The sequence below is a fragment of the Mucilaginibacter lacusdianchii genome, from assembly GCF_009770985.1.
Taxonomy (GTDB): Bacteria; Bacteroidota; Bacteroidia; order Sphingobacteriales; family Sphingobacteriaceae; genus Mucilaginibacter; species Mucilaginibacter lacusdianchii.
In genome coordinates this window covers 1095061-1325746 of sequence record NZ_WSRW01000001.1, presented here as the reverse complement: position 1 = coordinate 1325746, position 230686 = coordinate 1095061, and the positions used below count along the sequence as shown (strand labels likewise).

Annotated in this window: 199 protein-coding genes and 6 tRNA genes (2 of these 205 running past the window's edge); 91 read left to right on the top strand and 114 right to left on the bottom strand. The window is 41.5% G+C overall.

Annotated features, from left to right (window positions below; all coding sequences use genetic code 11):
- Window positions 1-1838: the 3' portion of a S9 family peptidase gene (locus GPM24_RS05985; protein WP_158825808.1), read on the top strand. 310 nt of this gene lie to the left of the window's left edge; 1838 of the gene's 2148 nt are visible here — the last part of the coding sequence; its start codon lies off the left edge, out of view; the stop codon is at window positions 1836-1838.
- Between the two features lie 158 nt (window positions 1839-1996).
- Window positions 1997-3319, top strand: coding sequence for a MutS-related protein (locus GPM24_RS05980; protein WP_158825807.1), 1323 nt, complete (start codon window positions 1997-1999; stop codon window positions 3317-3319).
- 2 nt (window positions 3320-3321) lie between these two features.
- On the opposite strand, the gene GPM24_RS05975 is transcribed toward GPM24_RS05980, so the two are convergent.
- The 7 genes from GPM24_RS05975 to GPM24_RS05945 all read right to left on the bottom strand — a co-directional run bounded on the left by GPM24_RS05975 (window position 3322) and on the right by GPM24_RS05945 (window position 9969).
- On the bottom strand, window positions 3322-3891 hold the full coding sequence (locus GPM24_RS05975; protein ID WP_158825806.1) for a 5-formyltetrahydrofolate cyclo-ligase: 570 nt from the start codon (window positions 3889-3891) through the stop codon (window positions 3322-3324).
- A gap of 67 nt (window positions 3892-3958) precedes the next feature.
- Window positions 3959-4522 (bottom strand): elongation factor P, encoded by a 564-nt coding sequence (gene efp, locus GPM24_RS05970; protein WP_158825805.1) that lies wholly within the window; start codon window positions 4520-4522, stop codon window positions 3959-3961.
- Between the two features lie 162 nt (window positions 4523-4684).
- Window positions 4685-5311 carry an ABC transporter ATP-binding protein gene (locus GPM24_RS05965; RefSeq protein WP_158825804.1) on the bottom strand — a complete coding sequence of 209 codons (627 nt, stop codon included), beginning with the start codon at window positions 5309-5311 and terminating at the stop codon, window positions 4685-4687.
- Between the two features lie 109 nt (window positions 5312-5420).
- A complete protein-coding gene (gene lpxA / locus GPM24_RS05960) occupies window positions 5421-6203 on the bottom strand; it encodes an acyl-ACP--UDP-N-acetylglucosamine O-acyltransferase (protein WP_158825803.1) in 783 nt (260 codons plus the stop codon).
- Between the two features lie 2 nt (window positions 6204-6205).
- Entirely contained in the window at window positions 6206-7603 is a 1398-nt protein-coding gene (locus tag GPM24_RS05955; RefSeq protein WP_158825802.1) for a bifunctional UDP-3-O-[3-hydroxymyristoyl] N-acetylglucosamine deacetylase/3-hydroxyacyl-ACP dehydratase, read from the bottom strand.
- Between the two features lie 28 nt (window positions 7604-7631).
- Complete coding sequence (gene lpxD, locus GPM24_RS05950) at window positions 7632-8681, bottom strand: UDP-3-O-(3-hydroxymyristoyl)glucosamine N-acyltransferase (protein WP_158825801.1); 1050 nt, start codon at window positions 8679-8681, stop codon at window positions 7632-7634.
- 61 nt (window positions 8682-8742) lie between these two features.
- Window positions 8743-9969 carry an HD domain-containing protein gene (locus GPM24_RS05945; RefSeq protein WP_158825800.1) on the bottom strand — a complete coding sequence of 409 codons (1227 nt, stop codon included), beginning with the start codon at window positions 9967-9969 and terminating at the stop codon, window positions 8743-8745.
- Window positions 9970-10110: 141 nt separating this feature from the next.
- On the opposite strand from GPM24_RS05945, the gene porX reads away from it, so the two are divergent.
- The 3 genes from porX to GPM24_RS05930 all read left to right on the top strand — a co-directional run bounded on the left by porX (window position 10111) and on the right by GPM24_RS05930 (window position 13495).
- Window positions 10111-11661 carry a T9SS response regulator signal transducer PorX gene (gene porX / locus GPM24_RS05940; RefSeq protein ID WP_158825799.1) on the top strand — a complete coding sequence of 517 codons (1551 nt, stop codon included), beginning with the start codon at window positions 10111-10113 and terminating at the stop codon, window positions 11659-11661.
- 97 nt (window positions 11662-11758) lie between these two features.
- Entirely contained in the window at window positions 11759-12187 is a 429-nt protein-coding gene (gene tsaE / locus GPM24_RS05935) for a tRNA (adenosine(37)-N6)-threonylcarbamoyltransferase complex ATPase subunit type 1 TsaE (RefSeq protein ID WP_158825798.1), read from the top strand.
- Window positions 12188-12268: 81 nt separating this feature from the next.
- Window positions 12269-13495, top strand: a complete 1227-nt coding sequence (locus GPM24_RS05930) for an alanine dehydrogenase (protein ID WP_158825797.1) — start codon at window positions 12269-12271, stop codon at window positions 13493-13495.
- A 1-nt stretch (window position 13496) separates the two neighbouring features.
- On the opposite strand, the gene GPM24_RS05925 is transcribed toward GPM24_RS05930, so the two are convergent.
- A complete protein-coding gene (locus GPM24_RS05925) occupies window positions 13497-14096 on the bottom strand; it encodes a phosphoglycerate mutase family protein (protein ID WP_158825796.1) in 600 nt (199 codons plus the stop codon).
- A 78-nt stretch (window positions 14097-14174) separates the two neighbouring features.
- Here GPM24_RS05925 and GPM24_RS05920 point away from each other — a divergent pair, with 78 nt between their 5' ends.
- The 3 genes from GPM24_RS05920 (at window position 14175) to GPM24_RS05910 (ending at window position 20481) form a co-directional block, all read left to right on the top strand.
- Window positions 14175-15155, top strand: coding sequence for a YihY/virulence factor BrkB family protein (locus GPM24_RS05920; RefSeq protein WP_158825795.1), 981 nt, complete (start codon window positions 14175-14177; stop codon window positions 15153-15155).
- Window positions 15156-15421: 266 nt separating this feature from the next.
- Complete coding sequence (locus tag GPM24_RS05915) at window positions 15422-16504, top strand: aspartyl protease family protein (protein ID WP_158825794.1); 1083 nt, start codon at window positions 15422-15424, stop codon at window positions 16502-16504.
- Between the two features lie 959 nt (window positions 16505-17463).
- Complete coding sequence (locus GPM24_RS05910) at window positions 17464-20481, top strand: outer membrane beta-barrel protein (protein WP_158825793.1); 3018 nt, start codon at window positions 17464-17466, stop codon at window positions 20479-20481.
- 70 nt (window positions 20482-20551) lie between these two features.
- Here the strand turns inward: GPM24_RS05910 and GPM24_RS05905 are convergent, their stop codons facing one another.
- The 18 genes from GPM24_RS05905 to ruvX form a co-directional block, all read right to left on the bottom strand.
- Window positions 20552-20929 (bottom strand): response regulator, encoded by a 378-nt coding sequence (locus GPM24_RS05905; RefSeq protein ID WP_158825792.1) that lies wholly within the window; start codon window positions 20927-20929, stop codon window positions 20552-20554.
- A 51-nt stretch (window positions 20930-20980) separates the two neighbouring features.
- Window positions 20981-25873: a chemotaxis protein CheB gene (locus GPM24_RS05900; protein WP_233268742.1), complete on the bottom strand. Its 4893-nt coding sequence runs from the start codon at window positions 25871-25873 to the stop codon at window positions 20981-20983.
- Complete coding sequence (locus tag GPM24_RS05895; RefSeq protein WP_158825791.1) at window positions 25874-27382, bottom strand: GAF domain-containing protein; 1509 nt, start codon at window positions 27380-27382, stop codon at window positions 25874-25876.
- Window positions 27375-27941 (bottom strand): biliverdin-producing heme oxygenase, encoded by a 567-nt coding sequence (locus tag GPM24_RS05890; protein ID WP_158825790.1) that lies wholly within the window; start codon window positions 27939-27941, stop codon window positions 27375-27377. The genes GPM24_RS05895 and GPM24_RS05890 overlap by 8 nt, the downstream gene beginning before the upstream one ends.
- Window positions 27942-28080: 139 nt before the next feature.
- Complete coding sequence (locus GPM24_RS05885; RefSeq protein ID WP_158825789.1) at window positions 28081-29619, bottom strand: YifB family Mg chelatase-like AAA ATPase; 1539 nt, start codon at window positions 29617-29619, stop codon at window positions 28081-28083.
- Between the two features lie 112 nt (window positions 29620-29731).
- Complete coding sequence (locus GPM24_RS05880; protein WP_158825788.1) at window positions 29732-32050, bottom strand: PAS domain-containing sensor histidine kinase; 2319 nt, start codon at window positions 32048-32050, stop codon at window positions 29732-29734.
- Between the two features lie 390 nt (window positions 32051-32440).
- Window positions 32441-33187 (bottom strand): DUF4932 domain-containing protein, encoded by a 747-nt coding sequence (locus GPM24_RS05875; protein WP_158825787.1) that lies wholly within the window; start codon window positions 33185-33187, stop codon window positions 32441-32443.
- Window positions 33188-33539: 352 nt separating this feature from the next.
- Window positions 33540-33971: a hypothetical protein gene (locus GPM24_RS05870; RefSeq protein WP_158825786.1), complete on the bottom strand. Its 432-nt coding sequence runs from the start codon at window positions 33969-33971 to the stop codon at window positions 33540-33542.
- A gap of 245 nt (window positions 33972-34216) precedes the next feature.
- Window positions 34217-35545: a signal recognition particle protein gene (gene ffh / locus GPM24_RS05865; RefSeq protein WP_158825785.1), complete on the bottom strand. Its 1329-nt coding sequence runs from the start codon at window positions 35543-35545 to the stop codon at window positions 34217-34219.
- A gap of 114 nt (window positions 35546-35659) precedes the next feature.
- The gene (locus tag GPM24_RS05860) at window positions 35660-36760 is read right to left on the bottom strand and encodes a DUF3078 domain-containing protein (RefSeq protein WP_158825784.1); all 1101 of its coding nucleotides are present in this window, start codon (window positions 36758-36760) and stop codon (window positions 35660-35662) included.
- Window positions 36761-36828: 68 nt separating this feature from the next.
- Window positions 36829-37149 carry a hypothetical protein gene (locus GPM24_RS05855; protein WP_158825783.1) on the bottom strand — a complete coding sequence of 107 codons (321 nt, stop codon included), beginning with the start codon at window positions 37147-37149 and terminating at the stop codon, window positions 36829-36831.
- On the bottom strand, window positions 37146-37883 hold the full coding sequence (locus GPM24_RS05850; RefSeq protein ID WP_158825782.1) for a hypothetical protein: 738 nt from the start codon (window positions 37881-37883) through the stop codon (window positions 37146-37148). Before GPM24_RS05850 ends, GPM24_RS05855 begins: the two co-directional genes overlap by 4 nt.
- A 63-nt stretch (window positions 37884-37946) precedes the next feature.
- Window positions 37947-38789: a glucosaminidase domain-containing protein gene (locus GPM24_RS05845; RefSeq protein WP_158825781.1), complete on the bottom strand. Its 843-nt coding sequence runs from the start codon at window positions 38787-38789 to the stop codon at window positions 37947-37949.
- A 672-nt stretch (window positions 38790-39461) separates the two neighbouring features.
- Window positions 39462-39986 (bottom strand): glucosaminidase domain-containing protein, encoded by a 525-nt coding sequence (locus GPM24_RS05840; protein ID WP_158825780.1) that lies wholly within the window; start codon window positions 39984-39986, stop codon window positions 39462-39464.
- A 3-nt stretch (window positions 39987-39989) separates the two neighbouring features.
- Complete coding sequence (locus GPM24_RS05835; protein ID WP_158825779.1) at window positions 39990-40628, bottom strand: O-methyltransferase; 639 nt, start codon at window positions 40626-40628, stop codon at window positions 39990-39992.
- Window positions 40629-40695: 67 nt separating this feature from the next.
- Window positions 40696-41364, bottom strand: coding sequence for a hypothetical protein (locus GPM24_RS05830; protein WP_158825778.1), 669 nt, complete (start codon window positions 41362-41364; stop codon window positions 40696-40698).
- A 45-nt stretch (window positions 41365-41409) separates the two neighbouring features.
- Entirely contained in the window at window positions 41410-41865 is a 456-nt protein-coding gene (locus GPM24_RS05825; RefSeq protein ID WP_158825777.1) for a GNAT family N-acetyltransferase, read from the bottom strand.
- Window positions 41866-41887: 22 nt separating this feature from the next.
- Window positions 41888-42307 (bottom strand): Holliday junction resolvase RuvX, encoded by a 420-nt coding sequence (gene ruvX / locus GPM24_RS05820; RefSeq protein WP_158826059.1) that lies wholly within the window; start codon window positions 42305-42307, stop codon window positions 41888-41890.
- A 184-nt stretch (window positions 42308-42491) separates the two neighbouring features.
- Here ruvX and GPM24_RS05815 point away from each other — a divergent pair, with 184 nt between their 5' ends.
- From GPM24_RS05815 to rmuC, 5 genes are all read left to right on the top strand, one after another.
- Window positions 42492-43631, top strand: a complete 1140-nt coding sequence (locus tag GPM24_RS05815) for a DNA polymerase III subunit (RefSeq protein ID WP_158825776.1) — start codon at window positions 42492-42494, stop codon at window positions 43629-43631.
- A gap of 6 nt (window positions 43632-43637) precedes the next feature.
- A complete protein-coding gene (locus GPM24_RS05810) occupies window positions 43638-45107 on the top strand; it encodes a PSP1 domain-containing protein (RefSeq protein ID WP_158825775.1) in 1470 nt (489 codons plus the stop codon).
- Window positions 45104-45580 (top strand): gliding motility lipoprotein GldH, encoded by a 477-nt coding sequence (locus tag GPM24_RS05805; RefSeq protein ID WP_158825774.1) that lies wholly within the window; start codon window positions 45104-45106, stop codon window positions 45578-45580. Before GPM24_RS05810 ends, GPM24_RS05805 begins: the two co-directional genes overlap by 4 nt.
- A gap of 99 nt (window positions 45581-45679) precedes the next feature.
- Window positions 45680-45943 carry a hypothetical protein gene (locus tag GPM24_RS05800; RefSeq protein WP_158825773.1) on the top strand — a complete coding sequence of 88 codons (264 nt, stop codon included), beginning with the start codon at window positions 45680-45682 and terminating at the stop codon, window positions 45941-45943.
- Between the two features lie 208 nt (window positions 45944-46151).
- The gene (gene rmuC / locus GPM24_RS05795) at window positions 46152-47552 is read left to right on the top strand and encodes a DNA recombination protein RmuC (protein WP_158825772.1); all 1401 of its coding nucleotides are present in this window, start codon (window positions 46152-46154) and stop codon (window positions 47550-47552) included.
- 23 nt (window positions 47553-47575) lie between these two features.
- Here the strand turns inward: rmuC and GPM24_RS05790 are convergent, their stop codons facing one another.
- The 3 genes from GPM24_RS05790 to thiL form a co-directional block, all read right to left on the bottom strand.
- On the bottom strand, window positions 47576-48013 hold the full coding sequence (locus GPM24_RS05790; protein ID WP_158825771.1) for a hypothetical protein: 438 nt from the start codon (window positions 48011-48013) through the stop codon (window positions 47576-47578).
- Window positions 48014-48124: 111 nt separating this feature from the next.
- On the bottom strand, window positions 48125-48415 hold the full coding sequence (locus tag GPM24_RS05785; protein WP_158825770.1) for a GIY-YIG nuclease family protein: 291 nt from the start codon (window positions 48413-48415) through the stop codon (window positions 48125-48127).
- A 167-nt stretch (window positions 48416-48582) separates the two neighbouring features.
- On the bottom strand, window positions 48583-49629 hold the full coding sequence (gene thiL, locus GPM24_RS05780; protein WP_158825769.1) for a thiamine-phosphate kinase: 1047 nt from the start codon (window positions 49627-49629) through the stop codon (window positions 48583-48585).
- A 259-nt stretch (window positions 49630-49888) separates the two neighbouring features.
- Here thiL and GPM24_RS05775 point away from each other — a divergent pair, with 259 nt between their 5' ends.
- Entirely contained in the window at window positions 49889-51406 is a 1518-nt protein-coding gene (locus GPM24_RS05775) for a DNA/RNA non-specific endonuclease (RefSeq protein WP_158825768.1), read from the top strand.
- A 92-nt stretch (window positions 51407-51498) separates the two neighbouring features.
- Here the strand turns inward: GPM24_RS05775 and GPM24_RS05770 are convergent, their stop codons facing one another.
- Complete coding sequence (locus GPM24_RS05770; RefSeq protein ID WP_158825767.1) at window positions 51499-52182, bottom strand: GNAT family N-acetyltransferase; 684 nt, start codon at window positions 52180-52182, stop codon at window positions 51499-51501.
- Between the two features lie 139 nt (window positions 52183-52321).
- Entirely contained in the window at window positions 52322-53314 is a 993-nt protein-coding gene (gene nadA, locus GPM24_RS05765; protein WP_158825766.1) for a quinolinate synthase NadA, read from the bottom strand.
- A gap of 410 nt (window positions 53315-53724) precedes the next feature.
- Between nadA and nadB the strand changes: the two genes are divergently transcribed.
- Window positions 53725-55317 carry an L-aspartate oxidase gene (gene nadB / locus GPM24_RS05760; RefSeq protein ID WP_158825765.1) on the top strand — a complete coding sequence of 531 codons (1593 nt, stop codon included), beginning with the start codon at window positions 53725-53727 and terminating at the stop codon, window positions 55315-55317.
- An 18-nt stretch (window positions 55318-55335) separates the two neighbouring features.
- Entirely contained in the window at window positions 55336-55959 is a 624-nt protein-coding gene (locus GPM24_RS05755) for a hypothetical protein (RefSeq protein ID WP_158825764.1), read from the top strand.
- On the opposite strand, the gene GPM24_RS05750 is transcribed toward GPM24_RS05755, so the two are convergent.
- Both GPM24_RS05750 and GPM24_RS05745 read right to left on the bottom strand, forming a co-directional pair.
- Window positions 55959-56031: transfer RNA gene (locus tag GPM24_RS05750), tRNA-Gly, on the bottom strand. The genes GPM24_RS05755 and GPM24_RS05750 overlap by 1 nt on opposite strands.
- Window positions 56032-56077: 46 nt before the next feature.
- Window positions 56078-56779, bottom strand: coding sequence for an SGNH/GDSL hydrolase family protein (locus tag GPM24_RS05745; RefSeq protein ID WP_158825763.1), 702 nt, complete (start codon window positions 56777-56779; stop codon window positions 56078-56080).
- A 184-nt stretch (window positions 56780-56963) separates the two neighbouring features.
- Between GPM24_RS05745 and GPM24_RS05740 the strand changes: the two genes are divergently transcribed.
- A complete protein-coding gene (locus GPM24_RS05740; RefSeq protein ID WP_158825762.1) occupies window positions 56964-57476 on the top strand; it encodes a gamma carbonic anhydrase family protein in 513 nt (170 codons plus the stop codon).
- On the opposite strand, the gene GPM24_RS05735 is transcribed toward GPM24_RS05740, so the two are convergent.
- Window positions 57466-59016 (bottom strand): Ig-like domain-containing domain, encoded by a 1551-nt coding sequence (locus GPM24_RS05735; RefSeq protein WP_158825761.1) that lies wholly within the window; start codon window positions 59014-59016, stop codon window positions 57466-57468. The genes GPM24_RS05740 and GPM24_RS05735 overlap by 11 nt on opposite strands.
- Before the next feature lie 222 nt (window positions 59017-59238).
- Window positions 59239-61101: a tRNA uridine-5-carboxymethylaminomethyl(34) synthesis enzyme MnmG gene (gene mnmG / locus GPM24_RS05730; protein ID WP_158825760.1), complete on the bottom strand. Its 1863-nt coding sequence runs from the start codon at window positions 61099-61101 to the stop codon at window positions 59239-59241.
- A gap of 359 nt (window positions 61102-61460) precedes the next feature.
- On the opposite strand from mnmG, the gene GPM24_RS05725 reads away from it, so the two are divergent.
- Both GPM24_RS05725 and GPM24_RS05720 read left to right on the top strand, forming a co-directional pair.
- A complete protein-coding gene (locus GPM24_RS05725; RefSeq protein WP_158825759.1) occupies window positions 61461-62693 on the top strand; it encodes a sensor histidine kinase in 1233 nt (410 codons plus the stop codon).
- A complete protein-coding gene (locus GPM24_RS05720) occupies window positions 62671-63186 on the top strand; it encodes a DinB family protein (RefSeq protein ID WP_233268741.1) in 516 nt (171 codons plus the stop codon). The genes GPM24_RS05725 and GPM24_RS05720 overlap by 23 nt, the downstream gene beginning before the upstream one ends.
- Window positions 63187-63250: 64 nt before the next feature.
- Here GPM24_RS05720 and GPM24_RS05715 read toward each other — a convergent pair whose 3' ends face one another.
- On the bottom strand, window positions 63251-63634 hold the full coding sequence (locus GPM24_RS05715) for a DUF6249 domain-containing protein (protein ID WP_158825758.1): 384 nt from the start codon (window positions 63632-63634) through the stop codon (window positions 63251-63253).
- 195 nt (window positions 63635-63829) lie between these two features.
- On the opposite strand from GPM24_RS05715, the gene GPM24_RS05710 reads away from it, so the two are divergent.
- The 3 genes from GPM24_RS05710 to GPM24_RS05700 all read left to right on the top strand — a co-directional run bounded on the left by GPM24_RS05710 (window position 63830) and on the right by GPM24_RS05700 (window position 66086).
- Window positions 63830-64411 (top strand): RNA polymerase sigma factor, encoded by a 582-nt coding sequence (locus tag GPM24_RS05710; RefSeq protein WP_158825757.1) that lies wholly within the window; start codon window positions 63830-63832, stop codon window positions 64409-64411.
- Window positions 64408-64902: a hypothetical protein gene (locus GPM24_RS05705; protein ID WP_158825756.1), complete on the top strand. Its 495-nt coding sequence runs from the start codon at window positions 64408-64410 to the stop codon at window positions 64900-64902. The genes GPM24_RS05710 and GPM24_RS05705 overlap by 4 nt, the downstream gene beginning before the upstream one ends.
- 332 nt (window positions 64903-65234) lie before the next feature.
- Window positions 65235-66086 (top strand): DUF2911 domain-containing protein, encoded by an 852-nt coding sequence (locus tag GPM24_RS05700; protein WP_158825755.1) that lies wholly within the window; start codon window positions 65235-65237, stop codon window positions 66084-66086.
- 72 nt (window positions 66087-66158) lie between these two features.
- Here GPM24_RS05700 and GPM24_RS05695 read toward each other — a convergent pair whose 3' ends face one another.
- On the bottom strand, window positions 66159-67853 hold the full coding sequence (locus GPM24_RS05695) for a sodium:solute symporter family protein (RefSeq protein ID WP_158825754.1): 1695 nt from the start codon (window positions 67851-67853) through the stop codon (window positions 66159-66161).
- A 114-nt stretch (window positions 67854-67967) separates the two neighbouring features.
- A complete protein-coding gene (locus tag GPM24_RS05690; RefSeq protein WP_158825753.1) occupies window positions 67968-68162 on the bottom strand; it encodes a hypothetical protein in 195 nt (64 codons plus the stop codon).
- Window positions 68163-68322: 160 nt separating this feature from the next.
- Between GPM24_RS05690 and GPM24_RS05685 the strand changes: the two genes are divergently transcribed.
- Entirely contained in the window at window positions 68323-68697 is a 375-nt protein-coding gene (locus GPM24_RS05685; protein WP_158825752.1) for a hypothetical protein, read from the top strand.
- A gap of 162 nt (window positions 68698-68859) precedes the next feature.
- On the opposite strand, the gene GPM24_RS05680 is transcribed toward GPM24_RS05685, so the two are convergent.
- From GPM24_RS05680 to uxaC, 5 genes are all read right to left on the bottom strand, one after another.
- Entirely contained in the window at window positions 68860-70482 is a 1623-nt protein-coding gene (locus tag GPM24_RS05680; protein ID WP_158825751.1) for an NADP-dependent glyceraldehyde-3-phosphate dehydrogenase, read from the bottom strand.
- A 133-nt stretch (window positions 70483-70615) separates the two neighbouring features.
- Window positions 70616-71941 (bottom strand): MFS transporter, encoded by a 1326-nt coding sequence (locus GPM24_RS05675; RefSeq protein ID WP_158825750.1) that lies wholly within the window; start codon window positions 71939-71941, stop codon window positions 70616-70618.
- 20 nt (window positions 71942-71961) lie between these two features.
- Window positions 71962-72621 carry a bifunctional 4-hydroxy-2-oxoglutarate aldolase/2-dehydro-3-deoxy-phosphogluconate aldolase gene (locus tag GPM24_RS05670; RefSeq protein WP_158825749.1) on the bottom strand — a complete coding sequence of 220 codons (660 nt, stop codon included), beginning with the start codon at window positions 72619-72621 and terminating at the stop codon, window positions 71962-71964.
- The gene (locus GPM24_RS05665) at window positions 72618-73661 is read right to left on the bottom strand and encodes a sugar kinase (RefSeq protein ID WP_158825748.1); all 1044 of its coding nucleotides are present in this window, start codon (window positions 73659-73661) and stop codon (window positions 72618-72620) included. Before GPM24_RS05665 ends, GPM24_RS05670 begins: the two co-directional genes overlap by 4 nt.
- Before the next feature lie 2 nt (window positions 73662-73663).
- Window positions 73664-75073 carry a glucuronate isomerase gene (gene uxaC, locus GPM24_RS05660; RefSeq protein ID WP_158825747.1) on the bottom strand — a complete coding sequence of 470 codons (1410 nt, stop codon included), beginning with the start codon at window positions 75071-75073 and terminating at the stop codon, window positions 73664-73666.
- 413 nt (window positions 75074-75486) lie between these two features.
- On the opposite strand from uxaC, the gene GPM24_RS05655 reads away from it, so the two are divergent.
- The gene (locus GPM24_RS05655) at window positions 75487-76167 is read left to right on the top strand and encodes a YiaD family glycine zipper/OmpA-like lipoprotein (RefSeq protein WP_158825746.1); all 681 of its coding nucleotides are present in this window, start codon (window positions 75487-75489) and stop codon (window positions 76165-76167) included.
- Window positions 76168-76306: 139 nt separating this feature from the next.
- On the opposite strand, the gene GPM24_RS05650 is transcribed toward GPM24_RS05655, so the two are convergent.
- Genes GPM24_RS05650 through GPM24_RS05640 form a run of 3 tightly spaced genes read right to left on the bottom strand, consistent with a single transcriptional unit; the run spans window position 76307 to window position 79121 of the window.
- Window positions 76307-76867: a sugar O-acetyltransferase gene (locus GPM24_RS05650; protein ID WP_158825745.1), complete on the bottom strand. Its 561-nt coding sequence runs from the start codon at window positions 76865-76867 to the stop codon at window positions 76307-76309.
- 44 nt (window positions 76868-76911) lie between these two features.
- Window positions 76912-78099, bottom strand: coding sequence for a class I SAM-dependent rRNA methyltransferase (locus tag GPM24_RS05645; RefSeq protein ID WP_158825744.1), 1188 nt, complete (start codon window positions 78097-78099; stop codon window positions 76912-76914).
- Between the two features lie 32 nt (window positions 78100-78131).
- Window positions 78132-79121: a hypothetical protein gene (locus GPM24_RS05640; RefSeq protein WP_158825743.1), complete on the bottom strand. Its 990-nt coding sequence runs from the start codon at window positions 79119-79121 to the stop codon at window positions 78132-78134.
- 119 nt (window positions 79122-79240) lie between these two features.
- Between GPM24_RS05640 and GPM24_RS05635 the strand changes: the two genes are divergently transcribed.
- Window positions 79241-80251, top strand: coding sequence for a dipeptide epimerase (locus tag GPM24_RS05635; RefSeq protein ID WP_158825742.1), 1011 nt, complete (start codon window positions 79241-79243; stop codon window positions 80249-80251).
- Here the strand turns inward: GPM24_RS05635 and GPM24_RS05630 are convergent, their stop codons facing one another.
- Window positions 80252-81088, bottom strand: coding sequence for a UDP-2,3-diacylglucosamine diphosphatase (locus GPM24_RS05630; RefSeq protein ID WP_369409673.1), 837 nt, complete (start codon window positions 81086-81088; stop codon window positions 80252-80254). It lies immediately after the preceding gene.
- A 31-nt stretch (window positions 81089-81119) separates the two neighbouring features.
- On the opposite strand from GPM24_RS05630, the gene GPM24_RS05625 reads away from it, so the two are divergent.
- Both GPM24_RS05625 and GPM24_RS05620 read left to right on the top strand, forming a co-directional pair.
- Window positions 81120-81401, top strand: coding sequence for a hypothetical protein (locus GPM24_RS05625; protein WP_158825741.1), 282 nt, complete (start codon window positions 81120-81122; stop codon window positions 81399-81401).
- A 109-nt stretch (window positions 81402-81510) separates the two neighbouring features.
- Window positions 81511-82902: an ATP-binding protein gene (locus GPM24_RS05620; protein ID WP_158825740.1), complete on the top strand. Its 1392-nt coding sequence runs from the start codon at window positions 81511-81513 to the stop codon at window positions 82900-82902.
- Window positions 82903-83396: 494 nt separating this feature from the next.
- On the opposite strand, the gene GPM24_RS05615 is transcribed toward GPM24_RS05620, so the two are convergent.
- The 3 genes from GPM24_RS05615 to GPM24_RS05605 form a co-directional block, all read right to left on the bottom strand.
- The gene (locus GPM24_RS05615; protein ID WP_233268740.1) at window positions 83397-83762 is read right to left on the bottom strand and encodes a YMGG-like glycine zipper-containing protein; all 366 of its coding nucleotides are present in this window, start codon (window positions 83760-83762) and stop codon (window positions 83397-83399) included.
- A gap of 235 nt (window positions 83763-83997) precedes the next feature.
- Window positions 83998-84312: a hypothetical protein gene (locus GPM24_RS05610; RefSeq protein ID WP_158825739.1), complete on the bottom strand. Its 315-nt coding sequence runs from the start codon at window positions 84310-84312 to the stop codon at window positions 83998-84000.
- A gap of 95 nt (window positions 84313-84407) precedes the next feature.
- On the bottom strand, window positions 84408-84599 hold the full coding sequence (locus GPM24_RS05605; RefSeq protein WP_158825738.1) for a hypothetical protein: 192 nt from the start codon (window positions 84597-84599) through the stop codon (window positions 84408-84410).
- Window positions 84600-84896: 297 nt separating this feature from the next.
- Here GPM24_RS05605 and GPM24_RS05600 point away from each other — a divergent pair, with 297 nt between their 5' ends.
- From GPM24_RS05600 to GPM24_RS05585, 4 genes are all read left to right on the top strand, one after another.
- Complete coding sequence (locus GPM24_RS05600) at window positions 84897-86108, top strand: glycosyltransferase (protein ID WP_158825737.1); 1212 nt, start codon at window positions 84897-84899, stop codon at window positions 86106-86108.
- A gap of 19 nt (window positions 86109-86127) precedes the next feature.
- Complete coding sequence (locus GPM24_RS05595) at window positions 86128-86457, top strand: L-rhamnose mutarotase (protein ID WP_158825736.1); 330 nt, start codon at window positions 86128-86130, stop codon at window positions 86455-86457.
- Window positions 86458-86661: 204 nt separating this feature from the next.
- A complete protein-coding gene (locus tag GPM24_RS05590) occupies window positions 86662-87615 on the top strand; it encodes a hypothetical protein (protein WP_158825735.1) in 954 nt (317 codons plus the stop codon).
- On the top strand, window positions 87616-87906 hold the full coding sequence (locus GPM24_RS05585; protein WP_158825734.1) for a hypothetical protein: 291 nt from the start codon (window positions 87616-87618) through the stop codon (window positions 87904-87906).
- A gap of 122 nt (window positions 87907-88028) precedes the next feature.
- On the opposite strand, the gene GPM24_RS05580 is transcribed toward GPM24_RS05585, so the two are convergent.
- The 3 genes from GPM24_RS05580 to GPM24_RS05570 all read right to left on the bottom strand — a co-directional run bounded on the left by GPM24_RS05580 (window position 88029) and on the right by GPM24_RS05570 (window position 90484).
- Entirely contained in the window at window positions 88029-88580 is a 552-nt protein-coding gene (locus GPM24_RS05580; RefSeq protein ID WP_158825733.1) for a hypothetical protein, read from the bottom strand.
- Between the two features lie 133 nt (window positions 88581-88713).
- Window positions 88714-89814, bottom strand: a complete 1101-nt coding sequence (gene dinB / locus GPM24_RS05575; protein WP_158825732.1) for a DNA polymerase IV — start codon at window positions 89812-89814, stop codon at window positions 88714-88716.
- Between the two features lie 91 nt (window positions 89815-89905).
- Window positions 89906-90484 (bottom strand): porin family protein, encoded by a 579-nt coding sequence (locus GPM24_RS05570; protein ID WP_158825731.1) that lies wholly within the window; start codon window positions 90482-90484, stop codon window positions 89906-89908.
- A gap of 126 nt (window positions 90485-90610) precedes the next feature.
- Between GPM24_RS05570 and GPM24_RS05565 the strand changes: the two genes are divergently transcribed.
- From GPM24_RS05565 to GPM24_RS05555, 3 genes are all read left to right on the top strand, one after another.
- Complete coding sequence (locus GPM24_RS05565; protein ID WP_158825730.1) at window positions 90611-90826, top strand: hypothetical protein; 216 nt, start codon at window positions 90611-90613, stop codon at window positions 90824-90826.
- Window positions 90827-90903: 77 nt separating this feature from the next.
- The gene (locus tag GPM24_RS05560; protein ID WP_158825729.1) at window positions 90904-92625 is read left to right on the top strand and encodes a S41 family peptidase; all 1722 of its coding nucleotides are present in this window, start codon (window positions 90904-90906) and stop codon (window positions 92623-92625) included.
- A gap of 87 nt (window positions 92626-92712) precedes the next feature.
- A complete protein-coding gene (locus GPM24_RS05555; RefSeq protein WP_158825728.1) occupies window positions 92713-93225 on the top strand; it encodes a hypothetical protein in 513 nt (170 codons plus the stop codon).
- A 48-nt stretch (window positions 93226-93273) separates the two neighbouring features.
- On the opposite strand, the gene GPM24_RS05550 is transcribed toward GPM24_RS05555, so the two are convergent.
- The 7 genes from GPM24_RS05550 to GPM24_RS05520 form a co-directional block, all read right to left on the bottom strand.
- Window positions 93274-94176, bottom strand: coding sequence for an MrcB family domain-containing protein (locus GPM24_RS05550; RefSeq protein WP_158825727.1), 903 nt, complete (start codon window positions 94174-94176; stop codon window positions 93274-93276).
- A gap of 2 nt (window positions 94177-94178) precedes the next feature.
- Window positions 94179-96305, bottom strand: a complete 2127-nt coding sequence (locus GPM24_RS05545) for a prolyl oligopeptidase family serine peptidase (RefSeq protein ID WP_158825726.1) — start codon at window positions 96303-96305, stop codon at window positions 94179-94181.
- Window positions 96306-96601: 296 nt separating this feature from the next.
- On the bottom strand, window positions 96602-97216 hold the full coding sequence (locus GPM24_RS05540; protein ID WP_158825725.1) for a rhomboid family intramembrane serine protease: 615 nt from the start codon (window positions 97214-97216) through the stop codon (window positions 96602-96604).
- Window positions 97217-98845 carry a M14 family zinc carboxypeptidase gene (locus GPM24_RS05535; RefSeq protein WP_158825724.1) on the bottom strand — a complete coding sequence of 543 codons (1629 nt, stop codon included), beginning with the start codon at window positions 98843-98845 and terminating at the stop codon, window positions 97217-97219.
- Window positions 98846-99071: 226 nt separating this feature from the next.
- The gene (locus GPM24_RS05530; protein ID WP_158825723.1) at window positions 99072-99272 is read right to left on the bottom strand and encodes a hypothetical protein; all 201 of its coding nucleotides are present in this window, start codon (window positions 99270-99272) and stop codon (window positions 99072-99074) included.
- A gap of 144 nt (window positions 99273-99416) precedes the next feature.
- Window positions 99417-99956 (bottom strand): hypothetical protein, encoded by a 540-nt coding sequence (locus GPM24_RS05525; RefSeq protein WP_158825722.1) that lies wholly within the window; start codon window positions 99954-99956, stop codon window positions 99417-99419.
- 69 nt (window positions 99957-100025) lie between these two features.
- Window positions 100026-100385, bottom strand: a complete 360-nt coding sequence (locus GPM24_RS05520) for a hypothetical protein (protein ID WP_158825721.1) — start codon at window positions 100383-100385, stop codon at window positions 100026-100028.
- A 203-nt stretch (window positions 100386-100588) separates the two neighbouring features.
- On the opposite strand from GPM24_RS05520, the gene GPM24_RS05515 reads away from it, so the two are divergent.
- Window positions 100589-103483 (top strand): DEAD/DEAH box helicase, encoded by a 2895-nt coding sequence (locus GPM24_RS05515; protein ID WP_158825720.1) that lies wholly within the window; start codon window positions 100589-100591, stop codon window positions 103481-103483.
- A gap of 473 nt (window positions 103484-103956) precedes the next feature.
- On the opposite strand, the gene GPM24_RS05510 is transcribed toward GPM24_RS05515, so the two are convergent.
- A complete protein-coding gene (locus GPM24_RS05510) occupies window positions 103957-105828 on the bottom strand; it encodes an ABC-F family ATP-binding cassette domain-containing protein (protein WP_158825719.1) in 1872 nt (623 codons plus the stop codon).
- Window positions 105825-106481, bottom strand: a complete 657-nt coding sequence (locus tag GPM24_RS05505) for a Rossmann-fold NAD(P)-binding domain-containing protein (RefSeq protein WP_158825718.1) — start codon at window positions 106479-106481, stop codon at window positions 105825-105827. Before GPM24_RS05505 ends, GPM24_RS05510 begins: the two co-directional genes overlap by 4 nt.
- Window positions 106482-106567: 86 nt before the next feature.
- Here GPM24_RS05505 and GPM24_RS05500 point away from each other — a divergent pair, with 86 nt between their 5' ends.
- The 7 genes from GPM24_RS05500 to GPM24_RS05470 all read left to right on the top strand — a co-directional run bounded on the left by GPM24_RS05500 (window position 106568) and on the right by GPM24_RS05470 (window position 114324).
- The gene (locus GPM24_RS05500) at window positions 106568-107278 is read left to right on the top strand and encodes a pirin family protein (protein WP_158825717.1); all 711 of its coding nucleotides are present in this window, start codon (window positions 106568-106570) and stop codon (window positions 107276-107278) included.
- A gap of 82 nt (window positions 107279-107360) precedes the next feature.
- Entirely contained in the window at window positions 107361-108140 is a 780-nt protein-coding gene (locus tag GPM24_RS05495) for an MlaE family ABC transporter permease (protein ID WP_158825716.1), read from the top strand.
- A 1-nt stretch (window position 108141) separates the two neighbouring features.
- Window positions 108142-108936 (top strand): ABC transporter ATP-binding protein, encoded by a 795-nt coding sequence (locus GPM24_RS05490; RefSeq protein WP_158825715.1) that lies wholly within the window; start codon window positions 108142-108144, stop codon window positions 108934-108936.
- 4 nt (window positions 108937-108940) lie between these two features.
- Entirely contained in the window at window positions 108941-109765 is an 825-nt protein-coding gene (locus GPM24_RS05485) for an MlaD family protein (protein ID WP_158825714.1), read from the top strand.
- A gap of 390 nt (window positions 109766-110155) precedes the next feature.
- Window positions 110156-111421 carry an MBOAT family O-acyltransferase gene (locus tag GPM24_RS05480; protein ID WP_233268739.1) on the top strand — a complete coding sequence of 422 codons (1266 nt, stop codon included), beginning with the start codon at window positions 110156-110158 and terminating at the stop codon, window positions 111419-111421.
- Window position 111422: 1 nt separating this feature from the next.
- Window positions 111423-112358 (top strand): hypothetical protein, encoded by a 936-nt coding sequence (locus tag GPM24_RS05475; protein WP_158825713.1) that lies wholly within the window; start codon window positions 111423-111425, stop codon window positions 112356-112358.
- A 238-nt stretch (window positions 112359-112596) separates the two neighbouring features.
- Window positions 112597-114324 (top strand): alkaline phosphatase D family protein, encoded by a 1728-nt coding sequence (locus tag GPM24_RS05470; protein WP_158825712.1) that lies wholly within the window; start codon window positions 112597-112599, stop codon window positions 114322-114324.
- A 93-nt stretch (window positions 114325-114417) separates the two neighbouring features.
- On the opposite strand, the gene GPM24_RS05465 is transcribed toward GPM24_RS05470, so the two are convergent.
- Genes GPM24_RS05465 through GPM24_RS05445 form a run of 5 tightly spaced genes read right to left on the bottom strand, consistent with a single transcriptional unit; the run spans window position 114418 to window position 119588 of the window.
- A complete protein-coding gene (locus tag GPM24_RS05465; protein WP_158825711.1) occupies window positions 114418-114798 on the bottom strand; it encodes a hypothetical protein in 381 nt (126 codons plus the stop codon).
- Between the two features lie 50 nt (window positions 114799-114848).
- Window positions 114849-115358, bottom strand: coding sequence for a glutathione peroxidase (locus tag GPM24_RS05460; protein ID WP_158825710.1), 510 nt, complete (start codon window positions 115356-115358; stop codon window positions 114849-114851).
- 48 nt (window positions 115359-115406) lie between these two features.
- Window positions 115407-115832: an rRNA maturation RNase YbeY gene (gene ybeY, locus GPM24_RS05455; RefSeq protein WP_158825709.1), complete on the bottom strand. Its 426-nt coding sequence runs from the start codon at window positions 115830-115832 to the stop codon at window positions 115407-115409.
- A complete protein-coding gene (locus GPM24_RS05450; protein WP_158825708.1) occupies window positions 115832-116254 on the bottom strand; it encodes an ATP-binding protein in 423 nt (140 codons plus the stop codon). Before GPM24_RS05450 ends, ybeY begins: the two co-directional genes overlap by 1 nt.
- Before the next feature lies 1 nt (window position 116255).
- Window positions 116256-119588 carry a DUF4175 family protein gene (locus tag GPM24_RS05445; RefSeq protein ID WP_158825707.1) on the bottom strand — a complete coding sequence of 1111 codons (3333 nt, stop codon included), beginning with the start codon at window positions 119586-119588 and terminating at the stop codon, window positions 116256-116258.
- Between the two features lie 275 nt (window positions 119589-119863).
- Between GPM24_RS05445 and GPM24_RS05440 the strand changes: the two genes are divergently transcribed.
- The 3 genes from GPM24_RS05440 (at window position 119864) to GPM24_RS05430 (ending at window position 122108) form a co-directional block, all read left to right on the top strand.
- Window positions 119864-119937 (top strand) — tRNA-Pro (locus GPM24_RS05440).
- Between the two features lie 299 nt (window positions 119938-120236).
- The gene (locus GPM24_RS05435; RefSeq protein ID WP_158825706.1) at window positions 120237-121475 is read left to right on the top strand and encodes a site-specific integrase; all 1239 of its coding nucleotides are present in this window, start codon (window positions 120237-120239) and stop codon (window positions 121473-121475) included.
- A 108-nt stretch (window positions 121476-121583) separates the two neighbouring features.
- Complete coding sequence (locus GPM24_RS05430) at window positions 121584-122108, top strand: ORF6N domain-containing protein (protein WP_158825705.1); 525 nt, start codon at window positions 121584-121586, stop codon at window positions 122106-122108.
- A 442-nt stretch (window positions 122109-122550) separates the two neighbouring features.
- Here GPM24_RS05430 and GPM24_RS05425 read toward each other — a convergent pair whose 3' ends face one another.
- Genes GPM24_RS05425 through GPM24_RS05415 form a run of 3 tightly spaced genes read right to left on the bottom strand, consistent with a single transcriptional unit; the run spans window position 122551 to window position 124969 of the window.
- Window positions 122551-124254, bottom strand: a complete 1704-nt coding sequence (locus tag GPM24_RS05425) for a S41 family peptidase (RefSeq protein ID WP_158825704.1) — start codon at window positions 124252-124254, stop codon at window positions 122551-122553.
- Window positions 124255-124266: 12 nt separating this feature from the next.
- The gene (locus GPM24_RS05420) at window positions 124267-124467 is read right to left on the bottom strand and encodes a helix-turn-helix domain-containing protein (protein ID WP_158825703.1); all 201 of its coding nucleotides are present in this window, start codon (window positions 124465-124467) and stop codon (window positions 124267-124269) included.
- A gap of 1 nt (window position 124468) precedes the next feature.
- On the bottom strand, window positions 124469-124969 hold the full coding sequence (locus tag GPM24_RS05415) for a hypothetical protein (RefSeq protein ID WP_158825702.1): 501 nt from the start codon (window positions 124967-124969) through the stop codon (window positions 124469-124471).
- Window positions 124970-125175: 206 nt separating this feature from the next.
- On the opposite strand from GPM24_RS05415, the gene GPM24_RS05410 reads away from it, so the two are divergent.
- From GPM24_RS05410 to GPM24_RS05385, 6 genes are all read left to right on the top strand, one after another.
- A complete protein-coding gene (locus GPM24_RS05410) occupies window positions 125176-125940 on the top strand; it encodes a hypothetical protein (protein ID WP_158825701.1) in 765 nt (254 codons plus the stop codon).
- Window positions 125941-126126: 186 nt separating this feature from the next.
- Window positions 126127-126396 (top strand): helix-turn-helix domain-containing protein, encoded by a 270-nt coding sequence (locus GPM24_RS05405; protein WP_158825700.1) that lies wholly within the window; start codon window positions 126127-126129, stop codon window positions 126394-126396.
- Between the two features lie 175 nt (window positions 126397-126571).
- Window positions 126572-127006, top strand: a complete 435-nt coding sequence (locus GPM24_RS05400) for a MobC family plasmid mobilization relaxosome protein (protein ID WP_158825699.1) — start codon at window positions 126572-126574, stop codon at window positions 127004-127006.
- Window positions 126987-127973 (top strand): relaxase/mobilization nuclease domain-containing protein, encoded by a 987-nt coding sequence (locus GPM24_RS05395; protein ID WP_158825698.1) that lies wholly within the window; start codon window positions 126987-126989, stop codon window positions 127971-127973. The genes GPM24_RS05400 and GPM24_RS05395 overlap by 20 nt, the downstream gene beginning before the upstream one ends.
- The gene (locus GPM24_RS05390) at window positions 127973-128605 is read left to right on the top strand and encodes a hypothetical protein (RefSeq protein ID WP_158825697.1); all 633 of its coding nucleotides are present in this window, start codon (window positions 127973-127975) and stop codon (window positions 128603-128605) included. The genes GPM24_RS05395 and GPM24_RS05390 overlap by 1 nt, the downstream gene beginning before the upstream one ends.
- 171 nt (window positions 128606-128776) lie before the next feature.
- Window positions 128777-129148 carry a hypothetical protein gene (locus tag GPM24_RS05385; RefSeq protein ID WP_158825696.1) on the top strand — a complete coding sequence of 124 codons (372 nt, stop codon included), beginning with the start codon at window positions 128777-128779 and terminating at the stop codon, window positions 129146-129148.
- A gap of 299 nt (window positions 129149-129447) precedes the next feature.
- Here GPM24_RS05385 and dcd read toward each other — a convergent pair whose 3' ends face one another.
- The 6 genes from dcd to GPM24_RS05355 form a co-directional block, all read right to left on the bottom strand.
- Window positions 129448-130068, bottom strand: a complete 621-nt coding sequence (dcd, locus tag GPM24_RS05380; RefSeq protein ID WP_158825695.1) for a dCTP deaminase — start codon at window positions 130066-130068, stop codon at window positions 129448-129450.
- A gap of 1 nt (window position 130069) precedes the next feature.
- A complete protein-coding gene (locus GPM24_RS05375) occupies window positions 130070-131191 on the bottom strand; it encodes a hypothetical protein (RefSeq protein ID WP_158825694.1) in 1122 nt (373 codons plus the stop codon).
- Between the two features lie 14 nt (window positions 131192-131205).
- Window positions 131206-131508 (bottom strand): hypothetical protein, encoded by a 303-nt coding sequence (locus GPM24_RS05370; RefSeq protein ID WP_158825693.1) that lies wholly within the window; start codon window positions 131506-131508, stop codon window positions 131206-131208.
- Between the two features lie 222 nt (window positions 131509-131730).
- Window positions 131731-131880, bottom strand: coding sequence for a hypothetical protein (locus GPM24_RS05365; RefSeq protein WP_158825692.1), 150 nt, complete (start codon window positions 131878-131880; stop codon window positions 131731-131733).
- A gap of 216 nt (window positions 131881-132096) precedes the next feature.
- A complete protein-coding gene (locus tag GPM24_RS05360; protein WP_158825691.1) occupies window positions 132097-132306 on the bottom strand; it encodes a hypothetical protein in 210 nt (69 codons plus the stop codon).
- 50 nt (window positions 132307-132356) lie between these two features.
- Window positions 132357-132761, bottom strand: coding sequence for a helix-turn-helix domain-containing protein (locus GPM24_RS05355; RefSeq protein WP_158825690.1), 405 nt, complete (start codon window positions 132759-132761; stop codon window positions 132357-132359).
- Between the two features lie 117 nt (window positions 132762-132878).
- Here GPM24_RS05355 and GPM24_RS05350 point away from each other — a divergent pair, with 117 nt between their 5' ends.
- The 3 genes from GPM24_RS05350 (at window position 132879) to GPM24_RS05340 (ending at window position 136925) form a co-directional block, all read left to right on the top strand.
- Window positions 132879-133964: a HEPN domain-containing protein gene (locus GPM24_RS05350; protein WP_158825689.1), complete on the top strand. Its 1086-nt coding sequence runs from the start codon at window positions 132879-132881 to the stop codon at window positions 133962-133964.
- The gene (locus GPM24_RS05345; protein WP_158825688.1) at window positions 133948-135282 is read left to right on the top strand and encodes a hypothetical protein; all 1335 of its coding nucleotides are present in this window, start codon (window positions 133948-133950) and stop codon (window positions 135280-135282) included. The genes GPM24_RS05350 and GPM24_RS05345 overlap by 17 nt, the downstream gene beginning before the upstream one ends.
- 197 nt (window positions 135283-135479) lie before the next feature.
- Window positions 135480-136925 (top strand): hypothetical protein, encoded by a 1446-nt coding sequence (locus GPM24_RS05340; protein WP_158825687.1) that lies wholly within the window; start codon window positions 135480-135482, stop codon window positions 136923-136925.
- Between the two features lie 135 nt (window positions 136926-137060).
- Here the strand turns inward: GPM24_RS05340 and GPM24_RS05335 are convergent, their stop codons facing one another.
- The 5 genes from GPM24_RS05335 to GPM24_RS05315 are packed head-to-tail and all read right to left on the bottom strand — an operon-like array spanning window position 137061 to window position 142876.
- On the bottom strand, window positions 137061-137846 hold the full coding sequence (locus GPM24_RS05335; RefSeq protein WP_158825686.1) for a GIY-YIG nuclease family protein: 786 nt from the start codon (window positions 137844-137846) through the stop codon (window positions 137061-137063).
- Window positions 137843-138535, bottom strand: a complete 693-nt coding sequence (locus GPM24_RS05330) for a hypothetical protein (protein ID WP_158825685.1) — start codon at window positions 138533-138535, stop codon at window positions 137843-137845. Before GPM24_RS05330 ends, GPM24_RS05335 begins: the two co-directional genes overlap by 4 nt.
- Window positions 138535-139254, bottom strand: a complete 720-nt coding sequence (locus GPM24_RS05325) for a hypothetical protein (RefSeq protein WP_158825684.1) — start codon at window positions 139252-139254, stop codon at window positions 138535-138537. Before GPM24_RS05325 ends, GPM24_RS05330 begins: the two co-directional genes overlap by 1 nt.
- Before the next feature lie 11 nt (window positions 139255-139265).
- A complete protein-coding gene (locus tag GPM24_RS05320; RefSeq protein ID WP_158825683.1) occupies window positions 139266-141947 on the bottom strand; it encodes a DEAD/DEAH box helicase in 2682 nt (893 codons plus the stop codon).
- A 2-nt stretch (window positions 141948-141949) separates the two neighbouring features.
- Window positions 141950-142876, bottom strand: coding sequence for a Hachiman antiphage defense system protein HamA (locus GPM24_RS05315; protein ID WP_158825682.1), 927 nt, complete (start codon window positions 142874-142876; stop codon window positions 141950-141952).
- Between the two features lie 815 nt (window positions 142877-143691).
- Between GPM24_RS05315 and GPM24_RS05310 the strand changes: the two genes are divergently transcribed.
- Together GPM24_RS05310 and GPM24_RS05305 are read left to right on the top strand one after the other, a co-directional pair.
- Window positions 143692-144276: an arylesterase gene (locus tag GPM24_RS05310; RefSeq protein WP_158825681.1), complete on the top strand. Its 585-nt coding sequence runs from the start codon at window positions 143692-143694 to the stop codon at window positions 144274-144276.
- 48 nt (window positions 144277-144324) lie between these two features.
- Window positions 144325-145014 carry a hypothetical protein gene (locus GPM24_RS05305; protein ID WP_199269688.1) on the top strand — a complete coding sequence of 230 codons (690 nt, stop codon included), beginning with the start codon at window positions 144325-144327 and terminating at the stop codon, window positions 145012-145014.
- On the opposite strand, the gene GPM24_RS05300 is transcribed toward GPM24_RS05305, so the two are convergent.
- From GPM24_RS05300 to GPM24_RS05290, 3 genes are all read right to left on the bottom strand, one after another.
- Window positions 145011-146534, bottom strand: a complete 1524-nt coding sequence (locus GPM24_RS05300; RefSeq protein ID WP_158825680.1) for a GH3 family acyl-acid amido synthetase — start codon at window positions 146532-146534, stop codon at window positions 145011-145013. The two genes, GPM24_RS05305 and GPM24_RS05300, sit on opposite strands and share 4 nt — an antisense overlap.
- 94 nt (window positions 146535-146628) lie before the next feature.
- Window positions 146629-147789 carry a trans-sulfuration enzyme family protein gene (locus tag GPM24_RS05295; protein WP_158825679.1) on the bottom strand — a complete coding sequence of 387 codons (1161 nt, stop codon included), beginning with the start codon at window positions 147787-147789 and terminating at the stop codon, window positions 146629-146631.
- Window positions 147786-149120, bottom strand: coding sequence for an APC family permease (locus tag GPM24_RS05290; protein ID WP_158825678.1), 1335 nt, complete (start codon window positions 149118-149120; stop codon window positions 147786-147788). The genes GPM24_RS05295 and GPM24_RS05290 overlap by 4 nt, the downstream gene beginning before the upstream one ends.
- Before the next feature lie 224 nt (window positions 149121-149344).
- Here GPM24_RS05290 and GPM24_RS05285 point away from each other — a divergent pair, with 224 nt between their 5' ends.
- The 4 genes from GPM24_RS05285 to GPM24_RS05270 all read left to right on the top strand — a co-directional run bounded on the left by GPM24_RS05285 (window position 149345) and on the right by GPM24_RS05270 (window position 156123).
- Window positions 149345-150370 (top strand): LacI family DNA-binding transcriptional regulator, encoded by a 1026-nt coding sequence (locus GPM24_RS05285; RefSeq protein ID WP_158825677.1) that lies wholly within the window; start codon window positions 149345-149347, stop codon window positions 150368-150370.
- Between the two features lie 405 nt (window positions 150371-150775).
- Window positions 150776-151486, top strand: coding sequence for a basic secretory protein-like protein (locus tag GPM24_RS05280; protein ID WP_158825676.1), 711 nt, complete (start codon window positions 150776-150778; stop codon window positions 151484-151486).
- Between the two features lie 14 nt (window positions 151487-151500).
- A complete protein-coding gene (locus GPM24_RS05275) occupies window positions 151501-153792 on the top strand; it encodes a GH92 family glycosyl hydrolase (protein ID WP_158825675.1) in 2292 nt (763 codons plus the stop codon).
- Between the two features lie 30 nt (window positions 153793-153822).
- Window positions 153823-156123: a GH92 family glycosyl hydrolase gene (locus GPM24_RS05270; RefSeq protein WP_158825674.1), complete on the top strand. Its 2301-nt coding sequence runs from the start codon at window positions 153823-153825 to the stop codon at window positions 156121-156123.
- A 92-nt stretch (window positions 156124-156215) separates the two neighbouring features.
- On the opposite strand, the gene GPM24_RS05265 is transcribed toward GPM24_RS05270, so the two are convergent.
- Entirely contained in the window at window positions 156216-158624 is a 2409-nt protein-coding gene (locus GPM24_RS05265) for an ABC transporter permease (RefSeq protein WP_158825673.1), read from the bottom strand.
- Window positions 158625-158945: 321 nt separating this feature from the next.
- Between GPM24_RS05265 and GPM24_RS05260 the strand changes: the two genes are divergently transcribed.
- Genes GPM24_RS05260 through GPM24_RS05230 form a run of 7 tightly spaced genes read left to right on the top strand, consistent with a single transcriptional unit; the run spans window position 158946 to window position 167495 of the window.
- A complete protein-coding gene (locus GPM24_RS05260) occupies window positions 158946-160193 on the top strand; it encodes an efflux RND transporter periplasmic adaptor subunit (protein WP_158825672.1) in 1248 nt (415 codons plus the stop codon).
- Between the two features lie 13 nt (window positions 160194-160206).
- A complete protein-coding gene (locus GPM24_RS05255; protein WP_158825671.1) occupies window positions 160207-161664 on the top strand; it encodes a TolC family protein in 1458 nt (485 codons plus the stop codon).
- Window positions 161665-161684: 20 nt separating this feature from the next.
- The gene (locus GPM24_RS05250) at window positions 161685-162350 is read left to right on the top strand and encodes an ABC transporter ATP-binding protein (protein WP_158825670.1); all 666 of its coding nucleotides are present in this window, start codon (window positions 161685-161687) and stop codon (window positions 162348-162350) included.
- Between the two features lie 21 nt (window positions 162351-162371).
- Window positions 162372-163604 carry an ABC transporter permease gene (locus tag GPM24_RS05245; protein WP_158825669.1) on the top strand — a complete coding sequence of 411 codons (1233 nt, stop codon included), beginning with the start codon at window positions 162372-162374 and terminating at the stop codon, window positions 163602-163604.
- Window positions 163605-163633: 29 nt separating this feature from the next.
- The gene (locus GPM24_RS05240; protein ID WP_158825668.1) at window positions 163634-164818 is read left to right on the top strand and encodes an ABC transporter permease; all 1185 of its coding nucleotides are present in this window, start codon (window positions 163634-163636) and stop codon (window positions 164816-164818) included.
- 21 nt (window positions 164819-164839) lie between these two features.
- Window positions 164840-166213: a sigma-54-dependent transcriptional regulator gene (locus GPM24_RS05235; RefSeq protein ID WP_158825667.1), complete on the top strand. Its 1374-nt coding sequence runs from the start codon at window positions 164840-164842 to the stop codon at window positions 166211-166213.
- Window positions 166197-167495, top strand: a complete 1299-nt coding sequence (locus GPM24_RS05230; protein ID WP_158825666.1) for a sensor histidine kinase — start codon at window positions 166197-166199, stop codon at window positions 167493-167495. The genes GPM24_RS05235 and GPM24_RS05230 overlap by 17 nt, the downstream gene beginning before the upstream one ends.
- A gap of 65 nt (window positions 167496-167560) precedes the next feature.
- Here the strand turns inward: GPM24_RS05230 and GPM24_RS05225 are convergent, their stop codons facing one another.
- The 5 genes from GPM24_RS05225 to GPM24_RS05205 form a co-directional block, all read right to left on the bottom strand.
- On the bottom strand, window positions 167561-168787 hold the full coding sequence (locus GPM24_RS05225; RefSeq protein ID WP_158825665.1) for a DUF3999 family protein: 1227 nt from the start codon (window positions 168785-168787) through the stop codon (window positions 167561-167563).
- Window positions 168765-171110, bottom strand: a complete 2346-nt coding sequence (locus GPM24_RS05220) for a DUF2339 domain-containing protein (protein WP_158825664.1) — start codon at window positions 171108-171110, stop codon at window positions 168765-168767. Before GPM24_RS05220 ends, GPM24_RS05225 begins: the two co-directional genes overlap by 23 nt.
- A gap of 391 nt (window positions 171111-171501) precedes the next feature.
- Window positions 171502-171572, bottom strand: a tRNA-Gln gene (locus tag GPM24_RS05215).
- A gap of 6 nt (window positions 171573-171578) precedes the next feature.
- Window positions 171579-171652 (bottom strand) — tRNA-Ile (locus GPM24_RS05210).
- Window positions 171653-171666: 14 nt separating this feature from the next.
- A tRNA-Pro gene (locus tag GPM24_RS05205) sits at window positions 171667-171740 on the bottom strand.
- 287 nt (window positions 171741-172027) lie between these two features.
- Here GPM24_RS05205 and GPM24_RS05200 point away from each other — a divergent pair.
- Together GPM24_RS05200 and GPM24_RS05195 are read left to right on the top strand one after the other, a co-directional pair.
- On the top strand, window positions 172028-172543 hold the full coding sequence (locus GPM24_RS05200) for a hypothetical protein (RefSeq protein WP_158825663.1): 516 nt from the start codon (window positions 172028-172030) through the stop codon (window positions 172541-172543).
- 111 nt (window positions 172544-172654) lie between these two features.
- Window positions 172655-174235 (top strand): TROVE domain-containing protein, encoded by a 1581-nt coding sequence (locus tag GPM24_RS05195; protein ID WP_158825662.1) that lies wholly within the window; start codon window positions 172655-172657, stop codon window positions 174233-174235.
- Between the two features lie 622 nt (window positions 174236-174857).
- On the opposite strand, the gene GPM24_RS05190 is transcribed toward GPM24_RS05195, so the two are convergent.
- The 4 genes from GPM24_RS05190 to GPM24_RS05175 form a co-directional block, all read right to left on the bottom strand.
- The gene (locus GPM24_RS05190; RefSeq protein ID WP_158825661.1) at window positions 174858-175463 is read right to left on the bottom strand and encodes a hypothetical protein; all 606 of its coding nucleotides are present in this window, start codon (window positions 175461-175463) and stop codon (window positions 174858-174860) included.
- Between the two features lie 9 nt (window positions 175464-175472).
- Window positions 175473-181886 carry an alpha-2-macroglobulin family protein gene (locus GPM24_RS05185; RefSeq protein WP_158825660.1) on the bottom strand — a complete coding sequence of 2138 codons (6414 nt, stop codon included), beginning with the start codon at window positions 181884-181886 and terminating at the stop codon, window positions 175473-175475.
- 93 nt (window positions 181887-181979) lie between these two features.
- Window positions 181980-183029 (bottom strand): helix-turn-helix transcriptional regulator, encoded by a 1050-nt coding sequence (locus tag GPM24_RS05180; protein WP_158825659.1) that lies wholly within the window; start codon window positions 183027-183029, stop codon window positions 181980-181982.
- Window positions 183030-183084: 55 nt separating this feature from the next.
- Window positions 183085-184176: a DUF695 domain-containing protein gene (locus GPM24_RS05175; protein WP_158825658.1), complete on the bottom strand. Its 1092-nt coding sequence runs from the start codon at window positions 184174-184176 to the stop codon at window positions 183085-183087.
- Window positions 184177-184334: 158 nt separating this feature from the next.
- Between GPM24_RS05175 and GPM24_RS05170 the strand changes: the two genes are divergently transcribed.
- The gene (locus tag GPM24_RS05170) at window positions 184335-185789 is read left to right on the top strand and encodes an RtcB family protein (protein ID WP_158825657.1); all 1455 of its coding nucleotides are present in this window, start codon (window positions 184335-184337) and stop codon (window positions 185787-185789) included.
- A gap of 314 nt (window positions 185790-186103) precedes the next feature.
- On the opposite strand, the gene GPM24_RS05165 is transcribed toward GPM24_RS05170, so the two are convergent.
- Complete coding sequence (locus GPM24_RS05165) at window positions 186104-187054, bottom strand: AraC family transcriptional regulator (protein WP_158825656.1); 951 nt, start codon at window positions 187052-187054, stop codon at window positions 186104-186106.
- A gap of 68 nt (window positions 187055-187122) precedes the next feature.
- On the opposite strand from GPM24_RS05165, the gene GPM24_RS05160 reads away from it, so the two are divergent.
- Complete coding sequence (locus tag GPM24_RS05160; RefSeq protein WP_158825655.1) at window positions 187123-187488, top strand: hypothetical protein; 366 nt, start codon at window positions 187123-187125, stop codon at window positions 187486-187488.
- A 174-nt stretch (window positions 187489-187662) separates the two neighbouring features.
- On the opposite strand, the gene GPM24_RS05155 is transcribed toward GPM24_RS05160, so the two are convergent.
- The 4 genes from GPM24_RS05155 to GPM24_RS05140 form a co-directional block, all read right to left on the bottom strand.
- Window positions 187663-187736: transfer RNA gene (locus tag GPM24_RS05155), tRNA-Asp, on the bottom strand.
- A 62-nt stretch (window positions 187737-187798) separates the two neighbouring features.
- Window positions 187799-188872: a peptide chain release factor 1 gene (gene prfA / locus GPM24_RS05150; protein ID WP_158825654.1), complete on the bottom strand. Its 1074-nt coding sequence runs from the start codon at window positions 188870-188872 to the stop codon at window positions 187799-187801.
- 383 nt (window positions 188873-189255) lie between these two features.
- Complete coding sequence (locus GPM24_RS05145) at window positions 189256-189468, bottom strand: DUF6358 family protein (RefSeq protein ID WP_158825653.1); 213 nt, start codon at window positions 189466-189468, stop codon at window positions 189256-189258.
- A gap of 3 nt (window positions 189469-189471) precedes the next feature.
- Entirely contained in the window at window positions 189472-189786 is a 315-nt protein-coding gene (locus tag GPM24_RS05140) for a rhodanese-like domain-containing protein (RefSeq protein ID WP_158825652.1), read from the bottom strand.
- 128 nt (window positions 189787-189914) lie between these two features.
- Here GPM24_RS05140 and GPM24_RS05135 point away from each other — a divergent pair, with 128 nt between their 5' ends.
- Window positions 189915-191033: a DUF4407 domain-containing protein gene (locus GPM24_RS05135; RefSeq protein ID WP_158825651.1), complete on the top strand. Its 1119-nt coding sequence runs from the start codon at window positions 189915-189917 to the stop codon at window positions 191031-191033.
- A 182-nt stretch (window positions 191034-191215) separates the two neighbouring features.
- On the opposite strand, the gene GPM24_RS05130 is transcribed toward GPM24_RS05135, so the two are convergent.
- Window positions 191216-191470, bottom strand: a complete 255-nt coding sequence (locus GPM24_RS05130) for a hypothetical protein (RefSeq protein WP_158825650.1) — start codon at window positions 191468-191470, stop codon at window positions 191216-191218.
- Window positions 191471-191695: 225 nt separating this feature from the next.
- Window positions 191696-193447, bottom strand: coding sequence for a M61 family metallopeptidase (locus GPM24_RS05125; protein ID WP_158825649.1), 1752 nt, complete (start codon window positions 193445-193447; stop codon window positions 191696-191698).
- 338 nt (window positions 193448-193785) lie between these two features.
- Between GPM24_RS05125 and GPM24_RS05120 the strand changes: the two genes are divergently transcribed.
- The 5 genes from GPM24_RS05120 (at window position 193786) to GPM24_RS05100 (ending at window position 200731) form a co-directional block, all read left to right on the top strand.
- The gene (locus GPM24_RS05120) at window positions 193786-194895 is read left to right on the top strand and encodes an efflux RND transporter periplasmic adaptor subunit (protein ID WP_158825648.1); all 1110 of its coding nucleotides are present in this window, start codon (window positions 193786-193788) and stop codon (window positions 194893-194895) included.
- Window positions 194896-194966: 71 nt separating this feature from the next.
- The gene (locus GPM24_RS05115) at window positions 194967-198086 is read left to right on the top strand and encodes an efflux RND transporter permease subunit (protein WP_158825647.1); all 3120 of its coding nucleotides are present in this window, start codon (window positions 194967-194969) and stop codon (window positions 198084-198086) included.
- A gap of 7 nt (window positions 198087-198093) precedes the next feature.
- Entirely contained in the window at window positions 198094-199437 is a 1344-nt protein-coding gene (locus tag GPM24_RS05110; protein ID WP_158825646.1) for a TolC family protein, read from the top strand.
- Window positions 199438-199490: 53 nt separating this feature from the next.
- Window positions 199491-199874: a response regulator gene (locus tag GPM24_RS05105; protein ID WP_158825645.1), complete on the top strand. Its 384-nt coding sequence runs from the start codon at window positions 199491-199493 to the stop codon at window positions 199872-199874.
- The gene (locus GPM24_RS05100) at window positions 199871-200731 is read left to right on the top strand and encodes an N-acetylglucosamine kinase (protein WP_158825644.1); all 861 of its coding nucleotides are present in this window, start codon (window positions 199871-199873) and stop codon (window positions 200729-200731) included. The genes GPM24_RS05105 and GPM24_RS05100 overlap by 4 nt, the downstream gene beginning before the upstream one ends.
- Before the next feature lie 37 nt (window positions 200732-200768).
- On the opposite strand, the gene lnt is transcribed toward GPM24_RS05100, so the two are convergent.
- Window positions 200769-202373, bottom strand: coding sequence for an apolipoprotein N-acyltransferase (lnt, locus tag GPM24_RS05095; RefSeq protein WP_158825643.1), 1605 nt, complete (start codon window positions 202371-202373; stop codon window positions 200769-200771).
- 88 nt (window positions 202374-202461) lie between these two features.
- Entirely contained in the window at window positions 202462-203172 is a 711-nt protein-coding gene (gene rsmI / locus GPM24_RS05090; RefSeq protein WP_158825642.1) for a 16S rRNA (cytidine(1402)-2'-O)-methyltransferase, read from the bottom strand.
- Window positions 203173-203295: 123 nt separating this feature from the next.
- On the opposite strand from rsmI, the gene serS reads away from it, so the two are divergent.
- The gene (serS, locus tag GPM24_RS05085; protein ID WP_158825641.1) at window positions 203296-204567 is read left to right on the top strand and encodes a serine--tRNA ligase; all 1272 of its coding nucleotides are present in this window, start codon (window positions 203296-203298) and stop codon (window positions 204565-204567) included.
- A gap of 88 nt (window positions 204568-204655) precedes the next feature.
- Here the strand turns inward: serS and GPM24_RS05080 are convergent, their stop codons facing one another.
- Window positions 204656-204940 carry a hypothetical protein gene (locus tag GPM24_RS05080; protein WP_158825640.1) on the bottom strand — a complete coding sequence of 95 codons (285 nt, stop codon included), beginning with the start codon at window positions 204938-204940 and terminating at the stop codon, window positions 204656-204658.
- A 159-nt stretch (window positions 204941-205099) separates the two neighbouring features.
- Here GPM24_RS05080 and GPM24_RS05075 point away from each other — a divergent pair, with 159 nt between their 5' ends.
- Both GPM24_RS05075 and GPM24_RS05070 read left to right on the top strand, forming a co-directional pair.
- Window positions 205100-206788 carry an ArnT family glycosyltransferase gene (locus GPM24_RS05075; RefSeq protein ID WP_158825639.1) on the top strand — a complete coding sequence of 563 codons (1689 nt, stop codon included), beginning with the start codon at window positions 205100-205102 and terminating at the stop codon, window positions 206786-206788.
- A gap of 591 nt (window positions 206789-207379) precedes the next feature.
- Window positions 207380-207562: a DUF5670 family protein gene (locus GPM24_RS05070; RefSeq protein WP_158825638.1), complete on the top strand. Its 183-nt coding sequence runs from the start codon at window positions 207380-207382 to the stop codon at window positions 207560-207562.
- A gap of 64 nt (window positions 207563-207626) precedes the next feature.
- Here the strand turns inward: GPM24_RS05070 and GPM24_RS05065 are convergent, their stop codons facing one another.
- Window positions 207627-209186: a Do family serine endopeptidase gene (locus GPM24_RS05065; protein ID WP_158825637.1), complete on the bottom strand. Its 1560-nt coding sequence runs from the start codon at window positions 209184-209186 to the stop codon at window positions 207627-207629.
- Window positions 209187-209358: 172 nt separating this feature from the next.
- Between GPM24_RS05065 and dapF the strand changes: the two genes are divergently transcribed.
- From dapF to GPM24_RS05045, 4 genes are all read left to right on the top strand, one after another.
- On the top strand, window positions 209359-210150 hold the full coding sequence (dapF, locus tag GPM24_RS05060; RefSeq protein ID WP_158825636.1) for a diaminopimelate epimerase: 792 nt from the start codon (window positions 209359-209361) through the stop codon (window positions 210148-210150).
- 25 nt (window positions 210151-210175) lie between these two features.
- Window positions 210176-210655, top strand: a complete 480-nt coding sequence (locus GPM24_RS05055) for a hypothetical protein (protein WP_158825635.1) — start codon at window positions 210176-210178, stop codon at window positions 210653-210655.
- A gap of 142 nt (window positions 210656-210797) precedes the next feature.
- Window positions 210798-211766, top strand: coding sequence for a hypothetical protein (locus GPM24_RS05050; RefSeq protein ID WP_158825634.1), 969 nt, complete (start codon window positions 210798-210800; stop codon window positions 211764-211766).
- A 129-nt stretch (window positions 211767-211895) separates the two neighbouring features.
- Window positions 211896-212279, top strand: a complete 384-nt coding sequence (locus GPM24_RS05045; RefSeq protein ID WP_158825633.1) for a hypothetical protein — start codon at window positions 211896-211898, stop codon at window positions 212277-212279.
- Window positions 212280-212281: 2 nt separating this feature from the next.
- Here the strand turns inward: GPM24_RS05045 and GPM24_RS05040 are convergent, their stop codons facing one another.
- Together GPM24_RS05040 and GPM24_RS05035 are read right to left on the bottom strand one after the other, a co-directional pair.
- Window positions 212282-212962, bottom strand: a complete 681-nt coding sequence (locus GPM24_RS05040) for a LytR/AlgR family response regulator transcription factor (RefSeq protein WP_158825632.1) — start codon at window positions 212960-212962, stop codon at window positions 212282-212284.
- Between the two features lie 3 nt (window positions 212963-212965).
- On the bottom strand, window positions 212966-214432 hold the full coding sequence (locus GPM24_RS05035) for a sensor histidine kinase (RefSeq protein ID WP_158825631.1): 1467 nt from the start codon (window positions 214430-214432) through the stop codon (window positions 212966-212968).
- Window positions 214433-214648: 216 nt separating this feature from the next.
- Here GPM24_RS05035 and GPM24_RS05030 point away from each other — a divergent pair, with 216 nt between their 5' ends.
- From GPM24_RS05030 to GPM24_RS05015, 4 genes are all read left to right on the top strand, one after another.
- Entirely contained in the window at window positions 214649-215050 is a 402-nt protein-coding gene (locus GPM24_RS05030) for an HYC_CC_PP family protein (RefSeq protein ID WP_158825630.1), read from the top strand.
- A 91-nt stretch (window positions 215051-215141) separates the two neighbouring features.
- Window positions 215142-215639, top strand: a complete 498-nt coding sequence (locus GPM24_RS05025) for a heavy-metal-associated domain-containing protein (protein ID WP_158825629.1) — start codon at window positions 215142-215144, stop codon at window positions 215637-215639.
- A gap of 21 nt (window positions 215640-215660) precedes the next feature.
- The gene (locus GPM24_RS05020; protein ID WP_158825628.1) at window positions 215661-216464 is read left to right on the top strand and encodes a hypothetical protein; all 804 of its coding nucleotides are present in this window, start codon (window positions 215661-215663) and stop codon (window positions 216462-216464) included.
- Window positions 216465-216471: 7 nt separating this feature from the next.
- On the top strand, window positions 216472-217881 hold the full coding sequence (locus GPM24_RS05015) for a hypothetical protein (protein ID WP_158825627.1): 1410 nt from the start codon (window positions 216472-216474) through the stop codon (window positions 217879-217881).
- Between the two features lie 113 nt (window positions 217882-217994).
- Here the strand turns inward: GPM24_RS05015 and GPM24_RS05010 are convergent, their stop codons facing one another.
- Together GPM24_RS05010 and GPM24_RS05005 are read right to left on the bottom strand one after the other, a co-directional pair.
- Window positions 217995-218537, bottom strand: a complete 543-nt coding sequence (locus GPM24_RS05010; protein ID WP_158825626.1) for a YfiT family bacillithiol transferase — start codon at window positions 218535-218537, stop codon at window positions 217995-217997.
- Window positions 218538-218597: 60 nt separating this feature from the next.
- Entirely contained in the window at window positions 218598-220271 is a 1674-nt protein-coding gene (locus GPM24_RS05005; protein ID WP_158825625.1) for an amidase, read from the bottom strand.
- 54 nt (window positions 220272-220325) lie between these two features.
- Between GPM24_RS05005 and GPM24_RS05000 the strand changes: the two genes are divergently transcribed.
- Window positions 220326-222152 (top strand): FAD-dependent oxidoreductase, encoded by a 1827-nt coding sequence (locus GPM24_RS05000; RefSeq protein WP_158825624.1) that lies wholly within the window; start codon window positions 220326-220328, stop codon window positions 222150-222152.
- A 61-nt stretch (window positions 222153-222213) separates the two neighbouring features.
- Here the strand turns inward: GPM24_RS05000 and carB are convergent, their stop codons facing one another.
- From carB to panC, 5 genes are all read right to left on the bottom strand, one after another.
- On the bottom strand, window positions 222214-225033 hold the full coding sequence (gene carB / locus GPM24_RS04995; RefSeq protein ID WP_158825623.1) for a carbamoyl-phosphate synthase large subunit: 2820 nt from the start codon (window positions 225031-225033) through the stop codon (window positions 222214-222216).
- 179 nt (window positions 225034-225212) lie between these two features.
- Window positions 225213-226178 carry an energy transducer TonB gene (locus tag GPM24_RS04990; protein ID WP_158825622.1) on the bottom strand — a complete coding sequence of 322 codons (966 nt, stop codon included), beginning with the start codon at window positions 226176-226178 and terminating at the stop codon, window positions 225213-225215.
- A gap of 24 nt (window positions 226179-226202) precedes the next feature.
- A complete protein-coding gene (locus tag GPM24_RS04985; RefSeq protein ID WP_158825621.1) occupies window positions 226203-227189 on the bottom strand; it encodes an energy transducer TonB in 987 nt (328 codons plus the stop codon).
- Between the two features lie 29 nt (window positions 227190-227218).
- Window positions 227219-227569, bottom strand: a complete 351-nt coding sequence (gene panD / locus GPM24_RS04980; protein ID WP_158825620.1) for an aspartate 1-decarboxylase — start codon at window positions 227567-227569, stop codon at window positions 227219-227221.
- Between the two features lie 35 nt (window positions 227570-227604).
- A complete protein-coding gene (gene panC, locus GPM24_RS04975; RefSeq protein ID WP_233268738.1) occupies window positions 227605-228468 on the bottom strand; it encodes a pantoate--beta-alanine ligase in 864 nt (287 codons plus the stop codon).
- Window positions 228469-228602: 134 nt separating this feature from the next.
- On the opposite strand from panC, the gene GPM24_RS04970 reads away from it, so the two are divergent.
- Window positions 228603-229427 (top strand): glycogen/starch synthase, encoded by an 825-nt coding sequence (locus tag GPM24_RS04970; protein WP_158825619.1) that lies wholly within the window; start codon window positions 228603-228605, stop codon window positions 229425-229427.
- A gap of 16 nt (window positions 229428-229443) precedes the next feature.
- Window positions 229444-230686, top strand: partial view of a DUF4270 family protein gene (locus GPM24_RS04965; RefSeq protein WP_158825618.1) — the 5' portion only. The gene runs 200 nt beyond the window's last position; the window shows 1243 of its 1443 coding nt (coding positions 1-1243); the start codon lies at window positions 229444-229446; its stop codon lies beyond the right edge, outside the window.

The following is a 230686-nucleotide window of genomic DNA, read 5'->3' as shown; positions in this document are numbered from 1 at the left end:
ACATTATTGCACTGGTACATTTAGTAAAAGGCAAATCGCAGGTTTTTACAGTATCAGCAAACGGCGGCAAACTGCAACAGTTAACCAACAATCGTTATGGTGCTTCATCGCCCCAGTGGTCGCCCAATGGCAAGCAAATACTTTTTAGCAGTAGTTTAACGCTTGCAGAACTGCTTAAAGATTCTGTATTAAATGCCTCCGGACGCATACCGGCTTGGCCGTCCGAAAAGCCGGGCTTTGCTCAGTTCCCGCTTACGGCCAAAACAGCGGCCGATCCGAATGGTAGCCTTGAAGCTATCCGCGCATTTTTAGCACAGGATGAAACCGACCGCAAAGCAAAAGTATTTAATAAACTAAATTTTGAAGGCGAATTTACTACCGAACCTGAGTTCCGCTTTACGCATTATTTTATTATTGATGCACAAGCCGGTGCTACAGCCCATTCGGTAACCAGTGGATTTAACAGTTACAGCGGCGCACAGTTTATGCCTAACGGACAATCGCTGGTCATAACCGCTGCGCTTGATTCATTAGCTAACCCCGACCGTTCGCAGCAATCGGCTATTTACTCGGTATCATTAAATGGTAGCAAAAGGTTGTTAATAGCTAAGCCTAACGGGTCATTAAATAATGGTCCTATATCGCCATCGGGAAGATACATGGTGTATACTGCTGGCAAAGGCATGGAAATTAATGTGCCCGATATTTTAATTTATGATTTTCAGAATCCTGCTAAAACCATCAATGTTCCGCTCGACCGTAATGCTTCTAATTTTACTTGGTCGTCCGATGGTAAATACTTGTATTTTACAGCACAATCTAACGGTGGCATTCCGGTTTACCGTGTCAGCATAATTAATCCCAAACCCGAGCAGCTAAGCAGCTTTGATGCGGGCATGAGCGCGCTGGACGTGAGCCAAAGCCAAATTGCTTATGTAAAAACAGAAGTAGCCAACCCGTTTGAAGTATATGTAAGCGACATGGCCAACAAGCAGCCCAAACGCATTACCAGTTTTAATTACGAATGGCTGAAAGATAAAAAGCTGAGCTTTCCGGAAAAGAAATATTATACCAACAGTAAGGGCATGAAGGTAGAGTACTGGGTGATGAAACCCACTAACTTTACCGCCAACAAAAAATACCCGGTAATGCTGCAGATACATGGTGGCCCTACCGCCATGTGGGGGCCAGGTGAGGCTAGCATGTGGCACGAGTACCAGTATTTTTGCGCACAAGGCTATGGTGTGGTATATTCCAATCCACGCGGCTCGGGCGGCTATGGTATCAATTTTTTAAAAGGCAATTATAAAGACTGGGGCACCGGCCCAACCGAAGATGTACTGGCTGCTTTAGACGGCACACTGGCTCAAGGCTGGGGCGACCCAACCAAAACCGTAGCTACCGGAGGATCATACGCTGGTTATTTAACCGCCTGGCTGGCCGGGCATACCAAGCGCTTTACAGCCATCTCCTCACAACGTGGTGTATACGACCTGACCACTTTTTTTGGAGAGGGCAACGCCTGGCGACTGGTGCCTATGTACTTTGGCGGCTACCCTTGGGAAGCCGCTGTAAAGCCCATCCTGGCGCGCGAATCGCCGTTTACCTATGTGGCTAACATAACCACGCCCTACCTCATCCTGCATGGTGAAACCGACCTGCGTACGGGCATTGTACAAGGCGAAATGATGTACAAAGCTTTAAAAGTACTGAACCGTCCGGTAGAATACGTACAGCACCCCGGCGCTACGCACGAGCTTACCCGCTCGGGCAACGTACGCCAGCGCATTGACCAGATGCTGCGGATTTATGAGTTCTTTGGGAGGTATATAAAATAGAGTTAAGAGTATAGGATTAAGAGTCAAAGCAATATGTTTCGGCTCTTTTTTACTTTTTGAACTGGCTTTTTATATCTAATTATTTTTATTAAGCGTTATGCTTGTACACTTTATTTTGCCCTAAACATTATTGCACAACCTACTTACGCCTAAACATCATGGCATTTATCATCGACAACCAAACCTTAACCGATTTAGCAGTAGCAGACCGTAACACGGATTCTGTAATGGGGCTTTTTAAGCCTGTTACATTTGGTGGTAAGCAATTGCTCACAGATTGGTTTAATATGCCGTTGCAAGAAGCAAGCCTGATTAATGACCGGATCACTATTATACGCGATATACATCAATCGATGTATGAATTTCCTTTCAGCAAAGATGATCTAGACTTCATTGAGCATTATCTACGACAGGAAAATTATACCAAATCAACTACAGTCTTACATACTGTACAATCTTATCTGCGCCATCTTTATCGCCCACCGCATGAACATTATATTTTGGCCCGCGGTGTAAAACTAGTGCTTCATACCATTCACGTACTACAGCAAGATTTAGCTAAAGCAAGCGCTATGCATTCATCGGACATATTTTTACGATACAGGCTGTTCATTAGTGACACCATCAACCACCCCAGCTTTGCTGCAGTTAAACCATTACTTAGCCGAAAAACGCTTACCTATTCAGAATTACTACAGTGCGATTACCTTTTCCATTATCAGGAAAAGGAAAAGATAAAAACTATGCTGAACCTCATTTACCAGCTGGATATCTTTTGTGCCGCAGCCCATACAGCAGAACAATTAGGATTTTGCTATCCAGAAATAGATTTTAAAACAGATTCATCTTTGGAAGTAAGAGGGTTATTTCATCCGCTGATAAAGAATCCGGTTAAAAATGATGTAGATTTTGGCGATGGCATTAACATGTGCTTTTTAACAGGTGCCAATATGGCTGGTAAATCAACCTTTATCAAATCAACTGCAATTTGTGTATTGCTGGCACATATGGGTTTTCCGGTGCCTGCAACCTATATGCGAACCAACATTTTTAACGGATTAATTACTACTATAAATTTAGCCGATAACCTGTCACAAGGATATAGTCATTTTTACAGCGAAGTGTTACGCGTAAAGCAGGTAGCTCAAAAAATTAAAGAATCGGAAAAGCTTGTCGTTGTATTTGATGAGCTTTTTCGAGGCACCAATGTGAAAGATGCTTTTGATTCGTCTGTGGCTATTATCAAAGCTTTTTCTAAAATCAAAAAGTGTGTTTTCATTATTTCTACTCATATTACAGAAGTAGCCCATGAGTTAAAAGATTGTGAAAACATCAGTTTCAAATGCATCCGCACGCAATTGCAAAACGGAACTCCTCAGTATACCTATAAACTAGAAGATGGTGTAACAGATGAACGACTGGGCTACTGGATTGTACAAAACGAAAACATTGTTGAACTGATTGAGAAAGGCTTAAAATAATGTTAAATGATATACGACAAATTAGGCGTAATACACTTGTGCATTGGCTTATCAAACTCATTCAAATCTTCAATCACATCCACCGGCTCAAAAAACGATAAGCCCACAAATTGTGTATCTGGGCGGCATTCGGCTAAAAAGCGGTCATAAAAACCTTTGCCATAACCTACGCGGTAACCACGGCGGTCAAAAGCTAACAGGGGTATAAGCACCAAATCTATCTCGGCAGCGGTAACTAAATTACCATTTACAGGTTCAGGGATACCAAAGGCATTGGTGGCCAGTTGTAAGTCGGCATCATCTGCAAAGTGCTGCATGGTATTGTTGGCAAAATCAGCTTTTGGGAATACCCGTTTAATGCGTGGGTGGGTTACTTGTAGCCAGTCGCGTATCAAAAAAGTATCCGGCTCTTTACGCTTGTATATGGGTAAAAACAGGTGAACGCAATTGACACCCTGTAAATCTACCTTTTGAAATTGCCGCAATAAGGCATGGTTTAAGTCATCATATTCTGCCTGCGATAGTGCGTTGCGTTTGGCGATATATAGTTTGCGGAGATCCTGCTTGTTCACGTTTACAATTTAACATAAAAAGGCGCTGAGTAAATTCAGCGCCTTTTTATGATAGATATAAATCTGATTAACCTTTTACACGCTCCATATAAGCGCCGGTAGCGGTATCTACTTTTACCTTATCGCCTTGGTTGATGAACAACGGTACACGAATTTCGGCACCGGTTTCAACAGTAGCAGCTTTTAAAGCGTTGGTTGAAGTATCACCTTTAACAGCGGGTTCTGAATAAGTAATTTCCAATTCTACCGAAGCTGGTGCCTGCGCCATGATGGGCTCATCGCTTTCAAAAGCAATAATTACGTTTACACCTTCTTTTAAAAACTTAACCGAGTTACCAAATAAAAACTTAGGGATGTTGAACTGCTCGTAAGTGGTGTTATCCATTACTACCAGGTCGTTGCCATCTTCATATAAATATTGATAATCGTTGGTTTCTACACGGGCAATAGTTACCTCTTCGTCTGTACGGAAACGGTATTCAACCAGCTTGCCGGTTTTAACGTTACGCATACGTGCCTGGTAAAAGGCACGCAGGTTGCCCGGGGTACGGTGTATAAACTCTTCTACCTGCACTAACTCGCCATTGAAGCGAAGTATATTCCCATTTTTTATTTCTGATGCTTTAGACATAACAATTTTTCGTGGCGCAAACTTAATTACTTATCCGCAAACAATCAAGCAGTTATTATGCGACCGGTACCGGATTACCATCGGTATTCATATCCATAATTTAATAACCCAACTTTTGCAGTCCCGACAGTAAACTTTTCGGTCGTATGGTTTCCTGGTATCTTATTTATAATTGGTAATACTAAGCTGTTGGGTGCAAAAGCTGTATTCATGCGCCTGATTAGAGCATACAATGGTTAACCGGTCTTGTGCGTACTGCTGCACTAATTTCAGATACCAATCTACGCCTTGTGTATCCAGGTTAGATGTAGGTTCATCCAGCATCAATACTGCTGTATCAGAACCAAAAGCCAGCGCTAACTTTACGCGCTGTTTCATGCCCGAAGAGAAATACCTTACTAGCTTATTTCGATGCGTTTGCATATCCAGCAAATCAAGAAGCTGCTTTCTGTCTAACCCAACCTTATAAGGCTTAAATTTAAAGTGAAAATCTATTACCTCGTTCAAAGTAAACTCTTCAATAAGTTCCAGGTAAGGGGCAGCCAAACTGATGTGTTTAAAAACAGCATCTACCTCCAAATTATCACCCTGATAACTGAAAGTAACTTTGCCGCTTGAAGGCGATAAACTGCCGTTGAGCAACTGCAGTAGGGTAGATTTACCTGAACCATTAGGCCCTAACACCGCATAACTGTTGCCGGATGTAAATGTATAGCTCACATCCTTAAAAATCCAGTCGCGGTTAAACCGACGTCCGGCATTTTGAAGGGATATAGAGAACTGGTTCATTTGTTCAATGGTTGACTAGTTAATTTGCTTAATGACAGTAATGGTTCTGAAAAAACCGCATGATAAACTTGAATGAACCATTAAACTAATCAACCATTGAACTAAAAAATTATGCGTTGCCGAAGCCTTTCATAATACCGCGTTGTGAGCTTTGTATAAAATTTAAAATTTCATCACGCTCTTCGGTTGGCCTGAAATCGGCCTCAATAATAGCCATAGCCTTGCTTACGTTGCTGTTTTTAACAAACAGCGTACGGTATATATCCTGAATTTCGTTGATTTTGTCATCGCTGAAACCACGGCGACGCAAACCTACCGAGTTGATACCGGCATAAGAAAGCGGTTCGCGTGCGGCTTTGATATAAGGCGGCACATCTTTACGCACCAGCGAACCGCCGGTTACGAATGCATGCGACCCTACATTACAAAACTGATGTATGGCCACCATACCTGCCAGTACTACATAATTACCAATGGTAACATGACCGGCAATGGTGGTATTGTTCGAAAAAATACAGTTATCACCTATCACACAATCGTGCGCTACGTGGCAGTAGGCCATCAGCAGGCAGTTGCTGCCAACTTCCGTTTTCCAATGGTCTTTGGTGCCGCGGTTAATAGTTACACATTCGCGAATGGTGGTATTGTCGCCGATGCAAGCCTGGGTATTTTCGCCCTTAAACTTTAAATCCTGCGGAATGGCCGAAATAACCGCACCCGGAAAAATACGGCAGTTTTTACCGATACGGGCACCATCCATAATCGTAACGTTTGATCCGATCCAGGTACCTTCGCCAATCTCCACATCTTTATGGATGGTTACAAACGGCTCGATTACTACATTGTCGGCTATTTTAGCTTGCGGATGTATGTATGCTAATGGCTGGATCATTTCTATTTATACTTTACAATTTGCGCCATCAGTTCGGCTTCCACTACAACTTTTTCGCCCACCATGCCAATACCTTTCATTTGTGCAATGCCACGACGGATAGGCGCTATCAAATCGCAACGGAAAATTAAGGTATCGCCGGGTAACACTTTATCTTTAAAGCGGGCATTTTCTATTTTTAAGAACAAGGTTAACCAATTTTCCGGATCGGGCACAGTATTTAGGACCAAAATACCGCCGGTTTGGGCCATCGCCTCAATTTGCAACACGCCTGGCATTACCGGAGCACCCGGAAAATGACCTTCAAAAAACGGCTCGTTCATGGTTACCGCTTTTAAGCCTACTACGTGCGTTTTGGTTAACTCCAAAATTTTGTCAACCAGCAGCATCGGCGGGCGGTGCGGCAGGATGTTCATAATCTGCACGGTATCATAAACCGGCTTTGCATTCGGATTATAAACCTTGACATGCTTGCGGCTTCGTTCTTTTTTAATAAGCGCTTTTATCTTTTTGGCAAATGCCACATTAGCAGCGTGACCAGGGCGGGCAGCCATGATATGGCCGCGCAACGGTACACCAACCAGTGCCAAATCACCAATCATATCCAGCAGTTTGTGGCGGGCTGGTTCATTCTGGTGGCGCAGCTCGATGTTATTTAAAATGCCTTGCGGAGCAACATCGATATCCTTACGGTTAAACAAAGTAGCTAAGTGGGCTAACTCTTCTTTATCTACATGCTTATCAACTACTACAATGGCGTTGTTGATATCGCCTCCTTTAATCAGGTTATGCTTTAGCAGCATTTCAAGCTCGTGTAAAAAGCAGAAAGTGCGGCTGCTGGCTACTTCTTTTTTAAATTCGTTGATAGATGATATAGTAGCATGCTGTGTACCTAAAACAGGCGAGTTATAATCAACCATGCAGGTAAAGCGGTAGTCATCATCTAATGGCATAGCCACCATTTCTACCTTACGGTCGGGCTCGGTATAGTGAATGTTATAAGGGATATGATAATACTCGCGGTCAGCCTCTTGTTCAACAGTACCGGCATCCAGTAAAGCTTGCACAAACGGCATAGAACTGCCATCCATAATAGGCGTTTCGGGACCATCCATATCAATCAGCACATTATCCACTTCTAAACCAACCAACGCAGCCAGTACGTGTTCAATGGTACTTACACTGGCTCCATTTTGTGTAATGGTGGTACCGCGTGAAGTATCAGTTACGTTGTCTACATCGGCATCAATAACCGGAGAGCCTTCTAAATCAGTCCGTCTGAATTTAAACCCGTGGTTTTCCGGTGCCGGGTTAAAAGTCATGGTCACACGCTCGCCGGTGTGCAGGCCTGTACCCGATACGGCAACCGGTACTTTAATGGTTCTTTGCTTTACGTTCATTTTAAATTTATCAAACAACTGCGCTATGTTAGCCAATATGCTGCTTTATGCGCAGTTCAGCAATGGTTTTTTCTAATTCTTCTATTCGTTTCTTCAACTGTGGCAGCTGGTTTACAACAACTTGCGACCGCAAATGGTCTTGATATGGTTGCACAATTACACCGCCCCATTTTTTGCCTGGTTCTGAAATAGAACGGTTTACCCCAGTTTGCGCTTGTATAAAAGTACCATCAGCAATGCTAATGTGTCCAACAATGCCAACTTGCCCGCCCAAAGTTACTCTTTCGCCAATTTTTGTACTACCCGAAATGCCAGTTTGTGCCGCAATTACGGTATTAGCCCCAATTTCGACATTATGTGCAATCTGTATTAGGTTGTCTAGCTTAGCACCTTTGCGCACAACGGTTGACCCCATAGTAGCGCGGTCAATAGTTGTGTTTGACCCTACCTCTACGTCGTCTTCCAGTATTACGTTGCCTATCTGGGCAATTTTACTGTAAGAGCCATCACTGTTAGGTGCAAAGCCAAAACCGTCACTGCCAATTACAGCCCCCGAATGTACAATAACATTATTACCCAATACACAATCAAAGTAAACTTTTACGCCGGCAAATAAAGTTACATTATCGCCCAGTGTTACATTGTCGCCAACGTACGTATTAGGATAAATTTTACAGTTCTTTCCTGTTTTTACACCTGCTCCAATGTAAGCAAATGCACCTATATATGCATTATCACCTAATGTAGCTTCGGGATGGATAAAGCAGGGTTGCTCAACACCTGTTTTATTAAGCTTAAGGCTATTATATTGATTTAAAAGTATAGTAAATGAACTGTAGGCATTATCAACCCTGATAAGCGTTGGCTTAACCGGTTCTGTTAATACGAGAGATTTGTTGACGATAACTACGGTAGCCTGCGTGGTATACAGAAAATGCTCGTACTTAGGATTAGCTAAAAATGACAATGAGCCACCAGTAGCCTCCTCTATTTTGGCCAGCTTACTGACAGCTGCCTGCGGGTCACCCTCTATCGTTCCATTAAGCAATAAGCTTATATCCTGCGCAGTAAATTGCATCCGACAAATTTAAATGTTAAAATGTAAGCAACAAATTATTAATATCAGCCTCCCGTACGTTTTAAATCAGATCTTTAGTATAACAAAAGATATACTTTTCTACCGTTTTGGCCAGCGCCTCTAAATTTGAGTTATCACTAGCCGTTGTAATATCATTTATACTGCCGTCCTTCATTAATATTTTAATGTTGGCATCGTTTACCTTATACGCATTATTGCTGATGGTATCAGTGAATACGAAATAAGACGCATCTTCGATACTTACGTTATATTTTTTCGCTGCTTTTTCTGTCAGCTCCTTTACACGGGCCTCATTTGGCGGCGTATTGCTGATATCTACATGGTATAGCTTGCGCTGTATAAAATTCTGGCACAAACGCGAAAGTACCTTATCAGGATATCCGATCCACACCTTTACAGCCGCCATAATATCAGTATCATCCAAACACGTAAATGTTTCCAGATGATGCTCTTCATCTATAAACTGTTCTTTTGTGATAGTGCGCGATAGGAAATGGTTTAATGCCGGGGTCGAAAAAAGCTCCTGACCATCTAACGCCAGTTTACGAGCCCGATTTAATATTTTGCCCAGCAACTGTTCGCCTGCCGTTACGGTTTTATGCAGATAAACCTGCCAGTACATTAAACGGCGGGCTACCAGAAATTTTTCTATTGAATAAATTCCTTTCTCTTCAACCACAATGGCATCATCCTTTACATTAAGCATTTTGATAATGCGCTCAGAACTGATTACCCCTTCGGATACACCGGTATAAAAACTATCGCGGTTCAGGTAATCCAACCGGTCCATATCCAGTTGGCTGGATACCAGTTGATGCAAAAACCGTTTAGGATAAGTATCATTAAATATTTCGATAGCTGTGTCCAGAAAGCCGCCGAACCGCTCGTTCAGCTTGCTCATAATCAGCGTCGAAATATCTTCATGGTCTATGCCTTGCACAATATGTTTTTCCAAGGCGTGCGAGAAAGGGCCGTGGCCTATATCGTGCAGTAAAATAGCAATTAACAGGCCTTGCTCTTCATCGGGCGTAATATCATGCCCTTTGTCGCACAGGGTTTGTATGGCCAAACTCATGAGGTGCATGGCACCAAGGGCATGATGAAAACGGGTATGCAAAGCACCTGGATAAACCAAATGCGTCATGCCCAACTGCTTAATGTAACGCAGCCTTTGAAAATAGGGGTGTTCCATCAGATCAAAAACCAGATCTGTAGGTATGCTGATAAATCCGTAAACCGGATCGTTAATAATTTTTTTCTTGTTCAAGCTTGTCTATAAACTTTACAAATGTGTTAAATTAACGTAACCTATGAAGCATATATTTGTTAATAATTGTTAAATACGCTTCTTTATTAAACAACAAAATAGCGGTAATAAAGTTATAACCGCATATTAATTAGATACACAATGCAGGAAACAATGATACTGTGGGCCGATGATGAGATCGACTTACTAAAACCACATATTCTTTTATTAAATGAAAAAGGCTACAAAGTAAAAACTGTAACTAATGGAACAGATGCGGTTGATGCCTTTAAAAATGATTATTATGATTTGGTTTTTTTAGACGAGAACATGCCGGGCCTTACAGGATTGGAAACCCTGTCGGAAATTAAAGCGATTAACAGTGATGTGCCTGTTGTTTTAATTACTAAAAATGAGGAAGAGCCGATGATGGAAGATGCCATTGGCTCGCGCATTGACGATTACCTGATTAAGCCTGTAAACCCTAAACAGGTATTGCTGACCATCAAAAAACTTATTGAAAACAAGCGCCTGGTGACCGAAAAGACCACTATGGCCTATCAGCAAGACTTCCGTAACCTGGGCATGACCCTGAATGATAACCTCAATTATCAGGAGTGGGTGGATGTATATAAAAAATTAATTTATTGGGAGCTGGAGCTGGAGCGCCTGGAAGATGCCGGCATGCACGAGATTTTAACCTTGCAAAAAGCCGAAGCCAATGTTCAGTTCTGCAAGTTCATCGAGAAAAAGTATCTCGACTGGTTAAAGACCCCTGATAACGCCCCATTACTTTCACATCAGCTTTTGAAGAAAAAGGTATTTCCTAAACTGGATAATACGCCTGTATTTTTTATCCTGATTGATAACCTGCGTTATGACCAGTTCCGTATTATTAACCCTATCATTTCTGAATACTTCCGTTTAGAGGAAGAGGATACTTACTATAGCATTTTGCCAACGGCTACCCAATACGCCCGTAACGCCATTTTTGCCGGATTGATGCCACTGGATATGGAAAAACGCTTTCCGGGTATGTGGCAAAATGATGAAGACGAAGGTGGCAAGAACCTGCATGAAGAAGCCTTTTTAGGCGATAACCTGAAACGCACCTTACGCCGCGATTGCAAATTTTCGTACCATAAAATTCTGAACATTGACGAAGGCCGGGCGCTGAACGAATCGGTAAACAACCTGATGAATAACGAGCTAAACGTAGTGGTTTACAACTTTGTAGACATGCTGTCGCACGCCCGTACGGATATGCAGATGATTCGTGAACTGGCCAGTGATGATGCGGCTTATCGTTCGCTTACGCTATCGTGGTTTGAGCACTCGCCATTGCTTGACTTATTGAAATACTTATCGCAAAAACAAGTTAAAGTAGTTATTACTACCGACCATGGTACCATCCGGGTAAAAAACCCGAGCAAAATCATTGGCGACCGTAATACCAACACCAACCTGCGCTACAAACAAGGCAAAAACCTGAATTTTAATGCCAAAGAGGTGTTCCACATCCGCAACCCGCACGATGCAATGTTGCCTAAACTGCATGTAAGTTCCAGCTTTGCCTTTGCCAAAGAAGACAGCTACTTTGTATACCCTAACAACTACAACCACTTTGTTAACTTTTATAACGAAACCTTCCAGCACGGCGGTATCTCGTTAGAAGAGATGATCATACCGGTGGCTACTTATGGGGTGAAGTAAAAGCATTTTTTCACCTTTGTCACTTCAATCATAACAAGAGCCGTCATGGAAACTATTCTTACCATGACGGCTTTAGAATGAAATACAGGCAAACACAATGAACCCACAACTCGCACAAACCGTTAACCTGCCCGTTGAACTGGCCGATACCGCGCAAAACCTGCTCGATTTTGCCGGCAATCAAAAAATATTTTTGTTTTATGGCGATATGGGCGCCGGTAAAACAACCTTTATTAAAGCACTTTGTGAAAGGTTAGGCATTACTGATGATGTCACCAGTCCTACGTTTTCTATCGTGAATGAGTATATTGGCACATCAGCTAAAATTTACCATTTTGATTTTTACCGGTTAAAAAACCAGAATGAGGCTTTGGATATGGGGTATGAAGAATACTTCTATTCGGATGCATATTGCTTTATTGAATGGCCGGAAAAAATACCCGATTTGCTGCCCGAGCATTATACCAAAATAAGCATACAAGTGCTGAACGCATCGAGCAGGCGGTTTGTATTCGAAAATATTTAAACACATATCTTTTATATTTGCGTATCTTCAACAACCAAATGCTCTAGCTTTTAGTGCCGGCATTTGTAACGATTTATACTTATGAGTTCAGGGTTATATAGTGGGTTTTCTGACGTGGCCAAGCAGGCTATGATGCAGCCGCAGGAATCGATGCTGGAAGTTAGAAGCAAAAAAAATAAGTTGTACATCGGCATCCCGCGCGAAATATCATTTCAGGAAAACCGTATAGCTTTAACCCCACTGTCGGTAGCGTTGCTGTCCAACAACGGGCATGAGATAATGCTGGAAAGCAATGCCGGCAAAGCTGCCAACTTTTTAGATACCCACTACAGCGAGCAAGGCGCCCAGATTGTATACGATACCAAAAAAGTTTACGAAGCCGATATCATCATCAAAGTAGCGCCGCCCATGCTGCATGAAATTGAGCTGATGAAGCCCGGCCAGATTTTGATATCTACCCTGCAAATGTCAACGTTGAAAGCTGATTGCTTGCAGGCCATGATTAATAAACGCATTACGGCACTATCATTTGAGCACTTACGTGATGAAGGCAATGTATTAAGCGTAGTGCGCGCTATGAGCGAAATTGTAGGCGCCACATCAATATCTATAGCAGCCGAGTACCTGAGCAACGTATTTGGCGGCAAGGGCCTGATGCTTGGCGGTATTACTGGCGTACCGCCAACCGAAATTGTAATATTAGGTGCTGGTACAGTAGGCGAATATGCGGCACGTACAGCTATATCATTAGGTGCCGAGGTAAAAGTATTTGACCCCTCTATTTATAAACTGCGCCGCTTACAGAATAATATAGGTGCCCGGGTATTTACCTCGGTTATTCAACCCATTGTTCTGGAAAAAGCTATTACCACCTGCGATGTAGTAATCGGGGCCTTGCGTGCCGAAGATGGCCGTAGCCCATGCATAATCACGGAAGAAACGGTAAGCCGCATGAAGCCCAATTCGGTAATTATTGATGTGAGTATTGACCAGGGTGGCTGCTTTGAAACTTCAGAAGTAACTAATCATACCCATCCGGTATTCCGCAAATATGAGGTTATTCATTACTGTGTGCCTAACATTGCCTCACGGGTAGCCCGTACCGCAACTTACGCCTTAACCAATATTTTCACACCTATACTGCTGGATATCGGCGAAAAAGGTGGCATAAACAATGTGATATGGCAGAAAACAGGTGTACGCAATGCAGTTTACATTTATAACGGCCACCTCACTAATAAACATCTGGGCGAGCGTTTCAATATTCCATGCAAAGACCTGGATTTACTGATTGTATCAAACAGGTAAATTAGTAGTTAGCCTTACCACCTTTATAAGCTGCCGGTATCTCGGTTACATGGTGCTTTTCGCCGTAATGGCTGATACTGATCTGAACAGCAGTACTGTCTTTTGATGTATTGGTGAACGTTATTTTGAAAAGCATATCATAATCTTCGTCCTGTAATGTATTCAGATCTACAGCAATGCCAAGCGCTTTAATAATAGGAATGATGGTATTAGAATGTCCAACAATCAGCGCTGCTCTTCCTTTATTTTCCTGACGGGCTTTTGTGGCAATGCTACCAACCTCGTTAGGGTCATAAACCACCGGTGATATTTTTAATTGTGCAATTAAAGGTGCCGCAGTGTTCCTAGTACGCTTGTAAGGAGTAGTATAAACGTTTGCTATGTTCTCAGCTTTCAAAACTTTAGCTAAAGTATTTGCCCGCTGTTGGCCGGCTTCTGTTAAGCCAGGATCACGATCGGCCGTATTTACTGTGCTTTTCTCGGCATGTCTTACCAACCAAATGGTGGTTGTTTGTGCAAAGGCACCATAATTGCATAATGCAGCCATAGCAATTATAAGTATGCATACAGCTATACGGCGTACAGATAGGCTTACATTCATGTGTATAAAGGTAAACATCTGCCCATAAAACAATTGAGCTGTAAACGCATTACTTAAAAAACTAGATGCTTTTTACCTATGAAAATATTTAGCAAAGACTACCTGAAAAGTTTATGGAAAGTAATTATGGCTACTTTTTCGAGCTTTTCGAATGATAACGGATTAAAGTTAAGTGCCTCGCTGGCTTATTATACCATATTTTCCATTGCACCGCTTTTGATACTTATCTTATCACTGGCCGGTATATTTTTAGGCCCCGATGCGGTATCTATGCGCCTATATAAACAAATTGATGAGTATGTGGGTACAGAAGCGGCCAAACAGATACAGGATGTAGTTAAAAACCTTCAGTTTTCGGGAAAAAGCGGAATAGCTTTAATATCAGGTATTGTAACTTTGCTGATTGGTGCCAGCAGTATATTTCTGGAAATTCAAGACTCTTTGAATTTGATATGGCGGGTTAAAGCCAAACCCAAAAAGGGTTGGCTTAAAATGCTGCAAAATCGCTTTTTATCTTTTTCACTGATTATAAGTTTAGGCTTCTTGTTACTGGCATCGTTACTGGTAAACGTAATTGTAAATGCCGTTAGCGATAAATTAACGCATTACATACCGTCTATTACCGAAAAGCTGATTGCTTTGGTAAACCTAGGTGTATCCTTCTTTGTAATTGCCATTCTGTTCGGTATTATATTTAAGTTTTTGCCTGATGTAAAAATCAAATTTAAAGATGTGCGCTCAGGTGCGTTTTTCACAGCTATCCTGTTTTTAATTGGGCAGTTCCTGATTAGTCTGTATTTACGATACTCGGCACAGGGCTCTGCTTATGGAGCTGCTGGCTCGCTTATAGTACTGCTGGTTTGGATTTATTATACTGCGGCCATACTTTACATAGGAGCCGAGTTTACGCAGGTATACGCCGAGGCTAACTGCAGCCACATTGAGCCTGCCGACTATGCTGTGCACATTCAGCAAACCGAAGTTGAAAGAGAGGTAGACAAACTTCCCCCACAAAACCCACATATTAAAGGCGAACTGAAGTCGGAAGACAAAAGTTAGTAAACAGCATCACCAGCAATTAAGTATAGATTGATATCAGCAATCCGAATTATTGTAACTTTCTTGTTATAATAATTCGGATTTGCCGTAACTTAGATTACCAATTATACTTAATTATGTTAGCGCCAGACAGTTATAGCCCAAAATGGCTAAAATGGCTTGTTTGCAGCTTTTTATGCCTCTGTTATTTAACAAGCCATGCACAATACTTTACCTTAAATGAAGGCAAGAAACAGGTAAAAATGCATTTCTTGCTAAACCGGAATATGATCATTTTACCGGTGTATATTAACAGTAAAGGTCCGTTCAATTTTATACTGGATACCGGTGTTGGTTTGATGGTCATCACAGATCCGACACTGGTTGATTCGCTTGACATCAATTTTAAGCGTACTATTAAACTTTTAGGTTACGGCAACCAAAATGGCTTAGAAGCATATGTTACATCGCCATTAAATGTTGTTATTCAAAACCTGTGTAGTAATGGTGTTGGCGCTGCTATTTTTAAACAAGATCATTTTGGCTTGTCTAGCTATGCGGGTATGCCCATACACGGATTATTAGGATACGAGTTTTTTAGCCAACTAGCCATAAAAATTAGTTTTACAGACAGTACACTTACTATCACCCAACCCGGTAAAATAAAGCCTTTTAAAAAAGGGCTCAAATTACACCTGAACGTTGAAGACCGCAAACCTTATTTGACTACTGCAGTAACGTTAGCTGATGGCCAGCGTATAGAGCAAAAAATTATTGTTGATTTAGGTGCCGGTCACTCCTTATCGCTTGAACGCGCCCGGCCAAGCTCGTGCTTTCAGAGCATTGAAGCAAATTTAGGTTTTGGACTTACCGGGCCGGTTACCGGCAGCATGAGCAGAATTGATGCAATTGAACTGGGTAATTACCGACTTAATAATGTCATTACCGCTTTTCCGGATTCGTGTAAAGCAAATTCTCTTATAGTAAAGCGCGATGGTAATTTAGGTATGGATGTGCTGAAAAGATTTACCCTCATTTTTGATTATACCAACAACGCTTTGTATTTAAAGCGAAACAGTCATTTTAAAGAGCCCTTTGAACACGATATGAGCGGACTGGAATATTATGCTGCTGGCAACAATCTGAAAAGGATTATCATCAGTCGGGTAGAGCCCGGCTCGGCCGGGGCTGCTATCGGACTGGTTAAGGATGATGAAATAACCGCCGTCAATTTTAAGCCAATTAATCAGATGAGCATTGTTGATTTAGACAACCTGTTCAAATCCAGAAACGACCGCAATATTATTATTGAAGTAATGCACGATAAAAAATACGAAGTCAAAATACTTACCTTAAAGCGGCGTATTTAGCAAACGTGTTATGCATAAATAGTTACACCTACTAATATGCATAACAAACTTGTTTTGCTTATTTTAATTGACTTATATTTTCGTAAAACGCTCTTTGTAAATCTAACAACGATTTAACTTTTAACTGCTCGCCATAGGGATCAAAACATAAAAATTTTGATTTTTCGGGCTCATTGGTTTTCGATTTTTCCCAGAAATTGAATGTTTCAAAGAAATAATGATTAATGGTTTCTTTATTTCTTACGTTCGTTTGTGAGGAATTCAACCTGAATCCCATCGTATCCATCCAATTGTGAACTTTTGAATGCAGATTTGCTCTTAATGTGTTCATATTTTTTTTGGCGATTTTAACGAAAACCGTTAGGCATTAGTTGTTTATATTTTTAACTAATTAGAAAATTAGTCCGATTATGTCCACCTTGCTTCTAAGCGGCGAGGTATGTGCTCACATATCGTGCCACCAAAATTTTATTTTTAGTTAAATCCTCTGATAATCAGCATACATTTTATTCATTCTCTATATCGTACTACTTATGCGCGCTCAGTCTTTATGGGTTTATGCGATACATCTAATTAATTAAGCAATTTTATGTTCATTCAAGCTTAATTCAATACATAGTATTGATAATGAGACAATAAATCCATACAGTGTATAGATTTTAGTCACGTACAATAATGCTGCTCATATTTAAGTAATAATTAACCATACATTACATATTACGGGCTCATTTTTTAATTAGTGTTCACATGATAACAGTGCTGAATGAGAAATTATACTAAATGATTATTTAATAAGCCGACAGTTAATTATTGTATCATTTTCATTATAAACCGCTTAAATACAGCATCATGTGTAACAATCATATGAAAATTAGAATTTTGACTAAAAGAAATTGAACTTTTGCAGTCCAACAGTGTAATAAGCTATAACTTTTGGAAATATCCTCGGCTAAAACAATATGAAACGATTTCTACTCATTCTTGCAACCATCCTATCCACGGCATTTTTTGCCAAGGCGCAAACGCCCCGTTCTATAACGGGTATTGTAATTGACTCTACTAAACAAACGCTGGTAGGCAGCACCGTAAAATTATCATCCGAACAAAGTGAAACGGCCAATACTATTGCCGATGTGAACGGTCGGTTTACCTTTCAGGGTATTAAAGGAACTAATATCACCTTAACTATTACTTCGATAGGCTACCAGGGTATTATTAAACATTACACTTTGGCCGCAGATGGCAAACCGGCTAACGTGGGTGTGATTATATTAAAAAGCGAATCGACCCAATTAAATGCAGTAACCATTGTGGGTGCAGCAAACCCGGTAGTAATTAAGGAAGATACTGTACAATACAATGTAGCTGCACTGAACCTGCGCGCCAATGCAACATTAGAAGATGCATTAAAAAAATCGACTGGTATAGATGTGGATCCCAGCACTGGTGCCATTACTGCACAGGGGCAACAGGTAACCAAGGTACGTATAAACGGTAAAGATTACATGGGTGGCGATGTTACCTCATTAACCCGTAACCTGCCTGCCGACTTAGCCGAAAACATGCAGATTGTGGATGACTATGGCGACCGTGCTAACATCACCGGCATTAAAACCGGCGAACCGCAAAAAGTATTGAACATTACTATACGTAAGGATAAAAATTATGGTTATTCGCTTCAAACCACAGCCGGTGGCGGTAAAGATTTGTTACCAAACGACCAAAGCAACAACACAAGCTTTTTGGAGCCACAAAAAAATGAAGGTCGCTATTTAGGGTCGCTCAACCTGTTTAAATTTAAAGGAGATCAACAAATATCTGTATCAGGTAGCCTCAATAATACTAATTTAAATACCTTTTCATTTGGTGGGGGCGGTGGCGCCGGGGGTAACTTTGGCGGTGGCGGGGGCCGTGGTGGTGGCCGTGGCAATGCTGCCCGTGCAACAGCAGGCGGTACAACCAGTAATCAGGATGGTATTACTAATGCCCGTTCTATTGGAGGCAACTACAGAGATCAGTGGGGTAAAAAGATTTCTGTTTATGGAAGCTATAGTTTTGCTGATAACAGCACATATACTACGACCAACAGTATACAAACTAATTCAGGCTTTTTTGCGGGCAGTACAACACAAAACAGTGTACAGAATGATAACAACATCAACCATCGTTTCAATTTTAATTTAGAGTATAGGCCAGATACGCTCAATTATTTAAAAGTTACGCCTACTTATTCATATGCCAAATCCTTAACTATATTAGATGAGCAAGCTTCGCAATTGTATGTAGGAGATATGAGCCGTAATGTAACCTACACCAATCATACTTATGCCAATTCGTCTTCACCGAACGCAGGTATAACTATGTTGTACAATCACCGCTTTAATAGTCATGGACGTAATTTTAGTATCAATCTTACTGGTAATACAAGTAAGAATGAACAAGCGCAAAACCCGGTTTACGTTTATACCTTAGGTCGTCCAACCGTACCCGCTAACCAATTAATCACCATTGACAGTAAAACTAATTCGGCGGGCGCTAATTTTTCGTACATAGAACCGCTGAGTCGTGTATCATTCTTGGAGCTGGCTTATGATTACAATCACTCTTATACATCCAGTAATAAATTTACTAACTCATTGGTAACCGACCCTATAACAGGAGGTGGTGTTTATAATTTTGATCCGATATTTAGTAACAACTTTAATTTTACGTTCATAACGCATCGTGCCGGACTGAACTTTCGCGTAATTAAACCTAAGTATAATTATGTTTTGGGTGTTGGTGTACAACCGGCTATTTTAGACGGTCATAATGAAAACATTAACCCTACGCCTATTATCATTAATAATACTACTTATATTCCAACAGATACACACCAATCAACAGTTAACTTTGCGCCAAATGCCCGATTTGTATATAACTTTTCGCGTAGCCAAACTTTAACAGTTACCTATAATGGCAATAATAATCAACCCAGCTTTGGCCAATTACAACCTGTAGTAGATCGCTCAAACGCCTTTTATCCGGTTGTAGGCAACCCTTTTCTGAAGCCAGAATATCAAAACAACTTTTCTATCCGTTATAATAAATTTAGCTTTCAGACAGGCAATTTGCTTTTTACCAATTTATCATTTACACAAACCAATAATAAGATTACAAGTAACTTGATTTATATAGGTAAAGGCGGTGCTTTAATCAACAATCCATATTATGCGTCGTTGCAAAATACCAATTTAACCACTTATCAAAATGTTGATGGATATTACGCCGGCAATGCGCAAATTACTTATGGCAAGCCTTGGCATAACCGCCGCTATCAGCTGTATTTAAGAGGTAACGTTAATTACACTAATAACGTGGCTTACGTGGGCCAGGTTGACACTATTACAGCGATACAAACATCAGAGAAAAACGTTGCTAAGAACTGGCAGTTTAAACCAGAGGTTCGCTTTAGAACAGATATTACTGATATTATTGATGCGCAGGCAGGCATTAGCTATGCAGTTAATAAGACAAACAATTCACTTCAAACAGACCTGACCAGACTTATTAATTCTGATTTCAGGACTCTTGAATTAACTCTTACCGGAAAGAATTATTTATGGAAAAACTGGACATTAGGCTATGAATATTACCGTAATAACTTTTATGGCTACCAAGTAGAGGTTAAACCAACCAATATATTAAACAGTTACTTTGAACGACGTTTCCTTAAAAACTATGCAGGTACTTTACGTGCATCCGTTTTTGATATTCTTAACCAAAATAAAGGTTATTCCAGCAGTGCAACAGGTACTTCAACAACCCAGAGCAGTGTAAATCGCTTAGGCAGGTACTTTATGTTAACGTTTACCCTAAGGCTGCAAAAATTTGCGGGTAAAGCACCGTTTGGGCAAGGGCCTGATGGTGGTGGCCGCGGACCAAGAAATGGCAATGGCCCACGCGGTGGTGGTCCAGGCGGACCGGGTGCTATGTAAAAAGCCCCATTAAAAGAGAAAGCCCTGCTGGTATAATACCAGCAGGGCTTTTTTATAATTGGTTATATGGTTATGCTTTTTCTAAAACCTCGTTAATCACTTTTTCCAGTTCATCCAAATCAAATGGTTTAGCCAGATAAGTTTCGGCACCGGCATGATCGGCTAATAGTTGAATATCACTGTTGGCTGAAAAATATACTACCGGGATATTTTTTAATTCTTCGTTTTGTTTTAAAGTTTGTGTAGCAACTATGCCGCCGGCATCGGGTATCCAGTTATCCATCAGAATAACGCTTGGACGTATGCCCGATACTTTTTCAACAATGTTATTGCAATCTGTAAAAGTGTGAACCTCCCAACCTTGCTCTTCTAATATATATGCGCAAATAGACAGGATGTCCTCATCATCGTCAAAAATGACGATTTTCTTTTCAACGGTATTACTCATAGGTGCGTAGTGGTAGTTACAAATTTAAAAATATATTCGATGAAAAATATATTAATTACTTATAAAATTATTCTCTTTTTTCTCGTGTATGGGTATATAAAACCAAAATGTAGAACCTTTGTTTTCTGTGCTTTCCACGCCAATAACACCCTCGTGCCGGCGTATAATTTCGGATGTGATGTAAAGACCAAGGCCCAAACCCGAGAATTTGTGTGATGACTCCTGTACACGGAAAAAGCGATCGAACACAAAATCTTTTTTATCTGGAGGTATGCCAATGCCAAAATCCTGCACAGATACTTTTAGCATACCATCTTGTACCTCGTTGGTAAAAATTACCTCTTTCGCATCCGGCGAATACTTCATAGCATTCGATATCAAATTGGTAATTACTTGTTCTAACCGGTGCTTATCGGCATGTATCATAGCATCGGCATCGCCTTTGATAATAATTTGATGCGAGGCAACATGTGCCTGCGTATCTTCAATACATTCCTTAAATGCCTCAGCGGCATTAAACCAGCTGTAATTAAACATCATTTTACCGGCGTGTATTTTGGTCACATCCAGCAAATCGTCAACCAAGGCGGTAAGGCGGCCGGTTTGTTTGCCTGCCTTTTCTATAAACGGGAAAATGCTTTTCATATGCCCGTCTTTTTGCACTAATCGGGTGGCAATCTGCAATGATCCTTTAAGGCTGGTAATAGGCGTTTTCAGTTCGTGGCTGGCAATACTCATAAACTCATCCTTGCGCTGCATCAACTGTTTGGTTGCCTGCTGCGCTTTAATCAGGTCAGTTACATCAAACCCAAAAAAGGCAATACCATCTACGCGCCCATCCTGTGCATATACAGGAGTATAAATAAAATCGAACCAGTTATCAATTGATTGCTGACTTACCAGATCGGTGCGTCTGATAGGAAATGCCTTGCCAACATACGGCTCGCCACTTTCCATTACTTGCTTGGCTATTTGGTACAGGCTTGAATTAGCAAAGTTGGGATATACATCGGTAGCGATTTTGCCATGATATTCTTGCTGACCATAAAAGTTTTGAAAAGCCTTGTTGGCAAATTCAAAATGCAAATCAGTTCCCCTGCAAATGGTAATCAGTGCGGGGGCATTCATAAAGATGCTATAAAACTCCTCCTGCTGCTTGTTAACTAATGATTGCAATACCTGCTCTTTACGCTCGGCATCCTTTTGATGGGTAACATCAATAATATACGTTACTGCATCTGCCGAACTATCGTCATCCAAACGGGCAGCCCCCATAAGTACCGAAATGCGCGAACCGTCTTTTTTCTGATATTGCTTTTCGAACGGCGGGCATACACCATGCTGTTTTAATTGCTGAACCGACCAGTGGGTGATATCCAAATACTCATTTGGCGTAATGTTTGTCCAGCTTACGGAGCCATTGTGCAACTCCTCGCGATCATAACCCAGCATGTTCAGGAATGCGTCATTAGCATCTATAATTTTACCATCAAAGGAAGAAAACAGCATGCCAATCATGTTCGATTCAAACACCTTGCGGAAACGAAGTTCGCTGTTGCTCAGTCGTTTTTCGGCTTCAACCAAACGGGTAATGTCTATAATAGAACCTACCATGCGGTAAGGCATGCCAAACTCATCCTGCAATATGCTGCCGCGGTCTAAAATTACGGCATAACGGCCATCGGCTTTTAGAAAGCGGTATTCGGCAGCCCATTGCTTTTTACCCTGATTGATGGCATCATATACGCTTTTTTCTACACGCTGCTTGTCATCCGGATGAACTTTGTCAAACCAGTAAGTTATGTTCTGACTGTCTTCGGTACGATGATAACCAAACATGGCGGTAAAATTTTCACTTCGCCACATGGTATTATTCACCAGGTTCCAATCCCAAATAGTATCGTTAGTTGCCTTAGATACCAGTGTAAACCGTTCTTCACTTTCAGACAGTTTTTGGGTACGTTCCCTTATCTTATCTTCCAGCTCATTGTTTAGCTTTTTGAGGTTTTCACGGGTACTAATCAGCTCGTTATAATTTTTACGCAGCTTTTGCTCAGCATTTTTGCGCTCGGTTATATCGGTATAGGTAACGGCAAAACCATCGGCCATCTTAACGGCGAATACCAGGTACCAGCTTTTGTTCTGACTTTGAATTTCTTCCTGTAGAGTAATGCCCTCTTCAACAACTTTAATATACTTTTCAAAAAAGTTGTTCTCCAGCAATATAGGCAACTGGTTAGTAAGCAATGCATCATTCAGCTCGCCTTCTTTTTTATTCAAAAATTTCAGCGCTGCTTCATTAGCTGCAACAAATTTAAAGTCGCGTATGTGATTGTCTGTACCACGTATGGTACGGAAAGCTAGTACTGCACTAATGCTGGCATTAAATACACCATTAACAATATTGTTAAGCTCGGTAATGGCCGAAATATCAATAAAAGTGATAACTATACCATCGTTTTGCTTATCCTTACGCACAAACGGCATAATGCGCATTAAACTACGGTTGCCATTTTGTAAATGCACTTCTTTTTCGAGCATATTGCCATTGTGCAATACAGAGGCAATATCTTGTATAAAGTTTTCGTACCGGATGTTGTGTGATATATGATTAATTGGCCGGCCAATATCTGCTTCAATCAGATTAACCATATCTACCGCTGCCGGATTAAACTTGCGGATATTAAGTTTTGCATCTAAAAATATCTGACCAATTTCCGTACTTTTAAAGTAGTTATTCAGGTCATCATTCAGCTCTATCAGCTCTTTTATTTTAAGCTGATGCTCGGTATTGAGCGTATGCAGTTCTTCGTTAAGCGATTGTAATTCTTCGTTACCCGACTGTAACTCTTCATTGGCCGAAAGCAGCTCTTCGTTGCTCGATTGGAGTTCCTCGTTAGTAGTCTCCATTTCCTCAACAGCCAATTGCAGGTTGTGGCGGGTTTCGTTCAGTTCACTCTCCAGTTCCAGCACATAATCGGTCTGTTGCCCATCTGTGGCAGATGATACAACGGTATTATTATGATCGGCTCCCTCGGTAATAATTTCTCTGAAAGTTATGAGGGTATAGCCGTTGGTAGATTTTTGTCCCGGCGGTTTAATTACAATATTAATTGTACTGTCTTCGCCAGCCGGCGTATAGTTTGCACGGGTATGGCTCAGGCGTACCGGGCTGCCATCTTTCCAGGCTTTTCGTATAGCTGTGTTCAGGTTAAACGATAGTTCTTTTGGAACCATTTTTAACAAGTTTAAGTCCAGCTTTTTTTCGGGTAATGAAAGGTACTTGTTAAAGTTACCAACCGTTTCTTTTACCTCGTAATTGTTATTAATAAAAATACCTACCAGCGCCAGGTCTTCGGTAATAAAATCCCTAAAGTCGTCTTCAAGCGTCCGGGCGCCCAGATTGTTTTTTCTTAGCGCTGTTTGGCGGGCCTGTGTAGGCGCCATAGACGGGCTGTTGAAATGGGTATGATTAGCAGAGTAGTTTACCACACCGCTTTTTTGGTAAATTTTCCACTTACCATTTATTTCAATCAAACCATCTTTTAAAACTGATGGGCTTTCACTGGATCCCAAAAACAGATAGCCATCCTGATTCAATGAAAAATGCAGGGTAGACAGTACCTTTTGCTGCAGCAAATTGTTCATGTAAATGAGCATATTGCGACAGCTAACCAAATCGTTTTTGATAAACGGCGGTGCCTTGGTTACATTATGCTTGGCAAAAACAATTTGCTTGCGTATGGTACTGATCACCGAGTAATAATGCCCCTCTTTTACAAAATATTTATCAAGCAGGTGCTCTTCCACATCTTGCTCAATACTGGCCGGGTAAAGATTACGCGAGGCCAGTTCTAAACTGGCTTCATCTATATCCGAAGCAAATATTTTCACTTCCAGATCTTTACCTACCTTTTGCATATATTCATTAATCAGAATAGCGATAGAGTAGGCTTCTTCACCAGTGCTGCAGGCACATATCCATACTTTAAGTATGTCACCATCGGTTTTAGCATCCACAATAGCAGGGATCACCTTTTCGGCCAGAATATGAAAGGCTGCTTTATCTCTAAAAAACTTGGTTACGCCAATCAAAAATTCTTTCCCTAAAGATTTAACTTCTTCAGGATGCGTATGCAGGTAATCCACATAATCTTCCAGCTTTTTGCTGTTCAGGTGGTTCATACGCCGGCCAATGCGCCGAATGATGGTAGGCGTTTTATAATAGTTAAAATCGTGCCCGCTTTGTTCGTGTACCAGGTTAAAGAGCTCGTTAAGCAACTGCTCATTCACCTTTCCGCCTTCCAGTAGTTGAATAGGCTCTTGCTGTATGTAATTATACAGTTCCTGATGCATTTTGCCGGTAGGCAATATAAAATCGGCATTGCCTGATGTGACAGCACTGTTGGGCATACCATCAAACTTGGCTGTTGATGGTTCTTGCACCATCACCAGTCCGCCACATTCTTTAATAGCCTCTATACCACGGGTACCATCGGTTCCTGTACCAGATAGGATAATGGCAATAGCTTTTTCACGCTTATCTTGCGCCAAAGTATACAAAAAGGTATCGATAGCCGTATTGGGCGTTTTATCATGTATTTTATCTTCCAGCTTTAAGCGACCATTACGAATGGTCATGAGCTTATTGTTAGGAATGATGTATACGCAATCGGGCTGAACCAGCATATTGTCGCCGGCTTCAAACACCTTCATGTGTGTGTGCTTGGATACCAGCTCTACCAACAGGCTTTTATAATCAGATGATAAGTGCTGGATAACCACAAAAGCAAAGCTGGAATTGGCCGGCATGTGATCAAAAAACTCATGAATAGCTTCCAACCCACCAGCCGAAGCACCGATAGCCACGATGTAGTTTTGTTGATTGCCAGCCGATATTTTCTTTGCCTGACTCATGCCTTCATTCACTGTTTTTGACCGCACTTATGCTAATTGCCTGGTTTTAAATTCAAAAATAAAACTTCGCAGAGTTTCCGCCACGTTAAGCTCCTGCTCATGCCATGGCAGCGAGGTATGTTTTACCGTTTCCTGCCAAAGCTTAAATGAATTTCGAGGATGATAGTTTCGGCCATCATCTTCAAAATTAATAGCCTGATTAGGATTACCGCCCCAATTGATGGTATGTATACCCTCGGGCCTAAAACATACAATGTACTCACCAGCCAAACTATCTATCGGAATAACAAGCATGCCGCTGGCTTGTTCGGTATAGTTAAAAGCTTCGTCATAAGCGTCAGCCAGATGATTGGTAGCGTATACTTTGTCTATAACCTTGCCTTGCAGCCATAACGACAAGTTTTCTAAATACTCCTCGCTAGGTACGTCGCCATAAGTTGCTGATTTTCCATTAAGAAAAATTACGGCGCCGGTAGCTTTAAACAAATTCAAAATGTTGGTACCCTCGTCATGTAAAAGCCCCTTTGTAATGTTGTTTTCAGCGTAAACTTGTGCCGTTAGCATTACACGCTGGCTTTGTAACGTATTCACAAAATCGTACTCTTCTTTATTGATTATAGAAGTAATTTTGTTGGATATTACACCCGACAGCAACTCAAACATAGAGCAAATCTCAAAGTTTAGATAATGCGGTGTTTTATGATGGCAGGCGATTAATCCCCACAAACGGTCATTGCAAATTACCCGGATGGACATGGATGCTACCACGTACATGCTTTCCAGATATTCTAAATGAACTGCAGCTACGCTACGCAAATTACAGTCAGATAAATCGGTAAAAGAGTTCGTCAGCGGATTAAGTACCGGGAACAAACGCACAGGTGCATAATTACGATTTGGTATCAGCCGGTAAGGGTTTTTCAGGTAAAGCTGACGGGCCTGCTTAGGCACATCAGATGCCGGGAAAGTTAAGCCCAGGTAATGTTCCAGGCCTTCTTCTTTTTCTTCGGCAATAACGGTTCCGTTCCAGTTATCATCAAAACGGTACATCATCACACCATCAAAGCCGGATAAGCTTTTCAATTCATGAATGGCGGTATTACAAGCATCCTGCACAGAGCTGGCTGCATCAATAGCAGCCATGCTGTATTTCACTTCCTGAAACACATCCACAAAAGACCGCTCCAAATTTTCTTCGGCCTTTTCCAGTTCCAGAATGATATATTTTTCTTTGGTATGTACCAGCACTAAAACGCGTTGGTTGTTTACCGTAAGCATTAAAGGAACTTTATCTTCGGCCACAAAACGGCTTTGTAAACGGCTGATTTCATTTTCACTAATATACTGGCTGAATGGTGTATTCATTACATCAGCAACCGGTTTACCCAGCAAATCGGCTACGTTTTCACTTGCCTGAATAATACTGAACCCGTCGCGGATTAAAACCAGTAGATAGCCATGCGGCTGTATCATGTTTACATGATGCAGGGGCAAGCTGCCACAAAAGTCCGAATCGTAATTTTTTTGATTAGCCATGCTGTTCCACCCAGTTTTTAAATTTAATAAACGTCTGGTTTGCTGTATCTATAACGTCGTCTTCCTCAGCTTTCGTGTTTGCTTGTTGGTTAAGCGCTTCTTTAAAACGGCCCCACATCAGTTCAGTATCATCGCCATAACTGTTAAAGAAAGACAAGCCCTTGCCATCAATAATTTCTAGCTGGCGTGCCATCATCTGGCTAATAATTTTGCCGCCCAGGGTTGATCCTTCTATCACATACAAAGCTGCAAATGCCTGCTGCGCATTGCTTATTTCTGGCAAATCAGTTTCGGTAGCTTTAGGCATCGTTACACCGCCTAAAACTGTAATATCATCAGCTAATGCTGCTGATTTACGCCTATGAACATAATCGGGCAATAAGTTTTCGTTAATATGCGAGTTAATTTGTTCTTCCAAACCACCAAAGTAGCTGTAAAACAATTGAAGCAATTGAATATAATCGTTTTTAGACCGTATGGCTTTCATACGGCCCACCAGCATTTTTTCTAATTGCTGGTGGTTAATTAGGGTATCAGTCTTTAGTTGATCAGCAAGCATTATGTTTTTCTATAGAGGTGGTAGACTATAGAAATGCTAAGGTAGGACATTTTAACCAAAACGAGCAATTTAGCGCTATTAGGAGTAGAATTACTTAAATGTAAAACAATTGTTACTTTAATTAAGATGCTTATAAATCTTATCCTGCCCAGCCCTCCCTATCCAGGCTGCGGAAGTGGATAGCTTCGGCTAAGTGCTCTAACTGAATTTCCTCACTATTAGCCAAATCGGCGATTGTTCGGGCTACTTTCAAAATACGGTCGTACGCACGGGCCGAAAGACCCAATTTCTCCATTGCCTTTTTGAGCAGATTTTGCCCGGCAGCGTTAATTTTACATACATCGCGCACCATACTGGCACTCATTTGTGCATTGGCGTGTAGGTCGGGCTTATTACCAAAACGCTGCGATTGTATATCGCGTGCTTTGATAACCCGCTCGCGGATATCTTCGCTCTTTTCGGCCACCCGTTCAGACGACAAAGCATCAAAGTTAACCGGTGTAACCTCTACGTGTAAATCAATACGGTCTAATAAAGGGCCCGATACTTTGCTCAGGTACTTTTGCACTGCGCCAGACGGACAGGTACATTCTTTTTCGGGATGATTGTAATAACCGCAAGGACAGGGGTTCATGGAAGCCACCAACATAAAGCTTGACGGGTAATCGACCGTAAAACGTGCCCGCGATACGGTGATACGGCGCTCTTCCAGCGGCTGGCGCATTACCTCGAGCACCGTACGTTTAAATTCGGGCAGTTCGTCTAAAAACAATACACCGTTGTGAGCTAATGATATCTCGCCGGGTTGTGGGTTGCTGCCACCGCCAACCAAGGCAACGTCACTAATGGTGTGGTGCGGCGAACGGAAAGGCCTTATTCTTACCAAAGCATCCGAAGCTTTAAGTTTGCCGGCTACCGAATGTATCTTAGTAGTTTCCAATGCCTCGTGTATACTCAATGGCGGCATAATTGATGGCATACGTCGGGCCAGCATGGTTTTACCGGCACCGGGGGGGCCAATCAATATCACATTATGACCACCAGCCGCGGCTATTTCCAGTGCACGTTTAATATTTTCCTGGCCTTTTACTTCGCTGAAGTCGCTGTCATAATTGCTCAGGCTATCATAAAACTCTTCGCGGGTATTTACAACTTCACGCTTAAGCTTGGTTTCGCGGTTAAAAAAGTCGGCAATGTCTTTGATGGTTTCAATGCCATATACCTCCAAATCATTTACAATAGCGGCCTCACGGGCATTTTGTTTGGGCAAAATGAACCCTTTAAAACCTTCCTTACGGGCTTGGATGGCAATAGGCAAAGCACCTTTGATAGGTTGCAGACCACCATCCAGTGATAACTCGCCCATAATAATATACTTATCCAGATCATTAGCTTCCATCTGGCCAGAGGCAGCCAAAATAGCGGTAGCAATAGTTAAATCGTAAGCTGAACCTTCTTTGCGGATATCGGCTGGGGCCATGTTAACCACCACCTGCTGGCGCGGCATTTTGTAGCTACAGTTTTTTAAGGCCGACTCGATACGGTAATAGCTTTCTTTGATGGCTACATCGGGCAACCCCACAATAAAATATTTGGTACCGGCAGCAATATTAACTTCTACAGTAATGGTGGTAGCCTGTATGCCGTATACGGCGCTGCCAAACGTTTTTACTAACAACGTGATAAAGCTTTATTTTGAAGCGCTAAAGATATTAATTTATTGCGTGATGATTGCGATAGGTATGGTATCTCAAACCGATATTCCCGTATCGCTTTTATCATCCTCTTAACTAATCAATTTTTGGCAAAGTAAACCAAAACGTACTGCCGTCGCCAAGCTGACTGGATACTCCTATCTCGCCCCCATGCCGCTTAATAATTTCGGATGAGATGTAAAGCCCCAAGCCTAAACCTGAAAACTGCACACCGTTGCTTTCTACCTGAAAATAACGGTCAAACAAGTAAGGCACTTTATCGGGCGTTATACCCGGACCTTTATCGGTTACCGCCACACGTACAATTTGTTCTTCATTAGTAATGTGAACAACAATACGAGGTGATTGAGGCGCATATTTAGCAGCATTACTCACAAAATTTACAATTACCTGCTCAATTTTACTGGCATCAGCCATAACTTCAACGTTCATATCACCTGTAATCTGCAAAGTATAATCGTCGTTGATTAAATTATGGCAACAGGCGTACACCAATTTAGATATTACAAAGCTGGTGTAATTAAGTGCTACCTGACCTTCGCGTATTTTAGTTACGTTAAGCAGATCAGACGCCAGCTTAATCAGCTTTTTAAGGCTGGTGTTGGATTGTGACAGCAAAGCCGATACAGCTGCGGTACTACCCATACTTAATTTGCGGGTAAGTAGCTGCAACGAAGCATTAAGGCTGGTTAGCGGTGTTTTTAATTCATGACTGGCTATGCTGATAAAGTCATCTTTCAGCTGCTGCAAACGTTTTTGCTCGGTAATATCCAGTGCGGTACCTAATATCCGTTTTGGTTTACCTTCGCTATCATAATAAACCTTTCCTTGCAGCTGCACCCAGCTAATACGGCCGTCTTGTTTTATCACACGGTAAATTTGGTACAACTTTCCGGTTTCAAAGGCAACATTAAGTGTACGTTCACGCTCTACCAAATCTTCGGTATGGATTACGTTAAAATAATCATCGTGGTTGGTTGATTTTCGGACGCCAAAAATTTCGTCGAAACGAGGAGAGGTGATAATATAATGCGTATCTACGGTTAAATCGAAAGTACCAATATCGGCAGCTTCTACAGCCACACGCACCCGCTCTTCGGCTTCTTCAATTTTTTGCCGCGCTACTACCGCCTCGGTGGTATCTATGCCAACGGTAATAACGCCGGCAATCTGGTTATTGGCATCTCGCAATGCTTCGTAACTAAAATCGTAATAACGAGTTTCTGCTGTATTGTTACGGGTGATAGTAACCGGCATAGCCGTTACTGAAACGCTTTGCCCCGTGGTGTAAACCTTTTGCAGCATATCTTCTAACCCTTGCTTTTTAATATGCGGGAAGGCTTCGAATAAAGGCCGGTACATCACATGCTCAAGACTGGTTTGCCACATATCCAGCGTGCGTTGATTGATGAGGCTGATCACATGTTCCGAACCTTTAAAAACCGTCATGGCTACCGGTGCATTGCGTACCAGGTTAAGCAAGTTCTCTTCACTTCTGGCAATGGCCTGTTTGGCTAATACATCGCGTGTAATATCAATAGAAACACCTACCAGGCGTAAGGGTTCGCCGTTATCTTTAAAAAATGCTTTTCCTTTAGCTCGGATAAAGCGCTCATCTGTATCATTGGTTTGAATACAATAATCTACTTCGTAATCACCACCCGATGCCGGATCAAGTGCACGGCTGATAGCTTCTGCAACGCGCTTTTGATCAGTGGGCAACAATTTTTGTACAGCTAGTTCAAGGTTGGTATGATTGGTATCAGGCAAGTCAAACCACTCGGCCAGGCGTTTGCTGCCAGTAAAAGTGTTGGTAGCAGTATCCAAGTTCCAGGTGGCCAGTTCGGCGGCGTTGATAGTGAACTCCAGCTCGGCATTGCTTTGCTGCAATTTTGTTTCTGCTATATACTTTTCGGTGGTTTCAAATAAAGTAATTAGTATACCCCCAATATGGCCATTATCAACATATAATGGCGTAAATGAAAAATCAAAATAACGGTCGGTTACCGATCCGTTTATCACCGAAAACGTTTTAAAGTTTTGTATAGCTATAGGCTTCCCTTGGTTAGCCTGTTGCACCATAGATTCTATTTGTGGCCAAAAGTTTGGAAAAGCATCATAAGCACTATAGCCCAATGTTTTGGGATAGTTGCCAGAGGCCAGTATCTGCTTTAATCCATTATTGTAAATAAGCGTATACTCCGGTCCCCACAATACAGACATGGGTAAAACTGAATTTAGCGTGATACTAACCGCACTTTTTAATGCAACGTGCCATTGCATTGGGTCGCCCAAAGCAGTTTCGTTCCAGTTGGTGTTTCGAATTAGTTGTCCCATTTCGCCACCACCTTGCATAAAGTATGGTATCTCGTTTGAAATGGATGTATTAGGCATAAAGGTGTATTAAAAATTAACCAGGGATATTGTTTTACATAGATACAACACTTCTAATTAAAATGGTTAATTTTTAAAAAATTTGCTTATGACTTTGATGCCAATCATTACCAGCGCTCACAAATACATAAAGTTAAAGCATTAATTATTTCTTTGATTTGATACTCGTTTGATTTTGCTTTACCCGGCTCACAACCATCCAACTAATTAAACCAAGCGGCAAAGGTTTGCTCGATAAATGTTTTTCCTACCTTAAAAGGTTTTGTAGCCCGACAATTCATCCTTATAAGTTCATCAATGTGTTGTGTTTGAATGCGTATCCTAATTTTTCTTAAACATAAAAAAGGCCGTCTGCTATAGACGGCCTTTTAACATGATGAACTTTAATTATTAATATGCTTTTGATTTGTTATCAATAGCTATATTTTCTTTAAAGGCATAGCTTAAACCGTTGGTAGACATCCGCGGAAAAACAATGCACTCGTTGTAAGTATGACCTTTGATTTGCATAGTACCGGCGTAAGCGTTGATAAGTGGCGATAACACAACCTGATAGCCGTTGGCCTGAGTGCTTATACCTTTTTGCATCTCATTATAATTAAACATACCGTTAGCTCTTTGTACCATATCAGCATACATACCTTGGTGCTGGGTATAAAACTCGTGAAAGTTGGTTTCTTTATAAAAGTTTTGCAACAGCAGGGCATAACGTTTAAAGTCAACTTTATTTAAATCAATGCGGTAGCTGGTTTTTAAAGCCACACGACCATCGTTCAGTTGAAATGCATATAAACCGTCCAGATAGCATTTGATCATATTAGCATTACGGTTTAAGTCGGCATTCAGGTGGCGCACACCTTTATGATCTTTATATTTATTAAACCAAGCCATCAGTTCGTGATAATAAGCAGTGTTTTTGTTGATGATGGTGGTATCAGTTTGGGCCAGATCAGTTAATGCCAGCATGGTATAACCCAGCTCAAAAGTTTCGGGTACCTGAGCCGATACTTTGCCGGTATTGGCATTAATGTATTTAGATGTATAACGAGAAGCAACGTTATAGCTTTTGCAGCTGGTGAAAAATGAAGCGGCGGCAAACAATACGATTACAGCAGCACGGTTTAATTGTAGTTTCATATTAATCAGGGTATTAGCGTAGTTTGTGTTAGATGAATTATCTGTTAAGATATAGACAACTCATATGCCGTTACCTGACTTATATCATAATATGCCCCGAAATATGCCCGTTTTTATGAGAAATACACCAATTTGAGCTTAAAAATGCTGATTTTTTAAATGAAACAATATATGGTGATTTTGTAGTGGGGTTAATAATACCAGCAAGCGTTGTGAATAATTCCCCAAATTGGGGAAACTGTCTTACATAGTGCTTAATATATATTGACTAGCGGCGATAAATTAAGAAAGACCACTTGAAATGATTTTGGCTGTTCGAATTTTAGAGACTTCGAACAGCGGGAGAAAATGGTTAACGTCTTTTTAAATTTATAAAATAGTAGTTTGTTCCAAATGTTAAGATCATGATACTTAACAACCATAAATAGTAACCCAACTCCCGAGATATAATTTTCGCCATACTACCACTTTCTGCACCTAATACCTTTTTCCAAGTTAAAAATGATAGTGCTAAAAAAGCTGCTGTGGAACTAGTTATTCTTGCTGATGGCTTATCCTTCAATAAATAAAATATTGTAATTAGTGATAATGGATTTGCAAACCAAATTATTTGCTCGAATAATCCGCCTCCCAAAAAAGCTGTGCTACCCATAAAAAAGTAGTCTATTGATGAAACGTAGCGTACACCTTGATAGTCAATAATAACAGCATTAAACAACAGTGAAATTAGAAATACACCTAAACTTGTGATAATGGTTAACCTTCGTACTATATTTTTATTCAACTTAATAATATTAAATTAGATAAATTTAAATATATTACTTAATTCTTAAGTTATTAGGATGATTTATAAAGTTTTCCCCTATGCTGTCAAAGTTTGAAACTTCGAGCCCTTATGCGCGTGGCCATCAGATTACAGCATCATATAAACGTAAACCGCCATGCCGAACAAACTCAGCATGGCGGTTTATATTTTAACCAGAAAACTCTTGGTTCCTGGCTCTTGTTTCTTGGCTCTAATAAATAAACTTACATCTTCGGCATGCGGCGCATCAAATTAGCCATGGCAGCGGGGTTGCTTACCTGTTTCATAATTTTGCGCATGTCTTCAAATTGTTTAATCAGGCGGTTTACTTCCTGAATATCGGTACCCGAACCTTTTGCAATACGGTTACGACGGCTAGGGTTAATGCTGTCGGGATTCGATTTTTCGTGTGGCGTCATGGAGTTGATAATGGCCTCGATTGCTTTAAAGGCATCATCGCCAATTTCTACGTCTTTTACCATTTTGCCTACACCCGGTATCATGCCCATCAGATCTTTCATGTTACCCATTTTCTTGATCTGTTGTATCTGGCTATAGAAGTCGTTAAAATCAAACTTGTTTTTGCGGATCTTCTTTTGTAATTCGGCAGCTTCTTTTTCGTCAAACTGTTGCTGAGCACGCTCTACCAGGGATACTACGTCGCCCATGCCCAAAATACGCGAAGCCATACGGTCCGGGTGGAACACGTCCAGCGCTTCCATCTTCTCGCCGGTACCAATAAACTTGATAGGCTTGTTAACTACCGATTTGATAGACAACGCCGCACCACCGCGGGTATCACCATCCAGCTTGGTTAATACGGCACCGGTAAAGTCTAAACGATCATTAAACACCTTAGCAGTGTTTACAGCATCCTGACCGGTCATGGAATCCACCACAAACAAAATCTCGTGCGGATTGGTAGCCGCTTTTACGCGCTCGATTTCCTGCATCATAGCCTCATCCACTGCCAAACGGCCGGCGGTATCAATGATGACCACATTATTGCCATTTTGCTTGGCCTGTGCAATACCCTCCAGCGCAATAGCTACCGGATCTTTCGACTCGCGGTTGGCATATACCGGGATATTTATTTGCTGACCTAATACTTCCAACTGATCGATAGCCGCCGGGCGATAAACGTCATCAGCTACCAGTAAAGGCTTTTTGTTTTTCTGAGTTTTCAGAAAGTTAGCCAGCTTACCGCTAAATGTAGTTTTACCTGCACCATTCAAACCGGCAATCAGAATAATAGTAGGGGTAGCCGGAAAATTCAGTTCGGATGTACTGCCACCCATCAGGGCGGTCAGCTCATCGTTCATGATTTTGGTAAGCAACTGACCCGGCGAAATAGTAGTTAATACGTTTTCGCCCAATGCTTTTTGCCTTACCTCGTCGGTAAAGGCTTTGGCAGTTTTATAGTTAACGTCGGCATCCAGAAGGGCTTTTCTAATTTCCTTCATGGTTTCGGCCACGTTGATTTCGGTAATGGTTCCTTGTCCTTTCAGGACTTTAAACGCCCTGTCGAGCTTATCTGAAAGATTTTCAAACATGCTTATTCCAATCTTATTTTAGGGTACAAAGGTATGATTTTAAACTGATTTTTGCGGGTGCTAAATCCATAAAAACAACTACTTACAATGGTTTAAACTGTATGGATACTGCTTTTAAGGGAACCTGTACAGTATACCAATAGCTAAGTTTTCGTTAGATTGTATTGGAATACCTTTTCCTTTTACGCCATTAGTTCCCCGGCTGGTATATAAAGCATCAGTTGCTTCCTTGTCATACAAAGCCACACCGGTAATAGTTACGCTGATCAGGCGGTTTACTTTGGCCGCAAGGGTTAGGTCCAGGCGGTGATCTATGTTTTGCAAGCTGCGTCCGTAGGGTATAAACAAGGCATAGCGGCTGGTTAAATGGATATTACTCATAATATCCTTATCAAACAGTGCTACTACCTGAAAAGCGAGCTCGTTTCTGAATGTTCTGCTGCTGTCAACACCATAGGCAGTGGCCTGCCCGTTAAATACTGCTTTATCCAACACCAGGGTTTGACGGGCTGTACCGGTACCTAAACGCAAGTCAAAGTATTTACTGGGCTTATACTCAAAACCTATAGACTCGGTGATATAACCTGGCGCCAAAAACTTAGAAATGATTTGTGGTGGATTAACGCCACTGGCATCGTAAGAAAAACCGCGGTCAAACTGTGATTCAAAACTTAGTGAACCAAAGAAGAACCAGCTTTTGGATAATTGCGATGATACCTTGTTATCCCAAAAAACACGGTCGTTGGTTTTACGGCTCAATTGTCCCCGGTTTTTGGAGCGGCCATACAGCAAAATTAATTCTGTTGTATAGTTAAATGGTTGCTTATTATACTCTAGCCTGTAATCAATGTTACTGTTAAGGGCAAATGAATTGACACCACCACCGGCCCAATTATCACTAAAAGCCGATTGGCTAAAGTTTATGCCAATAATAACGCTTTTGCGCCAATAGCTTACTTTATAATCCAGCATAGTTACTGGTATGCGCTCGGGCTGTATCTGAAAAGGGCGCAGGCGTTGGGGCAGGGCATTACGCCGTGGCTCAATTCGGTAACGGTTTACCAGGTTGGTATCAATTTTAATGCTGTCGCGGCGCAGGCTGTCAGCTCTTCTTAAACTATCGGTTACCCGGCGTAAACTGTCTGTTTGCTGGGCGTGTGCCGAAAACGTAAAGACAAATAATAAGCAGAAAAATACAAGGCCGTTTCTCAACATACTGCAACAAATTAAAACAAAAACCGCTTTGTTTTAAAGTTAAATCTGAATTTAATGCGTTAAATATATTAATAAAACCGCCACGCCCAAAACCTGCGCGTCTGTAAATAGTCAGCATCATTTTCATGATGATAGGCTTCACGTTCAAAAATAATCTGGTAGTAGGCCTGCTCGTGGTTGCCGTAAGTGTACAAGTTATACAAATAGTGCAGCAAATAAGCTAAATAAAACGGAATCACCAGCATTTCGGCAGCCTGTTTCAGGTGTATCGTTTCGTGACGTATAATGATGGGATCATTAATGTCCTGCTTGTTTTTGACCAGTATAAACGGGTATAAAGCCATGCCGCTTACTTTCAAAAATGGAACAACTATAACCGGATACCTCATTCCTGTGCTTTTAACGGTGGTAAACTTACCGTATTAGGATAACGCATAAACCGCTTTAAATTTGATTTGATATAGGTAATAAATTCGTAGTCGTTAGCGGTAGTTACCAAATAATAGCTGGGCCGGTACCGGGTCATAAAATTAACCAGTTGCTGATCTTTCAATCCGGTAATTTGCTGTACAAAAGCTTTGTTGAAACGATAATCAATCACATCCTGCCGGTAATCGCGCTCAATAATGTCGCGCAGATGTGCGGCATTGCGTCCGCTCCGGCTCAAGGCATTATAGATAGCATCAATACCAATGCCTGCGCCTGTTGGCCCAACAGTTAATATATCCTTATCGCTGGCTACGCCATAAATTTTGCTGTACTCCTGATGGCGCAAGGCCAGTTTTCGCTGCGGGTTCATTAGCGTATCACGGATGTTCACATCCTTCAGCATAATGCTTGATTGCCTTAGGTAAACAGCCATATCAAAATCGGTAGGTACTTTTATAGTATCGGTATAGTAGCCCTGCTTACTAAACACCAACTGATCGCCTGGCTGGGCGCTTATTTTAAAATCTGCTTTCAATGTATTGTAAACTGATTGCCCTGTACGCAGGTTGCGAACGTTTACTTTGGCAATGCGCTCTTTGCTTGTTTTGCTAAATACAATGCCCCCAACAGGCTTATCCTGCGAAAAGCCCTGAAGTGCCAGCAAACAAAAAAAGAAAAGCAGCCCTATTCTCATGAACATTTTAAAATTAACGCAAAGACCGGCAAAAGGCTTACCATTTAACAACATTTAACAGCTTTAGTGAATAACCACCAGCCGTTGGCCAATTTTAATGTTGTTATCCAAAATATTGTTCATCGCCTTAAGGTCTTCAACGGTAAGTCCAAAACGCCTGGAGATAGAGTATAGTGTATCACCTGTAGCTACGGTATATATTTTATTGGGTGGGGTATTGTTAATGATGGAGTCTTTAATGGATTTACCAATATTTTGGTTGATTTGAGCCAACACACGGTCTTCCCGCTTGATTTTTTGAATTTCACCTTCCGGACGGTCATACTGGTCGAGGTGATATTTTTGGATAGCGTTGATTAATAATTGCGGATAGCTCGGATTGGTGGCATAGCCGGCTTCTTTTAAGCCATAAGCCCAGCCTACGTAGTCATTTTTATCCAGCTCAAATAATTTAGCGTAGCGTTTACGTTTCAAAAATTCGGAATGATCGCGATAGGAATCTTCCGGGTTGTTATATACTCTAAAGCAGTCGTTCGGGTTGTCATCATCTTTATAATAGCTGCGGCCAGTCCAGTCAGATGTACATTTGATACCAAAATGGTTGTTGGCTACTTTTGCCAGCTCACTGTTACCAAAGCCCGACTCGAACAGCCCCTGCGCCAGTGTAATACTAGCCGGAATACCATAAAGATTCATTTCTTTAACCGCGATGTTTTTAAACCGCTCAATGTAAGAGGAAGCTGTGAACGACGAGTAAGAATCAATAGACTGTTTATTTTCTTTTAGTATACGTTGGTTGTTGCGCTTAGCCACATCACTGCCGCTACTAGTCATCACTTTTTTACGCGAAGAACACGCACTCAACATCACCACCAGTACCATCAAACAAGCTAAAATTCTCTGCATCACTGTTTAAATATTAGAAGGTTGAAAAATACGAAAAAACTGATTGTAATGTTTCGATTAAGATTTTCTATTGGCTTTTAGTTAATGCTTTTGACTTCTGGTTGTGCCCTGTTAGGATAGGGATGTACTTATATTACTGCCTGTGGATGTTATTTTTTCTTTTACCGCAAAAGAAAAAGTAACCAAAGAAAAAGCTCTCGGCCGCACCTTCTTTCTATTTTATGCTGTGCTAATACTTTGTACAGTAGCTACCGAAAGAAGCTGAATGCCGATTCTTTTTGAAAGTATTGTTCTGTCAGTGCTTTTGTTGAATAAGGAATAAAAAAAGTGCAAAGGCCCGCTGTTGCGCCCGGGCCAGCGATGGCCTTGCGGGCGGATAGGTGATCGCAACAGCTAGGCCTTTTTGGATACTTTTGTGGCTATGACAAAAGTATCTAGCCCCTGCGGCAATGAGCAGACGAAGTAAGTTTAATAGCAATAAAGAGAGTTCAGCCAGCACAAACTCAAATAGTAGTATACTATTAAAATTGATTTAACATCAACTCAACTATAGTTTCTCCAATTTTTCCGTTAAAACCTTATGAGATTCTTAAAAACTCAAACGCCCTGTAAGTAAGACCGGGAGAGCACTACTTTACAGGGCGTAAATAGGTTTGTAATTGGTTTTAAATATTATTGCTTTTTAGGCTCGGCTTTTACCGAATCGGGTTGCTCATCAAAAGCATGCAACTCATACCGGTGAATAAGGCCCAGTACTTGTGCACCCCATTTGTGGCTGCTGGCATATCCGCTACGCTGAATACCTTTAATCCAGCTTTTGTAATCGTAATGTGAAAACTGGGATGACAGATGGTTAAACTGCTTACGCTCAGTCATGATACGGGCAAAGTCCTGGAAAGAATCTGTGGCCGAGTCGTACTGTTTATAGGATGAGTGTGTGCGTTTGCGTCCGGTATACGATACAGGACTTTTACCTTTCATACCAAAGTGGTTGTTTTGGCTGCGTGCTAATTTGCTGGTTCCGCTGCCGCTTTCGTGCATAGCTATAGCTAAAATGATGCTGGCAGGTACGCCGCTCTCGTGCATAATGCGAATGGCATTATCTTTGAACTTATCAATATAAGATTTTTGAGGATTCTGAGCTGAGGCAGCAAAAGTAGATGTAAGCAGGCATGCAATCAGTAAGATTTTCTTCATAATTTATTTTTTTCTGATGAGCAGTACGCCGTCGCGCACAGGTAAAATCAGTTTTTCAACCTGTGTGTTAACAGCTATAGTGTCATTTAGTTTTCTGAAAAGTTGCGTATCGGCATCTTTTGCTTCGCCGTACACTTTTCCCTTCCACAAAACATTGTCAATTATTACTAAACCTCCCGGCCGTATTTTGTCAATTATCAACTCGAAGTAAGCTAAATTGCTCTTTTTATCCGCGTCAATAAAACAAATATCAAAAATTAAATCCGTAAATCCAAATATAACGTCCTTAGCATCACCTATATGCAGTTCAATTCGGTCTGTAAAACCAGCTAATTCAAAGTTTTTGCGCAAAGTTTCTTCCTGCTCTCGGTTCACTTCAATGGTATGTACTTTGCCGCCTTTGGCCAAGCCTTCGGCCAGGCAAATGGTTGCATAGCCGGTAAATGAACCAATTTCCAAAATCAGTTTTGGGTTCACTAATTTGCTCAGCATACTTAGCAAACGGCCCTGGTAATGGCCCGACAGCATGTTAGGCTTAAGCTGTTTTAAATATGTTTCGCGGTTGATCTTTTTCAGCGCCTCAGGCTCCGGTTCGCAATGGTTATCCAAGTAGGCTTGCAGTAGTGGATCTAAAATCTCCATGAGGCAAAGGTAGGGATTTTAGTTTTGGTGCAGAGAGTGGGGAAGCGGAGAGCGAGGGCTTGTTGTATTAGCTTATTTTCAACCCTCTTAGCAGCCATTGCCAAAAAGTTTGCTTTCTTTTCTTTTCAGCTATAGGGTGTGTTATTACTTTGTATTCAGTTTGCTCATCCGCTATTTCGCCGTTATCATGACCAAAGAAGTATCCTTTTATAAATTTGCTATAATCTTCAAAATCAGTAACGTAATCACTTTTTTTTAACTCATTGAGCGTTTCCAAAATCTTTGGCCATTTTTGTTTTAATTCAGGATGATCAGCTATTTTATGTTCTACGAATTGAATAACCTCGTCTACAGGATGACTTATATACAGCATTTCCCAATCCAGCACAGTTCCCGTATCCATATTCTTCGAATTGAATTTAGCGTCGTAAATCAAAAAAACATCCTCTAAATCACCCAACGAATATAGATAGTAACATAGTTGATAAAGATTGTCATGCCTGCCAATAGCTAATTCGCATTTCAATTCTTCGGTAAAAAGTTTTCTTATCAATTGGTGATCTTTTAGAGAAAAATTTGGTAACAGACCCTCTACAACTTCTGTCCTGAAAGGCAAGTTTTCATCGTCGCAGATTTTATCGTCTTGTAATACCGGTTTAAAAGCAAAATACCCGATTAAATCAGGCGTAATGGTATTAGCAAGCCGTGTATTATCTATCAGTTCTTTAGCCGTCATATTTCATTTCATAAACTTATTCTTATTGCAGCGTTGATGCATATCTTACATTACTGGTTTTTTATACACAAAAAAATCAGTATCAGGCTGCTGCTTTATAAAGCCTAAGGCTTCGTACAAACTTTGCGCTGTGTAATTGTCTACCGCGGTTTCCAACTGCACAAATTGAGCGCCTTCCGTTTTGGCAAATTGCATGGCTGTATCAATCAGTAAAGCACCAATTCCTTTTTTGCGATGCTCGGGCTGTACGTAAAGGTCATTCAATATCCAGTTTTTAACTGCTCGGGCTGATGAGTATTTTGGATAGAGCTGTGTAAAACCTAATGGTGTGCCAGTTTCGTTTAATACCACATAAATAACCGACTCATTGTTCTGTAGTCTTTCGGTAATAAAGCGTTTTGCTAGTTTCAGGTCTGATGGCTGACGGTAAAAAACTCGGTATGCATCAAATAAACCAAACACCAGGTGAGCTTCATTAATTGTGATTTTTTTTACAGTCATGGGTTAAAAATATCAATATGTTTTACCTAAACGCCCGCTGTTCCATCCATGATTGCAACAGTATGACCGCCGACACGGTATCTACCAAAGCCTTATTTTGCCTGCCAGCTTTTTTTACGCCACCAGCTAATATTGCAGCCGATGCCATTTTAGAAGTAAAGCGCTCATCCATCATCTCCACCGGTATCTCCGGAAAAGTTTTTTTAAGCAAATTCACAAATCCTCTTACATGCATGGCTGATTGTGAGGGGGTGTTATCCATCTGCTTAGGTTCACCTACTACAAAGGTTTCTACCTGTTCGGTTTGCAGGTAGCGTTTCAGGTAGTCGATGATATCCTTGGGGTGTATGTTGTCCAGCCCGGTGGCAATCATTTGCAGTGGGTCGGTTACGGCCAGGCCAATGCGCTTGGTGCCGTAGTCAAAAGCCATTATTCGGCGCATAATTGTGTTGTCTGTGGTGAGTTGTCTGTTGTCAGACACTTTTAAAGTATCAAAGTTATATATTTTAAAAAGATTAGCTGTCGGTTTAAACTATCGAACTTATCTGCATCAATTTTACTGTCATAACTTATCACATAACATACAACTGACAACACACAATTAAAAATTTATTAACTTGCACCAAATGCAGTTTAAAGAAATAGTAGGGCAGCAAGCTGTAAAGCAACATTTAATCAACACCGTTCAGGAGAACAGGGTAAGCCATGCGCAGTTGTTTTTGGGTCCCGAGGGTTCGGGTAGCCTGGCACTGGCGGTGGCTTATGCCCAGTACCTAAGTTGTGAAGATAAGCAGCCCGATGATTCTTGTGGTGTATGTGCTTCTTGCCGAAAATACCAGAAGCTGATGCACCCCGACCTGCATTTTTCGTACCCATTTTTTGCCAAACATAAAGATGATACCGCGCTTAGCTTTATTGAAGAATGGCGTGAAGCATTTACGGCGCATCCTTACCTGAGCCTAGATACGTGGCGCAATTACCTGGAAGCCGATAACAAACAAGCCAACATCAATATTGCCGAATGCCATCAGATATTAAAAAAACTCAGCTTAAAACCATTCGAATCAGTTTACAAAATACTGATTTTATGGTTACCCGAGTTTTTAGATAAGGAAGGTAATACGCTGCTTAAAATTATTGAAGAGCCGCAGCCGAATACGGTTTTCTTATTAGTAGCGCAAAATCAGGATCAAATACTGAACACTATTTTGTCGCGTACACAATTGGTTAAAATACCTGCTTTGGGTTATAATGAGGTACGAAACTATTTGATTGAACAGCGCGGCATACCGGCACAAACAGCCGAAGAGGCCGCTTATTTGAGCTGTGGTAACTTAACCGAAGCATTAAGTATGCTGCACCAGGAAACTAAAAGCTATCATGAAGGCTTTTTGAACTGGCTGCGCAAATGCTATGGCAACAAAGGTTTAGAAATTATGCCCTTTGTGGATCAGATAGCCAAAGCCGGTCGTGAGGGGCAAAAAAACTTTGTACGATACGGTATTAGCTACATACGTGAATGCTGTTTGATACTAAGCGGCGCTGCCGATTTGGTACACCTGCCGGCGGTTGAAAAAGAAACGGCACAAAAAATGGCCGCTGTAATGACGCTGCCCATGGCCGAGGCTATCAGCGCTGAGCTGGAAAAGGCGCATTACGCGATAGAGAGAAATGCAAACCCTAAAATTTTGTTTTTAGATGTATCTTTGCAGATTATAAGAATATTACATTTTAAAATGCTCCCGCAAGGGACTCAATATATATAACCAATTATGGGATGTGGAAGTTGCTCAACAGGCGGTGGATGCACACCGGCGGGCTGCAAAAGTAACGGCTCTTGCCTTACTAATGGCTGCAGCAAGCTGGATGTGTACGATTGGCTGGCACACATGGATATGCCAACCAACTATCAGCCTTTCAATATAGTTGAAATTAAATTTAAAGGATCGCGTAAGGATTTTTACCTGAACGCTGATAACATTTACTTGGAATCGGGCGAACTGGTAGTGGTAGAAACACCAACCGGTGGCTATGATGTAGGCCACGTATCGCTTACCGGCGAATTAGTGCGCATGCAGATGGTTAAACGCCATGTAAAAGAGGGTGATGTTGCCAAAAAGATATTTCGCCGTGCTACACCAGCTGATGTAGACAAGTGGAAAGCTGCCAAAGACCTGGAATGGGAAACCATGCATAAGGCCCGTAAGCTGGCGCTGGATCTGAACCTGTCCATGAAAATCAGCGACGTAGATTACCAGGGTGATAAAACCAAGGCTACCTTCTTTTACACTGCTGATGGTCGTGTGGATTTTCGTGAACTGATCAAAAAAATGGCTGAGTCGTTCCGTATTCGTATCGAGATGCGCCAGATTGGTATGCGGCAGGAGGCCAGCCGTTTGGGTGGTATCGGATCATGCGGGCGCGAATTGTGCTGCTCTACCTGGTTAACCGATTTTAAAACGGTATCTACCTCGGCAGCGCGTTATCAAAACCTGTCATTAAATACCTTGAAACTGGCCGGCCAGTGTGGTAAGCTAAAGTGCTGCTTAAACTACGAGCTGGATAGCTACATGGATGCCCTGAAACATATTCCTGATAATGTTAACGTACTGCGTACCCAGCAAGGCGACGCCCGTTTACAAAAAACGGACATCTTTAAACGGATGATGTGGTTTAGTTATCCTGGTGCCGAAAACTGGGTACCGCTGCACATTAACCGCGTTAAAGAAATTCAGCGCATGAATAAAGAAGGAATTTCTCCTGAAGATTTGGGTGAAATTGTGGAAGAAGCAGCACCGGTAGCTAAAGTGTTGGATTACGAGAACGTGGTAGGCCAGGATAGCCTTACCCGTTTGGATGAACGCAATCAGCAAAACAAAAAGAAGAAGAAAAAACCAGGCAACCCGCAACATGTTACTTCCGATAAGGCTACTCAGCAAAACAGTAGACCTGCTGATAATAGAAAGCCACAACAAAATAATCAAAAAGGCGAAAACAGAAAGCCTCAGAACAACAACCAGCAGGGTGACAGAAAGCCGCAAGACAATCAGCCCAAACAACCGATAAAAGCTGTGGTTATACAAGAAACGATTGAAATTACCACCACCGAAGTGGTAATTAAAACCGAAGGTACCGAGCAAACGGCTAAGCGTAACAATAACCGCAACAGAAACCGGAACCGGAACCGCAATAAAAACAATAATAACAACAACCAACAGCCAAAAGATAACCCGCAGCCATGAATTTAAGGCGTAGCCTTTTATCTGTACTATTTATAACCGGCCTGGCCATAGCAGGCTGTACTGACTCTAAAGCGGTAATGGATAACAATACCGAAATTGCCAGCCAAAACTGGTCGTACGGTAAAAAGGTGGTGTATGATGTAGTTATTGATAACCCTGATGTAGCTTATAACCTGTATTTTAATACACGGGTAACGGCCAGTTACCGTTATGCTAACATGTTTGTGATTATTTATCAAAATGGTCCGCAATTACCTAAAAAAGGTATACGCTATGAGTTTAAGCTGGCCAGCCCAACAGGCGAATGGCTGGGTAAAGGTTCGGGTAGTATGTATAGCTATCAGGTACCTTTCCAAAAAGGCGTTCGCTTTCCGGCAAAAGGTACTTACCATTTTGAAATAGAGCAAAACATGCGCGATAACCCGCTGAAAGCCGTAAATGATGTGGGCTTAAGAGTTGAAAGAGCTGAATAATTTCATCAATATAAAGAAACGCCGTTGTAAGTATGTTACAGCGGCGTTTTTATGTAAACCCTTATGGTATTTGAATGTTGCTTTAATAAACTATTAAACATGAAAAAGCTAGCATACACTATACTCATCACATCAGCTATTGCCTTTACGGCTTGTAATAACGCCAGCCAAAAAACCGGTAATGACCAAGCCGATTCGGGCGCTAATAATGTAGGCAGTTCCGGACCGTCGGATACCTCCATGGCAGCTGGCTCTGGCTCGCCGGTAGGTGTATCACCTGGCGGTAGTGATACCAGTACTGCTATGCCGAAAGATGGTGTGGCTAATCCGGTGGTGGATACGCCTCAACAAAAAAAGCCGTAAGTTACTACTCAGGAGGAAGAGCTTTTAAATAGCATAAAACACTGTCATTTCAGGTGATAAAGAGAAATCTTTTAAAAGTGACTGGTAAACTTATCAGTTTCGAAAGATTTCTCACTGTCGTTCGAGATGACATTTTTTTATACCATATTTCAAATTAAATTAGTAAAAATCGAAAATTACTACTTTATTTTGCTAAATATTTTATCAAATGGAAGTAGCGGTATTAGGTTTGGCAGTTTTGATATTACTGGTAGCAGTATTTTTGTTTGTAAACAAAGGTAAGGCTGCAGCCAGCAATGGTATTTCAGTAGACGATTTTAACCGCCTGCAAACTGAAAATGAAAGCCTAAAACTAAAGCTGGTAGCTGCCGAAGAGCGTACTAAAGGTGTCCTGGCCGAAAAGGAAAGCATCACCCAACTCCTAAAAGAAGAAAATATTAAACTGGCCGATCAGTTACTGTTTGAGCGTCAGGAACTCACCGAAGCCCGTCAGGAACTGGAAAGCACCCGGTCATTCTACAAAGCCCAGCAAGAAAAACTGCAAGAACAAAAAGCCGAGATAGAGCAAACCCGTTTGCATTTTCAGCGCGAGTTTGAAAACGTGGCCGAAAAGCTACTGAAAGAAAAGTCGAAAGAGTTTTTGGATGTAAACAAAACCAATCTTGACACCATCCTTAATCCGCTGAAAGAAAACATCAAGGCGTTTGAGGATAAGGTAGACAAGGTTTACAATATGGAGGCGGCCGACCGCAATACACTGAAAGGGGTAATTACCCAGCTAATGGAACTGAACAAACAGATTAGCAGCGAAGCCCAAAACCTAACTAATGCCCTGAAAGGCGACAACAAAAAACAGGGCAACTGGGGCGAGTTCATCCTCGAAAAAGTACTGGAACGTTCCGGCCTTATCCGCGACCGTGAATACCGCATTCAAGCCAATTATCAGGCCGCCGATGGCAACAGGTATCAGCCTGATGTAGTAATTGATTTACCGGATGATAAGCACTTGATTATCGACTCTAAAGTATCCCTGATTGCTTATGAACGTTTGGTGAACTGTGAAACGGAAGAAGAGCGTAAGCTGCACGCCAAAGCCCACGTAGAATCATTACGCAGTCATGTACACGGTTTATCGGCTAAAAACTACCATGCCTTAAATAAAATCAACTCGCCCGATTTTGTGATGCTGTTTGTGCCTATCGAGTCGTCGTTCAGTTTTGCTGTACAATTAGATGCCGATTTGTTTAATGATGCCTGGGATAAGCGTGTGGTGATTGTAAGTCCGTCAACCCTATTGGCTACCTTACGCACCATTGCCAGTATGTGGAAACAAGAACGCCAAAACCGCAACGTACTGGAAATTGCCCGCCTGAGCGGCGAGATGTATGATAAATTCGTAGGCTTTTTAACCGATATGGACGGCATAGGCCGCAACCTGAAACTAAGTCAGGATGCATTTGATAAGGCTATCAACAAATTATCTGATGGCCGGGGTAACTTGACTATTACGGCCGAAAAAATTAAAAAGCTAGGTGCTAAGGCGAATAAGCAAATTGAGCAGAAGTATTTGTTTGATGAGTTGCCGCAAGTAAGTGAGAATGGTATTTAAAGAGGTGAAAAAAAAATTTAATGTCAAACTTTATTTGTTGTTAAATCTAACTTATAATTCCATATTGATGCTGAAATAACAATTATGTATGGGACATCCATAATTAAGTTAATCCAATCGATTTTATAAGGAGGCAAAGTAGTTAAAATGCTTAACAGAATAAGGAATGGAAAAAAAGTTAGTAATGCTCCACCTACATTAAAATATACTTTTTTAATGAATAAAGTCTTTTCATTAAGATTTAACGCTTTTATAAAAATATAAAACGTCCATGCAAATGGAAATGATAATACGCCACCAATTAAAATAACAGCTATCATCAAATATATGAAACCGTCTGTACTTAATAATTTAGAATGGTCTTCCGTTATTATTAAACCCAATAGCCATAATATTATTGTACCTAAAATTAAGGTGGTTAACCAAACCTTGATGCAGTATACTAATACAGGATTTCGCATGGTTTAACTGATTACTGCGAATATAACATTACTTACCTAGTAAATAACACACAATTCATAACCCGTGTCATTGCGAGCGATAGCGAAGCAATCCTTTCGCTTTCAATCATATCAGCCAACGCTTAAATCCTCCCAAGCCGGATTATAAGTAACAATTAGATTAATCTTCTTTTGTCTTGAACCAGCTTTCAATTGTTTTTCTCTATCAATGGCATCTTGTATCCATTGATGCTTTTCATAGTATACCAGTTTATTGCAGTTATATTTAGCAGTAAAACCACTATGTACCTTTTGCTTATGCTCCCATACCCGGGTTTCTAAATTACTGGTAACACCAATATAGAGTACGGTATTGGTTATGTTTGTTAAGATGTAAACAAAATATTGATGCTCGTTTACCATGTATAACTAACTTAATGCGAGCGGATGCTATGTTAACGTTTATAATTATACTTATTTATAATAAGTGTCATTGCGAGGAGGAACGACGAAGCAATCTCCTCGCTTAACTAAGCGACGGGATTGCCACGCTACGCTCGCAATGACAAAAGTTTTAATAAATCTTATACCTACTTCTTAAACGCATTCCATCCCTGTGCCTTTAGCTCATGTACCTGGCCACTTTTAGAAATCAAATTGCGACCGGCTGCGGGTTCGGTGATGTAGCCGATGATGCTGATGTCCACATCGTTCTTAATCTTGTCGTAGTCGGCTTGTTTTACAGTAAATAGCAGTTCGTAATCTTCGCCGCCACTCAGGGCACAGATGGTAGGGTCCAGGTTAAACTCACGGGCGGTTTCGTAAGTCATCGGGTCGATAGGTATTTTTTCTTCGTACAGCTGGCAGCCTTTGTTGCTTTGGGTACAAATATGCAGCACTTCTGATGCTAAGCCGTCGGACACATCAATCATCGCTGTAGGTTTAACGTTCATGTTTTTCAGCAAATCTATAATATCCAGTCGGGCCTCTGGCTTGAGTTGACGCTCGATGATATAATCTTTGCCTTCCAGGTCGGGTTGAATTTGTGGATTTTCCAGGTATACCAGCTTTTCACGTTCCAGCAGTTGCAAGCCGGTATAAGCACCACCTAAATCGCCTGATACACAAATCAGATCGCCTTCTTGCGCGCCGTTGCGGTAAGTGATGCTTTCTTCATCGGCGTAACCTAAAACGGTGATACTAATCACCAATCCTTGTTTGGATGAGGTAGTATCGCCACCAATAATATCTACCCGGTACTTTTCGCAAGCTAGGTAAATGCCCTCATACAATTCCTCAATAGCTTCAAGCGTATATTTGCTGGACATACCGATAGACACCGTTACCTGGGCAGGCGTAGCGTTCATGGCGCAGATATCACTTAAATTTACCTGAACAGCTTTATAACCTAAATGCTTTAATGGGGTATAAGCCAAATCAAAGTGAATACCTTCCAACAACATATCGGTTGATACCAAAACTTTTTTACCGGCATAATCCAAAACGGCAGCATCATCGCCCACACCTTTGAGGGTGCTTTTGTGTGTAAGCTTAATGTTTTTGGTCAAGTGGTCAATCAAGCCAAACTCGCCCAGTTCATTAATATGTGTTTTATCTACGTTGTCAAATAAGTCCATGTCTGCACAAAATTATGGTTCAAAAGTACAAAAGCTATGCTTAATAAAGCTTATTTGAACTACAAAGTTCACTTGCAAATCTATAAACCTACAAGTAATAATATTTAGTTTAAAACCATATTATTTAAAGAGCATACATCTAAAAATTCTCTATGGTTAATTTTTAAAAGATTTGTTTGTCAAATTGTTATTACACTATGCTGCACTTAACAATAACTTAACACAAAAGTAAGACCTTTGTAGACTTAAAATGTGATGTATGAAGATTAAAAATTTACTTGTTTTTCTTTCTGTTTCCGTAACATTGGCCAGCTGTCAGAAACATTGGGTTGACCCGGAACCAGTACCTGTAATACCTGTTATTGCACCGGCTCCAAACCAACCTTTTACGGTTATCGAAAACTTTGAAAACGGAACAAAAGGTGGCTACGATGCCGCTGATGTAACTTTAGCTACCGGATCGTGGAATATAGATGGTGGATTGCTTGGCGCAGAGGCTAATGATGTGAAAGCCGATAAAAAAAGCGTGCGTTTAAGAGGTTCACAAAATTCTGCTACACAAAATGGCAGACTAAGCATGAACTTTGATATCAAAAACGTTCAGTTTATCTCCATTAAATCATCATTAGCTAATTTTGCAGACGGCCAAAGGCCTAACGTTGACCCAACCCCCTTACGCAAAGGATTCTGGGAACTGCAGGTATCTAAAGACGGTGGCAAAACCTATAATAAAATAGGTGAAACTGTTAACCCTACCAGTACCACTACGCTAAATACCACTGTATTTTATATTACAGACACTACTGCTGCACGCTACCGTATTGTCAATACATCTGAATTTAACGGAGCCAGCCGTGTACGTTTAAGTATTGATGATATTACTTTCACTGGTTTTGGCAATTCGGGCGTAGTAGCAAATACACAAGATACTCCTCCGAATGATAATGCCAACACGGGCAGTGCAGAAGCACCAAGAGGTGTCACAATAGGTGCGGATGCACCGCCTGCAACAGGTGATAATAGCAACATCCTGTTTGGCAATCCGTCTAATGCCAATATGGTGTTAACTGATAACTTACTGCTAGACCAAGGTTACTATGTAGAATCGTACAGCGCCAGTCGTGGCATTCCAAACTGGGTAAGCTGGCATTTGGATGAAACTAATACTACCAATGCTACTAAGCGTTTAGATAACTTTGCCGGTTTTACCGGTTTACCAAGCGGTGCTTATCAAGTACAAAGCAACAGCTATGTTGGATCAGGTTTTGACCGTGGCCATAATTGTCCATCGGCCGATCGTACCAGCTCAACTTTAGCCAACTCTGCTACCTTCCTGATGACGAACATGATTCCGCAGGCACCACAGAACAACCAGCAAACCTGGAACAATTTAGAGCAGGATCTGCGTTCACAAACTGCTGCTGGTAACGAAGTTTATATTGTAATGGGCAACTATGGCCGTGGTGGATCAGGCAAAAACGGTGGTACTACTACTACAATTGATAACGGCCATGTAACCGTACCAAGCAACGTTTGGAAAGTGGCTATCATTATTCCTAAAGGTAACAGTGATTTGGTACGTGCCGGTAGCGGTGGCAACGTTAAAGTTATTGCCGTAAATACACCAAATGTAAACACCATAAGTGAAGACTGGAAACAATACATTACTACTGTACGCGAAATTGAAACCGCTATGGGTGGTGGCTTTAACCTGTTTTCTAACCTGCCGCAATCTGTACAGGATGCGCTGGAAACGCAAAGAGCAACTGGTATCTAATTGGATTTAGGTAAGTAATAATTTACGCATTCATTAAAAAGGGTGATTAGTTCATGAACTAATCACCCTTTTATCTTGTAAGCTATTTTTAATCAATCTTTCTGCTTTTCAATAACATAAACCAGCATCTCTTTTCTGGCTTGGAAGCCAAGTTTTTTGTAGAGGTTATAAGCCGGCATATTATCCGAAAACAAATGTAAAAATGGTATGCGCGATGCTGCTTTGATTTTCTGAATCTGATCCAAAATCAGTTTGGCTGCGTAGCCTTTTCCTGCATATTGCGGGTCTGTACAAACTGCGCTTATTTCGGTATAGGGGTCGGGCTGCATACGCTGCCCCGTCATGGCTACTAACCGGTTATGATCAAAAATACCCATGTAGTTACCAAACTCAATGGTTCTGGATAAAAAAGGGCCCGGCTTGGTTCTGCCGGTAAGGTCTATCATGGCATCGATGTGTTCATTTGCCAGTGATTTCAAATCAGACAGGTCGGGTATAGCCACATTGTCATCTTCAAATACCATTTGCAGCAAAGGCCTTTTGATGTTTGTTTTCCAACGGCTACTTATCTCTATTTCGCCTGGTGTAAAAAGCACTACGGGTGTTTCAAGTGGAGTCAGGTCCAAAAGGCTGTCTAATTCACTTTTTTCATTATTTTTTAATCCGGCAAAGGCGCCTAGTTCTCTTTGGTAGTATTTGGCTTGCTCATTACCCAGAGAAAATTGTTTGTTTCCAGTTATGAGGGCATTCCAGATAGGATTATCAAGTATATGCATACGCTATATGCTTTGTTTTAATGAGTAACGCGCAAATTTTATTACAGCACGTTGGCAAAACAAAAATGGGCAATTAGCTTGTAACCAATTGCCCATCATTTCACTTTTATAATATAATATTGTATGTCAGTGATTTACATTACAGGCCCAATTTAGCTGATATATCCAGCATGCGTTCAATGGGCTTTACCGCTTTCTCAATGATATCGGCTGGTAAAGTAATTTCGGGCATTTCGTTTTTAAGGCACAAATAAAGCTTCTCAAGCGTATTGCGTTTCATGTGAGGACAATCATTGCACGCGCAAGTATTATTCGGTGGAGCGGGGATAAACACCTTTCCTGGGTTATCTTTCTCCATCTGATGAAGTATACCTGCTTCGGTAGCTACAATAAACTCTTTTGCATCGCTTTTGGTAGCATAGTTTAAGATACCAGTTGTAGAGCCAATATAATCGGCCAGCTGCAGTATGGTTTCCTCGCACTCTGGGTGGGCCAGTATTTTAGCTTCCGGGTGGCGTTCTTTCAGCTTGGTGATCTTTTCACGGCTAAAAATTTCGTGCACCATGCAGGCGCCGTTCCATAGCACCAAGTCACGACCGGTCTTTTTAGCAACATAAGCACCCAGGTTGCGGTCGGGCCCAAATATAATCTTCTGATCGGCCGGTAAACTCTCTACAATCTGTACAGCATTGCTCGAGGTACACACAATATCACTCATGGCTTTCAGCTCGGCCGTGCAGTTTACATAAGTAATCACCAGGTGATCGGGGTAATTCTCTTTAAACTTTTTGAACAAATGCGGTGGGCAGCTGTCGGCCAATGAGCAGCCTGCTTTAATGTCGGGCAGCAAAACCTTCTTCGTAGGGGAGAGGATCTTGGCCGTTTCGGCCATAAAGTGTACACCGGCAAATACAATAATATCCGCATCCGTTTTAGCAGCCTGCTGGGATAGGCCCAGGCTATCGCCAATATAATCGGCAATGTCCTGTATCTCGCCTTCCTGATAATAGTGCGCCAAGATCACAGCGTTCTTCTGCTTTTTTAATTTTTCGATTTCGGCATACAGGTCAAGCGTCGGGTCTACTTCCTCGTCAACAAAACCTTTTACGTTAATTTCTTCTAAAACGTCCATTCTTCACAAGTACAATAAATACAATATAATTATATATATAAATCTTCTTATTGTTTATTAGTGTGTTGGTAACGTTGGTAAGTTCTTCAAATTTTTTCTTTGAATTGAGTTATTCTACTCTTATTAACAGGTTATCCACAGGCACTAATTCTCAATCGCCTGATATTCAGTATTCCGTCTTTATCCACACACTGTTGATAACCTAAAATGTGAAATAAATAGGTGTTTCTAAAATGTGAATAGTGACGTGGATTTCGCCTCAAAGGTTGCCGGTAATGCTCATAACTTTTCTGAATTCACAGAGTTATCCACAGCGCAAAAACTTATTAGCTTTTTCCTTACGCAAAATTAACATCTTTCAACGGGGTTATCCACATATGTATTACTTTTACACATCTTAGACGATATTTATGACAAAAAATGTGGATTACTTGGTAATAGGTTCGGGCATTGCCGGACTTAGTTTTGCCCTTAAGGCTGCTCAACATGGTAAAGTTCTGATAGTTACAAAGGCCAGCGAAGACGAATCGAACACTAAGTATGCTCAGGGCGGTGTAGCCGTAGTTGTGGATAACGTTGGGGATTCTTTTGAAAAGCACATTGAAGACACCTTAATTGCCGGTGATGGCCTGTGTGATGAAGAGGTGGTGAGGATTGTGGTGGAAGAAGGCCCAGAACGCATTAAAGAAATTATAGACTACGGTACCAATTTCGATAAAACCAATGAGGGCTTATACGACCTGGCTAAAGAAGGCGGTCATTCCGAATATCGCGTACTACATTATAAAGATATCACCGGTTTTGAAATGGAGCGTGCCCTGCTGGAGCAGATCCACAAAAACGAGAACATCGAAATTTTAACACACCATTTTGCGGTGGAACTGATTACCCAGCACCACTTGGGCCAGTTTGTAGATAAATCAACCCCCAATATTACCTGTTATGGTGTTTATGCTTTAAATAATGAAACCGGCGAAGTAGATACTATATTATCTAAAGTTACGGTAATGGCATCTGGCGGCGCAGGGCATATTTATGCCACTACTACCAACCCGGTTATTGCCACCGGTGATGGAATTGCCATGGTATATCGTGCCAAAGGCAAAGTACGTAATATGGAATTTATACAATTTCATCCTACAGCCTTATATAATCCGGGCGAGTATCCATCATTTTTAATTTCGGAAGCAGTGCGTGGTTTTGGTGGCATATTAAAGCGTACTAACGGCGAAGAATTTATGCAGGAGTATGATCCACGTAAATCGTTAGCGCCGCGTGATATTGTGGCCCGTGCCATTGATGCTGAAATAAAAAAATCGGGCGAAGATTATGTGTACTTAGACGTGCGCCATAAAAGTAAGGCTGATATTTTAGCACACTTCCCTAATATATATGCCAAGTGTTTGGACATTGGTATTGACATGACTAAAGATATGATACCGGTTTCACCAGCTTGCCATTATATGTGTGGTGGTATTTTGGTAGATCATGTGGGCCGTTCATCAATACAGCAGCTATATGCCTGTGGCGAATGCTCTTCAACAGGCTTGCATGGTGCTAATAGGCTGGCATCCAATTCATTATTAGAAGCTTTGGTATTTGCGCACCGTATTTATGAAGATGCTATTGCTCAGTCTAACAACTACAGTGTACCTGATGGCATTCCCGACTGGGATGAAAAAGGCGTACAGCTATCTAACGAAGATATATTGGTAACGCACAACGTTCGCGAAATGCAGAAACTGATGAACGATTATGTAGGTATTGTACGTTCTGATTTCCGTTTAGAGCGGGCCATGCGCCGCTTAAAGTTGCTGTATGAAGAAACGGAAGAGTTTTACAAGCGTACCAAATTATCGGTTAAGTTATGCGAGTTACGTAATTTAATACAGGTATCTTACCTGGTAGTCAAATCGGCCACTGCACGTAAAGAAAGCAGGGGGTTACATTATACTACCGATTATCCGCAGCATCAGGAAGTTTTGGAAGATACGGTGTTTTAAGATTCAGTTATAGCAATTATGAATGACTATGTTTGGTATGTTAGTTACGGTTCCAACCTTTTAAAAGAAAGATTTTTAATATATATTAATGGCGGAAAGTTTCCGGGTTCTACGGCTGTTTATCTCGGATGTAAAAATAAAAGCTTGCCTAAAGATTGTCAAGATATTTATATCAACAGCGAATTGTATTTTGCAAGGACATCAAAATCTTGGAATGGAGCTGTAGCGTTCATTAGGACCCAATTTTCAGCAAAGGAAATCACTTTAGGGAGAATGTATTTAATTACAAAAGAGCAATTTATTGATATTGTCAAGCAAGAAAATTCTATTAAAAATGATTTGGATATAGACTTTAACAATGTTATTAATAAACAATCGTCTATAATAAGCAATGGATTTTATGGTAACATATTATTTATAGGAAACCAAGACAATTATCCTATGTTTACCTTTACAAATAAAGAAGACATCCAAGAACCAAAGCGACCTACAAAAGAGTATTTATCAGCCATTATTAGAGGGATTAAACAAACTTTTGGATACAATAATGAAATTATATTTGATTATCTCACTTCAAAGAAAGGGATAAAAGATAATTATAGAAAAGAAGAATTATTAAATATAATAAAAGAACATAATTGAGCGGAAAACGGGATTCGAACCCGCGGCCTTCAGTTTGGGAAACTGATGCTCTACCAACTGAGCTATTTCCGCTGATGTGTGATATAAACATAGGCATAAATATTCAAAAAGCACCTTGCTATTTAAACAGATTGGACATCAACAAAGATTTATATATAACATCATGCCCCTTACTATTTAAATGTACGCCGTCGCCCAATGAATACGTGTTTAAAATTCGGTAATCGGATGTACATAACTTGTTCAGGTAATCGCAATAATTATTTTTATAGATAGCCAGTAGTTTGTCATTCAACTCTTTAATTCGAATTTGCTGGCTTTGTGTTGTAAAATTACGTGGCTGTGTACTGGTGATGACGTAAGGTATTTGTTTCTCATCCAGTAATGCGGTCAGCGTTTTATAATTGGCTATAATTTCATCATCTGTATAGTTATTGGCAATGTCGTTATTCGGCAAACTGATAATCACTTTTACCGTGTTATAACTTAAAGCCTTGCTGATATTATGGTTCTTATTCCAATGTGGCCGGTTTGTAGGAACTTCGGAATAATTGGGTTTGACTTCATAAGTTGAAAATCCCGGTACAGCCAAGTTCAATATTCGGATATCTTTATTTTCGGCTGCTAATTTTTTATCCAGCCTGTTTACCCAACTTGAATCTGGGTTAGTTAATCCAAAACCTGCAGCTGTTGACGATCCTAAAACCACTATTTTTCGGGACCAGGGTGCTGGGTCGCCTTTGGTACTTCTGCAAGCCGGAGAAAGAAATATCAGTATAAAAGCAACTATAGCATAGTAAGCACAATTAATGTGTTTCATCAAAAATTTTAAATTACAATTTAAGGGGTGTCTTTATTATAGTTATGCCAACTTTTATAGTAGTAAAATTAAGTAAACATTATTTAATTAAAATATTATGTCTTAACGTTTGCTAAAACATTAATGAAACAGTTGTAGATTAAAATTTATAATTAGTTTTAGTACACTTTAAGTAAGTTTAATTATGCCACTCATTCTGCCTGTAAAAGATAAAAGCCCGCAATGGGGTGCCGATTGTTTTATTGCCGATAACTGTACTATAGTAGGGGAGGTAACTATGGGCGATAACTGTTCTGTGTGGTTCAATGCCGTTATACGTGGCGATGTACATTACATACGTATAGGTAATAATACCAACATACAGGATGGGGTAGTAATACACGCTACTTATCAAAAGTCGCCTACCAATATCGGCAACTTCGTATCTATCGGGCATAATGCTATTGTACATGGTTGTACCTTAAAAGACTATGTATTAATAGGCATGGGCGCCATAGTAATGGATAATGTGGTGATTGAAGAAGAAGTGATTATCGCCGCCGGATCAGTTGTATTGGAAAATACAATTTGTGAGTCGGGGTACTTATATGCTGGTACACCCGCCAAAAAAATAAAACCCCTTACCGACGAGCAGAAGGGGTTGTTAAAACGGTTACCTGATAATTATATCATGTACTCGAGCTGGTTTAAGGTGTAACCGGCTCTTTAGGTATTTCTATTTTTTCTTCCTGCTCCCAGTTGGGGCGTAAGGTTATTTCTGTATCGCTGTACCAAACATTTTCCGGAAAGCGTTTTTCTTTTACACTGCCCGAGTCAAAACGGCCATTACGGTTAGTATCGTACGTTACTTTTACCCGGTACTTACCGGTATATAAGTTGCGGTAAACAATAGGTGAACTTTTGGTGATCACGTTAGTACGTAACACCGTTTTTTTAGAATTCAATAACTCAATTACATATGATTTAGTTGTATCGGGTATTGTATACTTTAAAGTAAGTGTACCATAATTTTCCGGCTTATCTACCTGAAAACGTTTGGTCAGTTCCTTATTTTTATCACCGTAAATACTGGTCAATGCTTCTTCGCTAAATATCAATTCATACCGTGTGTTTTGCTTGAAGCTACGTTTAATAGTAAACTTTTTAGGGTTCTGCGGATCTTGACGGACAGCCAAGTTAGGAACAGCTACTGAATCTTCTAACAATTTAATACGTGATATATCATACGTTTCTATAGGGACGTTAGCAGTAATTTCCAAATCGCTGCGTGGAGCTAACTTATTGTCTACGTTGATATTATATGACAAGCTTACATTGCGTTTAAACGTTTCGTTGCGTCCTTTGCGTAGTGTTACCGTGTCCAATGCTTTATCAGCGTCGTTTACTACAATTTTAACGGCCTCGTAATTCATGTTGCGCAGGTATACCAAGGCGGTGTCGCGCGTTGGATTAATGTCTACTATTTTTTGTGCATCTACTGTTGCCGGCGAATCTATTTTTATAGATGGCTTATCCAGACTCTTATTAAAAGCTAAAAATATTTTTCCATCTGGATCAGTTCTTCTGGTAACAACTCTAAACTTGTCGGGAACCTGTTTAAATAAGTTTAGATTTATACCCGTTACGTCAGACTTTAAATCGATGGCTGTTTTATAAAAAGCAATTAGCTCGGTTTCATTGTTATAAATTTTATCTGTAGCCGATTCTTTCAATGCATAAATGGTGTATCTGCCCTCATGCAGGTTATTAAGCGAGAAATTTCCAGACGAATCGGTACTGGTAAAAATGGTAGGCTTCTTTTTACCAAACAACACAGAATCTCTGCTTGCCGGAAAAATCATCACGGTAGCCTCTTTCTCTTTTTCGGCAGTAAGGGTATTGGTAACTGTACCGGCAATACTTAGCGAATCAATAGTATTACCGGTAGAAAACACATATGTAAAATTTTTAAGCACGTTACTTTCATTTACATCGGCAACAGCTTTACCAAAATTAATTACATAAGTAGTATTTTTTTGTAAGGTATCTTTAAAATCAATAATCAATGACTTTCCTTTAGTTTTGTACTCTGGCTGGTTTTCAAACGCCGGACTAATACTGATTTCCTGATAAGCATTGCTTAGCTTGTAATATTCATCAAAATCCAGTTTAATTTGCTTTGCCGAAAAATTTCTGGTTTGATTGGCTGGCGTAGCTTCAAGCAGCTTGGGTGGGGTACGATCGCGGGGTCCACCCATAGGGCGTTGCATGTTTGCACATGAAACAACCAACAAAGCCGAAAAAAGAGTTAGAATAATAAGTAAAAAAGTGTGCCTTGTGTTTAAGTGCATTTTTAGGCGATATAAGCGATTTTTAATATTTTTGAAGCGTTACCATTCCGATTAAAAAATAATGGCTCTAATTAATTTTATTAAAGCCATTATTTAGTCGAAATAGTTAAAATTTTGTCTATTTATATCTTATCTGGATATATGAACCATCAATACCGAAATGTCTGACGGCGATACACCGGATATTCGAGAAGCTTGGCCCAATGTGCGTGGCTTAATACGCATCAGTTTTTCACGGGCTTCTTTTGATAAAGACACAAGTTGCTGATAATTGAAGTCGGGATTAATTTCCTTGTCTTCCATTTTACGCATCTTCTCTACTATTTCTAATTCCTTATCAAAATAACTCTCGTATTTAATTTTTATTTCAGCCTGTTCTACAGTTTCTTTATCGTATGCTGAAAGTAATACTTCTAATGATGTATCTGCCTTACGTAGATCATTAAACGAAACTTGTGGACGACTTAATAAAGAAAACAGTTTCACATTTTGTGCAAGCGGTGCCGTACCTAGTTCTTCCAAGAGTGTATTTACACCAGCAGCCTCTACTGATTTGCTTTTGGTGTAAGCTACAATGTCATCTGAATTTTTAATCTTCTGTTTTACTTTATCCAAACGTTCGTCGCTTATCAATCCCAATTCATGGCCAATAGGAGATAAGCGGATGTCGGCATTATCCTGACGTAGCAATAAACGGTGTTCTGCACGAGAGGTAAACATCCGGTAGGGTTCCTCAGTACCTTTGGTAATCAAGTCGTCAATTAATACACCAATATATGATTCTGATCTTTTTAAAATCAACTCGTGCTTATCATATACTTTCTGATGTGCGTTGATGCCGGCCATCAATCCTTGCGAAGCTGCTTCTTCATAACCGGTGGTGCCATTAATTTGGCCGGCCAAGAAAAGGTTGCTAATCAACTTTGTTTCCAGTGTAGCCTGTAATTGAGTAGGAGGGAAGTAATCGTACTCAATGGCATACCCTGGCCTAAACATCTTTGCATTTTCAAATCCCGGTATTTGTTGTAAGGCGCGATATTGTACATCTTCAGGTAACGAAGTAGAAAAACCATTTACATAAATTTCTACGGTATTAAAACCTTCCGGCTCTACAAATATTTGATGTCGTTCGCGTTCTGCAAAACGGTTAATTTTGTCTTCAATAGAAGGGCAGTACCGAGGACCTAAGCCTTTAATTCGCCCAGTAAACATTGGCGATTTTTCAAAACCTTCTTTCAAAGTTTCATGAACGGCACTGTTAGTATAAGTTATCCAACAGCAGCGTTTTTCAGTCGGCCGCTCAACATCAGTAAAGGAAAAACGACCGGGATTTTCATCACCCCATTGTTCTTCCATTACACTGTAGTTTAAACTACGTCCATCAATACGCGGCGGTGTTCCGGTTTTCATACGGCCTGCTTCAAAGCCAAGTTCTACCAATTGTTCGGTTAAACCTGTTGCTGACTTTTCACCAGTGCGTCCACCACCAAAACGTTTTTCGCCTATGTGTATTACGCCATTTAAAAATGTTCCATTAGTAAGCACTACTGCGCTACATTCAATTTCTACACCTAGTGATGTGCGTACACCGCATACCGTATTATTTTTTACTATTAATGATGTAACAGTGTCTTGCCATATATCAATATTATCTGTACGCTCTAATGCCAAGCGCCATTCTTCTGCAAAACGCATCCGGTCGTTTTGTGCACGGGGACTCCACATGGCCGGACCTTTTGACAGGTTAAGCATTCTAAATTGAATGGTAGTCTTGTCGGCTATAATTCCCGAATAACCACCCAATGCATCTACTTCACGTACTATCTGGCCTTTGGCTACACCGCCCATAGCAGGGTTACAACTCATCTGTGCTATGGTACCCATGTTCATGGTAATCAATAAAACTGATGATCCCATGTTGGCGGCCGCAGCAGCAGCTTCACATCCGGCATGGCCAGCACCGGCTACAATTACATCGTATTTTTTAAACATCTATACCTCCATGTTCCACGTGGAACAAATGCAAATTTATCACTCCTGAGAGCATGTTCCACGTGGAACGTGAAAAATGATACTGCTTATACAAACGTGCTTGAATGGCTTATATTACAGTATTACCACTAGTTGTTTAAGAGTGCTTATACAAAGATACACATTACATTTTACCTAACCAGTGTGTCTGATTAACGGTATCATGAATGAAAAAACATGAAAATGATGTACTATCATAAACAATGCATATTTAACCGAATTCATAACGCACTTGTTCATATACGATAATGCGAATTAGTGTAGCAGGTAATTAAAACTATAACAAAGTGTACCTGTTTTATGTACTTTTGAAACCACATATGAGTAACCCGTATCAACAAAAAAAACGCTGGAAATATTTTTTATTAGTGTTTGCTGTGCTTATTGCCGCAAGTTCTTTGTTGTATACTAAGTATCTCGTTAAAAATATTGCTAAATCTGAACGTACGCGTGCTGAAGTGTGGGCGCTTACCATGAAACAGATTTTTCAGACAGAAGATAGTGATGCTTTGAATTATACTTTCATGGTACGCGATAGCTTAAGTGTGCCGGCGATTGTAACCGATGAAAAGGGGGATATACTTTTCCAAAAGGGTTTAGATACTACTAAAACCTATATACAAATGGAAGGTATGGAAGACGTAAAGGCAAAAGGTTCGCCTAAATACGACCCACAATATTTTAGAAACGAACTGGCCACCATGAAGGCTCAGCACGAGTCTATAAAAATTCCAATTGTTGGTGGCACATATTGGACAGTATATTATAAAGATTCGCAATTGTTAACGCAATTAAGGGTATTTCCTTATATACAATTAACCATTATTGCAGTATTCTTGATGTTGGCATATACTGCTTTCAGCTCGTCTCGTAAATCGGAACAGAACCAAGTTTGGGTTGGGTTAGCTAAAGAAACGGCGCATCAATTAGGCACACCTATTTCATCGTTATTGGCCTGGATAGAATTATTGAAAGATAAGTTTAATGCAGAAGAAGATCCACTAATTGCAGAAATGGCTAATGATGTAAAGCGTCTTGAAATTGTGGCCGACCGCTTTTCTAAAATTGGTTCTAAGCCTGTATTAGAGCCGCACTCCGTTTATGATGTTGTAAAAGATTTTATGGATTATTTTGAAGTGCGTGTAACTGATAAAATTGCTTTTGAATTGGTGGGCAATAAAACATTACTGGCTGGATTAAATATTCCCTTGTTCGACTGGGTAATTGAAAACTTACTTAAAAACGCTGTAAATGCTATAGAAGGTAAAGGTAAAATTCGGGTTGATATTATACCAAGCAAAACCCGCAATCAGGTAATTATTGATGTAACCGATACAGGTAAAGGTATTCCACGGTCAAAATTTGTAACCGTATTTAGGCCGGGATATACTACTCGTAAGCGCGGTTGGGGGTTAGGTTTGTCTTTAACCAAACGTATTATTGAAAATTATCACCGTGGACAAATATTTGTAAAGGATTCTGAGTTAGGTAAAGGCACCACTTTCAGAATAGTATTAAGAACTATAAGAGATGATAACAAAACCGCAGCCTGATGAGTACGTATCTTTCTATGCTGGCTACGTAACCTACGCAGCGCAGTATACTGATATTATACAGTTACTAATACAATTAAGAGATAGTACTCATCAATTCATCAATGAAATTTCGACCGAAAAAGAAAACTATGCCTACGCAACTGGTAAGTGGACCGTTAAACAATTAGTAAGTCACTTGATTGATGCGGAGCGTATTTTTGCTTATCGCATACTTCGTATATCACGTAAAGATGATACTAATCTCGCTGGCTTTGATGAAAATTTATTTGTAGAAAATGCTGATGTTAATAAGCGCTCGCTTACTAATATGGCAGATGAATTTAAAGCCGTACGCTCTGCAAATTTATACCTGTACAAAAGTATAACAGAAGAACAATCTTTGTATGTAGGTATGGCAAATAATTCAGCTATAACTGTTAGAGCATTGCTATACATCGCTGCAGGACATGAACTGCATCATTTAAATATTTTACGCGAAAGATATCTATAAATAAAAAAGCCTTTTTCAAACATTTGAAAAAGGCTTTTTTGTTTGATAAGAAGCTTTTAATTGGTTACGCCATATCTTTTTCTGTAGCATAAACGGTGTTTGTTTCGCGATCTAGCACTTCTTTCTTTTCAATTCGATAAGATAAAAATAAACCAATGCCACCGAAGATGGCAACTAGGCCAACATATATGGCTCCATTATCATCCATTGTACTTTTAAACGTGGTTCTGTCTAAGACGAAAGCCAAAAACAAACCAATACCAGCACCAATGAGTAGTAAACCCCATTTTAAATTTTGATAAGGTGCTGGCTGCGATTTATAACGTCGCGGATCCATGCCCCGTTCTATCATAGCCATACGTTCTCTTCTGCTTAAGTAAACTATTCCAAAAACCATGGCAAACAGGCCAAGGCAGATTATAATTCCGGTAAAATCAATTGATCCCATAATATTGAAATATTAAAAGTTATTAAATGTTGTTCAGAGCTCAGTACCACTAGTGTATTTGTGAGCTATGACTACATTGTTTTAGACCAGGTTACACATATATCTATCATTTTTGAAAAATAATTTAGCTAAATTTATTTGAAAATTAAGTGTAACCTACCGTTGCTTACTGTTGTCAGAGTGAATTATTAACAAATGCAAAGCAAGCTTTCGGATATCGTATTAATAGAAGAAATCCTGGCGGGCAACCAGTCAGCTTATGCTGATTTGGTAAAGCGCCATCAGCGTTTTGTTTTTACGCTGGCTATGCGCTTTGCTAAAAATAGGGAAGATGCTGAAGAAATTGCACAGGATACTTTTATAAAAGCATACCGTTCTTTATCTGCATTTGGCCAGCAGTCTAAATTCACTACCTGGTTGTATACTATCGTATATACAACAGCTATGACATTTTTACGAAAAAAACGGTTAGATACATCCTCTATAAATGACGAGGATACTTTTATACAGCTCGAAAACCAAAACGGAGCATTAGATAACAATCTGGCCGAAAATAAGTCGAGGTCATTTTACCTAAATCAAGCCATTGAGCAATTGCTGCCCGATGATGCCATGATTATTGCTCTGTTTTATCAAGGAGAGCAATCATTAGAGGAAATTGCCGTTACTTTAGGCATAGAACCTAACAATGTTAAAGTAAAACTATTCAGAGCACGCCAACGTTTGAAAGAAAAGCTGGAGCGTACTTTAAAACACGAAGTAAAAGAACTGATATGAACTCAGTAGAAGAAAAGCTTTGGAGCTATATAGACGGCACTTGTACAGATGCCGAAAAGCTACATATAAGTCAGTTAATTGAGACGAATGAAGTATACCGCTCAATGTATCAGGATATGCTTGCTTTTAACCAAGAAATGCAACAGATAGAATTGGAAGAACCGTCAATGCCCTTTACTTATAATGTGATGGAGGCTATCCGTCAGGAAGAGGCATTAAAACCTTTAAAAGCTTCAATAGATTCACGTATCATAAAAGGAATTACAGCATTTTTTATTCTTACTATTTCTGTGGTACTTATATATGCTATGAGTAGCGTAAATTGGTCGGCAGGCGGCCATATGGCTTTGCCTATCAATATCAAGTTGCCTTCATTTAAAAGTTATTTAAGCGGACAGGCTATGCAAAGCTTTTTATTTTTTGATGTGATATTAGCGTTGTATTTATTAGACGGTTATTTCCGCAAGCAACGAAATGCCAAAAATGTGTAAGTACTGACACTTATGTATATAAATTTGCACATATTGACACATGCCAAAATAAATTCTTGTTAGTAGTAAAAATAGTAAATGGCTTATTTTGAGGCTGGTATATTAAATTTCATTCGATTGCAATTAAAATATTTTTGGCACGCTAATTGTACCATAGTATTCGAATTGGTAAACTTACCAATTTAATTGTGATAAGGTTTAGGTTGAAAGTCCCCCGGAGCAAGTCCAGGGGGCTTTTTATTTTTATAATGTTTTGTTGTTAATTGCTACAGCAATTTATTAAGTGGCTTACTCGTAACATTTTATACCTTTGAGGCATCAAGTAATCAGTTATGAAAAAGCTTTATTCTCTTATTTGTACAGCATTGTTATTCGGTGGTGTACATTTTGCTGGTGCACAGGGCATAAAAATGCCTCAAGCCAGTTCGGCACAAACCCTTGTACAAGAATTTGGATTGGGTAAAATCACTTTAAACTACTCGCGCCCAAATGTGAAAGGGCGAAAAATATTTGGCAACGTTGGCTTGCAGCCTAATGGTGAGGTATGGCGCACTGGCGCTAATACGGCTACTGTGATTAGTTTTACTGACGAAGTGACTATTGAAGGCAACAAAGTGCCTGCTGGCGACTATGCATTGTTTACTATTCCGGGCGAAAAAGAGTGGACCATTATTTTAAACAAAACCGCTAAACAATGGGGTGCCTATGAGTATAAACAAGCTGATGACTTTTTGCGTTTTAAAGTAAAACCCGCTAAAGTAAATGAGTTGATTGAAACTTTTACCATGCAATTTGCTAACGTAAAAGCCAGTACCGCCGAACTTCATTTAATGTGGGAGCATACCGATGTAAACCTGCATTTAGCTACTGATATTGATACCCGTATCATGGCAAACATTGATGCTGCTATGCAAGGTGAAAAGAAGCCTTACTTTGCTGCGGTACAATATTATTATGAAAACAACAAAGATTTAAATAAAGCGCTTACCTGGATATCAGAAGCTGAAAAAGCTGATCCGAAGACACCATATTACAAATTGTGGAAAGCGCGAATTCAATTAAAAATGGGTAACAAAGCTGCGGCTTTGGCTACAGCTAAAGAAGGCGCTCAGTTAGCTAAAGAGCAAAAGAACGAGGAATATGTTCGTTTGAATGAGGCAGTAGCTGCTCAGGCTAAAGGATAATATATAAATAATTAAAATGATAAAAGCTCTGTTGTAAGACAGGGCTTTTTTTATGAAGTTACTTAAGAGGATTTATTTTAAGGAAACGCGTCTGAATAGAGGATTTATCAACGCAGCTATCACTACAACTGCAATACATCCCAGTGCATTTAGCCATAAGTAAGCTATCCATTCCTGCCAGCCAAACAAAACAACAATGCCTTCAGCTAATAAAGCAGCAATAAATACGGCGTTACCTTGTATGTTTTTTAGATAAAAGGCTACCACAAACACGCCCAATATTACCCCATATATATATGAGCCCAGCTTATTAACGGCTTCCAATAAATTGCCCAGTTGCCCAGCGTATAAGGCCATGCTCAAGCAAACTAATCCCCAAAAAACAGTAGCCAGCCTCGAAGCGTTCAAATAATTTTGGTCTGATGCATTTTTATTGATGGTACGCTTATAAATATCTACCACGGTAGTAGAAGCCAAAGAATTCAATGCACTGGCGGTTGACCCCATAGAAGCCAGAAATACAATAGCAATCAATAGCCCAATTAATCCTCTAGGCAGGTATTGGGTAACAAAGGTGAGGAATATATAATTGGTATCATTTAGGTTAGCTTTGTTGTTATTTTGCTTCATCAAAGCAATACCTTGTTTGCGCAAAGTATCAGTATTATTATCCGCAATTTTTAGTTCTTTTTGAGCTTTACTAATAGCTGATTGATCTTCGGTATTTAAAGCATTAATTAAGGCCTCAGCTTTGTTTTTTTTGTTGGCGAATGCAACGGTATACTTTTGTTCTAAATTGCTGTACTGGGCAGCTAATGGGCTCTGTTTAATTTGTGCTACCTCATAGCGGTTAAAAAACATGGGAGGTTGCTTAAACTGGTAAAAAGCAAACACTAAAATACCAATTAGCAGTATCAAAAACTGCATGGGTATTTTAATTAAGCCATTCATGATTAAACCTATGCGGCTTTGGCCAACCGAACTGCCGGTTAAGTAGCGGCCAACCTGACTTTGATCGGTACCAAAATATGAGAGCTGCAAAAAAAAGCCGCCTATTAAACCGCTCCAAATGTTGTACTGGTTTTTGGCGTCAAACTTCCAGTCAATAACATTCATCCGGCCCAGTTTTCCGGCCAGATGCAGGGCTTTGCCAAAACCTACTTGTTGCGGCAGCAAATAAACTACCATTACCCCAGCTACAAACATACCCGAAAAAATAATGCTCATTTGAAGCATTTGTGTGTAAGATACCGCTTTGGTGCCGCCATAAACCGTATACAATATAACCAGGCAGCCAATAAATAGGGTGGTGTACACTACATTAATTTGCAGGATTGTAGCTAAGATGATGGAAGGTGCATAAATAGTAATACCCGTAGACAACCCGCGTTGCAACAAAAACAAAAATGCGGTTAATGCCCGTGTTTTCAGGTCAAAGCGCTGCTCCAGGTACTCGTAAGCTGTATAAACCTTAAGGCGATGAAAAATAGGTACAAACGTAATGCACAGTACAATCATGGCCAGGGGCAGGCCCATGTAAAACTGCACAAAGCGCATCCCGTCGCTATATGCCTGTCCGGGTGCAGATAAAAAAGTAATAGCGCTGGCTTGGGTAGCCATTACCGATAAGCCGATATGATACCAGGGCAACGAGCGGCCACCCACCAAGTACTGATCAATGTTTTGGCTGCCACGGCTTTTGTATATACCATATACAATAATAACCAGCAGGGTAACGGCTAAAACAATCCAATCAATAAGGCTCATTTAAAATATAATGTGATGAGCCAAAATACAAAAATTAAAAAAACCAGCCACACGATAACAATACCGTAAAACTGGTTCCAGTTGCGAATAAAAGACGGTAAATCCTGCTGCCGGTTAGGCTTCAGATTGTCCACGGCCTCTTACGGCTAATTTGATAAACAGAACAGCAGTAAGCAAACCTAATACAGCGCCTACCGGTATCCAAACAAAGCCTTGGTTAACAATAGCGCCAACAAACAAGCCGGCTAACAGGCCAATAATGTAAAAGTATGAATCGTAGCTTTTATCTTCTTCTTGGTGGTGTGACATAATTGTTATTCGTTTTTCTGCGTGCAAAAGTAGTTGATTAAGTGCGGTATGCCAAACTTTGTTTGCACCAAAGTTTTTAAAAATATGAATTTTAATGCAACGCAATGAAATAATTACTGTCATGTAGGTAATAAATCTTTCACTTTTTAACAGAGCGCATATGAAACCGAATGTGTCCATTAGTAAAGTACTTGTAAGCGCTTTTGTAAGCGTAGTCATAATCTGCTTATCCGCTTACAGTGAGGCGCAAACCAAATCCATCAAACTTACTTTAAAAGACAAACTAACGCAAGAGTCTATTGAGCATGCAAATGCCACGCTGATAGACTTAAAAGACAGTTTAATTTTAGCCTCTCAGCTTTCTCATGACGATGGTATTGTAAACTTTAACATCAAAAAGGCCGGCAAGTACAAAATAGTGGTCGAGAAAGAAGGCTATGTATCCGAAACCTGTTACAGTACATTTAGCAACAAGCAGGATGATTCGCAGATGTACTTCACGTTGGTGATGAATAAAAAACGTAGAGGAAAGTAATTCGCATTGCCATCCTGGGCGCGTCGGGGTAACCATTTGTGCGTTAGCTTTCAATAATGCAACCTGCTTTACGTTGGCTAGCTCAGGATGATGATGAAAGCAGTATATAAAAGAAAAGGCAGCTTTATTAAGCTGTCTTTTCTTTTATAAATAAACTTAAATTTAGAAAATATAGTTTGTGCTCAGGAAGTTTGAATCATGATCGTTCACAATCTCATTAAACAGCTGTTTATTGTTGTCATTCAGCTTGGTGGCTACCAATGAGCGGATAGAGAATGAACGCAAAGCATCATGCACAGACAAGGTACCTTCGGCGCTATCTTTACGACCGGTGAACGGGAACACGTCTGGTCCGCGCTGGCATTGTGCGTTGATGTTAACACGGCTTACCAAGTTCACAAACGGATCAATTAAATCAGCGGTTTCCTGTGCATCAGTACTAAAGATACTAACCTGCATACCATGCGGCGAGTCGATCTGGTACTGGATAGGCTCTTCGATAGACTCGAAAGGCAATACCGGAATTACCGGACCAAACTGCTCCTCACGGTACAGTTTCATCTTGTCGTTAATTGGGTACACAATTGCCGGATAAAAGAATGATTCTACTGCTTCGCCACCGTTTTCGTTTACCACACGGGCACCATTGGCAATGGCATCATCAATACATTCTTTCAGGTAAGCCGGTTTGCCCGGTTCGGCAACAGGGGTAAGGTTTACACCTTTTTCCCAAGGCATACCGTATTTCAATTTAGCCACGCCTTCGCTCAGCAATTTCAAAAATTCATCGGCTACATCTTTATGTACGTGGATGATTTTAATAGCCGTACAACGTTGACCGTTGTAAGACAGTGATCCTAAAATACACTCGTTAACTGCAATATTCAGGTCAGCACTTTTGGTAACAATAGCTGCGTTTTTCGCATCCAAGCTCAATACCGCACGTAAGCGGTTAATTTTCGGATGGCGTTTTTTTAAATCGTTAGCCACTTTGCTGGAACCGATGAAGGCAAGCACGTTAATTTTACCGGTAGCCATAAGGCCAGGGGTAACATTGGCACCACGACCATAAACGGTGTTTACCACACCTTTAGGAAACGATTCCTGGAACGCTTTCAACAACGGATAGTGTACCAGAGTACCATGTTTCGGTGGTTTGAAGAGTATGGTATTGCCCATGATGATTGCTGGAATCAGCGTGGTAAAAGTTTCGTTCAATGGATAATTGAACGGACCCATACACAATACCACGCCCAGCGGCGAGCGGCGTACCTGTGCCACCACACCTTCGGCCATGGTAAAGCGAGATGATTCGCGGTCGATATCTTTCAGCGCGTCAATAGTTAAGTTGATGTACTCAACGGTACGGTCAAACTCTTTAGTTGAATCGGCCAGTGATTTGCCAATTTCCCACATAATGAGCTTGATCACCAGGTCGCGCTGCTCAACCATTTTGTACACAAATTTCTCCATGCACTTAATGCGGTCGGCTACGCTCATGGTTGGCCATTCGCCACGACCATTGTCATAAGCGGCCTCGGCGGCAGCCAGTGCTGCCATCGCTTCTTTTTCGGTTCCCAGCGGGTAGCTGCCGATAACCTTACGCTTTAAGCCTTCGGGTGTTGGAACGTTAATAGGTGAAGTAACCTCACTCACTTCTCCATCCCAGGGAAGCATTTCCCCGTTAACAAGGTACTCGCGCTGATGCAGCTCTTCAATCCGGTATTGCTCCGGTATCTGGCTTTCATCAACAAAAAGCTTGTTAAGCTCGTCTTTAAAACTCATGATAGTTGGTTAAAAGTTATACTTTATGTTATTGTGTGTGTCCTGAATACTAAAGTAGGTTATTAGCCTATTGGTTTTATAACCAAAAATATAAAAGGCAACAATTTACATTTCATAAACTATTGATGCTAATCTACAATTGAATAGGTTTCATACGTGGAACCAGGCTTTTCATCACTACCCAAGCTATTACATAAGCCAACGCACATATCACAAACATAATGGAATATCCGGTTTGTATAGTGCCTTTTTTGTCGTAAAAATCAAACAGCATACCAGCACCTTTACTTAACAGGAATGAACCAATGCCACCTGCCATACCGCCTATGCCTGTAATAGTAGCAATAGCTTTTTTAGGAAACATATCGCCTACAGTAGTAAATATATTGGCTGACCAGGCTTGATGTGCAGATGCACCTATGCCGATTAAAAGTACAGCATACCAGTAACTAAACTGGCTTAAATAAGGCGTTAATAACACCACTAAAGGAAACAAGGCAATAATAAACATTGCCCGCATGCGGCCATCATATGGATTATAACCTCGGTTAATGAAATAAGTGGGGAAAGCGCCGCCGCCAATAGAACCAAACATAGTTGCGGTATATACCACAGCTATAGGCAGTGATATGGCCGTGCCCGTCATGTTATACTGTGCTTTAAAATAAGCAGGCAGCCAAAACAGAAAAAACCACCATACGCCATCGGTCATAAACTTACCAAAAGCAAAAGCCCAGGTTTGCTTGTAAGTTAGGCATTGTGAGTAGGTGAACTTTTTGCCTTCGTCTTCTGTTTCAACCACAATACCTTGCTTATTGATGATTTCATCCCTATGAATATACTCATACTCGGTCTGGCTTAGCTTTTTGTTCTTAGATGGCAATTCATAAAATATCAACCAAAATATGAGCCAAATGAAACCCAAAGCACCAATTAAAATAAACGCCCATTTCCAGCCGTAAACAGATGCTATCCAAGGCACCACAATAGGGGCCAATATAGCACCTACGTTTGAGCCCGAATTAAATATACCTGTAGCTAGTGCGCGGTCTCTTTTTGGAAAATACTCAGCAGTAGCCTTTATAGCTGCCGGAAAATTACCCGATTCGCCTACTGCCAATACCGTGCGTCCTAATGAAAAACCTAATAATTTTCCGGGTACTAAGTGTGCAATAGCATGCAACATGGCCCCAAAAGACCAAAGTATGATAGACCAGGTATAACCCATTTTGGTACCTAGATAATCAACTACACGGCCGGCAAATAACATAGAAAAAGCATAGGCTAACGAAAACACACCTACGATGGTGCCGTAGTCGCTGTTTGTCCAGCCAAATTCTTTGGCTAGTGTTGGTTGCAGCAAGCTGAGTACCTGCCGGTCCAGGTAGTTAATGGTAGTAGCAAAAAACAGCAGGGCACAAATAGTCCAACGGTAATTGCTCATTTTAATGTCTTTCATAATTTAGGATACGGTTAGTATTATCGGCCGGCTTTAACCAGCGCAATGGCTTTTAAAGTATCGTTGTATAATTGGTCGTATAATTTGCCTTCCAGCACTTTTTTGCTGATGAGTTTGCTGCCCATACCCACTGCACAAACACCCGCTTTAAACCAAGTGGCAATGTTTTCGGCTTCCAGTTCCACACCGCCGGTTGGCATAAACAGCTGACCGGGGAACAACTCTTTAATGGAACTCAAAAACGCCGGACCTAAAATATTAGCCGGAAACAACTTGATTAATGCTGCATCATTGCATTGGGCGGTATAAATTTCGGTAGGCGTCATACAGCCCGGTATCCAAAGCATGTGGTGGTCATGCGCCATCTTAGCTACCTCAGGGTTGATAATAGGCGATACCAAGAAATCAGCACCGGCATTAATGAAAGCATCCGCCTCATGGATGGATTTGATAGTGCCAATGCCTAAATGCAAATCAGGCATTTCGGCCTGTTGAAGTTCTTTAAGCAATTTAAAATTTTCGAGCGCTGCTTTGCCACGGTTGGTATATTCAAACACGCGTACACCTGCTTTGTACAAGGTACGGGTAATCTCAACGCTTACTTCGCCGTCTTCAAAAAAGAATAACGGCAGCATGCCTTGGCTAATGATACTATCTAAAACCTCTTGTTTATTTTTCATGGTTTAATTGCATTTTGAATAAATTCTACTGTACGGTCGGTAGCATCACTGTTTACAAACAATTTGGTAAAGGCCGCTGCCGTAGCAAATTCCAGTATCTGCTGCGGATCAAGGTTGTTATAAAAGCCGTAAATCAATCCAGCCATATAACAATCGCCGCTGCCTACTTTATCTACAATAGTCTCTGCCTGATATTCTTTCGAATCGTACAAAGTGCCGTTGGTATACAAAGCCGTGTAGTAGTCTATATTGGTATTATTGGCATCAAAACGGAATGTGTTAGCCACCGCTTTACATTTTCGAAACTGTTTTATAATCTCTTCAGATGTATTTTGTGCGGCTTTAAGGTAAAGGCTTTTCTGGCCCGATTCAACCATATCAGGGAAGATCGGGACGCCCAGCATATTATTGGCCGCCCATATGTTGCCCATAATTAAATCGCAATACTGTGCCAGTTCGGGCATTACCTCAGCCGGCTGTTTGCCATACTGCCATAGTTTGGAACGATAGTTCAAGTCGAGCGATATAGTGATGCCTTTTGCTGATGCAGCCTGCAAAGCCTCTTTACATACATCAGCTACGTTTTGGCTGATAGCCGGGCAAATAGCGCTGAAATGGAACCAGGTAATGCCGTCCAGCACTTTATCCCAGTCGATAAGGCCAGTGGTCAGGTCGGCAAAGGCGGAGTGGGCACGGTCGTAAATCAGGGCATCGTGCTTTAAATCTTGGCCTTTGGTCAGGAAGTATAAACCTACACGTTTCCCGTGGAACATTATCGAAGAGGTATCGATATCTTTCTGGTTTAAGTACTCAATAATTTGTGCCGACATACCGTTTTGCGGCAAGGCCGTAAAATATCGTGATGGCACATCCCATAGGGCTAAAGCTGTACCTACATTCAGCTCTGCACCGCCTACAAAAACCGGAAGAGCATTGTCTTTTAACCAATCGCCGCCGGCATCGGGGGTAATGCGCAACAGTAACTCACCAAATGATAGAACAGAACCGGAACTATAATCTTTATTTAAAAGGTCGCTCATGGTTATTTATCAAAAGGGAAGTAATTTTTAGCGTTGTAGTAGCAGATGTCCTGTACAATTTTACCGGTCCATTCAATATCATTAGGCAGTTCACCATTCTCAATATCATCGCCAAACAGGTTACACACCAAACGGCGGAAATACTCGTGACGCGGAAACGACAGGAAGCTGCGCGAATCAGTAAGCATACCAATAAATTTACTCAGCAAGCCCATATTTGACAACGCGTTCATCTGACGAATCATACCGTCTTTCTGATCCAAAAACCACCAAGCTGAGCCAAATTGTACTTTACCGGCTATTGAGCCATCGTTAAAATTGCCAATCATGGTAGCCATCAACTCGTTATCAGCAGGGTTAAGGTTATAGATAATGGTTTTAGCCAGTTTATCTTCGGTATCCAGCTTATTCAGGAATTTAGACAATGCACGTGCCTGCGGAAAATCACCTATAGAATCAAAGCCGGTATCTGGCCCCAGTTTGGTTAATAAACGGTTGTTATTGTTGCGCAAAGCACCCAGGTGAAACTGCTGTACCCAACCTTTTTCATGATCCCAAATGGCAAAATGGAACAGCATAGCCGATTTGAATTTCAGAATATCACCCGGCATCAGCACTTCATTGGCTCTTATTTTTAAGAAAATAGCGCGGATCTCATCATCGGTATAATCTTCGGCATAAATTTGCTCCAGGCCGTGATCGGATACCGAGCAACCGTTTTCGGCAAAGTAATCGTGGCGTTTTTTGAGTGCCGATAAATAATCTTCAAAGCTGCTGATGCTAACGTTGGCCACTTCTTCCAGTTTGCTGATGTAGGCATTCAATCCGGCAACATCATCGGCATTCATGGCTTTATCCGGACGGTATGCCGGTAAAAGTTTTACTGCCGCATCCGGCTGTTGTTTTATTTTTTGGTGAAATTCTAAATTATCCAATGGATCATCAGTGGTACAAATGGCTTCCACATTCATTTTTTTGATGAGACCCTGTACCGAGTATTCGGGCGTTTGCAGCTTGGCCGTACATTCATCGTAAATTTGTTGTGCTGTTTTGGGCGACAACAAATCATGTATATCAAAGTAACGCTGTAATTCTAAATGCGTCCAGTGGTATAATGGGTTGCGTAGGGTATAGGGTACGGTGGCGGCCCACTGTTCAAATTTTTCAAAGTCGCTTTTGCCGCCGGTAATGTAATCTTCGTTGATACCGTTGGTACGCATAGCGCGCCATTTGTAGTGATCGCCATACAGCCAAACCTGAGTCAAATTTTTAAAGTTGATGTTATTGGCAATCTGATCGGGAAGCAAATGACAGTGATAATCTATGATAGGCAAATGCTTAGCATAATCATGATACAAGCGTTGTGCGGTAGGCGTTTGCAGCAAAAAATTTTCGTCCAAAAAGTTTTTCATAACTAGTACTGGCAGCTTATACTAAGCTTATTTTATTATACGATGAATTGGTTTATAAAGCGTACGTTCAACACAAAGTACGTCGCTGATTTTATTGCAGTTATGTGCCTAATGCAAACTAAACAATAAATCATCAGCAATTTTAATCGATTTTATAATTGAAACAGCATGAATACCAATAAAAAACTCCGCAAACGTTTGCTTTGCCCGCAAACATGGTTTCCTGGCACTTCATATTGTTAAATTTTGTTATAACATACTTCATAGCATCAGATGGCTCTTAAATAAAAAAAGACAAAGCACAGTTGGCAAACAAAGGTTCTTTCATAATAGTGCTTATGCACTTATCGATTGCTTTTATAACTTTGGCACTCGCTTTGTAACATACTTGATGCACAAATTCAATCTTAACAATGAAAACATTAACATTTAAAACAGCTATTGTAACTATGGCTATTGCTACGGCAAGCTTAATTGGTTCTGGCTGTAACTCTCTTACTAAAACACAAAAAGGTGCTGCCATTGGTGCTGGCGCCGGTGGTACCATTGGTGCCCTTATAGGTAAAAGTGCAGGTAATACTGCGTTAGGTGCTATTATTGGTGGTGCCGTTGGTGGTACAGCCGGTGCTTTTATTGGTCGTAAAATGGACCGCCAAGCTGCTGAAATTAAACAAACTGTACCGGGCGCAACTGTTGAACGCCAGGGCGAAGGTATTTTGGTGAAATTTGATTCAGGTATTTTGTTTGATGTAAACAAAACTGACTTGAAATCAGCTGCGCAAAGCAATTTGCAAAATCTGGCTACTTCGCTGAACAATAATCAAGGTACCAATATACTGATTGTAGGTCATACCGATAACACAGGTAGTGCATCCTTAAACCAGGATTTATCAGTTAGACGTGCGCAATCGGTAAAATCTTACTTAACTTCTAACGGTGTAACTGGTGGTCGTTTAACTACACAAGGTAAAGGATTTAGCGAACCGATTGCTGATAACAGTACTGAAGCCGGTCGTGCTCAAAACCGCCGTGTAGAGATTGTAATTGTAGCTAATGATCAGTTAAAACAAGAGGCAAAACAAAACGCCGGTTAATACTTGATTATTTAATTAAAAAGCCCTTTGCTGCTACGCAAAGGGCTTTTTTTATGTTTATCCCAAGGTTATATCAATACTTTAAGGCTTCTGCAATTAAGGTAATTGATAAACCTTAGCTAATAAGGTATATAACAAATCAACTTTCAATCGCCCGAATTACGCGGCACGGATTACCTGCGGCTACAACATTAGCCGGGATATTTTTGGTGACTACGCTGCCGGCACCAATGGTGGTATTATCGCCAATGGTAACACCGGGACAAATGATAACACCGCCGCCAATCCAAACGTTATTACCAATGGTAACAGGGGCGGCTAGCTCCGGGCCTTTGATGCGCTCTGACGCAATAACCGGATGGTAAGCGGCATAAATTTGCACGTTAGGTGCTAAAGCTACATTGTTACCAAAAGTTACGCGCGCACAGTCCAGTATAATGCAGTTAAAATTAATAAACAGATTATCGCCAGCGTAAATATTACTGCCATAATCGCAGTAAAAAGGGGCTTGTATATCGATACGATCAGTGCAAGCACCTAATAACTCTTTAAGTAAAGATTTGCGTTGGTGATCATAGGCATAGCTGGTTGTATTATAGGCTACAAATAGTTCGCGGGCTTTCAGGCGCATATCTGTCAGCTGTTTGTCGCTGGCATCATACAATTCGCCCGAAAGCATTTTTTCCAGTTCTGTTTTCATAGAATAAACTTACAACTCATTTTACAAAGAATAGTTGATATTTATTACAGTACCCGGCACAATAACCCTTTCAAATATTCTCCCTCTGGAAATGATGCTCGTACGGGGTGATCTTCGGGTTGGCAAAACTGGTAGATGAACTGTACCTGCTTCCCGGCATCCAGCGCAGCCCAGGCCAGTACCTGTTTAAAGGTGTCAATATCCATTGCCCCCGAGCATGAGAAGGTAGCCAGCAGTCCGCCACTGTTAAGCAGCAACATGGCAATACGGTTTAAGTCTTTATACGCGCGTGAAGCCCTGTCCAATGCCGAGCGGGATGGGGCATATTTAGGCGGATCCAATACAATTACGTCAAACTTTTCACCTTCTTCTTTAAAGCGGCGCAGTTGTTTGTTTACGTCCGATTGTATGGCCGAATGCTTACTGGCGTCCAGCTTATTCAGTTCAATATTTTTGCGTAAAGTATCAATGGCTAAGGCCGAGCTATCTACGCTGGTAACCGAAGCGGCACCGTGTTGTAAGCTGTTGAGGGTAAAACCTCCTGTATAGCAAAAGCAATCCAACACCTTTTTGCCGGCGGTATGCGTAGCCAATATATGGCGGTTATCGCGCTGGTCGCAATAAAAGCCCGATTTTTGGCCTTCGGCAATGTTGATGCCATAAACGATCTTATTCTCTTTTACTTCAACCAGTTCGGGCGGAGCGTCACCAGCCAGTACTTCATTAGCGGTCTCCAGTCCTTCATGCGCACGTGATGAAGCGTCGCTTTTATCATAAATGCCTTTGGGTTGCAACAGGCGCTGCAATTCATCAATAATTACAGCTTTATTGTTTTCGATACCTGAAGTTAAAATTTGAAGCGACAGGTAATCGGCATATTTGTCTACAATTAATCCCGGCAGGTAATCGGCCTCGCTAAAAATAAGTCGGCAGGTATTGTTGCTACCATCCTGTAAAATATTGCTGCGACTTTGTACAGCGATAGCTACCTTTTGACGGAACCAAGTGTCATTAACCGGCGTATTCTCATTCCACTCTAGTAAGCGCAGAGCCACACGCGATTCTTTATTATAAAAGCCATAAGCCATAAAGCCGCCTTGCGCATCCAATAAGCGTACTATATCGCCATTGGCCGGTTTCCCTTTTATCCGTTCTACCGCGCCTGAAAATACCCAGGGGTGGCGTTGCAGCACCGCTTTTTCTTTACCTTTTTTCAGGATCACATCAATCATGCGGCAAAGATACAAATTATAAGAAAGGAGAATTACAGCGGCAAATCAATCTCGCTGTTATCTATTACGCTTTCATCTGGCTTAAATAAAAAGCTCATGGGCGCTTCGGGGTTTTTGATGATTTCAAACAATACAAATCCCCATTTTTTCCAGAAGCTTTCCAGCACTTGCCCGTAAGTTTTGTTTTGCCACATATCAAATGTAGGCTTACCACCCATACCGCGCAGGGCCATCGCTTCCAAGTAAATTTCATCACCTACAGGCAATACGTTGTATTCGGGCAGCTTGTTAAACAAAAAGGCCGAATAAAATATACGGGCGTTCATCTCTTCGAACTGTATGGGGTGTAGGGTACGGTTTTGCCATTGCTCGTACAAATCGCGGTGATACCGTGCATTAGCCCCATTATCCTGCAGGCATATAATCAAACCAAAATCCTGAATGCGTAGCGAAAAGGTAAGCGTATTGATTTCGTCGCGATAGCCAAACTCATTTTCGGCATTATTCACCTTAAACAGAAATAAACTGAAGGGTGTAAACTCGTCAAACACCAGTGGCATATTTAAGCTTTGCAGCATTAGGTGCAGGTGGCTAAATTTGTGTATCAGCGCCTGCGACATACTGAAACCTTCGCCACTTACATGTTGCTGGCGTATACCGGCCTGTATTTCGTTAAAAACAATGCCATACAGCAACTTACCCGCCCATTGAAACAGCAGCATAGGGTCCAATGCTTTCACAGCCTGGTATCCTTGCGTAAATGCCTCGGCTATAGTATTTTCCAACGGTGCAATGTATTGCTCGTTGGTACTAGCGGCACAAGGCAGTTTTAAATCTTTGTAGGTGGCGTAACTCTCGTCAAGCAGTTTAAACGGCTGATCGGCCAGGTTATAACGGCTCATTAACCAAGCCGGGAATACCTGAATCTTTTCTTCTTCAGATGACAAAACCTGGCCGGTTAAAAAACAGTTGCGGTTACTAAAATTTAACGGGTTGAACGGACTATATAGAGTTGGCGCCATGCGGCAAAGATACATACCACAGTTAAAGCATCCGGCGGGCAAATATGTAAGAATTGTAAAATACCATAATCATCCCAAGTTGATTTTTCAGAGCATCTTTTCTTACCTTTCATTTGGATATGAAACTAACCTACACTACCTACCAACTGCAACTCAAGAACCGCTTTACCATCGCCAATTATTCGCGTACAGCTACACCACTGATGCTGGTACAATTAAACTATGAAGGATATACAGGTTATGGCGAAGCTTCGATGGTGCCTTACATGGGCGAAAGCTGGGCATCGGCCACCAGTTTTTTACAGAAAGTAGATGTAAGCCGGTTTATTTATCCATTTAATTATGCAGAAATCATCAATTATCTGGATAGCCTGGCGCCGGGCAATCCGGCCATCAAAGCGGCCATTGATATTGCGTTGCACGATTTAGACGGTAAGCTACAACAAAAGCCCTGCTGGCAACTGCTAGGCAGTAATCCTGCATTGATGCCGGTAACCAGCTACACCGTGGGTATGGATACACCCGAAATACTTGCTCAAAAAGTAAAGGAAGCGCCTAATGTAAGCGTAATCAAGGTAAAGTTGGGTAGCGATGATGACCGCAAGATAATAAACGCTATTCGTACAGTAACTGACCTGCCGTTGTACGTAGACGCCAACCAAGGCTGGACCAACAGGGAGCAAAGCCTTGACTTGATTTGCTGGCTGCACGAGCAGGGCGTACAGCTTATTGAGCAACCCATGCTTAAAACTGATCCGGATAGTAACGCCTGGCTTACCGAACGTAGTCCCATTCCTATTCTGGGCGATGAATCGGTTCGACGTTTGGCCGATGTGCATAAGGCGCATGGCGTTTATCATGGCATCAATATCAAATTGATGAAATCGGCAGGTATGTATGAGGCGAGGCAAATGATAATAAAGGCGCGTGAATTGAAAATAAAGATATTGATTGGCTCTATGAGTGAAACCAGCTGCGCAACCCTGGCCGCAGCGGCCCTTGCCCCTCAATGTGATTGGACAGATTTGGATGGACCGCTGCTAACCAGTAACAATCCGTTTGCTATGCCTGCATTTGCAGATGGAAAGTGGGTATTGAATGATAATGCAGGGTTGGGGCTAACAATGTAATTACCCTCTCAATTGATCTTGTTCAAAATACAGTAAATCAACCTTCCCATTTTCCATTACGGCGTATGAGCGGTAATGGATCCATTCGCCTAAATTAATATACTGGCTATCATCACTCAGTTGAATAACCAGCGGAATATGGCGGTGGCCAAAAATCATGTAATCGTAATGTGATTGCTGCAGCGTTTCGCGGGCAAAAGTAACTAGCCATTCGTTTTCATATAGCTTTTGCTCTTTAGGAGCTGCATTAGCTACACGGCTATGCTGCGACCAGCGGCTGGCCAGCCCAAACGTAAAATTAGGATGTATGCGTGCCAGCATCCATTGTAAAAAGCGGTTACGAAACAGCTTCTTAAGCATTTTATATTTAGCATCACCAGGGCCTAAGCCGTCACCATGATGAATATATAGCTTTTTGCCCTGCCGTTCCAAAATCATTTCATTGCTGATAAGAGTGGCGTTCAGTTCTTGTTCAAAGTAATTGAACATCCACATATCATGGTTGCCCCTGAACAGGTAAAGTTTCACACCAGCGTCTGATAATTCGGCCAGCTTGCCCAAAAAGCGTACGTACCCTTTGGGTACCACCGAGCGATACTCAAACCAAAAATCAAAAATATCGCCCACCAAAAATAGTTCGGCAGCATCATGCTTAATGCTGTCGAACCAGCGCACCAGATAATCTTCGCGCTCGCGACTGGCGGCATAGGTAACAGCGCCTAAATGAAAATCGGATGCAAAATAAATTTTGGTACGGGCGGTCATGAGCGTCAAAAATAAGGTTTTTGCAAATTGGTAGATAGAAAAGAAAGTGTTCTTTAACTTTAATGTTTTCACTGAAATTATATTCACAACTTAATTATATATCATGTTACTATCTACAGTAGCTCAATTTAAAACCAGCAAGTGTTTTAGTATAGTAGGTATTGGGCAAGTACTTACCGGAAATATAATTGAAGGCGTTATTGATGCCGGCTATTATATCCAATTAGATGGTATAAGTTACAAGATTGACTCTGTAGAAGCTGTAGACTATGTGAGTAGGGGAGAATCTGAAACAGGCTTGATATTTGACGTTGCGCCAAATGAGTTTCAAACCAGCGTAGCTAATGTTTTAGGGCAGATAATAAGTATTACTACACTGCCTTGATTTAAGAACAAAGATAGGTTTACATAGGCTGTATATAGTTCATTTTATCTAAGCTATAAGTTTCCCTTTTTTAGCTTAAATTTCGGCGCTTCTTTATAGCGCTTCCCCTATGCTTTTTTACAGGAAATTATCCCGTTATATATTCCCTTTACTGCTTATTGTAGCGGTTACTTTGTTTAAATTGAGTTTTAATGAATTACTGGGCGCTCGTACACCATTTTTGCTATACACCGCTGTTATCGTAGCTACGATCTGGTATTCGGGTTGGGCTATTGGACTAATCACAAATTTTGTTTGCGTAGGTATCGTCGACTATTATTTTATTCAGCCATATCATTCTTTTATAATGCCGTCGCGCATAGGCATACAAGTGGCCGTTTTTACTGGGCAAAACTTGTTGGTTGCTGTTATGGGATATTCCATGAAACGGGCGTTGAAGAAGAGCGAGGCAGCCGAAAACAAATTCAGGCTGTTAATAGAACAGGCCTGCGATTTGCTGGTACTTAGGAATGAAGTTGGTAAAGCAATTTACGTAAGTCCGAAGGTAAAAGAGATATTTGGTTATTCGCCTCAAGAATATGAGGCACAGATAATAGACAGGCTCTATACGCCCAAATCTTTAACAGAGTATAAAGGTAGTGTTGAGCAGATATTGGCAATACCCGGAGGCTGTAGTTTTGTAAAGCTCCAGTTTATCCGTAAAGATGGCAGCTATGGTTGGCTGGAAGGAGAAGTTTTTAATTACCTGACTGAACCGGGTATTTACGCCATGGTGTCGCACTTTAGAGATGTAACTGAGCGAATAGGCATTGAAGCGCAAAAAGACAGCTTTATAGGTATTGCAAGCCATGAACTCAAAACGCCACTTACCTCCATTAAGGCTTACCTGCAAGTAATGGAATCAAAAGCAAAAAGACATGATGATCCGTTCTTTAAAGATGCGCTAACTAAAGTAAATCATCAAATTAAGAAAATGACGGTAATGATTAACGGATTTTTAAATCTGTCGCGCTTTGAATCGGGTAAGTTGCATTTGGATAAGGAAACGTTTAATCTTAATGATTTGGTACAGGAGATTATTGATGAAAACCGGCTGATTATGAGTGGGCACGAAATTGACTTCAAACCGGTATCTGACGTGTATGTTTATGCCGACCGAGACAAGATTGGATCTGTAATATCCAACCTCATCAGCAACGCTGCTAAATATTCTGTAAACGGCAAAGTTATCAATATAGCTACAGAAATAACTAATAAGCACGTGCAGATTAGTGTGCAAGATTTTGGTATGGGTATTAAACCCGAAGATAAAAAGCGGCTTTTTGAGCGGTATTACCGGGTTGAGGCTGAGCAAAACAAAATTATATCGGGCTTTGGTATTGGCCTTTATTTAAGTGCTGAAATTATAAAACTACATGATGGTTCTATTTGGGTAGAAAGTGAGATAGGAAAAGGGTCAATTTTTTATTTTACCATATCATCGGTTGTTGATATGGCGTAAGCAACAGCAGAATTTTAATTATAGCTTTTGTCTATAATAGTTTTGAATAGTTATAGCTTTTATAAAAATTCAAAAAACAGGTTATCAGTAATCATATAAAACCTATTATAACAAGCTTGCCACATTAAATAGCCATATTCTGCGTATATTGCAGCCGTTATTTTATTCATATATTTTATATGCTTTTAGCAATTGCAAGTACCGGACTTAGCTATTGGGCCATTATTGTAGCTTGTTGCATTGTGGCCTTTTTGCTGTTTGTAAAAGTTATTAAATTTTGGCTAAAAGCCATATTGGTAGTCGCTTTAATTATACTGGTGGGCAAATGCTATTTTAACCGAAAAACAACCACACACGGACGAAGAACAAGTATGGAATTGACTGGCTTTAATTATTTCCAACAAGCCACATAAAAACAACACATTTAAATAAAAGTCTTCCAACAAAAAAAGCCTTTGTGTTATCACAAAGGCTTTTTTATAAACCGGTATTTATTATCTGTAGTTGGCATAACGTACATTACGGTATGAAGGGTAACCTTGGTAACGGGTACGGTAGTTTACCTCGCGGTTTCGGGTATAGTAACCGTTGGAATATCCCTGACGGTAAGCTGCCTGGCGTTTTTGTACGGTACGGCGATGTTCGTTACCTACAATATAACCACCACCAGCGCCAATGGCTGCACCAATTAAAGCACCTTTTACGTTGTTGCCAATTATTGCACCTAGCAAGGCGCCGCCTGCACCGCCAATTAAAGCACCTTTAGCTTGTGAACTCATGGGACGGCGTTGTGCCTGAACATTTATATTGGTTAATAGAAATCCAGCTATTAAACTCCAAACAAAAATCATCTTTTTCATAATCGTATTGTTTAAGTAACTAATTATAATTTTCAGATAGATTTTTTGCAGGAGGGTTTAATGAAATGATATTAAAGTTTTTATTTAAAGCTATAAGCAATTGATTGTCAAAGCAATTATTTGCTATCTGATTTGTAGGTAAACGGCTTAAATCAAAGTATCACAAAAATAAAACAGGGCTTTTCTATAATGAAAAGCCCTGCAAATGCTTAAATAGTAAAATGTTGGCTAAACTTTAACGCTTAGGTGCTGCCGAACGTTTAGTTGTGGTTTTATGTACTACCCGCGATGACGTTGCAGAGCTTTTGGTGGCTACCGATGTTTGCCGCGCTGCCGGTTTACTGGTGGTTGTAGTTGTAGTGGTTTGCGCAGCTGGTGTGGTGTTAACATTTACAGTAGTAGCTGCAGGTGTTGTACGAGGGCTGGCTTTGACCACTTTTTTATACTTGTTCCTTTTTACCTTTATTTTCACTGAGTCTGTTTGTGCATAAGTGCTGCTTACGCTGAACAGGCCAAACATAGCCATTGCTAAAAACCATCCTTTTCTCATAGTGCGAATATTAAGTTTATCATTAAAATATAGGTATGATAACTACTACGTTACAAAAAATGTTTGCAAACAGTAATACAAGTAAGTAATAGTGATTATAACTTAACCGTTGTAATTTCAAAGATTACCATATTGCCGGTAGATTTATCGCCGCTAATGTGTTTAAATTTATAAAGGCGGCTAAGCAAAGTTTCGAACATGATTAGGGTAGGCACGGTACTCTTGAACCGCAGGTCGTAATATACGCGGTCACCAGGCTTTAGAAATGCACAATTTACGTGCGCCATATGTTGCACAATGTAATCAGATGGGCTAAGCATAAAAGGAACGGCTAAAAGACATTCGAAGTTATAAAACTTTTTAGAATATTTAGGTAAAAGAAAGTGCATTTATAAGCCGGTTAGCCTTAACTTTTTCTTGCTTTAACGTTCAACAGAGCGCTATAATCTTCTTGCTAAAACAAGATTTTGACTTCATCATTCCGGTTTGGGCTAAGCCAGCAATAAAAAGTTGGCATCGTTTTTTCTGAATACTGATATATATATGTTAATTTACCTACTTTTTAGTATACCTAGCCCCAACGCATGACATTAGAAGGCAAGTTTATTGTAATTTTAGGCAATACCCGTTTTGATGGCTTTATACAATCCACCTCATTTTTTATAGCACGTAATTTGGCTAAAAAAAATAAAGTGTTTTTTATAGAGTATCCGTTTACCCTGAAAGACTACATCCAGCAGCGTAAAGGGGAAGAAGTAAAATCGAGAAGGGATGATTTTAAGATAACATCAACCGGTATAAAAGATACTGATATGCCGGGGCTTAAAGTCATTGTATGTCCGCCGGTGCTTCCCATCAATTTTTTGCCCGAGGGTAAGTTGTACCGTGCGGCTTTAAAATTCAATGAACTGCTGCTCTCCAGCCGTATCAATAAAGCGTTAAAAAGTGAAGGGGTTACCAATTTCATTTATATCAATGCCTTCAACTTTCATTACCCTGGACTGGCCAAATATATCAAACCCAGCTATACTGTTTACCAATGTGTAGATCCGATGATTGTGCCATATGATATAAAACACGGTATACAATCTGAAAATGAACTGGTGAAAACGTCTAACCTGGTAATATGTACCAGTAAGGCGCTTTACGAAGAGAAGAAGCAGCAAAACCCTAACACATATTTAGTACCAAATGGCGCCGATGTGCATCATTTTGCCACAGTGCTTGATCCGGCTGTACCGGTTCATCCTAAACTGAACAATGTACGCCGGCCTGTTATTGGCTATATTGGCAGTATAGAGCGCCGTATTGATTATCCGTTGCTTGTGGCTGTGGTAGCCGCCAATGCTGATAAATCATTCATCCTGGCCGGACCACACTGGCCTGAGTATATCCCGGAACAGTTGTTAAAAGCGCCTAACGTGAAATTTATAGGTCCGGTACTGTATGATGAAGCGCCCCAGTTGCTGAAAGGATTTGACGTAGCCATTATTCCGTTTAAAAAAGACGAAGTAAGCCGCACCTTGTTCCCACTAAAACTTTTTGAATACCTGGCAGCCGGCAAGCCGGTTATATCTACCGATTTCAATCCCGATTTACAACAATATACCGAAGGTGCCGTACGTTTTGCTGCTGATGCCAACGCGTTTAATCAGGCTATTGAAGCCGCTTTGCAGGATAATGCGCCTAATGTAGTAGCACACCGCAGCGCCGTAGCCGCCAACAACAGTTGGGAAAAACGTACCGAGAGCTTTGGCGAGATTATCAATGCGCAACTGTCGCCGCAAATGGCGTAATGCATAAAACTTACAGATCATGAACCGCTATTGCTTTACCCTTGATTTGGCCGACGACCCTGCACTGATTGCCGAGTACGAAAAATGGCACCAAAACATATGGCCCGAAATACTGCAAAGCATCACTGAAGCAGGCATTACACAAATGGAAATTTACCGTTTTGCCAACCGCCTGTTTATGATCATGGATGTTAACGACACATTCAGTTTCGACAAAAAGGCCGCAGTTGATGCGGCCAACGACAAAGTGCAGGAGTGGGAACAACTGATGTGGAAATACCAGCGCCCTTTACCGCAAGCCCGCCCCGGCGAAAAGTGGGTATTGATGGAGCGGATTTTTGAGTTGTAGGTAAGGAACAATTGCTTGATTTTGCAATCGTCCCTTTTATAGTTATTGAATTTGACTAATTTATTTGCTTCTATAAACGTCCAGCTTTAGAACTAAAGAAGATCGTTTTGTTAATATATTCAAGAAGTTAAAAACTGTTTGTCAAATCATAATAAAAATATACTTTAGTAAACATTCTTTCCCGCTAGTCGTCACTTTTAAACCATGTCAAAAACGAAACTTCAAACACTTGATCTTGAAAAAGAACTTTTGATACGTATAGGCAATGAAAGTGATGAGCACTCCGTTTCTTGGGATGTTTTAAAAAATGTTGGGGACAAATTAGAAGCGCTTATCCTTACTTTGGCAAAATACAATCTTGATGCTGCAGGTAATTCCAATTTGGATAATTTTAAACTTGACTTTTCAGGGTTTTATAATGGTTCTGCGGTTCCTGCCTTTCGGCTGAATCCTCATCCAATTCCATCATTATTTGATAATGGCGAAGCAAGAAAATCTGTTGTTGCTGATTTTACAAAAGTTGTAAGTAGCATTGATAAAGGTAATTATCAGCAGATTGCTGATTGGTATAATATGCCATCTGCTAAGAACGATGTAATAAAAAAGCTTTATGATTTTACAAATTCAGCAGGAACTACTCCAGTCACTATTGTAAAACGACAGGATGATAATAAGTTTAAGAAAGTATATTCTATAAGAAGGCTTAACAAAGAGGTTTATGATCAACTTATAGTAAAAGAACAAACTTTAGAAGCAGCCGATGTGAAGCCAGATGAATCTACAGCTGTAGCAAGGGTCATCATAAAAAAAGACAAAAGCGGAAAAATATCTAGAAAAACGTCTGAATTATATAATGATAAAGAGGCGACCTTATCATTAAAACTTGATCGAATTGAAACAGACAATAGTCATTATATTTTTAAAACTCCCATCTTATTTCAGTTATACCAAGAGGGGAAAGGAATCATCATAGAGAATGAGCAATTAGATTTATACGCAGGTGGGCGGACAACTACAGAAGCTAAAGAATCGTTATTTAAGCAATTTAGTCACAGTTATAACAGATTAAATCAGCTTCAAGATAATCAACTAAGCAGTTACTTATTGCAAGTTAAGCAGTATTACAATTTAATTATTAAATCCGTTAGCAATAAGTAAATGGCGTCTTTAAAAACCAAAAAGGCTATATCTAACTTTTTAAAAAAAGGCTTTACTCTTAATAATTCACATCACCACTATTATGAATTTTGGCATGAAGGCAAATTGATTGCTCAAACTTACACAAGTCACAGTGGAGATACATTGGACGATTATTTAATCGGTTCTATGAAAAAGCAATGTAAGATGGAAAAGAACTTCTTTATTGAATTTGCGAAATGCACAAAGTCGAAAGAAGATTACATCGAGAGTTTGATTCAAAAAGGATTTATTGATACATCTAGTAAGTAAACGCTGGCTAAAATTATGTATTAATTCCTTTGCGCTCCTTCAAGCATCCTCCTGCACTGCTGCAGCGTACCAATCATGATTCTTAAAATATAATTGGCTATTCAATATTATAATACAAACCACTAATACCTCGCACTAAAATTAAACTTATAAGCCAACCGCAACCCTGCCACCGGAACGGTTTTACTGTACACGGGCAATACATCCGCCCGTAAAGAAAGTTCCAGGCTGCTGTAATCATCCACCGGCCAGTCGTACCCGGCACCGGCCGTGCCGCCCAGGCCCGAGCTGCTGGCGTTTTCGCCGCCTATGTAAACGGAAGGCCCGGCAAAGCCAAAAAGCGTTTTGCTGAAATAGTATCTCATGGCAGGGTTTAAAAATACCAAGCCTACACTCCGGCCCGACTCGGTAAAATAATAGCCGTTATAAGCACCTTTGTTATTGCCTTTAATGTTTTCTACACCCAGGGTTGGCATCAGCGTAAGCCTACGGTTAAGGCGAATGTTGGCCTGTATTACCCTGTCGCGTCCAATGCGGTAACCATTTTGCATGGGCTGATTAATGCCTACACCCACACCGATAGAGCTTCGGCTACGAATTTGACTATAAGATATTGGAATGGATAAAAAGGTGAAAGCAAAGAAAGCGGCTATGCAGGTAAGCGTTTTGTTCATTTTAAAGTATAGCAATGGTCAAAAGAATACTGTTTTAATGGTTTAGGTTAACTACAGACGTTATTTAATGGCACAGTGTTACATCCGGCCGGTTATATTACCCGCAAGTATCTGATTAAGTTTGCCATAAATTTCAGAATAGCTTCAGTTGCTCAGCTGGTCCTTGGTTTTTGGGCTTGGTGGCAGGCTCGCCAAAATTAGATACCGATATACCCAGCAAACGAATTCTTACATCATCCAAACCCGTAGCAGCCAGTAGTTGCCGGGCAGTTTGGGTAAGGGTTTCGAAATCGCCCACCGGGTAGGGGAATGATTGGTTCCGGGTTATCTGCCTAAAATCACTGTATTTGATTTTTAAAGTAACCGTGCGGCCTTTTAACAGGTAGCGGGCCAGGCGGTCGGTTACGGTTTGGGCAATTTTGTCCAGTTCAGCGTGCATTTCATCGGGCTCAGTCAGGTCATAGGCAAAAGTGTCTTCGGCACCCATTGATTTGGTTTCGCGGTGGGGTTGTACCGGGCGGTTGTCAATGCCGCGCACAATCTGATAATAAAATCGTCCGGCTTTGCCAAAATGCTTTACCAGTTCATCTTCGGTTAGCTTCTTTAAATCGGCACCGGTATGCAGGCCCATGTTTTTCATCTTCTGGGCGGTTACCTTACCCACGCCATGAAACTTTTCGACAGGAAGGCTTTCCATAAAAGCCTCAATGCTGGAGGGGCCGATAAATTTTAGTCCGTTGGGCTTGTTAATGTCCGAAGCTATCTTGGCTACAAATTTATTGATGGATACCCCAGCCGAAGCCGTCAGTTGTAATTCGTCCTGTATAGCCTGTTTAATTTGTTGGGCAATTTCAATGGCCGAGCCAATGTTAAGCTTGTCGTTGGTTACATCCAGGTAAGCTTCGTCAAGCGATAGCGGTTCAATCAAATCCGTATAGCGACTAAAAATTTCGCGGATGTGTTGCGACACTTCTTTATAAACCTGGAATCGCGGACGCACAAAAATAGCATGCGGGCACAATTGCAAGGCTTTTTTAGCGGGCATGGCCGAACGTATGCCAAACTTGCGGGCCTCATAACTGGCGGTAGCTACTACGCCACCACGGCCTTCGGGCAATCCGCCTACTACCAGTGGCTTGCCCCGGTATTCGGGATAATCACGCTGCTCTACCGAAGCATAAAAGGCATCCATATCAATATGAATGATTTTACGATGAGAAACAGGAGCAGCCATGGTGCAAAGGTAAGCACAAGATAAATTCTATATTAAACAAAAATACCAGCACAACTTATTGTACTGGTATTTTTTAAATAGGTTAGTATGCTTACAAAATCTTGAAGCCAATACTTAAGGCCCATAAGTTAGCGCGCTGACCATAGCGCTCATTAATTTTGGTTAAGCCGCCTTCATAACGTAAATCGGCCGTGATGTTACCAATATCTATACCACCGCCTACCTGGAAGCCTAAAGTGCTGTTTTTATAGTCGCCAAAATCTTGAGCTGCCGCCTTAAAATCAATTTTCTTATCTAAATTATAAGAATAGATTGGTCCGGCCATGGCGCGTACATTTATAGAGCCGGCGCTTAATAACTTTCTGCCTATCAGCAAAGGTACATTCAAAGTAGTAAAGGTAGCCTTGCCATTAGCCGTTACAGTATTGCCATTGCTGCTGCCTTCAAATTTACCGCCGCGGCTGCCCAGGTAAACCTCGGGCTGCAAGTACCAGGCGTTACCTATACGGCCAAATACACCAACCTGGTAGCCGGTCACGGATGATTCTTTTACATCATCGGTGTTGATTTTAGAAAAGTTGACGCCGCCTTTGATCCCTAAAGTGGCCTGTGCCTTGGCGCTGATGATGCCTGCCATGAGCAGGGCTAAACTAAATAAGTACTTTTTCATATGATATAGTTTTAGTATAAATGTATTGGAGAAATTCTATCAGCAAAAGTTTAATGTACATTGAATTAAATGTCGCTTTTATAGGAACAGTTTTTTTATATTTTTGTGCTAACAGGTTAACTTATTATGACTGAGATTACTATTAATAATAAAGATTGGGAACGGGTAAAAATTAAGCTGCAACGCAAATACCGCGAGTTAACCAACGAAGACTTGCAGTATGCCGAAGGTCAGGAAGATACGTTGATTGACCACCTGGCAAAACTGGTAAACCGCGATAGGAATTACATAATATTTACCCTCAAAAAAGCGTTGGTAAATATTGATAACAACAGGCTGTAAAAAATAAAGCTCTTCGGTTAAAACAGAAGGGCTTTTTTCTATCTTTAAACTTTACAGCAGAGAGAGATACACGGCGTATGGCACAGCATTACATTTATCGCAAAGCAGCCTTAGCGGCAGGCACCCTGTTATTAGCCACCAGCATTTGGAGCTTTAAAGACGATTTGTTTCAGATATCCAAGAATTTAGATGTTTTTGCATCTGTATATAAAGAAGTAAACCTGAATTATGTAGATGATATCAACTCGTCTAAAATGATAAAAACCGGTGTAGATGCCATGCTGAACGGGCTGGACCCATACACCGAGTTTGTGCCCGAATCGGAAATTGAAGATTATAAGCTGCATTACGTAAGCACACAATATGGGGGCATCGGTGCGGGCATTTTTTCGCGTGATGGCAAAGTATTTATCTCTGATATATTTGAAGGTTTTCCGGCACAAAAAGCAGATATCCGCCCCGGCGATCAGTTGGTGAAAATTAATGATATCGAACTAACCAGTCGCAACAGTGACCAGGTAAGCCAGTTGCTAAAAGGCAGCAAAGGCGCTGGCATTAAACTGCTATTGAAACGTGGCAATGAGCCGGCGGTTGAAAAAAGCCTGATCCGCGATGAGATTAAACAGCCCAACGTATCTTATTATGGTATGGTTGATGGCAATATGGGTTACATAAAACTAGACAAGTTTTTAGAAAACTCGGCCGATGAGGTAACCACTGCTTTAACCAGCCTTAAAAAGAATAATCCCAATGGCATCATCCTCGATCTTCGCTCAAACGGTGGCGGTATTTTGCAGGAGGCTGTTAAAATTGTAAACCTGTTTGTACAGCGCGATGTAGAGGTGGTATCGCAAAAAGGAAAAATCAAAGAAAAAAACTATACCTACCGCACCGTATCCACACCGCTTGAGCCCAATTTACCACTCGTAGTATTGGTAAATGGCCGGTCGGCATCAGCATCCGAAATTGTGGCTGGTTCGTTGCAGGATTTGGATCGTGCTGTCATTATTGGTCAGCGTAGCTATGGTAAGGGCTTGGTACAGCAAACCTTCAGTTTGCCATATAGCAGTTTGGTGAAAATTACCATTGCCAAATACTTTATCCCGTCGGGCCGCTGCGTGCAGGCGCTGGATTATGCACACCGTAAAGATGATGGCAGTGTGGTAAAAGTGGCCGACTCGTCATTGCATGAATTTAAAACCAAAGACGGCCGCTCGGTATACGATGGCAGTGGTGTTTACCCCGATGTGCCGGTAAAGCAGGAGCGCTTTGCCGATATTACCCAAACGCTGGTGGGCAAATTGCTTACTTACGATTATGCAAACCAGTATCGCAACACCCATGCTAAGATAAGTCCGGCTAAAACATTTGCTTTAACCGATGTTGAGTATGATGATTTTGTGAAATTTCTGTCCGGTAAAAATTACAGTTATAACACCACATCCGAAAAAATGCTGACCGCCCTGCGCGCCGAAGCATCAAAAGACAAGCAATACCCGGAACTGCAGCCCGAGCTGGAAGCGTTGAAAAACAAGCTGGCCGCTACCAAGAAAAACGATTTGCAGGTACACAAACCCGAAATAAAGCAAGTGCTTGAAAATGAAATAGCTGCCCGTTACTATTATGAAAAGGGCCGGTACGAAACCAATTTTAAGTACGATAAAGAAATGGCCCAGGCCGTTAAAATATTACAGGATAAAAACCAAGTGTTGGCTATTTTGAAAGGCGAGGGAACCTATAAGGTAATAGGCAAACCGCAGGTTACTTTAGCTGCTGCCAAAACAGACGCAGAAAATTAACTTATACTATTGTAACCAAACAGATACAATTGCTAATTTAAACTTTTCGGCAGCAATGATTGTCATACTATCAAATTTTAAGATACTATGAAAAAGATCATATTAGCTGCAGCCATTTTAGTAAGCGGCTTAGCTTTCAATAAACCAGCAAATGCACAAGTAAGCTTAAATATAAATATTGGTAGCCAACCCGATTGGGGACCTGTAGGTTACGACAGAGCGGCTTATTACTATATGCCCGATATTGATACTTACTACTCTGTACCCACCCATGAGTTTGTTTACTTAAGCGGCAACCGTTGGGTACACGCAAATAGCTTGCCTGCCCGCTATCGCAATTATGACTTGTATAACAGCTACAAAGTAGTAGTTAACGATCGTAACCCATGGGAGCATGCATCAACTTACCGTAACCGTTACGCGAATTATAAAGGTCGTCGTGGCCAAGCCATTATCCGCGACAGCCGCGATGTGAAATACAGGAACCACTGGAACGGTAATACCAGAACTAGAACAGTAAAAACCAAAACTGTAGTGCGTAAAACCAACAACGGTAACCACAATGGCTGGAACAACGGCCGCGGCAATGGACATCACTAAGAAATAGATTAATCAAATAAAAAAAGCCACTCAACCGAGTGGCCTTTTTTATTTTGTGATGATTGCCCTTAAGTTATTTAAATCACTTGGGTCTTTTAATCTATGAATCATACTATGACAATTACTACATAATACAGCAAAGTCTGTTTTTATATTAATTTGGAACTTTCCAATTCCCAATGATGATATTGGTTTTAAGTGATGCGCTTCTATAAAGTTTTTACCTGTTTCTCCATACATTAATTTAAAATCAAAAGCACAAGCTTCGCAAACATAACCTTTTGCTAATTTTACTTTTTTTGAAATAGATGTATTTCTTTCTATTCTAAAGTGAAGTCTATATTGCTTTTTTTCGACAGCTGATAGCGTACTTTCTTCATTTAACTGTGTGTCATTGAAAGTTAACTCTTCATATAAATTAATGAATCTAAATAAGTCTGCCTTAAGTTTTTCTAAATTGGGTAATGCATTAACTGGGTAATACTTAGCTACTATATTGCCAGCTTCATATAATTTAGCATTGGACGTGTTTGACTGTAAATCTATTTCAAGCAAATCTTGCGGACTGATATCTAACTTTGCGCGGAAATCCAAAGCTCGTAGTTTAAGCACGTTTTTTGAATCCCGTTTATAATTATCCTTTATCTCAGTTACACCTTGATTAAGTGAAAGGTAAACGCCAGTCATATCCGCTTTAAACAAAAAAACTGGATAATACCCAGACTGTGGTGTCTCTGTAATTAGTTTATCTAGAATTGCTATCCAAGGGCACTCTGTCCAATTCCCTTTTCCAGGAGAGCCAACGACTTTGTATCTGGCTTTGTCGATAATTATGTCTTGGATTGCGTTAGGAAACTCATTTCTTAACTTGTTTGCAAGCTGGTTTCCCGAAAAGGCGTTCCGCTTTTCTGTAAGATAGCTAATTAAAGGTTCTTTTAATATATAATCCATTCCTACAAGCCATCATACCCAACACCCATATTCTCGAACATAAATACCCATTTGTCCGTTTCCTGCCCAATTACCTGGGCGGTAGAGCGGCCTGCACCATGGCCGGCATTGGTTTCAATGCGGATAAGTACAGGGGCTGGGCCTTGTTGATATTCCTGTAAACGGGCCGCAAACTTAAAGGAGTGAGCGGGCACTACGCGGTCGTCATGATCGGCAGTAGTGACCAGTGTGGCCGGGTAATCGGCTGGTTTCAAGGCATGGTAAGGTGAGTAGTGGTATAGGTACTGAAACATCTGTTCACCATCCTGTGCCGTACCATAATCATAAGCCCAGCCCGCACCGGCAGTAAACTGGTTATAGCGCAGCATATCCATTACGCCCACCATCGGGAAAGCTACCTGACACAAATCGGGCCGCTGGGTCATGGTAGCACCCACCAACAGGCCGCCGTTTGAGCCGCCTGCAATGGCCAGAAATTCTTTTGAAGTATATTTATGTTTAACCAGGTATTCGGCCGCGGCAATAAAGTCGTCAAATACATTTTGCTTGCGCAACTTAGTGCCGGCCTTGTGCCAAGTTTCGCCATACTCGCCGCCGCCTCGCAAATTAGGTACGGCATAAATGCCGCCTTGCTCCAGCAAAATAATGTTGGAGGTGCTGAAAGCGGGTGTTAGGCTAACCCCAAAGCCACCGTAGGCATACAATAAGGTAGGGTTGTGCCCGTTTAGCACTGTGCCTTTTTTATAGGTGATAATCATCGGTATGCGGGTGCCATCCTTAGAGTTATAAAACACCTGTTTAGATTCATACAACTCTGGGTTAAACTGCACGCCCGAACGTTTGTATACTTCTGATTTACCTGTAGCCACATTGTATTTGAATATGGTAGACGGATAGGTATAGGAGGTAAACGTGTAGTAAATGTCTTTTTCTTCTTTCTTAGCGCTAAAGCCTGATGCCGTACCTACTGATGGCAATTCTACAGTATGTTCCAGATGGCCATTCATATCATACTGTTGCACAAATGCCGTAGCATCTTTCAGATATTGTGCAAACAGCTTACCACCAGCAGTGGTCACCTCCAGCACGTTTTTGGTTTGTGGAATCAGGTCTTTCCAGGTAGTGGAGCGCGGGTTGCTAATGTTGGCCGTTACCAGGCGATAATTAGGTGCATATAAGTTGGTATGTATGTAAAGCTTGTCACCCTCATTAGCTACAACCTCGTGCACGTTATCAAAGTTATTGACCAGATTTACAATCTGACTGCTGGGTTGTGATAAATCTTGAATGTATAGTTCATTACCGGTAGTAGAGTTAGCCGCGGTAATCACCAAAAAACGCTCATCCTCGGTTAAATGGGCACCCACATAGCGCCGGGGCGTCTGCTCTCCGCCAAATACCAGTATATCCTGGCTTTGTGGTGTGCCCAGCTTATGAAAGTACAGCTTGTGATATTGTGTTAAACCTGATAGTTGGCTACCGGCTTTAGGCTTATCGTAACTGCTGTAATAAAAACCCTCGTTGCCGCGCCAGGCCAGGCCCGAAAATTTTACATCGTGCAGGGTTTCGCCTACTACTGTTTTATCCTCGGCACGCATAATTACCACACTGGTCCAGTCCGACCCTCCGGCTGATAGCTGGTAAGCAGTCAAGCTGCCATCTTTGCTAAACGCTACGCCTGCCAGTGATGTGGTGCCGTCTTTAGAAAACTTGTTAGGGTCCAGAAATACCTCGGGCTGGCCGCCTTCGGTTTGCCGGTACAGCACAGCCTGGCTTTGCAACCCGTCATTCTTATAAAAATAAGTATACTTGCCCTCGTGGAATGGTGCGCTGTAGCGCTCATAATTCCACAGGGTTTCCAAGCGTTTTCGGATAGTTTCACGATAAGGAATCTGATTCAAGAAGCTTTGTGTTACCTTATTTTGTTCTACCACCCAGGCTTTGGTATCGGTGGCCTGGTCATCTTCCAGCCAGCGGTATGGGTCGGGCACTTCAGTGCCAAAGTAGGTATCGGTTACATTGCCTTTAGCCGTTTGCGGGTAGGCTGTGGGTTTAATATTCATACGTTGTGCGTAACTATAGCTGCAAAGTAAAGCAGCCGGTAGCAATAAACAGCTGATTTTATTCATTGTTGTTAGCTTTCTTTAATTAGAAAAGGCTGGCAGAAAAGTAAATATATAAATTTTGGTAAAGGAAGAAATAGACATGCCTATGATAGGGGTATCGCCATTTAATAACAAACGGATAAAATTTAAAGTTATTTCACCCAAGAATCAGACAGCGTACAACTGAAAACTCATTATGGCGTTTCCTGTCGGGCCGGGCTATCCGCTCATATGCCTGCAGGCCTTAGCCACCAGGCCGGTATCCGCTGCCACCCCTAACGCAATAAAGGGCTATTACTGGTTTTAAAAAGTACCTTAAATCAGCTTAACCCTAATCCATGAAAAAATTCTCGCACTACGCCAGGGTGCAATAGCAGCGTTAACATAATACCAGCTAACGCGCCATAAAAGTGGGCGTCGTGATTAATGTTATCCCTGTTTTGACGAGAAGCGTAAATACAATAAGCTAAATAAAGTGGACCGTAAAGTATAGCCCTAATGGGGAAGGGAATTGGAAATATTTGAATTTCCATCATCGGATCAAACAAAATAATGCCAAATACTACCGCACTAATAGCACCAGATGCTCCTAAACTGTAATAACGGTAATCTTCTTTATGTTTAAAAACCGAAGGCAGGTCACTCAGAATTAAACTCACAATATATAGCACACCAAACTGCCAATGCCCTAACCTGATCTCTAACTGAAAAGCGAAAAAGAAGTAAGAGAACATGTTAAAAATTAAGTGCATCCAGTCGCCATGGATAAGGCCGCTGGTGATGATTGTCCATACCCGTTTACCGCGCGAAACGCTGTAGGGATGCAGAATCATTTGTGAAAGCGCATTTTCGTTCGAGAAAGCGAAAAGCGACGAAATGATAGTAATCACAAATATCACAGAGGCCACCGGGGCCGCTATTAAAAGTTCTTCCATTTATTGAAAATCGAGTTTAACGTCGGTAAGTAAACGACCTACCGGGTAGCGAAGGTATGTTTTTTCAAAATATTCTGAGTTGCGGTACACATATTCTAACTGTGCGCTAGCACTTTTGGCCAGCTGTGGGTTTTTTGTCTTTTCGGCTTCCAGCTGTTTTTGCAGTTCGGGATGCTGTTTCAGGTAAGCGGCGGCAATATCTTCAAATACGTAATCAGAATAATGCTCTTTTTGGCCCAGATACGAATCAAAAAAGTTCCAGGCAAAAAAAGAATCTACGCCCTGCGGTTCCAGTGTTTCTACAATATAGCGGTTAATGGGTTGGTTGGTGTATACTACGTAATCACCTTCATAAAACTTGACTTTGGTATCAACCGGGTTCAGCTTCACGCCGCTGTGCAGGTAATGCCCTTCATAAGGTCGCGGGCTGGTTTTATAATCCGTAATGTAATACATCTGCAGGCTCAGCGTGGTATCATGCTTTAAGCGGTGCATGGCTACTTTGTTTAATTTAAACAAATCTATCACCTTACCCCAGGCCTGCGGTATTACATAAGCCAACGGCTTATCGGCAAAAGCGGTAGCCTTATAAGTGTTGTAATATTTAATGTTTTTGGTGTAAGGTTTATTGCGGTCATAATACAAGCGGTTAAGGCCACTAATTTCGCTGGGCTTGTAGCCGGCTTCATAACCTTTAAAAGGTATCATGTCGTACTTTTCCTCATCCAGTGCCCAGTTTAGGGCAAAGGTGTTTTGTTGCTGTACCTGCGCATCGGTTTGCCGTTTTAGGTTGCCAATTTTTGGGGCGTCACGTTGGCAAATGTCAATCAGGTGCTGCATAAAGTAGTAAGTGCTCCATACGCGCTTATCGTACGGCTTCAGCATATGTGTTTCGGTTACATAGCTGATGATGTTGTGCTGTACGGTATACCCGGTAGAAAAGCGCGGCGTTTCCAAAAAAGCTACAATACCCGAATCGGGCGTAGCTTTTTCACTTTCCACATAAGGAATCATTTCATAACCGCTGGCGGCCATGCGCTTGTATAGCTCGGGCGAAAGGGTTTTAGACGTGTAATCGGCCAGTAGCGGGTGCTGCTTATCTTTCTGCGTTTCAATAAGCGTCATTACGTACTGGTAATCGGCCCCGTCGCTGGTGTGGTTGTCCAAAAATACTTCGGGCTGCCAAGTGTTCAAAATTTGCATAAAGGTCAGCGCATTCCGGCTGTCGCCTTTGATGAAATCGCGATTCAAATCCAGATTGCGGTAATTGCCTCTGAAGCCATACCCTCGCGGCCCATTCTGGCTGATGCGTGATACGCCACGATTTAAACTACCGTCGATATTATATACCGCAATAAAGCATATTACAACATCTTTGGGCAGCTGATTCTTGCTCAAGAGGTCGCGAACCAGCATCATGCTGGCATCAATACCCTCGGGCTCGCCGGGGTGGATGCCGTTATTGATCAAAATTACACGCTTGTTTTGCTTTTTGAGGAGTGCCGGGTCAAACACGCCATCTTTTGAAAGTACGGCCAGTGTTAAGGGCTTGCCTATATCAGTACTGCCATAATTAAACAGGCGCAATTGTTTAGGATATTGTTTAACCAGTTGCGGGTAATAAGCCATTACCTGGGCATAGGTGGCAGTATAGTTTTTATCTTTTTCAAAAGGCGTAACCTGTGCCTTGGCTTGTTACAATATACAGGCCGATAGTACAAACGGTAAAAGTTTTTTCATGAACCGGAAAAGCGTTTGCAGCAAATATAGCAAGGCAGGGCAAACCACAAACAGATACAGCGTTATTCTGCAATAATTATAACCGGCGAAAAAGATTCTGAAAAGCGACTAAGCTTTATTTGGCATGAAATATAAAAAAGGTAAGGCTTTCGGCTTCTGCTTTAAGCATGTAATAAAAGTTATCATCCAGCCAGTTCATGACTGATACAAAAAATCTAACTTCTGAGATTTCCCAGTTTACCAAGTTAACCGTTTTGCCAACCAGGCTTAGTTTAGGTGCAGCCATGGCTTGTTGTACAGAAATAATGTGACTCATTTTAGGGTAATTCAATAATTTACTAATCAGAAGGGTGCTTTTACGTGATATCTCACTGAAAGTTACATCGATGCTTATATTATATAAACAAAAGCGGAGTATCTGATTTTTAGATACTCCGCTTTGTGAAAGATCGAATTTCAGTTACAATCTAAAACCATACGCTATCCGTAAAGCAACCATACCAAAATCGGGGGTACTGCCGCCCGATATGTTTTCGTAACGTAAGCCTATGTCTACCCCGGAGTTGGTAGCGTAGCCAACACCCGGTGCCAAAATCAGCTTGGTGTTTTTACCATAATATTCTTTGGTTTCTAAGCCGGCACCAATTTCGCCGATGATATAGGCATGAGGTACAAAAAATACTTTTGCGCCAACTTTTACAGGTATAATAGCATAATCAGGACGAACGACATATTCCCGCGCAAAAAAATTATAATAGCCCGAGGTAAGCGTTAAAGATGTTGTGCCTTTGATATCATACTGTAAACGGGCGGTACCGCCAACAGCAATGTGTGATAAATCGCGCATATTGCCGGTTGGAATAGCGGCTTCTGCACCTATGCCCAAGCGCCACACATTTCTAGAATCGTGTCCGGACGTTTGTGAATAGGTTTTGCCTGTAAACAACAGTATAGTAAACGCTAAAAAGGCAGCCCATGCTTTTATACTTTGCTTTTTCATACTTGTAATGTTGGTAAAACAAGCGGCAAATATAGTAAGGTTGTATAAAGGTGTAGCCCAGAACGTATATCACCTTTTTACCAGTTTCAATACCTCACCGTCTTGCCCGTGCAGTTCTTCTTCCGAAACAATAGTAAATTTAAACTGACTATCACTATCTTTCATTTTAACAGTTAGCTTTTTACCGCTTATTTTGTAGGTGGCATCCCACATAATATCACCACCCGGATTGATATAAGCAATATTGCCAGGTTTTAACAACAAGTGAGTAGCGGTACTGAACATAGGGTCAACTATAGGAGATGCGTTAGTCTGTAAATATTCTTTCTCTTCTTCAACCTGTAATGCATCTTTTTTACAGCTGCTTAGCCAAAGGCACATGCATAAAAAAAGGAGTAATGAACAGATGTTGAGTGGCTTGTGATTCATATTAGGCTTTTTTTATAGTACGAGGATTGATTTCCATCTGCTACAAATTATTAATAATTAAATTTAGATGGCGTTTTACTCTATTAAATTAATAGAACATTAAATTTTTAATATTTACTCAGCTGCGCTTTTATTTTTTACATTTTCTGTTTACGTTTGAAATTTTTGTTGATGTAGCTTCCTAAAATTTTTGATCGGAACTTATGCTACGTGTTGACAGCAGCAAACCCTGCCAGCTTATTTATTCGCTTGCGCGTCACGAGTATCTTTCTTATTTGATTGAGCCACACATTGTTCAGCTTAATCCGAATGGGGAATTCTCGCTTACGCACCAGCGCCTTTTTTCAAACACCGCAAAGGAGTTCAGCCATTGTATTGATGATACCGACCTGAAGCTGATTAAGCTTTTGGAAGATATTGAGCAAGGCAACATCATTAAAAAGTATTATAAAAAGCCCGTGCGCCCGTACGAATTTTTCAGCAAGATATTTAACGACCAGCTGTACGATGTTATTCGGCCTAGAATAGATAAAAAGATGGCCGAGGCATTTAACCTGATGCACAACAAAAGAATATTTTTGATGAGCAAAGAGGGTTACCCGGCCGGCCGTGAACTCAATATTGCCGAAGAGGCGGCCACCGTGCTGTTCCATTTTAAACGCAATGAGGAGGAGATACGGTATTATCCAACCATCAAATTCCAGAATCAGAAAATAGAGTTCATGTTTCGCGATGCCGAGATTATCTGCAACCGTCCGGCATGGTTGATGGTAGAAGACAGGCTTTATTACTTTGACCGCGATTTGGAGGGCAAAAAGCTGCAGCCTTTTTTAAACAAACGCTACATTGCTATTCCGCGTAGTTCAGAGCAATCGTATTTTGAAAAGTTTGTTGCGCCGCTGATAGAAAAACATCACGTACATGCTGAGGGCTTTACTATTAATACCGAAAAATATGAGGCAGTACCGGTAGTAAAACCAATTTATGTTGAAGGCGGCATATCTCAATTACAACTGTATTTTAAATATGCAGGTTATGTGTTCCCTTATGGTGATGGCCGACAGATTTCGGTAAAGATAGAACGTAATGGGGATGATTACCTGTTTCACCGCATTAAACGGTCGGTAATTTGGGAAAAAAACAAACTGCAACAGCTGGAGGATATGGGCCTAACCACTTCTTCATCCCTTTTCCAAAACCTGGAGGTAAAGCAGAATGGAGAAGAGGTAGACCGTGCTTTCTCGGTGTTTGAATGGCTTAACCAGCACCACGACCAGTTGCTGGCTGCCGGCTTTGAAATTGAACAGCCGGAGGGCCAAAAACGCTACCTGTTTGGCAACAGCAAAATAGATTTACAGGTAAAAGAAAACAACGATTGGTTTGATATTCATGCTATTGTGCACTTTGGACCCTATCAAGTGCCTTTTATTGAGTTGAAGAATCATATTCTTAACCGTAAAAAGGAATTTGTACTGCCATCGGGTGAAATTGCCGTAATACCCGAAGAGTGGTTTTCGCAATACGGCAACCTGCTCAACTTTGCCGAGGGCAACAAAGATTTGAAGCTGCGCAAGCATCATATCGGCCTGGTAAATGATTTGGCCGAAGGTGAACTGGCTAATGTTACTATGAACCGCAAGCTGCAAAAGCTAAGCGATTTTGAAGAGTTAGAGGATGTGGAGCCGCCGGTAAACTTTGCCGGTAGTTTGCGCCCTTATCAAAAGGCAGGCTACAACTGGTTTCACTTTTTAAAAAACTATCACTTTGGCGGCTGCTTGGCCGATGATATGGGGCTTGGAAAAACCATCCAAACTTTAGCCCTGCTGCAAAAGAACAAGGAAGATACGGAGGCTATAGGCGCCAAAAGCACTTCGCTGCTGATTATGCCTACGTCGCTTATATATAACTGGATTAACGAAGCGCGTAAGTTTACTCCACAGTTGCGTATGATGGTACACACCGGTGCATTCCGCTACAAATCGGCAGATGTGTTTGGCAATTATGATGTGGTGGTTACTACCTATGGCATCAGCCGCATTGACGTAGAATTGTTTAAGAATTTCTTTTTTGATTATATTATTCTGGACGAGAGCCAGAATATCAAGAATCCTTCGTCTAAATCATACCAAGCCGTTAAGCAGCTCAAATCACGGCACAAGCTAATATTGAGCGGTACACCGGTTGAAAATACGGTGAATGACTTATGGACGCAGATGTCTTTCATCAACCCTGGTTTGTTGGGTAATCAGCAATTCTTTTTAAACGAGTTTGTAACGCCTATTGAAAAGAAGAAAGATGAAGATAAAGCTCACAAGTTGCAAGCCCTTATCAAACCTTTTGTGCTTCGCCGTACCAAAGAGCAGGTAGCTACAGAACTACCGCCTAAAACAGAGCAGTTGTTGTATTGCCAAATGAGTGATGAGCAGGCCAACGTGTACGAAAAAATTAAATCGGAATACCGCAACGAGCTGCTGCAAAGCCTGGAAGACGGCACCTTTGCCCAAAGCCAGATACAGGTACTGCAAGGCTTGATGAAATTGCGTCAGATTGCTAATCACCCTGCCATGATAGACGAGACGTATGAAGGCGACTCGGGCAAGTTTGAGAACGTTGTGCATACTTTAGCCAACGTGTTGGATGGTAGCCACAAAGTGCTCATCTTCTCTCAGTTTGTAAAGCAATTAGGTATTTACCGTAATTATTTTGACAAGCAAGGCATCAAGTATACTTATTTGGATGGCAGCACGCAAAACCGTGGCGAGGTAGTGAAACGCTTTCAGCAGGATGCCAAAACGCAGGTATTTTTGATCTCTATCAAAGCCGGCGGCGTCGGCCTAAACCTTACCGAGGCCGACTATGTATTCATCCTCGATCCGTGGTGGAACCCGGCTGTAGAGCAACAGGCAATTGACCGCTCACACCGCATCGGTCAAACTAAAAACGTGTTTATTTATAAGTTTATAACTAAAGATACGGTTGAAGAAAAGATATTGGCCCTGCAGCAACGTAAGTTGAGCGTGGCCCGGTCATTAATCACTACCGAAGAAAGCTTTATCAAGTCGCTGTCGGCTGATGACATTAGGGAGATTTTGGGGTAAAATGTTTATGGTTAATGGCGTTTGTTGGCTTTAGTGCTTTAACTCCTTTTCGCTCTTTGTTAGGATAGGGATGTTCTTGTACCACAACCTGTGGAAGTCACTTTTCTTTTTTACCGCAAAAAAGAAAAGTAACCAAAAGAAAAAGGCTCTCGGCCAGAGATTTTTCCTACTCTGGACATTGCTAATACTTAGTACAGTGGTTGCCGCAAAAATCTAATGCCGATTCTTTTTGTCTAAGTTGTTCTTACAGTGCTTAACATTGAATGATAAAGTAAGTAGAAAAGAAAGAAGCGCAGAGGCTTGCTATCGCGCCGGGGCCAGCATAGGGCTGGGTGGGCAGACAGGGGTCGCGAGAGCTAGGCCTTTTTGTTTCTTTTTGTGGCTATGACAAAAGAAATAGCCCCTGCGGCAATGAGCAGACGAATGCTCATACAGCAGAGGCTATAAATGAATTAAAGTATTACCTTAAGCTATCATCCTTCTTTCAACTCCGTCAATTCCATCCACCGCATACTCTTTTCATCCAGCGTATTGTTCAGCTTTTCAATATCGGCAGATATGCTCATGATTTGCTGATGATCGGAGATGGTGTTCAACTGTTCAGTTAGCTCTTTTATTTTAGTTTCCAGCTGGGCAATCTCTGTCTCGGTAGTTTCCAGTTCTTTTTGTTCTTTAAAGGATAGCTTATTCTTTTTTGGCGGCGCAGGGGCAGCTTGTACAGGTGCCGGTGCTGCGGCCTTTTGCTTGGCAGCTTGTTTGGCTTCTTCCTGCTCAACGCGCCAAGACGAGTAATTGCCGTTATAAACATCTACTTGGCCGTTGCCTTCCACAATAAATAGTTGGTCGGTTAGCTTGTCCAATAAATACCTGTCGTGCGATACCATCAGCAAAATACCGGTATAGCTTAATAAAAAGTCTTCCAGAACGTTCAGCGTATCAATATCCAAATCGTTGGTAGGCTCATCCAAGATCAAAAAGTTTGGATTCTTCATCAGGATATTGAGCAGGTGTAGACGTTTCTTTTCGCCCCCGCTCAAATCACGGATAAAGCCATACTGGCGTGCCGGCGGAAACAGGAACAGCGTCAGTAGCTGCGCTGCTGAGATGGTTTTGCCATCGGCCATGGTGATATACTCGGCTACATTTTTTACCACGTCAATTACCCGCTCATCATCCTTAAAAGTAATACCTTGCTGGTTAAAATAACCAATTACGGTAGTTTCACCTTTCTCAATCACGCCTGTATCAGGTTGAACTATGCCTGTGAAAATATTTAACAAGGTTGATTTACCGGCACCGTTTTTACCGGCAATACCTACGCGGTCGCCTTTTTTAAAAACGTAGCTAAAATCGTTGATGATAGAACGGTTTTGGAAGGATTTGCCAATGTGATGCACTTCCATGATTTTGTTGCCCTGGCGTGCGGTTTTTACGCTTAATTCTACCTTGGCATTCGGGCCGGCATTTTTAGTTTTTTCTTCTAAATCGTAATACGCATCAATACGGGCTTTTGATTTGGTACCCCGGGCCTGTGGCTGGCGGCGCATCCATTCCAGTTCCTTTTTCAGCAGGTTGCTGTTTTTTTGAAACTGTGCTTCATTATTGGCTTCACGTTCAGCTTTCTTTTCCAGGTAATATTGGTAGTTGCCATTAAAGTTGAAAATCTTTCCACGTTCAATCTCAATAATTTCATTGCAAACATTATCTAGAAAGTAACGGTCGTGCGTTACCATCAAAATGGTTTTGGCACCTTCGGTCAGCAATTTCTCCAGCCACTCAATGGTGTCAATATCCAGGTGGTTGGTAGGCTCGTCCAACACGTATACATCTGGGTCCTCAATCAGCAGTTTAGCTAATGCCAAACGCTTTTTTTGCCCGCCTGATAGCGTATCAATATGCTGTTGCAGGTTATGAATATCTAACCGGCCTAAAATATTCTTGATCTTGTACTCGTATTCCCAAGCGTTAATGGCGCTCAGTTCTTCGGTTACCTTTTCAATGGCCTTTTCATTATTGGGATCGTTTTCCAACAGTTGCTCATATTTCAGAATCAACTGTTGCTGCACGTTATCTTTATGAAAAATATAATCGCTGATGGTGTGACCTTTTTCAAAAGCCGGATCCTGTTCCAAGTAACCAGGTCGCAAGTCGCGCGCACTAACTACCTTACCTTCGGTAGGTGCTATTTTGCCCGAAAGCAATTTTAACAAGGTAGATTTGCCGGCACCGTTTACACCCACTAAAGCCACGCGTCGTCCGCGGTTAATGCCGATAGTCAGGTTACGAAATAGCCAATGGTCATGAAAAGAATGACCTAAATTTTCTGCTGATAAATAAGTGCTCACGCTAATTGTTTAATATGATCGGAAGGATGAATAAACAAACCTTCGTCGGTGTTTAATGATTGTTTGTACATGGCCCGGGCCACGGTAGCCGCTTTAATGCTTTGATATTTTTTAAGGCCGCCTATCAATAGCGGATCAATAACATTCATCACAGCGGTAGCAATGCGCTCGCCCAGCCGGTGTTCCTTACGGGTGCCCACCAATAGCGAAGGCTGATAAATATGTATGGTTTTTAAGCCGGTATGTGCAATGTCGGCTTCTGTTTCACCTTTCAGGCGAAGATAAAAAGTTTTCGATTCGCCGTTGGCCCCAATAGCAGATATTAAGTGATATTGCTTCATATGGTTCCATAAAGCTATCTGTGCCAATTCTACCGGGTAGTCATGGTCAATTTTGCGGTACTGGTTTTTATTTGGTGTTTTAGCTTGGGTAGTGCCTAGGCAGCAAAACAGAGCATGGCCGTTTATAGCGGCGGCATGATTGTCCAACCGGTCAAAATCAACCACCAGTTGCACCAGTTTTTTGTGCTGTATGGGTAGTTCTTTTCGCACCAATACCAGCACTTCGTCATAAAAATTTTCATGCAAAATCAGGTTTAGCAACTCACTGCCTACTAATCCGCTTGCACCCGCTATAACTGCCTTGTTTGCCATGTGTTGATTATTGTATTGCAAAGGTACGGAAACTTAATTTATGGTATCAAAATTGCCTGTTTAAACGCATATATAACACCTGCTTCATGAAAACCGTTTTTCATCCGGCCAATCTGCGTGGTAATACCCAATCGGAATGGCTAAACGCTAACTTTTCGTTCAGCTTTGGCCCATATTATAACCCCGAACGTATTCGCTTTGGCGCACTGCGTGTGCTGAACGATGATTTTATCGGTGCTGGCAAGGGCTTTGGAGCGCATCCGCACGATAACATGGAAATTATCACCGTGGTGCTTAAAGGTGCTTTAGAACATAAAGACAATGTAGGTGGTGACGGTATCATCAAAGCCGGCGAGGTGCAAATTATTACGGCAGGTACCGGCGTATCACATTCCGAGTTTAACCCGTCGGCTACAGAAGAAACCAACTCGCTGCAAATATGGGTTTATCCTAAGGTGCTAAATGTGTCGCCTAATTATCAGCAAAAAAGCTTTACTGATGCTTACAACATTAATCAGCTTACAGCATTATTAACGCCAGATGGTAGCAGCGGCACTTTAAAAATTAACCAGGATGCGGTATTTTCTATTGGTAAATTTGAGCAAGGGCAGCAAATTAATTACCCTATACAATTTACCGGTAATGGTGCTTATGTGTTTTTATTGGAAGGCGAAGCCGAAATTGACAACCAGGTATTAAACAAAAGAGATGCGCTTGGTGTTTATGATACAAGTTCATTTACCATTATAACCAAAGCGCAGTCGCGTGTACTTATAATTGAAGTACCCATGTTATAAAAACCGTCGCTATTTAGCTAGAATAGTTGATGAACCAGTGATCAAACAGGTATCCAGTCTAAGTAATTAGATAATTAATTTTATGGCAGAACAAGTTATCAGTTCCTCCGGGTGGAAGAAGTGGTTAGAAAGCGTAGGCGATCAAACCGTGTTCCTGTCCCGATTTTTTAGAAACGTTTTCAGAGGCGGCTTTGAGTGGTCGGAGTTTATACGTCAGTGTTACGAAATCGGTTACCGTTCGCTTACACTGGTGGGCATTACCTCATTTATTATGGGGCTGGTGCTTATATTACAGCTGCGCCCAACGCTGGTTGAGTTTGGTGCCGAAAGTATGTTGCCGCATACGTTGTCAGTAGCGGTTATCCGTGAGATCGGTCCGGTTATTACGGCCATCATTTGCGCAGGTAAAATAGCTTCCAGTATTGGAGCCGAGTTGGGCAGTATGAAAGTTACTGAGCAGATTGATGCAATGGAGGTGTCGGGCGCTAATCCGGTGCAGTATCTGGTGGTTACCCGCATATTAGCTACCAGTTTTATGGTGCCGTTGCTGGCTATGCTGGGCGATGTTATTTCGCTGTTTGGTGGCTACTTTGCCCTGAATTTTACCGACGACATTAGTTTTAAACTATACTTCACCAAATGTGTAGCCGCATTGGATTTTACCGATTACATGCCTGCATTGATAAAAACTATATTTTTTGGTTTTGCTATAGGCTTTGTGGGTTGCTATAAAGGTTATACGTCCGATAAAGGAACGGAAAGCGTAGGCATAGCTGCCAATTCAGCCGTAGTTACCGCATCGTTGTGGATTTTTTTTATTGATATGATGGCCGTGCAAATTACTAACCTTTTATACTATTGATATGGACGCGCCTGTAAAACAACCTGTAAAACGCAAGGCCGGCAATAATACTGACATGACCGATGAAACGGTGATTGAGATAAAAGGTCTTAAAAAGTCGTTTGGTGCTAAAGAAGTGCTCAAAAATATTAACCTCACCTTGAAACGGGGCGAAAACGTAGTAGTGCTTGGTCGTTCGGGACAGGGTAAATCAGTAACTATACAATGTATCGTCGGATTACTTACACCCGATGAGGGCATGGTAAAAGTATTCGGTAAGGAAGTGCCTGAGATGAATAACGATGAACTGAAAGAGCTGCGCACCAAGGTAGGATTTCTGTTTCAGAGCGGGGCCTTGTACGATTCCATGACCGTACGCGAAAACATGGAATTTGCGCTAACCCGTGTGCTCAAAATTAAAGACCAAGCCGAGCTGGATAGCCGCGTAATGGAAGTACTGGAAGGCGTAGGCTTACCCGAAGCTATCGACAAAATGCCGTCAGACCTATCGGGCGGTATGCGTAAAAGGGTAGGGCTGGCCCGCACGCTCATTGTAAAGCCCGAGATTATGCTGTATGATGAGCCGACAACCGGTTTGGATCCCATCACCTCGCGTGAGATCAGCGAGCTGATATTGGATATGCAGAAGAAGTTTAAAACCTCATCCATCATCATTACGCACGATATGGATTGCGCACGCATCACTTCAGACCGGGTGCTGATTATGAGCGACGGTGAGTATGTGGCCGAGGGCACATTTGACGAGCTACAGCAGTCAGACAACGAATTTGTTAAATCTTATTTTCTGGATACATAGACATATGAAAACAACATCCTCACAAAAAATAAAAATAGGGCTATTTGTAGCTGCCGGGTTAGCTGCCGTTTTTCTCGGTATCTTTCTTATTGGCAGCCAAAAAAGCTTGTTCAATTCCACTTTCGGGGTTTACGGTGTGTTTAAAAACGTAAACGGATTAATGGTGGGCAATAACGTTCGTTTTGCCGGTATCAATGTAGGTGTGGTTGAAGGTATTAATATCATATCAGACACTACAGTAAAGGTTGATCTTACCCTAAACGATAATGTTAAAAAATTCATTAAAAAAGACTCTAAAGTAAGCATTGGCAGCGATGGTTTGATGGGCGACAAGCTAGTGGTTATTAGTCCGGGCGGTACAACCAGTAACCAGATTGTAGAGAATGGTGATAAGCTGACCGCTGTGAACCCGCTGGATGTAGATAAAATTATCAACAAACTAACTAAGGTGGCCGATAATGCCGAGATGCTGACCAGCAACCTGGGCGAGATTGTGCGCGATATTAACCAAGGCAAAGGTTCTATAGGTAAATTATTACGGAATGACCAGATTGCACGCGATTTAGCCACTACAGTATCCTCAGCTAAAACTACTATTCATAATGCCAACAAAACTACTGTTACTTTGAATGAGGATTTAAAAGCTGCTCAGCACAACTTTTTGTTAAGAGGGTTCTTTAAAAATAAAGAGAAAGAAAAGCAACGAAAAATAGATTCGGCCCGCAAGGCACAGGAAAAGCAAACAAAAGAACAGGAGAAAGCTCGTAAAAAGGCAGAGAAGGAGCAGAGGGAGCAGCAGGAAAAAGCAAGTAAAGAAGCACAACAATAATAAGAAAAGGCCCGGAAAACCGGGCCTTTTCTTATTAAAATGAAGTAAAACTAAAATAAAAAACTATAACGACAATAAATTAACCCTTGGTATTATTGGTATTAAGTTATTATAAATGTAGTTATATAGACTATTATTTATAATTATTTCAATTAAGTAACAGATTACATATAATAGTTATAATTGAGTAAGTTTGAGAAGAATTGCGATATTTCTATGCTATTTAACTCGTTTTACTTCCTAATTTTTTTCACAGTTGTATTTATTATTTACTGGTTTGTATTAAACAAAAACTATAAGGTACAAAACGTTTTTTTACTCATTTGCAGTTACTTCTTTTATGGATGCTGGAGCTGGAAGTTTTTGTTTCTATTAGCCTTTTCTACCTATTTGGATTATTACACAGGCCTGCGCATTTATAATTCTGAAAACAGCAGGGTAAGGAAAGCTTGGTTAGTTACCAGCATTGGTATTAACCTGGGGTTTTTAAGTATATTTAAATACTATAACTTTTTTATCAATTCCGTAGCAGACGGGTTAAACTTCTTTAATTACCATGCTCATTTCTCGTCTTTAAATTTTTTGCTGCCGGTAGGTATTTCGTTTTATACCTTTCACGGCTTATCATACGTTATTGATATCTATTATCACCGAACCAAACCTACCACTAACCCGGTTGAATACTCGTTATTTGTAAGCTTTTTTCCGCTGCTGGTAGCCGGACCAATAGAACGGGCCACACATTTATTACCCCAAATAGAAAAGCCCCGTCAGTTTAATTACAACAAGGCTACATCTGGCCTAAGGCAAATTTTATGGGGCTTTTTCAAGAAAATTGTGATTGCCGATAACTGTGCTGACTTTGCCAACAAAATTTTTGCCGATTATCAGCATTATCACGGTATGGCGTTGGTGATGGGTGCTGTGATGTTTTCCATACAAATTTATGGCGACTTTTCGGGCTATTCGGATATTGCCCTGGGTACAGCGCGGCTGCTAGGCTTTGATTTGATTAAGAACTTTGCCTTCCCTTACTTTTCGCGCAACGTGGCCGAGTTTTGGCGCAGATGGCACATTTCGCTGTCATCTTGGTTTAGAGACTATGTGTACATACCCTTGGGCGGAAGCCGGGTAAGCTTGGGCAAACAGGTACGTAATACCTTTATTATTTTTATACTAAGCGGCTTTTGGCACGGCGCTAACTGGACGTTCATTATCTGGGGCTTTTTAAATGCCTTATTCATCATCCCATCTGTTATTTTTAAAACTAACCGGAAAAGTTTGAATACAGTAGCACAGGGAAAGCTTTTGCCATCTGTTAAGGAACTGTTCCAAATGGTTTTCACTTTTACGCTGATAACTTTTGCCTGGATCTTCTTTAGAGCCCCTACCTGTGCCGATGCCTTAATGTACATTCAGCGGATATTTGTTTCGGGTCACGAAGCTCGGCCGCACTTGGGAGTATCGGCGTTGAATATATTAATTCCGCTAATGTTTGTGGTAGAGTGGATAGGCCGGGAATCTAATTTTGCATTAGAAAACTTTTATATCCGTTGGCCGCGTCCCGTAAAGTGGTCTTTTTATACCATTATCCTGTTTTGCATTGGTATGTACATGTCTACCGGTAAAATCGACTTTATCTACTTTCAGTTCTGATATGAAACGGTTTCTGATAAAATTCTTGTTGTTTGTAATAGTAGCCGTAATTGGCTACACTGCTGTTTTATTATGGTCAGGCGACCATCTTTCGCCACGGTGGAAAAAGAACTTATTTTATAATATGCCCAGTCAGGGTTACATGTATACCCGTTTAAAAGATGCGGATACTACTAAAAATCTGGATATTTTAATACTGGGCAGTTCGCGTGCTTTTATGGGATATGATGTACGTGTTTTTAATCAAAGTCAATACAAAGCATTCAACTTAGGTTCGCCGGCACAGTCGTTTATACAAACAGAGCTGTTGGCTAAACGCTATATCAATCGTTTTAAACCCAAAGTGGTGTTGTTTGATGTACACCCCGATTTGTTTAATAATCCAGGTGTCGAATCGGCTATAGACTTGGCATCTAATGCGCCTTTTGGAACCGATTTACTGCAAATGGCGATAAAAGTGAATAACATCAGGGTGTACAATACGCTATTGTACTCTATGTACCGGCAGCTTTTTTTTAAAAATAACTCTTATACAGAGCCAATGGTAAAAAGTTACGGTGATTACATAAAAGGCGGATCAGTTCAGCCTGCTCCGCAAGATCCATACAAAGCCCCAGCGGTAATTAAGCCATATGCTATGGAAGTGGATGATATGCAGTTAAAAGCATTTGAGCAAACCATCGCTTACCTGAATGAAAATCATGTTAAATATATTTTGCTGCAGGGACCTGTTGAAAAAACCGAATATTTAACCAGGAAGAATAATCATCAGATTGATTCGCTCATTAGCAGTTACGGAACTTATTATAACGCAAATAAGCTGCTCAATTTGCCCGATAGTCTTTATCAAAAAGATGGAAAGCATTTAAACCAAAAGGGAATTGAGGTATATGATAAATTCATTATCAAATATTTGAAAGACAAAACGGAGCTTTGACCGATATAACACACTGATTAAAAAGACGCTTGGTTTACCAAGCGTCTTTTTTTACCTCCTATTCAATAGTTATACCTCAAAAAGCTAGCTTTCGTAAATACTTTATTGAACAAACTTCACAATAAATTAACTATAAGGCAATTATCTTCTCGTTAGGTAATTTGATTTAACATTTACAATAACTTTATATATCGGAAACTTTAGCCAGTTAGCTTAGTACTCAATATAAAGCCTAAACATGAGTAAAGAAAATGTACTTCAAAAATTAAGTCGCCGCCATTTTTTACGTAATTCAGTAATTGCTGGTGCGGGAGCGGTGTTGTTACCATCAGCTATTACCAGTTGTAAGAAGGATAAAAATGAAACTTACGAAGGTCAGGGGTTTAATGAGGGTGTAGCAAGCTTTGATCCATCGCAAGATCGTGTTATTTTGTGGACGCGTTATACCCCAGCCAAGCAAGAATCCGGCAAGCCTACCATCATACTGGATGTAGCGCGTGATAAGGACTTTAAAAATGTAGTAGCCAGCCAATCGGTTGAGGTAGACAGCAATAGCGATAATACCGTGCATGTAGATGTAAGCAAGCTTACATCTAACTCAAAGTACTATTACCGTTTCCGGAACGAGAAAACGCAGGCTATGTCTGTTATTGGCGAAACTAAAACGCTGCCAGCGGCCGGAGAAGCAGCCGAAGTGAAGATGGCTGTGGTATCATGCGCCAATTTTCAGGCAGGGTTATTTAACGTATACGGCGCCGTGGCCGAATCGGATGCCGATGTTGTAGTGCACTTGGGTGATTATATTTATGAATACCAGGCTGGCGGATACGGTACCAATTCTAACACAACTGCACTACACCGCGAACATCAGCCGCCTGGCGAAATTATTAAGTTAGAGGACTATCGCCAGCGTTACAGACAGTATCGTAGCGACGAACAGCTGCAAAAAGCCCATCAACTTAAACCATTTATTTGCGTGTGGGATGATCATGAGGTGGCTAATGATGCCTATAAAGATGGTGCCGAAAACCATCAGCCTAATGAAGGTGACTATAATATCCGTAAACTAAGCGCTATACAAGTATGGCACGAGTACTTGCCGGCCCGCGTAACCGATAACGCCAAAATTTACCGCAATTTTGAGATAGCTGGCTTTGTGAACCTGATTATGCTGGACACGCGTATTGTTGGGCGCGATAAACAGCTAAGTTATGCCAGTTATTTAACAGAATCTGGTTTGAATACTACACGTTTTCTGGCCGATTGGCAAAATCCGCAGCGCACCATAATGGGGCAGGAGCAACGTACATGGCTCGCCGGTAAACTGGGTAGCAATACAGCGAAATGGCAGGTGCTGGGCAACCAGGTATTAATGGGAAAAATGTATATGCCTGCCGAGTTGTTATTGCTTGTAGCACAAATTGCTAATGGTACTACCGATGCTGCTTTGCTGGCACAATTTAACGTGTTGGTTACACAACTGGTAACTATTAAAACCCGCCTGCTGCAAAACGACCCTACACTTACTCCTGCCGAAAAAGCCCGTGTACAAACTGTGCTACCTTATAACCTGGATGCATGGGATGGTTACCCCGCCGAGCGGGAAATGGTTTATGCAGCAGCTGTTGGTAAAAAGTTAATTTCATTGGCTGGTGATACCCACAATGCCTGGTACTCCGACCTGTCGACCGTTAACGGCCAAAAAGCGGGTGTAGAATTTGCCACTGCATCAGTAACCTCACCGGGCTTTGAAGCCATATTTGGCAGCAACCCACAAACCGTGGCTGGTTTTGAACATGCCATTACGCTACTGATAGATGATTTGCAATATCTGGATGCCTCGCGCAAAGGATACGTTATGGCTAGTTTCACTGCCACTGAAGCGAAGTCAGAATGGCGTTATGTAGGTACTATTGCTAGTAAGAATACGGCTACAGTAACGGGGAAAACAGTTATGGTATCTTAAATACAAAATATAATAAAATAACAAAACAAGGTGCTTTGACTAAGCACCTTGTTTTGTTTAGTTGCATTAAGGCAGGATTTTTAAAATTTGCTTTTAGCGTAGCTCTAGGACAATGATTTTAGTATCAAAATCTAAACTTATCCAATCAAATGACCTCTCGTCAGGTAAGCAATCTATTAAACTTAGATTTTGATTATGTCTCTCTACTGCAGTAGGCCCTAATTTGATGGTCATCTCATAAACATCCTGTCCGCTAAGACCAATCCAAGCTTTTGTTGTAATAGTCTGCGTTGAATGTACGTTTTGTTGAGTAAGCTGTTTGCTATCATAAGGCATCGCAATACCATCGCACCACAGCCTATTAACTGCTTTATGAGAACTGTTTGCAAACGTTCTTGTAAGATGATATTCAAGATAAGAGCAAAAGTTTTCGTCAAAGGATTGTATAGCGTTTTGGGTTAGTTCAGATGACATAATTCATGAGTTAACAAAAAAGGCGCTTAAAAAGCGCCTTTCAAATATCTTTATAACTGACTGGTTATCTCTGGAGATAATGGTTTTACATTGGAACGGTAGCGGTGAACCAGCTTGCCGTTTTCGTCAATCAGGAACTTTTCAAAGTTCCATTTGATGTCGCCGGTAAAATCAGGGTTTTCGGCGGTAGTCAGGTATTTAAACAGCGGTGCTATATCATCACCTTTTACGCTTACTTTTTCGCTCAGCGGAAAATTTACGCCATAGTTTTTCTGGCAAAATTGCTGTATCTCGGTATTGGTGCCGGGTTCCTGACCGTTAAAATTGTTGGCCGGAAAGCCTACTACTACTAGTTTGTCTTTATACTGGTCGGCCAGTTTTTGCAGTTCGGCGTACTGAGGGGTATAGCCGCATTTAGAGGCGGTATTTACAATCAGTACCTTTTTACCTTTGTACTTAGACAATTTAAAATCTTTTCCTTCAATAGATTTCAATTTGAAATCGTAAATAGAGCTGGGTGCTGCGAATAGCAGCGTGAGCATTAAGGCTAATATTTTCATATGTTTAATCCGTTTAGTTAAAGCTAAGATACTGCAATTGCCTGACTATCAAAAAGTCTTTTGTGTCAGATAAAAGTCCTCTTTCTCGGTCATCAGTTTCTTGTCGGCAGGCTTTTTGTCGAGGTAGCCTAATAAATGCAAAACACCGTGTATAATTACGCGGTGCAATTCGGTTTCGGGGCTTACGTTAAACTTAACAGCGTTTTCTTGCGTTCGCTCTACCGAAATGAAAATATCACCGGTAATGCGCTTTTCCTTTTCAGAATTATCAAAGGTTACGATATCGGTAAACGTATCATGATTAAGATACTGCTGGTTTATTTGCAGCAAATAGGCGTCTGAACATAAAATATAGTTCAATTCATCCAGCAGGTATCCTTCGGCCTTAATAGTATCTTTTATCCAGCTTTTCAGTTTAAGTTTGTCTTTAAGCCGGTAATTAATATCCTCTGTAAAAAAATTGATTAACCCCATTAATATTTAAAATGGAGTTCAACTTCATTGCCTTTAGCGTTAAAAATACACTGATCGGCCAGGTGTTTAACAATAAACACACCGCGTCCGGTAAGCTTTTCCAAATTCTCTTCCGCTGTTGGATCGGGCAGTTGATTGTAATCAAAACCCTCGCCCTCATCAGTAATCGTCCAAATAGCACGTTTTGCATCTACCTCGGCGTTTACGATAACCAATTTGCTTTCATCATTTTTATTGCCGTGTACAATGGCGTTAATTACCACTTCATTAAGGCAGGTCATCATGTTGGCAAAGGTATCTTCGCTTATGTGATATTTATTGGCTATATCTTCTATCAGGTTTTCGAGCAATACAATGCTCTCCTGCTTTGAGGGCAGTTGCAGTGTAAATAACTCTCCTGTTTGAATATTGTCCGGTTGCATTTTATCTTGCATTGAGTTGGTCAAAATAACGTTTTATTTTCTGTTTATAGTAAAAATTCAGCGCTGGCGGTACCGTTTGTATTTGTTCGGTTTGCTTAACCTTTTGCTGCTGATAGTTTTGTAATGCCTTTATATAACCCGGTGGCAAATTTTTACCGGCCTGGCTTTGGCGCTGTTTGTCTTCCTCTCTTTCCCGTTCTGCCTTCTCTGCTTCCAGCAACCGCATTTGTATTTGCTGCTGCCTTTTTATCGATTCATCGGTAATGCGCTTGTTTACGAGATCGTTTTCGGTTTGTTCCATTTCTTTGGATATTTTATCCAAATTACCCAGCTTGCCTGTGCCATCTTCATTATTGTCTTGATTTAGCTTTTGCAACTGCTGCCGTATTGTTTGTTGCTGCCTGGCCATGCGGGCAAGTTGTTCGCTCACATTGTTGCCTTGTTGGCCTTGCCCTTTGGCACTTTGGCCCTGGTTGCCCTGTTGCTGCAATTGCTGCCTCATTTTTTGCATATTCTGATTCAGCTGCTGTTGCATCTGACTCAGTTGCTGTAATGATTGCTGCTGTTTTCCGCTCTTGCCCTTCCCACTGCTCATGGCATCTTGTAAATGTTCTAAAGCTTCGTTCAATAGCAGTGCCAAATTATTCATCGAGGTCATGGCATACTGTTGATTTCGGTTGGCTTCGGCCGTACGGCGGTCGCCCAGGCTTTCTAGCGCCTTGTCAATATTGTCGTTTATGCCCTTTACTTCCTTGTTTACGGTAGATTGTATTTGCGGAATACGTCTGCTCAAAGAATATAACGTATCTTCTGCCGTTTTAAGATTATCTTTTATATCTTTTTGTTTTTGCGCCATGCTGATGTAGCTCGGATCATTCGGGTTCATGCCGCGCAAATTTTGCATAACCTTTTCTTGCTCAAACGAGCTATTGACCAGTACTTTTAGCAATTCTCGTAATTGCTGAGCATCTACCTGGGTTTCGCTCTCTTCACCTTCCTGGCTATCTTTTTGCATTTTGGCAGCCATTTTTTGCATTTGCTGAGCGGCCCGCTGCTGTGCTTGTGATGCCTTGTTGCGATTGTTTTTTTGCAGTTCATTACTGCTATTGTTCATCTCCTGTTCGGCAGCTTTTTGTTCCTGCTCCGGCTTTTCAAAGTTGGTTTTGCGTTCCAACTGTTCGTTGCTTTTTTGTAAATCGTTTAAGTTTTTCTTAACGTCTTCGAAATCTTGCTTTAGCTTGTCCTGTTGTTGCTGCAATTGTTGCTGGTTGGCGCCGGGTTGCTGGGTTTGTTCAGAAAGTTTTTGCTGTTCATCGGCCAATTTGTTCAACTGGTTGATATTTTGATTGAGTTTTTGTTCAAAATCCAGTTTTTTATACAGTTCCAACATACGGTCAAGCTCCTTTTTTAAAGACTTGTTATCGTTCTGCATTTTGGACAGCTCGCTGCGGGTACCTTCTTTTTGTTCGTTTTGCAACAAATCCTGTAGGCGTTTTAATAAGTCCTGCGTTTTTTCGTCCATTATGTTCTTAAACAGGTCTTCCATTTCTTTCTGCTTTTGCTGCAGTTCTTGGCTTTGCTGCTGGTTTTCCTGGCGGTTGTATAAGTTCTTTTTATTTTCTTCTTGTATTTCTTTTACCAGGTTGTTCAGTTCCGCCCGCTTTTTCAATAAATCTTCAACCTGCTTTTTTTCATCAAAGCTTAGCTGATTTTTATTGAGCAATAACTGATTTAGCTTTTGTGCCTCGCGCTCTAACTGACCGGCCAATTTTATGGCCGACTGCATTTTTTGCTTAACTACCTGGGTGCCAGCGTTTAATTGCTCGTTCACCTGCTTTTCAGTAGGCACCTGCAAAGTGCGCTCAGAAGACCGTACTTTTTTAGGCCCCGAAACGCCGTCATTATCAGCAACCTCAAAATAATAGCTTACCTGGTCGCCGGGAGCAACATTCAAATCTTTAAGGTTCCAGAAATAAAAGAATGCTGATTGCGTTTGCCCCAAATTTGCATTAACGTGCCTTACGAATGCTTTACTACGATTGCCCGAACCTACAGTATAGTGAAATGTTAACGACGAAAATCCATGATCATCATGAATATCACCCGTAAAATACAATGCCTTACTGCTTACCGAATCCTGCTTTTCTTGTACGTTAATGGCCGGCATTTCATCGGCTATTACATTAATGCGGTAATTGGCCGCATCGCCGGTTCCGGCAGCAGGTGTTAATGGCTGCAGGTTGTAAGTAGTGTTTTGGTTAATGCGTTCTGTATGTTTAAATAAATCTTCCTCGGCCGGGGCCAACTGCTTTTGTACGTTGTTAATAGCAAAGTTAACATTGCTGGCATGTTGTGTATGCAGCTGCCAGGTTACGCTGGTGCCGGCCGGCAGCGTTAAATCGCCAGCGTTGTTGAGTTGTTCGCTTTTTTTGTGCAAATAGGCCGGGTAATTTAGCGTTACATCAAAATGAAGCAGTGCCGGTTTAACGTTTACCTGTATATGATATGGCTCCGAGTAATAGCCATTAGCTGTGATCCGAAACTCGGTATTTTGCTGCAAATTACTAAACAGGTAATGAAAGCGGGTTAGGTTATCCTTGTCCAGCTTAAAAGTATTGCTGCCCGTTTCCAGATATACATCTGCTGGCAGTTGGTTACCTTCCAGTTTGATGTCCAGCTTTAAGTCCTGTCCTTGAATGGCCGACAAGTGGTTGTTGACAACCACAAACTTAAACGGTGCAGCCGGCGCATAATACTGGTTATGATGGATGAGCCGTTTAGTGCTATCTACCAAAATAGATGGCGCAGCCAAAGCTACTACAGCAATGATAGCCGCTGGTGGAATTACCCACTTCAAATAGCGCCTGTTTTCTTGCAAGTTAATAGCCGACGGAAAGCTGACCGGGTGCAATTCGCTTATTTTTTGGTTAATACTGGCTTCAATTAAATGGCGGTGCTGGTCATGGCTATCGGCCAGTTTTTTGAGTTGCAAAGTGTTGAGCAATTTGTCTTTCACATCACCAAAATGCTGACCTATAATTTCAGCAGCTTCATCGTGCGTAAGTGTTTTACTTAGCTTAAAATAAGCCAGAAAAGACGGAATGACCAGCCAACTGAGCAAACACAGGTTTAATAAGATGAAAGTATAAAACAGAATTGTGCGCAGACGAATACCGAAATTGCCATAATGTTCGGAAAATACCAGCATAATGTAGGCAGACAACAAGCCGGCTCCTAAAAAAATGAGTCCGCGCAGCAAGTTGTTCAAATAATACCTGCGAATAAAGGTATTCACCTTATCAATCAGCAAAGCGTAATTATCTGATGATGCCATATCCAAACACTAATGTAGCTAATTATAAAGTGAAACGAAAAATACAGAAGCTAATTGTATAATAAACACCAAGTATAATTAATTACAACTATTACGAATGTGTTGTTATTTAATGGTTTGTGTTTAATAGAGTGAAAAAAAATGATACTTTAATTGTGGGAGATGAACAAAAGCCTTAAAAAGGTAGTAAGGCTTCTAAATAATTTTTTTTAACTTTTCAGTAACATCTTTATATTTGTTCCTGCTCTTGCCAGAGCAGTTACTTTGATTATCTTCGGGATGTAGCGTAGCCCGGTATCGCGCCAGCATGGGGTGCTGGAGGTCGTAGGTTCAAATCCTGCCATCCCGACATTTTAGTGGTCAAAAGCCATCAAAAAGCCTTTAAATCAATGATTTAAGGGCTTTTTTATTTTATTCCAGCCCAATTCATTTAAGTTATATCAAACCAAAGGTGCCCTATTGGGTGCCCCAAATACAATATTTATATTAGGGGCACAAATAGGGTATTAAAGTGCTGATAGTCAATTTGATACTTCATTTATTTTGACGGGTTTTAGTGCCTTTTGAAGGGGTTGGATTACCTTGATTTCAATAGGGCACTTTTTGCCCGGTCAATTTAAAGCTATTTGAAAACTAGAATTGACAGATATGAAAACGCAAAGCAACACCTTCGGAGTAATTTTTTATTTAAGGAAATACAAAGCTACTACAGATGGTAAAGTACCAATTTATGTACGGATCACGGTAAACGGCCACCGTACCGACTTGTCAGTTAAAAGGTCTATTGATCCGGCTAACTGGAATGCAAGTAGGGGTATGGCCAAGGGGAGCAAGCAGGAAGTGACGAACCTCAATAATTATTTAGAGCAATACCGGTCTGGAATAGTGGAAAGCTACCAGGAGCTTTTTCTTCAACAGAAGCTAATTACAGCTACACTGGTAAAGAATAGGTTTACAGGCCAGGACAAGATAGAATATACGCTATGTAAGCTCATAGAATTCCATAACGCAGATCAATCAAAGGTACTTGAAGTAGGAACGATGAAAAATTATTATACGACTCAAAAATATATTAAGGAGTTTTTAAATATACATTTCAAAACCACTGACAAATATCTTTCGGAGCTTAATTATCAGTTTATCATAGAATTTGAGCATTACCTTCGCAACAGACAACCCGAGGTTAGGCAAAGAGAACTTGGAAATAATGGTGTGATGAAGCACCTGGAGCGGCTGTGCAAAATGGTAAACTTAGCCGTAAAGTTGGATTGGTTACCTAAAAATCCATTCCAGGCTTATCAGCTCAAATTTCAGAAAACAGAAAGGCCATGTCTCACTCCTAAGGAACTGAAGCGGATCGAGAAGAAGGAGTTTAATATAGCACGATTATCAATTGTTAAGGATCTGTTTATTTTCAGCTGTTACACCGGTCTGGCTTATATTGATGTATGCCAGTTAACGCCGGATAACGTGGTGGAGAAAGAAAACGGTTTGTTTTGGCTCGTCACCCGCCGGCAGAAGACAGACACATCTGTTAAAATCCCTTTGTTACCTCAGGCGTTAGCAATTATTGAAAGATATGAGGGCGACCCGCAAGTGCTTGCCGAGGGTAAACTCCTGCCTACTTTAAGTCATCAGAAGCTTAATTCTTATTTGAAAGAAATTGCAGACGTCTGTAACATAAAGCAGGTGCTTACTTTTCATGTCGCACGGCATACGTTCGCTACAACCATAACCTTATCCAATGGCGTTCCTATTGAATCAGTAAGCAAGCTATTAGGTCACACTAAAATAAGCACTACTCAAATTTATGCGAGAGTGGTAGAAACCAAACTGAGCAAGGATATGAAACGGCTCAAAAAGCGCTTAGAAGTTCAGCCAGAATAAGAAAGAAAATATTCGGAGCCGTTAGATAACAATTTGAATTTTCAAGGAGGTCTCTGATGGGCAATATGATAATAGACAGTCAACACTTTACATCTTAATCTAACTATAATGGAAAATACCTTGATTCCTGATGAAACACTGATGAGCAAAATATATCTCATCAGAGATCAAAAAGTAATGCTTGACAGTGACCTTGCCGAACTTTATGGTGTTGAAACGCGCCGGTTAAATGAACAGGTAGCAAGAAACGCAGACAGGTTCCCTGATGACTTCATGTTCAGATTAAACGAAGCTGAGTTTGGTAGTTTGATGTCGCAATTTGCGACATCAAAACGCGGCGGCAGACGAAAGCTTCCTTATGTGTTTACTGAACATGGCGTGCTTATGCTTTCAAGTGTATTAAACAGTAAGCAAGCGATAATGGTAAACATTCAGGTTATGCGAATATTTACCCGTATCCGTAAAATGTTTCTGGACAATTTAGAATTACGTACAGAGATAGATACAATCAAAAAGAAACTTGACAACCAAGATAAAAATATGGAGATCGTCTTCAGATACCTTGATGAGTTAATCGAAAAAAATGATCATTCGCAAGAGCGGAAAAGGATAGGATATAAGCCCGATTTTTAACGTCAGTAATCATATTAATAGTATTCATTATAAAACTGACATTTCCCAATTGAAGTAGCCTATTTATTACAACCAGGTAAGTACTATAAAGATTACCGTATTTAATACAAGCTTACAGAACCATATCAAAACAAAGTATATAAGGCATTAGAGGCATCTTATATCTTAAACTTGAAAAGCCTTTGATGTTAAATCGAAAATTAATAGAAGATTAGAAGTTTAAGTAATGGCTGATCAAAATAAACCCTCACAACCTGCTAACAAACGTAGTACGACTACTAAAACAACGCAGTTGTCAGGAATGAATAACGTGCAGGTGATTGTTTGGCACCGCAACTGGAGAAGGAGAATTCGCAGTATTTATCCACATATAAAAATCAATAGTAGGTATATATGTCTTAATACGAAGGGTTGTTTGATTTAACAAATAGCCCTTTTTGTATTAGTTTGCAAGCCAAGTCATTGCTTTTTCTAATAATTCATCGCGGCCTTCGCTTAAGCCTTTTAGAGTAGGTTTTACTTCCATGTCGGGTACAATGCCTATACGTTGGGTGCCGCTACCGTCGGGGTAATAAACGCCTATGCCCGAAAAATACGTGTACAGGCCGCCGGGAAGGTTAATCCGCGAAATATTTCCGTCGGCACCGGCGGTTTGGCTGCCCATAATAACTACCCGCTTACAGGCCCGCAGCGCCATGGCCACAAATTCGGCATTGCTTTGCGATTGTTCATTGACCAATACCACTACTTTGCCCTGATAAGGTTTTTTATTGATGGCGCCGAAGGTTTGTTCCTTTTCGTTAATAAACAAGCTGGGGTGGCTGGTATCGGTGTATTTAAATTTGGCAAAGGTTACGGGGCGCTCGTTGAGGTACTTGCGTAAAAGGTGATTTACCGATACCGCCGGATAATTGCGCAGATCTACAACCATTCCTTTAGTTGCTTTAAAACTATCAAACATTTCTTTAACAAAATTGCTATGGGTCATATCAAACCTTACATACCCCACTTGCGGGTTGAGCAGGCGATAGGGAAGTTGTTTTTCTGCCCTTGCGGCCGCCTGCAATACCATTTGCCCAAACTCCTGGTTGTTTAAACTTGGCACATGCAGGTCGATCAGCTTTCCTTTACGAACAATCTGCAAATGGATGGTATCTTGTTTACTGCGGAGCAGGTTCAAGCCAACATTGCGGTAAGCTGTAATTTGATTTGACGCACAGGCATACGGCATTAGTTTTTCGGCACGTTCGGTTACGCTTTGGCCGTCAATTTTTAAAATAACGTCGCCCAGCTGCAACTGCGGATAATTAATGCTGTCACGCAGGCCCGCTACAACGTATTGGTCTTCTACACGGAGAATAATAACCGGCAACTGCCTGGGGCCGCCCATAAAGTTCAGCATTTCCTGGTCGCTGTAATTACTGTATAAATTGGCGTGGGTATCGTGTATACGGTCAATCATCCGCCAGGCGGCAAGTTTATAAGCCAGCGGGGTTTGGGCGTTTATAAATTCAGGAATCATTGCCTTAAGGGCGTTATCCCAATCCTCGCCAATCAGGTCTTTATAAGGAAAGTAATACGCTACCATGTTCCAGAAACGGAACAAGCATAGCAGGCGGTAATTTACATCTATATCTTTTAGCGTGCGGTAAGCGTTTTCGGTACCAAAATCGGGGTTTTGAAAAAAGCTGATCATACGCACATACTTGTTTTTCCCGGTGTTGCGGTTCATAATTACCTGGCGTAGCAGGGAGCTGGTTTCTTTAGTAAACGAGGTGTTGGTTATCCAGCGGTTACGGGCAAGCAAGCTATCGGTAATGGTCGGCTGGCAAGAACGGCAGGGTACTGTGGGGCCTAAAGAAGTGATCCAACGGGAAAGGTCTTCGTTAAATGCCTGGTTACTGCAATTAACCAGGGCTAACTTTTTAAACAGTTCAGCATCCCAGTCATCTTGTCCTGTGGCAACCGCGGGGTGGAAATATTTAAGCAGGCCCCATACCCGGCCAAGCAGGTAGGTATTTTCCAGGCTTTGCTGGTTAAACGGTATAGCCGCCGCCGCCATATGGGCTGGAGCGTTGGGTTGCGCTTTGCACAAAGCAGTGGCTAAAAGGCACAAAAATGCCATGGTCAGTTTAAGGTTTTTCATAAAGAATTCGGTTTATTCTATATCAATGATATCGCCGGGCTTACAGTCTAGTGCCTTGCAAATAGCCTCCAGGGTGTCAAAACGTACGCCCTTGGCTTTGCCTGTTTTTAAGATCGAAAGGTTAACAATAGTAAGGTCAACTTTTTGTGCCAGTTCCGTTAACGACATTTTGCGCCGGGCCAGCATCACATCCAGGTTGATGATGATTGGCATATTATATAAATGCTTCGTTTTCTGCTTTTACCTCATGGGCCATTTTTAACAGTTCGGCAAACAAGAAAATGCTGAGCGCCAGTACCCACAACACCGGCGATTCTGTTAAAATGATGGAACAAAAGCGTTTAAAAAGGTAAAGCATATTAATTTTTACAGGGCTTTTAGATACCAGTACCCAAACGCAATCATAACCTATTCTGTAAAAAGTTTGGATCAGAACCAATATTATGGCCCAGTACCCCACAGATTTCATTTTAGCGTAATTGGCCTCTTGCCATTGGTTGCTCACGGTATATGATCTTACCATTTTGCGCATGTAAAAACTCATGTTCAGCAAAATAAGGGCACTGACAAGGTTTAGAAAAGATAGCCAAAAAATAAAAGGGTTTAAGCGATAGGTGAGTGCGCTATTCACTAATGTATAGGTAGATTTTAGTGCTGATAAGCCGATAAGTATCCAGATACAGGTGATGATGCGGTTAGCGCCGGTTGTTTTCATATTTGCCAGGTTAAAGCAAATATAAAACGTATTTATAATAAAGCAACTAAAATTTAAAATAAAACGATAAAAATTTGAAGTTTACTTCTCTTGAGCTGCAATATTTTTTTATTTAAATGTACGCGCATTTTTAACGTCTAATAGCTCTGAATAAGCACTTAGTCGTTACTATAAATTCGATTAAATTTACATTGTATCTATCAGTAATGAGAAAGCATTATTTCAAACATCGAAAAGTCTTTGACTTTAATAATCAAACTAATGATGTAGGCTTCCCATTGCCATGGAAGAAAGGTAATGAAGATAATCATTTTCTTTATCGCCTGTACAAGAAAAGTCAGGATGAATATCAGTCTTTCTATCAGCATCACTTGGAATTCTTTCTGAATAAGTATCCTGATGCCGTTGAACAGGAATTCTTTGTTCACGTCAAGCAAATCATCACCGATGCGATCACCGCGCTGGTCAGCAAAAACCGCTACACCTCGAAGCATGCACAGGAACGCAATAACCGTTTGCAGTTGCAAGAATTCTTGGATTACCTAAATACCATAGATCAGTGGTTTATACAATCCACTGAACAGGAAACCATAAAGCGTCAGTTAGAAGAAATCAGCAAACTCCTATCAGAGAACAAAAAGCTCAAAGAAGAAAACAAGAAACTTCGGGAACTGGAAACCAAAGATTACATCGACATTAGGGAGGGAAGGCAAAGAACACTTTATCATCTTTTGCTACAGATACGCGATTTGAAACTAGAGGATGGTAAGGAACTCGTTAACGCGACTACACTGAATATCTGGAGCAAAATGATTTCCAAGTATTTTAGAATTGAAGGTAAGGAGATAAGCTTTGAGAGCATCAAGCGTTATTTCCCGCCGGATAACAGTGCTGACTTAACCAAGTACAAGGAAATTCCCAAAAAGGACCAGCTTTTCACCATCTCTCCCGGTAAGAAAAGGGGCTTATAAGCCTCAAATTCACAGCAGCCATATACTTTTGGGCTGTTTGCAATAGTTTGCAGTCTAATGCTTAAATAGCTCATTTACATTGCTTTTGATACTCATATTTTAACCTCAAAATTTTCGGAGGTCACCGCAGCGCCCTATTTTTTTGCTTCTTCGCAGCATGTCTCAAAAACAAGGAGGATATGAATTATGCAAGCGAATGAATTAATTACCAAAGACGATTTAAAAGTATTTAAAACAGAAATGCTGACGGAGATCCGGCAGCTCATGAAGCCTGGAGCAATAGGCCAAAATAAGCCGTGGCTTAAAAGTTATGAAGTCAGAAAGCTGCTCAATATTTCGCCGGGCACGTTGCAAAACTTGCGGGTGAACGGCACACTTCATTACACCAAGATCGGCGGCCTGCTTTACTACAAACATGAAGACATCATGAAGCTGTTGGAAGATAATGCCAGGTAAAATTGGGCCTGCACTATATCTCTATATCAGCATGCACCACGGCGACCTGTCTGTCCGTGAGTAAGAAGCAAGTTTGTGTATTTGTTCTACAAATACTTCCCTAAGCCCGTATCGGGCAAAGGGGCAAACTTGCCTTTTGCTCCCGGTGGTCGCTAAAGGAGAAACACCTTGGGTGATGATCTACAACCTCATTAATCAATTTATTTTTATGGAATCTACAACACCAAGTAACCCTAATAAGCCGGCCAGTAACCGTCCTAAACATCGGGGCGGGGCACCGCGCAAGGCGGTAAAGATGGAAAAGTCAATCCGCGTCAGGCTGAGTGCTACGCAATATTTTCTGATCGAGAGTAAAGCAAAATCAGCTGGTATGAAAATCAGCGACTGGTTTAGGGCCGCCGCCGTTAGTGCTAAAGTCATAGCACGCCTGAGCCCGGAAGAAAGGCTTCGAATGAGAGAGCTATCCGGCATGGCCAACAACCTGAACCAATTTACCAAGGTAGCCAACGGTGGTGGCCTGCTTAGTATGGCGCGTGATGGCGTGGCGCTAATGGCGAAGATCAGTCAATTTCTCGATACGTTCTTTACCCATGATGGCCAAAATACCTAAGCCTGGTAAAAGCTTCGGCGGCTGCGTACAGTATAACGTCTTGAAGCAGGATGCAGTGATCCTGGATGCTGTAGGCATACGCACAGACCAGGTCTTGCATATCACCCAAGACTTCAACATAGGGCGCAAAATGAATCCGGCGTTGGGCCAAGCCGTAGGACACATCGCCTTAAGCTGGAGCCCAAATGACCTGCCGAAGCTTACGGACGAATTGATGCTATCTGTAGCTTATGAGTATTTCAAGAAAATGAAGATACAGGATACCCAGTTGCTGATCGTCCGGCATCATGACAAGGAGCATCCGCATCTGCATATCATTTATAACCGGGTGGATAACCAGGGCAAGACCATACCTGATAACCTTCAGCGTCGAAGGAGCGCAAAAGTTTGTAAAGAGCTCACCTTAATACATGGTTTCTTTATGGCGGAGGGCAAGCAAAGCGTGAAGCGTCAGCAGCTGAAGGGTGCTGACAGGGTTAAGTATGCACTTTTCGATACAATCAAAGCAGAAAGCCAAAGGGTCAAAAGCCTGGATGAACTGAAAGCCCGTCTGGCTGCTAAAGGCATTAATATGCTGTTCAAGTATAAAAGCGGCACTACCCAAGTACAAGGGATAAGTTTTTCGAAAGATGGCTATCAGTTTAAAGGTTCAGAGATCGACCGCAGCTTAAGCTATGGCAATCTGACGAAAACCATCGAGCGGCAGGTACAGGAGAAGCAGGAAGCTGACGAACGGACCAAGAACATGGTGGCAGAGCTAAAGCAAATCATCAAAGACTTCGACGATAAACAGCCTGCTGAACCAGCAAGAGGGCAAGCACCGGCGCAGCAACCGGCATCAATAGATTATCATCCGGAATATCCCGAGTACGGACTGGACATTAGTATAGCGGATGATATAGATGATGAAGCTATAAACGGGCGTAACCGGCGGCGCACTAAACAAGCACGGACCAACACGCGCTAATGAAGAAGAATCAACAGACTAAAATGAAATTTACCATGGGCAACCAGGAACAAAAAAGCATAACAGAGGAAATACAGGATAACCTGATCAAAAAAGTTAATGAGCTGGAAAAGCGGGAAATCAAGTTTCCGGATTACTCACCGCAGTTTGCGGAGCTTAAAGCTATTATTAGTGAAAAAGCCAATCAATACCCGGCTGAACAAATTCAAAGGCAGCTGGAGGAATTACAATCTAAAATCAATGTCATTCCGAAGGTGATACCAGTCAGGCATTACCTGGATCTGAAGAGCAAAGGGCTATTGAGCGGGGTAGCTATATTGCTATTGGGTTCCGCTGTTGCGGTTGGTATAGCTGTTACCATGCTGATTCAAAACCAAAAGCTTAAAGTGAGCGCTGACAAGTTTTTCATGGTCAGACAGAGTCATGCTGATGTAGCGCTATGGGCAGATACTACTTATCGGACTGATCCAAAGAAAGCAATGGCCGAAGCGGATAGTTTGGAAGCGGCAGCAGCGGACTTGGCGGCTGCACAGCGGGAGGCTAAGGAGAAGCAGCAAGCTAGTGAATTGGCAAGACAAAGGGTTAAAGAATTACAACAATCTAAAGTAAAAAATAAGCATAGTAAACACTAATAGGGAGGAAACTTTATAAAGTGCTGTGGTTGTCATTGCATTAAATAAATCGAGCTGCAACAAAATCTTTGTGGTTGCTGACCATAGTGCCGTAAAGATGAATGATAAATAAATTTATATATTAGTACTACTTGGCCTTGTACTTCTGCTCAAGTAGTACTAATTTAAGTTATGCAAATTACTATACAAGATTATGTTGTCTTTAAACAAGGCGAAGCAGATGTCAGGCAAATACAATATAATTATACAGTAAGCGAGGAAAATGGAGAACAATGGGGGGGATATGCAAATATTATTGTTAGTGGCTCCCTGTTTGCCGATTGGGTAAGTCATTTTAAGACTAGATATAATGAAGAAGGATTTGACGACGAGTTTGCCAAATTTGGTCTTAAGGTCATCGAAAAAGAAATATGGCAATACGTCTTAAATCGCAAAGAGCCGATAATTCCTATCAAGTTTACATATTACACGCAAAATGCACCAAAAGTAGATTTTGTTCATCATCAAATATTGAAAGTTGATGGGTATGTAATTGAAGAATAAACAGGAATATCTTCTTTAGTTTATGTCATTACACGACTTAAAAGATAACAAGCTTATCTTTTAAGAAGGAACTTCAGATTTGCTTTTTTAAGAACGGATTACAGTTTATTCTTTAAAAAATAAATCGATAAGGGGCTTTGAATTGTTAATCTTTTCGAACACCTGTATTTTCAAAAGCTACTGCTAGCAATTGAATAATTTAATATGCCCTACTTAGCAGAATACGCAAGCGCAATGTTTTAGATTCTTGCTTTTTCATGAATAACGCGTTGTGAATCTGGGGAACTAAAGGAAAAAATCTATCTATTATTTTTCTTTTTCCAAAGTTTAGCAAGCACGCTAATATCCTCATCATTCAATGCTGCTGATGGCTCTGGTCTAACACTACAAATATATTTTCTCTTATTGTCAAAGTAGTTTGAAGATTCATTTGAAATCAAGAAAACACCTTGAAAGATTCTGGCGCCTACAGTTAAATTTATTGGATTATTGTTATTGTTTGTAAGTTCAATCGATAAGCACCCACAGTACCCAGGCTGGACAGTAGTTGACACAGTCAAACCTAACCTTGAGTATGAACTTCGCATATAAAGTGTTAAAAGGTAATCATTAGGAAGTTTTACGTACTCTAAGCTACTTGCCAATACCGTTTGATTTGGATAAAGAATAAATGTTTCCCCAAGTTGTCTCCTAGTTTCTTGGAAAAACATTTTGATGTCACGATGTCCTTCTCCAAATTCATCATTTAAAGACGTATTTATAAATGCCTCTCTGCCTTGTGTTGAGACTAAGAAATTACAACCTAATCTAAAATCTACTCCTATATTAGTTACTTGAGATGAATCAAGTAAAGGACGAATCACTAATTCTCCCTTATCAATCAAGCCTTGAATAGTATTTCCTGAAATAAAACCGCTCATTTTATATTGTCGACTTCCAGTCTAAACATATGAAATAATTTCCAATTGACTTTTCAATTAGATTGTTTAAGATTTTATATACCCTATCACTTGATAATCCAGATTTGACCTTCGATTTGTTCACAAAGTCATCTGTTCCATTAAGCCATATATTCCAAGCATACTGGAATATTCCATGTACATCTTCTGCCGAATTTGCCTCAACCGGAATGAAATTGTAAAAATCTTCAGAAGTAAGGTTTGTAAATCGTGTTTTTAACTCTCTATTGGAAATTTGTAAAGTATATTCTTTGATTTTATCTACAATAGGGTTGGATGTATTTGAAATGAAGTCATCTACCGCTTGGATTCTGTTTGTAGTTGAGGGATGTGTATATGAGACACTTGAGGAGTTTTTTGTGAGATATTTTAAGTATAGATTGGACGTCGTCCCAATGTACTGTGATGCAAAAATATCGCAAAAATATTCAGCAATATGACTTTCAAGAACAGACTGATACTGAACGTTTTGTGGTATCGGCAAATATTTGTTGTATTTATCCCATTCACTTTGCGATTGACCTAATAAAAAGAGAGCAATTTTTTGTGAAATGCCATAGCGAAGGTCAACGAAGTGCCCAAGTTCATGGTACAATACAACTGAGGAAAAGTAATCTCTTGATAGAATCAGTGGTAGATTGATTTGCACTAGCTTCTTTTCAAATACTACCCCATAATTAGCCTCGATGGATTTATATAACAAATCTTCAAAAGCCAAGGAAGGGTCGTAACTATATGCATGTACATTATTGTTAAGACTTGTAACTATGATATAATCATTACCATCCACCCAATCATTCATAGCCATATTTAGGCAACTTACAACCTCAAATGGAATAGAATTTAAAGTACTATCTTTCAAGAATTCTAAACTTCTGAAAATGAAGTTTAAATGCTCTTGCTTTTCGAATATCACCGTTTGATCAAGATTATCAACGATAGAGCTTTTTATTTTACTAAAAACATCAAATAATTTATTCTGATACTGTTTTTTCGCAACATCAGAATAATTATTGTTTTTTGATTTGTCTAGAAATATCTCTCCTTGGGATAAATGAAGGTTAAGTTGCGGATTATAACTCATCAAAAATAATAAACTTATGCAAATACAGTTTGCCTGCTACTGTTTATTACACTATTTAGTGCTTCTAAATAGGTATCTAAATTGGTTTCTGTAACCTCTTTTAGAATGTCAGAAGCTGTATTTAAAAGAATTACTTTAACGTTAAGCCCTACTCGGTCTAATTGATAAATTTCTTTCTCTCCTTTTGCAAGTTGCGCTACATCTAAGATGATAGGAGCAACTAAATCTCTATATTTTGCTTCTCCTTTAATCGCATGATCTAAAAAAGAAAGGAAAAAATCTACCTCAACATCCTGTATGTTATGAGATCTAAGCATGTAATATTGATTAAGGATATTTATAAATTTAACGAAAGAAATTGGATAATGTTCAATTATAAGAAAAATTTATATTAAAAAAGATTTCTTAAAAATTTTATAATTGCTTGTGGAAGATACTGTAAGTATTTAAGATTCAATAATATAAATGTTATTTGAATAGCAATGAACTACATTTTCTTTGGAAGAATTTGAAGCGCGCAAAGATAGAGAATCTTTTATTCAAAACAATGTTGCTATCAAATATACGCAATATTTGATAGGACAAGCTTCGGCAGGCGGCTCCATTGCACCACGCGCTATGCGGCGGGTTCCATTGCGCCGCCAGCCTCGCTGCCCATGCAGGAATGAAACGCGCTGCGCTTGTAACATACCTGCCTTTAGCTGCAAAAAAGCCAAGCAGTGCACTGCTACCACAAAGGTAACACCGCAGCAAAGCCATCAAGGGTATAGCAAGTAGGCAGCAGTTATTTGATTTTCAGCGGTAGCCTGCCCTTGACACCTTCGCCGCTCTGGGTTCTTGGCTGTTTAAGCAGTGCAAAGCCCGCACTGTGCGCAAAGGATGGTAGGGTAAGTACCTACAATGGTTTAATCCACAAAATAGCGGTTGAAGAGCTGGGTAATATCCCTGATAAGTTCTGTAGGCAAATCATGATTCCCTTTCCAAATTAGCTTGCCGGTGATGTCAGGACTGTTGTGTACTTGGATAACGTCGAACAGGTCACCGATATCTTCAATGCCATGCAGGTCAAAATAGGAATCGTACTTTTCGTTTAGCGGTGGAATCTCCCTGACCATGGCTTGCAAACGGCCACTATAGGTTTTATCGGCCAGCGTGATGAATGGAGCTAGATCTTTTTTTTTAGCATTTCCACTTTCTCCCGCTCACTATCTAGTAAGCGTTCGTAAAGCTTCTTATTTTCTTCGATGATTTCTAAAAGCTTGTCCAAGGGATTGAATGTACAATTAAAGTTATTCGAACCAACGGCACCCTGATTAACGCTGCTGTCATTGAAAGTATTAAAATAGTTAGTCACAGCTTCTTCGCTAAAATTACGGATGGCATCGCCGGTAACGCCTAAAGCTTTGGCAATCTTTTCCAGCACTTCATCTTCTACTTTAGAGCTCTTTTCAATGTTAGACACGGTTTGCTGGCTTACACCCAGTTCAATGGCCAGGGCTTCCTGCTTGATGCCTTTCATTTCGCGGATGCGTCCGATCTTTCTGCCGATGTGTAAGGTAGTGTCTTCCATTGCTCAAAAGTATGAATTTACGTAAAAGTACGAAACAAGCGCCGTTTTGTAAAATACAAAGGGATTTGGTTCGCTACAGGCAGCCTGACTGCAAGCTTTGAGAAAAGCAACAAAGTTATGGAAACCAGCCACTCAAACACGCCCTTAAAAGCAGCCCCGGCAAATCAGCAGCCCCGCAGCATCATTCAATTTTTAGAAGACCAGTTCCAGTTCTGGCTCAATCATGCAGACAAACCGACCTTGGAAGACATCAGGCAGATGGCATCTAACTATACGGCCATCGGAGCACTTGCGAAAGAAGAAAAGCAGGCACCAGACGTTAAGTTCATGCCTTTACCGATAGTAAATTTTCCTTGCTATAATCGGGAAGAACTCATCAAGCTATTAATCACCTTAATCCAGCCAACTAAAGTTTACTGTATTCTGCATCATTCCGATGCGGCAGACAGTGAACAAAGCTACATACACTTAATCATTATTGTTCCGGATAACAGGACGAGTAAGGTTAAGGATTTTGAACCGCTGATGGAACTGGTCAAGCTTGGTGATGAACGGCTCACCTGTTCCGTATTGCAATACTGCTATTTGAATCAGCTCACCAGTGAAGGGCATGTCTTTTACTCAAGGTACTGTTTGCCGGATAACCTCATATACAACGATGGTAAATATGCAGCACCTAAAATTGACGGGGAACAGTTTTATCTAAGTCTGCAAGCGGCTAAGCATCATTTAGAAAGCGGCTTACAAAAAGCTGAAAGTTTTATGGAATGCGCCCGCAATCATTTCGGTGAACCCGAAGACAGCGGTAATGCCATCACGTTTTTTATGCTGCACCAGGTAGCAGAATTGACATACCGTGCCCTGCTTAGGGGACTGTATGACCTGGAGATTCGCAATCACTCCATCAGGACACTGCAAAAGCCCATGCAAGTGGTAGCGCCTCATTTAAATCATTGCCTGCTGGCTGATACTGAAGAAGGGCAAAAATTGACTGCGTTACTGGAGGAGGCTTATGTAGCATCTCGCTATAAGGATGATTTTTCCGTTACCGACCATCAAGTCGAAGAAATATCAAGTAAGGTAGAAAGCTTGCTTGCAAAGGCTCAAGAACTTTGTAAGCAGCACTATCCCAATAGGCAGGAGACATCTACAATTAATACAGGCGTTTCACTTCAATCTTTATTTCATGAAGAAGCCAGCTAAAGTACAGGAGGTTATTCCGGGTGATACCTTCTTTTACGTCCTGCCCTTGGAGCAAAAGTTTACACTGTTACGCCAGACACTGGATGATCATTTTGGCGAGGTGCCGGTAGGGTACCGGCGCATGATGGGCACTTACGCGCGTCATATCAGCTTCGAAAGGGAGGTGGCCAAACTCAGGGTACATATAAAAAATGACCCCAAGGACTATTTTATACTCTTTCATGTAAGCCCAGGCGAACTGGAAGTGAGTTGCGATTGCGGTATGCCGAGCAGGAAACTCTGCAAGCATGCTTACCTTGGATTGCGTTACTTAATTGGTCACCACGATGAATCGGTTGACCTGAAACAGTTTTACTGGCCGGGCATCAGTACCACTGAGAGAGGAAAGGAGAGGTATTTAGAGGTAACTGTCAAAGAGTACTATATCTCTATTAAGCCACAAAAGGAATTTGGCAGCATCTACCGACCAGAAGCAGGATTTGAGCATTTTGCTTTACCTCAACTGGAGAAGGAAAACGGTAACGGCAGAATAGCAGCAGCCCTCCCCATAGATTCCAAACGCGACGTACTTGGATATTGCATCATTAGCCGGGGCAGGCAATACCGTTCGGCTTTGCCAGTACTGGTGCCCTTTTGGGGCACCACGGATAAGGCAGGCGAGTGTATTGTTTCTTTTAAGCAGTTTTTAATCCACCATCAGTTACCAGATAGTATTTCACTGACACCAGTACAGTTAGAATTAAATGCCATTTGCAAGCAAATGTGGGATATGGAAGCGCCGGTGGAAGACGTCAGGCAAACGGCGCAGCAAAGACAGGAGCGTAAAAAGGAGATGCTGGGGCTATGGCACAAAGCAATGGCCTTTAGATTAAGCGCGGAGGAGTTTTTGTATGTGAATTTCCGCATGTTAAGCTCGATCAAAAAATACAAACCAACTAAAAGTTGCATGGTGGATTGTGTAATTGCCAATACTCCAGTGACTTTAAGCTTTCTGCTGACAGAGTATTCAGATCATTTTATGCTGGAAGCGTTGATTACTGATAAGCAAGGCAAGGAACTAACGCTTACTAATCAAACGCCGCGTTTCTTTGTAAGTCAGCGTTCAGGCTATCACTACTATCTGTTGCCCTCAGTGCTAAATAATGACCTGCTGGAGCAGCTACAGGAAAGCAATAACCGGCTGACTATCTTAAGGCAGCACTTTAAAGAATTTGAGGATAAATACCTTAAAGGAATAAGTGAGTTTTATTCAATTGTTTTCAAACCATTAAAGCTCAGAAAGAAAGTGGTCTATGTTTATAATGCTATATGTCTTTGATGCATAGCGGTATTCGTATAAAAAACGTTGTGACATAATAAAATCCTGTTAGACAATCATAATGTACAAAAACTGATATGACAGCAAAAAATCTTATTTTTAAAAATTAAAACTGCTTAAAACCAAAGGAAACGCCGAAAAATTTAAAAAAAATTGTATTGCAAAAACTCTAACGAGTTTTTTATATATAGTGTGATATGACAACCATTGAACGACTTTTGAAAATTAAGGGGCCGCTAATTAGCAGCGAGCTGGCTCAGCTGCTAGCAAAATCTGGTGATATGAGTATTAATACGGCCAGTCAAAATATTTCGAGAGCAAAGGAGGTGCTTAGGATAAAGGGTTTTTTCAAAAGCAATCAGTCATTAATCTATTTGCAAGAACATGCCGATGAAGATCTGGTGTACCCGATTTTGGCAAAGCTAATGTATGAGCATGGATTGAAATATTGGTATACGTTAAATGCCCTGCAACTACATCAAGGTATCATTAGTCAGCAATATCTGACAAGTTACACCAATTATCCAGTTATACCTTTAAAGGGCCATTTGCCCTTTAAGATCGTGATGCAAAAGTTTGTTTCTCAAAACATCGTGATATTTAACGGCGACGACTATATACTCTCGCCAAAACTTCAGGCAGGCCCACGAAACGGGATGATGAACAAAGCACTGGAAACTGTGAAGGCTTATGTACTGGATAGTTTTCACAGCATCACTAAAAATACCGGGTTGATCAGCTACAACAGCGGGGAGCTATTCGCTGAATATGGTAAGTTCAATTGGTGTTTTAAAGGATTATCGCCAGTAATTGGGCTGCGTAACAACGAAAATAATTTTGGCTACTTACTCGCTGATATTTTGCTTGGTGTACCTATTTACAAGCAAGATGTTCTTTTTTTTATCGCCAAATTAGAGCACATCAAAAGTTTTAAGAAGGCGCCACGCTTGTTACCATTTCTTATTGTAGATGACATGGATAAAGAAGCATTGGAGTTACTGAAACAAAAAGGGATCATTGTAGGCTTCATTGGCGAATTGTTCGGAGCAAAATATGCCGAAACGCTCAAAGAGCTATTGACGATTTTAAATAACGCCGCCGCCAGTTTAAAAGCCGATCCTGAAAAATATTTGGATTTGATCAAGCAACTGAAAGTCTATAATGAAGGGCTTTTAGGTAATATTCGCGGTACGCTTTTTGAATACGCGGTAGGCCATATTCATGTAATAGATTGCCAAAACATGGAAATTGGCAGGGAAATACTGGATGAGTCCGGAACTAAGCATGAAATGGATGTATTAGCAGTTTACAGCGACCGGATTGTAATTGCAGAATGTAAGGGTAAGAAGTCCCAAGTTGAGGAAGACGACGTTGAAGATTGGCTGAAGCGCGCTATACCCGCATTCAGAGCTTGGGTAGAAAAGCAGGAAATTTATAAAAAGAAGCGTTTAGAATTTGAATACTGGTCAACTGGCGGCTTTGACGCTGATGCGACCGATGTTTTGGACGACGCAGTTTCTACTTACCGAAAAAATAAAATAAGTTATTTTGGCCCGAAAGAGATACGGCAAAAGGTAAAAGATATGGGGAACAAAAAACTCAAGGAAGCACTTGATAATTATTTCCTTAAACCGGCAGTTTAAATTTTTTAAAATGCTTAAAATTAAACTCTTACCTACCTCATTATCGACACTTAGTAAATGCTAAATCGGGTTTGAATGGAAAATTAAAAGTGTCGAACCTTTAAAAATTCTTAAGTTTAATTCTGGTGATACGTTTCATTGCGCAACAATCTGGTTCATGAAGTTTTCGATTTCTGTGAGATCTTTGAATTTCAGACTAAACCATTCACCGCGAACGCGCTTGCCTTTATATAACTGGTGAAGTTCTTTTTCTACAGCCTTATGACAGGGCCATTTGGCGACTAAATAAACACACGGCTCTTTCGAATGTAAAGTACGTTCCCGATAAGTGGGATCTCTACTGAAACCAATTTTAAACAGTGAAGAATCGGTATTGATCATTAGGTAAACAAAAGCCGAATAGTCGGAGGGGATTTGATGATTATTTTGGAAGAAGTCACGGTAAAAGGTTACTTTATCGATGAAGTCAATTTTGACGATTCCTTTCTTAGTTGGTGCAAACATTATGGCTTCTTTACCAGTAAACGGTTCCAATTCAAAATTTGTGACGGTAAAATAACCATCCTTTTCTAAAAAACCTCTTAACTTCTTTTGATAAGTATTAAAGGCATCAACTGGATCAATGTCATCGTAATCACGTGCGATCAGGACGCAGAACCGTAGCAACAAGCCATAGTAATCTTGGTTGCCAATTCTTAGTTCAATGAGGTCGCCATTTAGTTCTTTACGCCCATCGATAAAAAACATGCTGACGATAAGACCTTTTATGTCTTTCTCTAACTTTACGCCGAAGCAATGTTTGTCCAACCCCGCCATTACATTGTTGATCGGGCCGTTATCATTTGCATTAAATGCCTCGATGTCTTCTTGGGATAACCTGAAACAACATTTGTAAAATCTGTCGTCAATTTCCTCGCTCATTTTTTAATTTTGTTTGCCAAATCACTGATCTTCCAAAGTTTGTAGTTGAGCATGTAAAGTAATTTAAAGGATTTACAGGCTTGCTCTAGTAAGGTATCCCAATCTGTATGAAAGGGCCATTTAATCGTAAATTGGCCTAACTCCATAAATTCCGACTGCCCAAAATTGCTTTGGTTCATTTTCTCCACCTGGTATAACATAAAGGTTCGTAATATTTGAAATACAGTACTAGTTTTATTTTCGAAGTAAGGTTTTTCTGTCGCTTTCACGCGGCCCATCGGAGAAAACTCATATTTGCCGTATTTTTTCAATTCCAATATCATTGACCAAAACTCATCAGTCATGAAGCGTATATTTTGCGCATGGTAGATGTAGGTTTCCAAATAAAAATTTTCTTCATTAGTCCCCCAATAAAAGGTCAAATCCATTTTTTCGGATTTCAATAATAACACTTGTCCTGCAAAATTCGATTGGCATTTGGATGTATCCCATTTATCCTTAAAATTACCATAACTAAAGAAGTTCGCTGCGATGTCCATTAGCAACTCGTTGCTTTGGAAAAAGATATGCTCCTTTTTTTCTTTGTTGATGCTGCCCGAATCAAATTGCATTTGCAGGTACTCATCCAACTGGTGGTCCCAATCCGGTTGTTTGTAGGCATTTTGGGCGATGATTTTATCGATATCCATTAGATTCGTGTTAAATAATATTCAAAATCCCTGCTTTTTGGACTGCCACTAAAATCAACATTATAAAATCGCAGATATTGAGTCGGTATTGGTTCAACAATACAAAAATTGCAAAATTGCAATTGTTCGAATTGTTCTTGCGGAGAAAGCTTTGGAAATGCTTCGCGCATTTGTTTGAGTATGCCTGCTGCATCTCTGCCATCTTCTAGCAAAAGCGCTTCATCTGGCACAGACAACACTTCAATCATGATCGGTTTTGCCGGTTTTTCCAAATGTTGCCTAATACGCATCACATCTAAGCCCTCGGGAAACTTTGGGTCACTACCTGCATTGATCAACACGCTTAATAAGATCAAACATTTTTCGAGTAACTCACTGCCCACCATATTTAAACAAGCATAATAGGCGGCGCGCAACGGACTTGTTGAAACATAAGAACCGTCGTGCCGGTAATTTAACAAACGCCCCTCATGCACCATATCACCTTGCGCAATAGTGGCTTCGATGGAAGCGCAATTATTATCTAACACTGGGTGCCAAATGTTATTCTCTTGAATGTTGCTATATAAAAATGCTAGCATTTCCAGCAATTTATAATCTTTTGCCGGGCTGATCGTTCCCAAGCCGGTTTGGCGAATGGTCTCAAAAAAAATTGTAGACGTGCCATGCCAGAAACTGGACCCATTCCAGCTTACATCTTTATAGAGATCAAGATTCATTAATGATTTTGTTAGTCCTTTCTTAAGCGAAGCAATCGCATGCGTTTTAAATAACGGTTATAAACAGGCTTCAAGGGTAGGCGCTCCTTGGTCGCTAGCCAAGTAAAAACGTCTTCACCATCGGGATGCCGCTCTTTTTCATATTCAGCAAATACTTTCAGTGCAATACTTCTCGATACGCCGCGAGAGATCAGAGCGATCACAACAGTTTGTGTAGTGCCTAACTCCAGCATAGTTGGTAGGGCGAGCGAAAATTTGAAACGTTCTTTTAACTCATCACTCATTTGCGGCTCTAACAAATCGTTCAACAGCTTCAGGTATTTCACTAAAATATGGGTGACTACCACAGAATTGGTTTTGATGACGATACCGATGCGCTTATTCACATCTTTAGGATCGCTGGGGTCAATGCGTTCTTCGGGTATATGGTGTGTTTTATGAAATTCGAGATCCCGCTCGATGATCTCATGCATGCTTTTATTTTGCAGCCAATGATAAGCATTTAAGGCCAGCTGGCGAGAGCTTATGCCAATACCATATTTCCAATAAGATTCACCGGTCATCTTAAAAATCTCGTTCAATCTGACGATTACACTTTCCAGCTGCAAATAGAAAGTCCATTGCGAATAAGGCCAAAGCGCCTTATCTTCCGGCTCCATGTAATCATAGAAGTTTTTGTTTTCTGCCGCTGAATAAATCGCCCATTGTTCAACACCATCCTTTTTGGTTTGCCGGAATAACTCATCTTGAAGCAGAGGATCAATTGTCGGGTTTAATTTAAGCAACTCACTAGGTATTTCAATGCCAGCCGTCTGCTTTTGCAAAGCGGTCTCCAGACGTTCAATTTCAGGTTGGCTTAAATTTTTCGCTATTAAATAGTCGGTTAATTCCTTTGGGCCGCGCAAATATTTTTGCAAAAAAAATATGGCCGCGCTGCGCTGCTGCTTATGACTGATTGTGGCCGTCTCGCGATTGATTTCAAATAATAATTCATCTGGTTTTTCCAGCGCGAGCTCGCCCGCTGTTTTCACCACCTTCTTGGCAGGCGAGTGATATAATCCGTGGGACCATTCGTTTTCACTACGCTCGATACAATAGATTGTCCCATAAAGCGAATCTTTTATGCGTCCAGCGCGGCCAATTAAGTTGCCAAAATCAAAAGGGCTTAATTTAATATTGCGCTTATGGGGGTCGGGAATGAAAAGGTTATTGGCCGGCAAATTTACGCCTTGTAATAGAGTAGTGGTACAAAACAGGTTTTTGATGGAGCCGTCCAAAAAGCAATCCTCGATTTCTTTGCGGATAATATCGGGCAGGTTACCATTGTGAAAAGCTGTTTGCTTATAAAGACATGGGATCAATTGATAAAGCGGATGAACTTCGTCCTCTACAAATTCAATCAATTCCCGCAAGCCTAAGTCTATATCTTCGGGTTTAGTTCGGGATGCTGCAAACAATTTAGCCCAATCCATGGCCAAGTTACCTTTCGGGCAATAAATAATATTTTGATCACCCTCTTTGCTGCACAAACTGATCAACCCTTGTAACCCGTCTCCGACATTTTTGCGGAACCGCTCCGCAAAATTAGATGTCGTGGCAATCGTTCGGGTTTGGTGTCTATTTAGTGTGCTGCTGATGGAAACTTCTAAATTGTATTTTAAAGGTTTAACGGTTGTTTTGATCTGGAATACCGGTGAAACCGTTGTTTCCACACTTTGTGCATTCGGGCCAAAAACCGAGCCGTAAAGTGCGGCTGGCGCATCAATATTCGGGCCAGCTGCAACCACTTTAGCATGTGGAAAAAGCACCGCCAGTTCATTAAAAACAAACTCGAATAAGGAACCTCGACCCTGCGTATCTTCAACATTCTGGATTTCGTCGACGAATATAAAATCGATCTTAAAATCAGCCCGCCAACGCATTTTTAACAAGCGTAGACATCGCTCCGGTGTTAGAATAAAAATCTCACGGCGCGGTATCTCCACATCATCATCCTGGATAAAAACGGTTTTTATCGACACCGTGCTCAAATCAATCTCATTACGCAGGTCTTCACTCACCTGATTGATGAGCGCACGGGATGGTACAATATAAACGGCCGAATATTCCTCCATGGAGGCCAACTCGGCACTGATGAACTTTTTGATAACAAATGACTTACCAGAAGAAGTTGGTCCTGAAATGACCAGGCGGTTGCTTGCTTGTAGTTTATCCCATAACAAACGTTGAAAACGCGTTGCTGCGATCAAATTATCACTTGTTAATATAGAACTATCAAATCGCTCAATCTCCATTTCCATCGTTAAAGCTGGATCAAATACATTAGTTGGGCGATCAACAGAAAGCATGCTCGAACCCAAATTGAATTGATTGTTGCGTAGTAACTTGGCACCCGTTAAGTTACCGAGCCGCGAAAACAGGACATAAGCCACTCGCATATAATCCAAACTATCAGCATTATTCAAATAGATAAGCGAGGAGATTAGTTGCGCTTTATTCCGCTGATCATCGTGCCGGCTTTGCGCTAAAATGGATGCCAACCAAATCGCTTTGCGCAGATCTTCGAATGTAATTGGCTTTTGAGGCTGTCCTAATACACGGTAAAAAAATTGATTGTAGGTCAGATCATCGATCACCTGGTTCAAAACCGGGTGTAGCGTAATTTCGTTCAACAGTTCCTCGTTACCCTCCATGATTAACTCCTTTGAAAAGGGGCGTGGTGAATTCGCTGATACATTGCATCACGAAACTCATCGACTGACCGGCAGGGTATAACAAAAAAGTCCAAATACACCTTCCCGATATTTGGATGTTTCTTGTAATAGGCCTGTACCTTCCCCAAGTATTTTTTCTCGTTTCCCTGAAGTCTTCTACGAATAGCAGCGGATAGTTCAGCTGGCGATGCGGCCGCTAATTCTAATTTATCGTAAGCACTGCTGTACATAATCATCACAGGATGGATTAAGATCTGCTCATGAAATTCCGACTTGGTTGGCGTTAGTCGATTATAAAGTTCATCAATCGAATGATGTGTCGTACTGATAAATTGTTGCGCGACAATTAATTCCTGATCTAAGAATTTAGGGCCACCATCCTCATTATAAAACCGAGCTAATGACTTGAAGGCATCCGTTAAGCCAGCTGCTAAACCACCAATTACTTTGGATTCACCGATCAAAAAAGCTGGAAGTGATTTGCCATCAATTTCATAGTTTCCAACAAAAACTCCATCGCCTCCCTTAACCTGGTCATTAAAATTACTCAAAGAAGATAGCTTATGGGCAACCATCTTACAACCCAAAACGCTTTCTACCAACACGAAAAGCAATAATTCGCCATATTTACCATCAGTTTGCGGATCTTTAAAGCCGAAACGTTGCCCGGCATTAGCTCCTGCCCAAACCGGATCTTTCTCGATTTCAGCCGACCCATAAACAAAATAAGCCAATGAGCGGTGCAAAACTTCGCATATTCCATTCACGAGCAACTGTGTACCCGAAGGTTTTATCGTATAAAAGCGTAAAGTGATTTTATGATCGATTTCAATAAACTGCTCTTCCAGTTGATCTTTAATCAACTGGCGATCGATTTTGATATGTGTGGACCAGTCTTCTGAAAACATTAATTGTTAAGAGCTTGAAGGTTAGGTTAAACTGAAAGAGTAAATATATTGGATTATAATTATTTGAATGAAATAATATCGAACAAATATATTTCAGAAAACCTGAATTTCGATCTATAACCTATTGTCGATCGAGACGAAGCCCCACATACTTTTCGCCATGTACTTTTTTCCCGGCCATACCTCGCAAAATATTGTTCTGTAATTTATACTTTAAGGTTGTCCTGACCTCATATAACAGATTGACAGATTACTGGCTAAAATCTTAACTGGTAAACTTTACCAGTTAAATGGATTATTGTCTTTCTGTTTTGCATGCTGGTTTCAATAGCTTTATGGGAAGGAAGCTTAACGCAGCACTAAAGGGAAACGGAATTAATATATGTCAACACACTTTAAAAACACAGAAGACTTATGTTGCAAAGTCGAATTCAAATAGATTTATATTATATTCCATTGTTATTAGTCTAAGCTCATTTATTATATTTGTAAAACAAGTTCATTGACTATCATTTAACAAGAACAGCCATCAAATGGCAATAAATTAGCGCATAATAAAGGTGCCTGATTAGGTGCCCGTTGATGCTGGCTGTTGATATAACTATTTTATTATTAAAGGCTTAGGGATTAACGCAGTCGTCCTGCCATCCCGACTAAAAACTCCTCTTTCACTATTCAGTTTAGGTAAAAGTTTTGGCTAAATGCTCTGGCCGTACCACCATAGTTTTGCTAATTAATATTACACTTAAAAGCCTATTTGCCTTACACCTGCAAAGTGGTATAAAACCTCTCTTTGTTACTAGTGTTAATGCCCTATGCATAACGTGTTATTTTTAGGCGACAGCCTTACGGCTGGTTACGGTTTAAAAAATGTATCTGAAGAGTCTTTCCCAGCCCTAATTCAACAAAAAATCAATGCAGTTAATCTGCCATATAGGGTTATCAATGCCGGTATCAGTGGCGATACTACAGTAGGCGGCTTATCGCGGGTTGACCGGCTGCTGGAGCAACCTATCAGTGTTTTTGTATTGGAACTAGGTATTAATGATATATTGCGGGGCATATCACCGCAGGCAACGGCTGCTAACTTGCAGGCCATTATCAGCAAAGTAAAAATCAAACATCCGCATGTAAAAATGGCTTTGATGGGGATGGAACTGCCATTGCAATTAGGCGGCTTACTCGGCCGGATGGCGCAAGAGTTTGTCAGTTTATTCAGAACGATAGCGCAGCGGAATAAAATGGCTTTTGTTCCTTTTTTTCTGGAGGGCGTAGCCGGGCAGGCGCATTTAAATTTGGCCGACGGAGTGCATCCCTCGGCGGCAGGTTACAAAATTATAGCCGACCGTGTTTGGCCGGTATTACACCAGTTAATGGTCGAAGAAACGCATCAGCCATAAGCGAGGATTAACGCCGAACTATTTATTTGCCAGATCGTTGTTGTAAATATGAAAAGAAGATACGTTTGGGTGATACTGCTTACACTAATTTTTACCTCTGTATTTGTTTTTGCGGTAGTTTACTTTTCGGCTAAGCCTGCCGATATAGCCGGATCAAACCCTCAAAATGTTTTTTATCACCATAAAACCATCCCGGTGGTGGTGCAAAAGGAAATAATGGCTGCCTTAAGCTTTTATCCTGAACTAAAGGAAACACCTATTGATTTTGTATTTGACCCTAATACCAGTAAATCGGTCATGCTATCACAGCCGGTTGTAAGTAGCTTTTTCAGAGGTCAAAAAAACAGGACGTACGTCATAAAAATTAACCCTCGGTTTACCACTACGCATCATTCGATACCTATTCAGGATGCGCCAAAAAAAGTGTTGATTGGTTGGTTTGGTCACGAGTTGGGTCATATTACCGATTACACTCACCGCGATAACTTCCAGATGGCGTGGTTTGGTATACGTTATATCACATCAGACAAGTACCTGATGAATGCTGAAAAAAGCGCTGACAGCTATGCGGTTGAACATGGAATGGCCGAGTACCTGATTGTCACCAAGAACTTTATCATGCACTCGGCCGATTTGCCGCAGTCTTATAAAGACCGGATCAAGCGCTTATACCTGTCGCCGCAGCAAATTATGGATCTGGTCAAAAAGCTAAAAGCTGATACCGTTGTTGCCCGTTAGCTACGGCATCGACTTAAAAATGCTTCCCATTCCAAAAACTGTTCTTCTTTCATTACTCGTGGAATTTTTACCTGGCCGCCTTTCTTTTTGGTTTCTTCGCTCCATTTATAAAAGTATTCTACCGGTACAGGTTCTACCTCTACATCTTTTAAGGCGCGGGTGCGGGCTACAGCATAATTTTTATTATTGTCTTTCAGGTACTGGTCAAGCGCCTGGGCCAATTCTTTTTTATCTACGTCTTTATCTGCGCTGATGTACCAGCGGTCTATCAGCTCGTCGCCCCGGTGAATGGTAGACACAATAAATTCATGTATTGCCACATTAAAGCGGTGCTCCATTTCCTGAATGCCCGCGTTCATTTGAATAACGGATAGTTGTGAGCCGGCTACGTTTAAAAACTGCTTCGTACGTCCACTTATTTTAATTTCATATCGGCTTTTATCGGTAAACATCACCGTATCGCCAATGGTATAGCGCCATGCGCCCGATACGGTAGAAATAAGCAGTACATACTCTTTATTTTCTTCCACCTCGGCCAGCGTAATTACTTTAGCGCCCGGTATTACACCGCCATCTTCGTCAATATATTGCTCATCAAAGGGTACAAATTCAAAGAATATACCGTTATCTACCACCAGTGCCATAGCCGACGTGTCTGGCCGTTTTTGCATCGCCAAAAAACCTTCGGATGCCAGATAGGTATCGATATAAATAAGCGGATAAGCTAATAACTTCTCGAGGCTCTTTTTATAAGGTTCGAACGCTACGCCGCCGCTGGTATAAACGGTAAGGTTGGGCCAAATCTCGTGAATGTTGTTCAATTTGTGGTAGCGTATCACCTCTTTCAGCATCAGCTCAATCCAGGCAGGTATACCCGATAGGCCGCCAATATCCCAATTCGGCGCTTGTTTAGCTATCTCTTTAATACGTTCGTCAAAATCAACAATGCTGGCTATTTCTTTGCCCGGACGGTAATAGCCCTCAAACCACCGCGGAATGTTGCTGGCGCTAATGCCGCTGATTTCGCCCGCTAAATGGCCGTTTATGTCTTTTAGTGCTGTACTGCTGCCCAGCATTAAAATTTCCTTACCATAAAAGTTGGCCGGTAAATCAAAGTGTGCCAGTGCTGCTACCTGCTGCATGCCCGACCGCCGAATAGCCTCGAGCATGTCATCGCTTACCGGTATGGTTTTGCTGTGGCTGGTGGTGCCGCTGCTTAGGGCCAGGTAATGGGTGGGGCCGGGCCAGGTAATATCGTTTTCACCTTCTACTACACGGTGCCACCACTCGTCATGCAGCTGGTCATAATCAAACAATGGTACGGTATCAGCAAAGGCTTTGTATATATCTGCGCTGTTTAAAATGCTATCAAAGTTATAGTGCTTGCCAAAGGCGGTATCTTTTGCTTTGGTAAGCAAATGGTGCAACACCTCTTGCTGTGCCTGGATAGGGTTGGGGTTTTTTACAAACCGGTCAGTAAATTCAATTGCAGTTTTAAGCAGTTCACCAATAATGGCCATGTTATTTCATCATTAAATGATAGCATAACAACATTTTGTTTAAAAATGATTTAGGCTATTGATAAAAGCTTCATGATGCTGATTTAACGGCAGGTTATGCCTTTTCTAAAGCTTGCTTAAAGTCGTCAATTAAATACTGCGGATCTTCGAGGCCTATATATACCCTGATGTATTGATGAAGCGGATTTTTTACCTCATAATTTGCAGCAGCAACAGAAGCAATAGCCGGGCAAACTAAACTTTCATGTCCACCCCATGATACCGCCAGTAATATGTGCTGTAAGCTATTGCAAAAATTTTCAATTTTTTCAAAAGTAGAATCTTTAAGGCAAAAACTGAATAAGCCGCCGCTGCCTTGCATTTGTTTCTGGGCCAGATCGGTTTGTGCAAATGTGTTGCTGAACGGCCACAGCACTTCTTTCACGGCACTGTGTGCTGCAAGCCATTGTGTAATGATTTTAGCACTTTCAAAACTGCGGTTTAGTCGTAGTGGCAGTGTTCTTAAGCCTCTCAATAAAAGCCAGGCTGCATGTGGAGATAACGCCGGACCTAAGTTCATGAATTCATTTTCAAAAATTTTCTTCAGCATTTGTCGGCTGCCGGTAACTACGCCGGCCATCACGTCTGAGTGGCCGCCGATGTATTTGGTAGCAGATTGTACCACCAGATCAACACCCAGCGCTATGGGTTGCTGAAATAAAGGTGTGCAATAGCTATTATCAATCATGGTGATGATGCCATGCTTTTTGGCAAAAGCGGTAACTTCTTGAATATCTTGTAGCTGGTAGGTAAGCGTGCTGGGGCTTTCTAAATAAATAAGGCGTGTATTTGTTTGTGCTGCATTTTCAAAATCGCGATAGTCAGTACCTTTTACAAAGGTTGTGGTTACGCCAAACTTGTGTAAAAGGTGTTTAAATAATCTTTCTGTCCAGCCATAACTATTTTCAATAGCAATTACATGATCACCGGCTTTGAGTAATGCAATTGCAGTTACACTTACGGCAGCTATGCCGCTGTTGAACAGTAAAGCATCTTCGGCACCATCTAATGCAGCCAGCTTTTTTCTTAAAATATTTAGCGTAGGGTTTTGCCCTCTTGAATACAAGGTAGCCTCAAATTCATCAGCCAGTGCGTGTCTCAAGTTATCAACAGTTTCAAACGCAAAATTGCTGGATTGCACAATAGGCGGCGAAATTGCATTGAAGTAGTTTTCTCTGTCTTCGCCTAATTCGTTTAGTATAAAGGATAGGTTCATGGTTGATTTAAGGTTGTGTCAGTATTTTGATTGCGTTTAGTAATGTAGTATATCAACAAACCCAAAGCAAATGCACCAAGGCATACCGAGGCCGCCATTGGGTTTTTGATGAATATAAATAAGGTAACAGACCAGTAAGTAATAATAAAAATTAGGGGGATAAGCGGATACCACTTTATGGTATAGATGCCGGTACCATCAAGATGCTTGGTTTTTTTTCGTAATATAAATATAGAAAGTGCAGCTGTAGAAAGCCCTATGGTATCAAAAAACATTACATAGGCTATCATTTTTTCAAAAGAGTTTACAAAGCACAGAATAATTAAAACTGCGGCTACAAAAAAGCTGAGGCCAAATTGCTGTACTTGGGTTTTGGGATTAATATTTTTAAACTTTTGGGGTAATATCCCGTCATCAGCCATGGCATAATATATTCGGGGGTTGGCCAAAATATTTACATTAATAAAAGCCAGCACAGAAATAAACATAAGCAAAGAAACCAGTATATAACCTGTTGAGCCAAAAACTACACCGGCCAGGGTGGCGGCTAAGGCTGGCTGGTGTTGCATGCCGTTTAAGCCTAAAGAGGCGTAATAGGCATAATTAATGAGCATGTACAAACAGATAACGACTAACATACCCCTAAAAATGGCCTTAGGTATATTCTCTTTTGCGTTTATACAATCACCTCCAAAATTGATGGTTTGCTGGTAGCCACCGTAGGTAAAAAATACTGCTATCAAACTTGCGCCCCAGCCTTGTATGTTGTTTGTTGATGCATGGGCAATCAAATAGTGTGGTACTGCCGGCTGTTTAAAAACTGCAGTGCAAATGATTAATATGATGCCTATTTTAAAAAGTGTAAGTACATTTTGCGTTTTGGCGCTCATGCTGATACCCAAAAGGTTTATAACATACAATATAAGCACAGCCGAAAGCGACACGATACGAATGCCTGTTTGGTTTTGTAAACTCAACGGCATAATTATAGGTGCAATATAGTCTGCGCCCAGTAAGGCAACCGCTGCAACTGATGCTGCATTGCTGATAACCAATACCCAATTAATCATAAACGCAATTGCAGGGTGAAAGCAGTAGGAAAAAGCCCTGTAAAAACCGCCGGTAGTTGGATAACGCCCGCCAATTTCGGCAAAGGTGAGCGCGCCGCATAAACTTATGGCTCCGCCAAAAAGCCAAGCGCCAAAATATAAAAGCGGGCTGTTTAAGCTCGAAGCAACTTCGGCAGGTGTTGCAAAAATGCCCATGCCTACAACCAAGCTGATAACAATCATTGATAAATCAAAACGGTTAAGCTTAGGAAATACGCCCATGTGTAAGTTAGCCAGTTTTTAATTAGATTAGGAAAGGTTCAAAGTAATTAAAAAGTTGCAAAAAAAATAACCTAATAAATTAAAAGGTTTTACCAAATTGCAATAGATTTTGTCGTAAACGGTGTAAGCAACCCGGCATCCGGTCAAAATACTTAATTTTGAGTGCCTGATCTCATCCAATAACTACATAAAAGACATTTACCCAGTATATTCTCCAAGCCGCCATGATGCAAAAAAAGATGTCCATCAAAGATATTGCAAAACTTACGGATACTTCTATCACAACGGTATCGTTGGTGCTTAATGGCAAGGGGCGTATCAGCAGCGAAGTAAAAAAAAAGATACTGGATATTGCAACTAAGAACGGTTATGAACCTAACCGGATGGCGGTTGGGTTACGCACCGGTGTATCAAAGGTTATAGGTTTGATTGTAGAATCAATAGGCGGACCTTTTTTTGGAGCGATGGCTAAAGTAATTGAGCAGGAGGCCGAAAAAGCCGGGTACGGCGTTATTTATGGTAGTACAAATAACAGCATACAAAAAGGTAAAAATGTAATTAAGATGCTTTCTAACCAATTGGTAGACGGATATTTAATTACGCCAATGAAAGGTTTGGAAAAAGACATACAAAAATTAATAGCTAATGGAAAGCCCGTAGTATTAATTGATGGTTATTTTCCCGACATGCAAATTCCGCATGTTTTGGTTGATAATTATAATAGCGTATACCAAGCCATTCAGTTTTTAATCAGCTCAGGGTATAAACATATTGCTTTTGTTGCACCCGATTTAGATTTGGTACAGTTACAAGATCGTACGCAAGGATATAAAGATGCTTTAAAGAATGCCGGTTTAAAGGAAAATGAGGAACTGGTTTGTAAATTACCTTTCGGTGTAGAAAAGCAAGAGGCCGTTGAAGCCATAAAAGCTTTTTTACAACAGGAAAAGAAAATTGACGCCGTATTTTTTTGCACTAATTATTTAGGTGCAATAGGTTTGCAAAGTATCAACCAGTTAAATCTTTCTATACCGGCAGATGTAGCGGTGATTAGTTTTGATGACAATGAATTGCTGGAATTATATCCTCCCGGAATTACCTCCGTCAGACAGCCAACTTATGAGATAGCTAAATCAGCTATAGACGTACTATTATCACAATTAAATGATGATAAGTTTGCTGTAGCAGATATGAAGATGCAAATACCGGCAGAGTTTATAAAAAGAGGGTCTGTGACTTCGATGGAATAAGTTTCATGATTTTATTGGATGGGATTAAAAATACGATTCCCTCACAGTTATGTTACAAAAAACTAAGTAAAACGTTTTATCAAGTAGAAATATATTTTTAGTTTTACAGATATTCTTTCAGTAATAAGATTGAGATGGGTAGGTAGCATGTGTTGTGGCTTGATGCAAATCAGATTATTTGCCTCAATGTGGTGGGAATGACAAACTGAAGATGTCCAAGTCAACAAGCATACTGACGATATATGAGCGTGGCAGATGATTATTACATTGTTACTAACTTATAAATAGACTTGGTGATAACACGTAATAAAATAAGTTACATTTTAACTTGTTAAGTACAGCTACATATACTCTACAGCATTTTATAAAGCTTAAACTTTATATACATATATAAACTATCAAATAATGAAAATCCGTAATTTTTTAACTTGTTTGTTTTTAACGGCTTCTGCTTTTGCCGCCAAAGCCCAGGATTCATGGGATAAAGTAGGTTCGTATTTAACTCGCGATTCTATCAGCAAAAAAGGCTATACGCTTATTTTTGTAAACAAAGACTCCACTTTTGCGCAATCTGGTAACGCCATTAAACAACGTATGGAAGATACTTTTTTTGACGTATATCCTAAACTGGCTAAAACTTATAATAAAAAAACACTTAAAACAGTCATTTTTATTATTGATCCTAATTACAAAGGTGTAGCTGCAACAAGTGGTTCCATTATACGCTATAACCCGGGATGGATGATGCGCACACCTACCGATATTGATGTGGTAACGCACGAGGTAATGCACATTGTACAGGAATATGGTTATAGTGCAGGCCCAGTATGGTTAACCGAAGGTATTGCTGACTATGTACGCTATAAATTTGGTGTAGATAACGAAGGCGCTAAATGGAGCTTAACCCCTTATAAAGACGGACAGAGTTACAAAAACAGCTACAGAATTACTGCCCGCTTTTTTGTTTGGGCTGAAAAGCATACAGATAAAAACCTGGTTAAGAAGTTAGACAGCCAGTTAAGAGCACATACTTATACTGAGGCTAGCTGGAAACAACTAACCGGCAAAACTATCGATGAGCTTTGGAGCACCTATATAGCTAATCCTGTTATTTAACTATTATTGTTCTCATGAAAAAGATATTAAGCATTTTACTGTTTTTATCATCTCAATCACTGTTCGCACAGCAGGTAGGTTCTGTTGCGTCGCCGGCAGATTGGGTGAATCCGTTGATGGGTAGCGCCTCGAAGGTAGACCTCTCAAACGGCAACACGTACCCGGCAGTTGGGGTGCCTTGGGGCATGAACCTGTGGACACCGCAAACCGGCAAGATGGGCGACGGCTGGCAGTATGTCTACGATGCCGACAAGATTCGTGGCCTGAAACAAACTCACCAGCCTTCGCCCTGGATGAACGACTATGGTCAGTTTGCCATTATGCCTGTAACCGGTCATATGAATTTTGATCAGGATAAACGAGCCAGCTGGTTTTCGCACAAGGCAGAAGTAAGTAAACCTTACTACTACAGCGTGTATTTAGCCGATCATGACGTGACAGCCGAACTGGCACCTACTGAACGGGCCGCACAGTTCCAGTTTACTTACCCTAAAACCGATAGCGCCTTTGTGGTGATTGACGCGTTTGACCGCGGTTCTTACATCAAGGTTATCCCATCAGAAAACAAAATCATCGGCTACTCTACTCGCTATTCGCGCGGAAGAATGCCAGGGTTTAAAAATTACTTTGTTATTTATACCGACAAACCTTTCACCTTAGCCAAAGCATGGCATGGCAAAACCCTGGCGGGTAACGACTCGCTAGAGGTTAAAGCCAACCATGCAGGAGCTGTAATTGGCTTTAAAACCGTTAAAGGCGAACAGGTACACCTGCGTGTAGCTTCTTCTTTCATCAGCTTTGAGCAGGCCGAGTTAAGTTTAAAACGTGAGTTAGGAACCGAAAGCTTTGCTACTATTAAAGAAAAGGCCCGTACCGCGTGGAACAATACATTAGGAAAACTACAGGTTGAGGGCGGCTCGGTAGATCAAACCCGTACCTTCTATTCTTGCTTGTATCGTACGGTAATGTTCCCTAACAAGGTTTATGAATTAGACGCAAAGGGTCAACCTATACACTACAGTGCGCAAAACGGTCAGGTGTTGCCTGGTTACAAATTTGCTGGTACCGGCTTTTGGGATACTTTCCGCGCCTTGTATCCTTTTTTAAACCTGATGTATCCGTCTATCAATAAAGAGATGCAACAAGGGTTAATTAACGACTACAAAGAAGGCGGCTGGCTGCCTGAGTGGAGTAGCCCAGGTTATGCTGACATTATGGTGGGTAACAACTCGGCAGCGGTTGTAGCTGATGCTTACATGAAAGGTTTGAGAGGTTATGACATCAATAAGTTGTATGAGGCGCTTATTCATGGCGCTAATAACGAAGGGCCTATATCGGCTACCGGCCGTTATGGCGTGAAGTATTATAACGAATTAGGCTATGTACCATATGATGTAAAAATCAATGAAAATGCTGCCCGTACGTTGGAGTATTCCTATGATGACTTTACCATCTACCAATTAGGTAAAGCGTTAGGTAAACCTCAGTCTGAAATTGCTTTGTACAAAAAACGGGCGTTCAACTACAAAAACCTGTTCGATCCTAGCACCGGATTAATGCGGGGTAAAAATAAAGACGGATCTTTTCAAGCGCCGTTTAGCCCTACCAAATGGGGTGATGCTTTTACCGAGGGTAACAGCTGGCATTATTCATGGAGTGTGTTCCAAGACATCAATGGACTTATTGGCCTGATGGGCGGAAAACAAAAATTTGTTCAAAAGCTAGATTCCGTTTTTAGCCAGCCACCCGTATTTGACGATAGCTACTACGGCGGCGTAATTCACGAAATCCGCGAGATGCAGATCATGAACATGGGACAGTATGCTCACGGCAACCAGCCTATCCAACACATGATTTACCTGTACAACTATGCCGGCGAGCCTTGGAAAACCCAGTATTGGGCACGCGAGGTGATGGACCGCCTCTACAAAGCAACGCCAGACGGGTACTGTGGCGATGAGGACAATGGGCAAACGTCAGCATGGTATGTATTCTCTGCATTGGGCTTTTACCCGGTAACACCGGCCACCGACCAATACGTATTGGGTGCACCACTATTCAAGAAAGTAACCTTAAAGTTGGAAAGTGGTAAAACAGTAACCATTAATGCACCGCAAAACAGTGCCAGCAATAAATATGTGGGCAACTATTTGTACAACGGAAAAGCGTATTCCAAAAACTGGATCAGCCACTCCGAACTGCAAAAAGGTGCTACTATTAACTTATCCATGCAGGCTACACCTAATAAACAAAAAGGAACTCAAGCCACTGATGTACCTTACTCACTATCTATCAACGATAAGTAAGAATACACCGATTTGAAAGAAACCGTTTTAATGAAAAAAACACTTATAGCAGCGCTTTTGGCTTCCAGCCAAATCGCTGCTTCACAAACTAAGCCGGCATCGGGGTGGGCGCAATATGTAAACCCATTCATTGGTACCGGTGCTGTTGATAAAAACAGCCTATCGGGCAGTAACTTTCCGGGGCCAACCGTACCTTTCGGGTTTGTACAGCTTAGCCCTGATACACAAGATGCACCCAACGATCCGGCATCAGGGTATGATCATAACGACAAAACTATTGTAGGTTTTAGCCATACGCACTTAAGCGGCACTGGTGTGTCCGATTTGTTTGATGTATTGCTGATGCCTACCACCGGTGATATCAAATTTACCCCCGGCAAAGCCGAAACAAAAGGTAGTGGCTATCGTTCTTCGTTCTCGCATCAGCAAGAGCAGGCATGGCCAGGGTATTACCAGGTAATGTTGCAGGATTACGGCATCAATGCCGAGTTGACCTCTACCTCGCACGTGGGCTTGCACCGTTATACCTTTCCGCAAAGCAGCCAGTCGCACATTATATTAGACATGGACCACTCGCTGGATAAAAAGCGGAATTACTGGTCGTGCCGCATTATTGGTGCCGAAATAAAAGTGGTGGACAATCATACCATTGAAGGATACCGCATCCTGACGGGCTGGGCAAGGCTACGTAAAGTTTACTTCCGTGCCGAGTTTTCTAAACCATTTACCGGTACCGTACTGGCCAATGGTGGCCGCCGATATGAAAATGGAAACATCATCAACGGAACCAACATTAAAGCCGCATTCAACTTTAACACTACCGATAAAGAGCAGGTAATGATTAAAGTGGCTTTATCGCCGGTGAGTATCGAAAATGCTCGCCAAAATATGCAAGCTGAGCTGCCCGGCTGGAATTTTAACCAGGTAAGCCAGCAAAGCCAATCACAGTGGGAAAAGGAGCTGGGTAAAATTGCTGTTGAAGGTACGCCCGATCAAAAGCAAATATTTTACACCGGCTTGTACCATGCCTTTACCCAGCCTAATAATATGGCCGATGTAAACGGCGAATATCAGGCTACTGATATGACCATCCGTACGGCTCCTGATAAAACTCATTATTCTACATTTTCGTTGTGGGATACCTATCGGGCGGCGCATCCGTTGTATACGCTTATTCAGCCCGAAAAAACCGCAGGTTTTATCAATAGCATGATGCGCCAGTACGATACCTATGGTTATTTACCTATCTGGCAATTATGGGGCGATGAAAACTATTGTATGATAGGCAATCATGCCATCCCGGTTATTGTGGATGCCATCTTGAAAGGCACACCGGGAATAGATGCAGAGAAAGCCTATGCGGCTGTTAAGGGATCGTCCATCACCGATCATCCTGGATCGCCTTTTACTACGTGGGAAAAGTATAAGTTTATACCGGAGGATATCCAGTCACAATCGGTATCTATCACTTTAGAGGTAGCTTATGATGATTGGTGCGTGGCACAACTGGCCAAGCATTTGGGTAAAACAGATGATTACAACCATTTTATGGCTCGGTCGGAGTATTACCGTAACCTGTACAATCCAAAAACAGGCTTCTTTCAAGGTAGAAAAGCTGATGGTAAGTGGCTTGAGCCGTTCAACCCTATGCAATATGGTGGTAACGGTGGCAACCCTTACACCGAGGGTAATGCGTGGCAGTACTTTTGGTATGTGCCTCAAAACGTACCGGGCTTAATTGATTTGGTTGGCGGTAAAAATGCGTTTATAGCTAAGCTGGACAAATTCTTTACTTTGGCTGATACCTCGGCCGAGAAAAATGGCAACGCGTCGGGTTTTATCGGGCAGTATGCTCATGGCAACGAGCCTAGTCACCACGTAGCCTATTTTTATGATTATGTTGGTCAGCCCTGGAAAACGCAGATGTATGTAGCCAAGGTGCTGAACGAGTTGTACAACAATTCATCATCCGGTTATTCAGGTAACGAAGATTGCGGGCAAATGTCGTCATGGTATACCTTCAGCGCTATGGGCTTTTATCCGGTTAACCCGGCTAACGGGGTGTATGCTATCGGGTCGCCTATATTGCAAAAGGCCGCTATTCAGTTAGCTAACGGCAAAACGTTTAATGTTAGCGTAAAAAATGCTGGCAAAACCAATTGTTATATCCAATCAGTAAAACTAAATGGCAAAGCCTATGATAAAGCGTATATCACCCAAAATGATATTGCAAACGGTGGTAAACTTGAGTTTACTATGGGCAGTAAGCCAAACAAAAGCTGGGGTACAAAAGCACAAGATGTGCCTTTGATGTTTGGATATGCTAAATAACAATATAAGTTTGAATAGATTTATAGATGAAATCTATTAAGTATTTGAACTAAGAAAAAGCCTGTAACAATCCGTTACAGGCTTCTTTATTTTTACTCATTTCTGATTGACTTTACCGGCGCAGCCAGAGCTGCTTTTACAGATTGCCAACTTATGGTAGCCAGCGCAATAAAAAATGCAATACCTGCTGTGGCCACAAAAATGCCCGGACTTATCGTGATCCGATAAGCAAAATCTTTGAGCCACTGATTCATCACCAGAATGCACAGCGGTATAGCTATAACAATGGCAATCATCACCAAACGCATAAAATCTTTGCTAATGAGTACCACGATATTAACCACCGAGGCCCCCAGAACTTTACGGATGCCGATTTCTTTAGTGCGTTGCTGTGCGGTAAATGTAGCCAGCCCAAACAATCCTAAACAAGCGATGAAGATAGCCAGAAAAGAAAATAGTGAAAACAGGTAGCCAAAATGTTGCTCGGCCTGGTATTGCTTATTAAACGACTGATCTAGAAAATAATATAAGAAAGGTCTTTGTGGTGCCACAATTTTCCAGTTCCTTTCAATTGCTTTTATGGTAGAATTAACATTATCGCCCTTTACAGACACAATCATACGATTGAGTGAATAAGGCATACCATAGCGCAGGGTTAAAGGCTCAACACCAGTATGCAACGAGCGGAAATTAAAATCTTTCACCACGCCTATGATGGTGCCTTGCCTGTCCCATTGCGCAAACTTTTTACCAACAGCATCAGCAGGATTTCGGTAACCGTACAGCTTTGCAGCGGCCTCGTTTATAATCATAGCCTGCGTGCTATCGGTTAAAAAAGCACGTGAATAATTTCGACCTGCCACCAGCGGGATTTTGAGGCACGGAATAAAGTCAAAATCTATTTCGTAAATCAAAGGTCCTTTATTTATCATATCGCCACTAGCGCTTTGTATATTGGTACCTGCATTAGGCAAAAACTCACCCGGCACCGCGCGTGACGCGGCAACAGATACAACACCCGGCTGGTTGGCAATCGTTTTTTTAATGGATTCGATGTTTTGCCTTACCTGGTTATCTCCCTCAAAATTGATGATGAGCATCTGGTCTTTTTTAAAACCCAAATCGTGATTATTCAAAAACTTAAGTTCGGTGTATACAATGATAGTTCCGGCAATGAGGGTTATAGATAGCGCAAACTGAAAAATAACCAACCCCTTTCTTAACGATATGTTGCTGTGCGATGGCTTAAAGGCGCCTTTTAAAACGGCTATAGGTTGAAAGTGGGACAAGAACCAAGCCGGGTAAGTGCCCGCAAGCAAACCTGTTATCAAAATAAGCGCCAGCATCCACAGCAATAACTGCCCGCTAAAGAATACCTGTGGCATAAAGGCTTTGCCAGATAGGCTGGCAACCAGAGGTAAGCTGATTTTAATAAAAATAACTGCCAGTACAGCAGCAATGATGGCCACCAAAAAAGATTCCAGTAAAAACTGCCGGCGCAAGGCTACAGGCGATACACCAAGCACTTTACGTACACCTACTTCTTTGGCCCTTTCCAATGAACGTGCTGTAGATAAATTCATGAAGTTGACACAGGCAATCAGCAGAATGATGAGTCCGACGCAGGAAAACAGGTAAAGGTTAAGCATATTTCCAACCGGTCCGGGCTGCCGGGTAGCTTTAGAATGCAGGTAAGCGTCATCCAAACGTTCAAAGGCGATGGTGTAGCCTGGGTCTTGGTTGTGCCGTTTTACAAACCCTGGTATCGCTGCTTCCATCGGTTTGATGTCGGTATGTTCTTTTAGTAAAAAGTAAGTATAAAAATCTACATAGCCCCACATGTTAAAAACATCTGCTTGCCATTTGCGGGCGGTAGACATGGAAATAAGACCGTTAAAAGTAATTTGTGAATTGGCCGGAACATCTTGAACCACGCCGGTTACCGTAAAGCTTTCACTATTATTTACCTTTAGCGTTTGCCCTACCGCATTTTTATTTCCAAAGAATTTTTGTGCTACTTGCTGTGTTAAAACAATACTGTTAGGCGCTACCAGTGCGGTTTTCGGGTCGCCCTGCAAAAGCTTCCAGCTAAAGACCCGGAAGGCGGTAGAATCGGTACAAATCAGGTTGTCTTGTTGCAGGCGTTTATCACCGGCTTGCAGCAGCAAACTTACCGGGCTCATCATTTGCACCACTTGCTCTACCTGCGGAAAGTCTGCTGTTAGTGCCGGGCCAACCGGAGCACAGCCCCAAACCTGGTAATCCTGGGGAGAAAGGGAGTTGCGTTTTTGTCCTTCTTCGGGCGTGCGATAAGCGTGCAACACCCGGTAAATACGCTGATGCTTTTCGTGATAACGATCAAACGAAAGCTCATGCTTTACATATAAGGCAATAAGGATACAACACGTCATGCCTATAGCCAGGCCTAAAATGTTGATGAAGCTGTAAAATTTTCTTTTCAGCAAATTGCGACCGGCGATCAATAAGAAGTGCTTTAACATGTTTCAGGTGTTGGTACTGAAAAAGCTAAAATTCTATGCCATTAAATAATGTGCTGATTCATAGATATTTGCAATATTGTTTGTGTTCGCTATCGGACACTTTGCGTTCGATAGTGCGCGTAATCAACCGCTGGCAGATAATGCGCAATTCTCTAAAAACCTATTATAAGGCGATGCAAAAAGAGGAGTTAAAGTTTTCAATATCAAACATTTTGTCCGATATCGGGCGCTTTTTTAATTCGATAGCATATTAAAATGTTGATATATAGTTAGTTAACTATGGTATGAGGCTTGCAAAAGTACAGGCAAATACTTATTGCAATGGACATCGAAATACCTGCCGAAATAAAATCGCAAAGGCAAAAGAAAAACATCCTGATTATAGCGCTTTGTATAGCCGGGCTAATAACTGCCTTGTGGGGTATTCGCAAGTTCTTTAAATCATCTGTTAACCGTAATGAAATCAATATTGTTAAGGTTGAAGTTGGCGATGTAGAAAATACGCTAAATGCAACAGGTGAGATACTACCCGAGTTTGAAGAAGTGATTACCAGCCCTATTAATGCCTCCGTTAAAAGTGCGGTAATGGATGCAGGTACCACTGTTAAAGCAGGGCAGTCCGTTTTAATTTTGGATAAATCGGCTAGTGAAAACGAATATACCAAGCTCAAATTTCAACTTGAAACTAAGCGTAGCGAGATTAAAAAGCTCAGGCTCGATCTGAATAAAAGCTTCTTCGATATCCAATCTAACAATGCCATCAAACAATTGCGGATAACCAATTTGCAGGACGCTGTAGAAAATGCCAAACGCCTGTACAAAGCGGGAGGAGGCACCCGCGAAGGCATTGAGCAGGCAGAACTGAACCTTAAAGTTGCCCAACTGGAAAAAAAGCAACTGGAGAACGAGATTAAAAGCAAGCAGCAAACCATGCAGGTAGAAGAGCAGGAAGCCGAAATTGCAGCCGCCATTCAGCAGAGTGATTTAAAGGAACTGGAACGCAAACTTAAACTGGCTAACGTAGTGGCTACCCGCAATGGCGTCATTACCTACATCAACAAAAACATCGGGGCCACCGTCAAAGAAGGCGAAATTCTGGCCCGCATTGCCGACCTGCGCAGCTTTAAGGTGGCCGGAAGTATTTCTGATAACTATCTGGACCAGTTACACAATGGGATGCCGGCAATTGTGCGGTTTAATGACACCCAAATGCGTGGTCACGTGGTTAACGTATATCCATCGGTACAAAATAGCACGGTAAGTTATGATGTACAGTTGGATCAGCGCTATGATAAGCAGCTTCGGCCTAATATGAAGGTAGACGTGTTTTTGGTAACTGCAGCGCATAGCCAGGTGAAACGGGTAGCTAACGGGCCGGCTTTTAAAGGTGTGGGCACACAAGATGTGTTTGTGTTAAACGGCAATAAAGCCGAACGGCGCAAGGTTAACCTGGGCCTAAGCAATTTTGACTATGTAGAAATTAAAGACGGTTTAAAGCCCGGCGATATGGTGATTAGCTCGGATATGAGCGAGTTTAAGAATGTCAAAGAGCTTACCATCAAAAATTAACCGCCTCTGCAATATGAAACACTTTTTTTATATACTGTTTTTTGTATTTGGCGCAACCCATATAGGTAATGCAGCTACAACCGATACCCTGCGCCTTACTTTGCCACAGGTAGTGGAGCTAGCCCGCAGTAATTCCATTGCAGCCAAACAGGCCATTGCCGAGCGGGAAACCAAGTATTGGCAATGGCGAACTTTCAAGTCTAATTATCAGCCACAACTATCTTTAAGTGGTATACTGCCGGGATACAGTAAAACCTACCAGCAAGTATTGCAGCCTGATGGTACCATTTTATTTCAACCCATACATAATGACAACTCAAGCCTAAAGCTGGATTTCAGCCAGACCATTACGGCTACCGGTGCAACCATTTATGGCACCACCAACCTGCAAAGGTTTGATGATTTTGACCGCAATAATGTTTTGTATAATGGCGTGCCGTATGCTATAGGTTTTAGTCAGCCACTATTTCAATTCAATAGCCTAAAGTGGGACAAAAAGATTGAGCCGTTAAAATTTAACGAAAGCAAGCAGGCATTTATCGAATCACAAGAACAAATCGCAGTTACTGTAGAAGGATACTTTTTTGATCTGCTGCTGGCCCAGGTAAACCTGCAGGTGGCCGAATTGAACTTATCCAACACGCGTCAAATTCTAAAAATAGCTAACCTTAAATTTGAAATTGGAAAAGTATCTAAAAATGAAATTCTGCAACTGCAGCTTGAATTGCTTAACGCCCAAAAAGCAGTAGGGGTAGCCAAACGGAACATACAAATAGCCACCTTAACGCTACGCAGTTATATGGGGTTTGATGGTACTGCGGATATAGCGTTGGTGGTACCGCAGCAAATCAGTACAATGGAGGTAAGTACCGATAAAGTGCTGGCCGAGGCTTTTGCCAACCGGTCGGATGCCATTGCCTTTGTCCGTCGTATTGCCGAGGCCAAGCGCGATGTGGCACTGGCTAAAGGGCAAACCGGTTTAACGGCCAGTTTGACTGCAAATATGGGTTTTTCTAACAGCGCTACCAGTATCCCGGCTGTGTATCGATCACCGCGCGATCAGCAATTGTTACAGTTGCAATTTTCCATTCCTATACTGGATTGGGGGCGCAGTAAATCAAAAACCAAAACGGCGCAAGCCAATGAGCAGTTCACCGCATACGCAGTAGAGCAGGATAAGCAAACCTTTCGCCAGCAGATCATCACCCAGGTAACCCTGTTTAACATGCTTAAAGAGCAAATTGCCTCTAACGCACAAGCCGACAGCATAGCTGGTGAAAAGTACCAGATAGCCCGTGACAGATACGTACTGGGCGATTTAAGCATTACCGACCTAAGCATTGCCTTTCAGGAAAAAGACCAGGCCAAGCGCGATTTTATTAATGCCCTGCGCGATTTCTGGGGCGCTTATTATCAGCTGCGCTACCTGTCACTATACGATTTTGAAAATAACTGGAAAATAACCTATTAAAATATTATAATCAAACCATCATGATCAGTTTACAAAACGTTGAAAAGGTGTACCGAACCACCAACATTGAAACCCTTGCACTCAATAATATCAGTTTGCATATTGCCAAAGGCGAGTTCCTGTCTATCATGGGGCCATCGGGCTGTGGCAAAAGTACCTTGTTAAATATTATGGGGTTGCTGGATGCGCCATCAAAAGGTAACATTAAAATAGCCGACCAAACCACCGATCAATTGAACGATAAACAACTGGCTAAGTTCCGCAATCAAAAGTTGGGCTTCATCTTTCAAAGCTATCACCTGATCAACGATTTGCAGGTGCTTGATAATGTAGAGCTACCCTTGTTGTACCGGGACACCAGCGCTAAAGAAAGGCGACAATTGGCCAGTGAGGCATTGGAAAAAGTGGGCTTAAGCAACCGGATGAAACACTTTCCAACACAGCTGTCGGGCGGGCAGCGGCAGCGTGTGGCTATTGCCAGGGCTATTGTGGGTCGCCCGGAAATTATTTTGGCCGACGAGCCAACCGGTAACCTGGATAGCACCATGGGTAACGAGATTATGGACATTCTTTTAAACCTTAATCAAAATGATGGTACCACCATTGTAATGGTTACGCATGATGAGCACATGGCGCAAAAAACGCATCGCCTGGTACGCCTGTTTGATGGTTCGCAAGTTTTATAAATCAGCCTAAACCATAAAGTCATGTTAAAAAACTATTTTAAAATAGCCATAGCGGTATTGAAGCGGCGCAAGTTTTTCACGTTCATCAGCTTGTTCGGTATCAGCTTTACCCTAACCATATTAATGGTAGCAGCTGCTTTTATTGATAAAACGGTGAATGACACCTATCCAGACCGTAAGCGCGACCGTTCGCTGTATGTTAAGAATATGGAACTTCGGGGTAATGGGAGTATGAATTCTACCACTTTATCTTACTACTATCTTACTCACTACGTAGGCGGCCTTAAAACACCGGTTAAGCTGGCTATCTCTACTAATTTTAGTGCAACCAATACCTACGTAAATAACCGTAAAATCCCAATCAACTATAAATATACCAATGCCGATTACTGGGATGTGCTGGAATACGAATTTTTGGAAGGGAAAGCTTTATCCAAGCAGCAAATAGACAATGCCGAACGGGTAACCGTCATATCAGAAGATATGAAGAACGAATACTTTGGCGAAGACAGCGGCCCTGCTGTGGGTAAGTACCTAGAAGCGGATAATGTTAAATACCGGGTTTGTGGTGTAGTAAAAAATATACCGATTACATCCTACAGCCTGTATGCTGATATTTATCTGCCCTACACCGTATCAAAAAAAGACTTGGTTCATGATAAAGGTTACATGGGCGAGTTTAACGGCATTATGCTGGCGGCCAACAAAGCCGACGTGCCCAAAATGCAGCAGGAGTATGACCAGATGGTTGCACGGCTACCTATGCCCGATAAGCAGTATAATAAAATTTACAGCCATGCCGACCCATACATCATATCTTATGTACGTACGGGCAACGAACAAAAGTCAGGCTTAACCATTGTGCTGACTATTTTATCGCTGTTTGCCTTGTTTGTAATGCTGTTGCCAACTTTAAACCTGGTTAATATCAATATTACCCGCATCATGGAGCGGTCATCAGAAATTGGTGTGCGCAAGGCGTTCGGCGCATCGTCACAAACTTTAGTCTATCAGTTTATAGTCGAAAACCTGATTCTTACCTTTTTGGGCGGATTGATAGGGGTTGTGTTTTCTGTTATAGCCATGTACTTTATTAACGAGGCCCGATTTATCGCTAATCTGGAATTAAGTTTGAATTTCACCGTACTGTTCTACGCTATGCTCATTTGCCTAGTATTCGGCTTGTTTTCGGGCGTTTATCCGGCTTGGCGCATGTCAAAACTCAATGTAGTTACTGCTTTAAAAGCATCATAAATTTAATCAATCCTTAAAATCACGATATTATGTTAAAGCATTTATTTAAACTCATCTGGAACAAAAAGAAGCAAAATTCGCTGCTGATTGTGGAGATACTGATTTCTTTTATGGTGATGTTTGCAGTATTTACCTTCGGGGTAAATTCTTATCACAACTATGTAAAGCCCATGGGCATTGATTACCAGAATGTATGGGTTATCAATTATAACAACTCGTTGCAAACGCAAAATTCCGATTCGCTAACCCTTTTTTATGAAGGCTTGCTGCGCAACATTAAAGCCATGCCTAAAGTAATTGATGCAGGCTATGCCAGCAGTAATGTTCCGTTTTCACAATCGCACATGAATAGTGCCTTTATGCATAATGGGAAAAGAATTGACGGTGTAAACCAGTTTACGGTTGATGATAGTTACCTGAAGGTGCTGGGGGCAAAAATGTTAGAAGGCAGGTGGTATAACAAGTATGACGCAAATAGTAAAGTACGCATCTCGGTGATTAATAATGCGCTTAAAGAAAAGATGTTTGGCAAGGGTAATGTGGTAGGTAAATCTATTACTGATTATGAAGGAAAAAATCCTATCAAGATTATCGGTGTAATCAACGACATTAAGTTTGATGGCAATTACCAGGAAGCAGCAATTGGGATGTATAACCGGCTAGATACATCTTCCTATCACTGGCTTGGTCATATTTTAGTTAAAGTGGCGCCAGATGCAGATGCCGCCTTTGAGGGTAAACTATCCAGATTAGTATCCAACACCCTGAAAAATGCCAACATTGAAATAGAGCATTTACCCAATAAACTGACATCATTTAACAAAATGACATTGGTCCCATTGATTATACTTTCCATTGTAGCCGGTTTTTTGGTTATTAACGTGGCACTTGGCATTTTTGGTGTGCTGTGGTACAACATCAATAAGCGTAGGGGAGAAATCGGTTTGCGCCGCGCCATTGGAGCAAGCGGGGGCTCGGTATCATCACAACTGGTTAACGAGGCTTTAATACTGGCTACTTTCTCCTTGCTGATCGGGGTGTTTTTTGCCGTACAATTTCCATTACTTAATGTGTTTGATTTACCGGCCGGCGTTTATTTAACGGCCATGGGGCTGGCTTTGCTATTTATTTACGGCATTGTATTCATTTGCTCACTGTATCCGGGTAAGCAGGCTGCAGCAATATACCCGGCGGTTGCGCTACATGAAGAATAATTACGAACTTAACCGCTTATTATGATACTGGTTATAGATGATGATATTGCTGTGCGTACCTCTCTTGTTTTATTAATCAAAAACGAGAGGTACGATGTTGCGGCCGCTTCAACGCCGGCCGAAGCATTGTCGGTCATCAAAAAGAAGAAACCACAATTAATAATTCTGGACTTAAACTTTTCTGTTAGCACCACGGGAGAGGAAGGCCTGCAACTGTTAGCCCAAATTAAACAAATAGATAGTTCCATTCCGGTAATACTGATAACCGGCTGGGGAACTATAGAGCTGGCCGTGCAGGGCATGAAAATGGGTGCCAATGATTTTATTAATAAACCATGGAACAACGAGCACCTGCTGCAATCCATAAAAACACTTTTGGAGCTAGGTGATAACAAGAATCAGCAACGTAACCGTAAACAACTGGACAGTCAGTACAATTTTCAGCAAATAGTAGGACAGGATCCGCAAATGCTGGATATTTTGGAAACCATTGGGAGGGTAGCCCCAACCGATGCATCCATTTTAATTATGGGCGAAAGCGGTACGGGCAAGGAATTGATTGCAGAAGCTTTTCATCAAAACAGCCAGCGCCGTAACAAGCCATTTGTAAAAGTAAATTTAGGCGGTATATCCACCTCGTTATTTGAGAGCGAAATGTTCGGGCATATTCGTGGTGCGTTTACCGATGCCCGGTTTGACCGCATGGGCCGCTTTGAAATGGCCAATAAAGGAACTATATTTTTAGATGAGATTGGCGATCTGGATGCCGGCAGCCAAGTAAAGCTACTGCGTGTATTGCAAGACCGTACTTATGAAGTATTGGGCAGCAGCCGAACCAAAACGGTAGACGTGCGGGTGGTTTGCGCCACTAACAAAAACCTAAACGATATGGTAGCCAAAAGCAGCTTCAGGGAAGACTTATTGTACCGCATCAACCTTATTACCATTTATCTTCCGGCACTTCGCGAACGTAAGGGTGATATCCCGCTATTAGCTAGTTTTTTTATCGGCAACTTAAAAGAAATTTATAATCGCCCGCAGTTGTCTATCACACCGGCGGCGCTTAAATGGTTACAGGAATTGCCGTTACCGGGCAATATCCGCCAGCTGAAAAATTTGGTAGAGCGTTCGGTACTGGTGAGCAGAAAGGATAAGCTGGATATTGAAGATATCCGGGCGCAGCTGGATGCCACGCCAGCACAAAAGGATAAACAGCAGTTACCCGGTGTTGGCGCACTAACGTTAGAAGAAATGGAAAGGGAGATGATTAAAAAAGCGATGGACTACCATAAAAACCGGGTAACCAAGGCCGCCCAGTCTCTGGGGCTAACCCGCAGCTCGCTATACCGCCGGCTGGATAAATACCAAATACCTTACGATGAAACTGAGGACTAAATACATTCTGTTTGTATTTATTTTGCACCTTACTACACTGGTGCTTACTTATTTCATTTTTGAGGAAAATAAGATTCTTTTTCTGGCAGCCGAGGTGTTTGTGCTCATCTCTATACTTATCTCCTGGAACTTATATCTACAGTTAATTCAACCCCTGAAATCGTTGATGGCTGGTTTGGATGCCATTAAAGACCGCGATTTTAATATCAAGTTTTCGCCCACCGGAAAATATGAGGTAGATCAGCTGATTGGCGTGTATAACCAGATGATAGACCAGCTACGCACCGAGCGAACACTACAGGAACAGCAGCATTTTTTTCTGGAAAAACTGATTTATACTTCGCCAACGGCCATTATTATTTTAGACTATGACGGACTGGTTCAGCAGGCTAACCCTAAAGCCCTGCAAATACTGGAACTGGATGAAAGAGCCCTGATTGGTTGCCCATTAAAAAATACAGATAACGAATTGTTGGCAAACATCGCGATGCTGCAATCGGGTGAAAACAAGGTTTTAAAACATAAGGGGGCTGGTACTTTTAAAATTCAAAAATCGCATTTTGTAGATCGCGGTTTCCCCCGGCAATTTATATTGATAGAAGAGTTGACGGCCGAGATATTGGCTGCCGAGAAAAACGCCTATGGGAAGGTAATTCGCATGATGGCACATGAGGTAAATAATACCATTGGTCCGGTAAACTCCATTATACAATCAACCCTGCAAACAGAGAACCTTTGGAACAATGGTGAGAATGAACTATTGAAAGAAGCCATGCAGGTAGCCGTAGACCGCAATCATAACCTTAACCTTTTTATCCGAAGTTTTGCCGATTTGGTTAAACTGCCCGCACCCAATAAAAAGCAACTGGAATTGCAGGCAGTTATTTGGTCGGTAGCCACATTGATGGAAATCAGGTCTAAGAAAAACCATATCGAACTGGTATTGGAACTGCCCGAAACACCATTTTATATTTTGGCAGACGAGCAGCAACTGGAACAGGTATTCATTAACATCACCAAAAATGCTATAGAAGCTATGAATGGGGATGGCGTGATTACGTATAACTTAAGCGCTTCGGAAAGGCAATTAACCATCACTGATACGGGTTGCGGTATTTCTGCCAAACAAGCTGAGCTACTTTTTACACCCTTTTACAGCACTAAAAAAGACGGGCAGGGGATAGGGCTTACTTTAGTGAGAGAAATACTGACCAATCATGGCTTTGCATTTTCTTTAAAAACTGTAGCCGAGCGTGAAACGCAATTTATGGTTAAGTTTTGAGTATGAATTGACCAATAGACAAGTAAGCCTCATTATCACTTTCAAACCAAAATCTAAGTGTGTTTTTAATTCTTTTTGGTTTCCCTGCTGATTTCTTTAGTCATCTTTAATGTAAGTGCTAAAAGCATAATTAATGCCAAGCCTCCGGCCGCCCACAATAGCCAGGTAGGAATAGTGCTGTGACTGTGCTTTTGCGCCGTATACAATATAGGTGTAATAGCCATATGGCTAATTACTGGTAACGTATGATTGATACTGTCTTTAAAAATGTTTAGATCATATCGGGGGGCAATTGCTTTGTCGTTGCCAAAAAATAACTGGTAATGATGTTGGTTTTCAAGGTAAGCAATTAGTGTTTGGTTTAATTGATAGGCCTGTATTGCTTTTACAAGTAATGGAGGATTATCTTCGTTCTGAATTATCAGTTGAAGCCGGTTTGCCTTGGCTGATAGGTAGATATCGCCATTTCCGGACGAATTGATGAGTGAATCTGTTAGCCACTGCTTGTTTTTGCCTTCTATGCCATACAAACTTATCCGGCGCTGATAGTATTTAGTACCTGCAAGTTGCAGATGAATTTTATTGATTTGATAAGAGTCGTTAAAATTGATGTTAATCAAACTAGTGTCTGCTTTATGGGTAATTGAAAAATTGGCTATCGGCACAGGTGTATAATCAGGGGTTACTTGCTGTTTCAAATAAACACCAGCTTGCAAAATGTGAATGGGCGTACTGTTTTTGTTGTTGACCTGAATTTTAAAGTACCTGTAAGTACTAAGTGGAAAGTTTAATAACTCTACAAAGGTTCCTGTTTTGCCAGGAGTGGTTTGTTGCAGGTCAATACGTTCCTTAATTGCAAACCAGTGTTGTAAATCGTCGCTTCCTAAAAGGTTCACAGTGCGGTTTACGGCCGTGTTTTGCAAAGTAATCCATAATTGATTAATATTTAACCCTTCCTTATTTTCAGCAATGTATGATGTAAGTGAATCTTTTAAGGTGCTGGTAAGCACTTTAGGTAATTCGCGGTAGCTGCTTTGTGCGTGCACCGGTAATGTATTACCCAGTAAGTAAGGAACAACAGTTCCTTTTTCATCAGTTATTTTGATATCAGGCAAGCCAAGCTGGCATTTGGCTGTAAAATCGGGTTGTAAAGTGATGCTGTAAAACTGGTTTGTATTTACCTTTTGTACAGCTGCTTTATACTTAAACTTTTGTTGTGCAAACGTTGGACAGAAATATCCTCCGAGTAAAATTAACAGAAAGCAAAATTTATTTTTCAGGTGTAGATTCATCTTGCACAATAATTTTTTTAACCTTTTGATACATGAAAGAAACAATAAGCAATAGCACTCCCAAGCAAAAAAATGCTGCTATTTTACCTGCGGGCGGTATGTTACGGATATCAAACAGAAAGAGCTTTAATAAGGTAACAGAAAACAGGGTTAGCGATATAATGCGCAGGTTGCTTACTTTATAACGCATACCCAGCCACATAAGCGCAAAAGAGGATAGCCCCCATAAAACTGGTAAACCTGTTTTAATATATACGGTAGTAATACGATCCAGCGAATACTTATCCGAATAGAACAGCATATTGCTGGCTAAAGAAAATTCCAAACTTAGAAACAGCACAATTGATCCAGCGATAATCCAGCTTGATATTTTAACCTGACGCTCGGTTAGGTGCTGCCGCACTATTTTTATAAGCTTATAAAACAATAGGCCTACTATAACTGCACCTACCCAATGGGTTATAAAATGTATAGGCGACGCTTTATGCAATACTAATATGTTATACTGTGCATCAAAAATATTAGGTATAAATAAAATATAGATTATTATAATCATGGAAAGTAAGAGTAAGCTTACCGTACTGTTTAATTTGATTAATGATGCTTTTTGGGTTAACAACTGAAAGCCAAATGCAAATGCTGGTACGTATAGCATGAGGTAAAGTATATTCAAAGAGGTGTCAGGGTGGCGATTTAAAAACTGATGGTTAATTTCCAAAAGGCCACTTAAAAAGAGTAAAGCAAAAGCAGCATACTGGAAAAGTCTACTTTTAATTTTTAAGTTATAAATGCTTTTCGGTTCATCCTTTTCGATAAGTATAAACAAGCTATAAGAACTAAAAGCCGTCATCAGTGTAGTAATAAAACCTTTATTGGCTATAATATTTAGTGTAAGAGCAGACGAACTGTAAAGTTGTTCCCAATCCATCAGCAAACTAATTATCATAGTGCCCCATATAATAAGGGAAGTTAACTTCATTAATGAAATACCAGATTTGAGGTAGAGCCAGTAAAGCAAAACTGCTTCGGCAGCCCAAAACATAGTAATGTAATGTCCATGAAGCTGTATAGGTGCAGTTAGCGAAATAAATGTTAATGTAATTCCAATAAGCAGGTAAAGGATATTGGTATCTGCCCGTTTAACTTTAAATAAAATAAACGACAAAGACAGGTTGAGTACTGCCAAAGCTGCCGAGAACAGGCCCCGCAATTCATAGTGGTGCATGGCGGTAAGTAAGTACAAACCAGCACTAAAGTAAAGTGCTGTATTGATAAGCAGGATGCTAAAATCTGACGCGATAAATGCTTTATTTTCTTTAATGTTATTGGCAACATTAATGGCAAAAAACAACAGATAAAGTACGCTGCAATACCAAAAGCCTGTGGTGTAAGCAGTTTCAGGAAGAGTAAACACTATTGCCGCACATATCAAAACGGTGAGTCCAAAAGCGGTTGCATTAAGTATGCGCCATAATTTAAAGTATGCAATAGCCAATAACCCGGCATTCAAAATAATAAGGTATATAAATAAGGCATTGTAGTTAGCTTGCCCGCTACTTACCATAAATGGGCTGGCCAAGCCACCTACAAGGGCAATAACTGCTAATTCCTGCTTGTCATACAGTAGCGAAAGAATCACTGCAAAAAGGGTAATAACAATTAGGATAATAAATGAGGTAGTTTGGTTAAATAAATGGAACTGGTGATAAGCCAGTGTAATGGTAAAATAAAAAATGGCAAGTCCGCCGCCTACTAAAACGGAGCTAAACGCTTTATAGCTATTACGTAAACGGTGTGCTATAGCAATAAGAATGGCACCACACAGTATTCCAATACCTACGCGTCCAACAGGTCCTACCCAATTATTGTCAATGGCATATTTCACAAAAAAGCCAATGGCTAGTACCAAAATGGCTATACCAATTTTATTTACCAGGTTTTCGCCAATAAATTTTTCTAAATCTGGATGCCGTTCAAAAAATGAAGGGCGCGGTTCGGGCGGCGTAAATACAGGCGTTTTATAAGTTGGCCTTGCCGAAGGTTCGGTAATTTTTATTTTAGGCTGGTCAACTGTTGGTGCAACCGGAAGCGGTAAAGATTGCGTTATTTCGGGCTTAGCTAAAGGTTCAGGTTCGGTAGGTTTAGGCGTTTGCATAACCTTAGGACTTTCGGCAGTTGGTCGGCTTTCCAAGCTTTGCTTTAACAATCGTTGCAATTCGAAGATACGTACTTCCAGATGCGCTAATTTAGAGTCATAACTGCTTTTATGAGTTATAAGCAAATAAATAACTACTATTAAAAGTACTGTCAACAAAAACTCCATATGAAAAGGTTAGGCAGTAAATATATAGTTATTTTATTAAGGAGGCACAGCTGTTAGCTGATGATGTTATGAGCTATATTACAAAGTGGCATTATTAGCCTTATGCATGATTTTACAAATTATCTTTTTAATATAAAAATATGGCACGCAATGCAGTCTTCTTTGTACTATACCCCTTCTACAATGGCATAGAAGAGTGTGAAGCTCCAATTAGCAGTTGGATGTAATTTAGTTTAATAAGGATATGGCTTTTAATAAAATACTGACAGTGTTCAATGCTAACTTTGTGTATTTAGCTGATTGAACAAGGGTATGTTACAGATATTTCTGTATTATGAACATTTTTTCCCCTTTCCCCTACACAAAGTAGTAAGCCTAAATTTCCAAAAAGTTTTCCTGCATGGATTCGAACCACGATTTTCTGAACCAAAATCAGACGTGCTACCGTTGCACCACAGGAAAATATTGTAGAACGTAAAGGACTTGAACCTTTAACCATCACCGTATAAGGGTGCCGCTCTTACCAATTGAGCTAACGTTCCTTATTGTAAATTAGTAGGGTAGCCCGGACTCGAACCGGGAGCCTCCACATCCCAAATGTGGTAATCTGACCAATTGATATACTACCCTGCAAAATGCTCTAAAACAAAAAATCCCCTTAGATTTATCTAAGAGGATTCTGAATATTTGTTATGTTATTTCAATACATACCCATTCACCTCTGATAAATCAGTTGCGGCAATTGTATCTGTATTGTTATTGTTTTCATGCTGCAAGTATACACATTATTTTTTAAATCAAGAATTTTCTTGAAAAAAAATTAAATGTTAGAAGTGTGCATGATAAATATTATCGTATTATCTCTGTGTAACTTATCAATTCATAATTTTTATCTTTAAACCTTAAACTTTATCACTATGTCCGAAAACAATCTAAGCTTTCAAAACGCAATTACCGGTTTACAGCAAGTTCCAAGAAGAAGAAAACTGCTCCCGTGGTGGGTGTTAATATTTACCTGGATGTTCTTAATATTTGGAGCCGCAGTTCCCGTCATAATTATACTGGGTTTACTCAAATTTAAATTTCAAATATCACTTCTGGGTTTATCTACCTACGATCCTCTTTCATTTACTGCCGCATTTTTAGTATTAGTTTATCTGTATAAAGGAATAGTTGCTTTGGGGTTATGGACTGAAAAAGACTGGGCGGTTAAAGCAGCTAAAATTGATGCTATATTAAGTATAGCCGTTTGCTGTTTTGCGATGGTTTATACGTGGATAGTACCCCAAATTGCAGAAGTGCACAATTTTAGTTTCAGGCTTGAGCTGGTGGTTATTATACCTTATTTAATTAAAATGAACAAAATACAAGCCGCTTGGGAAAACTTTAATGACAGAGAATTGCAGCATAACGATGCTTATGTAAAAAGCTAGCTTCTTCACTTATCTGTTAGTAAAAATTATTTTCAAATAATTTTACTGCGCAAAAAGACTGCGCAGTGGCCTTCAATCTTTGTATCAACAAATCACAAAAGGAGGCTTGCAATGAAATTCAACCTGTTAAGCAAAGCAAAAAATATATGGGTAAACCACGAAGGTGCTAAGGCTTACGCTATGTCGCCCGAGATGGAGCTGTACACTACAGTGGTAACCTGGTCGCTCAACGACTCTTTTTACGAAAAGGATGAAGACCGGTTAAATCGTTTGCGTGCGCTAATAGCTAAATGGAATCCGGTGTTTGTGGGTAAGCTGGCTGTTTATAGTCGTACCAAAATGTATATGCGTTCGGTGCCGTTGGTATTGGTAACCGAGCTGGCCAAAATCCATTCAGGCGATGATTTAATTGCACGCGTAACCGATAAGGTGATTAACCGTGCCGATGAAATTACCGAGCTGCTGGCCTGCTACCAGCAACTTAACCAGCGAACCGGCCCTAAAAAGCTAAACCGCCTGAGCAAGCAGTTGCAAAAAGGTTTATCAGTAGCTTTCAATAAGTTTGATGAGTATCAGTTTGCCAAATACAATAGGCCAACTGATGTAAAGCTACGCGATGCCTTATTTTTGGTTCACCCAAAGGCTAAAGACGAATTGCAGCAAATGCTGTTTAATAAAATAGTGAAAGGCTTGTTGCAAACGCCTTATACTTGGGAAACCGAACTATCAGCCTTGGGCCAACTTAGCTTTGACAGCGAAGAAGCTAAAGCTGAAGCATTTAAAGCCAAATGGGAAGAATTGATTGATAGTGGTAAACTGGGCTATATGGCTATGCTGCGTAACCTGCGCAACATCTTGGAAGCAGGCGTGTCTTATCAGCACATCCAAAAAGTATGCTCGGTATTATCATCTGCCGAACAAGTAGCCAGGGCCAAACAGTTTCCGTTCCGTTACCTTTCGGCTTATCGCGAGTTGGTTAATATTGACGCCAAGCCGCAAGGCCGTAGTTTTACTGAAAAGGTAAGCCGCTTGCTGTTAAATGGCAACATGGGTTATACCGGTGATGTATTACAAGCATTAGAAAAAGCCGTACAGGCTAGTGCGGCTAACATCAAAGGTTTTGATGATAACACGCGGGTATTGTTGGCATGTGATGTATCCGGCTCTATGCAAAAACCTGTTTCGGCTAAATCAAAGGTGTTGCTGTATGATGTTGGTTTGATGCTGGCTATGTTGTTGCAATCGCGTTGTAAAAATGTGCAGGTAGGCATGTTTGGCGATAAATGGAAAACTATAATTATACCACGGCATAACATACTGGGCAACGTGCAAGAGTTTTACCGGCGCGAAGGCGAGGTAGGCTATGCCACTAATGGTTACCTGGTTATTAAAGACCTATTGAACAATCGTGTGCAGATGGACAAAGTGATGCTATTTACCGATTGCCAGTTGTGGAACAATACCGGCAACAATGCGCATATCCAAACGCTATGGGTGCAATACAAACAGAAAGTAGCACCTGCTGCCAAGCTGTATATGTTTGACCTGCAAGGTTACGGCCAAGCGCCTTTGCAGTTAATGCAGCAAGATGTATATCTGTTGGCTGGCTGGAGCGATAAAATATTTGAAGTACTGGATGCTTTGGATAAAGGTGGCTCGGCCCTGACAGAGATTAATAAAGTTGAATTGTAAATAGTATGGGCACATGGCATGCTCATACTTGAAATTAAAAAATAAGGATGCCGTAGAAACGGGTTACTTCGCTACCATTGGATGGGGGAGGGCAGTGTGGTGCAAGCCGTGCTGTGGGTTCGAGTCCCAAAAGCGGTCCCCCGGCCCGAATCGCCTGTTGCTCTTTATAATAAGAAGGTGGCGTAAATGAGCATTGCTTCGTTGGATCTGTAGTCGGAACTTTGTTTACGTGCAGGTAAAAGTAGCTCATTGCATTTACCCCTTCCTTTTAGTCGGGATATACAACATTAAGGTGCCGTAGATGTACGCTACTTCGTGTCGCCGGTTCGAGTCCGGTCATTGCACTTGTGCAGTGTAGCTCAGTTTGGGTAGAGCAGAAAGCTGTTTAGCCATACGTATATCGGTTATTGCCCTTAACCTCATAAAGAGGATGCCGTAAGGCCGCGTTACTTCGTTTTCTTAAAAAAAATTTATAGTCGCTGCCTGCTTGTTGCTCCTCTTTTTATCTTTTATAAATCTACCCTAAACCGACATAATATTAGCTATTGTTGTTTAGGCCGTAACGTTCTGAATATTTTAAGTGCCAGCGATTGCTGTTGTGGTGTTAAATTGTGGCCAGCAATTACCCATGCCGGGTATTGCATGCTATTAAACCTGTTTCCCTTTCATCGCGCATATACACACCGGTAATGCCTTTCTTGCCAGGCTTAGGCCATACCAAACGGCGGTAGTGATGATCAACGGTATCTACAATTACATTATGATCTTTTATTTCCTGAGGAATGGTTATAGGTAACTGAAAGCGGAATTTACGGTATGCGCAATTGGCTATGTAATCACATCCTTCGGCAAAAGCACTGTCTGTCTTAACGGATGGCCTTACATTTAAAACGCTGGTTTCAACCCAATCTACATCCGGATATTTAAGCTTGTTCAGATACATCATTATAGCAGCATCTTTCCACCAGCCTTGTTTTATATATTCTTGGGTATTGGCAACTAAGGTATCGGAGTAAGCACCATAATCATAGCCTAGTGTCATATCCTTGCTCACAAAATTACCCACATCAGAGTCAATACCACGCTCCGGTTTTAACCTGAATCCTCGCGGGAAATCAATCAGGTAACTACCCAAGTCCATGGTAAGCCAGCCCAGTTGAAAATTACTGCAGCTTGTCATGACAGTTAATAAGAATATTATACCCATTATGGCTATTGCATTTTTCATAGCCGTGGTTTAAGGTTTTATGTGCAACCTGCTTCCGGCTGTATGGGCATTAAATTCAGGCGCATACATGCTTTGTACGGTGCTGATACCAGTGGCAAAGTTTCCGGGTTGTACTGCCCTTAAACTATATTCGAGTACATAGCTGCCCTTGTTTAACCGGTCGATAAAGAAATTGGTAGCCACATCTCGGCTTACCTGGTAATAGTATAAGCCATCCTGATATTTAGCGGCCGAAAGTATATCTACAGGTTCTGTACCAGCCGGGCGCATATCTTTCAGGTGAATGTATTCATAATCGCGCTCTGCTTTTAAATATACTACCACCTTTAACAAATCACCTGTTTTAGGTTGATGCTGCGCGTCTATTGCTGTAAGAACTTCACCTGCACTGTCATGCGTTACAATGAAATACTTACGTTCCAGATGTAAGTCGGTGTTTGATGAAGAGATTTTATCCATCTGCTCTGTATACTGCCAGTGTAACGCGCCCCAACTTATTGTTTTGCTCTTATTGGTTACCTGTGCATTGGCTAGTGCTGGTTTAATCTGCTCATCTGTAAACGTGGCTTTAATATAACCAGTACCGGCATCAGCTTGCAAATTTGGCTTTAACTGGCTTAGCAACTGACCTCCTAATTTTATCTCAGTGCCTTGCATTGAATTTAACAGATTGTCAGCACCGCGCATCAGCAAGGCATAGCATGCGGCTGCAGTGGCTTTAGTAGTGGCCCAGTTATGCGTTTGCTTATTGCGCAGCAGCCATATCTTCATTTCATTAACGGCTTTAGCATTATTGCCCATTTCGGTAAACAGTTCAATCATGAGCGATTGCGTTTCAACAGGCGATTCGTACCAGAACCAGCCTCTGCGGTTTTTTGACCAGTACATGCCCATTTCGTCAGATTGCTGTGCAGTTTCCAGTAACGAGCGTACAATTTGTTTAGCTTCTTCTGCGTGATTATACCGGTGCAGTGTTAATGCAATTAGCCCTTGCTCATAAAAGTTTTGCGTTTGCCATTGCCTTGCGGCTAAATTCAGGTAAGCCTGCAGTACGGTATTAAGTGATGGACCTATTTTAGCTTTTTCATAATAACTGCGGGCATACCATGCATGCACCTGTATAGGGTTAAGTGCCTGCGGCGCGCGCAATTTGCTGTTTTTTACTTCAGCTGATGCATCATTCAGCAGCCGCTTGTCCAGATAAGCGAGGGCTTTTTCGCTGACTGCCTTTAATTTGTCATTGGGTTTAATATGCTGTAACTGGCCTACACCGGCAATGATGTGCTGGGTGATGTAACGGTTGGTACGATTGCCGCCAAACCACGGAAAGCCTCCGTCTGGCAATTGCATTTTCAATAGTTTACTTAAGGCCTCATCTTGCTCATAAGCCAATTTATTTATATCAAATAATAAAGCAATGCGCTTGTGCTGTTCTTGTTCATCCTGTGCGTCGTGCAGCCAAGGTGTTTCTTCCAGCAGAATAGTTTTCAACTCAGGATTTTTTTCCAGGTTTGATAGGAAAGCTTTGCCATCGCCAGATTTCCAGCGGTCAAACACTTTGCTGATTTGCGGATTATGGCTGATGACGGCCGCCGCCAAGCTATTGGCGAAATACCGGCTAAAAGTTTGCTCGGCACACTCGTATGGAAATTCTATTAAGTATGGCATGGCCTGTATGGCATACCATGCCGGGCTTTGCGTATATTCTAAGGTTAGTGTTTTGCTTTGAAGGGTAGTGCTTTGCGGCTGTACCATCTTATCTAACGTAAAGTTGCGGGTTTGGCCGGCGCGTACCAGCATAGGCACAGATTCGGTAACCAGCATCCGGTTGCTAAGTATAGGTAATGTGTTTTCTTCGCCATCGGTATGCTCGGCACTTTCTGCTGTTAACCGGTAGGTAACCGCATCTAAGCCAGAAGGTACAATAAGTGTAAAGCTTGTGGCCTTAGTGCTATTACCGGCAATGTTAAATGCCTGTTGGCCTTGCTGTGGTTTCAATAGTAGATTAACTGGTTGCTGATTAATAGCATTAAGCCATTGTAGTTGCACATGGCCTTTCAGTGTTTGAGGCGTAAGATTAACCAAACGGGCCGATACTGTTATAGTATCGCCTTCTCTTAAAAAGCGTGGCATGTTAGCGCTAATCATCAGTTGCTTTTGCGTTACAGCCTCATGCTCTATCGTTCCGGCAGTCAAACTTTGTGTATGTGCAAAGGCTTTGAAATGCCAGCGGGTTAAGGCATCGGGCATAGTAAAATCCATTAGTATTTGCCCTTTTTCATCGGTGTGTAGTTGCGGGTAAAAGAACGCCGTTTCGTTAAAGCTTTTGCGTAGGGTGATGGGTTTAGTTAACCTGAAAGCTGGCTCTGCCGAGTTTAAATCTTGCTGAATAGGAGGCTCTTTTTCGCGTATCTGCTCATCCTGTTTTGTAATAGGTGGCGGAAAAGCCACTTGCTTAGCCAGTGGCTTATTCATATAACCATATGCGTTACTTTCGGCTACAGCATAGCTTACCGGTGCATTGCCAACAGGCTCATCAATACGTACTGTTTGGGTTGGGTCACCTTTAATAGACTTTTGGCCTGGGTCGGCAGTTACAAGGTCTACTAATTTTCTTTTTAACATAATGGTAAGCCGCTCACCGGGCTGCGTTGATGCCTCGGTGGCTTGGTAATAGGGATGGGTAAATTGAAGTATGGCACGATTAGGTACTTTAATTCTGAAATATCCTGATGAATTAGAACGGGTGGTAATCCTGTTGTTTTTAATCCTAACTATCACATTGGGTAAACCAAGACCGATATCTGCATCTGCAACCAAGCCAATCACATCATATCCGTTATTAACTAGCCTCGCGTTTTTTAAGTATAGCGCGGCCAGTGACTTATCGCTTAGGGCGGCATTTTTTAAATGTCTGGTTCGTTCAATATATTGCGAATAATAGTATTCGTAGCTGGCTAAACCCAGCGCTTCGTACTGGCGCTCTGTAGTAATGGGAGGTGTTTCAAAGTAAATGCGGGTTTTCTCACTTTCGGCAATATCAGTTAGCTCAGTGTCGTCCCAGGTAAAATAGTCGGGCAAATGAGGCGTCTGGTTTAGGTCGTAAGCCCAACTGGTTGCCGGGGTAATTTTATCCAGCGCTGCATCGTACAAGGTTGCCACCATTTCGGCCATTTCTTTTGACGGGCCATTGTTTCCTACCTGCAAACGCCATTGTTCTTTTTGGCCGGGTTGCAACTTGTTGCGGTAAGTAAGTAACCGTATAGGCAGCTTTTTACTGGTATCGGTTACTGTAATATTTTGGTAAGAGGTATACAACCGGTTGTCTTTAATCATTAAAAACTGTACCTGAATACTGTTTTTACCGGCCATAGATGCTACTTTAATACTTTGCTGATTGATGCCATTCAGCTTCAGCCACTCGGCTGATAATAGCTTATTGCCGTCGTATCTTTCCATCAGCACAGTTGCTTGTTGGTTGATACCTATCCTAAACTCTGCCAGCCCTCCTTTATATATAGTAGCAGACAGGGGAGTTACCCAATCCTTTATGTTTTGAGCGGGTGCAGGCTCTTTAATCACTTGCAGGTATTGTATCAACTGTACCGTATCACCCTCTAAGCTTCTTCCACTGATGATAACCTGGTAGGTGCCCGATGGTTGGTGGTGCAGTTCCTGTAGGTTTAACACAGGTGCTTGTATGGTATCGGCAGTAAATTCTTTTGTAAGTATTAAACCGGCTTTATGCCATTTGGTAACATCATCTTCCTGCTGATAGGCATAATCAGGAAAGTTTGCTTTAAAATCATCGTGGCTTAAAAGAGTTAAATCCGGCACCTCCCATAAGCGGGACTTGAATACCTGCGGCGGATGGCTCAGCGCATATACCCTCACTTTAATGTTGCCCGGTAAAAGCTGATCGTTGAGATTGATAAACTTTAGGGGTACTATATCTTCTGATTGAGTTGTTAGCTTTTTGGGAAGTTTTATATCTAATTTAACGGGCTGATGGCTCACATTCACCGTTTGTTCGGCGGTTTGTGTTTCGCCGCTGCCGTCTGTTACGGTAGCATTAATTTGGTATTGGTAAATTAGAGAATAGTCTTCTTCGGTCTTTTCGGCTTTAAATTTTATTTGAAACAGGCCATTGTTATCGGCAGTTACAGTATCCGTTTCGAAATCATCAATAGATTCTGGAACCTTTGTGTATTTATCTTCAACGAGTTTTGGGTTGTCATAATCCAAGTTAATATGATAAGCTACCCGTGCTTGCGATATTCCGTAGCCCGAAAAGGCGGTTACCTTACCTTGCAGTACCACTGTGTCGTTTAGCCGGTAGCTTTGTTTAACAGGTAAAAACGTTACCTGAAAAGTGGGTCTTTTATATTCTTCTATACGGATGTTTGCACTGCCAAATGCTGTAGCAATTTGGAAATTACCGTTTAGTAAGTTGGTTGGCAAAACAAAAGATCCTGCAGCGGAACCAAACTCGTTGGTGCGTAAACTTTGAGTTTGCAGTTTTTTGTTATACTGTCCGGTCAAAAAAATGTCTATCGCCTGATTAGGCATCAGCGAATTGGTGCCTTTTGATTTTTTCAGTTGCAAGGCCTTAAAATATACCGTTTGCCCCGGCCTGTAAATTTCCCGGTCGGTAAAAATGATGGTGTGAATAGCCGGCAAATTGTTGTAGTCATCGTATTGTCTGCCCGATGTATAAGTGTCTTTTCTTAACAGATAATCATTCTGTTGCTTTAGCTCTATATCATAATAGTTCTGCGCAGATTTAAATATATACTGCCCGTCTTGGTTAGTAAGCCCTTGGCTAATGATATGCTTCTGAGATATTTTACCTTTCTCAACCCGGTTAGAAATAATTACTTGTACATCTTTTAAAGGCGTACCGGTTTCGCGGTGCAGTACTCTAATATCGTGTATGCCATTGGGCTGCCTGCGCGAGGTGTAAGCTAAGCTTGAGAGCTGAAACGCTACTAGTTGTGTTAACCGCTGGTTTCGTGCTGAATCTTCTAACAGTAAAACATAATTGCCAGCAGTTTGCGGGTTAATTTTAAATTCTACATGATGTTTGTGATAATCACGTGTGGCTGGCAGGGTCAAAAAATCATTTTGAACAGGCTTAATGCGTTGCAGGTACTGCAATAATTTAGGGCTTGATTGCAGCCCGTTTCCATCATAGCCTTTATTCAGTTTCAATAACTGGCTATGGTGCTCTTCTGTAAGCTTAAAAATTTTAAAACGTATAGCATTTAGATTACGGTATTCCAGCAATGCCAGTAAAGGGTGGCCAGGCATATTTACATCTTCAACAGTTGCGGTTAACTCTTGTTGCTTTATATCTTTAATCAGCAGAAATGCGTTTTGTCCGCCTAGGCTGCGCGGAAAGGTTTGGATTGCTTTTTGTAAATAGTACAATGCTGTAACCAAGCTATCTTTATTATAATGATACTCGCCAATAAGTACCAACGCATCTGCGCTGATGGGCTTATCGGCTACCGATGTGGCTACCTGTTTTAAAGCCTGCAGGTATAAGGTATCTTTTTGAGCAAAAGATGCTTTGTCATGAATTAATTTTAAACGTTTGATATCTAAATCGGCAAGGGCTTCACTGTTTTTGTCTTTTAAGTGAAATTGCGTGCCCTGTTGCAGATAATAAAGTCCCCTGTAAAGTACAGAAGCGGTATCAGTAGTGTTGATGGTTAAATTGGCAAAGGTATGGCTATTGGTAAAAAACTGGGGAGTGTTTATTTTAAACGGGTTGCGCGTTTTAGGTAAATCAATTTCATCGCTCAGATAAAAATCGAGAGCACGATGCAATAGTAAATCGTACAAAGTAGGGCGCAGATAGCGGGTCCCTTTATCGCCAATTAAAGCGGCATCGAATACCTGAGCCGATGTTTGCTGCTCTTGCTGCCAGCTGAGTAATGAACTTTGATATAATTGGCTGGCGTGCTCAAGCAGTGTTTGTATATCCCAGCGGGTAAAATCGGACTCTGAATTTTCCAGCCTGCTGCGCCTGCTTATTTCCCAGCGGTTATCCTTGTAACACTGCCAGTACACTTCGGCCAGCAACGATTGCAGAACCGGCTTTACCGGGAAATTTGATTTCTGTATGTCTGTTTTTAAGCGGTTTATGGTTGTAGCCAAAGCATCCTCTTGCATATAGCTCTGAAACCGGTTGCGATACAAGGTAACCTTCACCAGTTGGGCGGCATCATTGTTGTTTTGACGAGCTAGTTGCTCCAATTTATCAACTTCAATTAAAGCCGATTTCGGGCGGCCAATGTTGGCTAAAGAATCAATACGAAAAGCAAGATTATTGTAACTCTGCGCACTTACAAACTGGCACATACAGCTTAACAGTATAATCAATAAGCCTTTTTGTATGAATGAAACGTGATAAGACATGAAGTATATTAGGTTGATAGGTGTAAGGTAATAAGTTAAGTGCTTATGTTGAATAGGTTGTAGCAATTTCTGCGCTATTATAGCGAGTATAAATTACTTTTCTTCCCTTACCTCATTTGCTGGCTTCTCAACATGATCATATCTTTCGAGCGACTTGGCCAGGTTTTGCTTCAGCTGTTTTACCAATATCCTTGGTCCGAGCACTTTTATTTTGGAACCAAAACCTAGCAGCTCGCGTTCCAGTTCATAATTTAAAATCACCTTTATGCTAAAAACTTTTCCCTCGTTTTCTTCTGCCAAAAATTTTTGCGTGTGGTGCAGCGGCTTGGTCACAATGTAAGGCGCATTGGCATTATCAATCCAAAAAACAACCTCACAATCGCGCTGGCCGGGCGATTTGGTGACGCCAATGACATCATTGTAATAAGTTGCCAGATCAATTACCGTGTTCTCCCGGTACATTTCCTCGTGTTCTTCAATCGACTCAATGCGGTCTAAGGCTAAGTTTAGTAAATGTCCGCCCCGGCCATGGCGCATACCTAATATGAACCAACGGTTACGGTATTCTTTCAACAAGTACGGACTAAAACAAAACGTACTGGCCTCGCGTGCCTTAAAAGATTGATAGGTTACACAAAGTGTTTTCTTGGCCACGATGGCTTTACGTATGCCTTCAATATAATCTAAGCCCTTCAAATTATCATTTCTTTCAAAATCAACCACCGGCGGGCAGTGCGTTCTTTGCGAATAGATTTTATCCTCCAGTTTACTGACCATCTCGTTCAGGTCGGCAAAATGATTAAAGCCTTTGAACTGCTTCAGTAAGGTAGATACCTCGCTCAGTACCTGCATATCCTGCTGGCTGATGGGGCTGTTGGTGATACTGTAATTTTTATCGGCGTAGGTGTAATACTTACGGTCAACCACAATAATCGGCGCTTCATACCCCAGCTTATTACTGCGCATCATTTCGATATCGGCTTGTACAGACCGGCGACTCACGCCCTTGTCAATACCTTCAAACTCGTACAAAGCATCTGAACAGGCATCAATCAAATCTTCCAGTGTCCATTTCTTGTAGCGGTTGCGCAGGCAGTTATCAATGGTGCGGTAGCGGATTAAGGCATTGCGGTTGACAGGCATAGGGTTGGCTTTAAGAGTGCAGATTAAATTTTGGAAATGTTTGGGTAGTTAAATATTACTGGTTCATAAACCTATTAAAAGATTGCCAATACTTATCTTTGAAAATGTTATAAGTAATTTGTAATTCGTGTTGATATGCTTTCTGAAGATCATCGATAATCTTAGCAGGTTTTCTAAAATCCTTACAAGCCAGGTAAATATTTCTTGTGTTATCAGCAGTTTCACGGCCTATATTCAAGAATCCTTCATAGTCTTTTAAGTCTTCCATCAGTTTATCTTCAATTTTTTCAAGCAGGGCAGATGTTGCTTTATCCGGCATTCCGTTTTGATTTTCGCTAGTATACCTTATTTCTATGTCTGCAATCCACGGGTGCGAGGCTTTTGCATTCCAATTAAGCAAATCTGTATTCATCACGGCAATCAGCGGCTTCCCATCTTTCAACGTGCCTTCTAATATTGAATACCTATCGTTATCTATAGTATGCTGTATTGCGTCATATTTTTCTACAAACTCTTTTTCTCTCCAAACTAAATAAGGCTTTAGTTTATTAATAGGAATTAACTCTTTAGTTGCTTCGTTTTTTCCTGTAATCGTCAAGTTATCTATAGTGGTTGCAAACTCTAGTTCTCCTAAATAATTATCCAAAAAAAGATAGATGCCATTACCTATTGAAGCTTTGTCATCTTCATTATAATTATGATAAACAACAATTAAGTTTATCTCGTCGGGATAACTGCTGTCATCATTTACATAAAAACTTAAGTTATCACAATTAAATTCATATCCCGCCATCTTAAGACCAAAGCTATCTTTGGATGGAGGTTTCAACGCCGTAAACTTCCATCCTGGAATTGAGGGAGCTGCTTTTACTAATTCTTCTACAAAAACGATGTTTTGAATAACGCCATCTGCTGTTAAAATTAATTCAACAGTGTTTTCATCTAACATTCCAGTTAAAAAGAAAATGTCTTTTCTGATTTCTTGCAGCTTTGGTGAAAGCTTGTTTAAGAATTGCGCCTCAATATCTCCCTTACTCTTGACAACTTTGTGGAAGAATTTTTCGTTTTCTTTGAACCAAGCCCAAAAGTCTGAGTAGGTTGAGAAAGGGCCTTTCTTTTTTGTAAACAGGCTTTTAAATAAACTCATTGATTAATTTTTAAAGGTTTAGGGTAATTATAACAAACTGTTGATATACGTATTAATATCAGTTCATTAAACTTTGTAATAATATTAAATAATTTTTACTGCGCAAAAAGACTGCGTACCTAACGTTAATCTTTGTATCGTCAATCAAAAATGAAGTCATGGAAAAAGAAAAAATAAGCAATGGCGAGATTAGTAACTTAGGTGTAACTGATTTAGAGCTGATTATTACTTTTAGCCGGGTGGCTAACGGCTTATTAAAGCACAACGTAATGGATAAGCCGCAGATATTAGCCAACCTGGAAGCCCTTATTGACGACCCGATGCCTTATGCCCTTAAAAAGGGGGGCAAGTTTAAAAACCTGGCCGAAAAGGTAATTGAACTGCGTAAAGAAGGCAAGTTTGTAAAACAGCAACGCTCGGTACATGAGCTTAAAAAAGAGATAGCCAATTTTCCGGTTTACGGGGTAGAAAATATAGAACCCGGTGCGCTGGCGCAAATGCGAACAGCTATACAATTGCCCATAGCTGTTGCCGGTGCGCTGATGCCGGATGCGCATCATGGTTATGGTTTACCTATAGGCGGCGTATTGGCTACACGTGCCGATACTATTATTCCTTATGCCGTGGGTGTAGATATTGCCTGCCGTATGTGCTTGAGTATTTTTGATTTGCCGGCAGATTCCATTGATGCAAAACAAGATGATTTGAAAAGCTTGCTGTTAAACAACACGCATTTTGGTATTGGTAGTGAAACTAAAAGCCACTATGATACTACACTATTTGACCGGCTTGAGTGGAGTGCCACCAAGCAGATCCGTTCTTTAAAAAATAAGGCATATAAGCAATTAGGAACTTCGGGTACTGGCAACCATTTTGTGGAATGGGGTGAACTTAATGTTAGCGAAGGGGCTTTAGATGGTGTACCGTCAGGTAACTACCTGGCTTTGCTGTCACATTCGGGCTCACGTGGCTTTGGTGGCAGCATTGCAGCTTACTACTCGGAAATTGCCATGAAGAAAACCAAGCTGCCGCAAGAGGCCAAACACCTGGCTTGGCTAGACATGAATTCCGAAGAAGGGCAAGAGTATTGGATTGCCATGAACCTGGCGGGCGATTATGCCAGCGCCAACCACCATGAAATACATAATAAAATAGCCAAAGCCATGAAGCTGGAGCCGCTGATGCGTATAGAAAACCACCATAATTTTGCTTGGAAAGAACAATTGGCCGATGGTACCGAGGTAATGGTACACCGCAAAGGTGCCACACCGGCAGGCGAGGGGGTACTAGGCATTATTCCGGGAAGCATGAGCACGCCGGGTTTTGTGGTGAGGGGTAAGGGCAATGCCGAGTCTATCAATTCCGCCTCACATGGTGCCGGGCGTTTAATGAGCCGAAGCGCCGCTTTCAAAACCATTAAGCGCGACTTAGTAGCGGCTGAGCTTTTGGATAAAAAGATTACCCTGCTGGGTTCTGATCTGGACGAGGCGCCTATGGTGTACAAGAATATTCATACCGTAATGGCTGCACAGCACGACTTGGTGGATGTATTAGCCAAATTTCAGCCTAGAATTGTGCGGATGGCGGATCCGAAAGAAAGGCCGGAGGATTAGGATAAGGGCATTTTACCTCATGCAAGTAAAGACTATGTAAGATGGAATGGATTGAGAAGTATATAAAAAGGCCCAATTGCCCAATAAGGCAAATTTAGATAAAGCAGAAAAATATTAGAACAAGTTTCTAATCAACACATTTGTAACATTAACTCTTTCAATACATAATATGTATACTGAAAACAAATGCATTGCTTATAAAATGATATAGGCTTCAAACATTGTGTTTGAAGCCGTTTGCGGAATGGATGGGACAAGCGTTCCGCCAAATATGCCGATGTTTGTTAATGATCACACTGACGCGCAGTAAGTCCTTACATAGAAGTTGCTGTGTTTTTCAATGTTTTTGATCGCCTAAAACTAGCAGGCGTTACGCTAAATTTTTTTTTAAATAATCGGTTAAATGCCGCTTCCGAACCGTAACCGACCTGATTAGCAATAACACTTACCTTAAGTTGACTTTTTAGAAGCATTTCTTTTGCTTGTTGCATGCGCCAATTTTGAAGATAGGTAAGCGGAGTTTGGCCTACTAAAGATTTGAATGTATTAAAAAATTGAGTTCTTGACATACCTGAAAATTTGGCGAGTTCAGCCATAGTCCAGTTTCTTTTAGGGAAATTCTGTATGTACTGCAAAGCGGTACTTATTCTTTGATCTGTCAATGCCGATAAAAACCCATGGTCAATAACCTTTCGTTCTAAACAAGCACGTATTAAATGTATAAAAAGTGCTTCTGATAAACGGTTCACCATAATATCACTTCCAGCATTTGGTTGTTTAATTTCTATCAGTATCTGGTCGGTAGTAAGCTCAACCCAATCTTGCTCGTTTTCATGAAGTGCTTTTAAATATAATAAATCAGGTAAATGTGTTATAAGAGGGTGCTCATATTGATCATCAAATTCAAAATGGCCGCCCAACATCTTGGTTTTAGAATTCCCATCTAAAAAATAAGCGTTGGGTGTATCCCTAAAATCTATATAAGTTTTTAGGGGAATTTTCATACTGTCAGATTTATGGGATATAGAGTGTTTACTTCCATTGGGTATTAACACTAAATCCCCTTTGGCCATCTCTATACTAACCCGTTCTTCTATCTGAAGCCAACAGGGGCCTTCTAATAATTTCCAAAACTGTAAAAATCGACTTTTAGGCAACTCAATTCCCCAAGGAGCAGCTGCCTCGAATTTTCGGTACACAACTCCTTTGAACTTTATTAATTCTAAAACCTTACTTAATACATCCATCAACTTTGTACGATCCATCAAATTTATGGAACAATTTAGTCTGTTTAGTACGAATTGAGATAATAGCTTTGAAAAAACTTTAAACCATGACTAATGAAGAATTAAAAACCGTTTTTGAAAACTATCTGAAAGCATTTGCGAAAGACTCTTTTGTTGAGCAGGAGCAACTGCTGAATTCCAGTGTGGCAGAAGACGTTGTATTTACGAATCCTGGCGTGAATGGCAAAGGACGATGTCAACTGCTGGCACATGCAATTAACTTCCAAAAAAAATTTCCTGGCGGCTATTTTTGCTTGAATTGGTTCCGACACCAACACGGGCAAGTTCTATCAGAATGGACGCAATACGACAAACAAGGTGTTGCGCTTTTTACAGCCCACAGTTATGCCCAGCTAAATGATAAAGGCCTTTTAATACACTTAGCGGGATTTTGGGCCGAAGGAGCAGTTTAATGGAATCGTTGGATGTGATCTGATAAACGGTGTTTAGAATTACATGCCTTGAGGTTCTTACCAAATGCTCACTGTTTTCTTAGGAAAGTTTGCATTTTTTGTGCTTTGGGGCAAATAAAAAAGCCTGTAAAATTTAATTTACAGGCTTTTAGTCGTTTTTGACATTGCTTTTAGCGGAATGGACGGGACTCGAACCCGCGACCCCATGCGTGACAGGCATGTATTCTAACCAGCTGAACTACCACTCCTCCCGTTTGGGAATGCAAATATAGAAATGAGTTTTGCATTCCACAAAAATATTTTAAAAAAGTTATGCTACCGAACCTTCTTTCAGTTTCTCGGCATTCTCAGCGAACTGCAGCGATTCCATAATCTCTTGTAAATCACCATTCATAACATTTGGTAGATTGTAAATGGTTAAACCAATGCGGTGCTCTGTAACACGGCCTTGTGGATAGTTATAAGTACGTACTTTAGCCGAACGGTCGCCGGTAGATACCATGGTTTTGCGTTTTTTCGATGTTTCTTCCAGGTGTTTCTGTAGTTCCATCTCGTAAACGCGTGAACGTAGTACTTGTAAAGCCTTGTCATAGTTCTTTAACTGCGATTTCTGATCCTGACACTGGGCCACAATACCGGTTGGAATGTGCGTTAAACGAACGGCAGAGTAGGTAGTGTTCACCGACTGTCCGCCTGGGCCAGATGCACAAAATAAATCCTTACGGATATCGCTTACTTGTAAGTCAATATCAAACTCATCTACCTCCGGCAATACCACTACTGTTGCGGCCGAGGTATGCACACGGCCCTGTGTTTCGGTATCAGGTACACGCTGTACACGGTGTACACCCGACTCATATTTCAGGGTGCCGTAAGCGTCATCGGCCAATACGTTAAACACAATCTCCTTGTAACCGCCTGATGTACCTTCTGTGTAATCCACCAGTTCGGTACGCCAGCCGCGGCGCTCGCAATAGCGCATGTACATGCGGTATAAATCGCCGGCAAACAACGCAGCCTCGTCGCCACCTGTGCCACCACGAATCTCCACAATAGCGTGCTTCGCATCTTCCGGATCTTTCGGAATCAGCATTACACGAATCTCTTCTTCCTTGGCATCACGCTGCTCAATTAACTCATCCAGCTCTATTTTAGCCATTTCCCGAAATTCCTCGTCTTTTTCGGTGGCTAAAATTTCTTTGTTAGTGTCAATATTGCTTAATATGTTTTTATAAATTTTATACTGATCAACAATCAAGGTCAAATCCTTGTATTCCTTGTTCAGCTGGGCAAAGCGCTTCATGTCCGCCATCGCATCCGGACTGCTCAATTGATTTTCCACATCTTGCCAGCGGTCTCTTATCAGCTCTAATTTCTCTAACATCGTTGTTTTATAATTTTGAAAATCAGTTGCAGTGAGGTATCGGTTCTAATAGTCCCGCTTTACACTGCAAGTTTTTTGCCCTGCGGCGGCCATCGCTAAAAAAGCTTTCCGTTACAATCGGGTTTAGCATACGCAGTGCACTGCAAAAAAAGTGTACAAAAGTACGCATTTTCAGGCACATAATTAAATGATAGTAGGTAAGCGGAAGGTAAAAAGGTGCTACCCGCATTACTTAAAAATGAGGGACTTTAATTATTATAAACAAAGAATGTCATTTCGGATGATGATTAGAAATCTTGTGTACATCATAATAGTACATAAAACATTCCAATCATTATTCGAAATGACATTCACAGGCACTTCTTTAGTATAAGAAGCGTTAGTTATCTTTTGCCTTTAGCAGGGGTAGTTTTAGGGTTTTGCATAGTGCGCACCTCTTTAAGCAGGCGTATTTTTAACATTACAAAAGCGCCGCCTACAACTACCGCACCGGCCACAAACGGGTAATGGCCATGCGTAAAGCCCCAGTAAAAAGTAAAAAGGCAAAGTGCTATACCAATGGTGTATAACACGTTTAAAAACATTTTTAACGCCATATATTAATACACTTGCAGGCTCGGGTCAATTTCATCTGCCCAGGCTAAAATGCCCCCTTTTAAGTTATACAGGTTGGTAAAACCTTGTTGCTCCAGTTGCATAACAGCTGCAGCGCTACGTTTACCGCTACGGCACATCACTACTACAGGTTTATCTTTATCAATCTTATCAGTTTCAATCAAAATACCACCTAATGGAATCAGTTCGCCGCCCAGGTTTGACATTTGATATTCGAAATCTTCGCGAACATCTACCAGTTGGAAGTCTTCGCCGTTATCTTTCATTTTTTTAAGTTCTTCTACAGTTATCTCTTTCATAGTCAACAGTAATTTCAGTCAAAGGTAGGGTTTTTGCTTTCATAAATTAAATCACGCTTTTGTAACAATACATCCCTGCGGGCGTTTCATATAAAGGATTATCCAGATTTTTTGTAGATTTAGTATTGATGAGAAAAATAACCCGCTTTTTTTGGTTCTGCTCAGGGGCTCATGTAGACACCCTGAAAAAGTATCCTATCGAGCATAATAAATATGTGGGCATTGGAGCCACCATATTTTTTACGGCATTATTCGCTTCTTTATCTGGTGGATATGCGATGTACTTTGTATTTAGCGGCAACCCATTGGCACCGCTGTTTTCTGCACTTTTCGGGTTAATATGGGGATTGGCCATTTTTAATATGGACCGTTATATTGTGGCCAGTATTAATAAGCAGGGGAGTACCAACCAGCAAATTTTACAGGCTACGCCACGTATTTTGCTGGCTATTATGATTGGTATGGTGATATCGCGCCCGCTGGAGCTTAAAATTTTTGATAAGGAGATTCGCGATAAACTGAAAGCCAGTTACCTGAAAGGCCAAAACCGGAAAATTGATACGCTGCAAAAAACCTATTTGCAGAAGTATGCCATGGAGCTGAACAAAAACAAAGATTTAAAAGCCGAAAAAGATTCGCTCGAAAAAGACATCAACCGTTCGCGCGTGGAATTAAACCAGGAAGTGTTTGGCGATAAAACTACTCAAACTTCAGGTGTAGTGGGATACGGCTTTAATGCCAAACGCAAAGAAGAGGTGCTGGCCGAAAAGCAAAACCGCTTGAAAACCGTAACTGATGATCAGACCAAAATGGATCAGTACCTAAGTCAGCGTAAAGACTATGAGGGATTAAACAGCACCCGCTTGTTCACGCCAGGCCAGTTAGATAGCTTGGCTAATATTGCCGGTTTCGCCGACCGCAACTGGGCTTTGGGGCAGCTTGCGTTCCGCTCGGACGGGCAAAAGGATTTGGACACCTATCTGGCGCAGTCGTTTATTGGCTACCTGTTTATCTTGTTTGAGTGCTTGCCGGTATTTGTAAAACTGATGTCGCCCAAGGGACCGTATGATGTAGCTTTGGCCCAAATGACCGAGGCAAATATTTACTTTGCTGAAAAAGACAAAAACCGAGAAGTGGCCGTAACCGATAATTTGTTCGACCATCAATTGGATGCTGACATCCAACGCCGAAAGAAGATTATAACCACCCAGTCTGACTACGATTTTGAGCGACATAGTTACGAGTAAGATTTAAAAGGCAGCGTTTATCGCTGCTTTTTTTGTTCATTTGGTTTGTTGCTTTAACTCTTTTTGGCCTTCGTTAGGATATGGATGTTCTTTGACCACGGCCTGTGGATGTTACTTTTTCTTTTGCCGGAAAAGAAAAAGTAACCAAAAAGAACTAAGCGGTAGCGATCTCATGAACACCACTACAAATAAACAACAAGGTGAATAAACCTCTCGGCCGCACCTTTTCCTATGTTCTGCCTGTGCGTATACATCTGGCTGTGGTAACCGGAAAAGCTGAATGCCGATTTTTTTTGTCTGTTATGTTCGGTCAGTGCTTTGGTTGAATAAGGATAGAGAAGGAAAATAAAAAGAAGGGCAAAGGCCCGCTGTTGCGCCCGGGCCAGCGTTGGCCTTGTGGGCGGAGAGGTGATCGCAACAGCTAGGCTTTTATTCACTTTATTGTTTATTTGTAGTGGTGTTCATGAGATCGCTGCGCTAAGTTTTGGTTCTTTTGTAGCTATGACAAAAGAACTAGCCGCTGCGGCAATGAGCAGACGATGTAAGTTCAACTGTACTAAAGGAAGTTAAAAACGCACTACACAAAACTCGCACACTATCTAGTCACCAAACAAAAAACGCCTTACTTATTAAAGCAAGGCGTTTTATAAAATTATAATTGATTACTGAATCTTCAACCACTTATTACGTACCGTCATTTGCTGTGGTGTAACATTAGGTAAGCTTTCAATACGATATCTTACCTGGGTGTTTCTTAACAAAGTTACCGGTATTGTCATCGGTAAGCCGTCGCGAATGATACTTACGCTAATTTTATCTGCTACTTTTTTACCGTCGAGCATCGTTTTCGGATCGTGCACTTCGGCACCGTCAATAGCTGTGATTTCATCATATACGTTAATGCCATCTTTCCAGGCTGCAGTGCCGCGCAATACGGTGGCTACCCTTACATGGCCAGCGGCGTTTACATAAGTAGCACCCAATGTTGGGTTATTGCTTCCTTCCAAATCATTTACCACATGATAACCGGCATAACCCAAATACTGGTCATAATTTACAGGATCAACACCGTTGATGTATTTTTTGTAAAAATCATCCAAGTTTTTACCGGCAAATTTTTCTAAACCAGCTTTAAACTCAGCATCGGTATAACCGCGCTTTTTGGTTTTGTAATACTCGTTATACATATATCGCATTACATCATCTAATGATTTGGCACCTTTGGTATCATTGATGATTTCCAGATCAAGCAACATGCCGATGATAGAGCCTTTTGTATAATAAGAGATACCAGTGTTGATAGAGTTCTCGTCCGGGCGGTAACCTTTAATCCAGGCATCATAGCTGGATTGTGATAGTGGTTGTACACGAGTTCCCGGTGTATTGTCCATGGTGCCCATATCGGCGGTTAACTCTTTCAAATAGCTTTCTACCGGGTTCAGCTGTGCGCGGCGCACAATCAGGTTATCGTAGTAGGCCGTAAAACCCTCAGCAATCCACAAGTTGGTGGTATAATTCTCGTTATCATAATCAAACGGACCTAAAGCAATAGGGCGTAAACGTTTTACATTCCACAAGTGAAAGTGCTCGTGCGCAACCAAGCTTAAAAAGCCCAGGTAACCGCTTTCGGTAGCATAACCATCGCGCGAGGCACCCAGTACGGTAGAGCTTAAATGCTCTAAACCGCCGCCGCCGCGTTGGTAATTATGCACGATGAATACATAACGCTTATTGGGGTTTTCGCCAAAAATTGCGGTTTCTTCCTCAATAATCTTGGTCATATCTTTTTTCAGGCGGTCTTTATCATAGTTGCCGCCGCCATACATGGCTACTTCATACTTCACACCGGCTGCATCAAAACCAAAGATATCCTGGTTGCCCACTTCAATAGGCGAGTCAAACAGAATATCATAGTTGGGCGCTGTTACCGTAAACGCATCATTATTAACTGATGCCAAACTGGTAGAAACTTTATCCCAGTTTTTATAAGGTTTAATGTGGATAGTAGAAGGCAGGTTCAGCCTACCATCGGGATAAATGAAGGTACCGGCTGGTGATAAAAAGCCATGCGAAGCATCAATAAAATTGGTACGCACTGATATTTCATTACCATACACACGGTATTTTACTTTTACCGAGGTTAAGCCCTGTGTAGCAATTTGCCATGCATTTTTACGGGTTTTGGTTACGTTAACCGCTTTACCGTTATGTTCGGCCGTGAACGATTCTACGTTTTTGGCGTACTCGCGCACCAGGTATGAGCCGGGCGTCCATACAGGCATTTTAAGGGTTAGCTGATTTTGGGCTAAGCCTTTGATATCCATTTCGATATCTACATAATGAGCCTGCGCTTCAGGAAAAGATACAGTATAAAATATTTGCAATGGGCCTGCGGCTAGGCTGCTCTCAGTCATAGTTAAATAGTTAATTAAAATACAGACAATAAAACACCACTTTTTCATGGCCGAAAGATATAAATTTTCAAATCTATAAAATACTGTATATCAAAACCGCGCTGTTGTAAAATGGTTGATACATACAGTTCTAATGAACCGAAGCCTTTAATTTTACCGTTTGGTTAAAGTGCGTTGTATGCCACAGCTTGCATTTTACAAACGTTATATTTGCCGATAAACCTAAAGGTATTCCATACGCTTTGTAACCAGCTGGCAACCACTACCTATATAGTTATATGAACAATTTTTATCAAAATTTAAATTTAAGCATTCATCCAGGTAAACATTAAGACAAAATGAGACTACGATACATTATTTACATAGTAATAGCTTTACTTATCGGTTACCTGGTTTATCATAAATTAAGCAATGGCAAGGGCAAAGAAGGCCAGGCACAAGGCGGTGGCCAGGGTGGAGGCAAGGGAGCCGGTGGAGGCAAAGGTGGGCCGGGTGGCAAAGGCGGCCCTGTACCAGTAAACATCCAGATTGTAAAAGATACAGTGGTTAACAACACTATTGATGTGACGGGTACCGTTGACCCCAACGAGCAAGTAAGCCTGGTAAGCCAAACGGCTGGTGCCATTACCAGCATTAATTTTTCGGAAGGCGGCCATGTGAGCAAAGGCCAGGTACTGGTTAAAGTATATGACCAGGATTTGCAGGCCTCATTAAAGCAAAATCAATATCAGGTATCACTGGCTAAAGAGAATGAATACCGCAACCGCATCCTGTTGCAAAAAGGTGCCGTAAGCCAGCAGGAGTATGATACTTCTTTATCATCCTACAATACGCTTCGTGCGCAAAGTGAGGTAATTAGGGCACAGATAGGTCGTACGGTTATTCGTGCGCCATTTAGCGGTGTTATCGGCTTGCGTAATGTAAGTCCAGGGGGGTATTTGTCGCCCACTACGGCCATTGCTACATTGGTAAATACCAATCCAATGAAAGTTACCTTTTCGGTGGCCGAGCGTTACCGCTCGCTGATTAAGCCAGGCACTAAAGTTACTTTCAATATCGCCAGCTCACGCAAAAACTTTACGGCTACCGTATATGCCATTGATCCGTCTATCAATCAAACCTCCCGAACGGTAACCGTACGGGCAAGGGCAGCTAATCCAAACAATGAAATTACAGCTGGCGGATTTGCCAAGATCAACCTAGTGTTAGAGCAATCGCCGCGTACCATCATGGTGCCTACGCAAAGTGTAGTGCCCGACTTAAAATCGAGCAAAGTATTTATTGCCCGTAACGATACAGCGGTAGCCGTTCCGGTAAAAACTGATTTACGTACAGAAACCCTGATTGAGATTACCGAAGGCCTTAAACCAGGGGATAGTGTAATTGTATCAGGCATTATACAAATGCGCCCTAAAGTACCTCTGAAGATAGTTAAGGTGTTTCATTGATACTACAAAGCAGTCATAAAGAAAAGTAAAAAGGTGCCGCAGTGCATCATCAAAGAAAACAAAAAAAGCACATGAGTTTATCCTCAGTCAGTATAAAACGGCCGGTATTGGCCACGGTAATGTCAGTTATCATCGTGGTATTTGGTGTTATCGGCTACACCTTTTTAGGTGTACGCGATTTCCCGTCAGTCGATCCGCCCATCATTAGCGTAACCACCAGTTACTCGGGTGCAAACGCCGATGTAATTGAATCGCAAATTACTGAACCACTCGAAAAAGCCATCAACGGCGTACAAGGCATCCGTAATATTTCGTCAACCAGCTCGGTAGGTTCCAGCAACATCACGGTTGAATTTAACCTGGATGCTGATTTGGAAACGGCCGCTAACGACGTACGCGATAAGGTATCACAAGCCCAGCGCCAGTTGCCGCAGGATATTAATGCCCCGCCAGTAGTAAACAAGGCTGACGCGAATGCTGATAATATTATCACCCTTACTGTAAGCAGCAATACCCGTAACATTACCCAAATAAATGATTACGCCGAAAACGTATTACAAGAGGGCTTGCAAACCATTCCGGGTGTAAGTGCCATAAACGTTCAGGGCCAGCGCCAATACGCTATGCGTTTGTGGATTGACCCGAGCAAGCTATCAGCCTTGGGCCTTACTGCTACAGACATTAGTGCCGCACTGGCGCAAGAAAACGTAGAGCTGCCGGCTGGTAAAATTGAAGGTTATAATACCGAAATGACGGTACGTGCTTTGGGCAAGTTGGTAACCGAAAAAGACTTTAACAATCTGATTATCCGTTCAGACAGCAACCGTGTAATTCGTTTAAGCGATATAGGTTACGCCGTGTTAAGTTCGGCCAATGAAGAAACTGCTTTTAAAGAATCGGGCGTACCACAGGTTGGTTTGGCTGTAGTACCGCAGCCGGGTGCTAACTATGTGCAAATTGCCAAAGACTTTTACAAACGGTTAGAGCAAATTAAAAAAGACCTGCCTCCTGATATTACCGTACAGGTGGCGTTAGATAATACCCGTTTCATCAACCAGTCTATCGAAGAGGTGGAGGAAACGCTTATTGTATCCTTTATACTGGTGGTAATCATCATCTATCTATTTTTCCGCGACTGGCTTATTGCCTTCCGTCCGCTGATTGATATTCCGGTATCATTGATTGGGGCGTTCTTTATCATGTACATCTGCGATTTCTCTATCAACATTCTTACCCTGCTGGGTATTGTATTAGCAACAGGCCTGGTAGTGGATGACGGTATTGTGGTAACGGAGAATATTTACAAAAAGATTGAGGGTGGCATGCCCATACGCAAAGCGGCGTTCGAGGGTTCGGCCGAGATTTTCTTCGCCGTAATATCTACTTCGGTAACGCTGGCAGCAGTGTTTTTACCCATCATGTTTTTACAAGGCTTTACGGGGCGTTTGTTCCGTGAGTTTGCGGTAGTAGTGGCGGGTTCCGTGTTAATTTCGGCTTTTGTGTCGTTGTCGTTAACGCCGATGCTGAATGTGAAGCTGATTCGTAAAAACCAGAAGAAATCTAAGTTCTACGAAAAAACAGAGCCTTTCTTTGAGCGCATGAACAATGGCTATGCCGAAACACTGGTTAGCTTCATGAAGCGTAAATGGGTTTCGGTCGTTATCTTGGTGGTATCTGTTATTTTGATTGGCGTATTGGTAAAAGTGATCCCATCTGAGCTGGCACCGCTGGATGATCGCAGTCAGTTGCGTTATACCGTAACCGGTTCCGAAGGCGCTTCATACGAGTTCATGACCAAGTATATGGACAGGGTTGCGCAACTGGTAGATGACTCTGTTCCGGAAGCAAAAATAAATATTGAGATTGTGTCACCGGGCGGTGGCGGTGGTGGTTCGGCCAACTCTGGCTTTGGCCGTATCGGGTTGGTAGCACCAGATGAGCGAACACGCTCTCAGCAGGAAATTGCTGATTGGATGAACGGCAAGCTAAAACGCTTCCCGGATGCTCGTGCCTTCGTTATTCAGGAGCAAACTATATCTGGTGGTGGTAGCGGCTCGCGTACCTCTTTGCCGGTGCAGTTTGTAATCGAGAACCAGGATTTTGAAAAGATACGTAAGGTATTGCCTAACTTTTTTGCCGAGGTTAGCAAAAGCCCAATATTTTCTACGTCCGACGTAAATCTGAAGTTTACCAAACCCGAGCTGCGTATTACTACCGACCGTGACCGGGCCCGCGATTTAGGGGTGTCCGTACAAGCCATTGCGCAAACCTTGCAACTGTACTACAGCTCGGGTCGTTTAGATTACTTTTTAATGAGCGGTAAACAGTACCAGGTAATAGCCCAGGTAGACCGTGCTAACCGCGATGCACCGTTGGATTTAAAATCTGTTTATGTGCGTAGCACCAAGGGCACGTTGGTACAGTTAGACAACGTAGTAAAAGTTGAAGAAAGTGCGGCCCCTCCAGCTATTTATCACTTCAACCGCTATAAATCGGCCACCGTGCAGGCAGGCTTGGCGCCGGGTTATACTGTGGGTGATGGTATTGCCGAAATGCAGCGCATTGCCGATAGCATGCTTGACCCATCGTTTAGTACAGCCTTAACCGGCCCATCGCGCGATTATGCCGAGAGTTCATCTAACATTTTGTTCGCCTTCGGTTTTGCCTTGCTGCTAATCTATCTGGTATTGGCTGCACAGTTTGAAAGCTTTATGGACCCGGTAATTGTAATGCTTACCGTACCACTGGCTATTGCCGGGGCATTCTTAAGCTTATGGCTGTTTGACCAAACGCTGAACATTTTCAGCGAAATTGGTATGATTACGCTGGTAGGCTTGGTAACTAAAAACGGTATTTTGATTGTGGAGTTTGCTAACCAGCGGATGGAACATGGTATTCCCAAATATGAAGCTGTGGTTGAAGCGGCAGTTGCCCGCTTGCGCCCTATTTTGATGACCAGTTTGGCTGTAGTATTGGGTGCCGTGCCTATTGCATTTGCATTAGGCGCAGGCGCTAAAAGCCGTGTATCGTTAGGTATTGTAATTATGGGCGGACAAATGTTTGCCTTGGTACTTACCTTGTACGTGATTCCGGTGATGTACATGTTGCTGGCATCTAAAATACGCCACAACCCTGATGAAGAACCTGCCGAAGCGGAAGAAAAGAAACCTTTATTGATTGAAAACCTGTAAAAGCAACATGAGCGTAAAACCCCTTATTTGCCTTATTTTTTGTTGTGCTGTTTTTGCGGGCCGAGTACATGCTCAGACAACGCCAACACCTACTATTGATACCGCCAGTGTGTTAACGCTGAAAGACGCGGTTGAAATAGCGCTCAGAAATAATTACGACATTAAACTTTCCAAAAATACGGCTACAATAGCCAGCAACAACGTATCGCTGGGCAACGCCCGCATGCTGCCAACGGTTAGCGGAAACTATACTATAAGCAACAGTATACAAAGCACTACCCAAACCCGGTCAGACAGTACAGTAAACCGTATTACCCGGGCCAACAATACTGGTAGTAATTACGGCGTAGCACTTACCTGGACACTGTTTGACGGTTTCAACATGTTTGCTACGTACGATGCCTTAAAACAGCGTCGCCAATTAAGCGACGTACAACTGCGCGATACCATACAACGCACGGTAGCTAACGTGATCAACGCATACTATGATCTGGTAAATCAAAATAAACAGATACAGGCATTGCAGGGCGTTATTGCCATTTCGCGTACGCAGTTGCGTTTTGCCAACGACCGCTATTCAGTTGGCCGTGTTGCCCGTTTGGATGTATACAATGCGCAGGTAGCCGTAAATACTGATACCGCTACATTGATTACTCAGTTGCAGCAATATCGATCCAGCAAAATTGAATTGAACCGACTGATGGCCCGTGACCCACGTATTGATTTTAAAATTGCAGATACCATTATTGTAGATGATAAACTGGTATTAAATGATATCATTAACCAGGCCAACACGCAAAACCCGGCTATCCTTTCGGCCAATATTAACCAGCGTTTGGCCGAACTCAACTTAAAATCTATCCGCGCTACCCGTTATCCGCAAATTTCGGTTAACTCGGGCTATGTATGGAATAATAGTACCAACCCGGCAGGTTTTGCCAGGGTGCAGCGCTCAAACGGACTAAATTATGGTTTAGCGGCTACTATAAATATTTTTGATGGCTTTAACCAGTGGCGCCGCGAGCGAAATGCCAAGTTGCAAATTGATAATGCCAATATCAACGTAAGCCAAACCCGATTGGAAATTCAAGCGCAGATTACTGATTTATACAATAGCTACACCGCTGGTTTAGCGCAGGTAAGGCTTGGGCAGGCCAACGCCGATCTTGCCCGCCAAACGCTAGAAATTTCACTGGAAAAATATCGGCTGGGTACCATTACGCCGCTGGAGATACGCGAGGCACAGCGTAATTACCTGAATGCTCAGTCTATTTTCTTTGCTGCTCAATACCAATCTAAAGTGGCCGAAACAACGCTAAAACAAATCACCAATAGTATTGGCTTACAATAATTTTTTTGCTTAATTAGCGTCTTATTTAGGGTAAAATCCTAATTTTGAGTTCAATGTTGATAAGCTATAAAACTTGTTTGTTGATTGACGACAATTACATAGATAATTTTGTCACTCGCCGCATATTAGAAAGCAGCAATTTTGCAGAAAAAATTGTGGTGCAACAATCAGCAACCGAAGCTATTGAGGCTATCAGGATTGGTGAAATAAAGCCGGATGTTATTTTTCTGGACTTGCGGATGCCATTGATGAATGGTTTTGAGTTTTTGCAGGAGTACGATAAACTAAGCGAAGAGAAAAAAAGCGCTAAAAAGATTTTTATGCTTTCTTCGTCATTAGACCCTGTAGATGTAAAACGCTCCAGCCAAAACAAATATATCACCCAGTTTATTCATAAACCACTTACCCATAAAACACTGGAAGAACTTAGCGCATGATATTAGTTGCCGACAGCGGATCGTCAAAAACAGACTGGCTGCTGGCAATTCCGGGGCAGCCTTACCTGAAATTAAGTACAGGCGGTTTAAATCCCTATTTTTTAAGTGAAAAGGAAATTGCCAGGGTTGTTCAGGATCAGGCGCCCGAGTTAATTAAGCGGGTTGCTGATATACAGGAAATTTATTTTTTTGGTGCTGGCTGCTCCAGTCCCGACCGGCGCGAAATGGTATCTAATGCCTTAACGCAACTGTTCCCTAGAACTTTTATTAGTGTAGACAGCGATTTGCTGGGCTCAGCTTATGCCACCTGCGGACATCATAAAGGTTTATGCTGTGTGTTGGGTACAGGTTCTAATATATCTTATTTTGACGGCCATAACGTTTGTGACGGCAAACATGGTTTGGGTTATGTATTAGGCGACGAAAGTTCGGGCACTTGGTTTGGCAAGGCGTTGATTACCGATTACTTATACGGTAATATGCCCGCCGATTTGCATGCCATTTTTAAAAGAACCTACCGCCTAACTAAGGAAGACGTAATTAAAAATGTGTATCAAAAAACCGGTGGTAATTCATACCTGGCTTCTTTTGCACAGTTTCTAAGTACTATTAAAGATACTGATTATGGTCAAAATCTGATCCGTACGGGGTTGCTGGAGTTTATTGAAACAAACATCAAATCATACCCTGATTACCAGCAGCATGTGTGCCATTTTGTAGGTTCCATTGCCTACTTTTTCGGTACTGAACTAAAAGCTTTGTGTGCCGAACATGAAATTTCTGTTGGTAAAATTATTCGTCATCCTATTGATGATTTAATAGAGTTTGTGTTGGAACGTGACCATATTTCTGATTAAAAAACTCGCATTACCTTTTTAAAAGCGAAGCGGCGTGTTACGGCCTAAACCATTTAAATACAGCTAATAACAATCCTATCACCGCTAACAAGCTACCTAGCTTAGCCAGATAATCGCCATAATGGGTGTAAAAAGTTAGTTCCGAATTAAGATTAATATCCTGCTTTAGCGCCGTACGCACCCACCAGCCAGACCGTTTTACTACGTCACCACGCTGATTGATAAAAGCCGATATACCCGTGTTGGCCGAACGGCAAACCCATCGGCGGTTTTCAATAGCACGTAATTTGGCATAATCCAGGTGCTGGTCTTTACCCGAGGTATTTTCCCACCAGCCATCATTAGTGATGATAGCTATAAACTGGGCACCTTTGTTAACCGACTGTGCTACATACTCGCCCCAAATAGATTCATAACAAATAACCGGATCAGCCCCAATGCCGCTTTGCGAATAAAATACGTCGGCTTCATCCTGTTTACCATAGCTTCCAGCTGCACCGCCTAAGTGTTCAAAAGCTGGTTTCAGGAAAGATAAGCCGCTAAACGGAATCATCTCGGCACCGGGTACCAGTTTTGATTTGTGGTAAACTTCCACCTCATCTGAATTTTCAATTTGCACTGCCGTATTAAAGCTATCAAAGTAACCGCCGCCACTGGGTGCAGCACTTGCAGTAGGGGTTTGCTTAGTATTGTACGGCTTATAAGTAGATACCCCGGTAATTACGTTACCGTTTTTGTATTTATTCAGAAACTGGCGTATCTGCAGGTAGTCGCTATGCGTGCGGATGTGGTCTTCATTCAACGTTTCGGCAACAGCCGTTTCAGGCCAGATGAAATATTCGGTATTGGGCTGGCCCAGCGAGTCGGACAGATGTGTAAGGGTATCTATCTCCAAACGTGCGGGTATCTCAAACTTAGCGTAAGGGTCAACATTAGGCTGCACCACAACTACATTCGATGGGTTTTCGGGCTCCTGATAAGTGTAGTATTTAAATAATGAGAAGGCTAAAGGCAGTAAAAGGGCTAATGTAAAACTTACAACTAACTTTTGCTTATAAGCCTTCGTCTGCGCTTCGCGCAAACTTATATAAATTAAAAATACCAGAATGTTTATCACCCATATCCATACCGTACCGCCATATACGCCGGTATACTGATACCACTGCACCCATTGGTGACTTACGGCAAAACCGTTGCCTAACGTCATCCAGGGGAAGTTTAGATCCCAGGTTTGATGCAGGTATTCATAACCTACCCAAAAACATACGAGCGCAATCAAGCTGAAAGAGCGTGAGTAGTGTACCCGCATGCGATAGTATAGCACGACCGCCGTTCCCATGAGTAACGGGCCCAATGAGTATGGAATTAGCGTAAGCGGTATGGCAATCAAAGCCCCTATGGTTTTAAGCGAGTTGTACACCCAATATACCGACAAACTATTCCATACAAAAAAGCCGATGAAAGTGGTAGCAAAAACAAGCTTACCTTTTTTGCGGACAGATGAAGACTCAATAATATTTTCAACCGCTATTAGCATAGGCACAAAGCCTACAAACAGCAAAAATGTAGTATAATGAGTAGGCGGCCAAGCAATCCACAGTAATAAACCGGAAAATATGGCAAGGAGTACGTTTTTTTTCATTCGATATAAAGAAACGAGGAATGTATCAATTTATTCTATACGCTTTGATATCATCGCGAAGAACAATGCAATGTTTAAACTCAACGTATCAAGGTCTTGTTTCCTGGCTCTTGTTTTTTGACTCTGCTCCCTTGCCTGCCACACAAATTACAAATTCGCCTTTTACCGGGTGCGTTTCAAAATGTGTTTTTACCTCGGTTACTGTACCCCGTACGGTTTCCTCAAACATTTTGGTCAGCTCACGCGATACCGAAACAAGGCGGTCTTCCCCAAAATAAGTAGCCATTTCATCCAATGTTTTCAGTAACCGGTGCGGCGATTCGTACAAGATGATGGTACGTTCTTCTTCGGCCAGAAATTTATAGCGGGTTTGTCGACCTTTTTTAAGTGGTAAAAATCCCTCGAAGCAAAAACGATCGGTTGGGAAGCCCGAGTTTACCAGCGCAGGCACAAACGCCGTGGCACCAGGCAGGCATTCTATAGGTAAATCGTGTTTCAACGCCTCGCGCACCAGATAAAAACCGGGGTCGGATATAGCAGGCGTCCCGGCATCGGATATCAGGGCAATTATTTTCCCTTCTTTCAAAAAGCGCACTATCTCGGCGCTGGCCTGATGCTCGTTGTGCTGGTGATGAGCAAATACCCTTTTTTCGATACCAAAATGTTTAAGCATAGGGGCCGAAGTGCGGGTATCTTCCGCCAAAATCAAATCGGCTTCTTTTAATATGCGAATGGCCCGGAAGGTCATATCTTCCAGGTTGCCAATGGGGGTAGGTACTAAATAGAGTTTACCGGACATATGTGAGTTGTCTGTTGTGAGTTGTCTGTTGTCGGTATCAAAAGTATTTAGTGATAAAAAATCTCACAACACACAACCGACAACTCACAACTCATCCTATCTTTGTTGCGAAAATTAAAAATAATGCTGCAAGTTAGTTATATCCGCGATAACAGGGAACAGGTTTTAGAAAGGCTGGCTGTAAAAAATTTTAAACAGCCCGAACTGGTTGATGAAATCATTAAGCTGGACGAGCAACGCCGCCAGACACAAAACCGCTTGGACGGCACATCGGCCGAAGCCAATGCGGCTGCCAAACGCATAGGGGAGCTGATGCGTACCGGTCAGAAAGAAGAAGCTGAGCAAATCAAGTCTAAAACCGGCGCCTGGAAAGAGGAGATTAAACAACTGAACGAGCAACTAAATACGCTGGAAGAAGATTTGCAGCAAAAAATTGTATTGCTGCCCAACCTGCCGCACAGCAGCGTACCCAAAGGCCTAACGCCCGAAGAGAATGAAGTAGTGCTGGAAAACGGCGAAAAGCCAACCCTGCCAACAGGAGCCTTACCACATTGGGAACTGGCGGCTAAATATAATCTGATAGATTTTGAACTAGGCGTAAAAATTACAGGTGCTGGTTTCCCGGTGTATAAGGGTAAAGGAGCCAAGTTGCAACGGGCATTAATCGCCTTCTTTTTAGATGAGGCTGAAAAAGCAGGTTATAGCGAGGTGATGCTGCCATTGATGGTTAACGAGGCTTCTGGCTTTGGTACCGGTCAGTTACCTGATAAAGAAGGTCAGATGTACTTTGTAGGTCAGGATAACCTGTACCTTATTCCAACTGCTGAAGTGCCGATTACCAATTTATACCGCGATGTGATTGTAAAAGGTGACGAATTACCGATCAGGAACTGCGGCTATACGCCATGTTTTCGCCGCGAAGCAGGCTCATATGGTGCCCACGTACGCGGATTGAACCGTTTGCACCAATTTGACAAGGTAGAGATTGTGCAGGTGGTACATCCTGATGAATCATATAAGGTGCTAGAGCAAATGAGCGCTCATGTACAAGGCTTGCTACAACAGTTGGGTTTGCCGTACCGCGTATTACGTTTATGCGGCGGTGATATGGGCTTTGCATCAGCCTTAACTTACGATATGGAAACCTGGAGTGCCGCGCAACAACGCTGGCTGGAAGTATCTTCGGTATCTAATTTTGAAACGTTCCAAAGCAATCGCTTAAAACTGCGTTTCCGTAACGCTGAGGGCAAAACACAACTGGCTCATACACTAAATGGTAGTGCCTTGGCTTTACCACGAATTGTAGCTACTTTGCTGGAAAATAACCAAACCGAAAATGGTATTAAAGTCCCCGAGGTACTGGTGCCTTATACCCGTTTTGAATGGATTAACTAATCCAGGTTAATATTCAATAAAATTAAAAATGTCATCTCGAACCATAGGAAGAGATGACATTTTTAATTTCTGATCAAGGGCCAGCCCGTTAGGTACCTGATGGGCGGCTGTTTTTATTTCCGTTGGTCGAATCTTTTCCGACATGACCTGATGGGTCCACGTTACCATTATCACTTGTGCTATCACCCCGAAGGTGACTGCCGTTTTGAGAGGTATCGGCTGTCATGGATGACGGACCTGCGGAATTCCCGGTTTGCGCATTGGTGGTATCTTGCGAACCACCCAAAGTGGCCGAGTCGCGACTGTTGTTGGTGCATGCCGTTAACGATGCGCCCAACAGCGCTACAGCAGCTATATATTTAATGCTTTTCATAGGTTTCACAATTATAATGTTAATCAATCAACATTCTGTTTAAACCGAATGTTTTGCTGAATTGCGATTAAGCCACTAAGCCTTATTTTGAAAAAGCGTACTTTTGCCATGTTCAGGAAATCAGCATCATATTGTTAGCCTGACAGTAAAAGTAGTTTCATGACGCAAAATCCTATCAATACGCAAACCTGGTTCTGGCTATTCTTTTCGTTGCTGGTAGCCTATATATTTGGCCTTTTTGTTCCTTTAATGAATGAGGATGCCTCACACCATGCCAACATAGCCTTGCACATGGTACAACACCATGATTATGTAAATCTGGTAGACGACATGGGTAAAGATTACCTGGATAAGCCTCACTTTCATTTCTGGCTGTCGGCCTTATCGTTCAATATTTTTGGCGTTAATACTATTGCCTACAAAATACCGTCGTTGCTGCTTACCATACTTGGCCTTTACGCCACTTACCGCTTAGGCAGATTACTGTATAACCACCATACCGGCTTATTGGCCGCTATTATGTACGCCAGCGCACAAGCGCAATTTTTGGCTAATAATGATGTACGCATGGATGCTATTCTTACCGCCAGTATCATATTTGCTACCTGGCAATTGGTTGAGGCGGCACTGGTATCGCGCTGGTATAATTATGTGTTAGGGGCGCTTGGATTGGCCATGGCCTTTACCACTAAAGGCATGATTGGCTTTGTAATGCCATGTGCGGCGATTTTCTTTTTGCTGCTGTATCAACGCAACTGGAAAACCATGTTTAACTGGCGCTGGATTATAGTGTTACTGTTGTGGGGCTTGTTCATCAGTCCGTGTGTGTACTGTTATTATTTACAGTACGATTTGCATCCCGAAAAGGTGGTGCGTGGCATGAGCCATGTATCGGGTGTGAAATTCATCATGTGGCAGCAAAACTTTGAACGGTTGGATGGCAAACATTGGGGTAAAGGCCATAAAGACTATTTTTTCTTTTTCCATACGCTGCTTTGGGCCTTTTTGCCTTGGTGTTTGCTCACTTATATAGCTTTTTTCGACCGACTTACCTTTTTTGTTAAAAACCGTTTTCAATATTTTCAAAAGGCTGAGTTTTTAACGGTAGGCACCATCATTATTATATTTATTATTATTTCGTCGTCCGGCTACCAGTTACCACATTACTTAAATATACTGTTTCCCTTTTTTGCCATTATAACAGCCGGACAGGTAATGCTTAAACATGAAACCAACCGCCAGCAAACGCTCAAAAATTATTTGTGGGTTCAATATTTTGTGATTGCAATAGTTGCCTTTTTGTTGGTATTGTTAAACTTCTGGTGCTTCCCTGTACATCAATACTGGGCTGCGGGAGCAGTAGGCGTACTCATGCTAGGTGTTTTGATATATGTTTTAGTAGTTGAAAAAGCATTATTGACTAAGCTTGTGGCTGCATCAGTAATGATGGCGTCATTAACCAATGTATTATTGAATGGCAATGTATATCAACAGTTGCTTAATCAGTATCAAGGTGGCATTGGCCTGGCACGGGTAGTTAATGAAAAACGTATTCCTAAACAGCACATTTATAACTTTTACCACCACAGTTCGGGCTTTAATTTTTATGCGCAAAACTTAACACCGTTCGTCAGCGAGGATGACATTAAACAGCTGCGCGCTAAAGGTGAGCCGGTTTGGCTGTTAGCTAATCCCGATTCAAAATCAGCACTTGCTAAAGCAGGCATACAAACCGATACAGTGTATCAACACATTGATTTTGGTATTACCCGTCTAACTAAAACCTTTTTAAATCCCAACACACGTAAAGAGACGTTGTCAGAGGATTATTTGATTAAGGTAAAGTGAGGTGTGTGTTTTTACTATTGTTGAACTTGTGCTTGCTAAACTTCCTTCAGTGATTATTTACTTAAGCTAGTCTGCTCATTGCCGCAGGGGCTAGTTCTTTTGTCATAGCTACAAAAGAACCAAAACTTAGCGCAGCGATCTCATGAACACCACTAAAAAGCAAAACAACAAAGTGAATAAAAGCCTAGCTGTTGCAATCACCTCTCCGCCCGCAAGGCCATCGCTGGCCCGGCCGCAACAGCCGGCCTCTGCGCTTCTTGTTTATCTGTTTCCTTTTTTATAAAACTCAAAGCATTGCCAGAACAACTTAGACAAAAAGAGTCGGCATTCAGCTTCTTTCGGTAGCTACTGCTGTAAGTACAAGTACTGACCTAAGTAGAAAGAAGGTGCGGCCGAGAGCTTTTTCTTTGGTTACTTTCTTTTTTGCGGTAAAAAAGAAAGTAACATCCACAGGCAGTAGTACAAGAATATCCCTATCCTAACGGAGAACAAAAAGAAGTGAAAGTATTAACACAAATTCACCTTTCCACCACAACCTTTTCCCTCTCATCGCGTAAACCCACCCATAATCTATTTTAAACTATTGTACTAATGAGATCTCTGTTTTATATAGCCGCGGCAGTATGTTTTGCCGGATGGGTGGTAAGTGTGTTTGTATATTCGGCTACAGACTTGATACATTCGCTGCTGGCCTTTGTGGTAATATTTTTTACGCTGGCTATCATGAAAGATGAAAAGCCCATAGCATCGCAAGCGGAAAACGATATGATATAATAAAAAAGTCCGGCCTGTTTATCAGTGCCGGACTTTTTTATTCAGGGATTAATGCAATTTCTGATTACTCACCTACACCAAAGGCGTTGGCAAATTTAGTGCCGTCTGGGTAGTAACCTTCTATCACAATCTGACCTCTTTTCAGGTTAGGAATAGCCTTGTCAATATCAGCCACACCATTGATTGGCTGTTTGTTGATACTAGTAATTACTGAACCCACTGGGATATCATAATTTTCGAATAAACCACCTTGACGAACCTGGGTAACCACTACGCCCGATGGGATGTGGAATTTGCTTTTTTGCGCTTGTGTAAGCGGCTGGAAGCTACCACCCAGTTTATTGTATAACTCTTCGGCTGATTTTGATACAGCGGCTGTACGGTTAGCTACCGGTGCATCGCCTTTAAGGGTAATGGTAAAGTTCTTTTCGCTACCACCGCGTAATACAGTCAGGTTAATTTTATCGCCTGGGTGTAAACGGCCTACGCGCTCTTGCAAATCAGATGATTCGTAAACGGCATTACCTTCTACTTTGGTGATAATATCGCCTTTTTGTAAACCGGCAGCCTCGGCACCACCACCCGGTACCAGTTCGCTTACATATAAACCGGTATTACGGCTTACTTTAAGCTCTTCAGCACGATCTGGGTTAAGCTCGGTAAAGCTTACACCAATATAGCCACGTTTAACAGAACCGAATTTTTCTAAGTCGTTTAATACTTTTTTGGCCAGGTTAACCGGTACGGCAAAGCCATAACCTTCGTACGAACCGGTGTGTGATGCAATAGCAGAATTAATACCAATCAATTCGCCTTTGGTATTCACCAAAGCACCACCACTGTTACCTGGGTTAATAGCAGCATCGGTTTGAATGAACGACTCGATAGCTTTGTTTAAACGAGGCGCTTGTTGCTGATAGCTGCTACGACCAAATGGATTGCTTTGCTCGTCGTTATCCTCGCTGCCAATGATACCGATGTTACGGCCTTTAGCACTTACGATACCAGCGGTAACGGTTGAGTTTAAATTGAACGGGTTACCAACGGCCAATACCCATTCGCCTACCCGTACATCGTCTGAGTTGCCTAACTTAACGATAGGCAGGTTGGTAGCGGTTACTTTGATTAGAGCCAAATCTGTGCTTGGGTCGGTACCAATCACTTTAGCTTGCAGTACGCGGTGGTCATTAGTAGTAACTTCCACTTTGCTGGCGTTGGCTACCACATGGTTGTTGGTTACGATGTAACCGTCGGGCGAAATAATTACGCCTGAACCCGAAGCACGTTGTGGTACGCGTTGCTGCGGACGTGAGCGCTGACCGAAAAAGTCGCCGAACATATCCTCAAACGGATCGCGGCCACCTTGGCTGCTGCCAGACGAAGCGGCATAAGTAGTACGGATATAAACTACTGCAGGGGTTACCGAAGCGGCCGCCTGGGTAAAGTCAACATCACCTGCAGATGATACAACATTGCTGGTAGCACGGTTGCTGGCGAAGTATACTTTTTGGCGGTCTTCAAAAGACAAGCCTTCCAGCGGGTCTTTTTCAAACACTTTGTAGGTGCCCAGTGCCATAGCACCGCCTACAAAGGCTGTTAACAGGGTTAAACCAATTTTCTTCATATTTAAATTCTCTTTCTTTTACTAGGTTTCTATTTACAATTCAAATTTAATACCATTAAGACGATACGAACAATAATAAGTTATGTGCATTTTTGTTAAAAAATGTTAAAACGCCGATAGCTGCAGATTTTGATTGTTATGTAGTGTTGCGGTTTATTAAAAATTGTCACAAATGAAGTTCCATTTTTATAAATATCAAGGTGCCGGTAACGATTTTATTTTGATAGATAATCGTACTGCCAATATTAATCATCATAACCCTCAATTAATCAGTAAGTTATGCGACAGACGTTTTGGTATTGGTGGCGACGGCTTGATGCTGTTGCAAAACCGCGAGGGTTACGATTTTGAAATGGTGTATTACAACTCCGACGGGCAGCCCAGCAGCATGTGCGGAAACGGTGGCCGCTGTATTGTAGCCTTTGCCAAATTTTTAGGCGTGTTTGACAGTGAAACTAACTTTTTGGCAGTTGATGGCCCGCATTACGCCAAAATTTCAGACTCGGGCGATTGGGTTAGTCTGCAAATGATTGACGTAGATACGGTAAACCGTAATGCCGAAGCTTATGTATTGAACACCGGCTCGCCACATTACGTGCAGCTAACTACTAACTTAGCCGATAAAGACGTATACACCGAAGGCCATGCCATTCGCAACAATGCTACCTATCACGAAAAAGGCATTAACATAAATTTTGTGGAACCGATGGACAACGGCTACTTTGTGCGCACCTTCGAGCGTGGGGTAGAAGATGAAACCTATGCCTGCGGCACTGGTGCAACCGCCGTTGCTTTGGCTATGGCGCAAGCCAATAATCAAACCGGTAGTATCAGTACACCTATAAAGGTGCTGGGCGGCAACTTGAATATCCGTTTTGATTACGATGGTGTGCAGTATACAAATATCTTTTTAGAAGGGCCTGCAGTGCGGGTGTTTAGCGGGGAGATAGAGGTAGAGGCATAAGGTTGCTAATACTATCTTGTAAACAATGAAAAAGCAAAGAGGGTTAAAAAGATATTACCAAAACCTTGAACGTCATATCGGATTTGACAAAATTAGTTGGTTAAAGTTTGATAATCCTGATACTTGGTCCGACAATTGGCATTGGCACTTTGACCCAAAAGGATATGGCAATACTAGTTTTAAGAAACGCAAGCCACATCTTGACAAGCTATTCAGGTATTTTAAGTTGATAAGTAATGAAGCAAAATCTTTAAAACTCGATTTTCAACTGTATGCCATAATACTTGATTTTAATAGTTCTAGCGATGCTTTATTTTTGCACAAGCCCAATCCTAATAACAGCCAGTTCACATTTAAAATAGAAAGTCTGACAACACAAACAACATTTACCAATCAAGCACTTAACGCTTACATTGAGAAACTGAATGGCTATGAAAAGCTGTACGGACGTGTCGGGCAGGCATTCTGTTTGCTTTACCGCAAGGGTGTTGGTAAACCTTTTTAATCATATATAAGTGATTAACCTAAAGTTGCTAATGCCAATAACGAGCTGCTCTTATAATCAGCGTTCTAAAGCTTCATTTAATCATAATTATATCTTTATAACTTTTTAATTATTTTGCGGGCTAAATCTCTACCTGCAATTCATGAAAAGTTACAAGCACATTTTGCTCAGCACCGTTGCTGTTTTGTTTTTAAATACTGCCGCAAATGCACAGTTTGGCGGCCTCGGCAAAAAGCTGTTAGATAAAGGATCTGAAATGGTAGCCGGCGGCGGGCTCAATAAACTCATTAAACAGCCGCAAGCTATAACCACCAGTTTTAGTGATGTAGATAAAACTGGTTCTAAACCACCGTCCTTTATGGAAGGTCAGAAACCCCAACCTTTGTATTTGCTGCCCAAGGCACCAACCGGTGGCTTTAAGCTCAAAGCCGGCTTCTTTGAAATGACTAACAAAAGTTATTGCCTGCACGCTGGTACGCGCGGCCCAAGCAAAGGTGATGGTTATATGCTGGCACCAGTATTAGGCCCTAAAAAAGATGTGGTGATATTGATATTAAAAAATGCAGAAAAGCATCCCAATGTTCAACAGCATGATATACAGGTATTGCTATGGGCTATTATTGCCCGTACCCGATTTTCGGACATGGGCACCGATATCAAATTAACGGCCAGTACCTTGCTATCACCCCAGGAACTGCTGATGCTGGAAGGTGGCGCTTTGGGCGTTTTGCCAGCCAGTGTTATGGCTAAGGCAAAAGACCAGCTGCCATCGGCATTGCAAAGCGTTTTTGAGGCCGAAAATAATATACGCCGTTTGGCAGCCTCGGGCAGTTCATCGTACGAAGAAATGGAAAAATATGCGGTATTGGCAGGTTTGGCACCACAGCCCGATCCAGAGGTGCCGTCGGGCATTTGGTCATTGCATCCCGATGGCTATTACATTCGCTATTTTCCTAGCAGTTACTCTATTACACGGGTACAAATTTACGTGCCTAAAGAGCTGGCTAGCCAAAAGCCAGATTTGGTGTATGATGCCCCCAATGGAATAGCCTGTCCGGCCAACGTTGGTTCCCAGCGGCTTGCACAAACCAACGAGCCTATTAAATCCTGATTAAACGAAAAAGTTAAAGTAGGTTAATAAAGCTGAATTTGGCCTTTGTAGGCACCCAATGGTATAAACGCTGTGTGCTAACGTTAGCTTGCTGCTCATGCCCAGCCTTAATTACGTACCTTTGCCATCATGAAATTCATCGGCCACAATTCAGACATCATCAATTACCTCGTAGGCGATTTAACTTTGCTTAATGCCATTGTTAAACAATATAAGGTGCACGAGGTAGAGGGCAGTCCGGCCGTAAGCATTATGTTTGAGCTGGCTTATACCGAGGCTGATGTGATGCTTACCTTCCGCAATGTGTTTACCAACACGTTTACCGGCAATGTAGCAGATGGGCAATACCAAATTGATTCGTGCAAGTTTTATCATATAGGCAGCAAAGTTTACTTATCGCTCGATCCGGACGAGAGCGAAGAGGGCTACGATGGTATATCAGAACATGATAATGATGTAGTGCTTAGCTCGAGTGTAGAAGGGTATATTTTTGAAGAGGATGCCAATGAGTGATATTACATCTCCTTTAAACAATTAGCGTAAGTGACACCTATCGGAATTTCTTTGTCGCCGATGATGACTTGATTACGATCAAACCGGGTAATTTTATCCCGTGCAACAATATAGGCCCGGTGCGTACGAATAAATTTTTTAGCCGGCAAAAGCATTAGCATTTCTCCGACGGTTGCCCGGGTACTCACAGATTTATTTTCCATGAGAAATATTTTAGTATAATTTCCAGCAGCTTCAATAAACAAAATCTCGGCTAGTTGAATTTTAATTTGTTCAAAACCATCCTTTATAAAAATCCACGTATCTTCCGGCTCATTGGGTTGTTTTCGTAACCTGTAAAGTTCATAAGCTTTATTGCAGGCTTTTAAAAAGCGGGGGAGCGAAAATGGTTTTAAAAGATAATCCACAGCGTCTAGCTCAAAGCTTTTTACTGCATGCTCTGAATAAGCTGTGGTAAAAATCACCATCGGGGGATTGCTGATGCTGCTCAGAAAATCAATTCCGCTGATGTCGGGCATCTTTACATCTAAAAAGATAAGATCAACTTTTTGCTGCTGCAAATAGGCAATAGCTTTAAAAGCATTGGTAAACGTCTCTTTAAGGTCAATAAACGAAACTTTGGCTGCGTGCGATTTAATCACATCAAGCGCTAAAGGTTCATCATCAATAGCAATGGCAATCATGGTTTAATTTTTAGTTTGATCAGCTAACTCCAACGTTAGATGAATGTAAAACTCTTTTCCGTTTTGATGTATAACCAGGTCGTGTTTTTGTGGGTACAGCAAAACTAAGCGCTGTTTTACATTCTCGAGGCCAATACCACTGCGGCTTTTTTCCGGATCATTCTCTGTGCGGATGTGGATACTGTTATGTACATCAAAGTAAAGGGTGTTTTGGTCAATTTGCAAAGTAACTTTAATATGCGATGGATTTTGCAAACTGATGCCGTGTTTAAAAGCATTTTCTACAAATGGAATAAGCAGCATAGGAGCTATCATAAGTTCTCCTTTATAATCTGATATTTGAACATCAATGACTATTTCCGGAGAGTTTTCAATGCGTAGCTTTTGCAGCAGAATATAATTTCTGAGGTAATCAATATCACGCTCCAGCAAAATTTTATCCTGTGTGTTCTCTTCCAGCATAAAGCGCATCATATCTCCCAAATTTTGAATGCCTTCGCTTGTACGATCGGCTTTTTCCTGTAAAGCGGTAGCGTATAGGGTATTCAAAGCATTGAACAGAAAGTGCGGATTAATTTGCGACTTTAAAAAGTTAAGACTGGCATCTGATTTTTCTAGTTCGGTTTTAAGCGTTTTTATTTCTTCACTCGCTTTAGTGGTGCGGCTTTTGTAAACAGCACGCGCCAGTGGTGCTATAATTAGCAGTTGCGTAAAAAAATTTAAAATGGTTATGGTCTCAACGTTTTCATCAGTACCCATAATAATATAAAGTGCACCTATTGGCTTTGAGTTGATACTTGCATTTGTTTTAAAACATAAGCACGTTAAATAAATAACTATGGTGGATAATATAGCAAGCAAAAACATGTAACCCCAATAATATACGCCCGGTCTTTTTTTCACTGCCGCATGAGGACATAGAAAGTTTACTGCGTATAAGTAAACTAAAATACCCATCAATACATCGAAATTGACATAGCATCCAAACAGAAAAGGAACAGGCAGATATAAAGTTGTGATGAAGCTAAGCAATATCCACGAGGCTACTAACAATGCTATCTCATAGTGTAAATTGTTGCCTTTGTTATCAGTGTTTCTTTTAAAGAATAGTGATAGTATTTTAAGTGCAAGCAATACCGCAAAATACATGTTGATTACACCCGCCAGGTAGCATATACCCATAAAAAAGAGTATGATAGGCGTACTTTTGGCAGCTGCCTCATTATCGCTTTCGAAAGCAGGGCTTAAATAAAAGCAAATAGAAAGGTAAAATATAAATACAATAAGATAACTAAATAACAGAGGAACGGATCGGAGACCTATTTCGCGGGTGTTAAGATGTTGTTGACCATTAATTACATCAACAAAAGAAAGAAGGGAAAGCAAATATGCACCGATAATGCAGCAGGTCATAACCCAAAACTCTATTAGGGCATAGCCTTTTAACTTAGTATTTAATACTCTACTCATTGCGTTACAATTTATGGTTGTTTTTTGTTACCGCAACATTACAGATACGCTTTATCTAAAAAATACAAATGTGATAAGTGGCCCTAAAAATGTGATGAATAAGAAATTTAGATAAATAACTGAATGCTAAAAACTAATAATCAAACATTCATCTCCTTACATTACCGCAACATAATACACTTGCATCCTAAAAAATCATCGCCTACCTTTGTGTAAATGCTAAAACGCACAGGTGCCATATTGCTTACCCTGCTGTACACCCTAACGGTGATGGGCTTTGCTATGGATATGCATTATTGCGGCAAAAAGCTGGCTTCAGTTAAAATTAATGCCGAAGCTAAACACTGCAAAACCGAAAAGGCTACCACGGCCTGCGGCATGAAAATGAAGTGCTGCAAAGACAAGCATATGCAGGTAAAGGTAAAAGATGCGCACCAAAGCGTATCGGCCTTTGTTCCTGCCAAATTGCTGGCTTTACATCTGCCGGTTACCTTCTTACCTTACTTTGAGCCGGTGCTGCAAACCGCGCTGGTAAAAAGAGCAGATGTTCGAGGGCCGCCTGATGTAGCCTTAGCCAAGGTCCCCGTATTTCTTAAGAACTGTAGTTTCCGTATTTGATCAGTTGGTAATCGCCCTTTTTGTATAAGCGGTAGTAGCCGCCTTATGCGCTATTTTATTTTTTTCGATTATCCAAAATTTGATCATTACAATGAAAACTTTAAAAATATTCATCGCCTTATTGGCTATCTCTATAGGCGTAGCCCAAGCGCAAATCATCAAAGCCGAAGTACAAGTAAGCGGACTAACCTGCTCTATGTGCTCTAAAGCTACTGAAAAATCATTGCGTACCCTCGGTTTCATCAGCGACATCAAACCTGATCTAAACCGTAATTTATTTGTTATCACCTTTAAACCCGGCGTGCCGGTTAATCTGGAGCAAATCAGCAAAAAAGTACAAGGTGCCGGTTTCTTCATTAACCAACTAAAAGCCACTGTTGATTTTGACAAGGTTAAAGTAGCCAACAATAGCTTTACTCTAGCCGGCGATACTTACCAGGTGGTTAATGGCACGGCTAAAGACCTTAACGGGCAAGAGCAGGTAACTGTGGTAAATAAAGGTTTTGTATCATCATCCGCAGCCAAAAAGTATAATAGTTCGGCCGTAAGCAGTACCGGTAGTGGTAAGGCGTATCAGATAGCTATTTAATTCTTTTCACCTAAAATACATATGATGAAAAGAATGTGGCTTACCCTTTTGGGTATGCTGGTTGGGGTATTGCCCTTACTGGCGCAAGAGCTGTACGTAAACACTGAGCCGGCCAGCAATATGGCAGCCAAATCGTTAGGCATTCGTCTGGAAAATCAGGGCTACTTTAGTCCTGATTTTAAAAACCGCAGCACAGTTGAATTGATGCTGGGTGTAAGCCGTAGCCTGATGGTGCATGGTTCGGTTTACATGTCCGATTTTTATCAGCCCAACCAGCACCTGGAAGGGTTTAGCGGCTATGCCAAATACCGGTTTTATTCGGTTGATTCGGTACAGCGTCATTTTCGTGCGGCGGCCTTTATAAAGGCGGCTACCATCAATAACCCAACGCCCAATCAGGAAATATCGCTCGAGGGTGATAACAGCGGCGTGCAGGGCGGGGTAGTGGCAACGCAGTTACTACATAAGCTGGCGCTGTCTGGCTCGGTAAGTTACTTGCGGGCGTTTGATAACCGGGGTGGCTATGAACCTGTAACGCGCAATGCGGTCGGGTGGACGCTCTCTTCCGGTTATTTACTCTTTCCGGTCAAGTACCAGAATTACAACCAAACCAACGTAAACCTGTACCTGGAGCTGCTGGGCAAAGCCAATCCAGGCCGTGGACAAAGCTACATGGATGCTGCGCCGGCTGTACAGTTTATTTTTAACAGTGTGCTACGGCTGGATTTATCTTACCGTACCCCGCTCTGGAATAGCATGGAGCGTAACACCAAAAACATGTATTTGGTACGGCTTGAGTACAATCTGTTTAACCTTTTCAACTAAACAGCTCATGAAACACTATATCTTAATTTTTATAGCAATGCTGACAACCAATTCCCTTTGGGCACAGCACCAGCATCATCAAGATAAGGATACCATCCGGCACAAAATGCCCATGGGGCAGCACAAGCATCATACCAAGCCAGATACCACTGTTCAGCATGATATGATGATGAGCAGCCAGCTATCACGCGATTTGCCTATGAACCGTAATGGATCGGGTACATCGTGGACGCCCGATGAATCGCCGATGTACGGTTATATGGTGCACGGCAAAAAATGGATGAGTATGGTGCACGGCAACCTGTTTGCCCGTTATACACATCAAGACGTTTTCAAGTCTGGCAATCGGGGCGGGCACCAGTTTGATGCGCCTAACTGGCTCATGGGGATGACGCAGCGAAAGATAGGCCGCAACGGTTTGTTCTCGGCCAATGCCATGATCTCGCTCGATCCATTCTTGGTGGGTAATGACGGTTACCCGTTGCTCTATCAAACCGGCGAGGCCTACAAAGGTCAGAAGCTGGTAGACCGTCAACACCCGCACGATTTGTTTTCGGAACTGATGGTATCCTACTCGCAACGGATTGCCAAAAATACAGATGTATATGCTGCTATCGGTTATCCGGGTGAGCCGGCTTTAGGGCCGCCGGTATTTATGCACCGCCTTTCGGCCATGAACAATCCGGATGCGCCCTTGCAACACCACTATGCTGATGCTACGCATATTACTTTTGGCGTAGCTACTTTGGGTTTTAGGTATAAAGATGTTAAAGTGGAAGGATCTACCTTTACCGGCCGCGAGCCGGATGAACACCGATACGGCTTTGATAAGCCCAAATTTGATTCGTACTCGTTGCGCCTATCGTATAACCCAACCCGTAACTGGGCTTTGCAAGTGTCGCACGGCTGGATTAAAAGTCCCGAACAGTTAGAGCCGCTTGAGGATGTAAAATTGTTAACCGCATCGGCTATGTACGCCAAGATATTGAATGAGAACAGCTTTTTTACTTCAACTTTAGTATACGGACAAAACACTTATTCTACCAGCGGTAAAACATTACCTTCGGTGCTTTGGGAGGGCACACTACAGTTGCGGAAAACAACCATTTACGGCAGTTACGATTTTGTTCGCAAAGATGTACACGAGCTTGACTTGGAAGGTAGCTTTCCGCATGATATAAATTTTAATATCAACGCGGTTACAGTAGGGTTAAACCATATCCTGACCACCATAAAACGTACCGATTTACGGGCCGGTGTACAGGCTACCTTAAATGTATCACCGTCTGCACTTAAATCATTGTATGGGAATGCTCCTTTAGGTATAGAAGTTTATCTGCGCATTAGTCCATCGCTTATGAAAATGATGGGTGGCAACCACCAGCATAAAATGCCGATGGGTGGGATGAATATGTAATTGGTAAAGTTTTAATAAAAGTTGTCATTGCGAGGGTAGCTTGGCAATCTCTTAGCGTTTATTAGAGCGACGAGATTGCTTCGTTGTTCCTCCTCGCAATGACAATTTTATATCTACAAACCCCACTGTTTCATGGTCTCGGTTATATGTGCCAAATGGTGATTGCTATGCCAGGCATACATAGCTGTCGTTTTTTGCATGGTTACAGTGTCTTTTCTTTCGGGGTGATAGAAAGTGCGCTGCCATTCATTCTCCGTAAAGCTTTCAAACAAGGCTACCATATGTTGATGAATGCCTTCCAGCATTTTTAATGATGATTCAACCGGCAGACGGTAATCAGCTTGCATGGCCCAGCCCGGTTCGCTATAAGGTTTGATCGTTGGGTTCTCCTCCGTTAAAGCGAGCTTGATGCGCATTAAAGCATTCATATGGCTGTCAGCCAAATGGTGTACCACTTGCTTTAAAGTCCAGCCATCGGGCCGATAGGGCGTGTTTTGCTGTGCGTCCGTTAACTGAATAACAGCGCTGCGCAAACGGCCAGGCAGTGTTTTGATCGTCTCTATATATTGCCGGATATCTTCTGATGTGTAAGAAGCAGGCGGTTGAAATTTCCCTATTGGATAACGTAGTTGTTCGTCGGTAGTAATAGTGCTCATAAACCAAAGCTAATAATAAAATCAAAACCCTTCCTTTCTGGGAGGGTTTAGAAGGGTTGTTCAAAAATTTAACAACGGATGCTTCTTATGAAAATCAGTAGCATCCTGATACAACTTAGCAGCCTGCAGCATTTTACCTTCGCCAAACAGCTGACCCATAAATGTAATACTTAGCGGGCGGCCATTTTTAGCAAAGCCGTTGGGTAATACCACGCAAGGGTTACCGGTTAGGTTGGTCATGCTCAGGTTGGTACTAAACGATGGTGTGATATATAGATCCAAACCTTTTAGCTTGTTATACCAATCTTGGATAAGCAATGTGCGGGCACGGTTGGCTTGAATATATTCTGGTGCTGATATAAACTGCGCCGCACGGAAAGTGTTGGGCCAGGCAAACTTGTTTTGCAGCACCATCTGGTCTTCTTTATGAGTTAAAAGCAATTCCTGAAAAGCAGCGCCTGCCTCGGCTTGCAACACGAACGTCATGGCGCCGATGGGCATTTTAGGATATTCAATTGGAATCAATTCGGCGCCCAGTTCTTTCAATTTGGCTAAAGTGGCCGAGTCGGTGGTGTGGTTAGGATATTTGCTGTCAAAGTCGGCTTTGGTATAGCCAATTTTGTAGCCTTTTAATGTCTTTACACTACCGTCATAATTAAAGGGAGCGGCGATAGTGCTCAGGTCTTTATCATCGGTGCCTTGTATGGTATTGAACACCAGGGCGGCGTCTTCTACACTACGGGCAATAGGGCCTAGCTTATCCATGCTCCAGCTTAAGGCCATGGCGCCATATTTGCTCACTCGGCCAAATGAAGGGCGCAATCCCGTATCGCCACACTCGGTTGATGGAGATACGATAGAGCCTAACGTTTCGGACCCAATGGCATAAGGCAAACAGCCCGCACTTACTGCCGAGGCAGAACCGGCCGATGAACCGCTGGATCCACGACTGATGTCCCACGGATTTTTAGTTTTGCCGCCAAACCAAACATCACCCTGTGCTAATTCGCCTAAAGTAGTTTTTACAATAAGGATACCGCCGGCATTTTCCAGCTTGGTTACCACCGTAGCATCAACGTTAAGTTGTTGATCTTTATAAGGCACGGCTCCAAAAGTGGTTTTATAGTCTTTTTGTGCCAGTAAATCTTTAACACCGAACGGAATGCCATGTAACACACCACGATAATGCCCCGATTTAATTTCGGCATCTGCCTCGGCTGCTTTCTTCAAGGCTCTGTCTTCCATAATGGTCACGGCAAACAACAGTTTAGGCTGATACTTTTTCAGGCGTTCAATAAAAAATTGAGTTAATTCAACACTACTGATTTGTTTGGTACGTACCAGCTCGGCCAGCTCGCGTATAGTATAAAAAGCCAGGTCATTTTTATTGGCCGGCAATTTTACTTTATTGATTTTGCTTAGTTTAAAATCACTCTTGGCATTGGGGTTAACAAACCCTATCGGAACCGGGTTGAAATTCAACGCCGGAACTACACTGTTAGGCATATTGAGTTTACGCAATGCCTGGTATGATTGATTGAAGCGGGTTAAGGAACTCTGCATCGAATCGGCTTGGGCTGCACTAAAATCAAAGCCGATTAGTTTTTCGGCTTGCTGTATAATGCCTACTGTAATAGGCTCCTGCTCCAGCTTTTTAATTACAAATGCACCCGATATAAAGCTGAATCCGCATAGCGCCGTCAAACTGAGAAACTTAATCGTAGAAATTTTCATTTATAGTAAAAGGTTTGCCCTAATTTAGCGTTTTACACCAGTTATATTTCCTGCATGATAAAAAAGTTACTCTTATATATTCTCTTTTCGGGGTTTACCATGGCCTTTGCCGATACTATTAAAACTGATGTGGTAGTGGTAGGAGGAACAGCCAGCGGCGTAGCAGCGGCCTTACAATGTGCACGTAGCAAAGTAAAAACTATTTTGGTGGAGCCGGGCCCATGGCTGGGTGGTGAAATGACCTCAGGAGCGATGTGTATAATGGAAGGTAATCGTAACCTGCCATCGGGTATTTGGGGCGAGTTCCGGAAACAGGTACGCGAATTTTACAAAAAAACACCGGGTTTTGATACTACTTATAATGCGGTGTTGCGTTTTGAGCCTTACACTGGTGCAGCTATTCTGAAAAAAATGACCGACACAGTAAAAAACCTCACCCTGAAACTGAAAACCCCGTGGACGACCGTAAAAAAGAACGGCACAGGCTGGGAGCTTACCATTACCGAAAATGGCCGGACCAATACCATCAGGGCGCAGGTACTAATTGATGCTACTGAAACCGGCGACGTAGCCACCAAAGCCGGCGTGCAGTTTATAAGTGGGTTTGACAGCCGTCAGGATACCGGCGAGCAATTAGCGCCCGAAAAGACAATTCCCGAAATACAAGACATCACCTGGTGCGCCGTATTAAAAGATTACGGTGCTGCTGCCGATAAAACTATTGCCAAGCCAGAAGGCTATAATGCCAGTCGGTACGATTGCCTTAAGGGAAAAGATTTGCTGCGGATGGTTAAAGGCGGTAAGTTGCCTAATGATAAGTATTTAATTAAATGGAGCGAGTGTGCCAATTCTTACACTAGCAGTACCGATTTACTGAGCCTGCAAAAAAGAGAGCAGTATTATAAAGATATGCGTCTACGCACTTTAGGACTGATCTATTATCTGCAAACCACAGGCGGACTCAAAAATTTTGGCCTATCTGATGAATTTGGTACGCCCGATCAACTGCCATCCATCCCCTATATGCGCGAATACCGTAGGGCTAAAGGGCAAATCAGGATGGTGCTGGATGATATCTTGACGCCTTACAGCCGCAGTTCAAAACTATACCGTACTTCTATTGCTGTGGGCGATGCCTCGCCGGGGCAGCACTTTGTGGGGGGTAACGGGCCTAAAACCAGTTATCCGCCTTTTTTGGCTTATAGTATTCCGTTGGGAGCAGTCGTGGTGAAAGATTTTGATAACCTGTTGGTAACCGAGAAATCCATATCCGTCAGCCATTTGGTTAATGCCAGTACTTTTTACCCATCAGTGCAAATGGTACTGGGGCAGGGGGCCGGTACGGTTGCTGCTTATCTGGCTTTCTTTAAAACTACTACCGCCAACTTAAGGGTTAGAACCATACAGGGCGAATTGCTTGATTTTAAAGGTTGCCTGATGCCGTTTTCGGATGTGCCACAAACGGCAGCCGCTTTTAGGGCTATACAGCAGGTAGGAGCCACCGGCTTATTAAAAGGTATTCCGCATGTAAATGGTAAAACGGCGGCTGTTTTATTTAAGCCGGATACAGTGGTTTACACCGAGGAAATTAAACCGGTATTAACAGAATTATATAGTCATGCTTTTTTGTGGTTTAACAGCGAAAAGCCGGGTGCACAATTTACAGTTGGGAACATGGTTTCGCTCATCAGCAACACGACGTTGAGCGACCCTAAGCCATTACGCATGGCACTGGAAAAGCAGTGGCAAACCACCTACAAATTTGCACAGCCATTTGATACCCAACGACCAATTACACGTTTGGAATTTGCTGTACTGGCGAATAAATATCTAAACCCTTTTGCAAGGAATGTTGATTTGACTGGCAGGCTGATTAATTGATATACTAAATAAAGGGTTACAAAAAAGGCCGATGTTTAACATCGGCCTTTTGCTTTTATGTTTACTTACTCAAGTACATTGATTTCTCTTTATACAAAGCTCTGAAGTATGGATCCATCAGGTTTGGAATAAAGCGGATAGCTTCGCCGGTTGATTTCATTTCCGGACCTAATTCTTTGTTTACTTCCGGGAATTTATCAAACGAGAATACCGGTTCTTTAATGGCATAACCTACCAGCTTGCGTTCAATCTTAAAGTCCTTCAGCTTGGCAGCGCCCAACATTACTTTGGCGGCAATATTGATGTAAGGCACATCGTACGCTTTAGCAATGAAAGGTACCGTACGTGAAGCACGTGGATTGGCCTCAATTACATAAACCTTATCGTTTTTAACCGCAAACTGGATGTTTAACAACCCACGAACGTTTAGGGCTTTCGATAATTTGATGGTGTACTCTTCAATTTGCTCCATTACGCTATCCGATAAGTCGAACGGCGGTAATACCGCATATGAGTCGCCTGAGTGAATACCGGCAGGTTCGATGTGTTCCATTACACCAATGATGTGTACATCTTCACCATCACCTATCGAGTCAGACTCCGCTTCTGAGGCACGGTCCAGGAAGTGGTCAATCAACACACGGTTGCCAGGCAGGTTGCGTAGTAGGTTTACCACGGCGCGCTCTAAGTCTTCATCGTTAATCACAATGCTCATACCTTGTCCACCTAATACGTAGCTTGGGCGTACCAATACCGGGTAACCAACTTCGTGGGCAACTTTCAACGCTTCTTCAGCACTTTCAGCTACGCCATATTTAGGGTACGGAATATCCAGTTCTTTCAACAGGTCAGAGAAACGGCCGCGGTCTTCGGCAATGTCCATGTCGTTGAACGATGTACCGATGATTTTGATGCCGTGCTCGTGCAGCTTTTCTGCCATTTTCAAGGCAGTTTGACCGCCCAGCTGAACAATTACACCTTCTGGTTTTTCCAAGTCGATAATTTCGCGTACGTGCTCCCAGAATACCGGCTCAAAGTACAGCTTGTCGGCCATGTTGAAATCGGTAGAAACCGTTTCAGGGTTACAGTTAATCATGATGGCTTCATAACCTGCTTCTTTAGCGGCTAATAAACCATGCACACAGCTATAGTCAAACTCGATACCCTGGCCAATACGGTTAGGGCCCGAACCTAATACAACGATCTTTTTACGATCGGATACTATCGATTCATTCTCACCCTCGTAAGTTGAATAGTAGTATGGGGTTTGTGCCTGAAACTCAGCTGCACAGGTATCCACCATTTTATAAACACGGTTAATGTTGGATGTTTTACGGCGTTGGTACACATCCTCTTCGGTAGTGTTTACACCCAAAATCCAGGCGATTTGTGCGTCCGAAAAGCCTTTCTGCTTAACGGTCAGTAAAATATCGTCAGGAATATTGTTTACAGAGTAGCGGCGCAGTTCAGCTTCCAGATTTACAATTTCTTGTATCTGGTTTAAAAACCAGCGGTCTATCTTGGTGGCTTTGCGTACCGATTCGATAGGCACACCTAAGCTCAAAGCATCATATACATGGAATAATCTGTCCCAGCTGGGATGCTCCAAACTGTGCATAATCTCTTCCAGGTTGCGGCTTTGACGGCCATCGGCACCTAAGCCGGCGCGACCGATTTCCAAGCTTTGACAAGCTTTTTGCAGTGCCTCAATAAAGCTGCGGCCGATACCCATTACCTCGCCTACTGATTTCATTTGCAGGCCCAGCTCACGGTTGGCGCCTTTGAATTTATCAAAGTTCCAGCGAGGGATTTTTACAATTACATAATCAAGCGTAGGCTCAAAGTAAGCTGAAGTGGTTTTGGTGATTTGGTTCTCTACTTCATCCAGGTTGTAACCAATCGCCAGTTTGGCAGCAATTTTAGCAATTGGATAACCGGTGGCTTTTGATGCCAAGGCCGATGAGCGGGATACACGCGGGTTGATCTCGATAGCGATGATCTCCTCGTTATCTGGATTAACGGAAAACTGTACGTTACAACCACCTGCAAAATTACCAATGGCACGCATCATTTTAATAGCCTGATTACGCATTTCCTGGTAGCAGCGGTCGCTTAAGGTCATGGCCGGGGCCACGGTAATCGAATCGCCGGTATGGATACCCATCGGGTCAAAGTTTTCGATAGAGCAGATGATGATGACGTTGTCGCGGTTATCGCGCAGCAACTCCAACTCATATTCTTTCCAGCCTAATACGGCTTGCTCTACCAGTACCTCATGGGTAGGTGAAGCTTGTAAGCCGCGGCTTAAAGCAGCATCAAAATCTTCTTTTTTATGTACAAAGCCTGCACCTTTACCACCCAGGGTATAGCTTGGGCGAATTACCAGCGGAAAGCCAATTTCCTGCGCAGCTTCTTTACCTTCTAAAAATGAGTTGGCAATTTTTGATTTGGCCACACCTACATTGATGTCAACCATCAACTGGCGGAAAGCCTCACGGTTTTCGGTCTTTTCGATAGCCGCTACGTCAACGCCTACCACTTTTACACCGTATTTTTCCCAAATACCGCGTTCTGAGGCCTCGATACAAAGGTTCAATGCAGTTTGACCACCCATGGTAGGCAGCACAGCATCAATTTTTTGTTCGGATAAAATCTTTTCCAGGCTTTCGCAGGTAAGGGGAAGCAGGTACACATGGTCTGCTATAACCTTATCCGTCATGATGGTAGCCGGATTGCTGTTAATGATAGATACTTCGATACCTTCGTCTTTTAACGAAAGAGCGGCTTGCGAGCCGGCATAATCAAATTCACAGGCCTGGCCAATGATGATAGGACCTGAACCGATGATCAGTACTGATTTTATGGAGGTGTCTTTGGGCATAGTCTTGTTAGTCAAAAATAAACGCCGATTATCTTGTTTTATTGATAATTAGCCGATTAAACACTATGCGCTGAAAGGTAAAAATCCCGACTTCAGCGTCGGGATGCAAAGATAGGATTTTGTAAGTTACAGGGATTAAAAATTTTAGAATTTCTATTATTATTGTAATAGCTATGTTTTTATTGTAAGGTAAAGATAATTGGGATAGAGTGCGACACCCGTACATTACGGCCGCATACAGTGCCAGCAATCCATTTAGGTGATGCTTTAGTTACCCGAACAGCTTCTTCATCTAATGCTTGGCCGGCTGAACTTAAAACTTGTATATCAGTAAGTTTTCCGTCTTTTTGAATAATGAATCCCAACACAACTCGGCCCTGTATACCATTTATGCGCGCATTATTCGGATATCGGATAGACATGCCTAAGTACCTGTAAAATGCGTCTATTCCGCCTTTAAACTGCGGTATTACCATTCGGGATTTGGTGTATGATACGGTATCATTTGTGTCGGACGTGGATAGCCCTTTTATAAGTTCGCCATTTGAATAGGTTTCAGTAAAACTTACATTAATAGCTTCTTCGTAACCTTTCCAAAGCCCTTCACGTTTGTTGTTTTTCACTTGGCCCTCTTCCACAACCCGAGAGAAATTTTCATTATAGCCTCTGTAATAACCAACGCCATCTGTTACTAGTGAAACACCTGTAGAATCTTTACATTCAACAATCATGGGTGGAAATTTAAAGGCGGTTGAAGTTTTAGGCAAATCGGCATAATCAAACACCGTATAACGTCTGCCGTTTGGATAATATAGATATTGCTTGTGGACCAGATTTCCCTTCTTATACTCAGAAATATTCTTTCGGTTCCCATTTTCAAAGTATGTGACGGAAATACCTTCTAACATTGACGGAAAAATAGTAGACGATTTGCCCATCATTTTTAATTTCCCACTCAAATAATAATCGAGTACATTATATAATGTTGACGCCGAATCGGGCTCCCGCACAATGTGTATAAAGTCGGCACTATCACGTATGGAGACTTGTTTACCGTTACTTTTTAAAAAATAAACATTTTGTTTTTGGGCAAGGCAAGCACATACAGCCATCATCGGCATTAACAAGGCCAACAGATATTTCATTGCGATAAGGAAAGGTTAGGATAGTTATTTGCTTTTTGCTGGTGCCTTCGCCGCTGCAGGTGCTGCCGTACCGAAAACAATAGGCGTTCCCCATGAGCTTGCAACCGGTAGGCCGTTTTGAATACGCGGTTTCCATGCCGGTGAGCTGCTGATAGCGGCTATAATGGCTTTATCAGCTTCTGGCGACAGGCTGCCTAACAGCATTGGGTTAACAACCTTACCATCTTTAGCCACATTGAAAGATACAAAGATTTGTGCTGTTTTGCCCTTTAGTGTAGCGGGTAGCTTCACCTTCTTTTTTACCATATCTACAAAAACGTTAATGCCCCCGGTAAACTCAGGTGATTGGTTTTTGGTGGTATAGGTGTATTTGGTGCCGTTGGCAGTAGTACTAACGCCCGATATAAATTTGCCGTCTTGGTAGGTGTCTACAAACGTTACCTTTTCGCTTGCATAGTTGCCATGCCATTCGCCTACATGTTTTCCATCTTTAATATCACCTTCTTCGCTGATGGTGTGGCTTTTATCATCGTAAGCAACATAGTGGCCATTACCTTCGGTTACCACCGCTTTACCGGTACTGTCCATGCAGGTAATAATGCGGGTGTTTTCTTCGAAAGAGCGTTTGCTTGATGTATCGGCGTCAAACTGCAAGTATAGCTTGCCGTTGGGGTAAAACAGGTAACTGCTGCCCAATAATGCACCGTCGGCATAATTTAGTACGGCTTGACGCTTGCCATTAGTACCATAGCTGATGCACTGCCCGTCGAAGGTAGGCGGATTAAGCGTTGCCGATTTACCAACCAGTTTAATCTGCTTACTAGGCAAGTAATACTCAGAAATGTTAAAAAGAGTAGATGCAGAATCGGGCGGACTTACAATGCGTACATAGTCTGCACTGTCGGCCTGATCTACGGGCATGCCGTTATTTTTAAAATAAAAAGCTTGTTTGGTTTGTGCCGAGCAGCAGGCGGCCGCCAGCACAAAGCATATCGATAATATAAGTTTCATTAGTAATCTCCTTAATCAGGGCTACTAATTTACTTAATTAATTTATTATCAACGTCTGGAAAAATTAAAATAGGTTCATATTTACGCGCTTCATCCATCTCCATGTGAGCATATGACATGATAATCACAATATCGCCCACCTGTGCAAGCCTCGCTGTTGCGCCGTTTAAGCATACAGTACCGCTGCCACGCTCACCTTTTATCACATATGTTTCAAAACGGGCGCCGTTGTTGTTATTTACAATCTGCACCTTTTCATTCGGGATAATATTCGCCGCCTCAATCAAATCCTCGTCAATGGTAATACTGCCTACATAATTAAGTTCGGCCTGCGTTACCTTAGCGCGGTGGATTTTAGATTTTAAAACCTCAATAATCATGGTGCAAAGTTAATAATTAAAAATAACCCGCGTCATCACTTGATTATCACATTATCAATCAGCCGTGTGGCGCCAACCTTTGCAGCTACCAAAGCAACAATTTTGGTAGATTTTGGATTGGCCGGATGCAAAGTATCACCATCGGCAATGGCAAAATATTCCAATTGTGTACCTGGTTCGCTGGTAATCATCTGTTCGGCCTGCTGTTTGGCCGCCTCGGGGTGGGCCGGATCAAAGCTGGCCTGTGCCTGGTATAATGCTTTAGATAATATTAAAGCATGTCGTCTGTCGTCTATTGTCAGGTGGATATTGCGCGAACTCATGGCCAGCCCGTCGGGCTCACGTTCAATAGGGCACATTACCAGTTTAACCGGCATTTGCAGTTGCGAAACCATCCGGCTAATTACCATAAACTGCTGGTAATCTTTCTGCCCAAAAAAAGCTGCATCCGGTTTCACAATATCAAACAATTTGTGCACAACCTGCATCACGCCCTGGTAGTGTCCCGGCCTGAATTCACCTTCCAGTAAATGTTCCAGTTCGCCTATATCTAAATGCCAATGTTCATCACCGGCATATATTTCCGTAACAGGTGGGTTAAATAAAATATCGCAACCTGCCTGTTGCAATTTTTCAGTGTCGGCGGCAATAGGGCGGGGGTATTTGTCTAAATCTTTAGGATCATTAAACTGCGTAGGATTGACAAAAATGCTACATACTGTTACGTCAGTTTGCTGGCGTGCCTGTGCCAATAAAGATAAGTGACCCTGGTGCAAGGCGCCCATAGTGGGTACAAAACCTGTAGTTTTGCCACTGGCGCGTACCTCTGAAAGGTATTGTTGAAGCTCGTTTTTGGTGGTAAATATTTTCAACTGTAAAGCAATTACAAAAGTTGGCAAAGGTGGGTAATTGTACAAATAATAGCAAACATACTTGCATAAATCATTGATAGTTCATAAGATAATGTGTATATTTGCACACTCAAATTTTTATTTGAGTGTCTTTTACATTTTACATTTAATACTGATTAGAGATGGGTAAATCTAAGCTTTTGTTTATAACTCATGAAATGTCTCCTTTCCTAGAACTCACTAAGATTTCTGAAATTACCCGCCAGCTGCCGCAAGCTATGCAGGACAAAGGCTTTGAGATTCGTATCCTGATGCCGCGTTTCGGAAATATTAATGAGCGCCGGAACAGACTGCATGAAGTTATTCGTTTGTCGGGGATGAATATCATTATTAATGACAATGACAATCCGTTAATTATTAAAGTGGCTTCTATACCGGCTGCACGGATGCAAGTATACTTTCTGGACAACGAAGAATATTTTCAACGTAAGCATGTATTTGCCGATAAAGAAGGTAAGTTTTATGCCGATAATGATGAGCGCATGATCTTTTTTTGCAAAGGTGCGCTGGAAACTGTTAAAAAATTAGGCTGGTCTCCTGATATTGTACATTGCCATGGCTGGATGAGTGCTTTGGTACCTACATATCTTAAAACTACTTACAAAGACGATCCTACTTTTAAACATGCCAAAGTGGTATACTCTGTTTATGAAAACGAGTTTACTACTCAGTTAGATCCCGATTTTGCCCGCAAAGCGGTAATGAGCGATATGACCGAGCAAAACACCGAAGTGTTTAAAACCGGTACTAACAATGCCTTGCATGCAGGTGCAATACAATACTCGGATGCAGTGGTTTTAGCTGCTGAAAACATTGATGCCGAAGTGTTAAATAATGTTAAAAACAGCGGTAAATCGGTTTTAGAGTTTGAATCGACTGCAGATTTCGAAAATTATTACAATTTTTACGACGAAATAACCAACGACGAATTGGTGAACGTTGCATAAAGAATTGATACCATATATGAAATTTTTTAGACTAGACTTATTGACCCTGTTAATAAGTCTTTTTATTTTAGGAAGTTGTAAAAACCAAAATGATATTGGTTTACCTGGTAACGACCAGCAAATAAGCGGTACCTTGGTAGTTGATGATAATATTATTGTTAACACTGTTGAAGAAGAACCTGTTATTACTACAGGATCCGGTAAAATTCCGTTAGCATCATTTAACGATAATGTATTGGGCGAAACTAACAGTAGTATAGCTGCAAGTATAGGCTTGCCGGGTGATACATCTAATACCGGAACTGGTGTATCTTATACATTACCAACGGGTGTAATAACTACCGATTCTGCCATATTGGAATTGCCGTATAATGACGGGTTTTATGGCGACTCATTAACATCAAAGTACAACATAAGTGTTCAGCAGTTAACTGAAAAACCCAGTGCTGTACAAGCTTATTATAGCAACAAAGTATGGGGCCACGAGGAAGGTGTAATTGGTAGCAGACAAGCCTTTAATGTTCGTCCTAAAACACGGGTTAAGGTTACTGATATTGTAAAAGGGGCCGCAGATACTGTACGTTCTAACGTTCCACATATACGGGTGCCTATCAGCACAGCTTTTATTAACGAAAAGTTTTTTGGTGCATCTGCTGCACAGCTGGCCAATAGTATAGTTTATCAAAATGCAATTAAAGGTTTATATCTAACCTTACAACGCAGTCAGTCGTCTCAAGCGGGTGGCGTTGTTATGCTTAATTTGAACGCTGGTCGTATTAAGGTGTATTACCGTACCAATAACAGTGGTACTTTAGACACAAGTATGGTAGCATTGCCAATTGTAACTTCGGCATATGCGGCTAACATTACGCACAATTATACCCCTGCAGTTAAAAGTACAATTGTTAAAGATGATGACAACATAACACAATCCAGTGATGTGTTTTATTTGCATGGAGGAAGTTTAAGAGCTAAAGTAAGTTTTCCTAATCTCGAAAAATTGTTTGGCACAACCGACGTTAGCAAAGTGGTGCTTAACCGCGCCGAGCTGGTTATTACTCCTGAAGCTAATACAACGGTACCTTATGTGCCTTTGCCGCAATTAACCTTATACCGGTTAGATATTGCCAAGCAGCGCATAGTATTGCCTGATGCGAATGGCTCTTCTCAAGGTGCTTTAGATGCATATTATTTTAGCACAGCGATATTTGGCGGCCGTTATGATCAAACCAAGCAGCAATATAGGTTTGTAATTACGG

What these genes read in the sequence shown, in the direction of transcription:
- GPM24_RS05980 (WP_158825807.1), top strand. Translation starts at nt 1,997, where the DNA reads ATGGCATTTATCATCGACAACCAAACCTTAACCGATTTAGCAGTAGCA.
- efp (WP_158825805.1), bottom strand. Translation starts at nt 4,522, where the DNA reads ATGTCTAAAGCATCAGAAATAAAAAATGGGAATATACTTCGCTTCAAT.
- GPM24_RS05965 (WP_158825804.1), bottom strand. Translation starts at nt 5,311, where the DNA reads ATGAACCAGTTCTCTATATCCCTTCAAAATGCCGGACGTCGGTTTAAC.
- lpxA (WP_158825803.1), bottom strand. Translation starts at nt 6,203, where the DNA reads ATGATCCAGCCATTAGCATACATACATCCGCAAGCTAAAATAGCCGAC.
- GPM24_RS05955 (WP_158825802.1), bottom strand. Translation starts at nt 7,603, where the DNA reads ATGAACGTAAAGCAAAGAACCATTAAAGTACCGGTTGCCGTATCGGGT.
- lpxD (WP_158825801.1), bottom strand. Translation starts at nt 8,681, where the DNA reads ATGCAATTTACTGCGCAGGATATAAGCTTATTGCTTAATGGAACGATA.
- porX (WP_158825799.1), top strand. Translation starts at nt 10,111, where the DNA reads ATGCAGGAAACAATGATACTGTGGGCCGATGATGAGATCGACTTACTA.
- tsaE (WP_158825798.1), top strand. Translation starts at nt 11,759, where the DNA reads ATGAACCCACAACTCGCACAAACCGTTAACCTGCCCGTTGAACTGGCC.
- GPM24_RS05930 (WP_158825797.1), top strand. Translation starts at nt 12,269, where the DNA reads ATGAGTTCAGGGTTATATAGTGGGTTTTCTGACGTGGCCAAGCAGGCT.
- GPM24_RS05925 (WP_158825796.1), bottom strand. Translation starts at nt 14,096, where the DNA reads ATGAATGTAAGCCTATCTGTACGCCGTATAGCTGTATGCATACTTATA.
- GPM24_RS05920 (WP_158825795.1), top strand. Translation starts at nt 14,175, where the DNA reads ATGAAAATATTTAGCAAAGACTACCTGAAAAGTTTATGGAAAGTAATT.
- GPM24_RS05915 (WP_158825794.1), top strand. Translation starts at nt 15,422, where the DNA reads ATGATCATTTTACCGGTGTATATTAACAGTAAAGGTCCGTTCAATTTT.
- GPM24_RS05910 (WP_158825793.1), top strand. Translation starts at nt 17,464, where the DNA reads ATGAAACGATTTCTACTCATTCTTGCAACCATCCTATCCACGGCATTT.
- GPM24_RS05905 (WP_158825792.1), bottom strand. Translation starts at nt 20,929, where the DNA reads ATGAGTAATACCGTTGAAAAGAAAATCGTCATTTTTGACGATGATGAG.
- GPM24_RS05895 (WP_158825791.1), bottom strand. Translation starts at nt 27,382, where the DNA reads ATGGCTAATCAAAAAAATTACGATTCGGACTTTTGTGGCAGCTTGCCC.
- GPM24_RS05890 (WP_158825790.1), bottom strand. Translation starts at nt 27,941, where the DNA reads ATGCTTGCTGATCAACTAAAGACTGATACCCTAATTAACCACCAGCAA.
- GPM24_RS05880 (WP_158825788.1), bottom strand. Translation starts at nt 32,050, where the DNA reads ATGCCTAATACATCCATTTCAAACGAGATACCATACTTTATGCAAGGT.
- GPM24_RS05875 (WP_158825787.1), bottom strand. Translation starts at nt 33,187, where the DNA reads ATGAAACTACAATTAAACCGTGCTGCTGTAATCGTATTGTTTGCCGCC.
- ffh (WP_158825785.1), bottom strand. Translation starts at nt 35,545, where the DNA reads ATGTTTGAAAATCTTTCAGATAAGCTCGACAGGGCGTTTAAAGTCCTG.
- GPM24_RS05860 (WP_158825784.1), bottom strand. Translation starts at nt 36,760, where the DNA reads ATGTTGAGAAACGGCCTTGTATTTTTCTGCTTATTATTTGTCTTTACG.
- GPM24_RS05855 (WP_158825783.1), bottom strand. Translation starts at nt 37,149, where the DNA reads ATGAGGTATCCGGTTATAGTTGTTCCATTTTTGAAAGTAAGCGGCATG.
- GPM24_RS05850 (WP_158825782.1), bottom strand. Translation starts at nt 37,883, where the DNA reads ATGAGAATAGGGCTGCTTTTCTTTTTTTGTTTGCTGGCACTTCAGGGC.
- GPM24_RS05845 (WP_158825781.1), bottom strand. Translation starts at nt 38,789, where the DNA reads ATGCAGAGAATTTTAGCTTGTTTGATGGTACTGGTGGTGATGTTGAGT.
- GPM24_RS05840 (WP_158825780.1), bottom strand. Translation starts at nt 39,986, where the DNA reads ATGAAGAAAATCTTACTGATTGCATGCCTGCTTACATCTACTTTTGCT.
- GPM24_RS05835 (WP_158825779.1), bottom strand. Translation starts at nt 40,628, where the DNA reads ATGGAGATTTTAGATCCACTACTGCAAGCCTACTTGGATAACCATTGC.
- GPM24_RS05830 (WP_158825778.1), bottom strand. Translation starts at nt 41,364, where the DNA reads ATGACGGCTAAAGAACTGATAGATAATACACGGCTTGCTAATACCATT.
- GPM24_RS05825 (WP_158825777.1), bottom strand. Translation starts at nt 41,865, where the DNA reads ATGACTGTAAAAAAAATCACAATTAATGAAGCTCACCTGGTGTTTGGT.
- ruvX (WP_158826059.1), bottom strand. Translation starts at nt 42,307, where the DNA reads ATGCGCCGAATAATGGCTTTTGACTACGGCACCAAGCGCATTGGCCTG.
- GPM24_RS05815 (WP_158825776.1), top strand. Translation starts at nt 42,492, where the DNA reads ATGCAGTTTAAAGAAATAGTAGGGCAGCAAGCTGTAAAGCAACATTTA.
- GPM24_RS05810 (WP_158825775.1), top strand. Translation starts at nt 43,638, where the DNA reads ATGGGATGTGGAAGTTGCTCAACAGGCGGTGGATGCACACCGGCGGGC.
- GPM24_RS05805 (WP_158825774.1), top strand. Translation starts at nt 45,104, where the DNA reads ATGAATTTAAGGCGTAGCCTTTTATCTGTACTATTTATAACCGGCCTG.
- GPM24_RS05800 (WP_158825773.1), top strand. Translation starts at nt 45,680, where the DNA reads ATGAAAAAGCTAGCATACACTATACTCATCACATCAGCTATTGCCTTT.
- rmuC (WP_158825772.1), top strand. Translation starts at nt 46,152, where the DNA reads ATGGAAGTAGCGGTATTAGGTTTGGCAGTTTTGATATTACTGGTAGCA.
- GPM24_RS05790 (WP_158825771.1), bottom strand. Translation starts at nt 48,013, where the DNA reads ATGCGAAATCCTGTATTAGTATACTGCATCAAGGTTTGGTTAACCACC.
- GPM24_RS05785 (WP_158825770.1), bottom strand. Translation starts at nt 48,415, where the DNA reads ATGGTAAACGAGCATCAATATTTTGTTTACATCTTAACAAACATAACC.
- thiL (WP_158825769.1), bottom strand. Translation starts at nt 49,629, where the DNA reads ATGGACTTATTTGACAACGTAGATAAAACACATATTAATGAACTGGGC.
- GPM24_RS05775 (WP_158825768.1), top strand. Translation starts at nt 49,889, where the DNA reads ATGAAGATTAAAAATTTACTTGTTTTTCTTTCTGTTTCCGTAACATTG.
- GPM24_RS05770 (WP_158825767.1), bottom strand. Translation starts at nt 52,182, where the DNA reads ATGCATATACTTGATAATCCTATCTGGAATGCCCTCATAACTGGAAAC.
- nadA (WP_158825766.1), bottom strand. Translation starts at nt 53,314, where the DNA reads ATGGACGTTTTAGAAGAAATTAACGTAAAAGGTTTTGTTGACGAGGAA.
- nadB (WP_158825765.1), top strand. Translation starts at nt 53,725, where the DNA reads ATGACAAAAAATGTGGATTACTTGGTAATAGGTTCGGGCATTGCCGGA.
- GPM24_RS05755 (WP_158825764.1), top strand. Translation starts at nt 55,336, where the DNA reads ATGAATGACTATGTTTGGTATGTTAGTTACGGTTCCAACCTTTTAAAA.
- GPM24_RS05745 (WP_158825763.1), bottom strand. Translation starts at nt 56,779, where the DNA reads ATGAAACACATTAATTGTGCTTACTATGCTATAGTTGCTTTTATACTG.
- GPM24_RS05740 (WP_158825762.1), top strand. Translation starts at nt 56,964, where the DNA reads ATGCCACTCATTCTGCCTGTAAAAGATAAAAGCCCGCAATGGGGTGCC.
- GPM24_RS05735 (WP_158825761.1), bottom strand. Translation starts at nt 59,016, where the DNA reads ATGGGTGGACCCCGCGATCGTACCCCACCCAAGCTGCTTGAAGCTACG.
- mnmG (WP_158825760.1), bottom strand. Translation starts at nt 61,101, where the DNA reads ATGTTTAAAAAATACGATGTAATTGTAGCCGGTGCTGGCCATGCCGGA.
- GPM24_RS05725 (WP_158825759.1), top strand. Translation starts at nt 61,461, where the DNA reads ATGAGTAACCCGTATCAACAAAAAAAACGCTGGAAATATTTTTTATTA.
- GPM24_RS05720 (WP_233268741.1), top strand. Translation starts at nt 62,671, where the DNA reads ATGATAACAAAACCGCAGCCTGATGAGTACGTATCTTTCTATGCTGGC.
- GPM24_RS05715 (WP_158825758.1), bottom strand. Translation starts at nt 63,634, where the DNA reads ATGGGATCAATTGATTTTACCGGAATTATAATCTGCCTTGGCCTGTTT.
- GPM24_RS05710 (WP_158825757.1), top strand. Translation starts at nt 63,830, where the DNA reads ATGCAAAGCAAGCTTTCGGATATCGTATTAATAGAAGAAATCCTGGCG.
- GPM24_RS05705 (WP_158825756.1), top strand. Translation starts at nt 64,408, where the DNA reads ATGAACTCAGTAGAAGAAAAGCTTTGGAGCTATATAGACGGCACTTGT.
- GPM24_RS05700 (WP_158825755.1), top strand. Translation starts at nt 65,235, where the DNA reads ATGAAAAAGCTTTATTCTCTTATTTGTACAGCATTGTTATTCGGTGGT.
- GPM24_RS05695 (WP_158825754.1), bottom strand. Translation starts at nt 67,853, where the DNA reads ATGAGCCTTATTGATTGGATTGTTTTAGCCGTTACCCTGCTGGTTATT.
- GPM24_RS05690 (WP_158825753.1), bottom strand. Translation starts at nt 68,162, where the DNA reads ATGTCACACCACCAAGAAGAAGATAAAAGCTACGATTCATACTTTTAC.
- GPM24_RS05685 (WP_158825752.1), top strand. Translation starts at nt 68,323, where the DNA reads ATGAAACCGAATGTGTCCATTAGTAAAGTACTTGTAAGCGCTTTTGTA.
- GPM24_RS05680 (WP_158825751.1), bottom strand. Translation starts at nt 70,482, where the DNA reads ATGAGTTTTAAAGACGAGCTTAACAAGCTTTTTGTTGATGAAAGCCAG.
- GPM24_RS05675 (WP_158825750.1), bottom strand. Translation starts at nt 71,941, where the DNA reads ATGAAAGACATTAAAATGAGCAATTACCGTTGGACTATTTGTGCCCTG.
- GPM24_RS05670 (WP_158825749.1), bottom strand. Translation starts at nt 72,621, where the DNA reads ATGAAAAATAAACAAGAGGTTTTAGATAGTATCATTAGCCAAGGCATG.
- GPM24_RS05665 (WP_158825748.1), bottom strand. Translation starts at nt 73,661, where the DNA reads ATGAGCGACCTTTTAAATAAAGATTATAGTTCCGGTTCTGTTCTATCA.
- uxaC (WP_158825747.1), bottom strand. Translation starts at nt 75,073, where the DNA reads ATGAAAAACTTTTTGGACGAAAATTTTTTGCTGCAAACGCCTACCGCA.
- GPM24_RS05655 (WP_158825746.1), top strand. Translation starts at nt 75,487, where the DNA reads ATGAAAACATTAACATTTAAAACAGCTATTGTAACTATGGCTATTGCT.
- GPM24_RS05650 (WP_158825745.1), bottom strand. Translation starts at nt 76,867, where the DNA reads ATGAAAACAGAACTGGAAAAAATGCTTTCGGGCGAATTGTATGATGCC.
- GPM24_RS05645 (WP_158825744.1), bottom strand. Translation starts at nt 78,099, where the DNA reads ATGATTGATGTGATCCTGAAAAAAGGTAAAGAAAAAGCGGTGCTGCAA.
- GPM24_RS05640 (WP_158825743.1), bottom strand. Translation starts at nt 79,121, where the DNA reads ATGGCGCCAACTCTATATAGTCCGTTCAACCCGTTAAATTTTAGTAAC.
- GPM24_RS05635 (WP_158825742.1), top strand. Translation starts at nt 79,241, where the DNA reads ATGAAACTAACCTACACTACCTACCAACTGCAACTCAAGAACCGCTTT.
- GPM24_RS05625 (WP_158825741.1), top strand. Translation starts at nt 81,120, where the DNA reads ATGTTACTATCTACAGTAGCTCAATTTAAAACCAGCAAGTGTTTTAGT.
- GPM24_RS05620 (WP_158825740.1), top strand. Translation starts at nt 81,511, where the DNA reads ATGCTTTTTTACAGGAAATTATCCCGTTATATATTCCCTTTACTGCTT.
- GPM24_RS05615 (WP_233268740.1), bottom strand. Translation starts at nt 83,762, where the DNA reads ATGAAAAAGATGATTTTTGTTTGGAGTTTAATAGCTGGATTTCTATTA.
- GPM24_RS05610 (WP_158825739.1), bottom strand. Translation starts at nt 84,312, where the DNA reads ATGAGAAAAGGATGGTTTTTAGCAATGGCTATGTTTGGCCTGTTCAGC.
- GPM24_RS05605 (WP_158825738.1), bottom strand. Translation starts at nt 84,599, where the DNA reads ATGGCGCACGTAAATTGTGCATTTCTAAAGCCTGGTGACCGCGTATAT.
- GPM24_RS05600 (WP_158825737.1), top strand. Translation starts at nt 84,897, where the DNA reads ATGACATTAGAAGGCAAGTTTATTGTAATTTTAGGCAATACCCGTTTT.
- GPM24_RS05595 (WP_158825736.1), top strand. Translation starts at nt 86,128, where the DNA reads ATGAACCGCTATTGCTTTACCCTTGATTTGGCCGACGACCCTGCACTG.
- GPM24_RS05590 (WP_158825735.1), top strand. Translation starts at nt 86,662, where the DNA reads ATGTCAAAAACGAAACTTCAAACACTTGATCTTGAAAAAGAACTTTTG.
- GPM24_RS05585 (WP_158825734.1), top strand. Translation starts at nt 87,616, where the DNA reads ATGGCGTCTTTAAAAACCAAAAAGGCTATATCTAACTTTTTAAAAAAA.
- GPM24_RS05580 (WP_158825733.1), bottom strand. Translation starts at nt 88,580, where the DNA reads ATGAACAAAACGCTTACCTGCATAGCCGCTTTCTTTGCTTTCACCTTT.
- dinB (WP_158825732.1), bottom strand. Translation starts at nt 89,814, where the DNA reads ATGGCTGCTCCTGTTTCTCATCGTAAAATCATTCATATTGATATGGAT.
- GPM24_RS05570 (WP_158825731.1), bottom strand. Translation starts at nt 90,484, where the DNA reads ATGAAAAAGTACTTATTTAGTTTAGCCCTGCTCATGGCAGGCATCATC.
- GPM24_RS05565 (WP_158825730.1), top strand. Translation starts at nt 90,611, where the DNA reads ATGACTGAGATTACTATTAATAATAAAGATTGGGAACGGGTAAAAATT.
- GPM24_RS05560 (WP_158825729.1), top strand. Translation starts at nt 90,904, where the DNA reads ATGGCACAGCATTACATTTATCGCAAAGCAGCCTTAGCGGCAGGCACC.
- GPM24_RS05555 (WP_158825728.1), top strand. Translation starts at nt 92,713, where the DNA reads ATGAAAAAGATCATATTAGCTGCAGCCATTTTAGTAAGCGGCTTAGCT.
- GPM24_RS05550 (WP_158825727.1), bottom strand. Translation starts at nt 94,176, where the DNA reads ATGGATTATATATTAAAAGAACCTTTAATTAGCTATCTTACAGAAAAG.
- GPM24_RS05545 (WP_158825726.1), bottom strand. Translation starts at nt 96,305, where the DNA reads ATGAATAAAATCAGCTGTTTATTGCTACCGGCTGCTTTACTTTGCAGC.
- GPM24_RS05540 (WP_158825725.1), bottom strand. Translation starts at nt 97,216, where the DNA reads ATGGAAGAACTTTTAATAGCGGCCCCGGTGGCCTCTGTGATATTTGTG.
- GPM24_RS05535 (WP_158825724.1), bottom strand. Translation starts at nt 98,845, where the DNA reads ATGGCTTATTACCCGCAACTGGTTAAACAATATCCTAAACAATTGCGC.
- GPM24_RS05530 (WP_158825723.1), bottom strand. Translation starts at nt 99,272, where the DNA reads ATGAGTCACATTATTTCTGTACAACAAGCCATGGCTGCACCTAAACTA.
- GPM24_RS05525 (WP_158825722.1), bottom strand. Translation starts at nt 99,956, where the DNA reads ATGAAAAAGCAAAGTATAAAAGCATGGGCTGCCTTTTTAGCGTTTACT.
- GPM24_RS05520 (WP_158825721.1), bottom strand. Translation starts at nt 100,385, where the DNA reads ATGAATCACAAGCCACTCAACATCTGTTCATTACTCCTTTTTTTATGC.
- GPM24_RS05515 (WP_158825720.1), top strand. Translation starts at nt 100,589, where the DNA reads ATGCTACGTGTTGACAGCAGCAAACCCTGCCAGCTTATTTATTCGCTT.
- GPM24_RS05505 (WP_158825718.1), bottom strand. Translation starts at nt 106,481, where the DNA reads ATGGCAAACAAGGCAGTTATAGCGGGTGCAAGCGGATTAGTAGGCAGT.
- GPM24_RS05500 (WP_158825717.1), top strand. Translation starts at nt 106,568, where the DNA reads ATGAAAACCGTTTTTCATCCGGCCAATCTGCGTGGTAATACCCAATCG.
- GPM24_RS05495 (WP_158825716.1), top strand. Translation starts at nt 107,361, where the DNA reads ATGGCAGAACAAGTTATCAGTTCCTCCGGGTGGAAGAAGTGGTTAGAA.
- GPM24_RS05490 (WP_158825715.1), top strand. Translation starts at nt 108,142, where the DNA reads ATGGACGCGCCTGTAAAACAACCTGTAAAACGCAAGGCCGGCAATAAT.
- GPM24_RS05485 (WP_158825714.1), top strand. Translation starts at nt 108,941, where the DNA reads ATGAAAACAACATCCTCACAAAAAATAAAAATAGGGCTATTTGTAGCT.
- GPM24_RS05475 (WP_158825713.1), top strand. Translation starts at nt 111,423, where the DNA reads ATGAAACGGTTTCTGATAAAATTCTTGTTGTTTGTAATAGTAGCCGTA.
- GPM24_RS05470 (WP_158825712.1), top strand. Translation starts at nt 112,597, where the DNA reads ATGAGTAAAGAAAATGTACTTCAAAAATTAAGTCGCCGCCATTTTTTA.
- GPM24_RS05465 (WP_158825711.1), bottom strand. Translation starts at nt 114,798, where the DNA reads ATGTCATCTGAACTAACCCAAAACGCTATACAATCCTTTGACGAAAAC.
- GPM24_RS05460 (WP_158825710.1), bottom strand. Translation starts at nt 115,358, where the DNA reads ATGAAAATATTAGCCTTAATGCTCACGCTGCTATTCGCAGCACCCAGC.
- ybeY (WP_158825709.1), bottom strand. Translation starts at nt 115,832, where the DNA reads ATGGGGTTAATCAATTTTTTTACAGAGGATATTAATTACCGGCTTAAA.
- GPM24_RS05450 (WP_158825708.1), bottom strand. Translation starts at nt 116,254, where the DNA reads ATGCAACCGGACAATATTCAAACAGGAGAGTTATTTACACTGCAACTG.
- GPM24_RS05445 (WP_158825707.1), bottom strand. Translation starts at nt 119,588, where the DNA reads ATGGCATCATCAGATAATTACGCTTTGCTGATTGATAAGGTGAATACC.
- GPM24_RS05435 (WP_158825706.1), top strand. Translation starts at nt 120,237, where the DNA reads ATGAAAACGCAAAGCAACACCTTCGGAGTAATTTTTTATTTAAGGAAA.
- GPM24_RS05430 (WP_158825705.1), top strand. Translation starts at nt 121,584, where the DNA reads ATGGAAAATACCTTGATTCCTGATGAAACACTGATGAGCAAAATATAT.
- GPM24_RS05425 (WP_158825704.1), bottom strand. Translation starts at nt 124,254, where the DNA reads ATGAAAAACCTTAAACTGACCATGGCATTTTTGTGCCTTTTAGCCACT.
- GPM24_RS05420 (WP_158825703.1), bottom strand. Translation starts at nt 124,467, where the DNA reads ATGCCAATCATCATCAACCTGGATGTGATGCTGGCCCGGCGCAAAATG.
- GPM24_RS05415 (WP_158825702.1), bottom strand. Translation starts at nt 124,969, where the DNA reads ATGAAAACAACCGGCGCTAACCGCATCATCACCTGTATCTGGATACTT.
- GPM24_RS05410 (WP_158825701.1), top strand. Translation starts at nt 125,176, where the DNA reads ATGAGAAAGCATTATTTCAAACATCGAAAAGTCTTTGACTTTAATAAT.
- GPM24_RS05405 (WP_158825700.1), top strand. Translation starts at nt 126,127, where the DNA reads ATGCAAGCGAATGAATTAATTACCAAAGACGATTTAAAAGTATTTAAA.
- GPM24_RS05400 (WP_158825699.1), top strand. Translation starts at nt 126,572, where the DNA reads ATGATCTACAACCTCATTAATCAATTTATTTTTATGGAATCTACAACA.
- GPM24_RS05395 (WP_158825698.1), top strand. Translation starts at nt 126,987, where the DNA reads ATGATGGCCAAAATACCTAAGCCTGGTAAAAGCTTCGGCGGCTGCGTA.
- GPM24_RS05390 (WP_158825697.1), top strand. Translation starts at nt 127,973, where the DNA reads ATGAAGAAGAATCAACAGACTAAAATGAAATTTACCATGGGCAACCAG.
- GPM24_RS05385 (WP_158825696.1), top strand. Translation starts at nt 128,777, where the DNA reads ATGCAAATTACTATACAAGATTATGTTGTCTTTAAACAAGGCGAAGCA.
- dcd (WP_158825695.1), bottom strand. Translation starts at nt 130,068, where the DNA reads ATGAGCGGTTTTATTTCAGGAAATACTATTCAAGGCTTGATTGATAAG.
- GPM24_RS05375 (WP_158825694.1), bottom strand. Translation starts at nt 131,191, where the DNA reads ATGAGTTATAATCCGCAACTTAACCTTCATTTATCCCAAGGAGAGATA.
- GPM24_RS05370 (WP_158825693.1), bottom strand. Translation starts at nt 131,508, where the DNA reads ATGCTTAGATCTCATAACATACAGGATGTTGAGGTAGATTTTTTCCTT.
- GPM24_RS05365 (WP_158825692.1), bottom strand. Translation starts at nt 131,880, where the DNA reads ATGTTACAAGCGCAGCGCGTTTCATTCCTGCATGGGCAGCGAGGCTGG.
- GPM24_RS05360 (WP_158825691.1), bottom strand. Translation starts at nt 132,306, where the DNA reads ATGGTCAGGGAGATTCCACCGCTAAACGAAAAGTACGATTCCTATTTT.
- GPM24_RS05355 (WP_158825690.1), bottom strand. Translation starts at nt 132,761, where the DNA reads ATGGAAGACACTACCTTACACATCGGCAGAAAGATCGGACGCATCCGC.
- GPM24_RS05350 (WP_158825689.1), top strand. Translation starts at nt 132,879, where the DNA reads ATGGAAACCAGCCACTCAAACACGCCCTTAAAAGCAGCCCCGGCAAAT.
- GPM24_RS05345 (WP_158825688.1), top strand. Translation starts at nt 133,948, where the DNA reads ATGAAGAAGCCAGCTAAAGTACAGGAGGTTATTCCGGGTGATACCTTC.
- GPM24_RS05340 (WP_158825687.1), top strand. Translation starts at nt 135,480, where the DNA reads ATGACAACCATTGAACGACTTTTGAAAATTAAGGGGCCGCTAATTAGC.
- GPM24_RS05335 (WP_158825686.1), bottom strand. Translation starts at nt 137,846, where the DNA reads ATGAGCGAGGAAATTGACGACAGATTTTACAAATGTTGTTTCAGGTTA.
- GPM24_RS05330 (WP_158825685.1), bottom strand. Translation starts at nt 138,535, where the DNA reads ATGGATATCGATAAAATCATCGCCCAAAATGCCTACAAACAACCGGAT.
- GPM24_RS05325 (WP_158825684.1), bottom strand. Translation starts at nt 139,254, where the DNA reads ATGAATCTTGATCTCTATAAAGATGTAAGCTGGAATGGGTCCAGTTTC.
- GPM24_RS05320 (WP_158825683.1), bottom strand. Translation starts at nt 141,947, where the DNA reads ATGGAGGGTAACGAGGAACTGTTGAACGAAATTACGCTACACCCGGTT.
- GPM24_RS05315 (WP_158825682.1), bottom strand. Translation starts at nt 142,876, where the DNA reads ATGTTTTCAGAAGACTGGTCCACACATATCAAAATCGATCGCCAGTTG.
- GPM24_RS05310 (WP_158825681.1), top strand. Translation starts at nt 143,692, where the DNA reads ATGCATAACGTGTTATTTTTAGGCGACAGCCTTACGGCTGGTTACGGT.
- GPM24_RS05305 (WP_199269688.1), top strand. Translation starts at nt 144,325, where the DNA reads ATGAAAAGAAGATACGTTTGGGTGATACTGCTTACACTAATTTTTACC.
- GPM24_RS05300 (WP_158825680.1), bottom strand. Translation starts at nt 146,534, where the DNA reads ATGGCCATTATTGGTGAACTGCTTAAAACTGCAATTGAATTTACTGAC.
- GPM24_RS05295 (WP_158825679.1), bottom strand. Translation starts at nt 147,789, where the DNA reads ATGAACCTATCCTTTATACTAAACGAATTAGGCGAAGACAGAGAAAAC.
- GPM24_RS05290 (WP_158825678.1), bottom strand. Translation starts at nt 149,120, where the DNA reads ATGGGCGTATTTCCTAAGCTTAACCGTTTTGATTTATCAATGATTGTT.
- GPM24_RS05285 (WP_158825677.1), top strand. Translation starts at nt 149,345, where the DNA reads ATGATGCAAAAAAAGATGTCCATCAAAGATATTGCAAAACTTACGGAT.
- GPM24_RS05280 (WP_158825676.1), top strand. Translation starts at nt 150,776, where the DNA reads ATGAAAATCCGTAATTTTTTAACTTGTTTGTTTTTAACGGCTTCTGCT.
- GPM24_RS05275 (WP_158825675.1), top strand. Translation starts at nt 151,501, where the DNA reads ATGAAAAAGATATTAAGCATTTTACTGTTTTTATCATCTCAATCACTG.
- GPM24_RS05270 (WP_158825674.1), top strand. Translation starts at nt 153,823, where the DNA reads ATGAAAAAAACACTTATAGCAGCGCTTTTGGCTTCCAGCCAAATCGCT.
- GPM24_RS05265 (WP_158825673.1), bottom strand. Translation starts at nt 158,624, where the DNA reads ATGTTAAAGCACTTCTTATTGATCGCCGGTCGCAATTTGCTGAAAAGA.
- GPM24_RS05260 (WP_158825672.1), top strand. Translation starts at nt 158,946, where the DNA reads ATGGACATCGAAATACCTGCCGAAATAAAATCGCAAAGGCAAAAGAAA.
- GPM24_RS05255 (WP_158825671.1), top strand. Translation starts at nt 160,207, where the DNA reads ATGAAACACTTTTTTTATATACTGTTTTTTGTATTTGGCGCAACCCAT.
- GPM24_RS05250 (WP_158825670.1), top strand. Translation starts at nt 161,685, where the DNA reads ATGATCAGTTTACAAAACGTTGAAAAGGTGTACCGAACCACCAACATT.
- GPM24_RS05245 (WP_158825669.1), top strand. Translation starts at nt 162,372, where the DNA reads ATGTTAAAAAACTATTTTAAAATAGCCATAGCGGTATTGAAGCGGCGC.
- GPM24_RS05240 (WP_158825668.1), top strand. Translation starts at nt 163,634, where the DNA reads ATGTTAAAGCATTTATTTAAACTCATCTGGAACAAAAAGAAGCAAAAT.
- GPM24_RS05235 (WP_158825667.1), top strand. Translation starts at nt 164,840, where the DNA reads ATGATACTGGTTATAGATGATGATATTGCTGTGCGTACCTCTCTTGTT.
- GPM24_RS05230 (WP_158825666.1), top strand. Translation starts at nt 166,197, where the DNA reads ATGAAACTGAGGACTAAATACATTCTGTTTGTATTTATTTTGCACCTT.
- GPM24_RS05225 (WP_158825665.1), bottom strand. Translation starts at nt 168,787, where the DNA reads ATGAATCTACACCTGAAAAATAAATTTTGCTTTCTGTTAATTTTACTC.
- GPM24_RS05220 (WP_158825664.1), bottom strand. Translation starts at nt 171,110, where the DNA reads ATGGAGTTTTTGTTGACAGTACTTTTAATAGTAGTTATTTATTTGCTT.
- GPM24_RS05200 (WP_158825663.1), top strand. Translation starts at nt 172,028, where the DNA reads ATGTCCGAAAACAATCTAAGCTTTCAAAACGCAATTACCGGTTTACAG.
- GPM24_RS05195 (WP_158825662.1), top strand. Translation starts at nt 172,655, where the DNA reads ATGAAATTCAACCTGTTAAGCAAAGCAAAAAATATATGGGTAAACCAC.
- GPM24_RS05190 (WP_158825661.1), bottom strand. Translation starts at nt 175,463, where the DNA reads ATGAAAAATGCAATAGCCATAATGGGTATAATATTCTTATTAACTGTC.
- GPM24_RS05185 (WP_158825660.1), bottom strand. Translation starts at nt 181,886, where the DNA reads ATGTCTTATCACGTTTCATTCATACAAAAAGGCTTATTGATTATACTG.
- GPM24_RS05180 (WP_158825659.1), bottom strand. Translation starts at nt 183,029, where the DNA reads ATGCCTGTCAACCGCAATGCCTTAATCCGCTACCGCACCATTGATAAC.
- GPM24_RS05175 (WP_158825658.1), bottom strand. Translation starts at nt 184,176, where the DNA reads ATGAGTTTATTTAAAAGCCTGTTTACAAAAAAGAAAGGCCCTTTCTCA.
- GPM24_RS05170 (WP_158825657.1), top strand. Translation starts at nt 184,335, where the DNA reads ATGGAAAAAGAAAAAATAAGCAATGGCGAGATTAGTAACTTAGGTGTA.
- GPM24_RS05165 (WP_158825656.1), bottom strand. Translation starts at nt 187,054, where the DNA reads ATGGATCGTACAAAGTTGATGGATGTATTAAGTAAGGTTTTAGAATTA.
- GPM24_RS05160 (WP_158825655.1), top strand. Translation starts at nt 187,123, where the DNA reads ATGACTAATGAAGAATTAAAAACCGTTTTTGAAAACTATCTGAAAGCA.
- prfA (WP_158825654.1), bottom strand. Translation starts at nt 188,872, where the DNA reads ATGTTAGAGAAATTAGAGCTGATAAGAGACCGCTGGCAAGATGTGGAA.
- GPM24_RS05145 (WP_158825653.1), bottom strand. Translation starts at nt 189,468, where the DNA reads ATGGCGTTAAAAATGTTTTTAAACGTGTTATACACCATTGGTATAGCA.
- GPM24_RS05140 (WP_158825652.1), bottom strand. Translation starts at nt 189,786, where the DNA reads ATGAAAGAGATAACTGTAGAAGAACTTAAAAAAATGAAAGATAACGGC.
- GPM24_RS05135 (WP_158825651.1), top strand. Translation starts at nt 189,915, where the DNA reads ATGAGAAAAATAACCCGCTTTTTTTGGTTCTGCTCAGGGGCTCATGTA.
- GPM24_RS05125 (WP_158825649.1), bottom strand. Translation starts at nt 193,447, where the DNA reads ATGACTGAGAGCAGCCTAGCCGCAGGCCCATTGCAAATATTTTATACT.
- GPM24_RS05120 (WP_158825648.1), top strand. Translation starts at nt 193,786, where the DNA reads ATGAGACTACGATACATTATTTACATAGTAATAGCTTTACTTATCGGT.
- GPM24_RS05115 (WP_158825647.1), top strand. Translation starts at nt 194,967, where the DNA reads ATGAGTTTATCCTCAGTCAGTATAAAACGGCCGGTATTGGCCACGGTA.
- GPM24_RS05110 (WP_158825646.1), top strand. Translation starts at nt 198,094, where the DNA reads ATGAGCGTAAAACCCCTTATTTGCCTTATTTTTTGTTGTGCTGTTTTT.
- GPM24_RS05105 (WP_158825645.1), top strand. Translation starts at nt 199,491, where the DNA reads ATGTTGATAAGCTATAAAACTTGTTTGTTGATTGACGACAATTACATA.
- GPM24_RS05100 (WP_158825644.1), top strand. Translation starts at nt 199,871, where the DNA reads ATGATATTAGTTGCCGACAGCGGATCGTCAAAAACAGACTGGCTGCTG.
- lnt (WP_158825643.1), bottom strand. Translation starts at nt 202,373, where the DNA reads ATGAAAAAAAACGTACTCCTTGCCATATTTTCCGGTTTATTACTGTGG.
- rsmI (WP_158825642.1), bottom strand. Translation starts at nt 203,172, where the DNA reads ATGTCCGGTAAACTCTATTTAGTACCTACCCCCATTGGCAACCTGGAA.
- serS (WP_158825641.1), top strand. Translation starts at nt 203,296, where the DNA reads ATGCTGCAAGTTAGTTATATCCGCGATAACAGGGAACAGGTTTTAGAA.
- GPM24_RS05080 (WP_158825640.1), bottom strand. Translation starts at nt 204,940, where the DNA reads ATGAAAAGCATTAAATATATAGCTGCTGTAGCGCTGTTGGGCGCATCG.
- GPM24_RS05075 (WP_158825639.1), top strand. Translation starts at nt 205,100, where the DNA reads ATGACGCAAAATCCTATCAATACGCAAACCTGGTTCTGGCTATTCTTT.
- GPM24_RS05070 (WP_158825638.1), top strand. Translation starts at nt 207,380, where the DNA reads ATGAGATCTCTGTTTTATATAGCCGCGGCAGTATGTTTTGCCGGATGG.
- GPM24_RS05065 (WP_158825637.1), bottom strand. Translation starts at nt 209,186, where the DNA reads ATGAAGAAAATTGGTTTAACCCTGTTAACAGCCTTTGTAGGCGGTGCT.
- dapF (WP_158825636.1), top strand. Translation starts at nt 209,359, where the DNA reads ATGAAGTTCCATTTTTATAAATATCAAGGTGCCGGTAACGATTTTATT.
- GPM24_RS05055 (WP_158825635.1), top strand. Translation starts at nt 210,176, where the DNA reads ATGAAAAAGCAAAGAGGGTTAAAAAGATATTACCAAAACCTTGAACGT.
- GPM24_RS05050 (WP_158825634.1), top strand. Translation starts at nt 210,798, where the DNA reads ATGAAAAGTTACAAGCACATTTTGCTCAGCACCGTTGCTGTTTTGTTT.
- GPM24_RS05045 (WP_158825633.1), top strand. Translation starts at nt 211,896, where the DNA reads ATGAAATTCATCGGCCACAATTCAGACATCATCAATTACCTCGTAGGC.
- GPM24_RS05040 (WP_158825632.1), bottom strand. Translation starts at nt 212,962, where the DNA reads ATGATTGCCATTGCTATTGATGATGAACCTTTAGCGCTTGATGTGATT.
- GPM24_RS05035 (WP_158825631.1), bottom strand. Translation starts at nt 214,432, where the DNA reads ATGAGTAGAGTATTAAATACTAAGTTAAAAGGCTATGCCCTAATAGAG.
- GPM24_RS05030 (WP_158825630.1), top strand. Translation starts at nt 214,649, where the DNA reads ATGCTAAAACGCACAGGTGCCATATTGCTTACCCTGCTGTACACCCTA.
- GPM24_RS05025 (WP_158825629.1), top strand. Translation starts at nt 215,142, where the DNA reads ATGAAAACTTTAAAAATATTCATCGCCTTATTGGCTATCTCTATAGGC.
- GPM24_RS05020 (WP_158825628.1), top strand. Translation starts at nt 215,661, where the DNA reads ATGATGAAAAGAATGTGGCTTACCCTTTTGGGTATGCTGGTTGGGGTA.
- GPM24_RS05015 (WP_158825627.1), top strand. Translation starts at nt 216,472, where the DNA reads ATGAAACACTATATCTTAATTTTTATAGCAATGCTGACAACCAATTCC.
- GPM24_RS05010 (WP_158825626.1), bottom strand. Translation starts at nt 218,537, where the DNA reads ATGAGCACTATTACTACCGACGAACAACTACGTTATCCAATAGGGAAA.
- GPM24_RS05005 (WP_158825625.1), bottom strand. Translation starts at nt 220,271, where the DNA reads ATGAAAATTTCTACGATTAAGTTTCTCAGTTTGACGGCGCTATGCGGA.
- GPM24_RS05000 (WP_158825624.1), top strand. Translation starts at nt 220,326, where the DNA reads ATGATAAAAAAGTTACTCTTATATATTCTCTTTTCGGGGTTTACCATG.
- carB (WP_158825623.1), bottom strand. Translation starts at nt 225,033, where the DNA reads ATGCCCAAAGACACCTCCATAAAATCAGTACTGATCATCGGTTCAGGT.
- GPM24_RS04990 (WP_158825622.1), bottom strand. Translation starts at nt 226,178, where the DNA reads ATGAAATATCTGTTGGCCTTGTTAATGCCGATGATGGCTGTATGTGCT.
- GPM24_RS04985 (WP_158825621.1), bottom strand. Translation starts at nt 227,189, where the DNA reads ATGAAACTTATATTATCGATATGCTTTGTGCTGGCGGCCGCCTGCTGC.
- panD (WP_158825620.1), bottom strand. Translation starts at nt 227,569, where the DNA reads ATGATTATTGAGGTTTTAAAATCTAAAATCCACCGCGCTAAGGTAACG.
- GPM24_RS04970 (WP_158825619.1), top strand. Translation starts at nt 228,603, where the DNA reads ATGGGTAAATCTAAGCTTTTGTTTATAACTCATGAAATGTCTCCTTTC.